This is a genomic window from Mesorhizobium sp. WSM3860 (genome assembly GCF_002294995.1).
Lineage (GTDB): Bacteria > Pseudomonadota > Alphaproteobacteria > Rhizobiales > Rhizobiaceae > Mesorhizobium.
Genome location: NZ_NSGF01000011.1, coordinates 1 through 199,411 on the forward strand (window position 1 = coordinate 1; position 199,411 = coordinate 199,411).

At 63.5% G+C, this 199,411-nt stretch carries 182 protein-coding genes and 3 pseudogenes; 83 read left to right on the forward strand and 102 right to left on the reverse strand.

Annotation, left to right across the window (positions count from 1 at the left end):
• The 4 genes from CK220_RS18145 to CK220_RS18160 all read left to right on the forward strand — a co-directional run.
• Positions 1-3,120 (forward strand): CheR family methyltransferase (locus tag CK220_RS18145; RefSeq protein ID WP_095812849.1); only part of this gene is annotated, 3,120 nt, incomplete at its 5' end.
• A complete protein-coding gene (locus CK220_RS18150) occupies positions 3,117-3,521 on the forward strand; it encodes a response regulator (RefSeq protein ID WP_095812850.1) in 405 nt (134 codons plus the stop codon). The genes CK220_RS18145 and CK220_RS18150, both read left to right, overlap by 4 nt.
• A gap of 290 nt (positions 3,522-3,811) precedes the next feature.
• Positions 3,812-5,098 carry an Nramp family divalent metal transporter gene (locus tag CK220_RS18155; RefSeq protein WP_095812851.1) on the forward strand — a complete coding sequence of 429 codons (1,287 nt, stop codon included), beginning with the start codon at positions 3,812-3,814 and terminating at the stop codon, positions 5,096-5,098.
• A 127-nt stretch (positions 5,099-5,225) separates the two neighbouring features.
• Complete coding sequence (locus tag CK220_RS18160; protein WP_348629667.1) at positions 5,226-5,810, forward strand: sigma-70 family RNA polymerase sigma factor; 585 nt, start codon at positions 5,226-5,228, stop codon at positions 5,808-5,810.
• 9 nt (positions 5,811-5,819) lie between these two features.
• Here CK220_RS18160 and CK220_RS31965 read toward each other — a convergent pair whose 3' ends face one another.
• The 20 genes and pseudogenes from CK220_RS31965 to CK220_RS18260 all read right to left on the reverse strand — a co-directional run bounded on the left by CK220_RS31965 (position 5,820) and on the right by CK220_RS18260 (position 24,399).
• On the reverse strand, positions 5,820-5,996 hold the full coding sequence (locus CK220_RS31965; RefSeq protein WP_095812853.1) for a hypothetical protein: 177 nt from the start codon (positions 5,994-5,996) through the stop codon (positions 5,820-5,822).
• Positions 5,997-6,179: 183 nt separating this feature from the next.
• Positions 6,180-6,398, reverse strand: a complete 219-nt coding sequence (locus CK220_RS18170; RefSeq protein ID WP_095812854.1) for a hypothetical protein — start codon at positions 6,396-6,398, stop codon at positions 6,180-6,182.
• Between the two features lie 64 nt (positions 6,399-6,462).
• Positions 6,463-7,317, reverse strand: a complete 855-nt coding sequence (locus CK220_RS18175; RefSeq protein WP_245429259.1) for a class I SAM-dependent methyltransferase — start codon at positions 7,315-7,317, stop codon at positions 6,463-6,465.
• Positions 7,318-7,367: 50 nt separating this feature from the next.
• Entirely contained in the window at positions 7,368-8,360 is a 993-nt protein-coding gene (locus CK220_RS18180) for a GNAT family N-acetyltransferase (protein WP_095812856.1), read from the reverse strand.
• Positions 8,357-9,421 carry a glycosyltransferase gene (locus CK220_RS18185; RefSeq protein ID WP_095812857.1) on the reverse strand — a complete coding sequence of 355 codons (1,065 nt, stop codon included), beginning with the start codon at positions 9,419-9,421 and terminating at the stop codon, positions 8,357-8,359. The genes CK220_RS18180 and CK220_RS18185 overlap by 4 nt, the downstream gene beginning before the upstream one ends.
• Positions 9,422-9,425: 4 nt before the next feature.
• A complete protein-coding gene (locus CK220_RS18190; RefSeq protein WP_095813002.1) occupies positions 9,426-10,358 on the reverse strand; it encodes a beta-xylosidase in 933 nt (310 codons plus the stop codon).
• Positions 10,351-11,112: a TIGR04290 family methyltransferase gene (locus tag CK220_RS18195; RefSeq protein WP_095812858.1), complete on the reverse strand. Its 762-nt coding sequence runs from the start codon at positions 11,110-11,112 to the stop codon at positions 10,351-10,353. The genes CK220_RS18190 and CK220_RS18195 overlap by 8 nt, the downstream gene beginning before the upstream one ends.
• A gap of 2 nt (positions 11,113-11,114) precedes the next feature.
• Positions 11,115-11,918 (reverse strand): nucleotidyltransferase family protein, encoded by an 804-nt coding sequence (locus CK220_RS18200; protein ID WP_095812859.1) that lies wholly within the window; start codon positions 11,916-11,918, stop codon positions 11,115-11,117.
• Entirely contained in the window at positions 11,918-13,018 is a 1,101-nt protein-coding gene (locus CK220_RS18205) for a glycosyltransferase (protein WP_095812860.1), read from the reverse strand. The genes CK220_RS18200 and CK220_RS18205 overlap by 1 nt, the downstream gene beginning before the upstream one ends.
• A 13-nt stretch (positions 13,019-13,031) precedes the next feature.
• Positions 13,032-13,628 (reverse strand): histidine phosphatase family protein, encoded by a 597-nt coding sequence (locus CK220_RS18210; RefSeq protein ID WP_095812861.1) that lies wholly within the window; start codon positions 13,626-13,628, stop codon positions 13,032-13,034.
• Positions 13,625-14,728 (reverse strand): inositol-3-phosphate synthase, encoded by a 1,104-nt coding sequence (locus CK220_RS18215; RefSeq protein WP_095812862.1) that lies wholly within the window; start codon positions 14,726-14,728, stop codon positions 13,625-13,627. The genes CK220_RS18210 and CK220_RS18215 overlap by 4 nt, the downstream gene beginning before the upstream one ends.
• A 200-nt stretch (positions 14,729-14,928) precedes the next feature.
• On the reverse strand, positions 14,929-15,087 hold the full coding sequence (locus CK220_RS18220; protein WP_095812863.1) for a DUF3309 domain-containing protein: 159 nt from the start codon (positions 15,085-15,087) through the stop codon (positions 14,929-14,931).
• Between the two features lie 451 nt (positions 15,088-15,538).
• Positions 15,539-16,495: pseudogene (locus tag CK220_RS18225) on the reverse strand (UDP-glucuronic acid decarboxylase family protein); the annotation flags it as partial.
• 23 nt (positions 16,496-16,518) lie between these two features.
• A complete protein-coding gene (locus CK220_RS18230) occupies positions 16,519-17,628 on the reverse strand; it encodes a glycosyltransferase (protein ID WP_095812864.1) in 1,110 nt (369 codons plus the stop codon).
• The gene (locus tag CK220_RS18235) at positions 17,625-18,719 is read right to left on the reverse strand and encodes a glycosyltransferase (protein ID WP_095812865.1); all 1,095 of its coding nucleotides are present in this window, start codon (positions 18,717-18,719) and stop codon (positions 17,625-17,627) included. The genes CK220_RS18230 and CK220_RS18235 overlap by 4 nt, the downstream gene beginning before the upstream one ends.
• On the reverse strand, positions 18,716-19,846 hold the full coding sequence (locus CK220_RS18240) for a glycosyltransferase (protein WP_095812866.1): 1,131 nt from the start codon (positions 19,844-19,846) through the stop codon (positions 18,716-18,718). The genes CK220_RS18235 and CK220_RS18240 overlap by 4 nt, the downstream gene beginning before the upstream one ends.
• Before the next feature lie 2 nt (positions 19,847-19,848).
• Positions 19,849-20,949, reverse strand: a complete 1,101-nt coding sequence (locus CK220_RS18245) for a glycosyltransferase family 4 protein (protein WP_095812867.1) — start codon at positions 20,947-20,949, stop codon at positions 19,849-19,851.
• Entirely contained in the window at positions 20,934-22,226 is a 1,293-nt protein-coding gene (locus CK220_RS18250) for a TIGR04295 family B12-binding domain-containing radical SAM protein (RefSeq protein ID WP_095812868.1), read from the reverse strand. Before CK220_RS18250 ends, CK220_RS18245 begins: the two co-directional genes overlap by 16 nt.
• Complete coding sequence (locus CK220_RS18255; protein WP_095812869.1) at positions 22,223-23,296, reverse strand: NAD-dependent epimerase/dehydratase family protein; 1,074 nt, start codon at positions 23,294-23,296, stop codon at positions 22,223-22,225. Before CK220_RS18255 ends, CK220_RS18250 begins: the two co-directional genes overlap by 4 nt.
• Positions 23,293-24,399 carry an SDR family NAD(P)-dependent oxidoreductase gene (locus CK220_RS18260; protein WP_095812870.1) on the reverse strand — a complete coding sequence of 369 codons (1,107 nt, stop codon included), beginning with the start codon at positions 24,397-24,399 and terminating at the stop codon, positions 23,293-23,295. Before CK220_RS18260 ends, CK220_RS18255 begins: the two co-directional genes overlap by 4 nt.
• A gap of 196 nt (positions 24,400-24,595) precedes the next feature.
• Here CK220_RS18260 and CK220_RS18265 point away from each other — a divergent pair, with 196 nt between their 5' ends.
• Positions 24,596-24,868 (forward strand): hypothetical protein, encoded by a 273-nt coding sequence (locus CK220_RS18265; protein WP_095812871.1) that lies wholly within the window; start codon positions 24,596-24,598, stop codon positions 24,866-24,868.
• Positions 24,869-25,249: 381 nt separating this feature from the next.
• Here CK220_RS18265 and CK220_RS18270 read toward each other — a convergent pair whose 3' ends face one another.
• The gene (locus CK220_RS18270; RefSeq protein ID WP_095813004.1) at positions 25,250-26,428 is read right to left on the reverse strand and encodes a zinc-dependent alcohol dehydrogenase; all 1,179 of its coding nucleotides are present in this window, start codon (positions 26,426-26,428) and stop codon (positions 25,250-25,252) included.
• An 81-nt stretch (positions 26,429-26,509) separates the two neighbouring features.
• Positions 26,510-26,680: pseudogene (locus CK220_RS18275) on the reverse strand (oxidoreductase); the annotation flags it as partial.
• Positions 26,681-26,741: 61 nt separating this feature from the next.
• Here CK220_RS18275 and CK220_RS18280 point away from each other — a divergent pair.
• Both CK220_RS18280 and CK220_RS18290 read left to right on the forward strand, forming a co-directional pair.
• The gene (locus tag CK220_RS18280; protein WP_095812872.1) at positions 26,742-26,981 is read left to right on the forward strand and encodes a hypothetical protein; all 240 of its coding nucleotides are present in this window, start codon (positions 26,742-26,744) and stop codon (positions 26,979-26,981) included.
• A 567-nt stretch (positions 26,982-27,548) separates the two neighbouring features.
• On the forward strand, positions 27,549-28,415 hold the full coding sequence (locus CK220_RS18290; RefSeq protein ID WP_095812874.1) for a Ku protein: 867 nt from the start codon (positions 27,549-27,551) through the stop codon (positions 28,413-28,415).
• Positions 28,416-28,826: 411 nt separating this feature from the next.
• On the opposite strand, the gene CK220_RS18295 is transcribed toward CK220_RS18290, so the two are convergent.
• Positions 28,827-29,147: a hypothetical protein gene (locus tag CK220_RS18295; RefSeq protein WP_095812875.1), complete on the reverse strand. Its 321-nt coding sequence runs from the start codon at positions 29,145-29,147 to the stop codon at positions 28,827-28,829.
• Between the two features lie 201 nt (positions 29,148-29,348).
• Between CK220_RS18295 and CK220_RS18300 the strand changes: the two genes are divergently transcribed.
• The 3 genes from CK220_RS18300 to CK220_RS18305 all read left to right on the forward strand — a co-directional run bounded on the left by CK220_RS18300 (position 29,349) and on the right by CK220_RS18305 (position 30,814).
• A complete protein-coding gene (locus CK220_RS18300; protein WP_095812876.1) occupies positions 29,349-29,834 on the forward strand; it encodes a hypothetical protein in 486 nt (161 codons plus the stop codon).
• A 36-nt stretch (positions 29,835-29,870) separates the two neighbouring features.
• Positions 29,871-30,119 carry a hypothetical protein gene (locus tag CK220_RS31475; RefSeq protein WP_141245161.1) on the forward strand — a complete coding sequence of 83 codons (249 nt, stop codon included), beginning with the start codon at positions 29,871-29,873 and terminating at the stop codon, positions 30,117-30,119.
• Between the two features lie 269 nt (positions 30,120-30,388).
• Positions 30,389-30,814 (forward strand): hypothetical protein, encoded by a 426-nt coding sequence (locus CK220_RS18305; RefSeq protein ID WP_095812877.1) that lies wholly within the window; start codon positions 30,389-30,391, stop codon positions 30,812-30,814.
• Positions 30,815-31,237: 423 nt separating this feature from the next.
• On the opposite strand, the gene CK220_RS18310 is transcribed toward CK220_RS18305, so the two are convergent.
• On the reverse strand, positions 31,238-31,441 hold the full coding sequence (locus CK220_RS18310) for a DUF2934 domain-containing protein (RefSeq protein ID WP_095812878.1): 204 nt from the start codon (positions 31,439-31,441) through the stop codon (positions 31,238-31,240).
• Between the two features lie 165 nt (positions 31,442-31,606).
• On the opposite strand from CK220_RS18310, the gene CK220_RS18315 reads away from it, so the two are divergent.
• Positions 31,607-31,921 (forward strand): hypothetical protein, encoded by a 315-nt coding sequence (locus CK220_RS18315; protein WP_095812879.1) that lies wholly within the window; start codon positions 31,607-31,609, stop codon positions 31,919-31,921.
• Between the two features lie 18 nt (positions 31,922-31,939).
• Here CK220_RS18315 and CK220_RS18320 read toward each other — a convergent pair whose 3' ends face one another.
• The 3 genes from CK220_RS18320 to CK220_RS18330 all read right to left on the reverse strand — a co-directional run bounded on the left by CK220_RS18320 (position 31,940) and on the right by CK220_RS18330 (position 36,025).
• Positions 31,940-32,143, reverse strand: coding sequence for a hypothetical protein (locus tag CK220_RS18320; protein ID WP_095813005.1), 204 nt, complete (start codon positions 32,141-32,143; stop codon positions 31,940-31,942).
• 84 nt (positions 32,144-32,227) lie between these two features.
• Positions 32,228-34,219: a protein-L-isoaspartate(D-aspartate) O-methyltransferase gene (locus CK220_RS18325; RefSeq protein WP_095813006.1), complete on the reverse strand. Its 1,992-nt coding sequence runs from the start codon at positions 34,217-34,219 to the stop codon at positions 32,228-32,230.
• A 45-nt stretch (positions 34,220-34,264) separates the two neighbouring features.
• Positions 34,265-36,025, reverse strand: coding sequence for a thiamine pyrophosphate-dependent enzyme (locus CK220_RS18330; protein ID WP_095812880.1), 1,761 nt, complete (start codon positions 36,023-36,025; stop codon positions 34,265-34,267).
• A 181-nt stretch (positions 36,026-36,206) separates the two neighbouring features.
• Here CK220_RS18330 and CK220_RS18335 point away from each other — a divergent pair, with 181 nt between their 5' ends.
• Positions 36,207-36,470: a hypothetical protein gene (locus CK220_RS18335; RefSeq protein ID WP_095812881.1), complete on the forward strand. Its 264-nt coding sequence runs from the start codon at positions 36,207-36,209 to the stop codon at positions 36,468-36,470.
• 55 nt (positions 36,471-36,525) lie between these two features.
• On the opposite strand, the gene CK220_RS18340 is transcribed toward CK220_RS18335, so the two are convergent.
• Both CK220_RS18340 and CK220_RS18345 read right to left on the reverse strand, forming a co-directional pair.
• Entirely contained in the window at positions 36,526-36,729 is a 204-nt protein-coding gene (locus CK220_RS18340) for a hypothetical protein (protein WP_245429271.1), read from the reverse strand.
• A gap of 17 nt (positions 36,730-36,746) precedes the next feature.
• Entirely contained in the window at positions 36,747-37,304 is a 558-nt protein-coding gene (locus CK220_RS18345) for a hypothetical protein (protein WP_095812883.1), read from the reverse strand.
• Between the two features lie 308 nt (positions 37,305-37,612).
• Here CK220_RS18345 and CK220_RS32520 point away from each other — a divergent pair.
• From CK220_RS32520 to CK220_RS18375, 6 genes and pseudogenes are all read left to right on the forward strand, one after another.
• A pseudogene (locus tag CK220_RS32520) lies at positions 37,613-37,824 on the forward strand (sorbosone dehydrogenase family protein); the annotation flags it as partial.
• A gap of 121 nt (positions 37,825-37,945) precedes the next feature.
• Entirely contained in the window at positions 37,946-38,107 is a 162-nt protein-coding gene (locus CK220_RS31970; protein WP_082953723.1) for a hypothetical protein, read from the forward strand.
• A 187-nt stretch (positions 38,108-38,294) separates the two neighbouring features.
• Positions 38,295-39,101, forward strand: coding sequence for a nucleotidyltransferase (locus CK220_RS18360; protein WP_095812884.1), 807 nt, complete (start codon positions 38,295-38,297; stop codon positions 39,099-39,101).
• Positions 39,094-39,840 carry a metallophosphoesterase gene (locus CK220_RS18365; protein ID WP_095812885.1) on the forward strand — a complete coding sequence of 249 codons (747 nt, stop codon included), beginning with the start codon at positions 39,094-39,096 and terminating at the stop codon, positions 39,838-39,840. Before CK220_RS18360 ends, CK220_RS18365 begins: the two co-directional genes overlap by 8 nt.
• A gap of 84 nt (positions 39,841-39,924) precedes the next feature.
• A complete protein-coding gene (locus CK220_RS31975; RefSeq protein ID WP_095812886.1) occupies positions 39,925-40,101 on the forward strand; it encodes a hypothetical protein in 177 nt (58 codons plus the stop codon).
• Between the two features lie 5 nt (positions 40,102-40,106).
• Positions 40,107-40,931 carry a Ku protein gene (locus CK220_RS18375; RefSeq protein WP_095813007.1) on the forward strand — a complete coding sequence of 275 codons (825 nt, stop codon included), beginning with the start codon at positions 40,107-40,109 and terminating at the stop codon, positions 40,929-40,931.
• Between the two features lie 16 nt (positions 40,932-40,947).
• Here CK220_RS18375 and CK220_RS18380 read toward each other — a convergent pair whose 3' ends face one another.
• Positions 40,948-41,229: a hypothetical protein gene (locus tag CK220_RS18380; protein ID WP_095812887.1), complete on the reverse strand. Its 282-nt coding sequence runs from the start codon at positions 41,227-41,229 to the stop codon at positions 40,948-40,950.
• A gap of 131 nt (positions 41,230-41,360) precedes the next feature.
• Positions 41,361-42,392 (reverse strand): ATP-dependent DNA ligase, encoded by a 1,032-nt coding sequence (locus tag CK220_RS18385; protein ID WP_095812888.1) that lies wholly within the window; start codon positions 42,390-42,392, stop codon positions 41,361-41,363.
• A gap of 158 nt (positions 42,393-42,550) precedes the next feature.
• On the opposite strand from CK220_RS18385, the gene CK220_RS18390 reads away from it, so the two are divergent.
• Together CK220_RS18390 and CK220_RS18395 are read left to right on the forward strand one after the other, a co-directional pair.
• Entirely contained in the window at positions 42,551-43,159 is a 609-nt protein-coding gene (locus tag CK220_RS18390; RefSeq protein ID WP_095812889.1) for an isochorismatase family cysteine hydrolase, read from the forward strand.
• Between the two features lie 865 nt (positions 43,160-44,024).
• The gene (locus CK220_RS18395; RefSeq protein ID WP_095812890.1) at positions 44,025-44,783 is read left to right on the forward strand and encodes a response regulator transcription factor; all 759 of its coding nucleotides are present in this window, start codon (positions 44,025-44,027) and stop codon (positions 44,781-44,783) included.
• 152 nt (positions 44,784-44,935) lie between these two features.
• On the opposite strand, the gene CK220_RS18400 is transcribed toward CK220_RS18395, so the two are convergent.
• Entirely contained in the window at positions 44,936-46,018 is a 1,083-nt protein-coding gene (locus CK220_RS18400) for a hypothetical protein (protein WP_141245162.1), read from the reverse strand.
• A gap of 551 nt (positions 46,019-46,569) precedes the next feature.
• On the opposite strand from CK220_RS18400, the gene CK220_RS18405 reads away from it, so the two are divergent.
• Entirely contained in the window at positions 46,570-47,157 is a 588-nt protein-coding gene (locus CK220_RS18405) for a sugar transferase (protein WP_245429261.1), read from the forward strand.
• Positions 47,158-47,205: 48 nt separating this feature from the next.
• Here CK220_RS18405 and CK220_RS18410 read toward each other — a convergent pair whose 3' ends face one another.
• On the reverse strand, positions 47,206-47,454 hold the full coding sequence (locus CK220_RS18410; RefSeq protein ID WP_095812892.1) for a hypothetical protein: 249 nt from the start codon (positions 47,452-47,454) through the stop codon (positions 47,206-47,208).
• Between the two features lie 411 nt (positions 47,455-47,865).
• Between CK220_RS18410 and CK220_RS18415 the strand changes: the two genes are divergently transcribed.
• The 6 genes from CK220_RS18415 to CK220_RS18440 all read left to right on the forward strand — a co-directional run bounded on the left by CK220_RS18415 (position 47,866) and on the right by CK220_RS18440 (position 53,684).
• Positions 47,866-49,146: an O-antigen ligase family protein gene (locus CK220_RS18415; protein ID WP_095812893.1), complete on the forward strand. Its 1,281-nt coding sequence runs from the start codon at positions 47,866-47,868 to the stop codon at positions 49,144-49,146.
• A 69-nt stretch (positions 49,147-49,215) separates the two neighbouring features.
• Entirely contained in the window at positions 49,216-50,055 is an 840-nt protein-coding gene (locus CK220_RS18420; RefSeq protein WP_095812894.1) for a hypothetical protein, read from the forward strand.
• A 2-nt stretch (positions 50,056-50,057) separates the two neighbouring features.
• Entirely contained in the window at positions 50,058-51,062 is a 1,005-nt protein-coding gene (locus CK220_RS18425; protein WP_095812895.1) for a hypothetical protein, read from the forward strand.
• Positions 51,063-51,219: 157 nt separating this feature from the next.
• Positions 51,220-52,368 carry a PqqD family protein gene (locus CK220_RS18430; protein ID WP_095812896.1) on the forward strand — a complete coding sequence of 383 codons (1,149 nt, stop codon included), beginning with the start codon at positions 51,220-51,222 and terminating at the stop codon, positions 52,366-52,368.
• On the forward strand, positions 52,359-53,360 hold the full coding sequence (locus tag CK220_RS18435) for a nucleotidyltransferase family protein (protein ID WP_245429262.1): 1,002 nt from the start codon (positions 52,359-52,361) through the stop codon (positions 53,358-53,360). Before CK220_RS18430 ends, CK220_RS18435 begins: the two co-directional genes overlap by 10 nt.
• Positions 53,361-53,441: 81 nt before the next feature.
• On the forward strand, positions 53,442-53,684 hold the full coding sequence (locus CK220_RS18440) for a hypothetical protein (protein WP_095812897.1): 243 nt from the start codon (positions 53,442-53,444) through the stop codon (positions 53,682-53,684).
• A gap of 243 nt (positions 53,685-53,927) precedes the next feature.
• On the opposite strand, the gene CK220_RS32525 is transcribed toward CK220_RS18440, so the two are convergent.
• From CK220_RS32525 to CK220_RS18495, 10 genes are all read right to left on the reverse strand, one after another.
• Entirely contained in the window at positions 53,928-58,958 is a 5,031-nt protein-coding gene (locus CK220_RS32525; RefSeq protein ID WP_245429263.1) for a hypothetical protein, read from the reverse strand.
• 149 nt (positions 58,959-59,107) lie between these two features.
• Positions 59,108-60,613 carry a lipopolysaccharide biosynthesis protein gene (locus tag CK220_RS18455; protein ID WP_245429264.1) on the reverse strand — a complete coding sequence of 502 codons (1,506 nt, stop codon included), beginning with the start codon at positions 60,611-60,613 and terminating at the stop codon, positions 59,108-59,110.
• A 73-nt stretch (positions 60,614-60,686) separates the two neighbouring features.
• The gene (locus tag CK220_RS18460; protein WP_095812899.1) at positions 60,687-61,640 is read right to left on the reverse strand and encodes a sulfotransferase; all 954 of its coding nucleotides are present in this window, start codon (positions 61,638-61,640) and stop codon (positions 60,687-60,689) included.
• A gap of 60 nt (positions 61,641-61,700) precedes the next feature.
• Positions 61,701-63,020 (reverse strand): HlyD family type I secretion periplasmic adaptor subunit, encoded by a 1,320-nt coding sequence (locus tag CK220_RS18465; protein WP_095812900.1) that lies wholly within the window; start codon positions 63,018-63,020, stop codon positions 61,701-61,703.
• 28 nt (positions 63,021-63,048) lie between these two features.
• A complete protein-coding gene (locus CK220_RS18470) occupies positions 63,049-65,232 on the reverse strand; it encodes a type I secretion system permease/ATPase (RefSeq protein WP_245429265.1) in 2,184 nt (727 codons plus the stop codon).
• Between the two features lie 27 nt (positions 65,233-65,259).
• Positions 65,260-66,624: a polysaccharide biosynthesis/export family protein gene (locus tag CK220_RS18475; protein WP_245429266.1), complete on the reverse strand. Its 1,365-nt coding sequence runs from the start codon at positions 66,622-66,624 to the stop codon at positions 65,260-65,262.
• A 136-nt stretch (positions 66,625-66,760) separates the two neighbouring features.
• A complete protein-coding gene (locus CK220_RS18480; RefSeq protein WP_095812901.1) occupies positions 66,761-67,981 on the reverse strand; it encodes a glycosyltransferase in 1,221 nt (406 codons plus the stop codon).
• 184 nt (positions 67,982-68,165) lie between these two features.
• The gene (locus CK220_RS18485) at positions 68,166-69,914 is read right to left on the reverse strand and encodes a hypothetical protein (RefSeq protein ID WP_176479125.1); all 1,749 of its coding nucleotides are present in this window, start codon (positions 69,912-69,914) and stop codon (positions 68,166-68,168) included.
• Positions 69,915-70,184: 270 nt separating this feature from the next.
• The gene (locus CK220_RS18490) at positions 70,185-70,745 is read right to left on the reverse strand and encodes a transcription termination/antitermination NusG family protein (RefSeq protein WP_095812902.1); all 561 of its coding nucleotides are present in this window, start codon (positions 70,743-70,745) and stop codon (positions 70,185-70,187) included.
• 20 nt (positions 70,746-70,765) lie between these two features.
• Positions 70,766-72,856, reverse strand: a complete 2,091-nt coding sequence (locus CK220_RS18495; protein ID WP_095812903.1) for a polysaccharide biosynthesis tyrosine autokinase — start codon at positions 72,854-72,856, stop codon at positions 70,766-70,768.
• Between the two features lie 410 nt (positions 72,857-73,266).
• On the opposite strand from CK220_RS18495, the gene CK220_RS18500 reads away from it, so the two are divergent.
• A complete protein-coding gene (locus CK220_RS18500) occupies positions 73,267-73,824 on the forward strand; it encodes a hypothetical protein (RefSeq protein ID WP_141245163.1) in 558 nt (185 codons plus the stop codon).
• A gap of 581 nt (positions 73,825-74,405) precedes the next feature.
• Positions 74,406-75,020: a Crp/Fnr family transcriptional regulator gene (locus tag CK220_RS18505; RefSeq protein WP_176479126.1), complete on the forward strand. Its 615-nt coding sequence runs from the start codon at positions 74,406-74,408 to the stop codon at positions 75,018-75,020.
• Between the two features lie 88 nt (positions 75,021-75,108).
• On the opposite strand, the gene CK220_RS18510 is transcribed toward CK220_RS18505, so the two are convergent.
• The 3 genes from CK220_RS18510 to CK220_RS18520 all read right to left on the reverse strand — a co-directional run bounded on the left by CK220_RS18510 (position 75,109) and on the right by CK220_RS18520 (position 78,714).
• A complete protein-coding gene (locus CK220_RS18510) occupies positions 75,109-76,644 on the reverse strand; it encodes a 3-hydroxyacyl-CoA dehydrogenase (RefSeq protein ID WP_280952739.1) in 1,536 nt (511 codons plus the stop codon).
• A 1-nt stretch (position 76,645) separates the two neighbouring features.
• Positions 76,646-77,434, reverse strand: a complete 789-nt coding sequence (locus CK220_RS18515) for an enoyl-CoA hydratase-related protein (RefSeq protein ID WP_095812906.1) — start codon at positions 77,432-77,434, stop codon at positions 76,646-76,648.
• 161 nt (positions 77,435-77,595) lie between these two features.
• Positions 77,596-78,714, reverse strand: a complete 1,119-nt coding sequence (locus CK220_RS18520) for an NAD(P)/FAD-dependent oxidoreductase (RefSeq protein ID WP_095812907.1) — start codon at positions 78,712-78,714, stop codon at positions 77,596-77,598.
• A gap of 269 nt (positions 78,715-78,983) precedes the next feature.
• Between CK220_RS18520 and CK220_RS18525 the strand changes: the two genes are divergently transcribed.
• The gene (locus CK220_RS18525) at positions 78,984-80,360 is read left to right on the forward strand and encodes an aspartate aminotransferase family protein (RefSeq protein WP_095812908.1); all 1,377 of its coding nucleotides are present in this window, start codon (positions 78,984-78,986) and stop codon (positions 80,358-80,360) included.
• Between the two features lie 78 nt (positions 80,361-80,438).
• Here CK220_RS18525 and CK220_RS18530 read toward each other — a convergent pair whose 3' ends face one another.
• The 18 genes from CK220_RS18530 to CK220_RS18615 form a co-directional block, all read right to left on the reverse strand.
• Positions 80,439-81,251 (reverse strand): NAD(P)-dependent oxidoreductase, encoded by an 813-nt coding sequence (locus CK220_RS18530; RefSeq protein WP_095812909.1) that lies wholly within the window; start codon positions 81,249-81,251, stop codon positions 80,439-80,441.
• 3 nt (positions 81,252-81,254) lie between these two features.
• The gene (locus CK220_RS18535; RefSeq protein ID WP_095812910.1) at positions 81,255-82,457 is read right to left on the reverse strand and encodes a pyridoxal phosphate-dependent aminotransferase; all 1,203 of its coding nucleotides are present in this window, start codon (positions 82,455-82,457) and stop codon (positions 81,255-81,257) included.
• Positions 82,457-84,073 (reverse strand): hydantoinase B/oxoprolinase family protein, encoded by a 1,617-nt coding sequence (locus tag CK220_RS18540; RefSeq protein ID WP_095812911.1) that lies wholly within the window; start codon positions 84,071-84,073, stop codon positions 82,457-82,459. The genes CK220_RS18535 and CK220_RS18540 overlap by 1 nt, the downstream gene beginning before the upstream one ends.
• Complete coding sequence (locus CK220_RS18545) at positions 84,070-86,166, reverse strand: hydantoinase/oxoprolinase family protein (RefSeq protein WP_095812912.1); 2,097 nt, start codon at positions 86,164-86,166, stop codon at positions 84,070-84,072. The genes CK220_RS18540 and CK220_RS18545 overlap by 4 nt, the downstream gene beginning before the upstream one ends.
• Positions 86,163-87,833, reverse strand: a complete 1,671-nt coding sequence (locus CK220_RS18550; protein ID WP_095812913.1) for a thiamine pyrophosphate-dependent enzyme — start codon at positions 87,831-87,833, stop codon at positions 86,163-86,165. The genes CK220_RS18545 and CK220_RS18550 overlap by 4 nt, the downstream gene beginning before the upstream one ends.
• A 123-nt stretch (positions 87,834-87,956) precedes the next feature.
• Positions 87,957-89,357: an FAD-binding oxidoreductase gene (locus CK220_RS18555; protein ID WP_095812914.1), complete on the reverse strand. Its 1,401-nt coding sequence runs from the start codon at positions 89,355-89,357 to the stop codon at positions 87,957-87,959.
• Between the two features lie 54 nt (positions 89,358-89,411).
• Positions 89,412-90,176 (reverse strand): amino acid ABC transporter ATP-binding protein, encoded by a 765-nt coding sequence (locus tag CK220_RS18560; protein WP_095812915.1) that lies wholly within the window; start codon positions 90,174-90,176, stop codon positions 89,412-89,414.
• A 10-nt stretch (positions 90,177-90,186) separates the two neighbouring features.
• A complete protein-coding gene (locus CK220_RS18565) occupies positions 90,187-91,266 on the reverse strand; it encodes an amino acid ABC transporter permease (RefSeq protein WP_095812916.1) in 1,080 nt (359 codons plus the stop codon).
• A 3-nt stretch (positions 91,267-91,269) separates the two neighbouring features.
• Positions 91,270-92,433 (reverse strand): ABC transporter permease subunit, encoded by a 1,164-nt coding sequence (locus CK220_RS18570; RefSeq protein WP_095812917.1) that lies wholly within the window; start codon positions 92,431-92,433, stop codon positions 91,270-91,272.
• A gap of 80 nt (positions 92,434-92,513) precedes the next feature.
• Positions 92,514-93,548, reverse strand: a complete 1,035-nt coding sequence (locus tag CK220_RS18575; RefSeq protein ID WP_095813013.1) for an amino acid ABC transporter substrate-binding protein — start codon at positions 93,546-93,548, stop codon at positions 92,514-92,516.
• 87 nt (positions 93,549-93,635) lie between these two features.
• Complete coding sequence (locus tag CK220_RS18580; RefSeq protein ID WP_095813014.1) at positions 93,636-94,583, reverse strand: LysR substrate-binding domain-containing protein; 948 nt, start codon at positions 94,581-94,583, stop codon at positions 93,636-93,638.
• 83 nt (positions 94,584-94,666) lie between these two features.
• Complete coding sequence (locus CK220_RS18585; RefSeq protein ID WP_095812918.1) at positions 94,667-95,416, reverse strand: SDR family oxidoreductase; 750 nt, start codon at positions 95,414-95,416, stop codon at positions 94,667-94,669.
• 11 nt (positions 95,417-95,427) lie between these two features.
• Positions 95,428-96,138: an SDR family oxidoreductase gene (locus CK220_RS18590; protein WP_095813015.1), complete on the reverse strand. Its 711-nt coding sequence runs from the start codon at positions 96,136-96,138 to the stop codon at positions 95,428-95,430.
• 279 nt (positions 96,139-96,417) lie between these two features.
• Positions 96,418-97,206 carry a FadR/GntR family transcriptional regulator gene (locus CK220_RS18595; RefSeq protein WP_176479128.1) on the reverse strand — a complete coding sequence of 263 codons (789 nt, stop codon included), beginning with the start codon at positions 97,204-97,206 and terminating at the stop codon, positions 96,418-96,420.
• Positions 97,207-97,282: 76 nt separating this feature from the next.
• On the reverse strand, positions 97,283-97,630 hold the full coding sequence (locus CK220_RS18600; protein WP_095812919.1) for a RidA family protein: 348 nt from the start codon (positions 97,628-97,630) through the stop codon (positions 97,283-97,285).
• 14 nt (positions 97,631-97,644) lie between these two features.
• The gene (locus CK220_RS18605; RefSeq protein ID WP_095812920.1) at positions 97,645-98,451 is read right to left on the reverse strand and encodes an SDR family oxidoreductase; all 807 of its coding nucleotides are present in this window, start codon (positions 98,449-98,451) and stop codon (positions 97,645-97,647) included.
• Positions 98,444-99,256, reverse strand: a complete 813-nt coding sequence (locus tag CK220_RS18610) for a shikimate dehydrogenase (protein WP_095812921.1) — start codon at positions 99,254-99,256, stop codon at positions 98,444-98,446. The genes CK220_RS18605 and CK220_RS18610 overlap by 8 nt, the downstream gene beginning before the upstream one ends.
• Positions 99,257-99,260: 4 nt before the next feature.
• The gene (locus CK220_RS18615) at positions 99,261-100,151 is read right to left on the reverse strand and encodes a 2-hydroxy-3-oxopropionate reductase (protein WP_095812922.1); all 891 of its coding nucleotides are present in this window, start codon (positions 100,149-100,151) and stop codon (positions 99,261-99,263) included.
• Positions 100,152-100,260: 109 nt separating this feature from the next.
• Between CK220_RS18615 and CK220_RS18620 the strand changes: the two genes are divergently transcribed.
• Complete coding sequence (locus tag CK220_RS18620) at positions 100,261-101,025, forward strand: aldolase/citrate lyase family protein (RefSeq protein ID WP_095812923.1); 765 nt, start codon at positions 100,261-100,263, stop codon at positions 101,023-101,025.
• 14 nt (positions 101,026-101,039) lie between these two features.
• Positions 101,040-102,257 carry an FAD-dependent oxidoreductase gene (locus tag CK220_RS18625; RefSeq protein ID WP_095812924.1) on the forward strand — a complete coding sequence of 406 codons (1,218 nt, stop codon included), beginning with the start codon at positions 101,040-101,042 and terminating at the stop codon, positions 102,255-102,257.
• A 16-nt stretch (positions 102,258-102,273) separates the two neighbouring features.
• Here the strand turns inward: CK220_RS18625 and CK220_RS18630 are convergent, their stop codons facing one another.
• From CK220_RS18630 to CK220_RS18665, 7 genes are all read right to left on the reverse strand, one after another.
• Positions 102,274-104,943, reverse strand: coding sequence for a nitrate reductase (locus CK220_RS18630; protein WP_095812925.1), 2,670 nt, complete (start codon positions 104,941-104,943; stop codon positions 102,274-102,276).
• 2 nt (positions 104,944-104,945) lie between these two features.
• Positions 104,946-105,275 (reverse strand): nitrite reductase small subunit NirD, encoded by a 330-nt coding sequence (nirD, locus tag CK220_RS18635; protein ID WP_095812926.1) that lies wholly within the window; start codon positions 105,273-105,275, stop codon positions 104,946-104,948.
• Between the two features lie 211 nt (positions 105,276-105,486).
• Positions 105,487-107,937 carry a nitrite reductase large subunit NirB gene (nirB, locus tag CK220_RS18645; RefSeq protein WP_095812927.1) on the reverse strand — a complete coding sequence of 817 codons (2,451 nt, stop codon included), beginning with the start codon at positions 107,935-107,937 and terminating at the stop codon, positions 105,487-105,489.
• A 17-nt stretch (positions 107,938-107,954) separates the two neighbouring features.
• The gene (locus CK220_RS18650) at positions 107,955-109,256 is read right to left on the reverse strand and encodes a nitrate/nitrite transporter (protein ID WP_095812928.1); all 1,302 of its coding nucleotides are present in this window, start codon (positions 109,254-109,256) and stop codon (positions 107,955-107,957) included.
• A 62-nt stretch (positions 109,257-109,318) separates the two neighbouring features.
• Complete coding sequence (locus CK220_RS18655; RefSeq protein WP_095813017.1) at positions 109,319-109,498, reverse strand: hypothetical protein; 180 nt, start codon at positions 109,496-109,498, stop codon at positions 109,319-109,321.
• A gap of 356 nt (positions 109,499-109,854) precedes the next feature.
• Complete coding sequence (locus CK220_RS18660) at positions 109,855-111,081, reverse strand: CmpA/NrtA family ABC transporter substrate-binding protein (RefSeq protein WP_176479131.1); 1,227 nt, start codon at positions 111,079-111,081, stop codon at positions 109,855-109,857.
• 2 nt (positions 111,082-111,083) lie between these two features.
• Complete coding sequence (locus tag CK220_RS18665; RefSeq protein ID WP_095812930.1) at positions 111,084-111,686, reverse strand: ANTAR domain-containing response regulator; 603 nt, start codon at positions 111,684-111,686, stop codon at positions 111,084-111,086.
• 273 nt (positions 111,687-111,959) lie between these two features.
• On the opposite strand from CK220_RS18665, the gene CK220_RS18670 reads away from it, so the two are divergent.
• From CK220_RS18670 to otsB, 11 genes are all read left to right on the forward strand, one after another.
• Positions 111,960-112,844, forward strand: coding sequence for an AraC family transcriptional regulator (locus CK220_RS18670; RefSeq protein WP_095812931.1), 885 nt, complete (start codon positions 111,960-111,962; stop codon positions 112,842-112,844).
• A 225-nt stretch (positions 112,845-113,069) separates the two neighbouring features.
• Positions 113,070-114,137, forward strand: coding sequence for a sugar ABC transporter substrate-binding protein (locus CK220_RS18675; RefSeq protein ID WP_066992156.1), 1,068 nt, complete (start codon positions 113,070-113,072; stop codon positions 114,135-114,137).
• Positions 114,138-114,364: 227 nt separating this feature from the next.
• Positions 114,365-115,177 carry an ATP-binding cassette domain-containing protein gene (locus CK220_RS18680; protein WP_066992159.1) on the forward strand — a complete coding sequence of 271 codons (813 nt, stop codon included), beginning with the start codon at positions 114,365-114,367 and terminating at the stop codon, positions 115,175-115,177.
• On the forward strand, positions 115,174-116,427 hold the full coding sequence (locus CK220_RS18685) for an ABC transporter permease (protein ID WP_095812932.1): 1,254 nt from the start codon (positions 115,174-115,176) through the stop codon (positions 116,425-116,427). The genes CK220_RS18680 and CK220_RS18685 overlap by 4 nt, the downstream gene beginning before the upstream one ends.
• A 22-nt stretch (positions 116,428-116,449) precedes the next feature.
• The gene (locus CK220_RS18690; protein ID WP_095812933.1) at positions 116,450-117,178 is read left to right on the forward strand and encodes an SDR family oxidoreductase; all 729 of its coding nucleotides are present in this window, start codon (positions 116,450-116,452) and stop codon (positions 117,176-117,178) included.
• A gap of 40 nt (positions 117,179-117,218) precedes the next feature.
• Positions 117,219-117,977 (forward strand): SDR family NAD(P)-dependent oxidoreductase, encoded by a 759-nt coding sequence (locus CK220_RS18695; protein ID WP_095812934.1) that lies wholly within the window; start codon positions 117,219-117,221, stop codon positions 117,975-117,977.
• A 39-nt stretch (positions 117,978-118,016) separates the two neighbouring features.
• The gene (locus CK220_RS18700; RefSeq protein ID WP_095812935.1) at positions 118,017-118,787 is read left to right on the forward strand and encodes an L-iditol 2-dehydrogenase; all 771 of its coding nucleotides are present in this window, start codon (positions 118,017-118,019) and stop codon (positions 118,785-118,787) included.
• A gap of 92 nt (positions 118,788-118,879) precedes the next feature.
• Entirely contained in the window at positions 118,880-119,938 is a 1,059-nt protein-coding gene (locus tag CK220_RS18705; protein ID WP_095812936.1) for a glycosyltransferase family 4 protein, read from the forward strand.
• 40 nt (positions 119,939-119,978) lie between these two features.
• Positions 119,979-122,141 carry an amylo-alpha-1,6-glucosidase gene (locus CK220_RS18710; RefSeq protein ID WP_095812937.1) on the forward strand — a complete coding sequence of 721 codons (2,163 nt, stop codon included), beginning with the start codon at positions 119,979-119,981 and terminating at the stop codon, positions 122,139-122,141.
• A 175-nt stretch (positions 122,142-122,316) separates the two neighbouring features.
• The gene (locus tag CK220_RS18715) at positions 122,317-124,110 is read left to right on the forward strand and encodes a trehalose-6-phosphate synthase (protein WP_095812938.1); all 1,794 of its coding nucleotides are present in this window, start codon (positions 122,317-122,319) and stop codon (positions 124,108-124,110) included.
• A complete protein-coding gene (gene otsB, locus CK220_RS18720; protein ID WP_095812939.1) occupies positions 124,107-124,889 on the forward strand; it encodes a trehalose-phosphatase in 783 nt (260 codons plus the stop codon). Before CK220_RS18715 ends, otsB begins: the two co-directional genes overlap by 4 nt.
• Positions 124,890-124,981: 92 nt before the next feature.
• Here otsB and CK220_RS18725 read toward each other — a convergent pair whose 3' ends face one another.
• Positions 124,982-125,287, reverse strand: a complete 306-nt coding sequence (locus CK220_RS18725) for a hypothetical protein (protein ID WP_095812940.1) — start codon at positions 125,285-125,287, stop codon at positions 124,982-124,984.
• A gap of 206 nt (positions 125,288-125,493) precedes the next feature.
• Positions 125,494-126,525 carry a hydroxyacid dehydrogenase gene (locus CK220_RS18730; protein ID WP_095812941.1) on the reverse strand — a complete coding sequence of 344 codons (1,032 nt, stop codon included), beginning with the start codon at positions 126,523-126,525 and terminating at the stop codon, positions 125,494-125,496.
• A gap of 138 nt (positions 126,526-126,663) precedes the next feature.
• On the opposite strand from CK220_RS18730, the gene CK220_RS18735 reads away from it, so the two are divergent.
• The 5 genes from CK220_RS18735 (at position 126,664) to CK220_RS18755 (ending at position 131,560) form a co-directional block, all read left to right on the forward strand.
• Complete coding sequence (locus tag CK220_RS18735; RefSeq protein ID WP_095812942.1) at positions 126,664-127,737, forward strand: LacI family DNA-binding transcriptional regulator; 1,074 nt, start codon at positions 126,664-126,666, stop codon at positions 127,735-127,737.
• A gap of 120 nt (positions 127,738-127,857) precedes the next feature.
• The gene (locus CK220_RS18740) at positions 127,858-128,799 is read left to right on the forward strand and encodes a substrate-binding domain-containing protein (RefSeq protein WP_210201433.1); all 942 of its coding nucleotides are present in this window, start codon (positions 127,858-127,860) and stop codon (positions 128,797-128,799) included.
• 138 nt (positions 128,800-128,937) lie between these two features.
• The gene (locus CK220_RS18745) at positions 128,938-129,930 is read left to right on the forward strand and encodes an ABC transporter permease (protein ID WP_095812944.1); all 993 of its coding nucleotides are present in this window, start codon (positions 128,938-128,940) and stop codon (positions 129,928-129,930) included.
• Positions 129,927-130,703, forward strand: coding sequence for an ATP-binding cassette domain-containing protein (locus tag CK220_RS18750; RefSeq protein ID WP_066992195.1), 777 nt, complete (start codon positions 129,927-129,929; stop codon positions 130,701-130,703). The genes CK220_RS18745 and CK220_RS18750 overlap by 4 nt, the downstream gene beginning before the upstream one ends.
• 2 nt (positions 130,704-130,705) lie before the next feature.
• On the forward strand, positions 130,706-131,560 hold the full coding sequence (locus CK220_RS18755; protein WP_095812945.1) for a sugar phosphate isomerase/epimerase family protein: 855 nt from the start codon (positions 130,706-130,708) through the stop codon (positions 131,558-131,560).
• Positions 131,561-131,567: 7 nt separating this feature from the next.
• On the opposite strand, the gene CK220_RS18760 is transcribed toward CK220_RS18755, so the two are convergent.
• Positions 131,568-133,226, reverse strand: a complete 1,659-nt coding sequence (locus CK220_RS18760) for a sulfatase-like hydrolase/transferase (protein ID WP_095812946.1) — start codon at positions 133,224-133,226, stop codon at positions 131,568-131,570.
• Positions 133,227-133,372: 146 nt separating this feature from the next.
• Between CK220_RS18760 and CK220_RS18765 the strand changes: the two genes are divergently transcribed.
• The 9 genes from CK220_RS18765 to pobA all read left to right on the forward strand — a co-directional run bounded on the left by CK220_RS18765 (position 133,373) and on the right by pobA (position 141,106).
• Positions 133,373-134,362 (forward strand): TIM barrel protein, encoded by a 990-nt coding sequence (locus CK220_RS18765; RefSeq protein WP_095812947.1) that lies wholly within the window; start codon positions 133,373-133,375, stop codon positions 134,360-134,362.
• Complete coding sequence (locus CK220_RS18770; protein ID WP_095812948.1) at positions 134,359-135,228, forward strand: MurR/RpiR family transcriptional regulator; 870 nt, start codon at positions 134,359-134,361, stop codon at positions 135,226-135,228. The genes CK220_RS18765 and CK220_RS18770 overlap by 4 nt, the downstream gene beginning before the upstream one ends.
• Before the next feature lie 13 nt (positions 135,229-135,241).
• Complete coding sequence (locus tag CK220_RS18775) at positions 135,242-136,153, forward strand: PfkB family carbohydrate kinase (RefSeq protein WP_095812949.1); 912 nt, start codon at positions 135,242-135,244, stop codon at positions 136,151-136,153.
• A 90-nt stretch (positions 136,154-136,243) separates the two neighbouring features.
• Positions 136,244-137,056, forward strand: coding sequence for a 3-oxoadipate enol-lactonase (gene pcaD, locus CK220_RS18780; RefSeq protein ID WP_095813018.1), 813 nt, complete (start codon positions 136,244-136,246; stop codon positions 137,054-137,056).
• Positions 137,049-137,450, forward strand: coding sequence for a 4-carboxymuconolactone decarboxylase (gene pcaC / locus CK220_RS18785; RefSeq protein ID WP_095812950.1), 402 nt, complete (start codon positions 137,049-137,051; stop codon positions 137,448-137,450). Before pcaD ends, pcaC begins: the two co-directional genes overlap by 8 nt.
• Entirely contained in the window at positions 137,443-138,195 is a 753-nt protein-coding gene (pcaH, locus tag CK220_RS18790; protein ID WP_095812951.1) for a protocatechuate 3,4-dioxygenase subunit beta, read from the forward strand. Before pcaC ends, pcaH begins: the two co-directional genes overlap by 8 nt.
• Positions 138,195-138,809 carry a protocatechuate 3,4-dioxygenase subunit alpha gene (gene pcaG / locus CK220_RS18795; RefSeq protein ID WP_095812952.1) on the forward strand — a complete coding sequence of 205 codons (615 nt, stop codon included), beginning with the start codon at positions 138,195-138,197 and terminating at the stop codon, positions 138,807-138,809. Before pcaH ends, pcaG begins: the two co-directional genes overlap by 1 nt.
• Positions 138,810-138,821: 12 nt before the next feature.
• Positions 138,822-139,874, forward strand: coding sequence for a 3-carboxy-cis,cis-muconate cycloisomerase (locus CK220_RS18800; RefSeq protein ID WP_095812953.1), 1,053 nt, complete (start codon positions 138,822-138,824; stop codon positions 139,872-139,874).
• A 59-nt stretch (positions 139,875-139,933) separates the two neighbouring features.
• Complete coding sequence (pobA, locus tag CK220_RS18805) at positions 139,934-141,106, forward strand: 4-hydroxybenzoate 3-monooxygenase (protein ID WP_095812954.1); 1,173 nt, start codon at positions 139,934-139,936, stop codon at positions 141,104-141,106.
• Between the two features lie 13 nt (positions 141,107-141,119).
• Here the strand turns inward: pobA and pcaF are convergent, their stop codons facing one another.
• Genes pcaF through CK220_RS18820 form a run of 3 tightly spaced genes read right to left on the reverse strand, consistent with a single transcriptional unit; the run spans position 141,120 to position 143,979 of the window.
• On the reverse strand, positions 141,120-142,325 hold the full coding sequence (gene pcaF / locus CK220_RS18810; RefSeq protein WP_095812955.1) for a 3-oxoadipyl-CoA thiolase: 1,206 nt from the start codon (positions 142,323-142,325) through the stop codon (positions 141,120-141,122).
• Entirely contained in the window at positions 142,322-143,125 is an 804-nt protein-coding gene (locus CK220_RS18815) for a CoA-transferase subunit beta (RefSeq protein WP_095812956.1), read from the reverse strand. The genes pcaF and CK220_RS18815 overlap by 4 nt, the downstream gene beginning before the upstream one ends.
• Complete coding sequence (locus tag CK220_RS18820; protein WP_095812957.1) at positions 143,122-143,979, reverse strand: CoA transferase subunit A; 858 nt, start codon at positions 143,977-143,979, stop codon at positions 143,122-143,124. The genes CK220_RS18815 and CK220_RS18820 overlap by 4 nt, the downstream gene beginning before the upstream one ends.
• 206 nt (positions 143,980-144,185) lie before the next feature.
• Here CK220_RS18820 and CK220_RS18825 point away from each other — a divergent pair, with 206 nt between their 5' ends.
• From CK220_RS18825 to CK220_RS18875, 11 genes are all read left to right on the forward strand, one after another.
• Complete coding sequence (locus CK220_RS18825) at positions 144,186-144,911, forward strand: GntR family transcriptional regulator (protein ID WP_095812958.1); 726 nt, start codon at positions 144,186-144,188, stop codon at positions 144,909-144,911.
• Positions 144,912-144,913: 2 nt separating this feature from the next.
• Complete coding sequence (locus CK220_RS18830; protein ID WP_095812959.1) at positions 144,914-145,945, forward strand: ADP-ribosylglycohydrolase family protein; 1,032 nt, start codon at positions 144,914-144,916, stop codon at positions 145,943-145,945.
• The gene (locus CK220_RS18835) at positions 145,942-146,916 is read left to right on the forward strand and encodes a PfkB family carbohydrate kinase (RefSeq protein WP_095812960.1); all 975 of its coding nucleotides are present in this window, start codon (positions 145,942-145,944) and stop codon (positions 146,914-146,916) included. The genes CK220_RS18830 and CK220_RS18835 overlap by 4 nt, the downstream gene beginning before the upstream one ends.
• Before the next feature lie 39 nt (positions 146,917-146,955).
• Entirely contained in the window at positions 146,956-148,020 is a 1,065-nt protein-coding gene (locus CK220_RS18840) for an ABC transporter substrate-binding protein (RefSeq protein ID WP_095812961.1), read from the forward strand.
• A 27-nt stretch (positions 148,021-148,047) separates the two neighbouring features.
• Positions 148,048-148,917, forward strand: a complete 870-nt coding sequence (locus CK220_RS18845; protein ID WP_095812962.1) for an ABC transporter permease — start codon at positions 148,048-148,050, stop codon at positions 148,915-148,917.
• A complete protein-coding gene (locus CK220_RS18850; protein ID WP_095812963.1) occupies positions 148,917-149,705 on the forward strand; it encodes an ABC transporter permease in 789 nt (262 codons plus the stop codon). Before CK220_RS18845 ends, CK220_RS18850 begins: the two co-directional genes overlap by 1 nt.
• Positions 149,705-150,769 carry an ABC transporter ATP-binding protein gene (locus CK220_RS18855; protein ID WP_095812964.1) on the forward strand — a complete coding sequence of 355 codons (1,065 nt, stop codon included), beginning with the start codon at positions 149,705-149,707 and terminating at the stop codon, positions 150,767-150,769. Before CK220_RS18850 ends, CK220_RS18855 begins: the two co-directional genes overlap by 1 nt.
• 94 nt (positions 150,770-150,863) lie before the next feature.
• Positions 150,864-151,976, forward strand: coding sequence for a Gfo/Idh/MocA family oxidoreductase (locus CK220_RS18860; protein WP_095812965.1), 1,113 nt, complete (start codon positions 150,864-150,866; stop codon positions 151,974-151,976).
• A 26-nt stretch (positions 151,977-152,002) separates the two neighbouring features.
• Entirely contained in the window at positions 152,003-152,917 is a 915-nt protein-coding gene (locus tag CK220_RS18865; RefSeq protein WP_095812966.1) for a sugar phosphate isomerase/epimerase, read from the forward strand.
• 5 nt (positions 152,918-152,922) lie between these two features.
• Positions 152,923-154,017 (forward strand): fatty acid desaturase family protein, encoded by a 1,095-nt coding sequence (locus tag CK220_RS18870; protein WP_095813019.1) that lies wholly within the window; start codon positions 152,923-152,925, stop codon positions 154,015-154,017.
• A gap of 45 nt (positions 154,018-154,062) precedes the next feature.
• Positions 154,063-154,377, forward strand: coding sequence for a MocE family 2Fe-2S type ferredoxin (locus CK220_RS18875; RefSeq protein WP_095812967.1), 315 nt, complete (start codon positions 154,063-154,065; stop codon positions 154,375-154,377).
• Between the two features lie 139 nt (positions 154,378-154,516).
• On the opposite strand, the gene CK220_RS18880 is transcribed toward CK220_RS18875, so the two are convergent.
• The 3 genes from CK220_RS18880 to CK220_RS18890 all read right to left on the reverse strand — a co-directional run bounded on the left by CK220_RS18880 (position 154,517) and on the right by CK220_RS18890 (position 158,207).
• Positions 154,517-155,383 (reverse strand): glycosyltransferase, encoded by an 867-nt coding sequence (locus CK220_RS18880; RefSeq protein WP_141245165.1) that lies wholly within the window; start codon positions 155,381-155,383, stop codon positions 154,517-154,519.
• A gap of 323 nt (positions 155,384-155,706) precedes the next feature.
• Positions 155,707-157,209 carry a histidine ammonia-lyase gene (hutH, locus tag CK220_RS18885; protein ID WP_095812969.1) on the reverse strand — a complete coding sequence of 501 codons (1,503 nt, stop codon included), beginning with the start codon at positions 157,207-157,209 and terminating at the stop codon, positions 155,707-155,709.
• Positions 157,206-158,207 (reverse strand): ornithine cyclodeaminase family protein, encoded by a 1,002-nt coding sequence (locus CK220_RS18890; RefSeq protein ID WP_095812970.1) that lies wholly within the window; start codon positions 158,205-158,207, stop codon positions 157,206-157,208. The genes hutH and CK220_RS18890 overlap by 4 nt, the downstream gene beginning before the upstream one ends.
• 112 nt (positions 158,208-158,319) lie before the next feature.
• Between CK220_RS18890 and CK220_RS18895 the strand changes: the two genes are divergently transcribed.
• A complete protein-coding gene (locus CK220_RS18895; protein ID WP_095813020.1) occupies positions 158,320-159,765 on the forward strand; it encodes a DHA2 family efflux MFS transporter permease subunit in 1,446 nt (481 codons plus the stop codon).
• Positions 159,766-159,889: 124 nt separating this feature from the next.
• Here the strand turns inward: CK220_RS18895 and CK220_RS18900 are convergent, their stop codons facing one another.
• From CK220_RS18900 to CK220_RS18955, 11 genes are all read right to left on the reverse strand, one after another.
• Entirely contained in the window at positions 159,890-160,777 is an 888-nt protein-coding gene (locus tag CK220_RS18900) for an amidohydrolase (RefSeq protein ID WP_176479132.1), read from the reverse strand.
• Positions 160,777-161,913 (reverse strand): VWA domain-containing protein, encoded by a 1,137-nt coding sequence (locus CK220_RS18905; protein ID WP_095812972.1) that lies wholly within the window; start codon positions 161,911-161,913, stop codon positions 160,777-160,779. Before CK220_RS18905 ends, CK220_RS18900 begins: the two co-directional genes overlap by 1 nt.
• A gap of 232 nt (positions 161,914-162,145) precedes the next feature.
• Positions 162,146-163,027 carry a MoxR family ATPase gene (locus CK220_RS18915; RefSeq protein ID WP_095812973.1) on the reverse strand — a complete coding sequence of 294 codons (882 nt, stop codon included), beginning with the start codon at positions 163,025-163,027 and terminating at the stop codon, positions 162,146-162,148.
• Positions 163,028-163,035: 8 nt separating this feature from the next.
• Positions 163,036-164,040 (reverse strand): molybdopterin cofactor-binding domain-containing protein, encoded by a 1,005-nt coding sequence (locus CK220_RS32805; protein WP_095812974.1) that lies wholly within the window; start codon positions 164,038-164,040, stop codon positions 163,036-163,038.
• Position 164,041: 1 nt separating this feature from the next.
• A complete protein-coding gene (locus CK220_RS32810; RefSeq protein ID WP_095812975.1) occupies positions 164,042-165,409 on the reverse strand; it encodes a xanthine dehydrogenase family protein molybdopterin-binding subunit in 1,368 nt (455 codons plus the stop codon).
• Positions 165,410-165,417: 8 nt separating this feature from the next.
• Positions 165,418-165,900: a (2Fe-2S)-binding protein gene (locus CK220_RS18930; RefSeq protein WP_095812976.1), complete on the reverse strand. Its 483-nt coding sequence runs from the start codon at positions 165,898-165,900 to the stop codon at positions 165,418-165,420.
• A gap of 54 nt (positions 165,901-165,954) precedes the next feature.
• Positions 165,955-166,749, reverse strand: a complete 795-nt coding sequence (locus CK220_RS18935; RefSeq protein WP_095812977.1) for an FAD binding domain-containing protein — start codon at positions 166,747-166,749, stop codon at positions 165,955-165,957.
• An 18-nt stretch (positions 166,750-166,767) separates the two neighbouring features.
• Positions 166,768-167,211 (reverse strand): SRPBCC family protein, encoded by a 444-nt coding sequence (locus CK220_RS18940; RefSeq protein ID WP_095812978.1) that lies wholly within the window; start codon positions 167,209-167,211, stop codon positions 166,768-166,770.
• A gap of 234 nt (positions 167,212-167,445) precedes the next feature.
• On the reverse strand, positions 167,446-168,273 hold the full coding sequence (locus CK220_RS18945) for a helix-turn-helix domain-containing protein (RefSeq protein ID WP_095812979.1): 828 nt from the start codon (positions 168,271-168,273) through the stop codon (positions 167,446-167,448).
• A 187-nt stretch (positions 168,274-168,460) separates the two neighbouring features.
• Positions 168,461-169,459: an ABC transporter permease gene (locus CK220_RS18950; RefSeq protein WP_095812980.1), complete on the reverse strand. Its 999-nt coding sequence runs from the start codon at positions 169,457-169,459 to the stop codon at positions 168,461-168,463.
• A 55-nt stretch (positions 169,460-169,514) separates the two neighbouring features.
• Positions 169,515-170,258 (reverse strand): ATP-binding cassette domain-containing protein, encoded by a 744-nt coding sequence (locus CK220_RS18955; RefSeq protein ID WP_066992363.1) that lies wholly within the window; start codon positions 170,256-170,258, stop codon positions 169,515-169,517.
• Positions 170,259-170,705: 447 nt separating this feature from the next.
• Here CK220_RS18955 and CK220_RS18960 point away from each other — a divergent pair, with 447 nt between their 5' ends.
• Both CK220_RS18960 and CK220_RS18965 read left to right on the forward strand, forming a co-directional pair.
• Positions 170,706-171,695, forward strand: coding sequence for a sugar-binding protein (locus CK220_RS18960; RefSeq protein WP_095812981.1), 990 nt, complete (start codon positions 170,706-170,708; stop codon positions 171,693-171,695).
• Positions 171,696-171,868: 173 nt separating this feature from the next.
• On the forward strand, positions 171,869-172,636 hold the full coding sequence (locus CK220_RS18965) for a FadR/GntR family transcriptional regulator (RefSeq protein ID WP_095812982.1): 768 nt from the start codon (positions 171,869-171,871) through the stop codon (positions 172,634-172,636).
• A 19-nt stretch (positions 172,637-172,655) separates the two neighbouring features.
• Here the strand turns inward: CK220_RS18965 and CK220_RS18970 are convergent, their stop codons facing one another.
• A complete protein-coding gene (locus tag CK220_RS18970; RefSeq protein WP_348629668.1) occupies positions 172,656-173,825 on the reverse strand; it encodes an NAD(P)-dependent oxidoreductase in 1,170 nt (389 codons plus the stop codon).
• Here CK220_RS18970 and CK220_RS18975 point away from each other — a divergent pair.
• Together CK220_RS18975 and CK220_RS18980 are read left to right on the forward strand one after the other, a co-directional pair.
• Entirely contained in the window at positions 173,751-174,647 is an 897-nt protein-coding gene (locus CK220_RS18975; protein ID WP_095812983.1) for an NAD(P)-dependent oxidoreductase, read from the forward strand. The genes CK220_RS18970 and CK220_RS18975 overlap by 75 nt on opposite strands.
• 101 nt (positions 174,648-174,748) lie before the next feature.
• Complete coding sequence (locus CK220_RS18980; RefSeq protein WP_095812984.1) at positions 174,749-175,525, forward strand: FadR/GntR family transcriptional regulator; 777 nt, start codon at positions 174,749-174,751, stop codon at positions 175,523-175,525.
• A gap of 45 nt (positions 175,526-175,570) precedes the next feature.
• Here the strand turns inward: CK220_RS18980 and CK220_RS18985 are convergent, their stop codons facing one another.
• Complete coding sequence (locus tag CK220_RS18985) at positions 175,571-175,858, reverse strand: DUF3175 domain-containing protein (RefSeq protein ID WP_095812985.1); 288 nt, start codon at positions 175,856-175,858, stop codon at positions 175,571-175,573.
• A gap of 250 nt (positions 175,859-176,108) precedes the next feature.
• Between CK220_RS18985 and CK220_RS18990 the strand changes: the two genes are divergently transcribed.
• The 10 genes from CK220_RS18990 (at position 176,109) to CK220_RS19035 (ending at position 188,921) form a co-directional block, all read left to right on the forward strand.
• Positions 176,109-177,281: an MFS transporter gene (locus tag CK220_RS18990; protein ID WP_095812986.1), complete on the forward strand. Its 1,173-nt coding sequence runs from the start codon at positions 176,109-176,111 to the stop codon at positions 177,279-177,281.
• A gap of 612 nt (positions 177,282-177,893) precedes the next feature.
• Positions 177,894-178,976: a substrate-binding domain-containing protein gene (locus CK220_RS18995; protein ID WP_095812987.1), complete on the forward strand. Its 1,083-nt coding sequence runs from the start codon at positions 177,894-177,896 to the stop codon at positions 178,974-178,976.
• An 82-nt stretch (positions 178,977-179,058) separates the two neighbouring features.
• Positions 179,059-181,308: an ABC transporter permease gene (locus CK220_RS19000; RefSeq protein ID WP_095812988.1), complete on the forward strand. Its 2,250-nt coding sequence runs from the start codon at positions 179,059-179,061 to the stop codon at positions 181,306-181,308.
• Positions 181,301-182,083, forward strand: coding sequence for an ATP-binding cassette domain-containing protein (locus tag CK220_RS19005; RefSeq protein ID WP_095812989.1), 783 nt, complete (start codon positions 181,301-181,303; stop codon positions 182,081-182,083). The genes CK220_RS19000 and CK220_RS19005 overlap by 8 nt, the downstream gene beginning before the upstream one ends.
• 242 nt (positions 182,084-182,325) lie before the next feature.
• Positions 182,326-183,354 (forward strand): LacI family DNA-binding transcriptional regulator, encoded by a 1,029-nt coding sequence (locus tag CK220_RS19010; RefSeq protein ID WP_095812990.1) that lies wholly within the window; start codon positions 182,326-182,328, stop codon positions 183,352-183,354.
• A gap of 294 nt (positions 183,355-183,648) precedes the next feature.
• Complete coding sequence (locus CK220_RS19015; RefSeq protein WP_095812991.1) at positions 183,649-184,773, forward strand: sugar ABC transporter substrate-binding protein; 1,125 nt, start codon at positions 183,649-183,651, stop codon at positions 184,771-184,773.
• 76 nt (positions 184,774-184,849) lie between these two features.
• Positions 184,850-186,397, forward strand: coding sequence for a sugar ABC transporter ATP-binding protein (locus CK220_RS19020; RefSeq protein WP_095812992.1), 1,548 nt, complete (start codon positions 184,850-184,852; stop codon positions 186,395-186,397).
• Positions 186,394-187,374 (forward strand): ABC transporter permease, encoded by a 981-nt coding sequence (locus tag CK220_RS19025; RefSeq protein WP_066990536.1) that lies wholly within the window; start codon positions 186,394-186,396, stop codon positions 187,372-187,374. Before CK220_RS19020 ends, CK220_RS19025 begins: the two co-directional genes overlap by 4 nt.
• Entirely contained in the window at positions 187,371-188,357 is a 987-nt protein-coding gene (locus CK220_RS19030; RefSeq protein ID WP_095812993.1) for an ABC transporter permease, read from the forward strand. The genes CK220_RS19025 and CK220_RS19030 overlap by 4 nt, the downstream gene beginning before the upstream one ends.
• Before the next feature lie 81 nt (positions 188,358-188,438).
• Positions 188,439-188,921, forward strand: a complete 483-nt coding sequence (locus CK220_RS19035; RefSeq protein ID WP_095813022.1) for a gluconokinase — start codon at positions 188,439-188,441, stop codon at positions 188,919-188,921.
• Between the two features lie 82 nt (positions 188,922-189,003).
• Here the strand turns inward: CK220_RS19035 and CK220_RS19040 are convergent, their stop codons facing one another.
• The 9 genes from CK220_RS19040 to pbpC all read right to left on the reverse strand — a co-directional run bounded on the left by CK220_RS19040 (position 189,004) and on the right by pbpC (position 199,307).
• Positions 189,004-190,152, reverse strand: coding sequence for a hypothetical protein (locus CK220_RS19040; RefSeq protein WP_095812994.1), 1,149 nt, complete (start codon positions 190,150-190,152; stop codon positions 189,004-189,006).
• A gap of 96 nt (positions 190,153-190,248) precedes the next feature.
• Positions 190,249-190,698: an Rrf2 family transcriptional regulator gene (locus tag CK220_RS19045; RefSeq protein ID WP_013530871.1), complete on the reverse strand. Its 450-nt coding sequence runs from the start codon at positions 190,696-190,698 to the stop codon at positions 190,249-190,251.
• Positions 190,699-190,943: 245 nt separating this feature from the next.
• Positions 190,944-191,933 (reverse strand): sulfate ABC transporter substrate-binding protein, encoded by a 990-nt coding sequence (locus tag CK220_RS19050; protein ID WP_095812995.1) that lies wholly within the window; start codon positions 191,931-191,933, stop codon positions 190,944-190,946.
• Positions 191,934-192,131: 198 nt separating this feature from the next.
• On the reverse strand, positions 192,132-193,172 hold the full coding sequence (locus tag CK220_RS19055; protein WP_095812996.1) for a sulfate/molybdate ABC transporter ATP-binding protein: 1,041 nt from the start codon (positions 193,170-193,172) through the stop codon (positions 192,132-192,134).
• Between the two features lie 52 nt (positions 193,173-193,224).
• A complete protein-coding gene (cysW, locus tag CK220_RS19060; RefSeq protein WP_095812997.1) occupies positions 193,225-194,109 on the reverse strand; it encodes a sulfate ABC transporter permease subunit CysW in 885 nt (294 codons plus the stop codon).
• Positions 194,102-194,953 (reverse strand): sulfate ABC transporter permease subunit CysT, encoded by an 852-nt coding sequence (gene cysT, locus CK220_RS19065; RefSeq protein WP_095812998.1) that lies wholly within the window; start codon positions 194,951-194,953, stop codon positions 194,102-194,104. Before cysT ends, cysW begins: the two co-directional genes overlap by 8 nt.
• Positions 194,954-195,062: 109 nt before the next feature.
• Entirely contained in the window at positions 195,063-196,091 is a 1,029-nt protein-coding gene (locus CK220_RS19070) for a sulfate ABC transporter substrate-binding protein (RefSeq protein ID WP_095812999.1), read from the reverse strand.
• Positions 196,092-196,402: 311 nt separating this feature from the next.
• On the reverse strand, positions 196,403-197,101 hold the full coding sequence (locus tag CK220_RS19075; RefSeq protein WP_245429269.1) for a M15 family metallopeptidase: 699 nt from the start codon (positions 197,099-197,101) through the stop codon (positions 196,403-196,405).
• Positions 197,102-197,216: 115 nt separating this feature from the next.
• Positions 197,217-199,307: a penicillin-binding protein 1C gene (gene pbpC / locus CK220_RS19080; RefSeq protein WP_245429270.1), complete on the reverse strand. Its 2,091-nt coding sequence runs from the start codon at positions 199,305-199,307 to the stop codon at positions 197,217-197,219.
• Positions 199,308-199,411 lie beyond the last annotated feature (104 nt).

Genomic DNA, 199,411 nt, shown 5'->3' on the forward strand with positions numbered 1-199,411 from the left:
AGCGACGGCACGATCGGGCTCAGGGCAATAAAGGAACATGGCGGCCTAACGCTGGCGCAGCAGAGCGCCGAATATGACGGCATGATGCGCAGCGCTGTGCAAAGCGGGCTGGTGGACATGGTGCTGCCGGCCGAGGAGATGGCTGCGAAGCTGGTGAGGTATTTCAGCCACGCCAAACACACGGAAAGCGAGCGCGACCGCCGCAAGCGCGAAGTGGGCGAACAGCTTTCGCGGATCACGGGGCTGTTGCGCACGCGCACGGGCCATGATTTCAGCGGCTACAAGGACAACACCATCCTGCGGCGCATCCAACGTCGCATGCAGGTGCTGCAGATCGGCGATCCCACGGCTTTCTACGAGCGGCTGCGCGACGAGCCGCAGCAGGTCGACCTCCTGTTCCAGGACCTGCTCATCGGCGTGACCAGCTTTTTCCGCGACCCGCATGCTTTCGAGGCGCTCGAACGCTTCGTCATCCCCAAGCTTTTCGAGGGCCGCAAGCCGGACGAGACGATCCGGGTCTGGGTGCCTGGCTCCGCCACCGGCGAGGAAGCCTATTCGATCGCGATGCTTTTGAAGGAGAACGCGCCACGAGGTGCCGCTTCCCCCAACCTGCAGATCTTTGCCACCGACATCGACGAGCGTGCGCTGGAAGTGGCGCGCGCCGGCCGCTATCCGGCGACGGTCGCAAGCGACATCACGCCGAAGCGCCTGAAGGAATTCTTCTCGCGCGAGGACGGCACTTATCGTGTTTCCGCCGAGTTGCGGGAAGCCTGCCTGTTCTCGGCGCACAATCTGTTGCGCGACCCGCCGTTTTCCAAGCTCGACCTCATCGCCTGCCGCAATCTTTTGATCTATATGGGGCCGGAGCTGCAGGAAAAGATCGTCCCGATCTTCCACTATGCGCTGCGCAACAACGGCTATCTCTTCCTCGGCTCGTCCGAGAACGTGACGCGCCATGCGCGCAAGGCGAGCCGCATCTTCCAGAAGCGCAGCGGGGTCGGGGCCCAGCGCCTGCCCGAATTTCCGCTAGCCACCGCGGCCAGGCAGGCTGTTGCCAGCGCACGCCCGCGCGCAACGGCAGGAACCCTGCAGGAGCTTGCGGAGCGCTTGCTGGTCGACCGCTATGCGCCGGCCTATGTGGTCGTCAACGCCGCTGGCGAGCTGATGCACAGCTCGGGCGGGACAGGCAAATATCTGGAACTTGCCGCCGGCGCGCCTGACCACAACGTCTTCTCCATGGCCCGTCGTGGGCTGCGCATGGATTTGCGCGCTGCGCTCCACAAGGCCGTCAGCACCGGACAGGTGACGGTGCAGAACAAGATCAGCATCGGCACCAATGGCGGGCGCCAGACGATCAGCCTCGCCGTACAGCCGCTGCCGGCCGACGGCAATTCGGATCCGCTCTACATGCTGGTCTTCCGCGATATCGGCGGCATCAAGGCGGAGGCAGAGGACGAGCCCGTCCACACGACCGACGACGTCGAAAGCGCCAATGTCAGCCAGCTCGAAAAGGAGCTGCGGGAAACCAGGGAACGGCTGCAGATCACGACGGAGGAGCTCGAATCCTCCAACGAGGAGTTGAAATCCTCGAACGAGGAACTGTCCTCGATCAACGAGGAGCTGCAATCGTCCAACGAGGAGTTGGAGACCTCCAAGGAGGAGCTGCAATCGATCAACGAGGAACTGCAGACCGTCAATGCCGAGCTCAACATCCGCGTCGACGAGCTCAGCCGCGCCAACAACGACATGTCCAACCTGCTCGAAAGCACGCAGATAGCGACCGTGTTCCTCGACCGCGATCTTTGCATCAAGAGCTTCACGCCGACGGCGCGCGACCTGTTCAGGCTCGTCGAAAGCGATGTCGGCCGGCCGCTCGCGCATGTGCGGCCGCGCTTTGCCGCGGACCGACTCCCGGCAGATATTGAGCAGGTGCTGCAGCGGCTGGGTACGATAGAAAGGCAGGTGGAAGGCACCGAAAGCGGCAAGCACTACATCATGCGCGTGATGCCCTACCGCACCGTCGACAATGTCATCGCCGGCGTCGTCGTCACCTTCGTCGACGTTACCCAGATCGCGCAGGCGGAGGAAAAGATCGGCGCGCTGTCGCACGACCTGCGCAACCGCCTCGAAAGTCTGGAGACTGTTGTGGACCTTGTGCCTGTCGGCATCTTCATCGCCGAAGACGGCGACGGCGATGCCATCCGCGCCAATCGCCGCGCGGCCGAGCTCGCCGGCCAGCGCGCCGCGGACGGCAAGCTCACCACGGTGCCGGCGGTCCTGCCGCTGATGGTGAACGGGTCCGTGGTGGAAACGCACGAGCAGCCGCTCCAGAAGGCGATGCGAACGGGCAAGCCCGTCCCCGGCTACGAAGCGCGGATCGCGCAGGCGGACGGTTCAAGCATCGACGTGATGATGTCGGCCAATCCGCTGTTCGACGAAACCGGCATGGTGCGCGGTGCGATCGCGGCCCTGGTCGACGTCTCGAACCACAAGGAAGCCGAGCGCGCCCAGGAGAGGCTGCTGCACGAGCTGCAGCATCGCGTGAAGAACATCCTCGCCACGATCACAGCGCTGGCCGCGCGCATGATCCGCTCGTCAAGCTCGATGGGCGAATTCGCGATCTCGTTCCATGAGCGACTGCACGCGATGGCGCGCACGCATGAGGTCCTGTCGTCCCACAATTGGGGCGACGCCGACCTCGAGCAGCTGCTCAGGGCGACGTTTTCTCCCTACAACAGCACGGGACGCCAGAACCTCGTCATTCAAGGCCGGCCGTTCCACCTCGATGCGGCAACGGCGGCGGCGCTCGGCATGGTGTTCTTCGAGCTTGCCAGCAACGCCGCCAAATATGGGGCGCTTTCCGTCGACACCGGCCGCGTCGAAATCTCCTGGGACGTGGTGAAGCCGGGCATGCTGTCGATCAGCTGGGAGGAAGTCGGCGGTCCGGCCGTGGAAGAACCATCCCGCAGGAATTTTGGAACCACCTTCATTCAGCAGAGTTTAGAGTACGAGTTGAGGGGAAGTGTCGAAATGAACTTCAGGCCCACCGGCCTGGAGTGCCTGCTTCAGATCCCTCTCGCCCGAACAGAAGCCTTCGAGCCGTTGCCCGGCCACGCATGAACAAGAGCGCTCCACTATCGGGCCTGCGGATCCTCGTCGTCGAGGACGCTTTCCTGGTTGCGCTTGATCTCTCCGACGAATTGACCGATGCAGGCTGCCAGGTCGTAGGGCCCGCGCCTTCGGTCCAACAGGCGCTCGAGCAGATCGATGGAGTCGAGCTCGATGGCGCGGTGCTCGACGTCAACCTGCAAGGCGAACGCAGCTTTCCGCTGGCCGAGCACCTCGCCACCCGCCACGTGCCGTTTCTCTTCCTCACCGGTTATGACAGCGCGACGGTCTTTCCGGATCGGTTTCGGGATTCGCCGAGACTGTCGAAGCCCGTCGACACCAAAGTGTTGATCGAGGCGGTCGCGCGATTGGCGAACGCAGGCACCGACGCCTCGCGGCGCTCTCGCCTGTAGCAATCAGGCTCCAGCAATCAAACGTTTGCAACTACTGCCACAAGGCAGGCGAACCTTCGCGTGTGCCGTCAGAAACTGCACTTGGCGGCCGGTCACTGGCCATGCAGTCAGATAGGCGGTCCAGGAGCGCGAAAATCCGCTCGTGGACCGCGACGCATGACCTCGGCAGCCGGTTAGGCGGGGCTTGCCGCGGAACAAATGCCAAATGGGGCAGTTCGGCCCAGCACGTAAAGGCGGCACCCACTTACGCGTGTTCGGCCGATCCTTTCCGCCGGGACCGAGCGCAAGTGATGACCGAACAACCCGACCAAGGGGCAGACAGGGGAACGCGCAAAGGTGTCGGGCGAGCGGCTGGCCTGGCCTTGATCGCCGGTGCGGCCGACGACGACTGCTCGGCAATCGGAACCTACGCCAGCGCGGGAGCAAGGTTCGGGCCGGATCTGCTTTGGACTGCACCCGTGACGCTGCCGATGATGTACACGGTTGTGTACCTCTCATCGAAGCTCGGCCAGGTATCCGGGCGGGGCCTGTTCCAGGTCATCGCGGACTTCTACCCGCGATGGCTGCTGTGGTCGGTTCTGGTGGGAGTCCTGATCGGCAACACGATCGAGGCGGCCGCGGATCTCGGCGCCATGGCGGCTGCGATCAACCTGTTCGTGCCGCTGCCGATTCCGATGATCGTGGTTTTGGTTGCAGCATTCATGTTCGCTCTGCAGGTCTTCGGTTCTTACGACCTCCTCAGAAACATATTCCGAGTGCTGGCGCTGGCGCTGCTCGCCTATGTCGTCTCAGCTGTGCTCGCCCGGCCCGAACTGATGCCGGTGCTGAAAGGCACCTTTCTGCCAAAGATACATTTCAGTCGTGAGTATTTGTCGATCCTCGTCGCGATCATAGGCACCACACTGTCAGCCTACCTCTATACCTGGCAATCCAATCAGGAGGTTGAAGAGGAGAAAGCGCTGGGCAGAACCACGCTTGAGAAACGGAAAGGGGCGACCACGGGCGAGCTGCGCCGGTCGCGCCAGGACATCCTGATCGGCATGACGTTTTCCAACCTGATCATGTACTTCATCATTCTTTCGACCGGTTCGACGCTTCACAAGGCCGGCCAAACCCAGATCGACACGGCGGCCCAGGCAGCCGAAGCGCTGCGGCCACTTGCCGGCGATGCGGCAGGCATAATCTTCGCCGCCGGTGTGATCGGCGTCGGTTTTCTGGCCGTTCCCGTCATGACGACCGGTGCTGCTTTCGATCTCGCCCAGGCGATGGGCTGGAAGCACGGCATGGATGCGAAGCCGCGGGATGCGCCGGGCTTCTACCTGGCAACGGGGGCCTTCACGCTGATCGGAGTCGCCCTGAATTTTCTTGGCTTCAATCCAATGCAGGCATTGGTCTGGGCTGGGATCGTGCAGGGCTTTTCCACTCCTCCGCTGCTGCTGTTGATCCTTTTGATGACGAACGATCGCAGGATTATGGGCGACCGGGTCAATAGCCGGAGCACGAACATCCTCGGGGGCATCACAACCTTGGTGATCTTTGCGGCCGCGGGGGGATTGGTGGCGAGTTGGTTCCTCTAACTCGAACGGCGACGCCGTTGGTTGGCCAAGGGCGTTCAAGCAAGTTCGTTTACAACAGGAACGATCATCATTGTCACGCATTCTCCCTAATCAATGCCCATCAACTCTCTCTGCTGGGGTTCGAACCGTGTTACCCAAAGGCCATGCCGTGCCTGACTGCGGACCGGGCGAGGTCGCTGTCGTCGACCTCATCCCTGCGTTGCGTGCTTTTGCGCGCACTTTTTGCCGCTTGCCCGATGATGCCGACGATTTGGTGCAGGAGACCCTGACCAAGGGGCTTGCGAACCTGGACAAGTTCGAGCCGGGGACGCGACTGAAGTCCTGGCTGTTCACCATCATGCGCAATACGCATTACACGCGGGTCAAGGCGGCTGCTAGAGAAGCACCCGGGTTGCTGGACTGCGCCTCCAGCCGGCCGATTTCGGAAGCTTCGCAGGACTGGTCCGTTCGGACCAAGGAAGTCTACCAGGCTATCCAGAAGCTTCCGATGCATCAGCGCGAGGTACTGACGCTGATCGGTGTGCTGGGTGTCAGCTACGAAGAAACCGCGGAGATATGCGATTGCGCGGTCGGAACCGTTAAAAGCCGTCTCAACCGTGCGCGTGCAAGCGTCCTGGAACTCCTTGATGAAAGCTCATCGCAAGCGCTGGTCGAAAGACACGATCATCTCGCGGAAGATCACTGGGACAGAGCTGCTGACAGGCATCGGTAAGGCTTGCCGTCAGCTCTCCTTCTTGCACCGGCGCTTCTCGATCAGCGCGTTCTGCAACTCGATCGCGAGCTTGGTCAGCCGATCAGGAACTCTTTCCTGCTCAATGGCTCTCAACAACGACGCGATCTCTTGGTCTATGCCCAGGCTTGCCTGGCTGACGGGATCGCGCTGGCTCGGACGAGACATGGCATTCTCTTAGCAAATGTGGCCCCTTCGAGATTCACTTGAGACCATACACGGCCAGAGTTTGCAAGGCGCTTCCAGCCGCCGATCAGCTTCAGCTCCGCAGCAGATCATGGCGAAGCGAAAACCCTTTGCCTGAACTAATCCGTTGCGAGCCTGCCAAGTCTTGCGATAGTTGCCGCAAGATCAGTCTTCCGGGATCCGGTTTTCCGCGTGGTCTTGATACTGATCGGACTTGATCCGATTGCTGTCGAGGCCGCGTTCTTTTGTATGCTGCTTCTTATCCCGGTTCGACAGGACGTCATTTTCGCCAACCATGTCTTTCGGAACCATCGTCTTCGCTCCGGTCCCGGCACCTTTGCCCTGACTGCCGCGTCCCATGTGTTTCTTACCGCCGGACGCCATCTTCTTCTCCTGGGTCTTCCAGCTTCTGCGCAAGTAGTTTGAGGTCCGAACTTCGGTCCGTCGGTTATGTTCCGCCGGTACGACGAATAAGAAAGGCGGTGCCATCCCATCGACGGAAAGGCATCTCGCCGTCGATGAGGACGTCCATGGCGCATATCCGGGCGAGATGGCGGATGTCGGCGGAATCGGCGGCGGGCGACATCCGGTATGAATAATTGAGGATTGCCACCGTCCCTCCTGGCCGCAAGACGCGCGCCATTTCGATGAAGTGCCGCTCGGCGACGCCGGCAAGTACCAGGTAAGGGAAACTGTCTACCGCCAGCACGCCATCAAAACCGGCGTGGACGAACTCGCCAAGGTCGAGGCCGGAGGTCCGGCGGAACTCAACATTGCCAAGATCGGCGCAGCGTCGGCGCGCGACGGCAATCATCCTGGGGGAGATATCGATGCCGACAATATGCTTCGCCTTGGCGTGGAGCGCGCATTCGATGCGGCCGATGCCGGAGCCGATGTCGAGTATTGTCTTGTCCGCGCCGGTAAAATCCTGTCGCTCCAGCCAAGCGACGATTTCGGCCGTTGTAGCCGAAAGCTTTTCCTCATCGCCAAGCGATGAAAGTTGGACGCTGGCCGCCGGAGAGATGGCGACCGCCTTGTCAAAGCCGTCGGCCAGCCGGCGGAGCGTCATCTCATCCGTTTCGCCGCCCGGACGGTCATGGCAAACCGAAGCTGCCGTTGACCTGAGACTATCGAAGGCATCTGCCTTGCCCGAAAGAAGCACGGCTATGTCCTCGAGCCAGCCTCTTTGCTGGACAGCGCTTGCACGCATGTCCAGGGCGACGCCCGCCAATTCTGCCGCGCGCATGTCCGTCTCGACGGCCAATCTGGCGACCGCGACCTCGGCGGACAGGTCGGTCGCCATGCAATTCTCGAGGATACGCCTCGCGGTCAACCTCTCTCGACCTGCTGTGGTCATGGCGACGCGTTCCGGGTCCAGACCCTTTGCACCGTCCATCGGTCCTCTGCTCCCCAGCTGTATTTGTAGCTCTCCCGGCCGCGTAGAAAATCGAACTCTCGCGCGCCGTCCTGAACGGCTTCGGCGATAGCCTTGCCGATCAGAATGGCGCCGGGGCTCTCCTGCGCATAAGACGGGTCGAAGCCGCCGAGATAGGCATAGGCGCGGTCGCGGTGATGAAAACCGTAATAGGCGCCGACGACGGCGCCGTCGATTTCCATCAGCCAGCACCGCGCCAAATGCTTCGCGGCGAGACGGGGCAAGGCATTGCGATGAAACTCGATCGCGCTTTGCGTCAGCACGCCGCCGCCATGTCCGGCCCAGCGGGCGTTGTGCAGGCGGATCAGCTGACCGAGAAATGTCTCCGGAGCGGCCTCCGCCCGCTTGACCGTCACGCGGCCTCTCCGTTGCGCGGCTCGCAGAGCGCGACGCAGCTGGCGTCTTCGCCGCGCGGGAACAGAGCGTGCAAGCGTCTCGTCGCCAGCCAAGGAAAGCACGGGGCAGGCGGCATGGGCGGTCGATCGGCTTTCCTCGATATCGGGCAGCACAAGCTCCAGGGATGTGGCTTCAGCCGAAAGGTCCGGCAGGATCCATTGCAACCATTCGAGCGAAAGCACTGTTTCGGCAATCAAGGTCCCGACGGCTTCTTCGAACTTGGGTGCGCAAAGAATATCGAGATAGTCGCTCAGCGAAATTCCGATCGGAAGCAGGCGCAAACCGGAAGCGTGCCGTTCGAGGTAGAGGGGTGCCAGGCCGACAAGATCATTTCCGCTCCACACCGCGATCGCCGAGAGACTGCCCGGCGCGAATGTCCGCCACCATGGCAGGAGCCAGGCGGGTGATTGGAAGGGCGTAGCAGAGCCGCATTGCGCCCAGAGCGGCCACCATTGCTGCTCGAGACCGTCAAGCGCATCTTGGTCGCCGATGACATCGGCACGCAGGCCGCTCACCCCGCGGCTCCCAACCGTGCGCGGGAATCGCCGAGCTTTGCCAACGCCCGATAGGCCTCCATATAGGCCGAAACCATGCGATCGAGCGAAAACCGGTCTCGCGCCTCGGCTCGGCATGTTTCGCTGTCGAGGCCGGCCGAGGCGTCGATGGCTATCGCCATCTCGTCGATGTCATTGACCAGAAAGCCGGTCTTGCCGTGCTCAACGACATTGGGCAGGGCGCCGTTCGGGAAGGCCACAACGGGCGTGCCGCAGGCGAGGGCTTCCATGGCAACCAGCGAGCTCGTCTCCGCGGCAAGGCTCGGAATGACCAGACAGCGGGCGGCGTTGAGAAGCCGCCGCTTGGCGGAAAACCCGAGCGGTCCCAGGAAACGCCGCCGCCTGTCGAGGCGAGGCGCCACCTCGTCGGCGAAATACTGAACATGCGTCCGGTAGGGATATATTTGCCCTCCTATCGCAAGCGGCACTCCGGCGCGCTTCGCGGCGTCGATCGCCAGGTGGATACCTTTTTCCGGGCATATTCGGCTTAACACGAGCGCGAAATTGCGACGCGACCGGGGATCGGTAAGCGCATTGACGTCAACCCCGTTTGGAATGGGCGCGATCAGTCTCGATCCGGGCGGCGAGGTTTCTTGCTGCGCCTCCGAGACCGCGTGGAGCCACAGGTCTTCACGGGCCGGACTCAGCACTTCGGCCGGATACCAGGCAAGCGGCAGGTGCAGTGTCACGAGCGTGGGGCCGTCATCGGGAAGATAGGCATCGAAATCGATGCCATGCAGATGGACGACATCGATCGGCCAGCGCGCACGCGCGGCTGCGATCGCCGCGCGGTGCGCGCGCTGGGCGCGGCTCTTTGCGGTCTCGTCGAGCGCACCTGTTTCGGCAGGCGTCTCGACCAGGGTCCCGGCCGCGCTGGAGCCCCGGCAGGCGACGACGATGGATTGATGGCCTTGCCTGACCAGTGCGTGATCCAGCATCGACAGCACCTGCTCGGCGCCGCCGACCGCATCGAGGCCGACAGGCGCAAGCGGATAGGCGACGTTGAGCACGGTAAGCGTCATAACCTCATGCGGCCGAGACCCGCCGGATCGGCATCGCGGCGTCGCGCACGCCAGGTGCGTAGCGGCGCATCATGCTTGCGCAGAATTCGGCGAACTCTTCGGGCGCCTGTGGCGGGCTGGTGTGATGAGGCTGCAGGCCTCGGTGCTCGGGCGTGAAGCAGAAAGTGATGGTGAGGTTGAAGTCTGCCAGGGCTTCCATCTGGCGGTCGAACCAATCGAGGGCATTCGGTCTGAAACTGTCGGCCCAGGAAAGGCCCGTGCGCAGACTGGTGACGCCCAGCCGCTTCATCCAGGCGACGGCGTCGTCCAGCCGGTGGTCCTTGAAATGGAACCACTGGACGAGGCCCATTTCCGGAGTGTGTCGCAGGAACTCCTCGAGCGCGGGCTTGGGCGAGCCATCCTCGCGCAGCAGACCCATGTAGAAGTGACGGTAGTAGGAGGAGCCTTCCACCTCGCGATGACGTGTGGTCGCTCCCCAAGCGTGAGGCAAATCATAAAGGCTATACCACTGGACGCGGGGCACGTTGCCAAGCAGAAGTTCCGCCGTCCGCCGCAGGCCCCACACCTGAACCTCCTCGGCGCCGAAGCTCGACACGCCAACTTCGCTGATCCAGATCGGCAGATCGGTGACTTCGGCGATCTCGCCGAGCTTTTGCGGCCATTCGTGGATCTGCCAAAGGTTCCAGTCGAGCGGGAAGCCGTGCACGGCGACGGCATCGACATGGTCGAGCACACCATATCCCTTCATCAGCGACATGAAGCCGGCATCGATCGGCGAAATGCCGCCAAGAACTCTGGTGATCGCCGGGTTTTCAAGCCCGATCGCGTCGGCCGCCAGGATCGTCATGCGGGCGAAGCGGCTCCAGTCCGGATCGAGCTCTGGGTCCCAATGCGACTTGTTGTTGGGCTCGTTCCAGATCATGGCGGCTTCAATCATCATTTCGTCCTTTCGAAGGGTAGACCGCACCTTCACCCGCCGGCTCACCGGACGCGCGGCAGAAATAGACCTCGTCTTCCGGGTGAAGCAGTATCTCGAAGCCGGCGCTGCGCAGCATGGCTTCGATGCAGCCCCGGGTCGGAATCCACCAGTTGGTCGGATCGTCCGCGTAGCGGTGCTCGATGAAGTGCAGTTTCGGGAACTCGGGCTGATCGAATAGGTCGTGCGTCCAGAAATCGTAATTCTGTTCGAGCGCGAGGACCTCGCTGCTCCCGCGTTGCATCGACTGGAAGATCATGAGATCGCCCGCAACGTGCTCGCGGATGAGGTCCAGCGCCAGCAACGGGTGGCGCAGGTGGTAGAGCACGCCCATGAAGAGCACGATGTCGAAGGTCTCGCCGAGTGCGCCGACGTCGTAGACCGACAATTCGCGGAATTCGATGTCGCACTCAGCGATTTCTGCGGCGAAACGTGCCTGCGTCAGGTAGTCTACGTCGAAATCGATGCCAAGCACGCGATCGGCGCCTCGCTTCTTCATTTCAATGGAATAGAACCCGGCGTTGCAGCCGATATCGAGCACCGACTTGCCCGAGAGATCGGCCGGGATCGCATCTGCGAACGTCTGCCATTTGACCAGGGGATAGTTGCCGAGGAAATGGTCGGGAGCGGTCTGCACGCCCGCCAGTTCCATGTTGTGGAACCACGGCCCAAGCGCGTCGATGCGGCGGCGAATTTCCGCGTCTGAATGCAGCATGGTCAGCCTCCTTTGCCTGGCAAGGATGGCACCTGCGAGCGGCTCGGCGGCACGAATATCGGTGTGACTTCGTCTTCCGAAGTGTCGTTGCTTTCAAGCAGCCGGAGCGCCGTGCGGTAGCCGTTGAACGTGCCGACATCGACATAGGCCGAGCCCGCCTTGACGCCCCAGGCTTCACCACCGGCGGCAAGGTAAGCATTGACCAGTGTTCCGAAATACTCGTCGCAGCCGTCCCGCTCGCGCCAAAGCGCGGCGAGCCGCTGAAAGATGCGGCCCGGCATCTTGAACGCGCCCCAGACCCAGTCCGTGGCTGCGTCCTGCTGCTTGACCTGTATCTGCTCGACGCGGCCATCCTGATCGACGACCACGGCGTCGAAAAGCTCTGGCCGGTCGACAGGAAACAGCAGGAAGGACAGCCGGTCGCCCGGCAGATGGCAGAAGCCGTCCTCGGGAAACCAGATGGTGTCCGGCAGACCGATCAGGACGGTTTCTTCCGGCGCGACGAGGGGGGCGGCGCGGAAGATCGCATCGCAAAGACCGACCGGAGAAGGCTGGGCCACGAAGATGGCGGCCGCGCTGTCATAGCCGGCGGCATAGTATTCGAGGATATCGGACTTACCCGATCCGATGATGAAGCAGATCCTGTCGACGCCGTTGCGCACCATTCGGCGCACCAGATATTCGCTGACTGCGCACGGACGCTCGGTTTGCCCATCCATCCGGCTGCCAACCGGGAGAAGTTCCTTGGAAAAACCCAGTGGTTGAATGCGGCTGCCGCGCCCCGCCGCAGGCACGATACCCAACATCAGACGGTTTCCTTTATCGGTTCGCTTGCTGGCGCCGTGGCGGCTTCGACCAGGATCCGGTCCAGTTCCGCGGCGCGGCGTGCGGATGTGTGTTCGTCGAGGACGCGTTCGCGGGCTCGGCGGCGCAGCGCCTCGAGCTCGCCGTCCGACAAATCGAGCGCGGCGACCACATCGTCGGTGGAATGTGCAAGCAGGATTTCGCTGCCGGGCTCGAAAAAGTCGTCCAGACCCGGCCAGTCGTCGGAAACGACGACGGCGCCGCAGGCAGCCGCTTCGAACAGCCGGCCCGAGGGGCACCAGCCCTTGCGGGCCATAGCCTCGCGGGTGACATTCAGGGTGAGGCGTGACGAGCAGAAGAAAGCCGGATGGTCGGCAGGCGGCAGATGCCTGACGAAGAAGATGTTGTCGCTCCACGGAAACTCCTGCGGATATTGCGCGCCGCCGATGACGAAGCGGCGATCCGGCAGGCGGACAGCGGGCGCGACGAGCAGCTTCTCGACGCCGGCCTGGCGATCCGCGGCATAAGTGCCGAGGTAGGACAGATCGCCGGCAAACTCGGCCCTGGGCTTTGCCGGCCGATGACGCTCCGGATCGACGTGGCCGTAGAGCGGCACGACCCGGCGCGCCCCGAGCATGGACTTGAGCGCACCAAGTGCCTCGCCGCCGGTATAGCTCAGCACCAGGTCGAAATCGTGAAGGCCTTCCGGACCGAAATAGGGCGGCTGGTCGCCCTGCTCGATGCGCGCGAGCGTCACCGCGGTGTCAAGATCGTAGAAAACCTTGAGCCCACGGCAACTCTCCTGCGCGAGCCGTGAGGCTTCAACTGCATCCGGGCAGTAGGAGGTGACGATGACCGCGTCAGCCTGCCGGACCGCGATTGCCGCCGCCTGGGCAATATCATCCCATCCCGGATAGAGCACCACGTGGCCGCCATCGAGATGGGTGAGATCCCTTGCGCCGGCATAGTAGGGCGTGTCCCGCTCAAAGAAGCTGATCGACCAGCCGAGCGGCGCCAGCGCGCGTATCAGCCCGCGCCAAAGCGTGGCATGTCCGTTTCCCCAGGAAGAGGTGACGGTGAGGCCGAAGATCACCATGCGCATCGGGCAGCTCCAGTCAGGCGATTTCGTTCAGGCGAATGAGCTTAGAGCCCCAGTCGCCATGGACGACGGTGGTGATCGAGGCAGGTTCGATGTCGAAGCGAAAACAGTCGCCGAGCTGAAGGCCAAGGACCTTGCACACCGCAGCCTTGATGACGTCCGCGTGACTGATCAGCGCAACGCATCGGTTTGGGGCCTGTTCGCGCAGCACGTCCATGAGGCCGACGATCCGCTGCTGGGTGTCCTGCATGGTCTCGCCGCTCGGCGTTCGGGCGCTCTGTCGCTGGTCGTTCCACATCCGCCAGGCGGCGTCATCGGCCAGCTCTTCGAATGTCTTGCCGGACCATGCGCCGAAATCGATCTCGTCCAATTCCTGGCAGATTCCGATCTGCTCGATATTGCAGGCGACGGCGATCGGTTTCGCGGTTTCCAGGGTGCGCTTGCGCGGACTGCTGAAAATGGCCGCGAGCGGTTCCCTCGCCAGACGGCGGGCCAGCTGCAGCGTCTGTGCCTGGCCGGTTTGGCCGAGATTGATATCCTCCAGGCGGCCTGCCAAATAGCGGTCGACATTGTCGTACGCAGCATGCCGCACGAGGAAAATGGTCGTGGTCATTCCGCGGCGTCGAGCATCGGCTCGCCCCTACCGGCTATGAAAGCGAGCGTGCGCGAGCGGGCTTCAGCATCGGTGAACTGCTCCGGCGGAGACTTCATGAAATAACTGCAAGGCCCGGTGAGCGCCCCGGCGATACCGCGATCAAGCGCGAGCTTGGCGCAGCGCACTGCGTCGATGACCACGCCGGCGGAGTTGGGCGAATCCCAGACTTCCAGCTTGAGCTCGGCATTCAGCGGCACGCCGCCGAAGGTCGTGCCTTCGACCCGGATATAGGCCCATTTGCGGTCGGTGAGCCAAGGCACATGATCGCTGGGTCCGACATGGATGTTGCCGGGATCGAGCGGAACATCGATCTGGCTGGTGACCGATTGCGTCTTGGAGATCTTCTTCGATTCCAGCCGCTCGCGCTCCAGCATGTTGAGGAAGTCCGTGTTGCCGCCGAAGTTGAGCTGGTAGGTGCGGTCGATGCGCACCCCGCGCTCCCGAAACAGATTGGCGAGCAGCCGGTGAACGATGGTAGCGCCGACCTGGCTCTTGATGTCGTCGCCGATCAGGGGCAGGCCACGCTCTTCGAAGCGCCGGCGCCATTCCGGCCGCGAAGCAATGAAGACCGGTATGCAGTTGATGAAAGCGCATCCGGCCGCCAACGCGCATTCAGCATAGAAGCGGGTTGCCGCTTCCGAGCCGACCGGCAGGTAGGACACCAGCACCTCGGCCCCGCTTTCCCGAAGGCCTGCGGTCACGTCGGCGACCGGTTCATTCGCTTCCTCGATTTCATCGCGCAGATATTTGCCGATGCCGTCGAGCGTAGGTCCGCGTTGCACGCGCACGCCGATCGGTGCGACATCGGCAAAACGGAAGGTGTTGTTCGGGGCGCTGTAGATTGCTTCGGCCACATCGCGCCCGACCTTGCTCTTGGCGACGTCGAAGGCGCAGACGACCTCGATGTCTTCGACGTGGTAGCCGCCAAGATCGGCATGCATCAGCCCGGGTATCGGCTCGTTGCTTTTTGCCTGACGGTAATAGGTGAGGCCTTGCACTAGGGAGGATGCGCAATTGCCGACACCGACGATGCCGATGCGAACCTTTTTCGATGTCACGAAACCGCCGCCTCTGTTGTTGGGGGTAAGTTCCTCGCGCCGAACTGTGACCGGTCAGGAATGTTCCTTGAGAGGTGGAAAAATCGCCGATGCGGTCGACGTTCAATACTCCTGTTGCCGCGTTGTCTCCGAGCGGCCAGCGCAGGACGCGATGTTCGGAGTGCGGGTAATAGAACGTCGTCCGCTCCTGCCCGAGCGCCTCAAATCCGGCCCATGAGCGCCATGATCACCAGGATGACAAGTATGACGCCGAGCAGGCCCGAAGGCCCATAGCCCCAGCCCGACGAATACGGCCAGGCGGGGATCGCGCCGATCAGCAACAAGATCAGGATAATAATGAGGATTGTGCCGAGACTCATATCGGGTCCCCTTCATTGACGAGGTGGATGTTCAGACCTCAGACTAAGGGGCTCATATGCGTGTTTGTTCGTCATTCGTCTGAGGCCTAGGGGTTAGTCCAGCCTGCGCAGCATGTCAGCTTCCCGCTCGAGGATGGTTGCGACTTCTTCGCGTTGAAGATGCGTCATCATCAGGCTGACGCAACATTCGAGATAGGTGATGGAGGCTCGTCGCAGGAAGGCGGCGGTTTCCGCGGCCGCCATCTGCTCGATGTCCTGGGCTGATCGCTTCGACTGCACGACTGCGTTCTCCGTGCCGGTTATCGGGCCCAACCAGAATCTCGGTCGGATGTTCCGCCTCGGCGAAAAGATCGCGGGACGCATCGGGATCCTGCGGGCCGCCGGTTTCAAATCCGTCTGCTCCCGACCCGTTGGTCGGGGCAGCGGGGGGCACTGTCGCGCTGCCGTCGAGCTCGGCGAAGTGAACGACTGTTTGCAGCAAGCCCTGCCGGAGAGGCACCTTGGGCGACCAGCCGAGAAGCTCCTTCGCGCGAGCTATGTCGGGGCGTCGCCGGCGGGGATCGTCTTCCGGCAAAGGCAGGAATTTCACCGGCGACCTAGTGCCGGTCAGTTCCCTCACCAGGCCGGCCAATTCGAGGACGGTGAATTCCCCGGGGTTGCCAAGATTGATCGGCTGGCGCGGATTGGACTCGATGTCCATGAGCCGCAGCAGGCCTTCGACCAGGTCGGTGACGTAGCAGAAGGATCGCGTCTGCCGGCCATCGCCGAATATCGTCATCGGCCGCTTTTCGAGCGCCTGCATGACCAGATTCGAGACGATGCGACCGTCGGCGGGGTCCATCCTTGGGCCATAAGTGTTGAAGATACGGGCGACACGCACGTCGGCCCTATCGGCACGGAGGTAGTCGAAGCAGAGCGTCTCCGCAGTGCGCTTGCCTTCGTCGTAGCAGGCGCGCGGGCCGGTGCAGTTCACATGGCCGAGATAATCCTCGCGCTGCGGATGCTGCTCGGGATCACCATACACTTCGCTGGTCGATGCCTGCAGGAACCGTGCGCCGTCGCGAACGGCAAGCTCGAGCAGATTGAGCGACCCGACCACGCAGGTGCGCGTGGTGTGAACGGGATCGGCCTGGTAGCGGGGCGGCGACGCCGCGCATGCCAGGTTGAAAACACGGTCGACGGGCTCACCCAGTTCCAGCGGGCTGCAGATATCCTGCTCGATCAGCCGGAAGCGCGATTGGCCGATAAGCGGCGTAATGTTCTCCATTCGGCCGGTGAGAAAGTTGTCGATGCAGATCACGCGATAGCCGATGCCAAACAGGGCCTCGCATAGGTGCGAACCGAGGAAACCGGCACCGCCGGCGACAAGCGCCGTCCGTGTCTGTTGGGCCTTTCTTGAACGCCGCATCTGTGTGTTCTCCTGTCTGCCTGTCATGCTGCACTTTCGACATCGAGATCGAGCACCGGACGTGTCTGTCTTGCCCGCGCCAGCGTCGACGTGAACTCTCGTGCCCGAGCAACTCCGGTGTGTCTTTCCAGGACCAGCGAATGGGCCTGCCTGGCCATACCGAGCCTGGCGCGATCCGGATGTCCCAGAAGAATTCCCGTCACATCATCTGCGCTGCCGGCCGTCTGTATCGCCGTAGCCGGAAAGAAACTGTCGAGGCCAGGCCAGCGATCGCTGATGATCGGCGTCCCGCACGCCGCAGCTTCGAAAAGCCGGACGCTGGGCGACCATCCGGCTTCGACCATCGAAGTGCGTGTCACGTTCAGCGTGTAGCGCTGCCGGCCATAGAACCCGGCATGCTCGGCCGGCGGCAGGTGCTCGATCCGCTCGACATTGTCGGGCCAGTCGATATCGTGCGGGTATTGCGAGCCCGCGACCACGAAGCGTCGATCCGGCAGTCGACGCGCAGGCTCGAGCAGAAGCGTTTCCAGGCTCTGCTGCCGATCCGGACTGTAGGTGCCGAGATAGCCTAGATCCCATTTGATCACGTTTCGGTTTCGATGGTGCCGCTCGGGGTCGACGGAGCAATAGAGCGGTTCGGCCCGACGCGCGCCGAATTCGAGCTCCAGGCGTTGGAGGGTCGGTCCGCCCGTGAAGGAGAAATAGAGGTTGAAGTAGGGGATCTGCCGGCGGGCGAGATAGTCGCAGTCATCTTTGGCAACCCTGGCCAGCGTCACCGGCGTGTCGATGTCATAAAAGCAGAATAGCCCGGTGCACAGGGACGCGAGGTCGTCGATGACCGCCCTGCCTTCAGGCACGAACGAGCCGATGACCACGACATCCGCCTGCTGAAGGTCTCGTTCATGGTTGCGACGGAGCTCGTGGACGGTGTCGTAATAGCGCAAGTCGCAAAAATCGGGGTCGCGCAGGTCGCGGTGGTGCGCATACCAGGGCACGTCGCGTTCGAGGAAGGTGACGCGATGGCCGAGCTCGTCAAGGCCTCGCAGCAGCCCCCGAAAAGTCGTCGCATGGCCATTGCCCCAGGAAGAGGACAAAGAAAGACCCAGGAACACGATGTCGAGTGCCTTCGTCATTCTGCGGCCTCCACGGTCTGGCGCTCGAAATTCGCCTTGAAGATTGCGTCAACCCGTTCAGCCCTCAGTGTGTATGTGTGCTCGGCCAGAACACGCCGAAGCGCTGCCGCCCCGATCGCCTTTGCGCGCCCTGGTGTGAGCATGCACATGATCTCGACAACATCGGCGCCGTCCCGTGCGACCAGGATTTCCTCGCCGGGCGTAAGGAAAAGCTCGACACCGGCCCAGGCGTCGGTGATGAGGCATGCACCGGCGCCGGCTGCCTCGAAGACCCGCGTTGCCGGCGAAAAGCCGTTGCTGGCCATGCTGTCGCGGCTGATGTTCAGCACCGCCTTCGGCGTGACATTGAAGGCGTTGTGGTCTCGAGTGCCGACATGGCCGAGCCAGGAGACATTGGCCGGCATCGGCTTGTCGCCCCAGCCCGAGCCGCCGAGCAGGAACTTCTTGTCCTCCAGCGCACCCGCGGGCTCGAGGAAGAAGCCCTCCACGCGCGCCTCGCGATCCGGCAGGCGATTGCCGAGAAAGGCGAGATCGCAGGCGAAGCGGGGATCTCGGGCGACGGGGAAATGCGTCTCAGGATCGAGCGCGTTGTAGATCGGCACACATTCGGCGGCGCCAAGCGCCCTATAGTCCCATACGACGGGATCTCCGCCGCCATAGGTCAGCACGAGGGCGATCCTTTTGAGCTCCTCGTGGAGAGGATGGCCGGCATCGTTCCGCAATTGGCTGAGCGTCGCCGGGGCGTCGACGTCCCAGAATACCGTCAGCGCGTCATTGCGGGCGTGGTCGAGCACGGCGCGCAACAGCGCTTCGTCTTCAAAGCCGACACCGCTTGCCTTGACGACGATGTCGGCCTGCGCGGCGCAGGAAGCGACCTGCATCAGCGCATCCGGCGTCGCCTCGTAAACGACGACGTTGCACCAGTCAGGAGCCTCGATGTCGCGGTGCTTCTGGCGGTCAAAGGCGTCCGGCTCGTAGAAGACGATGTCGTAACCGCGCCGGGAAAGTGCCTTCAACAGGCCGCGATAATAGGTGGCGGCGCCGTTCCAATAGGACGACAGCAGGCTGGATCCGTAAAAGGCGATCTTCATGCGGCGGCCTCCCTTGCTGGCAACCCGTCGACCGCATGGCGATTGCCGCATGCGGCGAGTATGTCGAACAATTCGTCGGCGCGGCGCCGGCATGTGTGCCGCGCCAGAATGGTTTCCAGCCCGGCTGCCGCCAGAGCCTTCGCAAGCCCGGCGTCGTGCAACACGTCGCGCAGGTGCTGGCGCATCTCTGCCCCGTCGCGGGCAAAGAGAAAGTCCTTGCCGGGGCGGAACAGCTCTTCGACGTCCGACCATGGCGCCGAGACGAGGGGAATGCCGCAGGCCAATGCCTCGAACATGCGGATCGTAGGAATGCCTGGCAGATGTTCCCGGTAGGGCCGGCGCGGGATGTGCACCGTGACACGATGCTGCGAGAACGCTTTCGGGACGTCGGCATTGGCGATCCAACCCTCGTGGCGCAAGCCGGCGTCGGCGAGCGCGACCCGTGCCTGCGCTGGGTAGCGCACCCCATGAACGGTTCCCGACAAGCCAAGCTCGCGTGCCGGCTCGACGAGGAACTCCTGGATTTCGGCGCTGCGTTCGTCGTCGCCCCAGTTGCCGACCCAGACCAGATCCGATACGGCGTCGACATCGGGAGAGGGTTTGAACAACCGTTCGTCCGCTGCTTCATGCCAGGTGAAAGCCCGTCTGCCCCAGCCGGCGCGAAGGTAGCTCTCGCGCAACGCTTCGCCGAAGACCAGGACGCCGTCGTAGTGCTCAAGGTTCAGTGCCGAGATCGATTGCGTCGCCGACACAGCGCGGTGATGCGTGTCGTGGAACAGCAGCGTGAAATTGCCACCGTTGAGCTTGGCCCGCCCGATCCGTGCAACAAGGTCTGGATCGGTCCATTCATGGACGATCACCACATCCGCATTCGCAATCCAGGCCTCGTGATCAAAGGACGCATCGTAGGTCACCGGCATCAGCTCGGGAAAATCCTTCCGGAAGCGCTCGACGGCGAAGGAGCCCTGCTCGGCCAGCAGGTTCGAACGGCTCCAACCGTCCGCGGGCTCGAGCGCGAGGGCGTGGTGTCCGTTGGCAATAAGCTCGCGCATGATGCCGCGCTGGAAATGCGCATTGCCATGGTTCCAATCGGAAACGACGGAATGCGTGTAGAAGACGAAATGCATGATCAGCGCCCCGCGACGGCCATCGCCGCCTGATCGTAGATTTTGCGCATCGCCTCCGCCTGCGCCCGCAGCGAAAATCTGTGTGCACGCCGAGCGGCGCGCCGGCCGAGCTGGCGCCGCAAGTTTTCGTCGCGGGAGAGGTGGGCGATGCATCCGGCAAGCGCATGCGGATCGCGAGTATCGAAGAACATAGCCGCGCCGTCCCAGAGCTCGCGATAGGTCGCAATGTCGGCGAGGACCAACGGCGCGCCAGAGAGCGCGGCTTCCAGAGCGGCAAGTCCGAAGGGCTCGTAGATCGATGGTGAAACGAAAATGCCGGCCTGCACCATCCGCTGACGCACGTGGGCATGGCCGATCGAGCCGAGCGCGACGCAATGATCGAGACGCGTCGTCTGCCCGTCCGGCCCGTCGAGCGGACCGGCGGCATGGACCGGCCATTCGGTGATCGCAGCCGCGGCATCCAGCACCGCCGCATTCTTTCCTTCATCCCACCAGCGGGCGGCGGCCAAGACGAAAAGCTCGCGCCGCGAGGCGACCGGGCCGGGAAGAGCACTGTTGTGGACGACACTCAGCCGCGCGACCGGCCCATAGCAGGCCTCAAGCATGTCGGCGTGGCTTCGGCTGGGTGCCACCACAATATCGGCGCGATCGAAACCGGCCCTGTTGCGGTCTTTCTGCCAAGCCCAGCCGCCGGTCGGGACCTGACCGCGCACGGCATGCAGCCACGTCACGACGCAGGAATGCGAGACCGCGAGGATGGGGCAGGGCAGATCGACCTCGGCCGCCTGGGCCGGAGCGTTAAGATGAACCAGATCCGCGGCGTAGGCCGTTGCAAGCTCCCGAAGCTCGCCGGGCAGGCCGTCGAGATCGCTCTCGTTGCGCGTCATCCAGTCCGGAGGGGTCTCGAGCCATGCGAGCGTCGCGAAGGATTGCGCCTCTTCTGCTTGCTCCCGAGAAGGCCGAGGCCCTAGCCCGGCCAGGACGACGCTGTCCCCTCGGGCGGTGAGCTCGCGCGCCAGGTCGAGCGAATAGCGCCAGACGCCGCCGACGGAGTCGGTGGTCATCAGGATGCGCCGCGGGCGATGGATCAATGATTGCAGCATGAGGACTCCAACTCGGCCAGCGCGCGCGGGCGCTGGTCCTGGATGTCGCTGAACGTCCGAAACGAAGCCAGATAGTGGTCATGCGCGCGCTCCCAGGCGAGATCGTCGGGCTCGCCCCACAGCTCGCGGTAGCTTGGCGAGCTCGGATAGGGATAGAGCGGCACCGGCTCGTTGGCCCAGACGCCGTTGTCGATGAGGTGCTTGCGCCAATACTCCACCAGCGCCGGATCGTCCTCGACCACGCCGATCAGGTTGGCCTGGACGAAAGGAACATGGCGGCGGGCATCGACCAGCAGCGCGGCCAGTTCCTCCGTGCCCAGCCGACAGCGCTTGGCCAGCATCGCGCGGCCTTCGACGGTCAGGCTTTCCAGGCCAGCTTCGATCGAGACGCAGCCGGCCTCGCCCAACAATTCCAGCAGCTCCGGTTTCCAGAGGTCGATGCGTGTCTGAACGCCGAATTGGATATCGCGGTCGACAAGGGCCTCGAGCAGCGCCTTCTGGGGCAGGAAAATCTCGTCGATGAAGTAGATGTAGCCGACGCCCTGGCCCATCAGACCGTCGATCTCGGCGACGACCGCGTCGTGGTTCCTGCGGCGGTAGGCGTCGCGAAAATCGATCTTGGCACAGAAGCTGCAATTATAGGGGCAGCCCCGCGAAGCCTCCACCTCTGCACCGGCGCCCTTCTGGTCCGCGTCGAACCGATGATGGTGGTGCGAATGGGCGGCAATCCAGTCGGACGGCCAATGAAGTGCCGGGTGGTCGACGAAGCGGCTGACGCTCACGCCACCGTTGCAGGCCAGCACGCCGCTCTCGAGCCGTGCCGTGTGAGGGACGGCGCTCCAGTCGCTGCGCCCCGCAAGCTCCGCCACCACCTCCTCGCATTCGCCGCGCACGACGATGTCGACGCCAAGCTTGCGCAAGGTGGGGGCGGGCGTCGCCGAGCCATGCGGTCCGACGGCGGCGGTGCGCCCGCCGCGCCCGTCGAGATGCTTCAGGAATTCTGCCGGCACGCGCAGCTCCGGCGGTGCGCAGCGCCAGAACAGATAGGTCGGTGCGGTGGTCACGACGGTCATGTCCGGCCCGAACGCCGCCACGCGCTCGGCAAGTTCCGCGTTGTCGAGATCCTGCAACTGCCCGTCCAGCATCAGCACGGTGTGGCCGTCGGCCTCCAGCAGGGCTTTGCAGTAGCCAAGCTCCAGGGGCAGATGCGGCTGGCGGCAGCCGAAATAGATGCTGTGCTCATATGTCCAACGCGGATTGACCAGTGCGACTTTCATGCGACGTACCTCGCCACTTCAGCGTGGGGCTGGAGACGGTGCCGCAACAGCCAGCCGGCAAGGTCGCTGATGCCTTCGCGCCATGGGACATGCGCCCGCCAGCCAAGCGCGGCCTCTATCTTGCGGGTATCGGCGACGAAGAAGGGCTGGTCGCCGGTGCGTTCGACATCCTGCCGGAGCACGATGTCGCGGCCCGTCATGGCGGCGATCTCCGACAGGAGCGAGCGCAGGCTGACGGCATTCCGCGGCCCGCCGCCAAGATTGAACGCCTGTCCCTTGAGGTCTTCGATCCTGGCCAGCACGCCGCGATAGGCGGCAACCGCGTCGGACACATGCAGGATGTCGCGCACCTGCTTGCCGTCACCATAGATGGTGATGGGCCGGCCGCTGAGCGCGCTGAGGAGGAAATGCGCGACCCAGCCCTGGTCCTCGGTGCCGAACTGGCGCGGTCCATAAATGCAGCTCATGCGCAGCACCGCCGTTGGCAGGCCATAGGACTTGGCATAATCAAGGACATACTGGTCCGCAGCGCCCTTGGAACAGCCATAGGGCGTGCAGAAATGGAGCCCGATCGTCTCGTCCACGCCATTGGCGCGGACGGCTTCGTCGCAAGGCTCGTAACGGTCGTCCGTTTCCCGCATCGCGAGCTGGGGCAAGCTGCCGTAGACCTTGTTGGTGCTGGCGAAGATTACCGGGGCGCTCACCTGCCGGGCCGCCTCAAGCACGTTGAAGGTGCCTTTGAGATTGATGTCGAGGTCCTCCGCGGGTTCGATCAGGCTCGTGGTCACGGCGGTCTGGGCAGCCAGATGGAAGATCGCTCTTGCTGGCGTCAGTGCCGAGGCCAGCCTGGCTTGGTCGCGCACGTCCACGGTTTCAACTCTGAGATGGCTGCCGTGCTTTTGCGCCAGCCATTCGAGATTCTGCTCGACGCCGGCTCGGCTGAGATTGTCGATGACCAGTACCGGTTCGCCATCCGACAATAGGCTGTCGGCGAGGTTTGAGCCTATGAAGCCGCTGCCGCCGATGACGGCCACCGGCGCTTTGCCAAGGCCGCGATGCCGCTCACTCATGACACCAGCCCCCGCTCTTCAAGCTCGCGCTTCATGTCGGCGCCGCGGTCGATGACGACGGTGTTGCGAACCCAGGCCGCGAATTCACCGAGGGAGTTTTCAAGCCGATGGCTCGGCTCGAAGCCAAGCAGCTCGCGCGCCTTGGCAATGTCGGCAAAGCAGTTTCGGATATCGCCGGAGCGCGCCTTGCCGAGGATTTCGGGCGGCCGCTTCGGAACGCCCATCGCTTCTGCAAGCAATCGAGCCACCTCGCTGATAGTGTAGGATCGTCCGCTGCCGATATTGATCGCGTGGCCGGCAGCCTGGCGTTGCTCCAGCGCCAGCCGGAAAGCCCGGGCGACGTCGCGCACATGGACGAAGTCGCGCTTTTGCTCGCCGTCCTCGAAGATCATCGGCCGCTTGCCGTTGGCGAGCCGCGAGGCGAAGTTGGCAAGCACGCCGGTGTAGGGATTTGCGAGCGCCTGACCGGCGCCGAAGACGTTGAACAGGCGCAACGCCACCGCATCCAAATCATATGCCTGACCGAAGATCAGCACCGCGCGCTCCTGTGCATATTTGGTCAGCGCGTAGATCGAGGCGAGGTCAGGACGTTTCTCCTCGTCAGTCGGAATCGGCGACAGCGTTTCGCCGGCAGCCGACAGCGGGTCCCATTGGCCGTTCCTGATGTCGCTTGGCTTGCGACGGGCATCGTCGATACGCCGCCCGTCCGCTGTCTTGTAGAGGCCTTCGCCGTAGATGCTCATCGACGATGCGACGACAATCCGTTCGACTGGTTTCTTGATCAACGCCTCGAGCAGGGTCGCGGTGCCGAGATCGTTGGTGCCGACATAGCGGGCGATCTCGTACATGGATTGGCCGACGCCGACCTCGGCAGCGAGATGGATGACGGTGTCGACATCCGCTACTGCATGGTTGACCGCGTCTCGATCACGCACATCTCCCCGGATCAGCTCGGCGCCAGCTGGAATGCTGACGGTTTCATTGCCGTGCACTTGGTCCAGGAGTGCGTCCAGAACACGGACTTCGTAGCCATGCTCGATGAGTTCCTGGGCGACATGCCGGCCAATGAAACCGCAGCCTCCCGTAACCAGGACACGTTTCACGAGAACTCCTTGCCGATTTAGCGTTGGGGCCGAATTAGCGTTGGGCTCCCGAACTGCGGGACAAAAGGTTTGTTCCCTGCTTCATCAAAGTTCCCTCTGTGGCGCACCTGTCGGCGGGTCGCCCGCATGCCTGGGAACATTGCCCTTTGCGCGCCGTTAGGGCCGCTCACCGACGTGCGGCAAGAAAGGCAAAGCCATGTCTGAAGCGAAGACGACCACCAATCACGACGAAATCCGCAAATGGGTTGAGGAAAGGGACGGCCATCCCGCCCTGGTTCGCACCAAAGGCAAGGGCGGCATCCTGCGCATCGACTTCGGCGAGCCGGAGGAAGCGCTCGAACCGATCGAGTGGGATGAGTTCTTCCGGATCTTCGACGAGAATGATCTCGCCTTCCTGCATCAGGATAAGGCCGGGAGCGGAGGAAAGAGCCGCTTCAACAAATTCGTCGAGCGGAGCGGGAATGGTTGACGCAGGCGGCGGCAGGTAACCAGCAGCGAACGCACGCAGAAGCGGCCCGACCGGTGGCGTCGCCCCGGGTGCGCTCAATCCAATGGCTTGTCGGTCGGGCGAGGGGGGGGGGGCCAGCCTCGCGCTTGCGCCCGGCATTGCGATTGGCAACCTTACTGTCGAGCGGTGATCTCGACTGTTCCTCGGCGGCGCCGGCGGTTTTGGGAGTTGCCGGTTTCGCGCCGGAGTCGCTATCCATCGCATCGCGGTTAGGATGCGGGAGGCCTCCAGCGTTCGGTGACCTGGTGGCCGGCTGGGATGTGTTTTTCAGTTGAGCCATTTCGTACCTCCTTACCTGATCGCAACGACGCGGCGCCCGGGCTAGTTCCAGGCAAGACGCGGTCACCCGTGAGGACGCATCACGACCTTGATGCAGCCGTCCTGCTTGTCGCGGAACTTCCGGTAGAGATCGGGTCCGGCCTCGAGCCCGGCGCGGTGGGTGATCACGAAAGTCGGGTCGATGTCGCCGCTTTGGACCTTGTGCAGGAGTGGCTCGAGATAGCGCTGCGTGTGGGTTTGTCCCATGCGGAACGTCAACCCCTTGTTCATCGCCGCGCCGAACGGGATGTGGTCGATAAGGCCGATATAGACGCCGGGCACCGAGATGGTGCCTCCCTTGCGGCAGCAATAGATCGCCTCGCGCAGAACATGTGGCCGGTCGGCGCCCAGATAGACACTCGCCTTGACCTTATCGAGCATGGAATCCGCGGTGGCGGTGGCATCGGCTTCGGTGCCGACACAGTCGATGCAACTGTCCGGGCCGCGACCGTTGGTCATGGCCATCAGGGCATCGTAAATATTCAAGTTGCTGAAATCGAGGGTCTCGGCCTTGCCGTAGTCGTGCGCCATGTCAAGCCGCTCCGGGACCTTGTCGATGGCGATCACGCGACCGGCGCCAAGCATCCAGGCGCTCTGGATGGCGAACTGGCCGACCGGCCCGCAGCCCCAGATCGCGACGGTGTCGCCTTCCTGGATGCCGGCGTTCTCCGCCGCCATATAGCCGGTCGGGAAGATGTCGGAGAGGAACAGGACCTGTTCGTCGTCCATGCCGTCCGGCACCTTGATGGGGCCGACATCGGCAAAGGGCACGCGCAAATACTCGGCTTGCCCGCCCCAATAGCCACCGACCAGATGCGAATAGCCGAACAAGCCGGCGGGCGACTGGCCCATGACCTTGGCGGCCTGGTCGGCATTGGGGTTCGACCGGTCGCAGAGTGAAAACAGGCCGTTCTGGCAAAACCAGCATTCGCCGCATGAGATATTGAAGGGAACGACGACGCGATCGCCCTTCTTGAACTTGCCGTGTTCGCGGCCGACCTCCACCACTTCGCCCATGGTCTCATGGCCCAGCACGTCGCCCGATTTCATCGTCGGCATATAGCCGTCCATCAGATGCAGGTCCGAACCGCAAATGGCGCAGCAGGTAACCTTGATGATGATGTCGCGGTCGTCCTCGATCGCGGGATCGGCGACCGCATCGCACCGGATATCGCCCTTGCCGTGCCATGTCAGCGCTTTCATCGTGCCGTTCCTGTCGGTTGGAGGATAGAGATGCATCGAACTTGCGCCCGGCTGGAATGTTCCCCGGGCGTCGCCTCGCATTCACCTATTGTCCGCGGAGCCTGGTTCAGCGGCCTTGCGGTGCTGCTCGGCCAGCGTGCCGGCCGGCGTGACATGGGCCGCGGCAGCCTGCATCTTGTTCTTCAAACCGCTGACCACCTGCTCTTTTCCGGCCATCATGGCGTCATAGCCGTCCTTGGCCACATCGGCCGGCGTGGCGGGACGGAACCAATTCGAAACACGGCTGTTCCGCCGTCAATGTGGAGCGACAGCCATGGGCATCCTTTCCGATCTCGATAAGAAACTTACCGACAACCTTTATGAGCATGGCAGTCAGCTGACCGATCCCAGCGCTGATCTGCCCCGCCGGGTCAACGAAACGGTCGATCTCCTCATGCCGTTCATCCAGCCGGACGCGCGTGAGGCGGTGAGGCTGCAAATCCTCGGCATCATTCACGAGCACATAGTTGATGATGCCGAGATTGGACGGGGAGATCCAGCGGCCGAGGAATGAGAGAAACCCGTCGGTCGCGGCATCGATTTCCGGGCGCTGCCTAGGCTCGAGCGCCGAACGGAGCCAGGCGCTAGCTGATATCTATGATTTTTCGCTTCTTCGGCGTCCGGCCAGGCCTGGACGCGGGAGGAGGCGACTTTGCCGCCGGTGCCGCGGCCAAGCGCTGTTCGCGTAGTCGCGCCGTCTTTGCCTGGCGCGCCAGTCGTTCCGTCTCAAGCAGTTCGCGCGCCGCGATCGACGTGCGCTCACGCCTGTCCTTGTCGATCTTCCGCGTCGCCACGGTCGTTCCAGATCATTTCGCCGTTGGAGCCGTATCCAACTTGCCCGAAGGCCCATTGTTCCGAATGATCCTGCGACGGACGGATGTAGCGAACGAAATATCTGCCAACTCGAACATGTCGGGCCAAGCCCTTGTCTGAAGCTCCCGTTGCTTGTCCCGCGGAACTTCAGCGCGCCGCTTCTCGGTTCGGCCAGCTGACGCCGGCGCGATGCGCCGGCCCTGCGACGTCGGAACCGAAGCGGTGCGTTCGCCGTTCCGGCTGCATTCCTGTCGCCAAGGAGATCGCCATGGCGCCGCGTCCCGCCTGGAGCGGTTATCTCAAACTGTCGCTGGTCACCTGTGCCGTCGAATTGACGAACGTCGTGACCCATGCCGAGAAGGTTTCGTTCCACGTGCTCAATCGCAAGACCGGCAACAGGGTCCGGCGCGTCTATGTCGATGCCGAGAGCGGCAAGCCGCTGGATCAAGAAGACGAGGTCAGGGGCTACGAAGTCGGCAAGGACGAATTCATCTTCATCGAAGAGGAAGACATCGAGGCGGTGCAGATCGAGTCCTCGCACACGCTCAATCTCGACGGCTTCGTCGACAAATCGTCGATCGAGCAGATCTATCTCGACGCACCCTACTATGTGACGCCCGCCGACAAGGTCTCGGAAGAGGCTTTTGCGGTGATCCGCGACGCGCTGGCCGAAAAGAAGATGGCCGGCCTCGCCCGCATCGTGCTCTATCAGAGGGAACGCCCGGTAGTGGTCGAGCCGCGCGGCAAGGGCATGATGCTGACCACGTTGCGTTACGGCGACACCGTGCGCGAGCCCGCCGGCGTCTTCGCCGAGATCAAGGCGGGAAAGCCTGACAGCGAGATGATCGGGCTGGCCGAGCACATCATCGATAAGCAGAAGGGCAAGTTCGATCCCACCGAGTTCCGGGATCGATATCAGGAGGCACTGCTGGAACTGGTTCGCGCCAAAAAGGCCGGCAGGAAGACGCCGAAGGCCAAGGCGGAACCCAAGCCATCCAATGTGGTCAATTTGTTCGATGCGCTGAAAAAGAGCCTCGGCGCCGAGACCGGGGAGAAACCCAAATCCCCGAAGTCCAGGGGAGCGCCGAAACGAAAAAAGACGCAGAATTCTGCACGGGGGCGCAAGTCGGCATAGCGGTTGTCTCTGCGGTGGGCGACATCACGTGCGGCGTTGCAGACCGAGGCAAAATAAAACTGGAGGCTTGGAGCCTTCGCCGGCATGGCCGAGGAGGAATTTGGGTGACGAACAGCGCGGGCTAAAACAACGTCCGCCGTGGCAGAAGAGCACGAGCTCGAGCATTTCGCGCGCCGGGGGGCACCGGGCACGATCCAAAAACCTATCCTTTGTGTTCCTCGGTTTCACGCAACAGCCGCACGATCGCATCCACTGGAGACGGATCGGCCGCCGGCTGGATTTTCCGTCGCCAAAGGTGGCGAAGAAGCTTTTTCAACATGGGCATGGAAGATACTCCCTAGCTACCAGACCTTGCATCGGGCGTTCTCGGTTGGAGCGCCATTTCCCTTTGGCGAACAGCCGGCATCCGCATCAACCGAGCTGGGCGGCAAGCAGGAAAGCGGCGCCCGCCAGAACCACGAGCGCCCCAATCACCAGCACCGGCCCGTTCCTGCTCGGCTGAAGGCCGGGCGCGTTCTCGGGGCGCTGCATGGCGCTGGCGAAGCTCGCCTGATTGGTGAATTTCGGTTCATCTGGTGCGACGCGATGGGTGGAACTCGCCGAGCCCCCCGCCTCAGCATCCGTTTCCTGCGGGGCAGCGGAGGGATCGAAGCCGGGCGTCTTGTCGCGGGTAATGCCCATCTGCATTTCGCCTCGATCCTCGGCAGGTGTTCGCTTGCTCGGTGAGGTCATCGGACAGCTCCTTTCGCTACCAAACATCTGTCCGGCCTCGGTGTTCCAAGGGCATCTTTTGAAGGCGAACTAGACACGCTTCTATGCAGGAACTCGTTTCCGGGCAGGGTGCCACTATCGCCGGCGACGAACTCTGAGCGCAGCCGGAACCTTTCCGGTTGGGCAGCTTTTACCCTCGTTATCTAAGATGACGAGGCACCGATGCAGGTTCTCGAAACCCAAATACTTTCCAAGTCGGAAGGCGTGGTGACAGTCGAATTTCTCGGTGAGGGCGGCGAAAAGATTTCAGTCACAATGGCTGCATCCGACCCACGGCCGAAGTGCGGCGACACCGCTCTTATCGATCGCGCCAAAGAGATGATGGTGCAGTGCGCGGTTTTCGAGACTGCGGAAGACCGGTCCGGGCAGGAGAGCGACCGCGACCTCAGCGAGCCTGCCAAGCCGGACAGCCCCTTCACATTCGAATATCGCGACAATGACGGCCTGCGGCAGCTCAAGGGCGTGGAATTACCGAACCTGGAGGCCGTGCATGACGAGGCGCTGCGTTCGGCGATTGATCTGCTTGACGACACGGCCGCGGAAGGTGGGCAGCAGGGCTGGGCCGTCCGGGTTCGCGACGGCGACGGAAAGATCGTACTGTCAATCGACTTCGACGACGCGAAACGGAAAAAGGCGGAAGCGGAATGAGGACCGCGGGCTGCGCGGCCAAAGAAAGGACACACCATGCTCCCGTTCCTGTCACTGGATATGCTGGCGGCTCGGAGGGCGGACGGACTTCACCCTGAGCTTGCCAGCCTGCTCAGATCACGCATCGCTTTGGCCATGCCGGGGGTGGTCGCGCTTGGTCAAGCCAAGGACGGCCAGGTCCAAGCCGGCCCCAATCCGGTCGGCAATGCCGACGAAGCGGCGCAAAAGGCAGTACTTCGCTTTCCTGCCCGGCAAAGCCGAAACGGCCAACAGCTGAAGAGATAGATAAACGCCAAGCGGTTGCTCGCGCGGCGCCTTCCAAACGCCGTGCAGTCCTGTACTTGCGGAACCACTCGATTTTCCGCATCCAAATGCACGAATTCCAACTTCCTCCGGAACTTTGGCGACGACTGTCAGTTCGATGATTTGCAGGCGCCGCTGTTTGGCGTCTGCCGGAGATCGGTGGGAAACACTGATCGGCCCGCGCCTCCCGACGCAGGCCTGCCGACCCCGTCAGGACAAGCCGGTCAGACAAGGATGGACGGGAGCCTATCATGAAACACCAAACGCTCGACCAATTGCACGCAGTCGCTGATATCAATCCGCTGGTGCCGCTCACGACAAGGACTGAAAAAATTGCGAGGTGGGCAGAACTGCTCGAGCGGAATCCGTTGCGCTGTCTCGCCGCCCTCACCGGCACCGAGTATCTCTATCCGGGCATGCGGGAAGAGGCGCGGGCGGCTGGATCCCCGCTGACGGTTGCGTTCGAAGACCCGCTGCTCAGAGCCTCGGGCCTGCAGTCCGATACCTATGGGGAAGCCAAACGCTTCTTTGAACTGTCCGATTGGCAGTTGCATGAAGTCGTCTGTAGCTGCCATGCCGGCGCAACCATGCAGGCCAGTTGGGCTGCTGGACGCGTCCGGAGGATCATCACCGGCAATCGCATTTTTGGCTGGCTAAGAAGCCGCTTCATACACTGACTGCATCTCGACCTGTTCGCTATCGCGGCTGTTGCGACAGCCGCGGGCGGTGCTCGGACGTGATCCACAACTTGATTCGCGGAGGGTGGGTCCATGAAGGACCCACGAGCGCAAATAGTTCGGCGCCGGAGCGCTGCTCGGAGCAAACTCCGGCCGGCTTGTCCCTCCAATGGGCCGGCGAAACAAGGCTGGCGAGACCGCAATGCGGCGAAGATGGCGATGCGGTGAGAAGGGCAGGTCTCCGAGCAACAGGCCCTGCCTCAGCCGTTCTGGTCGATCGCGTGGGGCGCTGGCTGCTGGCTCCCGCCGCTCGGGCGCTCGGGCTCTCGGCCGATCCAGGCCCACACGGTTATCAGTAAAATCACCACGATTGCGATCGCTGCAACGATCCGGGGCATCAGAAATCCTTCCGCTGCGTGGCTGCTAGCCGCCCGGCTTATTCGTGTTTGGATCCGAGGCCGCGCCGACTATCGGATCGGGCGCAACCGGACCGCGCTCGGCCTCCGAACCTTCGGATTCGATCTCCTGGACCGCCTGATCCCAATGTTCCTGTTGCCGCCCTTCCGGCCGACCCGCCCGCTCCCAGATTTCGTGGGCGCGGCGTCTGATGCGTTCTTCCCTGTCCATGACTGCTGCCTCCTCGTGCGGACCGCCGTCTGTTGGCCTAATTGGGCGACGGCGTGTTTGTTCCATCGGACTTGAGAAGCCGATTGCCTGCATCCCTTATTAGCCGGGTCGGGGAACGCTCCTCTGACGATCTTGTTATCCTTCAGATCAACTCCGGAGAAAGACATGGGCAAGGAAGAGAACCGCCGCGAGACGGGCGCCAGGAAGTACCCGGCCAATACCGATCCAGATCCGTCAGACCGGTTTTCGCAGGCGGCGGCCAGCAACGAAAAGCCTCACGATCGATTTGGGCTCACTCGCAGACAGGGCGAGGTGGAAGACAAGACACGTCAGTCGGAAGGGCAAAACCCTCGGGGACGGGCGACGCCTAGTCCTGCGACGGAAAAGACTTCCGGAGCCGGCCCATCGGTCGCCGAGCATTCCAAGGATGCAAAAGCGCCCAAAGGCGGCCGCCAGCCTGGTGCTTACGTGAAAAAATAGCGAAGCTCGCTCGCCGCATCATTTGTTCGTCCGGGTTTTTTGCCGCGGATTGATCCCTCCGGTCTCGGTGGTGTCATTCTCGACATCACCTTCGACCGTGTTCTCGCCTCGCTCCAGTTCATCGCCTTCCTTGAAGGTGCCCTTGGACGTTCCGACGCCAGGGTCGCTGCCGATATCGGCGTCGCTAGGCTTTTTCGATTTTGGATGTCGGTTTCCGATCATGGCCATTCCTCGCTGCCTACATGCCTGACGAACCGGGAGATGCGCCGAAGGTTCCGCATCAACGCCATGTCGAATGCATCCGTCCTACACGCCGAAGGGGTAGGTCTCAGGAACACCGGACGCGGCATGCTCCGGCCCGAGCGGCGTCACGGCGGTGGTTTCATCGAACCAGACGAGGGCGTCGAATTGCCGCGCAAGCGAGGCGTCGGCATAATGGCTGTGCAGTTCCGTTTCCGGCCGATAGATCACTCCGATGAACCGTTCCAGCCGACGTTCGGTCAGCCGATCATGAAGGACTGGATCGGCTCCAAGGTCGAGCAGGAAACGAGCGGCGCCGGCGTCGTGGCAAAGCCGCTCATAGCTGTCCTCGCGGGAAGGCCGCACGGACATGACTTCCATTTCGCCGTCCCAATCCTTGGCGGCAGCGACCGTGCCGGCATGCGTGCCGAAGCCGATGAGGGCCACGTCGTCGCCGAACCGCTGGCGGCAGAGCTGACCGATGTTCACTTCGTCCCTGACGATTCCCATCTCCGTGAAGCGGGCATCGCCGATATGGGAGTTGTGCGCCCAGACCACGGCCTTGGCATCGGGGGAACGCGCTTCGAGAACATGTTGCAGTGTCTCGAACATGTGCGTGTCGCGCAGGTTCCAGGATTGCGCGCCGCCATAGTACATCACGCGGTAGTAGTGCTCGGCGGACGCGATGAGCCGGGCGTTCTGCGCGGCCTCTAACAATTCGTCGCCATCCTGGCCGGCGTGATCGAGTTGACGCGACAGCATGTCCCGGCATTGCCGCAGGACCGCCTCCTCGCATTCCCGGTAGCCTCGGGTGAGCGCCGCCCGGCCATAGGTGGAGGGTTCGTGCTGCCACGGCGTCAGGCAGCCGTAGCGTTCGCGGGCAATGCTTGCCGCCTCCGGATCGACGCGGTCGAGATATTCCAGGACCGCCGCGATCGAGCCTCTCATATTGTAGATATCGAGGCCGTAGAAGCCTGCCTGGCTTGCCGGTGTTTCGATCTGCTCGTTGTGCGCACGCAGCCATTCCACGAATGCCGCGAATTCGGCGTTGCGCCACATCCAGGTGGGAAACCGCTGGAAAGGCATATCGGCGCGCGGCGAAGGTGGGCGACGGCGCACATAGCGGTCGATCGCCGCGGCGTCGGGCCAGTCGGCTTCAGCGGCGATGATGGTGAAGCCATGTTTCTCGATCAGTCTTCTGGTGATCCAAGCCCGCGCCCGATAGAATTCGGATGTGCCGTGGCTTGCTTCGCCGAGCAGCACGATGCGCCGATCCGCAAAGCGATCGAAGGCCTCCACAAAGGCGGGAGCATCGAATTCCGGAAGCGGTTCGGCCGCCGCGGCAATCATCTGGGGAAGACTGCGCGCCGGCGACAGCGGGGTGACACGGTTGGTTCGGATGCGGTTGTTCTCCTGCCAGCCTTCTTCGCCGATCAAAGGGACAAATCGCACTGCACCGAAATCTTCCTCGCTGTAGGTGGACGCGCCGGTGCGGGTGACTTTGAGGAGGCGCTGCTCGTCAGGGTCATCTCCGACCGGAATGACGAGTTTGCCGCCGACATCCAATTGCTGCTGCAGGGCGAGTGGCGCGCCGGGCCCGCTCGCAGCGACGACGATGGCATCGAACGGTGCCGCTTCGGGCCAGCCCTTGGTGCCGTCGCCGGTGCGCACCTCGATGTTGCGATAGCCAAGCGTCTCGAAGCGCCGTCTCGCGGTTTCCGCCAGGCCGCCGTGCCGTTCGATCGTGTAGACATGATCGACGATGCGGCTCATCACGGCGGCGGCGTAGCCAGATCCCGTGCCGACCTCGAGGACCTGATCGCCGGGGCCGATCTCAGCCATTTCCAGCATGAGCGCGACGATATAGGGCTGCGATATCGTTTGGCCCTCGGCAATCGGCAGCGGTCCGTCCTCATAGGCAAATTCTTCGAAGCCAGGGTCCACGAAAGTCTCGCGTGGGACCTCCCGCATCGCTTCTAGGATCTCACGATCATGAATGCCGCGGCGGCGGAGATGAACATCGACCATTCGGCGACGTTCACGGGACAGGTCGAGCATGTGCATCCTCAACGGAAGTTGCAATCGCAAGCGGCTGCGGCAACGTCATCCCTCGGCCTCCATCATCGTCTTGGCCGGCTCGCGCGCGACGTTCTCCTCGATCCGCTCGCGCCCCGGGGTCTCCGGCAGCGCCTTGCGGAAATTCTTGGCATAATCGGGCGGCATCTTCGGCGGCATCATCGGCTCGTAGGCATCGACCAGTGCCTGGATGACGACCGGCCCATCGGCGGCGAAGGCTTCGTCAAGGACGCGCTCGACCTCGTCGGCCCGCTCGATGCTGAAGCCTTTGCCGCCCATTGCCTCGGCCGCCTTGGCAAAATCGATCGGCTGCAATTCGCAACCGAATTGCGGATTGCCGAGAAACATCATCTGCTCCCAGGCAATTTGGTTCAGCATGTTGTTCTTGATGACCAGGAGCTTCAGCGGAATGCCATAGCGCACGGCCGTCGAGAACTCGCCGAGCTGCATGGCAAACCCGCCGTCACCGACAATCGCCGCGATCGGCCGGCCCGGAAACGCAATGCCGGCGGCAATTGCGTAGCTCAGCCCGCAGGCCATGGAAGCCAGCGCGCCCGACACGCCGAAGGCCTGGCCGTCGCGAAGGTCGACATGGCGCGCGGCGAGTTCGGTGTTCTGCCCTGAATCCGTGGCCAATATCGTATTGTCGGCCAGCCGTTCGCCGAATGCGCGGGCAATCAGTTGCGGCTTGAGCGGATAGCCTTCGCCGGCCTCCGACTGGCGCATCATCTCTCGCCATTCCTGCATCGAGGCCTGCGCCGCCGCGAGGAATGTACCGTCGGACTTGCGGTTGAGCCGCCGGTTGAGCGCCCGGAGCGTTTCCGCCGCCTCGCCGACCAAGCCTGCCTCGACGGGGAAGCGCAAACCGATGCGCTGCGCGTCGCAATCTATCTGGACGCCGCGCGCCTGCCCCGGCTTCGGATAATATTCGATGTAGGGAAAGGTCGAGCCGACGATGAGGACGGCGTCGCAGGTTTCCATGGCTTCCTGCGACGGCAAGGTTCCCAAGATTCCGATGCCGCCGGTGGTGTAGGGGTGCCCGTCCGGGAGCACGGCCTTGCCGAGCAGCGCCTTGACGATCGGAGCCTGCAGCAGCTCCGCGGTTTGCCCGAGCTCGGCCGCGGCACCGATCGCGCCGCGCCCCGCCAGGATCGTCACGCGCCTGGCGTCGTTCAGGATGGCTGCCGCCTTATCCAATTGATCGTCCTCGGCAACGCAATGAGGAAGGAACATGTGCTGCGGCGTATGCGCCGAACGGTTGCGCTTGGAACGCCCGGCCGCATCGGAAGGCTGCTCCTGGACGTCGCTGGCGATCGAAAGATGGGCGACGCCCTTGCGGGCGAGCGCGGTGCGGCAGGCAAGGCTTGCCACGTTCTCCATGTGCGCCGCATCCGAGACCTGAACGTTATAGACCGCGACATCGTTGAAGACACGGGTCAGGTCCACGTCCTGTTGGGTGAAGGTCTCGATGAGATCGTGAAACTGCATCCCGGTAATCGCGAGCACCGGAGCCTGATCGAGCTTGGCGTCGTAGAGTCCGGTCAGAAGGTGGGTGCCGCCCGGTCCGGATGTGGCAAGGCACACGCCAAGCTTTCCGGTCCACTTGGCATAAGCGCAAGCCATGAATGCGGCGGATTCTTCATGACGCACCTGGACAAAGGAGACTTTGTCCCGGTTTTTGCGCAGAGCCTCCATAATGCCGTTGATGCCGTCGCCAGGCAGCCCGAACACGACCTCGACATCCCAGGCAACCAGAGTGTCGACAAGAATTTCCGCTGCATTTGGCATGGCAAGGCTCCGCTGAATGCCTTCCGAACCAGCAGGGCGGCAGTTGGTTCCCTTGGCCACGCGACCAAGGACCGCCTCGCCAGGAGCGAATTCGCGGGAACGAGCGAGCCGGACGCGGATTGAATCCTCATTCGCTGACGAGCAAAGCGGCAGGATTGGCGATTAGCCGGAAGGGTTCATCATGAGCGAGCCACTGAAAACCACAAATCACGAGGTGATCCGGGCGTGGATTGAAGCCCGCGAAGGCAGACCTGCAGTCGCGCGGACTTCGGGCAAGGGAGCGGTGCTGCGCGTCGACTTCGGCGAGCAGGAAGAGGATCTGCAGCCCGTCGAATGGGAGGAGTTCTTCGCCATATTGGATGGCAACGACCTTGCCTTCGTGCACCAGGACATAACGGCGGAAGGTTTGCCCAGTCGTTTCAACAAATTCGTCGAGCGTGGATGAGCGAAGCACCAGGCGATCAGGCGAAAGCAACTCGCTTGCTGGTTTCACCTGCCGTCTATTGATTGCCCGGCATTTTGTTGCTGCCTTGCGGATCCTTTTTTATGCCGGCGGCCGGAGACGTGTCCTGGGGTGCGTTTCCGCCCTGGTTCTGCTCAGGTGCCCGCTTCATCGGTGCCGTCGGCCAACCACTCTGGATGTAGGCGAAGGCCCAGTAACATGCCAACAGCACGACTACCGTCAGGATCAGCGGCAACAGCACTCGTCTCACGCTGACTCCTATTTGCTCTGCTGACGGTAATCGCCCGCCCGCGGATCGAAACCGGTCCAACCGCCAGCTTCGTAGTCGTTCCGCCGTTCGCCGATGTCCACCGACCTGGAGTCGTGAAGGATCGCTTGTGCCTGCGGAGCGAGGTCTTCTTCGACGCGAGCGGTAACCAGAGTGCCGCCCCGGCGAACGCCTTCGGCATAGACATGGGCGTCGTCCTCCGACACGCCGTCGCCGGTCAGACTGCCGATGATACCGCCGGCCGCTCCACCCACGACTGCGCCGGCGGCGGCGCCCGCGGCGGTCGCTGCAAGCCAGCCAGCCGCCACGACCGGACCCACGCCAGGTATTGCTATGGCGCCGAGACCCGTCGCCAGGCCGCCCGCGCCACCCACGACCGCCCCAATCCCGGCGCCGCTGGCTGCATCCTCGGCCGCGGAAGAATGGCGGCCGTCGGCATTGTTGGCGATGATGCTGAGATCGGTTGCCGGCACGCCCATGGACTCCAACTCGCCCACGGCATCAGCGGCATCGTCATAGTCGTCGAACAGCGCGGTGATGGTTTGCATTTTGATGACTCCTATCGATTACTGTTGGCGGCAAAGACGTTGCCCTGACAGTCGAGCGCGACGGAGACGCTCTTTCCGTCTTTCTTCTCCTCGCCGCGCAGCCTTGCCAACAAAGGTTTGCGCGTTATCGGCTGCGACCTTCGGAAAAACGAGCGAGGTCGCAGCAACGGCTAATGGCGCGAGAACTGTCCGCGGCGCGAGAAGTGTGCGCATGTTCATGGCCTCAAGCTCCTTGCTCGATGGACCGGAGCCGAACAAGCGACTCAGCGCTTTGTTCCAGTCGGAGTCGTTCGATTCTCAGATGGCGCCCGATTGAACGCTACAAGTTGGTCTTCGTGCCGTTCAGCGGCGGCCATCCGAACGGAATGGCGCAAGACGTCGTCACCGGATTCCTCAACGACAAGGGCGAGGCAAGAGGCCGTCCTGCGGCGCGGCCGTCGACAGATCCGGCTCGCTGCTGATTGCCGCCGATGTTGGCAACACGGTGTGGCGGGTGACGGCCGCGGCTCAGAGCGCGTAGGCGGCCGACCACGGGGCGCCTTACCCTCCCTGGGACAGGAACATTTGCAGCCCTTGTCGGTTAGCTCAAGACCAGCGATATGGTTGCTGGAGACACCACCTTCGACAGGAAGGGAAACGCCATGTTCGGCTCCGATTTATGGCTGTTCGTTGTTGCCGGCGGTCCGCTGATCCTTCTCATTGCGATCATCTACGTCCTTTTCACCCGCCGTCACAGAGGCCCAGTCGAACGGCGCGAGAGCGACCGGGCGACCGAGCGCTTGTACCGCGAGCAAAAGGACTAGCGCACCAGCCAAGCTGTCGCGCCCAAGTCATTGTTTTCACGCGATTTCGGAAATGCTCCGCGCGCGACGCGGCTTGCCTGATCTCCGCGCCGAACGGCGTTGCCGAGCCCATCTCGCAAAACTCTGACAGCGGAACAAGCGGGCCCCGCGGCTGTTATCGAAAGGTCCGAAATCGGAGCAGCAGTTGATGACCAACGACGAGTTGCCGGGTCTGCCAGCATCGCTCCCCGTGATCGACGCGAAAGCCGAGCCAACGCTGAAAAGCGCCGCGGCGGAAGCGTTTTATACCCATGCGATCCGCGAGCTCGCCGCTACCGACATTCCTTTCCTCGTCGCCGGGACCTACGCGGTGAGTGCCTATACCGGCGTTGTTCGGCAAACCAAGGATCTGGATATCTTCTGCAAGGCCGGAGACTGCGCGCGCATACTCGAGCATTTCAAGGACATCGGCTATGCGGTCGAGATCCGGGACGACCGCTGGCTCGGAAAGGTCTTCGAGGGCAAGCATTTCTTCGATGTTATCTTCGCCTCGGCCAACGGCACGATGCAGGTCAAGGATCAGTGGCTGGAGCATGCCCGCCAAGTCGAGCTGCTGGGCAGCCGGGTTCGGATCATCGGCCCAACGGAACTCATCTGGTCGAAATGCTTCATCCAGGACAGAGGACGCCACGACGGCGCGGACATCGCCCACACCATCCTCAAGGCGCACGATCAGATCGATTGGCAAAGGCTGCTCGCCTATCTCGATGTCCATTGGGAAGTGCTGCTGATGCAGGTTCTCAACTTCCGGTGGATCTATCCCAGCGAGCGGGACCGCATTCCGGACTGGCTGCTCGACGAGCTTCTGGGCCGGCTTGCGCGGCAAAGGCAGTTGCCGTCACCCAAAATGAAGATCTGCCGCGGCCGCCTGCTGTCGCAGGTCGACTATGAGATCGACGTCAAGGAATGGGGGTTCGCCGGCGTCGGCGGCGTTGGAGAGATGCGCGATGCCTGACCCAACCGAATCAGCGAAAACGAACGGCAACGGTGTCATCAAGGTGGCCGCCATCGGCGACCTGCATGTCCAGGAGGATGCCCAGACCTCCTACCGCGACCTGTTCGGCGAGATATCGCGCGAGGCCGACGTGCTGGTCCTTACAGGCGACCTCACCAATCTCGGAAAACCGCGTGAGGCGGAACTTCTGGCCGAGGATCTGCGCGCATGCTCGATTCCGGTGGTCGCGGTTCTCGGCAACCATGACTACGAATCCGGTTGCGTCGAGCAGATCGCTGCAACGCTCCGCCAGGCGGGGGTCCATCTCCTCGATGGCCAGGCGGTAGAACTGAAGGATGTCGGCTTCGTCGGCGTGAAGGGTTTTGTCGGTGGCTTCGGTCGAAGGATGCTTGGCTCCTTCGGCGAGCCGGCGATCAAGGCGATGGTGGCGGAGAGCGTCAACGAGGCCATGAGGCTCGAGAATGCCATGCGGCAGGTGCGCGCCAAGCGCACGCTCGTGGTGCTCCACTATGCGCCGGTTCCCGAGACGGTGGCGGGAGAGCCCCCGGAAATCTTTCCGTTCCTCGGCTCTTCGCGGCTGGCCGAAACCATCGACCGCTTCAAGGTAAGCGCCGTGGTGCATGGCCATGCCCATCGCGGCTCGTATGAAGGCCGGACCCCTGGTGGGGCCAGCGTCTACAACGTCGCCATGCATATTGCGAAGCCAACCGGCCGTCCTTATGCGCTACTCGAAATCTGAGGCGCAGCGTTGCCTGCCGGTGTGCCGCTTCGGAACCATGCCGGCAGCGATGAGTTGTGCCGGAGACCAACGGAACTAACTTCGATGCCTGATCCCAGACAGCCGGATCCCGATCGCGACACGCCGATGCCGGCGCCCAGCTGGAAGCCGGAGCCGGTCAGGGAGCAGGAGGACGACGAGCTGCCGGACGAGGCGCCGCGCCCAAATGCTGATGAAACCGACGATCCGCCGGCGCAGGCCGAGCGCGTCCCGACGGAGTGAGCTCGATGGCTGCGCCTCGCGCGATCTGGAAAGGCTTCATGAAGGTCGGATCGGTTTCGTGCGGCGTCAAGATCGTCGGCGCCACCAGCGAAGCCTCGAAGATCCATTTCAGGATTTTGAACCGGAAGGACGGCCTGCCGGTGAAAAGCGCCTATGTGGATGAGGAGACCGGTGAACCGGTGGACGCCGAGGACCAGATCAAAGGGTTTGAGACCGACAAGGAGGATTTCATCCAGATCGAGCCCGACGAGATCAAGGCGCTGAAACTGACCTCCGAGCACACGCTGGAAATCGGCGGGTTCGTGCCGATCGCCGACATCGACTCGCGCTATCTCGAAAAGCCCTACTACCTCATCCCGGCGGAGGATGCTTCTGCCGAGGCGTTCAACGTCCTTCGGGAGGCCATGAAGAACAAACGGGTGGCGGCGCGATCCTGTGTCGTCCTCTACCAGCGCGGCCGCGAGATTCTCATCCAGCCCTTCGGCAAGGGAATGCTTCTCACCGAGTTGCGGGACCGCAACGAGATGGTTTCGGAGGCTACGGTGTTCGAAGGGCTGAAGAAGCAGGACTACGAGGCGGACCTGCTCGAGATCGCCGGCCTGCTCATCGACAAGAAGGCGACGAAGTTCGATCCTTCGAAATTCGAGGATACATACGAGAACGCGCTGATCGCCATGATCGAGGCCAAGCGCAAAGGCAAGAAGCTGCCCAAGGCGGCGCCGAAGCCGCGTGAGAACGTCATCAGTCTGGCCGACGTTCTGCGAAAGAGCCTTGCCAAGGAGGGCATCGCCGCGAAAGGCGCGAAGCAAAGCAAACGCAAGTCAGCTTGACGCCAAGAAGGGCCGCTCAGACCTCGTCGAACCGGCTTCCTTCCTTGGAGGGATCGCGTGAGAGGACACGCTCTTCCTCATCGTCCGGGAGTGCCTCGTCACTTTCCTGATAGGGATTGTCGTCGTCTTCTTCGGGGAGAGTTCCTTCCGCTTCTTCATCGTCCTGCGGGTCGCCGTTGACGGCGACGCTGTCAGGCAGGATCCGACCGCCCTCAAGCGCATCCCAGTCCTGCTGCTCGATTGCCGGAGCCTCGGTCTCGTCCTGATTTGCGGTGCGTTGCTTGTTACGCGGGTCCATCTCGTTCTCCAATGCTGCAAGCCGTTGCGGCTCGCGGTTCGCTCAGTGGGAAAACCGCTCAGGCCAACGGTGGTTCCGGCTGTTGCAGCAAGTGACGGCCGTTTCCGCGTCGCCTGTCATTGGTGCGCGATCTAGGCGATCTGTTCGAACGTGCAGTGGCGCGGCGCCTTGTCGGGCCGCCAGCGCACCAGCTTCGTTCCGTGCCGGAAGCGGTCGCCGGTGACATGGTCGAAGCGGACCTCCACGACCAGTTCCGGCCGCACCGGCTCCCATTCTCCGCTGCGCTCGGTGCTCCAGCGGCTCGGGCCACCGGGCGCCTTGCCGGTGAAGCCGAGCCCGCCGCGCAACGCTTCAAGCCTCCTGGTCAGCGCCGGCCGCTCGTCATTGGCGATGGTCGAGGTGAAGCCGACATGGTCGAGCTGGCCACGGCCGTTGTAGAGGCCCAGCAGCAGCGAGCCGATCTGGCGCTCGCCGTTCAGGTAGCGGAAGCCACCGACCACGCAGTCGGCTGTGCGCAGCCGCTTGACCTTGATCATCGTTCGCTCGCCCGGCCGATAAGGTTCGGCCAGCGCCTTGGCGACGACGCCATCGGTGGCACCCTGGCCGGCGCCCCGCAACCATCGCCTGGCGGTCGCGACGCTCGTTGTCGCCGGCGAGAGCTTCAGCGCGGCGTTCTCCGCCTTGGCAGCGAAGTCCTCAATTGCCCGGCGCCGATCGGGCAAGGGCAAATCGAGCAACATCTCGCCTCCCGGGGCGGCCAATGCATCGAACAGGATCAACCGCGCCGGCGTTTCCGCGCTCAGCTTGCGGATACGGCTCTCGGCTGGATGAAGGCGCATCTGCAGCGCGTCGAAGGAGGCGCGCCCGGCGATCTCGATCACGATCTCGCCGTCCAAGACGAATTGCGTTGCGGCGAGGTCGCGCAGCATCGTCGTCAGTTCGGGGAAGTAGCGGCCGAGCGGCTTGCCGGATTTGGCGCGAAGCTCGACGGCTTCGTTGCCTTTGAAGGCCAGGCAGCGAAATCCGTCCCATTTGGGTTCGTACTGCCATGGGCCTTCGGGCAACGCATCCGCGGTCCGCGCTTCCATTGGCGGCGTATCCAAAGACAGCGGAAACTCGGGGCTCGATATCGCCGTTTGGGCCGAAATCCTGGACGTCTCCATCTCGGTAGAACGTTCGACCACACCTGTGGTTTCCGGTCGGCGGGAACGAGTCGCCCGACGAGGCGTTGCCTCACCAAATTCAGAAACCAAATGTCGAGCTTTGACCGCCTCGGGCACTTTTTGACCAGAGCGAACATGAAGTTCCGACAGGAAATCCGATGTCGGCTTCCGGCTTGAGTTATGGTCCTCTGGGCGAGCGCTGCGCGCATCTTTGCGTCGACATGCAGAGATTGTTCGCGGAACCTTCGGAATGGGCCACGCCGTGGATCACCCGCGTCCTGCCAAGGATCGTGAGCCTCGTCGAACGGAAAGCCGAGCAGACCGTCTTCACCCGCTTCGTGCCGGCTGAGAAGCCTGGCCTGGGTGCCGGCACCTGGAGGCGATATTATGAGCGCTGGGCGTCGATGACGATCGAGAATGTCGGGCCAGAGATGGTCGGGTTGCTGCCGCCGCTGTCATCATTCTGTCCGCCGGCGCAGGTCATCGACAAGCATGTTTATTCGCCCTGGCCGGAGGGCAGACTGCAGACGGCACTTGCCGCGCGCAGCGTCGACACGCTGGTGGTCACGGGAGGCGAAACCGATGTGTGCGTGCTTGCAACCGTCCTGGGGGCGATCGACATCGGATATCGCGTCGTGCTGGTCACCGATGCGCTTTGCAGTTCATCGGACGCGACGCACGATGCCCTGATGACCGTCTACCATCAGCGCTTCGCGCAACAGGTCGAGACCGTCGAGATGGAGACGGTCCTTTCGGCCTGGACTTAAACGTTGTGCGACCATCCGCACCGGCTACGGCCGAGAGCGACCGATATTGACGGAACCGCAAATGTGTTTCTCCGAAATTGTGCGGCAAGGAGCGTGTACGATGCCGAAATCAGCGAAACGGGAAAAGGCTCGCAAGCCAAATCCGTCTGACCCCAATCCAAAGCAAAAGCCGCCGAGGGACACGCGGGAAAACCCGACACGGAACCCGGATGGTCCTGGCGATTTGCCGGATACGGCCACGCGAGAAGAAGTCGAGACAGTGAGGCCCAATCTGAAGCGCTAGGACCGTCGGGCGAGCGTCCTTTCCGTGGCGCGACGCTGGAAATAGGCCGCGCGAAGATTGTTGTCGCTGCCACCTTGCCGGCCTGACAAGACTGCCGTTGCCGGCCAAAAAAGAACCCCGACTGCAGTGGTTGGGTGGGGGGCACGGCAGCCGAGGTCAATCTTTTCTCAGAACTCTGGCGCCATTTGCTCCAAACCGCAAATCTCCCATAAGGATCGAGACCCGCTTGCGCGCAGCTTTGGGGGGCAGAATTCCCGTTGCTCAACTTAAGGTTGTCATCCTTTCGGCCATATTAGCCACCTAAGATATAATTACCAAATTGTTAACCAGGATTAATGCGCCTTTTCCACAGCATCGTAGTATGCATTTGAGGCTGGATTACCTCAATGGAGCGGGGATCCCATACGTCCGTGGGTTGGGCCGGCGTATGCACTACTCCTTGAATCTATTCCTCACTTACAAGCTAGTCGCCCGACACACGGTAAACGAGCGTATCAGTTCATGCCGCTGACAAGCCCTGCAAGGGAGTCAGACAAAAAGGGGAGCGAGCAAAGTCGGCGGCGGAGAGGAGTAAGTAAGGCGATGGGACATCTTCAAATTTCCGAGTCTTGGAAGGACGCGACGGGGTCGTTGCAGAACGGGCATCTGACGGACGTGAACGGGCTCGGCACGTCCGATCTCGAAGAAGGACACCCGACCGAAGGTCTGGTCGTAATTGTGGACAAGCGAGCACTCGAGCGCGAATGTCTTGCTCGAGGCCTTATCGAACATAATCCGGCTTTGCGCGTCAGCGCCGTAGGATCTCTCGATGAGATTCAGCACGTGGCCGGCGGAGTGGAGGCTTCCGCGATCCTCGTTATTCTCGGCGCCAGAAAGGTGACCGACCAGAGCGTTCGGGCGGAACTTGTGCACCTCATCTCCGAGGTTGGCGCCGTACCCGTAATCGTCGTGGTGGATTCCGACGAGCCGGGGGAGATCCTTGCGGCTCTCGAATGCGGCGCCCGCGGCTACATTCCCACGAGCGTGAAGGTGAAGGTCGCTGCCGAGGCCATCGGTCTCGCCCGCGCCGGAGGAATCTTCGTGCCCGCCAGCTGCGTGCTGGCGCTTCGCGAGATCATCCATTCGACAGCAAACGGCGCCCGTCCGCTCGCCGGAATGTTCACCTCACGCGAGGCCGCGGTCGTGGAAGCGCTCAGGAAAGGCAAGGCTAACAAGATCATTGCCTATGAGCTCAACCTCTGCGAGAGCACGGTCAAGGTCCATATCCGCAACATCATGAAGAAATTGAAAGCTACGAACCGCACGGAGGTAGCCTACAAGCTTAGACAGATGATGCTTTGAAGACTGCCCAGGCCTAGCGCCTGGCAATAGAACGACCGTGCGCGCCGATGCCTCGACGCGGGGGCGGACCTGTTTCAGGTCCGCCCCCCCTTCGAGATTCAGAAACTGGACGGTGCCTGCGGGCCTTGAAACGGATGCGCTCAGCTCGATGCTCAGGCATGTTCCCGGTCGAGCATCTCGAATCCTGCCTTGACGAGAAATCCAACACTGTTGCGGCCCAACTCCGCACCGCGATATGCGGCTTCGGCAGCCTTCAGGCCACCCGTCAGTCTGCGGATCACCGGAGCCGCACCGAGTATCTCGAGCGGCAGGCCCAGCTCGCCGCGGTTGGGGCGCTTCGGCGGCCATACCCTGAGGCCGAAATAGCTGGCGGCCGAGCGGTCGATCCCGCCGCTGAACTGCACCAGCAGCGCCTGGCGCGTTCTCCTGGCGATACGGCCCAGGCTGTTGATATCCATTGGGGGTTTGGCGGAGGGCCGCATCGCGACGATGATCACCTCCCATGCATCATCGGTCAGCAAAATCGGATGCGAAAAAACACCAACTCTTGCCCCATGTTCGCCGAGCATACGCTCGAGGAATGGCGCGCAGGGCGTGTCGCAGACGACGGCGAATCTCGGGGCACGCTGATCGACGCCGGCATCGTCGAGCAAGACCCGGCATAGCCGCGCGAATTCCGGCATCAGGTCTATGGCCGGGTGGCTGAGATTTGGAGCAGCAACCTTGATGCCGGCCTCGTCACAGGCATCGAAGTCCAACACGCCTTGCCGAAGCTCCCATGGCTCGGCCATGAGCGAAACGACCGCATGAGACGGCAAGAGTTCGATCAGCGATCTCGAAATCGGTCCGACTTGGGGACAATTGGTGATGATGTCGACGTCCTGCCATTTGCGGCTTTCGATGCGGTTTGTCACTTCGACGCGTTCGGCGACCTTGGCGTATTGGGCAAATGACAACGTCGCGTCTGCGGCTGCCGCCAGGCTCGGATGTCTGGAGGATACGCGAGTGAGTGCAACGACACGATCGGCATTGGCGAGCGCGGCGGCCGTGGCGGCCACCGCCTGGTATCCCGTCGCCGCGCCAACCACCACAGTGAGGCCGGAAAGATCAAGATCGAGCAAAGCTAACTGCTTGCGGACCACGGCAAGTGTTTCCGCACGGTCGATCTCCAGAACAGGACGAGCGCCCGGTCTTGCGGGGAAGTCACCGGACGAAGGCTTCGGAATGGGCGTCACGTTGCGTGCTCCACTGTCAGGCAGCCAGGCATTCTTTCGACGCGGAAGATCTGTCTCGTCGAATCTCGTCGCATGCGACGCGCATGCTATTCAGGCATTGCCAGACGGCTGCCGGCTCGCCCATCCGGCAGAAGTGGCTCCAGACATTCTCTCGGCATCCTCGCCATCGGAGCTAGGGCCTGAATTCAGTCGGCGGTCTGGATCGCCCCTAGCCGAACCAGTTCCATTTCGTCGACCACGAATACCGTCGAACTTGCCCAAGCTGCTACTGCAGAAAAAGGGTGCCAGTGTTACGCCGTTTGATCAGAAGGCTTATCGACACCGCGCTGGCAGTACGCGTTCAGGCTAAGAGGCTAACCGGCGCCCGATAGGGCGCTACCTCCTTTGCGGTTCTTGCCGGGAATGACCCGCCGCGTGAAGTTGAGCGCTGGAACCAGCCGTTTTCCTTGGCGAAGCTCATGACAATCAGCGCATTCGACACGAACCCCCGCAGACCCGGAATAGGCGTCGGCCAAAACTATCGTCCGCTTGGGGGGCGGCGCAAGAGGATCATGGACGTGACCGTCGCATCGATCGCGCTTGTCCTTGCCGCTCCGATCATGCTTGTGGTTGCCCTCTTGATATTGGCGACCGACGGCGGACCGGCGATATTCTCTCACACCCGGATCGGCTTCAACGGCAGGCGTTTCGCCTGCTACAAATTCAGGACCATGGTCGCCAACTCTCAGCAGGTTCTGGCCGACTATCTTGCGAGCAATCCCGAAGCCGCCAAGGAGTGGGAGCAGAATTTGAAATTCAAGAACGATCCGCGCGTCACCTTCCTGGGGCACATTCTCAGAAAGTCGAGCCTGGACGAGTTGCCTCAGCTCATCAACGTGCTGCGCGGCGACATGAGTTGCGTCGGCCCTCGGCCGGTCGTCCCCGACGAACTGCAACGTTACGGCGCCTGTGCGGTCGATTATCTTCGCACCCGGCCCGGACTGACCGGCGCGTGGCAAGTGACCGGCAGAGACGCGATTGACTATCCCAGCCGTGTCTCCCTCGACAGCCGCTACGTGCGAAACTGGTCCATATGGGCCGATGTCGTCATTCTCGTTCGGACGGTCTTCGCCGTCATGAGATTCGATCACGCGTCCTGACTAGCCGGAAAAAGGTCCGGCGCCGGCGACCAAAATGTCCGCGGTCCGTCAATGCTCATCGGTCACGGCGCGACGCCACACGACGCCGAGGAAGACGCCGAGCAGGTAGGCGCCCTGCAGCGTGACAACGAAAAGCAGGATCGAAAGCAGGCGGTCCCAGGCAAACAGGCTGCCGATGCCGCCTGCAATGGCACTGAACACGACAATCACCGCGGTCATGACGATGAGCGCCGGCGCGCGAACACGAAATCCGAGCAAAATGCCAATCACGCCGACGGCGACAAGACCCCAAAGCACGGCGATCTCCTACGGTGTGAAAGACTCGGTGTGCCGCGCCCAAGTCTCCCACATATGCGAATCCGCACCAACACTGAATCCCGGCCGCGGCTGGACCGGCTCTCGACCAGGCAGACTGGATTCGCTGCACCACCAGCCCTTGCACAAAAGGCGTAGGACACCTTGTCCCAATGACGCGTTTTCGCTCATTTCCTTGTCATCCCGCTGCGCCTACGCTGCTGATGAAATAGGTACGCGGAGTATTCACCCGCGGTGCGGCAGCGTGCCTTGATTTGCTGTCCTGGAGTGAACGTTTTGTCTCTGTTTCTTGGCTTTGCCGTTCAGGACACAGGGGCACCGGACGCAGCCTGGCGAGGCAAGAGCGCGTCGGCCCGCGGTTGTTGCATAGCGTTTTCAGTGTGACGTCCATCGATGCTGCAGGCTTCCTTCCTTTTGCTTATCGTGTCGATATGGTTCCCCGGCGCCACGCGGATTGCCGGAACCGATGGTTCCATTTCCTTTTTGCTCGCTTTGTTCTGCGGCCTGGTAAGCATCGTTCCCTACGCCGAAGCGACAAGACGTCTTCATCGTACCGACACGGCCCTGGCGGCTGCCGTGCTGACGACATCTGCCCTCATCATGGTTCTATCGCTGCTGTCGGCGCTACACGCGGACAATCCGGTCAGGACCATGCGCGCTGTCTTCGCTCAGGTGTTTGGTTTCGCCACTATTCCGACCATTGCATTGATCGCCGCGAGGCCTAGGGGTTTTGAGGCAATCGACAGGATTGGGATGACCATGGCCATTATGGTTGCCGTCACATCCTGCCTTGTCGGAATCGGGCTCGGCGATGCTCGATTCGCCGATCGGGCGGAAGGCTATTTCAAGCACGCAAACCAGCTTGGAATTGCCTTGTCGGCCGGTCTGCCCCTTGTCGCCGCGAAGCTGGTCGCTTCTCGAAGGCACCGAATCCTCCTTTCGGTTTGCCTCCTCGCGGGGTTGCTGGGTTTGGTCAAATCGGGATCCAAGACGAATTTCGTTCTTGGCGTCGTCGGTCTGGGCACGTTCTTCGGGCTATACTGCATCTATTTGGTGATAAGGAAGCAGCGTCCGGTAACGGTGATCGCGGCGACCGTTACGGCTCCGATATTGTTCCAGGCTAGCTTCATGATATTGCAGTTCCTCAACCCGCGGGCCTACAAGCTGCTGCTGCTTCAGCTTTCCGGCGGTGAGGCACATTCGATCGTTTCGCGGCAACGGCTATGGTCGATATCAATCGATCTCGGCCTGTCTCATCCGTTCATGGGGGTGGGCGCAGGGCAATGGGTGGGCGACATCGCTCCGCATAGCCATAACCTGTTCATCGATTATTTTAGAACGCTGGGGGTGCCCGGCCTCGCCTTGGTGGCGATCATGGTTGTGCTGGTGGTGGGTTATCTGATCAGCGCCGTTCTTCGCACGTTAGTCGACAGGGGGAGGAGCGAACAAGCGACCGAAGTGAATGTCATGGTGCTCGGAACATCGGTCGCCGTATGGAACTACTTGGTCGCCAACCAGATGAGCGATTCCTTCGGGCCGTCAACCGCCGCTTTCTTCTGGCTGCCGCTCGCTCTGCTCATAGCCTACCGCGGCATGCAGCGATCGCTGCAGGCCGGTCTCGCCAAAACCCCGAGGTTGTATGTCGCGACCGGGTCTCCGCTGCTTGAGCATTGAATAGGTCCCCTCGGATACCGCCTTGATTTGCTTGGCGTTCCAAGAGTTCATCTTATCACCTGAAATCAAATGACTTCGCACACTGTTGGTGACCTGGCGGCAAGCCTCCCGCCAAGCGTCGAAGCACGCGCGCTGCGGACAGACATTCGATTTGTCGAGTTCTTTGGTCTGCCCGGGGTCGGAAAGACAACCACCTCCGGCCTGCTGGCAAACAGCCTGCGACGGTGTGGCCCGCTAGTAGGCGACGTGCGAGTGGCGTGGGAAGGAAGAACGTTCATCGAGAGGCAGATACACAGAATAGGCCTCGTCGCCCCTCGGCTTCTAGATCGTGAGTTTCGCTCGTTGCTTGCTCGAATTGCCCGCTTCGTCATCGAAAGCAGGCAAGTATCGCGACTTGATGCCGTCAGACTTGTCTGGAATCTTATCGGCCTGGTCGCATTTATCCAGCATGAGAGGTCAAGAAAAAATTCAATAATTATAATGGATCAGGGATTGCTGCAGGGATTCTGGTCCATATTGCTGAAGAGCAGATGCCGAAAAACATCCGAGAATTGGCTGGATATGCTTTCTGCCGTCGGACTGCATGACACGGTTTTTGTCCACCTGCGCAGCGAGACCGGCATCGCCAGAGACCGGCTCCTGACCAGGGGCGATCGCTCCTCGCGGCTGCAACGGACGTCCCCGGACGGCGATCCTGACCTCTGGTTGGCGGCGGATCGGGCTTGCCGCGAAATGGTGGCCGCTCTTGAGCGGGGAATGGGAACGGAAGATCGCATGGGCGTGCTGGCGGCTATCGACATCGAAAGGCTTGCTTCGCCCGAAGACGTGGCCTCGAGAGCTCTCGAGGCGGTCCGTTCGGCTTGTGTCGATCGGCATCGGCAATGCGCTTCGTCAGGTCAACGAGCATGAGGATGGACCGCCGTTCGTTCATGGGCCTTGCTGGGCTGTCTCCCGTGTTCGCGCTGTTGCCGGGCTCGTGTCGGGCGGAGGGCGGGCAGATGCCGGGAGGCAGGCAGCTCGTTCTGGCGGGTGAGCATGGCTACGAACAACAGATGTTTCGGGATCTCGAAGCCGGAGCGACAATCGACGCCCGGAATGCTTCCTTCACAGTCGCCAACAGCAGAAATCCTGAGCCCAGCGCGATGATGGGCTGCGACGAAGGAAACCTGCCGGTCAATCGCTACCCGGTGGTTATCCGCAACTGTCCGGGCGTTCATTTCATCGGAGGGCGCTTCGACGGCCAGGTGCCGCTGACCTCCGATTGGCGCGACACCTACTGCAACAGCGCTGCTCTGCTTGTCAGGGACGGAACCGCCAATGCGACAATAGAAGGTGTCCGCGCGCGGCGCTGCTGGGATGGTGTGCGTTTCGCCGCGCGGGCCGACGGCTTTCACCTGAAAGGCTGCTGGCTCAGCGAAATCAGGGATGATGCGGTGGAGAATGACTACCTGCTCAGCGGCATTGTCGAAGATTGCCTGTTCGACGGATGTTTTTCGGGGATCAGCGTGGATCCTGCCTCAAACGAGCGGGATGGGACACGAGAGACCGTGCGGATCGATCGAACCCTCATCCGCATGCACCCGTTTCTCTCCAAGGGCGAAATCACACATCAGGCGCCGATCAAGGCCGTCGATCAGTCACCCAGGCTGAGGATAACGGGATCGGTTTTCGCGTTGGCCTCGGTGAGCATGCGTGGATTCCCTCGCCTGGAAAGAACCTGGCGGCTGGCTATCGAAAGCCGTGACAACGTGTTGCTGTGGCTGCCCGACGAACCGATTCCTTCGGAATTGCCGCTGCCGCCATCCGGTTTCAAGGTGCTGACGGGGGCTGACGCGCGCGAATACTGGAACAAGGCTCATCTGCAATGGATCGCGGCGCATCAGCACGTGGCCCGGTTCTCCGACGAAGCGCTGTGACAAGTCGCACTCGGGGGCAAACATTCTGCTGGTTAGCTGCGTTGAGCGAACTGAACTCCTGCCGAAAGGCATTCGCGCTTCGCCCGTTGATGTACCTGTTTCGCAACAACAGGTTGGACAACCGTCGCATTCTGGCAGACGGGGAGGGGGCAACTCAATGAGTCGCGAGGCGGGTAACGGAACGGCGGCGCCACGCTCCGCCGCTCATCTCCCAGCGACGTTTGTGACCCAGGGACGGCTGGCACGCGTCCGGGGGCAGAATATCCTGTTCAGTCCTTCCCAGCGGGCCATCTTCGCCGTCAACGATACTGCTGCCGAGATCTGGCGCTCCCTGGAAGAGGGCACATCGCCGCGCGCCATCTCGGCCGAGATGGTGCGCGCCGGCGTCGATGGGATCGAGGCAAACAGGCACGTCGAGGCCGCGCTGAGGGATTGGCAGCGGCTGAGCTTGATACGGCCCGACGCGCCGCCGTCTGCGTCAGCTCAACAGGCTGTGAGCCAGGTGGTCGCCATCGCGGGCCTTTCCGTACGCATCGAGTACCCGGTAGCCTGCGCCTTTCCCGCGATCGCCGTGTTCCGGCATCTCGAGGTTCGACGAGAGACTGCCGACGTTCTGCTCCAACTGGTCGAGCATGAAGGACGGGTCCACCTGTTCCGGGATGATGACTGGATTTCCTCTTGCGCGCCCGACGAGATCCCCGTCATGCTGAAAGGGCAATTGCTGATCGAGCTCCTCGATCGCAGCGCCTATGAACTTGCTCTGCACGCGGCTGCGCTTCTCAGAAACGAGCGCATCGTGCTTCTTTGCGGCAACCCGGGCGCAGGCAAGACAACGTTGACCCTGGCGCTGGTCCATGCAGGGTTCGGTTTCGTATCTGACGATGTGACGCTGCTGGACCCCCGGGGACATGGCATTGGTCTGCCGTTTGCACCCGCCGTCAAGGCGGGAGCATGGCCGCTTTTGGCCGAACGCTACCCCGATCTCGACGCTGTTCCGGTCTGTCGCCGGCCGGACCGCAGGCGTGTTCGGTTTGCGGTGCCGAGCGAGGTCGTGCCGTCCTCTCCCATACCAATCGGCTATGTAATCCAGCTTCGTCGAGGTCGCGACGCGAAAGCTTGCCTCGAGCCGATCGACCCGGCCGGCTCATTGCGCGTGCTGCTCAACGGCGCGTTCGCGCCCGGCCGAGAGTTGAGTGGCAGTGCCTTCGACATTCTGACCCAAGTAATCGGATCGGCGGGCACCTATTGCCTGAGTTATTCGAAGCTCGACGATGCAGTAGAGCTGATCACGAAGGCATGCCGGTGAGACACAGAGGCAACGCGCTCGAGGCTTTGATCGCCGGACTTCGCGGCTGTCCGGCCGACCGGGCTGATTGGCACGCCGTAATCGCCCTGGCCAATCGCACATTGCTCACGCCGGACTTGTTCTCCTCCCTCACGCGCGGCGGCCAGATCCACCGGCTGCCGCAGGACGTTTACGAGTATCTCCGGTTCGTTCACGACTGCAATCGGGAGCGGAACCTGCGCTTGCGTGCCCAACTGCTCGAAGCCGTTGCGGCGCTCAATGGCCGCGGCATCGTTCCGCTCCTGCTCAAGGGCGCTGTTCCCTTGTTCCTTGCGCCGGCCGGCCGGGTTCCCAGCCGGATGACAAGCGACCTCGATCTGGCCGTCGAGCCGGCCGAAGAGGCAGCCGCCCAAATCTGCCTTGAAGAGCTCGGCTATCTCGAGGTGGCAGGTGAGCGAGGCATGGCGCGTCAGCAGGATGCCGGAATGCTGGAACTCCGGGCGCGCCGGGCGAACGACTTTGAACCCCCTATGCTCGTCCAGCACGACGATTTGCGGGTGAATATTCCTACTGTCCAGTCCCGGGCCCTGCACTGGATCGTGCACGACCTGTTTAAGGAGGGCGACTATTGGCGCGGAAGGATTGATCTCAGGCATCTTCACGACCTGGCACAATTGGCAGAGAGCGAGAACGTGGATTGGAGCGCGCTGCAGGCATCCATGTCGAACCGAAGCGCCCGCAACGCGCTGGACACCCAGCTGCTGGCCTTGCACCACTTCTTCGGAACCAGGATCCCGGCAAGATGCGCGCGGCGCCCGATCGTCCGTTTCCAGCACTGGAGGCGCGTCTTCACGGCAACCCACCCGATCATCGGCGCTCCGTTGCGCCTGGCCGGCAATTTGATTTGGGGAACGCGGCGGTTTCTAAGTGCCGATGGCTTGGCGCGAGGAGGCTCGTCCGATCTCCCGCGACGCGTCGCTCGTACGCTTTTGCTTCCAAGCGCAAAGATCTAAGCCTTTTGGTGAACTAGTAATCCTGGCATCGGCAAACATAAAGTAGCTGTCGAACTTTGAAACCCGCACGGGAGACTCGTCATGCCAACCGAAAGCACAAAACGCTCGGAAAGGACGCAGGAAGTCCTGGTTTCAGAGGCTCAGGCGCGCCGGGACTTTCTCAAGAAGGCGGGGCGTTTTGCGGCGGTGACTCCACCGGCCATAACGGTTCTGCTCGGCACCAGCCTGAACTCCAGAGCGATCGCCAAATCGGGAGGAACACGCCCGGGCAACGGCTGGGGCGACAACAATCACATTCACGTTGGTCCTCCCGGCCAGTCATAAGCTTGACCGTCAGGGTCGCTGAAGGCAGCGTTTGAGAACCTGAAGCGCGTCGCGCGGAAATAGATCCGGGCGGCGCGCTTCAGGTCTTTGTTGTCATTTTGATACCCCGACCGCTGGCGGCACGACGCCGAGAGCAGTCGGGGTATTTGTTTGTCGGCGGCGATCAGCTTGGCGCCTGCGCTGAAAAAGATCTTCGTTGGCCCGGCGGAAATCGCTCCCTGTCAGACCAGGCAAGCAGCCAGTTCAGGCGAGCAGCCAATTGTTCAAATGGAATTCATAGATCTTGCCGTCGTTCTCGGTTGGATTCGAGTCGTTGTCCACGCCGCGATCGACGACATAGAGGCTCATTTGGTGGCTCGGATCGTCGCTGCTCGGCGCCAGCGCCAGTCCCGCCGGCTTTTTCGGGTTGGCGGCGGAGATGTCGAGCGTGCCCAGCAGATCCCCGGTTGGCGTCACCATTGCCACCGAGTTGCGTGCCACGATGACATAAAGCAGGTCGTGGACCGGATCATACGCGATGCCCCCGTCAGAAGGGGTCCCGAGCGCTTCTACAGAAAAACTCGTCACGACATCATCGCCGCCCGTGCTTGGGACGCCGTCGAATTTGCCGTTCTGGCCCGGAGCGATGGTGTAAATCCTATGGGTTGTGCCATCCTCGAGATAGAGCACTCCGCGGTTTGTGTCGTAGGCAATACTCTCCGAATCCGTACTGCCGAACGCGGCGGTCCTGAATGAGGTCACGATATCGTCGGACGTGTTGTAAAGCCCATCCGTGCCCGGGTTCAACTCGTAGACGCTCTTCGTGCCGGTATCGTCCGAGAAAAAGAGATGGTGGTTAGCCGGATTATAGGTGACCCCGGCCGGCTCATCGGAGAAATTGATGGTGGTGAGCGTGCCCGCCAGGGTGCCGTTCAGATTCATCTGGAAGAGATTTTTGCCGGTAAAAATGGACATCTCCTCCACCTCACTATCGGCAACCAGCAGCGTGCCGAGATGAGAAATATAGACGATATCCGTTGGATCGGGACTCGGCGGCGACCACTGCGACGTCAGAATGGTATGCGCCAAGGTCACCGATGTCGGCAACTGGCTGCCGCCGGTGACGTCAACATTGAAGGTGTGGGTGTTGGTGCTGCCGTCCGACGAAGTCGCTGTCACGTGGAGACTGATCGTCGGTTCGGATTGGGCGTTGAGCGTGCCGGTGCTCGATCGCGTGATGACGCCGGTGCTGGCATTGATGGCAAAACGCGTGTCGTCGATCGTGTAGGTGACCGTCGAGCCGGCATCGGGATCCGAGGCCGAAGCGGTGATACCGACGGCAGTACCGGCGGCGGCATTCTGGAGGATCTGGTTGGCCGCGGTGTTGGCGTCGGGCGGCGTATTGAACGCGACGGGTTCCGGGCTGTTGAGGACGGCAAGGGTGAAGCCCTGGTTGGCGGTGCTGCCGTCGGAGGAGGTTGCCGTCACCGTCAGGTTGACGGACGACTGAGTCTCGAAATCGAGCGTGCCGGTGGCCGAGCGCGTGATGACACCCGTGCTGGAATTAATGGCAAAGCGCGGATCGTTGATGCTGTAGGTGACGGTCGATCCGGCATCGGGATCCGTCGCCGAGGCGGTGATCCCGGTTGGGGCACCGGCCGCGGCGAGCTCGGCGATCTGGTTGGCGCCGGGATTGGAGTCGGGCGGAGTGTTGAAGGCCACCGGCTGTTGGCCGGCGGTGACGCCGACGGTGAAGGCGTGCGTGGCGATGCTGCCGTCGGACGAGGTGGCGGTGACGGTGAGATTGACAGAGGGCTCGGACTGCGCGTTGAGCGTGCCGGTGCCCGAGCGCGTGATGACGCCGGTGCTGCCATTGATGGCAAAGCGCGTGTCATCGATCGTGTAGGTGACCGTCGAACCGGCATCGGGATCCTTAGCCGAGGCGGTGATGCCGACAGCAGTGCCGGCGGCGGCGTTCTGGCTGATCTGGTTGGCTGCGGTGTTGGCATCTGGCGGCGTGTTGAACGCGACGGGTTCCGGGCTGTTGAGGACGGCGAGGGTGAAGCCCTGGTTGGCGGTGCTGCCGTCGGAGGAAGTTGCCGTCACCGTCAGGTTGATCGACGTCTGGGTCTCGAAATCGAGCGTGCCGGTGCCCGAGCGCGTGATGACGCCGGAATTGGAGATAGCGAAGCGCGAATCGTTGAGGCTGTAGGTGACGGTCGAGCCCGCGTCGGGATCCGTCGCCGAAGCGGTGATCCCGGTTGGGGCTCCGGCCGCGGCGAGCTCGGCGATCTGATTGGCAGTGGGATCGGCATCGGGCGGTGTGTTGAAGGCCACCGGACTTCCAGATCCAGGCAAGACATATTCGACGTGCAGCAGCGGCGCGCTGGCGGAATTGTATTCGTAGGAATCGGCTGTGCGGGTGCCGGTGCCGGTGACCAGGAACGCCATGTCGTTGAGCGCAGCCCAGCCGGAGCGGTTGACGATCTCCTGAACGATCGCCGTCAGGTCGGGCGTGCGCTCGGCCAAGCCGTGTGCGCCCACCGTGGTCCACGGGTCCGGCGTCCAAGCCGTCGACGCGTCGGTCGTTGCCCGTGACGATACATTGAAGCTGGTGCTGGTGAAGGCGCTTGCGTCGTCGGTGTCCTGGCCCTTGATCAGCAGCGAGGTCGCGCCGGTCTTCACCTCGTTGGCCTGGAACTGGATATAGGCGCTGGTGATGATCGCGCCTTGCGGGATATCGATGCCGGTGAAGCGTAGGCCGACGGTCTGGCGGGTGCTGCTGTCAAAACCCAACTCCAGATCGCTGACGTTGGTCGAAATCGAGCCGGAGCCTTTCTCCTCGACATCATCGCCGGCGGTCGCCACCCTTGCCTCGAAGATCGTAGGCGTGGTGCCACCTGTGACGCCGACGGTGAAGGCGTGAGTGCCGATGCTGCCGTCCGACGACGTGGCCGTGACGGTGAGGTTGACCGACGGCTCGGATTGGGCGTTGAGCGTGCCGGTGCTCGATCGCGTGATGACGCCGGTGCTGGCATTGATGGCAAAGCGCGGGTCGTCGATCGTGTAGGTGACCGTCGAACCGGCATCGGGATCCGTGGCCGAGGCGGTGACGCCGACGGCAGTGCCGGCGGCGGCGTTCTGGGCAATCTGGTTGACAGCGGTGTTGGCATCGGGCGGCGTATTGAACGCGACGGGTTCCGGGCTGTTGAGGACGGCAAGGGTGAAGCCCTGGTTGGCGGTGCTGCCGTCGGAGGAGGTTGCCGTCACCGTCAGGTTGATCGACGACTGAGTCTCGAAGTCGAGCGTGCCGGTGGCCGAGCGCGTGATGACACCGGTGCTGGAATCGATGGCAAAGCGAGCATCGTTGATGCTGTAGGTGACGGTCGAGCCGGCATCGGGATCCGTCGCCGAAGCGGTGATCCCGGTTGGGGCACCGGCCGCGGCGAGTTCGGCGATCTGGTTGGCGCCGGGATTGGAGTCGGGCGGAGTGTTGAAGGCCACCGGCTGTTGGCTGGCCGTGACGTCGACGGTGAAGGGGTGCGTGGCGATGCTGCCGTCGGACGAGGTGGCGGTGACGGTGAGATTGACAGACGGCTCGGATTGGGCGTTGAGCGTGCCGGTGCTCGATCGCGTGGTGACACCTGTGCTGGCATTGATGGCAAAACGCGGGTCGTCGACGGTGTAGGTGACCGTCGAGCCGGCATCCGGGTCCTTGGCCGAGGCGGTGATACCGACGGCAGTGCCGGCGGCGGCATTCTGGAGGATCTGGTTGGCCGCGGTGTTGGCATCGGGCGGCGTATTGAACGCAACCGGCTCCGGGCTGTCGAGGACGGCGAGGGTGAAGCCCTGGTTGGCGGTGCTGCCGTCGGAAGAGGTTGCCGTCACCGTCAGGTTGATCGATGTCTGGGTCTCGAAGTCGAGCGTGCCGGTGGCCGAGCGGGTAATGATCCCAGTGCTGGCATCGATGGCGAAACGCGAATCGTTGAGGCTGTAGGTGACGGTCGAGCCGGCATCGGGATCCGTCGCCGAAGCGGTGATCCCTGTCGGTGCCCCCGCCGCGGCGAGTTCGGCGATCTGGTTGGCGTCGGGGTTGGAGTCGGGCGGAGTGTTGAAGGCCACTGGCTGCTGGCTGGCCGTGACGCCGACGGTGAAGGCGTGAGTGCCGATGCTGCCGTCGGACGACGTGGCTGTGACCGTGAGCGTGACCGTCGGCTCGGACTGCGCGTTGAGCGTGCCGTTGGCCGAACGCGTGATGACACCGGTGCTGGCATCGATGGCGAAACGCGAATCGTTGAGGCTGTAGGTGACCGTCGAACCGGCATCGGGATCCGTGGCGGAGGCCGTGACGCCGACCGCAGTGCCGGCGGCGGCATTCTGGAGGATCTGGTTGGTCGCGGTGTTGGCATCGGGCGGCGTATTGAACGCGACGGGTTCCGGGCTGTTGAGGACGGCGAGGGTGAAGCCCTGGTTGGCGGTGCTGCCGTCGGAGGAAGTTGCCGTCACCGTCAGGTTGATCGATGTCTGGGTCTCGAAGTCGAGCGTGCCGGTGGCCGAGCGCGTGATGACCCCAGTGCTGGCATCGATCGCGAAACGCGAATCGTTGAGGCTGTAGGTGACGGTCGAGCCGGCATCGGGATCCGTGGCCGAAGCGGTGATCCCGGTTGGGGCTCCGGCCGCGGCTAGCTCGTCAATCTGGTTGGCGGCGGAATCGCTATCGGCGGGTGTGTTGAATGCCACCGGATTGCCGGACCCTGGCAAGATATATTCGATATGCAGCTGCGGCGCGCTGGCGGAATTGTACTCGTAGGAATCGGCGGTGCGGGTGCCGGTGCCGGTGATCACGAACGCCATGTCGTTGAGCGCAGCCCAGCCCGAGCGGCTGACGATCTCCTGTACGATAGCCGTAATGTCAGGCGTGCGCTCGGCCAAGCCGTGTTCGCTCACCGTGGTCCACGGGTCCGGCGTCCAGGCCGTCGACGCGTCGGTCTTTGCCCGCGACGATACATTGAAGCTGGTGGTGGTGAAGGCGCTTGCGTCGTCGGTGTCCTGGCCCTTGATCAGCAGCGACGTCGCGCCGGTCTTCACCTCGTTGGCCTGGAACTGGATATAGGCGCTCGTGATGATCGCGCCTTGCGGGATATCGACACCGGTGAAGCGTAGGCCGACGGTCTGGCGGGTGCTGCTGTCAAAACCCAACTCCAGATCGTTGATGTTGGTCGAAATCGAGCCGGAGCCTTTTTCCTCGACGTCGTCGGCGGCGCTCGCCACCCTGGTTTCGAATAGTTCAGCCATGATAGGCCTCCTCTCGTAAATTCCCTCGGCAACAACGGAATCTGCCGATGCCCGATCGGGCGTCAGGCTGACTCCATGATCGAGCAAGGCGATGGCGTCGTTGCGCGAAGAATTTGATCCTTGGAACTGACCTCCAGTTCCGCCGCTGATCAGTCTGTTGCCTGCTTCAGTCTTGGCCATGCGGGCACGACTGCCGCGAGCAGGCGCAGCAGTGACAGGCCTTCCCGCCCAAGGAACAGCGAGGGCAGGAGCCAGCACAACAGCAGGCCCGCTACCGACGCCAGCAACGCCGTATCGATGAGCAGCGGAAGAGGAGATAGTTGGAGGGCGCGAAGCCAGTCCACGAATGCCCAGACACCGCTTCCGACAACGCCCGCGAGCGCCAGGCCAGGCAGGTGCGCGAGGAAGAAATTCGCCCACGTCATCCCGGTCACGCGGAGGCTCAGCTGCGCCATGAGGAAGAAATTGGCCCCGAATGCCAGGCCGACACCGAACGCCACCCCTTCCACGCCCCAGAATTGCCCTATGAAAGCTCCAACGCAGACACCGACGGTGAAAACAGCCTGGCGCCAGGCCCGGGCGTAAACCGTTCCGGTTGCCCGCGAAACGGAGTCGCTAAGCTTGTAGCTCGTGCGGAACAGCATGCTGAACGCCAGGATCTGGAGGGGGGCGACTACACCCTCCCAGCCCCGTCCGAGAATGACCCGAACCAATTCGGGCGCGACGATCGCCACCACCACGCTGGCCGGCAGGACAAGCAGGCTGCAACCGGCGACCGCGCTGCGATAAGCGCGCGCAAGCCTGACGGGCTCTTCCTGGACCAGCGCCATGGTGGGGAACAGCACGCGATCGAGAACCTGGCCGACGATAACCGCCGGAGTGGTCATGAGCTGGGAGGACAAGCCGTAGACGCCGAGCGCATCGGCGCCGAGGTAGCGGCCCACGACAAGCCTGTCCACCTGAGTGGCGAGGTAGTTGCAGACCCGCGCAATGGTGAAGCCGCTGCCGAAATAGAGCAGTTCGAAAATCGCGCTCCGCTCGAGCAAGGGCCGCATCGGGTGCCGCTGGCCGACGAGCAGCACGATCGTGCGGAACAACTGCTGGACCAGGATCGCTGCGACAAGTGCCCAGATGCCGAACCCTAGCCAGGCCAGCACCGGACCGACGACCACATAGCCGATCGCGAAAGCGACCGCGTCGACGAGCGCGAGCCAACGGAACCGCAAGGCACGCTGGGCCGAGGCCAGCGCCACCATGGAGGCTCCCTGGAAAAGAAAGATGAAGCAGACCGCACGCACGATCGGAGTGAGTTCGGCCAAGCGAAGAAGACCGGCAATAGCGGGTGCCAACGCCCATACCAGGGCGGATACGGTAAGGCCGAGGAGGAGCGACAGGGTGTATCCGACCCGAAGATGCCGCTCCTCCAGTACAGGTCGCTGCACGATCGCAGGCGTGATGCCAAGGCCCTGGAAGATGGCCGAAAACTTGATGACGATCAGTGCCGCGGAGTAGAGGCCGAACTCGTTGGGCGAGAGCAGCCGGGCCAGGAGGACAAGGGCGACAAGCTCGGCAACCGCCAAGGCGCCCATGGACAGGCCCGTCCAGAACATGCCCACGACACTGCGTTTTGCGAGCCCGCGTCGGATGTCGCTCACGCCAATCTCCACTTGCCAGCTTGCTTACTCGACCGACCTAAGGCGGCCGGCCATGCATCTTCCCCGGAACCGCTCAGCGGGGGGACGGAATATCCGGATGGCCATGCTGAAACGCCAACGGAGCCCGCGTTGGCCGCGAGCCATGCCCAACGAGAAGGGACGGGGGGATCTCGTAGCGGTAGAAGTCCATCTCCTCCCGGACCTCGGGGATGATCGCCGCCAGTTCGTTCGGATTCAGGCGCAGCCACTTCTGCTGGCGGCCGGGATCGATCATCTCCTTCGCCGCGCGAAGGAGATCGTCGGTGGAGTGCAGCCCGCAATGTTCATAGATACGGCGCAAGACCAACTCGGGATCCTGTATCAGATCCTCATAGCGAAACGACAGCACGCGGCCCTCGCCCAACCTGGCGAGATCTTCTCGGGCCATTCGATTGCCGCGCGCCCACTGGCGCGCGATCACCGTCAATTTTTCATGCTCCTGCAAATCCCGATCTATTCCCTTGTAGCGCGGTCCGTAGATCGACGTGTATTTTCTGTGTAATATCCTCTTGGCGACTATCTGCTTTACAACGTCTCCTACGTAGTAATGAACTTGCGTGACCGGCGTGTCTTTCAATAGTCGCAGGAGTCCTTTGAAACTCTTTGCGCGCTGCCACTTAAGTTCCATAGAGCTTATATAAGAGAAGGGGTTCCGTGTGATATATAGAAATATAGCCTCCGGGAAGATCTGGTGGATAAATGGCACGCGCAAGACATTAGCGGGTGTATTTTCCATGATTTGCCGGTTGCCGTGCCGCAGCTGATAGTCGAGGAACCGGCTGCGAATGTAGCGGACGACCTTTTCTGTGGCGTCGGCTTTGACAAATTCGTCATGGCGCCGCGCCGGATCGGCATAGAGCCACAATGTTTTTGGCTCATACCAGGTAACGACATCCGGGTGCAGCCCGATCAATTTCTGCGTGATGGTGGTGCCCGACCGGTAGTTGCCAATCAGAAAAATCGGAGGTTTCAACTCTGTTGTGGTCATGACAAGCCCCTATCGCTAAAGGTCAACCAGGAAGCACGGATGCGCGCGGCAACTGCGCTGCTACTGGTCTCTGAACGCACGCATCATCTGGTCCGTCAAAGGCTTCATTAGGTATGAGAGCACCTTGCGGTCGCCAGTCCGTATGAAGGCTTCCACCGGCATGCCGGGCGCCAGCGAGAGCGCTCCAAGCTTCTTCAGCTCCTGGGGGTCGGGTCTGATGCGCACGGTGTAGTAGATTTCGTTGGTATGCTGATCGCGCGTCACGTCGGCCGCGATCATGGAGACCATACCTTCCGTTTCGGGCGTGGTGTGGACGTTGAAAGCCGTGAAGCGAAGAAGCGCGTGCTGACCGATCAAGAGCTGGTCGATGTCCTGGGGTGCGGCCCTTACCTCGACCGAGAGAGCATCGGTGTCGGGCACGATCAGCATGATCGGATCGCCCGCGCCGATCACGCCGCCGACGGTATGGACCGAGGATTGATGGACCGTGCCGCTGGCGGGGGCGCGAATATCGATGCGCGACAACTGGTCCTCGGCCGCGACCTTGCGCTCCTCGAACTCGGCGATCTTGGCCTCGACATCGCGCAGATCGCTTCCGGTCTCGCTGGAAAACTCCTTGTCCAACTGCAGGATCTGCAGCTCGATTTCGGCGATCGCTCCCTTTGCCTGCGCAATGCTCGACACAAGTTGCGCCCGTTCACCCTCGATGCGCGTCGCCTCACGTTCATATTCGGTCAGCTTCGATTTGAGGGTAAGTTTCATTTCGACAAGACTGCGGATGTCGACGAGCTCGTCGTTGATCAGCTTGATCTCCTTCGTCTTTGCCGATTCCTGCGCCGAATAGCCTTCGATCTGCTCCCCGAGTTGCTCGATGCGTTCGCGCAGGCGCGCCTTGTTGCCGGACACCTCGGTTCGACGAAGCTCGAACAGCCGTTGTTCGCTGGCCACCGTGGCAGCTATCTCAGGGTCGTTCATTCTCGCGACAAGCATCGGCGGAAGCGTCATGCGCACGCTGCCGTCACGCTCCGCCTCGAGCCGGGACTTTCGCGCATAGAGCTCATCCAGGTTCTTCGTCACGTATGCCAGGCTGGCACGCGGAACGGTGTCGCTGAGCTGGACCAGAACGTCTCCGGCCCTGACGCGGTCGCCGTCGCGCACGAAGATCTTGCCGACCACGCCGCCGGTCGGGTGTTGAACTTTCTTTTCGCTGCTGTCGACGACCACCGTGCCGTGCGAAATCACCGCTCCCGAAATATCCACCGTCCCGGCCCAAACTCCCATTCCGCCGACGAGCAATGCGACAATGGTCATGCCGCCCAGCAGATTGCGACGGATCGACCGCCGGTTGGAAAGCGACACTTTCGAAAGGGCAGCTGTCATTTCCCCGCTTCCCTGTCCGGGCCAGTCATCAACTTGGTGTCGGGGTGAGCTTGAAAACCGGCTGCAGCCCTGCGGTCACGGCCTGTGGCGCGGGCAAGAGTGTCGACAGAACGCTTTCCCTGGCGCCGAACATCTGCATCTGGCCTTCTTTCATCACGAGCAGGAAATCCACTGTGCTGAGAATGTTCGGCCGATGCGCCACGATCACCACGATGCCGCCGCGGGCCTTGGTTGCGAGGATGGCCCCCGCAAGCGCCATTTCACCTGCGGTATCGAGATTGGAGTTGGGTTCGTCGAGGACCACCAGGAACGGATCGCCATACAGAGCGCGCGCCAGGGCAATGCGCTGACGCTGGCCGGCCGAAAGCGCGGTTCCGCCCTCTCCGATCTGCGTCTCGTAGCCATTGGGAAGACCGATGATGAGCTCATGGACGCCCGCGGCGCGGGCGGCGGCGACAATGGCCTGCGGGTCCGGCCCGGGATCGAAGCGCGCGATATTGTCGGCAACCGTTCCCGCGAACAACTCGACGTCCTGCGGAAGGTAGCCTATGTAGCGGCCCAGCCGCTCCGACGACCACTGATCGAGAGCGGCGCCGTCCAGCTTGATACGGCCCGCCAGCGGTCGCCATGCGCCGACCAGCCCGCGAACCAGACTCGATTTGCCGGAACCGCTTGGTCCTATGATGGCGAGCACCGAGCCGGCGTCCAGGCTGAATTCCACACCTTGCACGATGATGCGCTGCGCGCCCGGCGCACCGATCGCGACGCGCTCCACGGTCAACTTCGACCCGGGCACCGGAAGCGCCATCGGTTGAGCGTCTTGCGGCAACCGGGCGAGCAATTTGCTCAGCCTGCTCCAGCTCTGGCGCGCCCCGACGAAGTTGCGCCAATGGGCGATGGCAAGATCGACGGGCGCCAGCGCACGGCCTACAAGGATGGAACCGGCGATAATGATCCCGGAGGTCGCCTCGCCTTGGATCACAAGCCAGGCGCCTACACCCAGCATTGCCGACTGAAGCATCAGTCGCAAGGCGCGAGCGAAACTGCCGAAACCGCCAACGATGTCGCTGACTCGCTGCTGCTGCGCAAGATGTTCGCGGCTCGCTTCGCGCCAGTGGTCGTGCAGGCGCCTGCCCATGCCCATCGCCTGAAGCACCTCCGCGTTGCGGCGGCTGGCCTCGGCCAAGCCGTTGCGCCTCGCGCCACTTAGAACCGCGGCGCCCATCGGTCTGCGCGTAAGGATCTCCGTCGCGACCGTCAGCGTCACCAGCACCAGCGCACCGCAAGCGGCGGCAGTCCCGAGGGTCGGATGAAGGCTCCAAATGATCGCCAGATAGAAGGGCAGCCAGGGAAGATCGAACAGGGTGCCAGGCCCGGCACTCGACAGAAAAGTGCGGATGTTGTCGAGATCACGTTGCGGCTGCAATCCATCTCCCTGCTGGCCGATGTACAGGGGCAACCTCGAAACGGCGGTGAATACGCGTCCCCCGACCGCTTCGTCCAGCTCAGCGCCGATCCGGGTCATGATGCGACCGCGCACGAGGTCGATGACCGCCTGCCCGGCAAACAGAACGCCGGCCAGTATTGCCATGGCTACTAGAGTGGGGACGCTGCGGCTCGGCAGTACCCTGTCGTAGACCTGCAACATGAACATTGCGCCGGTCAGCATGAGGACGTTGCTCACGCCGCTGAAAACCGCAACGCCCGCGAACGCTGCCTTGCAGGAGCGCAACGCACTGGCCAGTTCCGAGCCGGGCGCCGGCTCCTTGATCGAGGGCGGGGCGCCGGCGTTCGCGAACGGGCCGGGCAAGTCGCGTCTTCGTCTCAGCCTTGCGCTGCGGATGGCTGCCGTGAGCAGACCCAACGCCGCGACCACCACGAAAATCTGGAGAGCACCCGGACCGGCCAGCAAGGCCGGCGGATCGGAAAAATAGCGCCAGCCAGCCATCAGGTCCGTCCAGGGGCGCGTCTGCGAAACCCTGGCGAGATCAACAAAGCGCGGCAGAAACTCCGCACCCGCAAGCGCGGCGGCGAGGAGGAGCAGGATTGCAGCCGGAATACGGACGATGAGGCGCCGGCCCGGGGCCTTGCTCGACCTCTTGCGGCGTGCAGTTGTGCGGGGGCGCTTTAGCGGCCGCTGCTTCGTCTTGGCATGGGAATTCGCCCGCCGGGAACGCGCCCCAAAGGCCGTCAAGACTGTGCCAAAGATCACGTCAAAATTCCGAAGATATCTGCTGCTTTATTGGCCGACCATGCTGCGCTGGACGGCCGGATTTTGCACATTGGGAGAGGTTCCGGAGTCCGGAGCGTAGAACCCCTTGTTGGCCACGACGGAAACCTCAATGACGTCGCCGGCTCTCACTTCCGTGTTTTGATCGGCGACGATGTCGTGGGCGATCTTCTGGTCGCGCCTGAAGATGGAAATCTTCACCGAGCCTTGCAGGTCGTCGAAAGTTCTCTGTTCGCCGTAAGTGAAGATAAAGAGAAGCTTGTCGGCAACGTATCTTATTTGACTTTGGATTTTTCCGAGCTCGACCTGCGCGTCCTGGGTCTGGGCAATCAATTCCATTTCATGACTTTGGTGCTTCTTTCGCAGCTCGCTTTCCGCGTTCAGCATGGCCTGCTGCGCTTGTGCGTGCTGCAATTCCGTCTGCGCCAGTTCAGCCCGATAGCTGGTATGTGCTCGCTCCGCCGTCAGGACATTCGAGTTCGTTATCAAACCCTTTTCCCGCAGAGACCGGGCAGACTGCAGTTCTTCCAGTTGGATGTTGGCGGTCTTTTCACGTTCTTCCCTGGCCGCGGCAAGCATGGCCGTTTCCTTCTTCGCCCGATCCAGCGAGGCCTCCAGGTAGGAAACGTCATCCCGATACGCGGCAAGCCGCGCGTCCAGCTGCTGTTGTTCGGACGCGATGATGCCGTCAATCAATTGCCCGCCAAACTCGACCGGGGAATCGGGCGGAGCAACGAAGGACTTATCCAGTCGATTTTCCGCCTGGAGCCGGGCAAGACGGACCTTCAGGCGATATTCTTCAAGCGCCAGATTTGCGCGCGCGCTGCGCAGATCAGCTATTTCCAGGGCCGGCTCCGTGTTGCTCACAGCAGTGGCGCGAAACCCGCCTGCTATGGCGAGTGCATGGCGAACCGTTATTCCAGGTTGAAACGGATACGATCCAGGGTGGGCCACCGTTCCGGAGATAAAAAATGGCCGGTATTGTCCGATCTCCACTTTCACGAACGGCTGGAGGATGAGCTTCTGCTGCTGAAATGCCTGCTGGATGGCCTGCGAGAGGGCAACGGTGGTTAGGCCGCGCGCTTTGATATCGCCCAACATTGGCAGTGATATCGAGCCCCGATCATCGACCACGACCTCCAGCGGATAGGATTGTTCGCCGATCACGGAGACACGCAGGATGTCACCGGTGTCGAAGGTGTATCCATCTGCGCGGGATGCACCTGCGGTGAGCAGTACAATGGCAACGGCAAGCCCGCCGATCATTGCGAGCATGCTGCCGGCCGCCGGTCCGAAGTTGGAAATTAGCCGTCGGCACCAGTCCTTCATGCGCAGAGGCTTGGAAGGAAATTGCTGGTCAACACGCATACGCATCGTCGGTACTCCGGTTGTCTAGCCTGCTGCCATCGGGACCCGCCGACATTCGTCGGCCGGAGCGTGACAGGAGGGTCTTCGTATGGTTCGAGAAGTAAGCCTGAATTCCGAACTCCATCGGAGCAGCAAAGGCTGATCAAGATCCGTGCAGCCCGAAGGTTTGCCCGGCGAGGCGGTCGCGAATTCGTGCCTCGTTTGGCCTTGCGGCTGAAGGGGCGGGCTCCAGCACGGATTGATAAATCTGCTCGACGCTTTCGCACATGGCGTCCAGCCCCCAGGACGACAGGTCGGTGCGTTTCGCGCCGTCGGCCAGTTGAGTGCGGTGCTGCTGGTTCTCGAGAAGACCGGCAACAGCCGCCGCCGCTGCGCCCACATCCTCGGCCGGCGTCACAATTCCGTTCACGCCATGGCGGACAACCTCTTCCACGCCGGGCAAGTGCGAGACCACGCTGGCTCGACCGCCGGCCAGATACTGCATCATGACGCGAGGCAATCCTTCTCGCATGGAGGTCAGCACGCACACGTCCGCCAGGCTGATCAGTCGTTCGGGCTCGCTATGGTAGCCGATCATGCGAATGTTGTTTGCGAACCGGGATCGTTCAATCGCCGATTCAACATCCGAACGCGCCGGTCCGTCACCGGCGAGGAGCAGTCGTACGTTTGGAATTCGGTCAACGACTTGCCCGAATGCTTCGATGAACTCGACGTGGCGTTTTCTCGGTTCCAGCGCGGCCAACATCAGGACCACCGGCGGCTTTGGCTCCCCGGCATCCGTCCCCAGGAGCAGATGCGGATCTTGCGGCCACCGCGCGTTCGCGAAGCGTGCCAGATCGAAGCCGGAATGGACGACATGGTGCTGATCGGGGTTGCCCAGATGATTGGCGATGCAGATGTCGCGCATAGCCTGGCTGACATCGATGAAAGCGCGCGTGAACTTCGCGGCCAGGCGTTCGGCGGCCAGGAACACCAGCCTCTGCCCGCGGCCCACATGCACGAAAGGCAAGATGTGCACGCCATGTATGATGCCGGGGATCTTGGCTTCCTTGGCGGCGAGGCGGCCGACAATGCCGGCTTTGCTTTGATGCGTGTGCACGATGTCGGGCCGCCAATCACGCATAAGGCGGGTGAGCTGCCTGAAGGCGGAAATGTCGCGGGAGGGGGAGATCGGATTGATGAGTTTTTCCAGCGTCACCACGCGAAGGGCTCCGGCAAGGGATGCCCGTAACCTTGGGTCGTATTCCGCGCCGTGAACCAACAGCACTTCATGGCCGTGCCGCGCCTGAGCGAGACAGCATGCCAACGTGTTCTCCTCGGAGCCGGCTCGAAGAAGTCTGGTGAGCACATGAACGATCTTCATTTGCTTTTACCTCAGGGACATAAAATCCGGGGGCGGCGCATTCGGGAGATCGAGCGCATCGAGCGGGAGTGTCCCCGGGCGCCTTCCAAGGCTTTCGGGGCACGGGCCGGGCTCGCCTGTGGTTCGGCGCGATCGCTGCACGTTCGGGGATCATGCAGGGCGGATGGACCGCCCGGTTTGCCTCTCAGAGAGACAGCCAGATATGCTTGAACAACTCGCGGCCGACGGCCTCTATGCCGGCGCTTGCGTCAACGGTCCGGATATCCTTGTCCTTCGCCCGCAGTTCCGCCATCAGCGACAGCCGCGCATCGAACGCTTCTTTCCTGATGTCCCCGGGCTTTCGCTGTTCGGAGACGGCAAAGTCTGAAACGAGGTGCAAAACGAGGTGTGGGCGGCGTTCCGCCATCTTCTCGTAGAGTCGCTGCTCAAGCCGGGCGAGAGTTGACAAGCCGGGGACGGAGAACAGGCGAGCGGGGATGGTCGGCCCGTCCAGATATCCCCTGCCGAGCGCTTGCGGCCACCTGTCACAAATGACGATCATGCCGCGCGTCGCCCATCGATGTGCGCGTTTCACCACAGCGTATCGCTCAAACGCGATCAAAACCGCCCAAAATGCTAACGCGGCAGCGACAAGTCCTCCCTTCGACCAAGCCCGGCCCGAGGAATCGCTACCATCGTTATGGGCCAGGGACTTCAGGCGCCGTCTATGGGGCGAGACGACGGTCTGCAGTGCCTTGCGAAGCCACCATCCATTGCCATCGCCTGTTCCGACATAGACTTGGGCACACCCGAATTTCCACCCGAATATCTGCCTTAGCCGGGTAGCCTGAGTGCTCTTGCCCATGCCATCGGGACCTATCAAGGCCACCACGAATCCACCGGCTGCGGGCCGTCTCTTTGGTGGAAAGCGCCCCGGCATCAAGCGCTGGAGGGATCTCAGGGCGAGATAGCAGGTCTTGCGCCCCAGATGGACCGCGGCATCGGCGATTGCGAAGCGTCCCGTGTAACCACACATTTCGCGGATCGAACGCCGCAGCCTGGCCAGATCTCCGCGATGGACGGCCAAGCCGTCGGCGCTTTGCAGGAACCTGCAGTGCACCGTTCCTGCGCCGTCAAACGTGTAGTCGACGATCTGCAAGCCGTGCTCGTCGGAGGCCGATGGCAGGCGCGCGAAGTGCTGCTTCCAACCATCGTCGAGGGTGATCCATTGCCTCCACGGCGGCGCCGAGGCGCGGAAGGCGAAACGGGCAATCGCTATCCGAAGCTCGTCTTCGGGAGAGACCACCGGAACCGACACGCCGTCGACGCAAATCGACTCCCATCGCGTGATCGCCGCATAATCGAAAGCCGGATAGCGCTTGCGAAACTCCCGGCCGACGCGGGCACCGATATGCATGTCGAGATGGAGATACCGGCCCCGCGTGAAGTCAGGCAGGAACCAGTCTTCTCTGCCGGCGCAGACATTGTCGTAGCAGGAGAGGCTCACGCCGCGCCGGCCGTGCAATTGACAGACGATGGAGCAGAAGAGCGGGTAGTCCTGCTTGTCCAAAAGGACATCCAGATCATCCCGGCCGGCAAATCCGTCATGCACGGACGCGAGATCCTGAATAATTCCGTACCTCAGGCCGGCGTCATTGAATGCTCGAAACAGTTCGCCGGCAATCGGCAGTGCCGGCGCCGTCTCGATCGGCCTGAAAGGAGCGCCTCCGTCAGTTTGATACGGCGCCCCATCTGATTGGCTGCCCAAAGCGCTCGCGCCAAGAGTCCTGGTCGACGCTGAAGCATTGGCTCCCGGCGCCAACGTGTCCGCCACGATCTCCGCCTTGGCCTCGGGCGCCCAGCGGCGATGATGTTGCGGCTGCAGACGATCCCGAAGGTCTCCGGCCCCGGCCGGAGGGAAAGCTGCCGATTTGGACTTGCGTGGTGTTTGCAAGAGATTTCCCGTGATTGGTCGCGGGCGAGCGTCATTGGCTCGTCGTCGCCGGAAACGTCGTGGAACTGGCGTGCGGTAAGTCCAAGCCACTCGGTGGGCTGGTGTTTCTGGGATGTCGAACGACCATCGTCTCAGTGCCGGCCCGCAGGTTCTGACGTCACCTTCGCAGGCTACCGCACGGAGGGTGAATTGGGTGCCAACTCATCACTCCCTGCGAGTATTTCGGCATCTTTGTAACAAAAGCGGCGAGTAAAAACTCACCAAGTAGTTTCAAGGCACTATCGACAACTTGTCCCTATCAATAGTGATAGGAGTAGACCGGTTCATGATGTCGAGAAGAATTCTGACAGCTCCGGCGCTCCCGACATGATCAAGAATCCCGAGCTGGTCCGAAAACGGCCCGTCTATGATCCTGATTTTCTGGCCCGGCCTCAACAGGATGTCCGGGTGCAAAATGCCGTCCTCATCGGTTGCCGATATCAAGGACTCAACTACCCCATAAGGTGCCGGTATCGGCATGCCCTTGCTCATGACGAGCTTTCGGACGCCCACGGTCGAGTTGATCGGGTACCAGCTCTGCTGATGGACAGCCAGGGAGACGAACAGATAGCAGTCGAAATACGCGCTGGAGATGGTCCTGACCCTGCGGGCGTGCCGGACGGTTCGCCTGCGCTTGGGCAGATAGGTCCGGAAGTTCTGCGACAGCAGGTGCCGTTCGGCCAGGCTCTCGGAATGCTGGTGCGTCTGGACCACGCACCAGCGCGCTTCGCCGCCGTGACTTTTCTCCGCCGGCTCAGGAAAACCGTTGTTGCAGAAGTTAGCGTGCAGCATGGCGCAATACTGTCTCTTCTCTAATTCAGGTAGTAACTGTCCGAGACACTGCTTTCGAGCGACGTGTAACGGCCGTATCTGGGCAGTTTTGGTTCGTCCACCATCGTCAGGGCAATGCCGGCAAGCTTGGACCGATCGCCAAGATGTCGAATTCCTTCGGCAACGGCCTCGCGCGAGGTTTCCCGCCACCGCACGACGAAGACGACCTTGTCGACATGCCTGGCCAGGATCGAGGCATCGGCCGCGGGTCCGACGGGCGGTGCGTCAATGATCACTGTGTCGAATTTTCCCCGAACTTCCTCAAGGAGCGAGCGCATTCGCGCCGACGCAAGAAGGGCAGGCGGGTTGCGGGTTCTTGCTCCTGCGGGCAACATGGAAATGCCCGAGCGTTCGTCCAGATGTATTGCGTTTGCGGCCTTCACCGGCAACGTCAGGAGATCGACCAATCCGACCTTGTCAGCCATGCCGAAGAAGTCCGTGGCGGCCGAAAGGCGTAGGTCCGCGTCGATGACCAGAACCCGTTCGCCGTCGGCGGCAGCCGAGCAAGCCAGGCTCAATGCCAGAGTTGTCTTGCCTTCACCGGGCATCGCCGATGTCACGAGCACCAGGCGCGGCGAACGGTCCAGTTCCGGTGTTGCCTGGATACCCAGGCGAAGCCGCCGCACCGCTTCGCTGTACCTGGATAGCGGTTTGCGCTCGAGATAGGCGACAGGCTGCGCACGGACGTCTTTCGACCAGCCCGACATCCTTGGCATCGACGCAAGAACCGGAACGGCCAATTCCTCCTCGATCTGCTTCTTTGCCATGAAGCCGGAAGCAAAAAGTTCACGCAGAACGGCGCCAGCGCCCCCGAAAAAGATGCCGAAGACCAAACCCAAAGCCGCAAAAAGGGGCCTGTTTGGGAAGCTTGGCACGCCAGGAACGCTGGCGTCGGTGATTACACGCACGCCGCTGTTGAGAAGGGTGGATTTCTCCTCGGTGAGCTTGGCGCGTGACAGGAACGTCTCAAAGAGTTCCTTGTTCGCGGCCGCGATCCTCTCCAGATCGCGCAACTGGACGCCAACCTGACCTTCGATCTCGGATCGATTGGATACCGAGTCCAGGGCGCGAGCCAGAGAAGCCTCCCGAGCTTCGGCAGCGTCGACCTCGTTCTTCAGATTGCCGATCAGGCGCTGGACTTCGGCTGCGATCTGTCCTTCGATGTCGCGGCGCTCGGCCTGAGCGGACAAGACCTCGGGATGCCGCTCGCCATACTTCAATTTAAGGTCGGCTTCCCGCCGGGTCACTCCGGAGAGCTGAGCCCTGAGCGCGTTAATCACCACGGACTGCAGCACATCCGGGATCGACTGGATGTCGCCTCCGGCAGCCTGTACCTTACTAACTTGCTGGTATTGCGAACGTTTCTCGGATAACTCGGCGCGTGCATTGATTAGGGCGACGTTCAACTCGGACAGCTGCTGGTCAGTCAAGCTGCCCGCCTGCGTCGCCACTAAATTGTGATCGATCCGAAACTTCTGGACAGCTTGTTCCGAACGGCTGAGCTCTGCTCGCAGATACGCGGCCCGATCGCTGAGCCATGAGGAGGCCTTTTGCACCCCTTCGTAACGGGACCTTATTCGATCTGCCACATAGGCCTGGGCAATCGCGTTCGCGAGCGATGCCGCTTTTTGCGGATCGTAGGCGCCTACATCAAGCTCAATGACGTTGCCAAGCCCGACGCGCGACACTCCCAGCGCGCTCTGGAGCCATATCAATGCCCCGGGTCCTATCTTGGGGTCTTCCGTCAGCTTTTGGCTGTCGACGACCTGCTGAAGAAGTGACGCAGACCTCAAGACAGCGATCTGACTTTCAATGAATGTTGGATTGTCAGAAAAATCAGAATTGGAGTAATCCTGTGGAGTCATGTAGTCGATCGGAGCGTCAAGTAATATCTGAGAAACTCCCGTGTATGTTGGCGGGAGAATATATGCGGCAGCCATAAACAGAGAAAAAGTGATGACGGCAATTCCGCACACCACTTTCCATCGGCGAAGGAAAAAATCGAAGACTTCCCTGACGTCGAGCGGCAGGAATTCCCGGATCATCATCGGATTGTCAGTTGGACTTGCCATTTCCGAATCCTCACGATCGACAGCACAACTCCCAGCCCTTCAGCGTCGGCTGAATGGCGTTCATTCAAAAATGGGTCGGGCAGCTAGCTGTTATGCGCTCTCAAACGCATGAAACGTAAGGGTTGGTGTCCCGCCGACATGTCCAAATCGCTCTTCTGCGCCCACTCACCGATCGCGTCACCGGTAAGGCAGAAACATATCAGCTTCGCGGACATCGCCGCCATTACCATTATTGAGTAGTAACTCGGCTAAAGGTCGATCTGGTCTACCCCGTATGCCTCTCCGAGCTTTAGGAAGTCGCCGAGACACCTTCCTCTCGCGCTTCAGGGAGGTCTACTACAACGCTACGATCGTCAAGGATGCTCCTGACGATGAGAGAAGCGGGCGGCCTCGGCAGTTCTGAGGTTGACATGGACACTTACAGCGAAGTCGTTCCGCGGTTTGCAGGTTGGATGGTCGACGGTCCCGGGGTCATTCTTCTGCTGGCGGCAACCCTGCCGCTGATGCTTCTTCTTAAGGGCCGGCCGCTGGGCTACGGGACCCTTGCCGTCATTGTCGGCACTGTCACGTTGACATTGTTGGGTATCGAGAATTGGGCGGGAGCGGTCGCCGCCCTTCTCGCCTATTGCGTCCTGGTTTCGTTGGCCTTGCTTTCCACCTGGAGGCGTCTGAAGCAAATCGAGGACCGCCTCGCATTGGTCGCCTCGGCAATAGACGGCCTGGAAGTCGCCGAGGAGCGGCGACAGACCTACAGCGTCAGGCGCTCGCGCCGGAAGCCGGAAGCCGGAGCAATGGTGCAAACCGTCGCGGTCGGCGCGACGGACAGTCCAGGAGGCGAGACGCGATATATCCCAGGACCGCCGTGGCAAGAGCTGCAAGCGCCCGGTCCGCGACCGGAATCCGCGGCTCCGGCGTCAACGCAATCGGCAGGACACAGTTTTGCCTCATCGTCGGGTCGGAGTCCCTGACGACAAATTTCAAAGACAAGGATCTTCGGTTAGTCGGCGGCAGGTCCTCGGGCAACTTATCCGGGCCGTGTCTCAGCAGCGCGGTTCGACTTTTCACTGCAGCCCCAGCGTCGCGCATAATGTCGTTGCTCCGACGAGATACTGCCGGCCTCCCCGCCGGGATCTTTGCGATGGCGCAGCCGACACTGTCCGGCGCCGTATGCGCATGATCGGTACATCGGGGTTGCATTTCGACGGCATGCGGGCACGCCGCGACATGCTGCCCGACGTCGGTGCGGCACGATCTATTGTTCCGAAGTCATCGTGGTTCCAAGCCAAATCTCTGCCGCCTGCACCGATTCCTTCCACCAAGGATGTAGGGCTGTACCAAAAGGTGGTATACTGCGCTGCTATTCGGATGAGGTGACAGATGGAACTTTTTGTCTAGTCGATAGTTTGCATCTACAGGTTGACCCGGGGGGGTGAATCACGGGCTGGGCTATTCAGGGGCGATGAACCTATCAAAGCAAGTTGGATTAGTGAGAGGAACCACGCTTGCTGACGCAAGCTGGGCAAAGGGGATTTCTATACTGCCAGGAGCCGTGCGCCGCACCTATGCGGCCAACACGACCATTGCAGGCGAATATCACACCAAGCCCTCTATCCTGATCATGATCGCCGGCTGGGCGGCATTGGCCAAGACATTGCCAAATGGCTCACGTCTCATCGTCGATTTTGCGCTTCCTCGCGAAATTGCGGTGATCGAGTTCGCCGGAAAGGCGGGCGATACGGTGACGGCCCTGTCGGACGTCACAGCAATTGAGCTCGCGGGCCCCGTCCGTACATGTTCCTCGCGTTATCCGCAGTCCATCTGCGAAGCGATCCTGCGGGCTGAGGCGGATCGATATTCAAGGGTTGCGGAACACCTGGCAAGCGTCAGTAGAAGGGGAGCCGTTGAGCGCACGGCCCATTTTCTTCTCGAACTGGCCTGCCGCTCACATCGATCGGCAACGAGCTATCCGGACCGCTTTGAATGCCCGCTGACCCAGGGCGAACTGGCTGACGCATTGGGACTTTCGGCTGTGCATGTGAGTCGCGTGTTGAAAACGTTGCGACAGACCGCCCTGGCCTCATTCCGGTACGGCGTCGTCGAGTTGCATGATCTTCCGGGACTTATCAAAACAGCCGGATTTGATCGGTCCTACATTTCGAGCTGATGCAAGGCGCTCAGGCCTGGCACGGGCAGTTCAGCGCGGAAGTGCCGAACTGCTCAACCATTGGGGCAAATCTCTCCTTCCGGTCAGCCTATTCTTCCAGCGCAAGCCCCAATTCGGCGCGCCGTCGCAGCCAAAGACTTGCGCGGTAGCGAGGATCCCGGGTGCGGTCATGGATCGTATCCAGGATGCGCAGAATGCGGGCAGGGCCGAGCATGTTGCCCCACTCAAGCGGTCCGTGAGGATAGCCGAGTCCCAGCCGCACGGCGGCGTCTACATCCGCCGCCGATGCAATCTTTTGCTCGACGATCTCGCTGCCGATATTGACGATCATCGCGACGACGCGCTGGCAGACCGCGCCGCAACTGTCGCTGACCAAGGACGCCTTTCGGCCGGCGCCTTTGGCAAGCGCGAGGGCGGCGCTCCTGGCCTTGTCGGATGTCGCCGCCGACGCGACGAGCGTGACGTGGCGGTCCAGGCCGAAATAGGGATCGAACCCGACGCATAGGGAAGGCGAGAGGCCGAGACGGGTCGCGGCGCCGGCGACATCGTGCCCCTCCAACCCTACGAGGATGAGGCCCTCCCGCCCTGGCGTCTGATCCTGGGGACCGCAGACAGCGGCGCCGGCCGACGCGACCAGTTCCTGCATTTCGCCGGTGTCATTGTCGGCCAGAACGGTGACGCTGTCCGGAATCCTGGAGACCTCCGCCGGTTGTGTCGATGCGGGCGGAACGACTTGCCGGTTGCCATCGTAGGCATAGAACCCCCGTCCGGTCTTGCGCCCGAGCAGGCCCGCCGCCACACGCTGCGCCGCGATGACGGAAGGGCGGTAGCGCGGATCCTGATAGAATTGGTTGTAGACACCTTCCATCACCGGGTGTGAGACATCGAGCCCGGTGAGGTCCATCAATTCGAAGGGGCCCATCCTGAAGCCGGCGGCGTCGCGCAGGATCGCATCGATCTCGGCGATCGAGGCCACGCCCTCCCGCAGCATCGCCAGGGCCTCGGTGCCGAAGGCGCGGCCGGCGTGATTGACGATAAAGCCGGGCGTGTCGCTGGCGACAACGGGCCGATGGCCGAAGCGGGCCGCAAGCTCGACCAGCGTGCGCTCGACCTCAGGCGCAGTGTGAGCTCCTGAGATGACCTCGACCAGTTTCATCACGGGCACGGGATTGAAGAAATGGTAGCCTGCAATCCGCTCAGGCCGCTTTGCCGCGGAAGCGATCGCCGTGACCGACAGCGAAGAGGTATTGGTCGCGATGATGGCGTCCGGCCTGACGATTGTCTCCAGCGCCTCGATGAGCTGACGTTTGGGTTCGAGACGCTCGACAATGGCTTCCACCACCAGATCGGCGCCTGCCAGTCGCTCAAATGTTTCAGCTGGTTCGATACGGGCCAGCAGCTTCTCGACCACCTCCGTGCCGACTTTGCCGGCGGCTGCCCTGGCGCGCTGACGCGACGCGATTTGCTCGACGGCCGCCGCCGCCTTTCCGGGGGCATCATCGACCATCGTCACATCGATGCCTGCCGCCGCCAGGACCTCCGCTATGCCGGAACCCATCACCCCGGCGCCTACGACACCGGCTTTCTCGATCCGACTGGTGGACTCCCCGCCCGCGCCTGCCAAGTCAGCGCCCCTTGAACGAGGGTCTGCGCTTCTCCAGGAAGGCGGCAATGCCCTCCTGTTTGTCCGCCGTATCGAAAAGCAGCTGGAAGGCTTTGCGTTCCAGCCTGAGCGCGGTTTCCAGCGGAGCGTCCTCGCCGTTGACGACCGCCTCCTTGATTTGCTCGACGGCCAGCGGGGGAAGACGGCCGATCCTCTCAGCGATTTGCAGCGCTTGCGGCAGGGCCTGGCCCTCATCCGTCAGGGTGCTGACCAAGCCGGCACGCTCGGCATCCTCGGCCGAAAACATGTCGCCGGTGAGAAGGAGCATCAGCGTCTTGTATTTGCCGATTGCCCTTAGCAGTCGCTGGGTGCCGCCGGCGCCCGGCATCAAGCCGAGCTTGACTTCCGGCTGACCAAAAGTGGCGGTGCGCGCGGCGACGATGATGTCGGCGTGCATGGCAAGCTCGCACCCGCCGCCCAGCGCGAAGCCCTCGACGGCGGCAATGACCGGCTTCGGGCACCTGGCGATCGCGTCCCAGTAGCGGTGGGTGCGCTGCAGAAGCACGTCGGCCGAGCCCAGTTTTTCAAACGCTTTTATGTCGGCTCCTGCAGCGAAGTTGCCGCCGCGCCCAGCAATGACGATCGAACGGATGGCCGTGTCCTCGGAAAAGCCTGCCACGGCGGCGGCCAGCTTCTCCCGCACTTCGAGATTGAGCGCATTGCGCGCCTCGGGACGATTGATTTCGACCAGCCCCACATTCTGGACAGGGCGGCTCTCGACGACAACGAGGGATTCGCGCGTGGAACTCATTTCGTGCTGAGGAATCTGACAGAGAAATTTAGTTTCATACCCGAACTATGGTCAGCAGCTACGAAGCCCGCAAGGGTATTGTTCAACGCGGCCGGTGCGATCGGGGGAGGTCCGCAGGCCGGTGCCGGCTTGCCGGCGTCATGTTCGATGCGTTCTATCGATTAGCGCTGCTCCAGCAAGATGCGCGTCACATGCTCGGCGATTGCCAGGCTCGATGTCAGCCCGGGACTTTCGATGCCAAATAAATTGACCAGTCCCGCAATGCCGTGGACCACGGCATCCTGGATGACGAAGTCGCTGTTGGCCTCACCCGGGCCGGAAAGTTTCGGCCGGATGCCGCTATAGGCCGGCTGCAGGCTGTCGTCGGCCAGTTCCGGCCAGTATTTGCGGATTTCACTGTAAAAGCGGGTGCCGCGTGCCGGGTCGACGCGGTAGTCGAGCGCATCGGTCCACTCGACGTCAGGCCCAAAGCGCGCCGTGCCGCCAAGGTCGAGCGTCAGATGGACGCCGAGCCCGCCGGGCTCCGGCACGGGATAGATGAGGTGCGAGAAGGGCGCTCGCGTCGCCACTGAGAAATAGTTGCCTTTGGCGTAGCGAAGCTCGGGCAGGAACTGTCGGTCGAATCCTGCAATCGAGCCGGCAAGCGCGACAGCGCCGAGGCCCGCCGCATTGACGAGCCGCGATGTCGCGATCTCGAAGTCTTCGCCGCTCCCCGTGTTGGTCGTCTGGAGAACGATGCGGTCGGCTTCGATCCGGCCCGACACGACGCGGGTGTTGAGCGACAGCATCGCACCACCTCTCTCGGCGTCGCCGAGCAGCGCGAGCATCAGCGCGTGGCTGTCGATGATGCCAGTGGAGGGCGAAAGCAGGGCAGCGGTGCAATGCAGCGCCGGCTCCAGCGCGTGAGCCTCGGCGGCGGAGAGGAAGCGCAAGTCACGGACACCGCAGACCGCGGCATTGGCTCGAATGTTAGCAAGCACCGGCTCCTGCGCATCATCGGTCGCGACGATCAGCTTGCCGCAGCGCCGGTGCGGGATCGAGCGCTCGGCGCAGTAGCGATAGAGCATCTCGCGTCCGGCAACGGCGAACCGGGCCTTCAGCGATCCTTGCGGGTAATAGATGCCGGCATGGATGACTTCCGAATTGCGCGAGCTTGTTTCGGTGCCGATGGCATCCGCCGCTTCGATGATCAGCGCACCCAAACCTTGCGCCGCGAGGCTGCGCGCGATCGCGAGGCCGATGACGCCAGCCCCGGCGATCACGCAGTCAACCTGTTCCATGCCCAGTCCATTCGGTTGCGCGAGCGGCGCCTCACAGCCCTTTCTCAAGGATCATTTGCCTGTTGTCCATTGCTGTAAGGCCGATGATGTGCCGCGCCGCGGCTTCCGAGATCGACCATGCGCCGGGATTCCTATGGCGCTATCGATCCTGACAGGGCGGCTCTTGCGGCGTGAGCCCGCAATGATGCATCACCACGAGGTCAGATTTCGGACTTCTCGACAAGCGAGATGGTCCTACCTTTGCTTGCACTCGCAGACAGGAAGCCATCATGGACGCCAGCCCGAATTCCCCTGAAGCCCGCGATATCCGCTACCACATGCATGCCTACACCAACGCCCGCAAGCATCAGGAAACGGGTCCGCTCGTCATCGAAAAGGGCGACGGCGTCTATGTCGAGGACATTGCCGGCAACCGCTATATCGAGGCGATGGCGGGCCTGTGGAGCGTCGCCGTCGGCTTCTCGGAAAAGCGACTGGTCGAGGCGGCCACGCGGCAGATGTCGAAGCTGCCCTTCTATCACGATTTCGGTTCGAAGGCGCATTCGCCGCTGATCGATCTGGCGGAGAAGCTGGTGCAGATGGCGCCGGTGGCGATGAGCAAGGCCTATTTCACCAATTCGGGCTCGGAGGCCAACGACACGGCGATCAAGATGATCTGGTACCGGTCGAACGCGCTCGGCCAGCCGGCGCGCAAGAAGATCATCAGCCGCAAGCGCGGCTATCATGGCGTCACCATCGCATCCGCAAGCCTGACCGGGCTGCCGAACAATCATCTGTCTTTCGACCTGCCGATCGCCAATGTCGTGCACACCTCGACGCCGCACCATTGGCGCGACGCCGAGCCTGGCGAAAGCGAGGAGCAGTTTTCCAGCCGTCTGGCCGATGACCTGGAAAAGCTGATCCTCGCAGAGGGGCCGGAAACCATCGCCGCCTTGATCGGCGAGCCGATCATGGGCGCCGGCGGTGTCGTCGTTCCGCCCGCCGGCTATTGGGAAAAAATCCAGGCGGTGCTGTCGAAATACGACATCCTTTTAGTGGCCGACGAGGTGATCTGCGGCTTCGGCCGGACCGGGGAGATGTTCGGCTCGCAGACCTTTGGCATCAAGCCGGACATCATGGTGTTGTCCAAGCAGATTTCGTCGTCATACCTGCCGATCTCGGCGCTGCTGATCAACGATCGTGTGTTCGAGCCGATCGCCGACGAGAGCGATCGCATCGGCACTTTCGGCCACGGTTTCACCGGCGGCGGCCATCCTGTGGCCGCTGCCGTCGCGCTCGAAAACATCAAGCTGATCGAGGAGCGCGACCTTGTCGGCAATGCGCGCAAGGTCGGCGCGCATTTGCAGGCCAGGCTGCGCAAGCTCGGTTCCCATCCGCTGGTGGGCGAGGTGCGTGGCGTCGGCCTGATCGCCGCCGTCGAGCTGGTCGCCGACAAGGCGAGCAAGGCGCCATGGGGCAAGCCTGCCGCTCTCGGTGCGCTGGTCAATGGCTACATGCAGCAGAACGGCGTGATCTCGCGCAACATGGGCGATGCGATCGCTTTCTGTCCGCCGCTGATCATTACCGAGGCTCAGGTCGACGCTGTGGTCGACGCGTTCGAACGGTCGCTCGAGGCCGCGCTGCCGCAGGTTCGGCCACAGGACTGAACCATCGATTGCCATGGGAGCGCCTTGTCGGCTGAGTCAGGTCGGCATTTCCGAGCTGACCTGCTTGCAAGGCATCGGTTATTCGGGCTTGTCGTCCGGATGACCGAGCTCGCAGAACCAGCCGCCGAGATATTTCACCGACGGCCTCTTCGGGTCGGGAATTGGCGTCTTTGCCTCGACCGCAGCGCGGAACGGCTCGGCGCTGTCCTGCGGCATGAATCCCAGATGGTCGGCGCCGCTGTTGTCGACCATTTTCAGCTTGTTGTTGGATAGGCCGAACGAGATGGTGTGGCCGACGCGCGGCGCCGTCAGCGATGCCTCGACCAGGCGCACGCAGTCGGCAAAGGAAAGATACGACCACAGCATGCGCCGGTCGGCCGGCTCGGGGAAGGACGAGAAGATGCGCAAGCACACGCTCTCGATGCCGAACTTGTCCCAGTAGAGCCGGCTGAGGCTTTCGACGAAGTTTTTCGATACGCCATAGAGGCTGTCCGGGCGCACCGGCGCGTCGACCCCGATATGCGCCTCGATCTCGTGATAGCCGATGGCATGCACCGAGGAGGCATAGACGACGCGCTTCACGCCGTGTTTCCGGGCGCCTTCATAGATGTGGTAGGAGCCGCGTATGCTGGAATCGAGGATGGTCTGCCACTCGCATTCGAGCGGCGCGCCGCCGAAATGCACGATCGCATCGCAGTCCTTGGTGGCCGCGATCGTTGCCTCCATGTCGGCAAGATCGAAGACCGCTTCTTCTTCATGCGGCGCAAGATCGCCGAACGGCTCACGTCCCGCCAGGCGAATCTTGCTTGCCAGCGGCACCAGTCCCTTGCGCAATTGCGAGCCGAGCCGGCCGGCGGCGCCGGTGATCAATATACGTTCGTAGTGCGGCATCGTTTACTCCACTTGCGCGACAGCGGCATTGATCCGCGAGATCGCATCGGCCAGCACCTCTTCGCCCGTCGCCGTCGAGATGCGGAAATAGGGTGACAGTCCATAGGCGACACCCGGCACCGACGCCACGCGTCCTTCGTTGAGAAGATAGTTGGCCACGGCCGCGTCATCCTCCAGGACGACGCCCTTGGGCGTCTTGCGGCCGATCAGGCTGGCGCAGCCGATATAGGCGTAGAACGCGCCTTCCGGCGGCGACAGCGTCAGTCCGTTGATCTTCCTGATGCCGTCCACAACCAGGTTGCGGCGCGCCTCGAAGGCCTGCCGGAAGCGGGCGACCTCGTCTTGCGGGCCGTTGAGGGCGGCGACCGTCGCGGCTTGCGCGATGGAGCACACCGACGTGCAGGACTGGCTCTGGATCGTCGACATCGCCTTGATGAGTGGCGCGGGGCCGGCTGCGTAGCCGACGCGCCAGCCGGTCATCGCGTAAGATTTCGAGACGCCGTTGACGATCAGCGTGCGGTCCTTGAGCTCCGGGCATGCCTTGCCGAAGGAGACGAATTCGCGTCCGTCGAAGAGGATGTGCTCGTAGATCTCGTCGGAGAGGACAAGCACCTGCGGGTATTTTGCCAGCACCGCGCCCAGCGCCTTGAGATCGGACTCGGAATAGACCGCGCCAGAAGGGTTTCCGGGCATGTTGAGGAAAAGCCACTTTGTCCTTGCCGTGATTGCCTTTTCCAGCAGTGCCGGCGTCAACCGGAAGCCGGTTGTCTCCGGGCATTCCACGACGACGGGCTTGCCGCCGAGCAGCTTCACCATTTCCGGATAGGAGACGAAGTAGGGCGCCGGCAGGATCGCCTCGTCGCCTGGCTCCAGCGTCGCCATCAACGCGTTGAAGATGATCTGCTTGGCGCCGTTGGCGACCACGATGTCGTCGGCCGTGTAGTCCAGCCCGTTCTCGCGGCAGAACTTGCCAGCCACGGCTTCGCGCACTTCTGCGGTGCCCGCGGCGGCGGTGTAGAGCGTCTGTCCGGCCTTGGCCGCAAAATGCGCGGCGTCGATGATGTGAAGAGGGGTCGGGAAATCGGGTTCGCCCAACCCGAGGTCGATCACGTCCACACCCTTGGCGCGCAGCGCCTTGGCAGCCTGCGAAGCCGCCATGGAAGCCGAAGGCTTCACCGCCGAGAGGCGCGAGGCAACGTAACTCATTAGTCGTTCTCCGAAATGTATCCCTTGGATCGGTCGTTCGCCCGCGCGGCGGCGCGGCGCTTGGCCGGATCGCCATAGCCGCCGCCGCCCGGCAGTTCCAGGATCAGCCGACGCCCGGCGGGCACGTGCTGCCAGCCCTTGGGGCGCATCTTTGTGCCGTCGTCGAGCTTGACCACGCCGGCGACAGCCGGCTTGCCGCCATTGCGTCCGCGCGGGGGATGGTTGACGCGGTCGAACATGGCGGAGAAGTCGAACTCGTGGCCGTCGGTCGCGGCGATCTCGATGATCTGTCCGAGGCCGCCGCGGAATTCGCCATCGCCGCCGGAATTGGGCCGCAGCTCCTTGCGCCAGATCACGATCGGACCGGTATGCTCCGTCGCCTCAATCGGCATCGTATGGACACCGGACGGGAAGGCCGTCGCCGACAACCCGTCGAGCTCAGGCCGCGCCCCCATGCCGCCGGAGTTGAACATCAGCACTTCGGCGCGGCGGCCGGACGCGCCGGCGACGGGCCGCGCCGAAATGTGGATGTTCCACAGCGCGCCGGCGCCTTCGGCGAGGATTTTTCCGGGCAACGCCTTGGAGAACGCGCCAAGCACCAGGTCTGGCACCATGTGCCCGAAGATGTGCCTCAGTGCCACCGGCGCCGGCCGCACCGCATTCAGGATGTTGACCGGCGACGACACGGTGAAGAAGGCGAGCGATGCGGCATTGTTCGGAATGTCGGGCGCCACCATGCATTTAAGCGCATAGCAGGCATAGGCCTTGCTGTAGATGATCGGGCAGTTGATGCCCCAGCGGCTCATCGGGTCGGTGCCGGTGAAGTCGACCTCGACAAGGTCCTCGCGGACCGACACCGTGGCCGCAAGCTTGACCGGCTCGTCGTAGCCGTCGGTCACCAGCTCGTTCGACCAGCTTCCCTTGGGCAGCGCCTCGATGCGTTCCAGCATGGCGTCGCTGGTGCGTGAGAAGATGAAATCGCCTAACCCATCCAGCGAGGTCAGGCCGATCTCCTTCATCATGTCGACGAGGCGCCGGTGCCCGACCTCGTTGCAAGCGGCGAGCGAATAGAAATCGCCGACCACCTGGTTGGGCTCGCGGACATTGGCGCGCAGGATGCGGACGAGGTCGAGATTGACCTTCCCCCTCTCGGCGAACTTCATGATCGGGATCTGGATGCCTTCCTCGTAGACCGACTTGCCGTCGGCGCCGAAGCCGCGTCCGCCGACATCGACGACATGCGCCGTGCAGGCGAAGAAGGCGACGAGCTCGCCGTTCAGGAAGGACGGCGACACCATGGTGATGTCGTGCAGGTGGCCGGTGCCCTGCCAAGGATCGTTGGTGACGTAGGTGTCGCCCTCGAACATCTGATCGCGCGGGATTTCGTGCATGAAATGCAGCACCGCCTCGGCCATGGTGTTGACGTGGCCCGGCGTGCCGGTGACTGCCTGCGCCAGCATCTGGCCGCGCGGGTCGAACACGCCGGCCGAGAGGTCGCCGGATTCACGCACCGAGGTCGAGAAGGCGGTGCGCAACAAAGTGAGCGCCTGCTCCTCGACCACCGAGATCAACCGGTTCCACATGACCTGCATGCGGATTTCGCCAATATCGCTCATGCCTGGCTGCCTTTGCGGATCAGGAGGATTGCGCCGTCGCTCTGGATGACGGCGTCGAAGCTGGTGGTGACGACGGTGGATGTTTCGCGCTCGACGATGACCGCGGGGCCCGCGATCCGATCGCCGGGGCAGAGCGTGTCGCGCTCGACGATGCCGTAGCTGCGCGGCGCGCCGCTGACCGGATCGAACACCTCGCGAGTCGTTCTTGGTCCGCTCGTCTTCTTGCCAGTTGTGAGCTCGTGCCTGGCGACGGCTGGTCGAACATCCGTCGCCTTGACCGACCAGGTGACGATCTCGATTTCCAGCCCGTCGAGCCCCTCGATGGCGCGGCCGAAGAAGCGCTGGTAGTTGGTCTCGAACAGTTCCTTGAGCTTGGCAACGGCGTCGTCGCCGAACGGCTCGTCCGTAAGCGGCACGGGGATTTCCCAACCCTGGCCGGCATAGCGCATGAAGGCGGTGATCTCGCAGACGATCCTGCCGCTGGCGCCGCTGCGCACAAAACCCTCGGCGGAGGCCTTGAGTTCGGCGAGCAGGGCATTGACTTCGGCCGGCTCGAACCGCGACAGGCGCGTCAGCTTCGAGGCCAGCGCCTCGTAGCCGAACGGCGCCTTGAGGAAGCCGATCGCCGAGCCGACGCCGGCGCCGCGCGGAACGATGCACCGGTCGATGCCGAGCTTTTCGCACAGCCTTGCCGCGTGAAGCGGGGCGGCGCCGCCGAAGGCGATCATCAGATTGTCGGAAATGTTCTTGCCGTTCTCGACCGCGTGGACGCGGGCGGCATTCGCCATATTCTCGTCCACCACCTCACAGATGCCGAAGGCCGTCGACATTGCATTCAGCGACAGGCGATCGCCGACATCGCGCATGATCGCCTGCTCGGACGCAGACGTGTCGAGCTTGATCGCTCCGCCGGCGAAATTGTCGGGATCGAGCTTGCCGAGCACCAGGTCGGCGTCGGTGATCGCCGGGCGCTTGCCGCCGCGGCCGTAGCAGGCCGGCCCCGGCTCCGAGCCGGCACTCTCCGGCCCGGTCTGGATACGGCCCATAGCGTCGACCCAGGCGATGGAGCCGCCGCCGGCGCCGATCTCGATCATCTCGATTACGGGGATCGAGATCGGCATGCCCGAGCCCTTCGAGAAGCGGTAGGTGCGCGCCACTTCGAAGGTTCTCGCCGTGCGCGGCGCATAGTCCTCGATCAGGCAGATTTTGGCGGTGGTGCCGCCCATGTCGTAGGAGACGACCTTTTCCAGGCCGAAGCGCCTGGCAATGTCGGCCGCGAAGATGGCACCACCCGCCGGGCCGGACTCGACCAGCCGAACCGGAAATTCCGAGGCGGTTTCCACCGAGATCAGCCCGCCGCCGGAATGGATCATGAAGACGGGGCAGTCGGAGCCCATCTCCTTAAGGCGGGTCTGCAGGCGGGCGAGATAGTCGGCCATCTGCGGCCGCACATAGGCGTTGGCACAGACCGTGTTGAAGCGTTCGAACTCGCGCATCTGCGGCGAGACTTCGGCGCTGATCGAGATCGGAATGCCGAGTTTTCTGGCGAGGATCTCGCGCGCCCGGCGCTCGTGGTCGGGGTTGGCATAGGCGTGGATGAAGCCGATCGCCACCGAGCCGAAGCCGCCGGCCGCAATGCGGTCGGCGATCTCTTCCAGGCCGGCTTCGTCGAGCGGCTGCAGCTCTTGGCCTTCCGCGCCGATGCGGCCCTGGACGGTGAAGCGATCCTCGCGCGGGATCAGCGGCGTCGGAAGCTGCAGGTTCAGATCATACTGCTCGAAGCGGTTTTCCGTTCGCATCTCGATCACGTCGCGGAACCCTTCCGTCGTCACCAGCGCGGTCTTGGCGCCGCGGCGCTCGATGAGCGCATTGGTGGCAAGTGTCGTGCCGTGGATGATGACGCCGATTTCGGACGGCGCAATTCCGGCATCGCGAATGACGATGGCGATGCCGTCGAGGATCGCCTGCTCGGGAGCCGCATAGTTGGTCAGCACCTTGGTCGAAAACATCGTTCCCCGGACATCGAGGGCGATGTCGGTGAAGGTGCCGCCAATGTCCGCGCCGAGACGGATGTCGTCAGTTCTGGAAGTCATACCTTGGCCTTCTGGGAAGCGAGCGCAGCTTCGCGCATCTGGGAGAGGGTCTGCCGGGGCGTTAGGGCTTCGGGCGAGATGGCGATGTCGAGGACGGCGCCCGTTTCGGACTTGAGCGCCCGCTCGAAGGCCGCCGCGAAGTCCGCGGTGGATTCGACCCGCTCGGCGTGAAAGCCATAGGCTTTCGCCAGCGTCACGAAGTCTGGATTGTCGAGCGAAGTTCCGGAGACGCGAGCCGGATAGTTGCGCTCCTGATGCGCGCGGATGGTGCCGTAGATGCCATTGTTGATGATCAGCACGATCGGCTGCGCGCCGGCCTGCATGGCGGTTCCGAGTTCCTGGCAATTCATCTGGAAGTCGCCGTCACCGGCAAAGCAGACGACGGTGCGCCCCGGATATGCCACCTTCGCCGTGATCGCGGCCGGCAGGCCATAGCCCATAGCGCCGGATTGCGGGGCAAGCAGGCGCGCTTCCGGCCCAAACTTGAAGAACTTGTTCGGCCACACGGTAAAGTTGCCGGCGCCGTTGGTGAGGACGACGTCGGCCGGGAGATTCTCGCGCAGCCAGGTGCTGACCGCGACCATGTCGACCGGGCCGGGCTGCGCGGGCGCAACGAACGTGCCTTCATAGGCCTTGCGCGCCGCAGCGCGCCACTCGGCCCAGGCGCCTTTGACCGGCGTGAGCGCCCTGGCGAAGGCGTTCGGTCCGGCATGGATACCGATCGCCGGCACATAGATTTTGCCGAGCTCGCGGTCGGAAGCGTGGACATGGATCAGCTTCTGGCGCGGCACGGGAACTTCCAGCAGAGTGTAGCCGTCCGTCGTCATCTCGCCGAAACGGACGTTGACGGCGAGGATCACGTCCGCGTCGCGGATCAGGTTTTTCACATGCGACACCATGCCCACGCCGGCCTCGCCGACGAAGACCGGCGAATGGTTGTCGAACTGGTCCTGGTAACGGAAGGCTGCCACGACGGGCATGTCAGAGGCCTCGGCGAAAGCCTGAAGCGCCGCGCGTCCATCCGCCGTCCAGTTGGCGCCGCCCATCAGCAGCACCGGCTTCTCGGCAGCGGCAAGCAATTCGAGCGCGGACGCGATCGCATCCGGGGCCGGCGCGGCTTCGAAAATTGACGCCGGCCCGCTGAGCGGTGCGGCTTCGGTCATGGCCGTCAGCATGTCTTCCGGCAGCGCGACCACGACCGGGCCGGGCCGTCCGGTCAAGGCGGTGGTCCAGGCCCGCGCCACGATCTCGGGAAGGCGCTCGACGTCGTCGATCTCAACCGCCCATTTGGCGACGGTTCCGAATACCGCCCGATAGTCGATCTCCTGGAAGGCTTCGCGGCCCTTCATGTCGGTGCCGACCTGGCCGACGAAGAGGATCATCGGCGAACTGTCCTGCATGGCGGTATGCACGCCGATGCTGGCATTCGTCACGCCCGGCCCGCGAGTTACGAAGCAAATGCCCGGCGTGCCCGTCAGCTTGCCGTAGGCGGAAGCCATGAAAGCCGCGCCGCCCTCATTGCGGCAAAGCACGTAATCCAGCTTTCCACGCGTGTCGTGCAGCGCGTCGAGAACGGCGAGATAGCTTTCCCCTGGAACGCCGAAGCTCTTGGTCGCGCCCAAGGCGATCAGGCACTCGACAAGAAGGTGACCGCCATTGCGGACCATGCTTCGGCATCCTCTTACGCTGGTGGCAAGCGGACGGAGCCTGCCCTTCGAACCTATACCTGCACTCTGCCCGCCCGACGCGAAATCAAGAAATGCGGTCCAATCGAAAGTTTTTCTTTATTGTCACGCACGCACCAGAACGCCGGGATTCATCGTGCCCTGCGGGTCGAACGCGCCCTTCAGGCGCGCCATGAGCTGCCGCTCCACGGAACTGCGAGTCCGGTCGGCCATGGCGATCTTGGCGCGCCCAAGCCCGTGCTCGGCCGCGAAGCTGCCGCCCATCTCGGTAGCGAGCGCAGCCAGCGCCTCGGCGAATTGTCCCGCCTTGCCGTCGAAATCGGCGCGGCCTTCCGGCGGCGACAGATTGTAGTGGATGTTGCCGTCGCCGAGATGCCCGAACGGGTTGATCCGCACGCCGGGCAGGATGTCGTCGCAAATCCCGGCACCGGTCTCGATGAAGCGGGCGATGGCGCCCGGCGGCACCGAGATGTCGTGCTTCAACTGTTCGCCTTCCAGCCGCTGCCCCTCTGGCTGTTCCTCGCGCAGGCGCCAGAATTGCGTCCGCTGCGCGCCCGAATTGGCCAGCGCGCCATCCACGACCAGACCTTGCTCCATGCCCCATTCCAACGCTGAAGTCAGGAGGTCGTCGAGGGGAACGCGCGTTGAGCTCGATGCCATTTCGACGAGCAGATAGACGTCGCCTCGCGCCTCCAACTGATAAGCAAGGTCGGGCAGGTGCTTGAGCGCGAGCGTCAGGCCGACATCGGAAAAGAATTCAAGCCCGGCCAGGAACTCTCCGGCCTCGCCGCGCAGGAAGGTGCCGAACGAGACGGCGGCGGCAAAGTCGGACATGACCAGGAGCGCACTCGTCTGCTGCCGGGGCGTGGGATAGAGCCTGAGCACAGCACGCGTCACAATGCCCAGCGTGCCTTCCGCGCCGCAGAAAAGCTTGCGCAACTGATAGCCGGCATTGTCCTTCTGCACCTCGCGAAGGCCGTCCCATACTGCGCCGTCCGGCGTCACAACCTCGAGGCCAAGCACCAGATCCTGCATCATCCCGTAGCGAAAGGCCTGGCTGCCACCGGCATTGGTGCCGATCAGGCCGCCGATCCTGGCGCTGCCTTCGGCGCCGAGATGCATCGGAAACATCAGCCTATGCGGCTCCAACGCTTCGTGCAGGGAGGCGAGCACGACGCCGGCTTCGACCGCGATCGAACCGCTCTCCTGATCCGGTTCACCGATCGCCGTCATGCGCGAGAGCGAGACGATCACCGCGTTCGGCTGTTCCGCGACGGCGCCGCCGCACAGGCCCGTGTTCCCGCCTTGCGGCACAACGGCCAGCCCAGCTTCCCGGCACGCCCTGATGACCGCGGCAACTTCAGCGGTGTTCGCGGGTCTGGCAACGCCAAGGGGCGGGACGCCATAGCGGTTGAGCCAGTCGCGTTTGTAGGGCTCGGCATCGCTCTCCGAAAGCCAGCCTTTCGGTCCGAGAATCTCGCGCAAGGCAACTGCGGGTTCGGCCATAGAAATACCTGATGACGTGCTGCTTTCGGAACGTTGCATCTTCCCGAATGCCGTTCAATGGCCCAGAACCTGCGAGAGGAACTGTCGCGTGCGCTCGTTCCGGGACGCGGCGAAGAACTCCTCCGGCGGCGCCTCTTCGACGATCTCGCCGCCGTCCATGAAGATCACCCGATCGGCAGCCCGGCGCGCGAAGCCCATTTCATGCGTGACGCAGATCATCGTCATGCCTTCGGAGGCAAGCGTCACCATGACGTCCAGCACTTCCGCGATCATCTCCGGGTCGAGCGCCGAGGTCGGCTCGTCGAACAGCATGAGCTGCGGCTGCATGCAAAGCGCACGCGCAATCGCTACACGCTGCTGCTGCCCGCCGGAGAGCTGTCCGGGAAACTTCATCGCCTGTTCGGGAATGCGGACCTTCTCCAGATAGCGCCGGGCGGTCGCCTCGGCCTCGGCGCGCGGTCGCTTGCGCACGATCATCGGCGCTATCGTGCAGTTCTCCAGCACGGTCATATGCGGGAACAGGTTGAAGTGCTGGAACACCACGCCGACTTCGCGCCTGATCCCGTCGATGTTGCCGACATCGTCGTTGAGCTCGGTGCCGAGCACGGTGATGCGGCCGCCATTGTGCTGCTCGAGCCGATTGATGCAGCGGATCATGGTCGACTTGCCGGAGCCGGAGGGGCCGCAGACGACGATCCTCTCACCCCGTTCCACGGACAGGTTGACCTTTCGCAGCGCGTGGGATGTCCCGTAGTACTTGTCGAGGTTTTCGATGCGCACGGCAGGTCCGCCGGACTTGACCGAATTGTCCGAAATCACGCTTGCCTCCCTACCGCTCGCCGACCGACATGCGGCGCTCGAGAAAGGCGCCGTAGCGGGACAGGCTGAAGACGAAGACGAAATAGATGAAGGCGATGAAGGCGTAGACCTCGACATAGGCGAAGCGCCACTCGCCGGTTCCATAAGCGGCATTGCCGGAAGCCAGGATCTCGAAGAAGCCGACGATGACCACCAGCGAGGTCTCCTTGAACGAGATGACGAACTGGTTGATCGTGGCCGGCAGCGCGTTGCGCATGGCCTGCGGCAGGAGGATGCGGCTGATGCGCTGCCAATAGCTCATGCCGAGCGCCATGGCGGCCTCTTCCTGGCCATTCGGAACGCCCTGCATGCCGCCTCTGACGATCTCGGCCTGGTAGGCGGAGAAGAACAAGGCCGAGCCCAGGATCACCCGGTAGAGCTTGTCGCCCGCCAGCCATTGCGGCAGGGCAAAAGGCAGGACAATGGCAAATGTGAACAGGATCGAGATCAGCGGCAGCGAACGGACCCCATCGATGATCAGACCGGTGGTTCTGGAGATCCAGGGCAGTTCGGAGCGGCGCAGCAGAGCCAGGCAGATCGCCAGCGGGAAGCCGATCAGGCAGGTGGTGACGAAGATGAAAAGGGTGAGTGCCAGCCCGCCCCAGGCCTCCTCGCCGACATAGGCAAGGCCAAGCACGCCGCCCTTCATCAGCACATAGTAGAGCGCCGTTCCGGCGCCCCAGACGATCGCGATGCGGCGGCCGGTCCAAAAGGCCGGAATGCAGCTCAGCACCGTCATGACCACGACGGCCACACAGGCCAAGGCCGAGCGCCATTGCTCCTCGAACGGATAGAGGCCGAAGAGGATGATGCGCCACCTGGCGGCAATGACCGACCAGCAGGCTCCGGCCGTCGCCTGGCAGGCTTCGGGCCCGCCGGCGGTGGTAAAGACGGCTGAAAAGACCGCCCAGTTCAGCAGCTTCCAGACGAGAAAAACCATGATCGCGAACGAGATGAGCGACAGCAGCGCCTGAAGCGGCGTGGCGAAGAAACGGCGCCTCAGGTCTTCGAGCTTGCCAGGGGCAGGGGGAGCGAGAACGACCATCTCCATCACTCACCCCCTCAGCTGATTGCCCTTGAGGGCAATGGTTTTGTTGATGCGGTTGAACACGGCGGCCAGGCTGAGATTGATCGCCAGGAAGCCTGCCATCAGGATACCGATCGCCTCCAGCGTCTGACCGGAGTGATTGATCGTCAGCGCCACGATCATGAAGAAGTCGGTGAAGCCCACCGCAATGCCCATGGTCGTCGCCTTCATCAGCCAGACATACTGGTTCGCGAGGATCGGCAGCATGGCGCGCAGCGCCAGCGGCAGCTTGACCAGCGTGAACACGCGCCAGGGGCTCAGCCCCAGCGAAAGTGCGGCCTCCATCTGGCCCTTGCCGACGGCCTTGAAGCCGCCGCGCACGATCTCGGCGATATAGGAGCCGCCATAGATGGCGATGGCGATGGCTAAAGCGGAAAACTCGGGAGGAATGCGCAGGCCGCCCTTGAGGTTGAGGCCTTGCAGGGCAGGGAAGTCGAGCAGCGGCAGGTCCGGCAGGCGACCCAGCGCAAGGAGAATGGCCGCGCTGGCCAGTGCCGTCGCGGCCGTGGTCAGTTGAATGCCGCGCCGCTCGCCGGGCGGTTGGCTGAGGCGCGAGGTCCGGCCCAGCCAAACCGGCAGCGCGATCGCCGCGATTACAGCAAGGATAGCTGCCGCAAACGCGACGCCGCCGACATTGGGGACCGGCACATAGAGGCCGCGGCTGGTCAGCAGCATGCCAAAGGCCTCATGCGCGGCGCGCGGCGTCGGCAGATGCGTGATGACGGCGTACCAGAAGAAGACCTGGAGGATCAGCGGGATGTTGCGGAAGATGTCGACATAGGTGCGGCCAAGCAGCCGCGCCAACTCGTTCGAGGAAGTCCGCGCCAGGCCGACGATGGTGCCGACGATCGTTGCCAGGAACAGCCCGGTGCATCCCAAGAATAGCGTGTTGATGACGCCGATAAGGAAAAACCACCAGTACGGGTCGTTGGCCGTGGCGGGCAGCAGCGAGAAGTTGACATCCCAGCCCGTCGACTTGAACAGGAAGTCGAAGCCGGAGGTGATGCCTTGCTGCGCCAGGTTCTGCCGGGCGATCATCACGCAGGCAAGGATCATCGCAGCAAGCGAGCCGACATAAAGAACCTGTAAGAGCGTGTTGCGGGCCCTCTGATTTCTTAGCAGGCTGACCATCGTGGTCTTCCCCGAATTGTCGCCGGCTCCGCCTGGTGGTGCCAGGCGGAACTCGGAGCGAGCTGCGTTGAGAGGTGGAGTCAGTCGATCACCAGCGGGAACAGGACGCCGCCATTGTTCCACAGGTTGGTGAGTTCGCGATCCATCTTGTAGGGCGAATCCTTGCCGAGATCGCGCTCGAAGATCTCGCCGTAGTTGCCGACCTTCTTGATCACATTATAGGCCCAGTCGTCGGCGAGACCGAGACCTTTGCCCATGCCGGGCGTGACACCGAGGAACTTGGCCACTTGCGGCGAAGTCGGCTTGGCCTTGATCTCGTCGACATTCTTCGAGGTGATGCCTTCCTGCTCGGCGAAGATCAGGGTGCTGAGGGTCCAGTTGGCGATGTCGACCCAGTTGTCGTCGCCCTGGCGCATGATCATGACTTCAGGCTCGACGGCGAGCACGTCGGGCAGGATGACATGGTCCTCGACCTTGCTCTTGGCGATGCGGGCGATGGCGAGCGTCGGTCCCCACTGCGCATAGAGATCGCAGCGGCCGGAGAAATAAGCCTGCTCGAGCTCTTCCGTCTTTTCGATCAGCACGGGTTCGAGCTTGATGCCAAGCTTCTGGGCGTAAGCAGCGACCTGCTGCTCCTGCGAGGTGCCGGCGGGGATGCAGATCGTGCCGCCGTTGGCATCCTTGAGCGACTTCAGGTTGAGCTCTTTGTGCGCCATCACCTTGGTCGTGCCGAGATAGTAGGAGTTGGAAAATTGCAGCCCAAGCTCGGTGTCGCGGCTGAGCGTGCCGCCGGATGCCTTGATGATGATGTCGACGTCGCCCGACTGCAGCGACGGCCAGCGCTGCGCCCAGCTGATCGGGACGATCTTCAGCTTTGCCGGGTCGCCGAACACCGCGGTCGCCACCGCCTTGCAGAGGTCGATGTCCATGCCCTTCCAGTTGCCCTTGTCGTCCACCTCGGCGAAGCCGAGATAAGAGCCGTCATGGCCCGTGCAATTGAGCACGCCGCGCGCCTTCACCGTTTCCAGCGTCTTGCCGCCCGCCGCCTCGGCCGGCGCCGCAAAATGAACCAGGCCAAGGGCCATGGCTGCGGCCCCCCATTTCATCATTTTCATGTTTGTTGTCTCCACTGTTGAGGTTCACTTGTTCTTGTTGTTGGAGGCCCGAAACACGCGCTTCGGCCCTCGGTCCCGAAGCCGCTCCTAGTCGGAGAGCGGTATCGGTTTCGGCAGAGAAAGCTTGAGGTCGCTTCCCCAATCCTGCTGGACGAGCCAGCGATGCAGGGCGGCCACCGCCTTCACGCGCAGATGCCCGCGCGGCATGACGAGGTAGAAGCCGGGGACTTCTTCCGGCTTCATGTCCGAGAGGGCGTCACGGCCAAGTGGCGCGACCAGCGCGCCCGACCTGAAGTCCTCCTCGGCATCGATGACGGAAACCAGGCCGACGCCGATACCCTGGAGCGTCGCACGGCGCATGGTGGCGGCATCATCGAAGCCTATGCTGCGGTCGCCCTCAGTCAGTTCCACTCCGAGGTGGCGCAATATGTCCGGCCACAGGCGCTTCGACTTGACGGTGTCGAGCAGCGTGAACCGCGTCAAATCCTGCGCCGACTTGATCTTCTCGCCGATCGCCGGCGTGCAGCAGATGATCTTGGGGTCCGGCACCAGCAGCGTTGTCTCGTAGTCCGGCCAGTTGCCGTAGCCCCACTGCACCGTCATATCGATGTCGTCACGCCCGAAATCGGGCAGGTCGACCATCGTCGTCAGGCGCAGATCAGCGCCCGGCAGGATCTCGCGGAAGAGTGAAAGCCTGGGCAGCAGATAGTGCGTTGCGAAGTAGGGACTGGCATTGAGATTGATGCGGTCCCGGTAGTTCGATTTGGTGACGCGGCGAACGCCTTCGGAAAATTCGTCGAAGCCGGCTTTGACATAGTGCGAGAGCAGGATCGCCGACTCAGTCAGTTCGATCGAGCGCCCCTTGCGCTCGAACAGCGTCACCTGAAGCGTGTCTTCCAAGAGCTTGATCTGCTGACCGACGGCTTGCGGCGTCACCAGGAGCTCGTCGGCGGCCTGCCGGAAGCTCTTGTGCTGTGCGACGGCGTGGAAGACGCGAAGCGCATTGAGCGAGGGAAGGCGAAGCTTGCCGGTCATCGTGAAGTCCGCCTCCTTTCGTTCGAGACTCCGTTCATCATGCACTGCTGGATTTCAGACGCCGCCAGCGTCTGAAAATCGATTCAGGCGTAGATGTAACCGCCTGAGACAATTACGTTTTCACCGGTCATATAGGTGTTCTTCGGGCCGCCGGTCATGAGCACCCATTCGGCGATCTCCGTCGGCTCGGCGCCGCGGCCGAGCGGGCTTGCCTTGGCCAGTTCCTCGAGGAAGCCGAGCGCCTTGGCCTTCTCGGTGGCCATGCCGGCGGGCGCGACGGAATTCACCAAAATCCCGTCCTTGGCGACGTGATGGGCAAAGGAGCGCGTGAGGCTGACGACGGCCGCCTTGGTCGCCGCATAATGGGCGTTCTGCGGATGCGCCTTGAAGGCGTCGACGGAAGTGAGGTTTACGATCCTCCCGCGCACATGGGCTTTCGGCTCTTGCGACTGCATGTGGTGAACGGCAGCCACCATCATGTGGTAGGTGCCCTTGATGTTGACGCCGTTGGAGGCGTCCCACTCGGCGTCGGTGATCTCGAGGAGCGGACGCCGAGGATAGATCGCGGCGCAATTGATCAGTGTGTCGACGCGCCCGAGCTTCGCGACAACGGCGTCGAAGGCGGCGTGACACTGCGGTCCGACCTGGATGTCGCAAGCTGCCGCAGCCGTCGGCAGGCCCTTGGCCTTCGCCGCTTCGAGAGCGCTCTCAGCGGCTCCCTGGTTGATGTCGATGATGCCGATCTTTGCCGCCCCGGCCTCCACAGCCATGCGGGCGAGGAGGGCGCCAAGGCCGGCGCCGCCACCGACGATCAGAACGGAAAGGTCCTTCATTCCAGTTTTCCTCACTTGGTGCCGCTGGGCGAGGTCGGCCAAGTCGGCATGATGTCGAAACGGGTAACGTCGGCCCATGCGGGGAGCGCCAGCACAGCGACGACCATCCTGGCCACGTCATCCGGCTGCACCACTTTTCCGGCGTACATCGCCGCCCGGGCTTCGGTGTCGAGGATGTCTTTGTAGAGCTGCGTCTCGACCCGGCCGGCGACGATCTCGGTGACGCGTATGCCGGACGGCGAGAGGTCGGCGCGCAAGGCAGCGGCAAAGCCGGAGATCGCCGCCTTGGTGGCCGAATAGACGGCAATATTGGAATAGGCCGCGTGGCCTGCGGTGGATCCGGTGAACAAGATGTGGCCGGACTGGCGCTCGCGCATCTGCGGCACGACGAGGCGGGTGAGCAGGATCGCCGCGCTGAGGTTCACCTCCAACGTGGTGTCGATGTCTGCGATCGTCATGTCGGCGAAATTGCCGAGCGGCGGCATGATGCCGGCGTTGTTGATCAGCACATCGATGGTGAGATCGGCCAGGACCGATTCCAAAGCCTCGCGGTCGGCAACGTCAACGGCGATCGGCAGGATGCCCGGACGCTCGGCCTGCAGTTCCTTGAGCGCGGCCTGGCTGCGGCCGACCGCATAGACGTCGTAACCGGCGTCGCTCAACGCGATGGCGATGGCTCGCCCAATGCCGCTCGTCGCACCTGTGATGAAGGCTGTCGTCACCTGGGCTTCCCCGATTGCCTGATCATCAGTCTGCGGCCTCGACCGGTGCCGCGAAACCAAGAAAAGCAGCAAAAAGGAAAGATAAACTTTCGAAAGCCTTTCCGGCAGGCGAAACGTTCCACCCTGCCTGTACGGCCTCCAGCGCTGCGAACCAAGGGAAAACAATACTTTCGACGCGCGGGAGAGGGTTCCCGGTCGTCGGTGGATCAAAAACACGGCTTTCGCAACGCGTCGCAAGCCGCGTTCGGCCCCCACGCGAAGGATTGAAATCGTCGCGGCCTATCCGGCCGTCGGCACAGGTCTTTTCATCTTGGTGAAGAGCGAGGCTGCGGCGGCCTTTTGCTCCGCGTCGGTCGCCTCGACTCCGGAAGCCCGCGCCAGGGCGCGAACGCGCCCGAGGCTGTTGTGCAGATGCTTGCGCATGGCCTGGCGGGCCTTGCCGCCGTCCTGTCTTTCGATGGCGTTGACGATGGCTTTGTGCTCGCTGTGGATGCGCGCGTAGTAGCTGTCCTTGAGGGTCGGCTCGACCACGTAGCCGAGTTGGAAGCGCGGCACGATCATCGGCCCGAGATAGGCCAGGAAGCCGTGGATGAATTCGTTGCGCGCGGCCTTGGCGATCGCGAGGTGGAAGTCGTAGTCGTAGTGGATCTGGACGGCCGCCGGGTCGGCCTGCCGCGCGTCGATCTCATCCATCATGGCACGGATGTCGCTCGCTTCGTTGTCGGTGCGGCGTTCGGCGCAGAGCCCGGCGGATTCGACTTCGACGCTCAACCTGAGTTCGAGCAAGGCGATGGTTTCCGGCAAGGTCCTAAGCGCCTCGTCCGGGATCGAGAAATTGCGCGGCACGGGCGTTTCGCTGACGAACATGCCGCGTCCCTGGTGCGGCACCACCATGCCTTCGGAGCGCAGCCGCGCCACGGCTTCGCGCACGACGGTGCGGCTGACATCGTATTCCGCGCAAAGCTCCGCCTCGGTCGGCAGTTGCGCGCCGGGCTGCAACTCACCGGAGCGGATCTTTTCGGCCAGGCTCTCCGCCACGACGGTGGAAAGCGGCTTGCGCTTCGTCATTCAGGTCTTCCGTCCAAGTCCAGATTAGGGCCGTTCAGGTTCAGATTCGGGATGATGCCCGAACCGGCAAGACCATTCAAACCGCCGCGGTGACGATCAGTTCGACCAGCATGCCGGGCTTGGCCATCCGGCCCTCGCCGGAAGAGCGTGCCGGCGCATGCTCTTTCGGCATCCAGGCGTCCCAGACCGCGTTGACCTCGTCGAAATCCCGCACGTCGTCCAGCCACATCTGGACATGGAGGATGCGGGTCTTGTCAGTGCCGGCCCTGGCGAGCAGCGCATCGATCTTGGCGAGCACCTCGCGCATCTGGTCGGTGGCCGGCTGGCCCGGCTTGGCAACCTGGCCGGTCAGGTAGAGCGTTCCGTTGTGGATGACGCCGTGATGGATGCGGGTGTCGAAGTCGAAACGCTGGATATCGCCCACTGGATTCTTCCTCGTCAGATCGCCGGCGTCTGCCGGATGGGGTTGCCCTGCAGGTATTGCGCGTACGGCGCCTGGACGAGCCAGCCGGCGTCGACCGGCAGCGTGACACCGGTGATCGAGGCGGCTCGATCGGAGCAGAGGAACAGCGCCGCCTCGGCGACGTCGCGCGGCTCGACGAAGCGGCGCAGCGCGGTGGTGGCCTGGATCGCGTCCGGGTTGCGCTCGCCCCTGGCAATCCTGGCCTTCAGCCCGTCGGAGAGGGTATAGCCCGGCGCTATGGCGTTTACACGGACTCCATGCGGGCCGAGTTCGGCGGCCAGGATCTGGGTGAGCGCCAGGACCGCATGCTTTCCGGGCGTGTAGGCCGGAAGCGACAGCGGCGCGAAGGAGGCGAGCGAACCGACATTGAGGATCGCGCCGCGTCCGGCGGCCGACATCAGCCGCCCGAACAGCTGGCAGCCAAGCAGCGTACCGCGATAGTTGATCCGCCACATCTGCTCGTCTTCGGTGAGGTCCTGGTCGAGCACATGCTTGCCGCTCTGCAGGATGCCGGCGCAGTTGACCACGACATGAGGCGTGCCGAACGCATTGCTGACGTCATCCGCCAGCGCTTCGACGGAAGCGGGATCGCCGACATCGGTCTGGACAAACACGGCGCGCGGGGCGCCGGCGCTCTCGCAGGCCTCGGCAGCTTCCTTGCCGCGGCTCGCGTCCCGGCCGGCGACGACCACCTGATAGCCGTCCTCGGCGAAGCGCTGCGCAATAGCGCGGCCGATCCCGGACGTGCCGCCGATGACAACGGCAGTCGAAGCCTCAGCCATTGCGGCGATCCTTTCGCTCGATGTCGAAGAATGCGGCCATGGCCTCGACCTGGAAATCCATCATCGGGCGTCCGGGCTGGATGCGGCAGCCGATCTCTTTCGCCGCCTTGAGCAGGGCCGTTTCGGCCGGCTCCATGATGATGTCGACCACCGTCATCTCCGGCGTCAGCTTGCTCACATCCATCGGCAGCGGATCGCCGGCCTTCAGTCCGGAGGGCGTCGCGTTGACCGCCATGTCCATTCCGGACGGATCGGGCTCGCCGACCTCGATGCGGCAATCGGGGAAGGACTTGTTGACCAGCGAAGCAAGCTTTTGCGCGCGTTCCCTGTCGATGTCGGCCAGACGGATTTCCGCGGCTCCTTCCTCGGCCAGGCAATAGGTCAGCGAGGCGCCCGCGCCGCCGGCACCGACCTGGAGGATGCGCCGGCCGGCGATCCGGTGTCCGCCTGCCTTCAAGCCGTCTATGAAGCCGACACCGTCGAAATTGTCGGCATACCAGGTGCCGTCCGCCTGCCGGCGCACGGAATTCGCGCTCTGCACGCGCGCGGCGCGGTCGTGCGCGGCGGCGCATCTGTGGTAGACCGGGACCTTGTAGGGCACCGAGATGATGACGCCGCGGATGTTCTCCGCCGCCGTGATGCCGGCCCAGAAAGTATCGAAGTCTTCCGGACGGCAGCTCAGCGGCACCATCAGGCTGTCGAGCCCCTTCTGCTCGAAGATCTCGTTGAAAATGCCAGGGCTTTTCGCGTGGCCCACGGGATGGGCCAGCATGACGAAGACATCGGCCTTGCCGGTTCCGCGCATCGGTTCACTCCTTTCCGTTTGACAGTTCATGATCGCTCAGGACCTCGAGGGCCCGGACGAGCGACGAGTGGTCTGCTTCCGCGCCGTCCGGGCGGGCCGCACAGGCATTCATCAGTTGCTGCGCCAGCGCCGTGCTCGGCAGGGCGGCTCCAAGCGCGCGGGCGCTTTCGAGCGCCAGATTGAGATCCTTCTGGTGCAGGCGGATGCGGAAGCCCGGCGCGAAGGTGCGGGCGATCATGCGCTCGCCATGCACTTCGAGCACGCGGGACGAGGCGAAGCCGCCCATCAGCGCGCTTCGGACCTTGGCCGGATCGCAGCCCGCTTTGCTGGCAAAGACAAGCGCTTCGGCGACGGCTTCGATGTTGAGCGCGACGATGATCTGGTTGGCTATCTTGCAGGTCTGGCCGGCGCCGTTCTTCTCGCCGATCAGGGTGATATTCTTGCCGAGCTTCTCAAAGATGGGCAGCGCACGCTCGAATTCGGCAGCCGGCCCGCCGACCATGATGGTGAGACTCGCCGCCTTGGCGCCGACCTCGCCGCCGGATACGGGTGCGTCGAGGAAGCCGGTTCCCGCTTCCCTGAATTTCGCCGCGAATTCCGCGGTGGCGATCGGGCTGATCGAGCTCATGTCGATGACCAGCTTGCCGGCTGAAATCCCTTCGAGTACGCCACTCGGCCCGAGCAGGACGCGCTCCACGTCGGGCGTATCGGGCAGCATGATGATGATGATTTCGGCAAGCCGCGCGACTTCGGCAGGAGAAGCCAGCACTGACGCTTTCAAATCGGCAGGCAGGGGAGAGCGATTGAGCACCGTGACGATCTCGTGCCCGGCATCGGCAAGATGCCGCGCCATGGGCGCGCCCATGACGCCAAGTCCGATGAAGCCAATTTTCATGCGCAACTCCCGTGCTCACCAGAGCGTCTTGCGGCTCAATGAAGGCGTATGATATAGGACATCATACAAATTTCAATGCATCTTCTTTCCGCAGGAGACCGATCGCAAAATGCAAGAGCGCGTCAATTCGCTGAAGGCGGCCGTTCAGGCCGGCCGGCCCCATATCGGCATCTGGTGCTCGCTGGCTTCAGCGCTGACCACGGAAGTGGTGGCTGGTTCCGGAGCGGGCTGGCTGCTGATCGACGGCGAGCACAGCCCCAACGATCTGCGCAGCATCATGGCGCAGCTTCAGGTCGCGGCGGCATTTCCGTGCGAGGCGGTGGTGCGCCTGCCGTCCGACGATCCCAACCTGATGAAGCAGGCCCTGGATGTCGGCGCCCGCAGCCTGATGATCCCGAATGTGCGGACGGCGGAGCAGGCGCGCGCAATTGTCGCGGCGATGACCTATGCTCCGGGCGGCTTCCGCGGCTTCTCGGTCGGCCACCGAGCCAACGCCTTCGGCCGCATCGCCGGCTATCATGCGAAAGCGCGCGAGCAGCAGCTGCTGGCCTTGCAGATCGAGGACGAGTCCGGCGTCGCCAATGCGGCTGAGATCGCAGCGGTGGATGGCGTGGACGTTCTGTTTGTCGGGCCCGGCGATCTTTCCACGAATATGGGCGCGATGGGCAATCCCGGCGCTGCGCATGTGCAGGAAGCGATCGCGTCCGTGCGCAAGGCCGCGGCTGCGGCAGGGAAGGCGAGCGGGATTTTGGCTCCCGTGAAGGCCGACGCCGACCGCTATCTCGCCGAAGGCTTCACCATGGTTGCCGTCGGCTCCGACCTCGGCCTGCTGGCGCGAGGCTCGGACGCCCTGATTGCGTCGTTCAACCGCTAGACTCGGAGACGGCCGTGGCGATCCCCCCTTACAAAGCACCCTCGCGCAACGCCTACGACATCGTCATCGTCGGCGGTGCGGTCATCGGCTCGTCGACGGCCTATTGGCTGAGCCGGGCGCTCGGCAGCGGCGCCTCGATCCTCGTGGTCGAGCGCGACTCCAGCTACGAATTCTCCTCGACCGCGCTCTCCACCAGCGCCATCCGCCAGCAATATTCCAATCCGATCAATGTGAAGATCAGCCAGTTCGGCATCGGGATCATCCGCAGTTTCCAGGAGCGGATGGCGCCTTTTTACATGAACGAGCCGGCACCCGATCTCGGCTTCAAGGAACACGGATACCTCTATTGCTGCTCGCCGGAAGGAGTGGAGGCGGCCAAGGAGCGGGTCGAGCTGCAGCGCAGCCTCGGCGCCCACACCGTCTTCCTCGAGCCGGGTCCGCTGAAGGAACGCTTCCCCTGGCTGAATGTCGACGATCTCGGCGGCGGTTCCTGGGGCGCGCGCGAAGAGGGCTGGTTCGATTCCATGGGCATGTTGAACGGCTTCCGCCGGGCCGCCCGCGCCAGCGGGGTCGAATATATCGACAATGCCGTGACCGGACTGGATGTCGTCGATGGGCGGGTTGTCTCCGCTCGGCTTGCGACCGGCGAGACAGTCGCTTGCGGAACCTTGGTCAATGCCGCCGGCCCGCGAGCGCAGCAGGTCGCTGCCATGGCCGGCCTTTCCATCCCGGTCGCCCCCTACAAGCGCTACAGCTTCGTCTTCGCCAGCGCCAACCCGATCCCTGGGCGGATGCCCAACGTCATCGACCTTTCCGGCACCTTCGTGCGCCCGGAAGGCCAGCTCTTCCTCACCGGCAACACGCCGCAGGGCGACGGACCGGCCGACTATGACGACTTCGAGATGCATTTCGAGGAGTTCGACGACTATATCTGGCCGGCGCTGTGGCACCGCATCCCGGCCTTCGACGCGCTGAAGGTCCAGACGAGCTGGACCGGCCACTACGAATACAACATGCTCGACCACAACGGCATCGTCGGCTTTCACCCGGAGGTTAAGAACTTTATGTTTGCCAACGGCTTCTCTGGGCACGGCCTGCAGCAGTCGCCCGCGGTCGGCCGGGCAGTGTCGGAGCTCATCGTTCACGGCGCCTTCCAGACGCTCGACCTGTCGCCGTTCTGCTACGAGCGCATCCCTCGCAACGACCCGTTCCTCGAAGAAGCGGTGATCTGAACGGTTCCGGCGAATTTCACTCGGCGGCCTGAACGTGCCTTGCGTCGATGATCGCCCTTATCTCCGAGCGGCACGAGCCGCAGTTGGTGCCGGCGCGCAGCGTCGAGCCGATCGCCTCCAGACTGTCGCATCCCGCCGCGACCGCCGAAGCGACCTGGTTGACGCCGATGTGGAAGCATGAGCACACGACCCGCCCGATGGCGGGCATCGGCGCTGGTGAACGCCCGGATAGAAGCGCATGCCGATCGGCTGTCGACAGCGCCTGGCGGCTGGCCAGCAGCGAGACCAGCCAGTCCCGCGTGGGCAACTGGTCTGGAGCGGCGACCAGCAGGGCCTCAGCCATGGCGCCGCCTTCGTCGATCGCAGCGGCACGATAGGCCAGCCCCCGGCGATCGGTGTATTCGAGCAGATGATCCTGCCGTTGGACGCCAAGCAGCTTGCGCGCCAGAAGAATGCCCTGGTCGGGCGGCTCGGTCCCGGTCAGCTCGTAGACCCAGCCGCCTTCGACCGCCAGCCTGCTCCAATGGACGAAACCGGTCGGCCTGAGATTCCGCCGTGTGATGAGCACACCGGCCCATCCAGTGTTTTCGCGCACAATTCTGACTGGGACATGCTTCAGCTCCGGCTGGCCGGAATGCGGATCGCTGACCGGCGAGGACAGCAGGCCCGCGGCGGCCCTGGCCGCGAACTGGCCGCTCCAATGCATGGGCATGAAGGCATGGCCGCGCCGCTGCGCCTCGGCCACGCGTACCTTCGCGCGCACAAAGCCGAAGCGGGTCGACAGATGGGCGAGATCGCCATCCTTGAGCTGGTGCGCGGCCGCATCCGCCGGATTGAGGTCCACCGCCGGTTCCGGCGCGTTGGCCATCAGGCGCGGCACGGTGCCGGTGCGCGTCATGGTGTGCCACTGGTCGCGCAGCCGGCCCGTGTTCAAGGCAAGCGGATAGTCCGCATCGACTGTGAACGCCGTCGCCTCCTGCCGCACCGGCACGAAGCGCGCACGGCCGTCCGGTGTCGGGAAACGACCGTCGGCAAACAATCTCGTCTGGCACTCACGCCTCTCTGGTGCCGGCCAGTGGCGCGGCGCGAAGCCAGCATAGCCCGCATCGCTGATATCCGTCAGGCCGCCCAGATCGAACTGGCGCTCGCCATTGTTCTCGAAGGCCGACAGCGCGGCATGCTCGCGGAAGATTTCGGCCGGCGTCCGGTAGGCAAAAGCATCGCCAAATCCCATGCGCGCGGCGACCTCGCAGATGATGCGCCAGTCGGCTGTCACTTCGCCCGGCGACGGCACGAACGGCCGCTGACGCGAGAGGCGCCGTTCCGAATTGGTGACCGTGCCGTCCTTCTCGCCCCAGGCGGCGGCCGGCAGCAGCACGTCGGCATAGCGCGTGGTGTCGGTGCGGGTCACATCCGAGACCGCGACGAAATCGCATTTGGACAGGGCAGCGCGCACGCGCGACGCATCCGGCATGCTCACCGCCGGATTGGTACCCATGACCCACAGCGCCTTGATGCGGCCGTCTGCAACCGCCTGGAACATGTCCACGGCCTTCAGGCCGGCCCGCCGCGCGATGCCGGGCGCCTTCCAGAAGCGGGAGACGCGGTCGATGCCGGCGGGATCCGCAAAGTCCACATGTGCGGCAAGCTGGTTGGCCAGGCCTCCAACCTCGCGGCCGCCCATCGCGTTCGGCTGCCCGGTGACCGAGAACGGCCCCATGCCAGGCTTGCCGATGCGGCCGGTGGCGAGGTGGCAGTTGATAATGGCGTTGACCTTGTCGGTTCCATGCGCCGACTGATTGACCCCTTGGCTGTAGACGGTGACCGTCCGCTCGGTGTCGGCGAAAAGCTCATAGAAAGCCTGGACATGGGCGGCCGCCAGCCCGCATCCCTTGGCGACGCGCGCGATCGAGGGCGCGTCGGCGCCGGCGAGCGAAGCCGCTGCATCGAAGCCCGATGTATGGTCGCGGACGAAATCGGCATCGATCTTTCCGGCCAGCGCGAGATGCGCGAGCAGCCCATTGAACAACAGCACGTCCGTGCCTGGATCGAGCGCCAGATGTAGGTCGCACTCGTCGGCCGTGGCGGTGCGGCGCGGATCGATGACGACGATCCTCGTGCCGCGTTCGCTGCGTGCCGCAAGCATGCGCTGGTAGAGCACCGGATGGCACCATGCGGTATTGGAGCCGGTGAGCACGATGAGGTCGGCGTGCTCGAAATCCTCATAGACACCGGGAACGATGTCCTCGCCGAAAGCGCGGCGGTGGCCGGCGACGGACGACGCCATGCACAGCCGCGAATTGGTATCGATATTGGCCGAACCGATGAAGCCCTTCATCAGCTTGTTGGCGACGTAGTAGTCTTCGGTAAGCAACTGACCGGAGACATAGAAGGCGACCGAGTCCGGCCCATGCTCGGCAATCGCCTGCGAGAATTTCGCGGCGACGAGGTCGAGCGCTTCGTCCCAACTCGCCTGCTTGCCTTGGATTTCCGGCTGAAGCAAGCGACCATCGAGGCCAAGCGTTTCGCCAAGCGCGGCACCCTTAGAGCAAAGGCGGCCAAAATTGGCCGGGTGGTCGGGATCGCCCCGGACGGTTGCCTTGCCATCCGCGGCGATCTCGGCCAGCACGCCGCATCCCACCCCGCAATAGGGGCAGGTGGTCCTCACCTCGCGTGCTTCTTCCATGCTCAGGCCGCTTTCGAGGCCAGAGCATCAAGCGCGATGAAGAGCCGCTCGCCTTCGATCCTGACCGGGATCGTCCTAACCGAGCCTTCGTCGGCGCCGAGCGCCCTGCCGGTCTCCAGCGAGATCACCCAGTTGTGCAGCGGACAGGTCACCGCCGCGCCATGAACGATGCCCTGGCTGAGCGGCCCGCCCTTGTGCGGGCAGTGGTCCTCGATGGCAAAGACCTGGTCATCCGCGGTGCGGAAGACGGCGATCTTGCCCTGCGGGGTGGCCACGCAACGCGCACCGCGGCGAGGGATGTCGCAAAGAGAGCCGATCGATGTCCAGGTCATTGAGTCGCCTTTGCTTGATATGAATGCGCCCAGGCACCCCCCTCTGTCCCGCCGGACATCTCCCCCTCAAGGGGGGAGATTGGCAGCTTCGGGCTCGCCGCCCCTTCTGCAACGCTGGTGATTTTAAAAGGCCGCAATGAAAGCTGATCTCCCCCCTTGCGGGGGAGATGGCCGGCAGGCCAGAGGGGGGTGCCTCGCGCTGACATCTCCATCACTCGGCCGCCTCGGCGAACCCGACCGAGGCCAGCGGGCGGAACTCGTGCTTGTCCTTGCCGGAGACGCGTTCGGACCACGGGTCGACCTGCGCGAATTTCTGCGAAAAGACGAAGCGCTCGAAATAAGCGCGGCGCTTCTCTACGTCATCCAGGACCTGCTTTTTGATCTCCGCGGTACCGACGCGCTTGGCCCATTTGTAGATGCGCTCGAGATAGCGAGCCTGCTCGCGATACATCTGGACCAGTGCCACGATCACCTCCAGCGCTTCGTCCTCGGTCTTCACTAGGCCGAGCACTTCGGTGCCCTTGATGTCGAGGCCTGCAGCCCCCGCGAAATGGATCTCGTAGCCAGAGTCGACGCAGACCACGCCGACATCCTTGCAGGTCGCTTCCGCGCAATTGCGCGGGCATCCCGAGACCGCCATCTTCACCTTGGCCGGTGTCCAGGAACCCCACATGAACTTTTCGATGCGGATGCCCAGCCCCGTCGAATCCTGCGTGCCGAAACGGCACCAGTCGGAGCCGACGCAGGTTTTCACCGTGCGCAAGCCCTTGGCATAGGCATGACCTGAGACGAAGCCGGCCTTGCCGAGATCGGCCCACACCGCCGGCAGGTCCTCCTTGCGGATGCCCAGCATGTCGATGCGCTGGCCGCCGGTAACCTTCACGGTCGGGATGCGGAACTTGTCGACCACGTCGGCGATGGCGCGCAATTCACCGGCGCTGGTCACCCCGCCCCACATGCGCGGCACGACCGAATAGGTGCCGTCCTTCTGGATGTTGGCATGCACGCGCTCGTTGATGAAGCGCGACTGATAGTCGTCGGCATATTGGTCCGGCCAGTCGCAGACCAGATAATAGTTGAGCGCGGGCCGGCACTTGGCGCAGCCGCAGGAGGTCTTCCATTCGAGCTCCTGCATGATGGCGGGTATCGTCTTCAACCCTTTCGCTTTGATCAGGCGTCGCACGTCGTCGTGGCCGAGGCTCGTGCAGCCGCACATGGGCTGCAGCGCCGCCGGATTGTAGGCCTCGCCCAGCGTGAGCTTCAGGAGCTGTTCGACGAGACCCGTGCACGAGCCGCACGAGGCCGAGGCCTTGGTGTGGGCGCGCACGTCGTCGAGCCCGGTCAGGCCTTTGCCGGTGATCGCGCCGGTGATCTTGCCCTTGCCGACGCCGTTGCAGCCGCAGATTTCCGCATCATCCGCCAGTGCCGCAACGGCCGCCAAAGGGTCCGAGGAAGCGCCTCCCTGGAACGCCTGGCCGAAGATCAGCGTGTCGCGCATCTCCGAGATGTCGGTCGCCTTCTTTTTGAGGTCGTTGAACCAGGCGCCATCGGCCGTCTCGCCGAACAGCACCGTGCCGATGATGCGGTTGTCCTGCAGCACGACGCGTTTGTAGATGCCGGCGGATGCATCGCGCAGGATGATCTCCTCGCGGTCGTCGCCGTCGGCAAAGTCGCCGAGCGAATAAAGGTCGATGCCGGTGACCTTGAGCTTGGTCGGCGTGTCGGAATGGACGAAGCGCCTGTCCTCGCCGTCCGTCAGCCCGGCTGCCGCGACGCGAGCCATCTCGTAAAGTGGCGCGACCAACCCGTAGACATGGCCGCCGACCTCGGCGCATTCGCCGAGCGCCATGATTGCCGGATCGGATGTCTGCATGCGGTCGTCGACAACGATGCCGCGATTGACCTCCAGCCCTGCGTCCTTGGCCAGCGCGATATTCGGGCGGATGCCGACCGCCATCACGACGAGCGTTGCCGGGATGGTCGTGCCGTCCATGAGTTCGACGCCCTCGACCTTGCCATTGCCGACAATGGCCTTGGTATTGGCCCTGGTCATGACCTTGATGCCGCGCGCCTCGACCGCCTTCTGCAGCAGGTAGCCGGCAGCCGGATCGAGCTGGCGCTCCATCAGTGTCGGCATGACGTGGAGCACGGTCACTTCCATGCCGCGCTCTTTCAGCCCGGCCGCCGCTTCGAGGCCGAGCAGGCCGCCGCCGATGACGATCGCCTTGGCGCGCGACTGCGCGGCAAGCAGCATGGCGTTGACGTCGTCGAGATCGCGGTAGCTGAGCACGCCGGGCAAGCCCTTGCCCGGCACCGGGATGATGAACGGCACCGAGCCGGTGGCGATGACGAGCCTGTCGTAGCTCTCGGTCACGCCGTGGTCAGAGGTAACGGTCCTCGCGTCCCTGTCGATGGCGACGATCCTGTGACCCTTGTAGAGGGTAATGCCGTGCTTGATGTACCAGCCGTCGCCATGGATGACGATTTCCTCGAACTCCTTCTCGCCCGAGAGCACCGGCGACAGCATGATGCGGTCGTAGTTCACGCGCGGCTCGGCGTTGAAGATGGTGACGGCGTAGCGGTCGGGCGCTCCTTCCAGCAGGTGCTCGAGCATCCTGCCCGGCGCCATGCCGTTGCCGATGATGACGAGTTTCTCGCTCATGTCCGGTCAGCTCCGATCTATTCGGCGGCGTAGGTGAGGGACGCGGGCTTGACGGCAGCCGCGCGCTCCATCCGGCGGATGGTGACGTGCATCCAGAGAAGGCACGAGACCACGATGACGAATAGCAGCATGAAGCAGCTCGACCAGACCCCGGTGAGGTCGTTCAGCGCGCCGAAGGCGATCGGCAGGATGAAGCCGCCGAGGCCGCCGATCATGCCCACCACCCCGCCGACCGCGCCGACGCTTTGCGGGTAATAGACGGGGATGTGCTTGTAGACGGCGGCCTTGCCGAGGCTCATGAAGAAGCCGAGTACGCAGGCGACGGCGATGAAGGCGAGCGGGCCGATCTCGACATGGAAGGGGATCGGCCCGCTGATGCCGCGCACGACGTAATCTGCCGAGGGGAGAGACAGAACGAGGGTCGCGACGGCACATACGGTGAAGGTCCAATAGAGCACGGTACGGGCGCCGATGCGGTCGGAAAGCACGCCGCCATAAGCGCGGAAGATGCTTGCGGGAATCGAATAGGCGGCGCCGATCATGCCGGCGGCGGCGATGCCGAAGCCATAGACGCCGATCAGATAGCGCGGCAGCCAGAGCGAAAGCGCCACGAACGCACCGAAGGAGAAAAAGTAGTAGAAGGCGAAGCGCCAGACCTGCAGGTTCTTCAGCGGAGCGAATTCCTGCCAGAAGCTTCTTGCTGGTACTGCCTTACCGGCGCGGCGCTCCCGGATAACCGGGTCGTCGCTGGTCAGGAACCAGAACACGCCGGCCATGACAACCAGCGCCGCGGCCCAGATCAGCGCGACCGACTGCCAGCCCCAGGCAATCAGCACGAGCGGCGCCAGGAACTTGGTGACCGCGGCGCCGACATTGCCAACGCCGAAGATGCCGAGAGCCGTGCCTTGTTTGCGCGCGGGGAAGAAGCGCGAGACATAGGCGATGCCGACCGCGAAGGAGCCGCCGGCAAGCCCGACGCCGAGTGCTGCAATCAGCATCTGCTCATAGGTGTGCGCAAAGGCGAGCAGGAATGTCGCGACTGCCGCCGCGAGCATGGTCATGGTGTAGACCAGCCGGCCGCCGTAGCGGTCGGTCCAGACGCCGAGCACCATGCGCACGAGCGAGCCGGTGAGGATAGGCGTGCCGACCAGCAGTCCGAACTCGGTCTCGTTCAGCCCGAGCTCCTGCTTTATGCGCACGCCGATGATGGAGAAGATCGTCCACACCGCGAAGCAGACGGTGAAGGCGATGGTGGAGATGACGAGCGCCTGCCGGGAGCTACTGTCCTGGCTGGGCGCGGCTTGGAGGTTTGCGGTCATTGTCGGCTCCGTTTGCGGCGTGGGAGGCACCGCCTGTTGTGTTGATCAGAGGCGCGGCATCGTCAGCGTGGCGAGGCTGGGACCTGCGCAGTCACTTGCGGATCCTTGGCCTCTCTGTCGTGATTGGTGGGAAACAGCAGGAGCGCGGCGATGAATAGCGCCGCCGTCAGGATGCTGCTCGCCAGGAAATCGCGGCGGGTGAAATCTCTCAGGGAACCGCCAGTTCCTATCCGTTTCGTCATCTTCGTCTCCGTTCGGCGCCGCCTGAAATCACCGCCGTCGATTGCGTTTCGGTCCAAAATAAAAAAGCTGCCGTCCAGGCCTCTCGCGTCCGTACATCCGGGATCGCGCGTCACCTGAGCGGCAGCTTTGCCTGTCGCGCCCGCCATTGGACGCCTGTTCTATTGCCCGCGTGGGGCTCGATTATCTTAAAGCACGAAGCGTGCCAGTTTTGCGTGAAAGACGGATTTCAAGGAAAATCAAAGCGGTAGCCGCATCAGGCGCCGGCCGGCCGGACGGAGACACGGTCAAACGTTGATCAACGGAGCGGGCAGGGCGCACAAATTTTGTGCAATGCACAAGAATGGCGCGCAAATGATCAGTCGCGCTTCTGGTCCGCGATGTAGGCATCGATCCGATCGGGATCGAAGATCTGGCCGTCGAAGAATCCATCCGGGCCGAGCACAAGGCTCGCCCCGGCCGAGCCGACCGGCGTTGCGGTCTGCAGCGCGCCTTCCACCTTGGCATTGGCGCCGGGCAGGGCCACGCCGAGCGGCTTCAGCGCCGAGCGATAGAGGTCGGGTCGATAGCAATCGCGAGCGATCGCCAGGTTTTGCGGCGTATGCGGCAATTGTCCCCAGCGCACCATCTGCGTGTAGAACCAGAGCGCATGGCTCTTCCAGGGAAAGTTTGCCGCCTTGTCGAAGGGCAGGAAGAAATCCTCAACGCTGCGCTCCGCGCCGCCGCCGAGCTGAAGTCGCCCGGTGAGCGCCGGAATCTGGATCGCCTCCGGCTGCCCGAGGAAGGCAGACTTGGCCATCAGCGCGGCCAGCGCCCCGCGGTTCGCTGGATCCTGGCACCAGCGGGCGGAGTGATGCAGCGCTCTCAGCAGCGCCGCTAGCGCGTCAGGGTTTTCCTCGGCCCAGCTTCTGCGCACGCCGATCACCTTTTCCGGGCTGTTGCGCCACAACAGCGCCTTGACGGTGACGATGCGGCCGGTGCTGGCGGCGACCGCGGCACTGTTCCAGGGCTCTCCGACGCAATAGCCGTCGATGCGGCCGGCGGAGAGCGCATCGGCCATGAAGGGCGGCGGCACGATGACGATCTCGACATCGCGGTCGGGATCGATGCTGCAGGCGGCGAGCCAGTAGCGCAGCTCGTAATTATGCCCGGAATGCGGATGGACGACGGCGAAGCGCAAAGGCTCGCGGCCGGCGGCCGCCCGCTCGCGGATCAGCGCGCCGAGCGCCGTCCCAGCGCGCGCCGGATCGAGGTCGGGCCTGGCCTCGTGCGCTTCCATGCCTTGCCACACAGCATTGGAGACCGTCACGCAGTTGCCGCCGAGCCCGAGCGAGAAGGGGACTATGGTCTCCGAGGCAAGCGGCGTGAGGCCGAGGCTGCAGGCGAGCGGCATCGGGCCTAGCATGTGTGCCACGTCGAAATGGCCGATGGCGATGCGGTCACGGATATTGGCCCACGAGGTCTCGCGATGCAGCTTGAGCTCGATGCCTTCGCGGGCGGCAAAGCCCATCTCGCCGGCCGCTACCAGGACGGCGCTATCGAAGAGCGGCATGAAGCCGGCGGTGATCTGGTGCGCGGCAGTCATGCTCATTCGCCCTCCAGCGGTCCCAGCAATCCCGCGGCCGTCACCAGGCTTTGGGCGATGTCGGCGATCTTGCGGTTCTGGTCCATGGCGGTCTTGCGCAGAAGCGCGTAGGCGGCCTCCTCGCTCAAGCCGCGCGACTTCATCAATATCCCTTTGGCGCGATCGACGACCTTGCGGTTCTCGAGCTCGCTGCGCGCCTCCTCCAGTTCGCGCGCCATGCGCGAGAAGGCGTTGAAGCGGCTGATCGCCATGTCGAGAATCGGCTTGATGCGCTCCTTCTTCAGCCCGTCGACCACATAGGCGGATACGCCGGCTTCGACCGCCGCCTCTATCGAGGCCCGGTCGGAACGGTCGACGAACATGGCGATCGGCCGTTTCACCGCGCGCGAAAGCTGGAACATGTTCTCCAGCATGTCACGGTTGGGGTTTTCGAGATCGATGACGATGACATCCGGCTCGATCTCGGCGATGCGCTTGGCAATGCCGGCCACGTCATGGACCACGGTGACATGGCTATGGCCGGCGTCCCGCAATCCGGCCTCGATGATCGAGGCGCGGATGCGGTTCTCGTCGATAACAAGGATGGTCAACGAACCGGCGGACATGCGCCTATTGTGCAGCCCGGCCGGAATTGTGCAATGCGGTAGCGTGGTTCGCGGCGACTTTCCCACGCCCAAACGCCGCGGGCCGGTCACCGATATTCGAAGCCTCTAATTTTCGAAGGCACGTTTTTCGCTGGGCCAAAAAGGTCAAAAACGTATCAGTCGGCGCGGCGTGGCGAGGTGGCGGACATCCTTGGCCGCCGTTATCCTGACCCTAGATGAGCCGGAACAAACGGCCGCGGTTCGAAGGCTGGCGACGGCCTGCGGGAGGAATCGATGGGACCCGATCTGGAAGTCATACAGATAAGGCCTGGCGAGTCGTTCGCGGTGAGGTGGCATGGCTATCCCTACCATACGGTGCGCTGGCATTTTCATCCGGAATACGAACTGCACCAGATCGTCGCGACCAACGGCCGCTATTTCGTCGGCGACTTCATCGGCGAGTTCGAGGTCGGCAACCTCGTTCTCACCGGTCCGAACCTGCCGCACAACTGGATCAGCGAGGTTCCGGAAGGTCAGTCAGTTCCGCTGCGCTGCAGGCTGGTCCAGTTCAGCGAGGAATTCATCGGCGGCGCGATCACCACTTTTCCCGAGCTTGGCGCGGTCTCCCCATTGCTGGAGCTCGCGCGGCGCGGCGTCCTGTTCAGCGCCAGCGTGAGCAGGGCGGTCATGCCGTTGCTGGCGGAGATCACGCATGCTTACGGCGTGCAGCGGATCAGCCTGTTCATGTCGATCATGGAAGCGCTGAGCCGCGAAACTGCGCCGCGCGTGCTCGCCAGCGAGAACTATCTGCCTGACCCGTCCGGATACATGTCTGCCGGCATGAACCAGGCTCTCGCCTATATCCGCGAGAACCTGACCCAGCAATTCAACGAAGGCGATCTCGCCGCGATCGCCGGGCAAACGCCGAGCGCCTTCTCGCGCTCGTTTCGCAAGCATACCGGCATGTCGCTGCTGCAATACATCAAGCGGCTGCGCATCAACCTCGCATGCCAGATCCTGATGAGCGACGAAGAGGCGCAGATCGCGGATATCTGCTTCGAGGTCGGCTTCAACAATCTGTCGAACTTCAATCGCCAGTTCCTGGCCGAGAAGGGCATGCCGCCTTCGCAGTTCAGGAGATTGGTTGCGGATAATTTCGCGGCCGCGCGCGCCGCATAGAAAGGAGTTCGGGAGGAGAAAACAAGCCTTAAACAAGAACCAGGACGAAGCGATGGGTCGCGGAAGCGAACCAGCGATGGACGAGTATTTCCTCGTGTCATGCCAGCGGGAGGAAGCCGTGAGGCTGCTGCACGAGTTCACTGGACTTCCGATCGGGTGGGCGAGCAGCATTCGCGCCCGATGTCGAGTCCGTTAGATCAAACAATGGGAATTGGAGAAGACCTTATGTCCAGATACGTGTCCAGATTGACGGCGGCCGCGATGGCCGTCTCGAGCCTCGCTCTTGGCGCGACTTTTGCCAATGCGCAGGATATCGCCGGCTCCACGGTCGCGTTCCTGATGCCCGACCAGGGCTCGACGCGTTACGAAGAGCATGACCATCCGGGCTTCGTCGCTGAAATGAAGAAGCTCTGCGACAGCTGCAAGGTGCTCTATCTCAACGCCGACGCCGACGTCACCAAGCAGCAGCAGCAGTTCAACTCCGTCATCACCCAGGGCGCCAAGGTTGTCGTGCTCGACCCGGTGGATTCCGCGGCGGCGGCCTCGCTGGTGCACAATGCGCAGGCTCAGGGCGTCAAGGTGATCGCCTATGACCGTCCGATCCCCACGGCCAAGGCCGATTTCTATGTGTCGTTCGACAACAAGGCCATCGGCAAGGCGATCGCCGCATCGCTGGTCGAGCATCTCAAGGCCAAGGGCGTGTCGAGCGACGGCGATGTCGGCGTGCTGCAGATCAACGGCTCGCCGACCGACGCCGCGGCGGGCCTGATCAAGGACGGCATCCATGAGGGCCTCAAGACCGGCAGCTACAAGACGCTCGCGGAGTTCGACACGCCGAACTGGGCGCCGTCGAATGCCCAGCAATGGGCGGCGGGGCAGATCTCGCGCTTCGGCAACAAGATCGTCGGCGTGGTCGCCGCCAATGACGGCACGGGCGGCGGCGCCATTGCTGCCTTCAAGGCAGCCGGCGTCGATCCGGTGCCGCCGGTGACGGGCAACGACGCGACGATCGCCGCCTTGCAGCTCATCATTGCCGGCGACCAGTACAACACTATCTCCAAGCCGAGCGAAATCGTCGCCGCGGCCGCTGCAAACGTTGCTGTGCAGCTTCTCAAGGGCGAGACTCCGAAAGCCGAGACAACGCTCTACGATACGCCCTCGCAGCTCTTCGTGCCGGCCGTGGTGACGCAGGAGAATCTGAAGGCCGAGATCATCGACAAGAAGATCCAGACCGCAGCCCAGCTCTGCACCGACCGCTACGCCGAAGGCTGCAAGAAGCTCGGCATTCAATAAGGAGCGATGCGGCCGAAGCCGCATCGTCTCCCAAAGCGATGCGACCCAGGGCGCATCGTCTTCGAGGAGCGGCGGCGGAGCCATATCGTCTCCAACAGCGAGGCGGCGCAGCCGCGTCGCCTGCGATATGCTCGGCAGGCCCCGTCAGGGCTGAGAGCCGGGTGTGTCCGGCCGCTCCCTCCTGGCGGCCGGACATATCGACCAATACGCGGGAAAAGAGACAGGCAATGGCAATACCCGACGCACCGCCCACGACGAGCCGTCCGCCGGTGCTCAGCCTGCGCGGCATCTCGAAGAATTTCGGCGCGGTGTCGGCCCTCACCGACGTCGATCTCGACATCAATGCCGGAGAAATCGTCGCCCTGGTTGGCGACAACGGCGCCGGCAAGTCGACGCTGGTGAAAATCCTAGCCGGCGCGCATATGCCGAGCTCCGGCTCGATCACCTTCGACGGCCAGCCGGTGACGCTTGCCAATCCCGCCGCGGCGCTGAAGCTCGGCATCGCCACCGTCTTCCAGGATCTCGCGCTCTGCGAAAACCTCGACGTCGTGGCCAACATCTTCCTCGGCCGCGAGCTTCATCCGCTTCGCCTCGACGAGGTCTCGATGGAGGTCCGCGCCTGGACCCTGCTCAACGAGCTCTCGGCGCGGATTCCCAGCGTGCGCGAGCCGGTGGCGTCGCTGTCGGGCGGGCAGCGGCAGACGGTGGCGATCGCCCGCTCGCTGCTGATGGAGCCGCGCGTGATCCTCCTCGACGAACCCACCGCCGCACTCGGCGTCGCGCAGACCGCCGAAGTGCTGAACCTCATTGAGCGCGTGCGGGATCGCGGGCTGGGCGTCGTCATGATCAGCCACAACATGGAGGACGTGCGCGCCGTGGCCGACCGCATCGTGGTGCTGAGGCTCGGCCGCAACAACGGCATCTTCCTGCCCGGCGCCTCCAATCAGGAGCTGGTCACCGCGATCACCGGCGCCGACGACAATGCGGTCTCGCGGCGCGGCAGGCGCACCGCCGAGAAGGCGCAAGGAGAACAGCCATGACCACGGCTTCCGACCGCAATCCGGGCGCGCTGCTCGATCGCAGCGACGAACGGCTGAAGGATCGCAGCGGCGCCAAGGGCGCCATCCGGGGCTTCCTCGACCGCGTCCGCTCCGGCGATCTCGGCTCGCTGCCAGTGGTCGTCGGGCTGGTTTTGATCTGCACCATCTTCCAGACGCTCAACCCGGTATTCCTGTCGCCGAACAATCTGGTCAATCTTTTGTTCGACTGCTCGACGGTCGGCATCATCTCGCTCGGCATCGTCTGCGTCCTGATGGTGGGCGAGATCGACCTGTCCGTCGGGTCCGTCAGCGGCCTGGCCTCCGCGCTGCTCGGCGTGCTGTGGGTGCAGTGGGGCTGGCCGGTCGCGCTTGCCATGCTGGCGGCGATGGGGGTCGGCTTCGTGACCGGCTGCGTCTACGCGCTGCTGCTCAACAGGCTCGGCATGCCAAGCTTCGTTTCGACGCTTGCGGGCCTGCTCGCCTTCCTGGGATTGCAGCTCTACATCCTCGGCCCGACGGGCTCGATCAACCTGCCTTACGATTCGCCGCTGGTGAATTTCGGCCAGCTCCTCGTGATGCCGCACTGGGTGTCGCACGCTTTGGCCGTCGTGCCCGGCGTGCTTGCCCTGGCTCTCGGTTATCGCAAGGCGCAACGCCGCCAGGCCGCCGGGCTGTCGTCGCGTTCGCTCGGCGGGCTGCTGCTCCAGGCCGTCGCGATCACGGTCGCGCTCGAACTGGTGGCATACTACCTCAACCTGTCGCGCGGCGTGCCCTGGATGTTCGCGTTGTTCGTCGGCCTGGTCGTAGCGATGAACTATGCGCTGAAGCGGACCCAATGGGGCCGCTCAATGACCGCTGTCGGCGGCAACCGCGAAGCGGCGCGTCGCGCCGGCATCAATGTGCGGCTGATCTACGCCAGTGCCTTCGCGCTCTGCGCCACGCTGGCGGCGACGGGCGGCCTGCTCTCAGCAGCACGCCTGGCAACCGCCAGCCAGCAGGCCGGCACCGGCGACGTCAATCTCAACGCCATCGCGGCGGCCGTCATTGGCGGCACCAGCCTGTTCGGCGGCCGCGGCAGCGCCTATTCGGCGCTGCTCGGCATCATCGTCATCCAATCCATTGCAAGCGGCCTGACGCTGCTCGATCTGTCATCCTCGCTCCGGTACATGATCACCGGCTGCGTGCTGGCGATCGCGGTCATCGTCGATTCTCTCGCCCGCCGCTCGCGTGTCTCACACGGCCGCGCCTGACGGCCTATCGAAGAGGATCGCAATGTCTGAAAGTCTTTCCGGCAAGGTTGCCGCAATCACTGGCGCTGCCTCGGGCATCGGGCTGGAATGCGCCCGCGCCATGCTCGCCGCCGGCGCGAAGGTCGTCCTGGTCGACCGGGCCGAGGACCGGCTTCAGGAGCTTGTCGCGGAGCTCGGCGACAAGGCTTGTGCGGTGGTCACCGACCTGCTCGATCCGGCGAGCGTCAACCGAATGATGCCCGAGATCCTCGAAAAAGCAGGCCAGCTCGACATCTTCCATGCCAATGCCGGCGCCTATGTCGGCGGCGAGGTGGCGTCGGGCGATCCCGACCAGTGGGACCGGATGCTCAACCTTAACGTCAATGCCGTGTTCCGCACGGTGCACGCCGTGCTGCCGCATATGATCGAAAGGAGGAGCGGCGACATCATCGTCACCAGTTCGGTGGCCGGCTTCGTTCCCGTGGTCTGGGAGCCGATCTACACCGCTTCGAAATTCGCCGTGCAGGCATTCGTCCATACGGTCCGGCGCCAGGTGCTGAAGCACGGCATCCGCGTCGGTGCGGTCGCTCCCGGTCCGGTGGTGACGGCGCTGCTCAGCGACTGGCCAAAGGCCAAGATGGAAGAAGCGCTCGCCGCCGGCAGCCTGATGGAGGCGAAGGAAGTGGCGGATGCCGTCCTCTTCATGCTGACGCGACCGCGCAACATCACCATTCGCGACCTCGTCATCCTGCCGCAGAGCGTGGACATCTGAGCGGCTTGCCGACCCGCCTTCGCAGAACGGAACCGCCGCCATGATCCTCGACCGCTTCCGACTGGACGACAAGGTTGCGCTGGTGACCGGCGGCACGCGCGGCATCGGCCTCGCCATCGCCAAGGCGCTCGGCGAAGCCGGCGCGCGCGTCGTCGTTGCGGGCCGGACGATGAAGGATGACGCGCGGCAGGAACTCGCGGGCTTCGCCTTCGACTTTCTCGCCGTCGAAATGCTGGACGAGAAAGTGCCGGACAGGCTGGTCGCCGATACGCTCGCCCAGGCCGGCCGGCTTGACATCCTGGTCAACAGCGCCGGCATCGCCGTCCATGGCGACAGCGGCGACTATCCGGAGGACACCTGGCGGCAGACGATGGCGATCAATGTCGATGCCGTCTTCCGCTGCTGCAGGGCGGCGCTGGCGCCGATGCGGCGCCAGGGCGGCGGTGCGATCCTCAATGTCGGCTCGATTTCCGGCATCGTCTCCAACATTCCCCAGAACCAGGTTGCCTATAACAGTTCCAAGGCGGCGGTGCATATGATGACCAAGAGCCTCGCCAGCGAGGTGGCGGGAGAGAATATCCGCGTCAATGCCGTCGCGCCCGGCTATATCGAAACGGACCTTTCGCGCGGCGGAATCGAGAATCCGGAATGGTTCCCGATCTGGCGCGGCATGACGCCGATGGGCCGCGTCGGCCAGCCGGAAGAAGTTGCGGCTGCCGCACTTTTCCTGTGCTCTCCCGCCTCGAGCTACGTGACCGGCGAGGTGCTGGTCATCGACGGCGGCTATACCACACGCTGAGATGGCGCTGAGCTAGGGCGCTGAGACAGGAGAATTGCCATGAAACTCAAGGACAAGGTCGCCGTCGTCACCGGCGGCGCGCAAGGCATCGGCGCAGCCATCGTGCGCGGTTTCGCCGCCGAAGGCGCCCATGTCGTAATCGCCGATATGGCAGTAGACAAGGCGGAAGCGCTGGCGCGCGAGCTCGGCGGCAAGGCTACCGCTCTCCAACTCGACGTGCGCGACCTCGCCTCGATCGAGGCCATGGTCGATGCGGTGACGAGGACGCATGGCGGGATCGACATCCTGGTCAACAACGCCGCCGTCTTCGACATGGGGCCGCTTCTCGAGATTTCGGAGAAGAGCTTCGACCTGCAATTCTCGGTCAATGTGAAGGGGCTGTTGTTCACGCTGCAGGCGGTGGCCAAGCGCATGGTCGCCCAAGGCCGCAAGGGGAAGATCATCAATATGGCCTCGCAGGCGGGTCGGCGCGGCGAGGCGCTGGTCGCCGTCTATTGCGCCACCAAGGCCGCCGTGATCAGCATCACGCAATCGGCCGGCCTTGCGCTGATCAAGCACGGCATCAACGTCAACGGCATCGCGCCGGGTGTGGTCGACACGCCGATGTGGGACCAGGTCGACGCGCTGTTCGCGCGCTACGAGAACCTGCCGATCGGCGAGAAGAAGCGTCAGGTCGGGCAGGCGGTGCCGGCCGGGCGCATGGGCGATCCCGACGATTACCGGGGTGCGGCCGTCTTCCTGGCATCGAGCGAGGCCGACTATGTCGTGGCGCAGACGCTCAATGTGGACGGTGGCAACTGGATGAGTTGATGGCCGAAGCTCGGGGCCGCGCCTGCGACAATCGGGCAGGAACGATCTGGCGGCTGACGCATTTTGGTTCCCATCAACCGTTTGAGGGAACCATGCGCATCGCCCATGTCGCGCCGCTCTATGAATCCGTGCCCCCGAAACTATATGGCGGCACCGAGCGGATCGTGTCCTATCTCACCCAAGCGCTGGTGGAACTCGGGCACGATGTGACCCTGTTCGCCAGCGGCGACAGTGAGACCTCGGCGCGGCTGGTGCCCGGCCGCGACCAGGCGATCCGTCTCGATCCGCGGCCGAAAAAGTCCGAGATTGCGGCGCATATGGCGATGCTTTGCCAGGTGCGCGAGCGGGCGGACGAGTTCGACGTCATCCACTTCCATCTCAGCCATTTCGTGCATTTTCCATTCTTTGAACACATGGCGGGGCGAACGGTGACGACGCCGCATGGCAGGCTCGACTATGTCGACCTGGCGCCGGCCTACAAGCGCTTCCCACGTTTTCCGATGATCTCCATCTCGCACAGCCAGAAGCGCGGATTGCCCGATGCCAACTGGCTGGCGACGATCCATCACGGGATTCCGCTCGATGCGTATCAGCCCACCTACCATCCTTCCGCCGAGGAACCGTATTTGGCTTTCCTGGGCCGGCTGTCGCGCGACAAACGCCCGGATCGGGCGATCGAAATTGCGCGGCATTCCGGATTGAAGCTTAAGCTGGCGGCCAAGATCGGCGATGACGATCGCCCCTATTTTCACGACGAGATCGAGGCGCTTATCGACGGCGACCGGGTCGACTACGTCGGCGAGATCGCGGAACACGAGAAGGCCGAGTTTCTCGGCAATGCCGCGGGCCTGCTGTTTCCCATCGACTGGCCGGAGCCGTTCGGCCTCGCGCCGATCGAGGCAATGGCTTGCGGCACGCCGGTAATCGCCTGGAACTGCGGCGCCCTGCCGGAGCTCATTGACCAGGGCGTGACCGGCTTTGTCGTGGACTCGGTCGATGATGCGGTCACTGCGATGCCGACCCTGCTCGAACTTGACCGACGCCAGGTGCGGGCGGTCTTCGAAAAGCGGTTTTCAGCCACCAGGATGGCGCGCGACTATCTTGCCGCCTATATGCGCCTGATCGGCATCCAGGAGGCGAGAGCCTCCTGATCGGCAGTCTCTTTGGGCGGGGCAAGCGATGAGGTGACGAATGACGCAGCTCGACGAGCGCAAGCTCGATCCCGCCGTAGCCCTTGCCTCGCTCGACGAAACGGCGCCGCGGGAGCCGCACCGGCTGTTCGCGCTCAAACAGGGCGACTGTTTCGCGGTCACGGACGCCTATGGTGACATCAGGGGCGCCGGCGACGGTTTCTTTCGCGACGATACCCGCGTTCTTTCCGAGTTCCGCCTGACGATCGGCGGCAGGCCGATGTCGCTGCTCGGCGCTTCGCTCAGCCAGGACAATGTTCTCTTCACCAGCAACCTGACCAACTTGCCGATCCAGAGCGCCGCCGGCCGCGACATTCCGCAAGGCGCGATCCATATCGAGCGCGTCAGGCTGATCTGGCAGGACAGGCTGTTCGATCGCATCACGCTTTCCAACTACAGCCGCGAGCATTCGACCATCGCCATCGCCTTGCATTTCGCCGCCGACTTCCGCGACATGTTCGAGGTGCGCGGCTCGACACGGCCGAAACGTGGAACGGTCCATCTCGCGAAGACGGACAAGGCATCCGTTATGCTCGGCTATGACGGTCTCGACGGCTTGCCGCGCCTGTCGGCGATCTCCTTTTCGCAAGCTCCCGACCAACTGAGCGACAATCGTGCCGACTTCCTGATCGCGGTGACCAAGCGCAGCAGCAAGGTGCTTTATGTCGAGGTAGGACCGGAAGTTGCCGACGCGCCCAATCGTGACCGCTTCCGGGCCGCTGCCGCACGCGCGCGTTTTGCCATGCGCGCAAAGCGGCGGCATGGCGCCACGGTCCACAGCTCCGGCCGCGTCTTCAACGATTGGGTCGAACGGGCCCGCGCGGATGTCGCGTTGCTTACCACCGAGCTTGCGACCGGGCCCTATCCTTATGCCGGCATCCCGTGGTTCTCCACGGCCTTCGGCCGCGACGGCGTGATCTCCGGCCTGCAGATGCTGTGGCTCAATCCGGGTCTTGCACGCGGCGTGCTGGCGTTCCTTGCCGAACATCAGGCGACGGAGACGTCGCCCTTCATCGATTCCCAGCCCGGCAAGATCATGCATGAGACGCGCAAGGGCGAAATGGCGGCGCTGCGCGAACTCCCCTTCGGCCGCTATTATGGCGGCGTCGACACGACCCCGCTCTACATTCATCTCGCCTGCGCCTATGCCGACCGCACCGGCGACATGGGCTTCATCGAAACGCTGTGGCCATCGCTCAAGGCGGCTGCCGCATGGACGGAAGAGGCAAGCCGGGCGACGGGTTTCGTCACCTACCAGCGCGCGGCGGAGTCCGGCCTCGCCAACCAGGGCTGGAAAGACAGCGTCGACTCGGTCTTCCATGCCGATGGCCGTATGCCCAAAGGACCGATCGCGCTGGTCGAGGTGCAAGGCTATGTCTTTGCCGCTTATCGCGGCCTTGCCGCGCTCGCACGCCGCCGCGGCGAGTTTGCCGATGCCGAACATTGGGAGAACCGCGCCGAGGAAATGCGGATCGCCGTCGAGCGTGACTTCTGGATCGACGAACTAAACTTCTACGCCATCGCGATCGACGGCGAAGGCCAGCCCTGCAAGGTGCGAACGTCGAATGCGGGGCACCTGCTTTATGCCGGGCTGCCGCAGCCGGTGCGCGCCAAGATCGTCGCCGATCAATTGCTCTCGGCTTCCTTCCATTCCGGCTGGGGACTGAGGACGCTTGCGGACGATGCGATCTTCTTCAACCCAATGTCCTACCACAATGGCTCGATCTGGCCGCACGACACGGCGCTTTGCGGTGTCGGCCTGTCGCGCTATGGAGAGCGCGAAAGTGTCGTGCGGCTGATGAGCGGCACTTTCGAATCGGCCGTGCACTTCAACATGCGGCTGCCGGAATTGTTCTGCGGCTTCACCCGGGCGCCAGGCGAGGCGCCGATCGCCTATCCTGTCGCCTGCCTGCCGCAGGCCTGGTCGGCAGGCTCCACCTTCATGCTGATGCAGGCCTGCCTCGGTCTGGAAATCGACGGCTGGAAAGGCGAGTTGCGCGTCACCCGCCCAAGGATGCCTATCGGTATCGACACGCTCACGCTCCGGCATCTGTCCGTCGGCGATAAGACTATTGACCTCACCTTCCAGCGTGTCGGGGACCGTGTCGTTGCCTTCCTCGCCGATCGGCATGAGGGCTTGGTGCCGCTGATTGTGCGGACTTAGACTGGTCGTTTGCGCAATTCTGGGCGGAAAACCGTGTTCCGCAAATGCATGCGGCAGTCGAAAAATGTCGGAACCGACAAGCGGTCCATGCGTTTGCAAACCGGACCGGCATCCCTCTCCGCAGCCGGCAAGAACCAGAACAAAATGGCGGACAGCCGGAGGCAACCTGGCATCAATGGCACAGTATGGCGTCGACCTCTTGTGGGTCCTTATCCTAGCTAGTCTGGGACTCTCCGCTTTCGCGATCTTCGTCTCAATAACCAGGCACCGTCACCAGCATGCAACGGCTGTGAACACGCCCGGTGCGGGCGAGGACGTCGCATCGGAGGCCGCGCGAAAGGTGTTGCGCGAATTCGAGAAGAACGGGCAGTCAGTCGACGCCGCCCTGGTTACTTGGTCACCGGAGACGCTACGCAAGATCCTTGCCGAGGATCTGCCGGACGCACAGGTAATCGTCGTGTCCAACCGCGAGCCCTACATCCACAATGAGGACGAGAACGGCGATGTCGAGCTCGTCGTACCGGCGAGCGGGCTGGTCTCGGCGCTGGAGCCGATCACGCGCGCCTGCGCCGGAACCTGGATCGCCTATGGCGGCGGAAGCGCGGATCGCCAGGTCGTCGACCGCCACGACCGGGTACAGGTGCCGCCCGAAAATCCATCCTATGCGCTGCGGCGGGTCTGGCTGACCGACGAGGAATATCAGGGCTATTATCTCGGCTTCGCCAATGAAGGGCTGTGGCCGCTCTGCCACATTGCCTTTACCCGACCGATCTTCCGCGAGTCGGACTGGGCGGCCTACGAGGCCGTCAACCGCAAATTCGCCGAAACGGTGGTTGCCGAGGCCCGCAACGAGAGGCCGATCGTGCTGGTCCAGGATTATCATTTCGCGCTCCTGCCGCGCATGATCCGCGAGCGGCTGCCCGAGGCGATCGTCATCACCTTCTGGCACATCCCATGGCCGAACTCGGAAGTGTTCAGCATCTGTCCGTGGCGCGAGCGCATCCTGGATGGGCTGCTGGGCAGCTCGATCATCGGCTTCCACACCCAGTTCCATGCCAACAACTTCACCGAGAGCGTTGACCGCTTCATGGAGAGCCGGATCGAACGGGCGGATGCCGCGGTGTCCTATGGCGGCCAGACGACTTTGGTCCACGCTTATCCGATTTCTATCGAATGGCCTCTACAGCTCCTGAAGAGCCTGCCGCCGGTCGTGGAATGCCGCGCGCAAATCCGCGAGCGGTTTGGGATTCCAGCCGACGCCAAGCTGTGCGTCGGAGTCGAACGTCTTGACTACACCAAGGGCATTCTCGACCGCTTCCATGCGCTGGAGGAACTGTTCATCCGCTACCCTGAAATGATCGGCAAGGCGGTGTTCCTGCAGGTCGCCGCACCGAGCCGGGGCACATTGCCGGCCTACAAGCACCTGCATGAGGAATGCCAGCGGCTCGCCGAGGGACTGAACGAGCGCTATGGCAACGGCAGCTATCGTCCGGTCGTGCTGGTGGCCGAGCATCACTCGCAGAAGGACGTCTACAAGATCTACCGCGCGGCCGACATCTGCCTGGTCACCAGTCTGCATGACGGCATGAACCTGGTGGCCAAGGAGTTCGTCGCCGCGCGCGACGACGAAGAGGGCGTGCTCCTGCTCAGCACGTTTGCCGGCGCCTCGCGCGAACTGCTCGAGGCGCTGATCGTCAATCCCTACGACGCGGCAATGATGAGCGAAGCCATGCGGCAGGCGCTGGTCATGGGGCCCGACGAGCAGCGCGAGCGCATGCGGCGCATGCGCGAGATCGTACGCGACAACAATGTCTATCGCTGGGCCGGCAGCATGCTGCTCGACGCGGCGCGGCTGAGGAAGCGCGGCGAGCTCGACCGGGTCACGGCCTTGTCCGAACGGTCGGCAAACCCCAACGGCGACAATGTCGTCTCAATCTTCGAACGCAAACAGGCAGTCGGATTCCGATGAACATTCAGGCAGATTTGACACCACGGCTCCCCGAAGGCCGGTGGGCGCTCTTCCTCGATATCGACGGTACCTTGCTCGAGCACGCAGCCCATCCGGATAGCGTGTCGGTCAGCGAGGAGTTGCGTTCGCTGCTGGAAAAGGTCGAGCGCCGGCTGGATGGAGCGCTTGCCTTCATCACCGGCCGGTCGATCGTGGCCGTCGACCGGCTGTTCGAGCCTTTGAAGCTGCGGATCGCCGGCCTGTACGGCCTGGAGCACAGGCTCGTGCCGGACGGGCAAATCGAGGCCGCCGACGAGCCAGCGGATATGGCCGCACTTGCCGACGAGATCGAGCTGGAGCTGGCAAGCAAGGCCGTCTATGTCGAGCGCAAGGGGCCGGTGCTCGCCATCCACACGCGGGCAGCGCCGCAATTGCTGGCCCGCGCGACGGAACTGGTCGAGACAGCACTTGCCCGGCTGCCGAAAGGCTACCGCGTGATTGCCGGCAATGCCGGTGTCGAACTGATGCCCCTCGAAGCCGCCAAGGGCGCGGCGATCCGGCGCTTCATGCAGCTTGAACCTTTCACCGGACGGCGTCCGGTATTCCTCGGCGACGACACGTCCGACGAAAACGGTTTTGAGACCGTCAATGCCGCGGGCGGGATCTCGATCCGCGTGAGACCGCAGGGCGAGACGGCGGCGCGTTTCGCCATCGCCGATGTCGCCAGCGCGATCGCCTGGCTCGCGGCGAATTTCAATGACGGCTTCGAACCGGCGGACCGCAGCGATCTGGTTGCCTGATAATCTCGGGAAAAGCCCGTCGCGGTCCTTCGTGTGGACTCGCGAAAAACGGCCCCGCAACGGGGCCGTTTGTCGGTTGCTGCACCGATTGGTTACTTGCTGCCGCCGTTCTCCTTGACGCTGCTGCAGAACTCCGGATGGCTGTTGGCTGCATTGGCGTTCTTGGCCTCGTCTTCACAGGCCGTCATCATCGCCGTCTGGTCATCCGGCGACAGCGCCTTCCACGCCTTCACGAAGTCGTCCTTGCCGACCATCGTCTTCATGCTGGAGTCGGTGTAGAAGGGCTGCATCTTGGCCGGGTCATCCAGCGCCGACGTACCGGTTTCGCCAGCGGCGAGAGCCGAGCCGGCGACCATCGAAAGCGTCATTGCGCCGAGGCAGATCATCTTGATGTTCATGACATAGACCTCCTGTTTCTCCGGATCGTTCGAGAAACGATCGTGTCATCAACGGAAGGTCCGGATCAAAGTTCCTCTATTCCCGTGAAATGCAGAAGAAAATTCTGAATAAAATGGGACCGAGAGCGACCAAATTCTCCCGTGGTCCGCCGTTAAGTTTGGCTGCATCAGGCGGCAATCACGTTCCAGGCGACAACAGGGCGCGCTCAGTTCCTGTCGACCGGCTTGGAGCGCATCCGTGAAACGGTCTCGCGCTCGGCGCGCTTGGAGCGCATCGGCGGCAGGCCGCGGTCGACGAGGTCCATGTCCTCCAGCACCATGTCGCCCATGCGCTTGAAGGCGACGTCGAGCGCGCCGGCGCGGTGGGCCGAGCGGAGGAAGCCGGAAAGCGTGCGTGCCGGATGGTCCTTCGCCAGCGGCTCTTCGGGAAACACGTCGCTGGCCGCAAGGATATGGCCGCTCTCGACCGCTTGCATCAGCGCCGGGAAATCGACGACGCCGGCGCGGCTGAGCAGGATGAAGGCGGCGCCCTTGCGCATCTTGGCGAAAGCGTCGGCACCGAGAAAACCCTGGTTCTCGCTGGTCACAGAGGCAACGACGAAAACGAAATCGCTTTCCGACAGCACCTTGTCGAGCGATGCCGGCTCGACGCCATGCTCCACCAGAACGGAAGGCGGCAGCCAGGGATCGAAGACCCTGGTGCGGGTGCGGAAGCCGGTCAGCAGGCGATTGAGAGCGCGACCGAGATCGCCGAAGCCGATGATGCCGACATTCGAACCTGAGAGCAGTCGCGCCGTCCGATTGCCGTCGCCGCCCCATAGTTCCTTGCCTTGCCGGAAGGCGAGATCGGCATCGACGATGCCGCGCGCCAGGTTTAGCGCCATGGCAAGACCGAGCTCCGCCACCGGCTCCGCAAACACGAGGCCGGTGGTGACGACGTGGATGCCACGAGCAAACAGCGTCTCATAGGGCATGTTGTTGATGAGATTGGTCTCGACGTTGAAGATGCAGCGCAGCGCTTTCAACTTGTCCAGAGTCTCCGGGGTGATCGGCGGCTGGCCGACGATGTAGCGGGCTTCGGCCAGCACATCTGTCGGCAACTCCGAGACGCCTTCCGGCGTTGTCTCGACGATGCGATATCTTTTGCGAAAAAGCGCCAGTTGCGACGGCGTGAAGATCAGGTCGAGCGTGCGCGGTTCGGGTGCGCTGATCACCAGCGGCGAGGCTTTGTTGGACATGACATTCCTCCCGGCGCGATTGGATCGCACCAATTGTATCTGCGTTTTTACTCCGGATGAAACGATTTACAACAGCGAAAAATCGATTTATCGATTATGTTAGCGAGGCGGCGGCCGCTCGCCTTCGGGAGAAGATTTATGGCGCAACAGGAAGCCCAGCAGCGGCGCGCGTCGATCCACGATGTGGCAAGCCAGGCGGGCGTGTCCGCGGCCACCGTTTCCAAGGTTCTTGCCGGCGTCACCACGGTAAAACCGGAAAACGCGCAGCGCGTCCTCGATGCTGTCGAGCTTCTGGGCTACCGCGTCGATCCGCTCGCCTCGGACATGCGCAGGGCCAAGCGTCGCATCATCGGCGCGATCATGCCGGAGTTCGAAAGCGAGTTCTTCGGCCAGATGGTCAGCGAACTCGAAGGTCTTGCCGAGCAGCGCGGCTATACGCTGGTCGCCGCCTCCAGCCGTGAATCGGAAGCGCGCGAGAAGGAGATTCTTGCCCGCATGCATGACTGGCGCGTTGCAGGCGTCGTGCTGGCGCCGGTGCGCAACGAGCACGGGCCGGCGGCCGGTTTCATGAAGGCGAACGGCATGACAGGTGTGCTGATCGACCGCGTGCTTGCCGACGATGCCTTCGACACGGTTTCGGCCGACAGCGCGGCGGCAAGCGCCGAAGTGGCGCGCGCGCTGGTCAGCCAGGGCCATCGCCACGTGCTTGTCGTCGGTCTCGGCCAGCAGGCGGCGACGGTGCGCGCCCGCCTCGACGGGTTTCGCAAGACGGCACTTGAGCTCGCGCCCGACATCCGTATCGACGTCGTACTCTGCGAAAGCGATGTCGGGCCCTTGCGGACGCTGCTTCGCGATTATTTCAGCAAGCGGGAAGACGGCGGCGACAGGCCGACGGCGGTTTATTCGCTCTTCCTCAAGGGCACGCTGGTGGCGCTGTCAGAATTTCGGCGGCGCGGCTGGCATTGCCCGAACGACATCTCGCTGGTCGGCTTCGACGACGCCGAATGGATGCAGGTGACGTGGCCGGCGATCGCCGCTGTGGTGCAGCCGGTACGCGAGATCGCAGCCAACGCAATCGAGGTTTTGTTTCGCAGGATCGAAGGCGAGCGCGGCCCGCCGAGGGCGCGGCTCGAACCTTGCAAGGTGTTCATGCGGGAATCCGTTGGCTCGCCAGGCAGCGTCCCGCATTCCGGGGGAGGAGACCGACAATAACCCCATTGTCGACAACGGAAGAAGAGCGCCGGCCCTGGCCGAGGCATCCGGCGCAAACAAACGGAGGATCGAATGACATCGCTTTGTACAAAGATAAATCGATTTACTCTCGCGCTGGGCGTGGCTCTGGCATTTTCAGCCGTCGGCGTCGCCAAGGCCGAGGACGGCGAATATGGCGTGCTGATGAAGACCTTGGCCAATCCGTTCTGGGGCGCGATGGCGCAGGGCGTCGCCGACGGCGCCAAGGAAGCCGGCGTGAAATACTTCCAGCAGGCGGCCGAAAGCGACCAGGCGGCCGAGCCGCAGCTCAACCTCTGCAACACGATGCTCGAGCGCAAGCCGGTGGCAATGATCACCGCGGCCATCAACTCGACCAACCTCTTGCCCTGCCTGAAGTCGGCGCAAGATGCCGGCATCAAGATCGTCGATCTCGACAACAATCTCGATCAGGCGGTTCTCGACAAGGAAGGCGTCAAGGTAACCTTCCATATCGGCTCCGACAATGTCGCCGCGGGTGCGCAAGGGGCCGAATATCTCGTCTCCAAGCTTGGCAAGGACGCCAAGGGCCCGGTGCTGGTGATCGAGGGTCTCTCCGGCAACATCACCGGCGAGAAGCGCGCCAAGGGATTCGTCGACAAGCTGAAGGAACTGGCGCCGGGGCTTGAGGTCGTCGCCTCCCTGCCGGGCGACTGGGATCGCGGCAAGGCGGCCTCGATCGCCACCGACACGCTGACGGCGCATCCCGATCTGGTTGCTATCTTCTGCGCCAATGACGGCATGGCCTTGGGCGCCGTGGAATCGGTCTTCGCCGCCGGCAAGGGCGAGCAGGTGACGATCATCGGGGTCGACGGCAATGTCGATGCGGTGAAGTCGATCAAGGAAGGCCGTCTCAACGCTTCCGTCGCGCAGCTTCCCTATCTCGTCGGCAAGCAGGCGGTCGAGAACGTCAAGAAGGCGCTGGCCGGCGAGAAGGTCGAGGAAAGCATCGCGGTGCCCACCCTGGTGCTGACCAAGGACGTGCTCGACGCCGGCAAGGAGCCGATGCTGCAATATGTGAAGTAGGAAGGAAGGGAAGGGAACAGGGGAGTAGGTCAGTAGGGGAGTAGGAGGAGGAAGGTTTGCAGTCCCCAGACCCGGCTCTCTCCCGCTCACTTCTCTATTCCGCTATTCCCCTACTCCCCTACCCAGAAGGGTGAAAACATGGCTTCCGAAACGGCGCAGCCCGGGTTTTGGGCTCGGGTCCAGCGCGCATCCGTCGAGCGGCTCCACATCAGGCTGGAGTCGCTGCTGGTGCTTGTGCTGCTGAGCGCGGCGATGGCGCTTTTGTCGCCTTTCTTCCTGTCGCTCAGCAATTTCCTCAACATCCTGCTCGCGACATCGACGATCGGCGTGCTGGCGATCGCCGCGACCTTCGTCATCGGTTCCGGCGGGCTCGATCTGTCGCTGGGATCGGTCATGGGCCTTGCCGGCGTGGCGGGAGCCTTCGTCGCCGTCAATCTCGGCTGGCCGTCGGTGTTCGCGGTGATCGCCTGCATTCTGGCCGGAAGTATCGCCGGCTACATCAACGGCCAACTGGTCACCCGCGCCTTCGTGCCGGCCTTCATCGTGACGCTCGGCATGCTGGGCCTGGCGCGCGGACTGGCGCTCGTCATCTCGCAGGGCAGGGCGATCTACGGCCTGCCGCCGGAGATCGTCTATATCGGGCAAGGGAGGCCGCTCGGCATTCCGATGCCGGTCATCATCTTCGTCCTCACGGCGATCGTCGCGCATACGGTGCTTGCCTATACGCGCTTCGGCCGCCACACGCTGGCGCTCGGCGACAGCGAGGGTGCGGCGCGCGCTGCCGGCATCCGCGTCGAGCAGCATCGCCGCATCATCTACACGCTCTCCGGCGCGCTTGCCGGGCTTGCCGGTCTCTTGTTCACCGCCCGCGTCAATGCCGGCGACCCCACCGCCGGCATCAACTACGAGCTCACCGCGATCACCGCGGCGATCATCGGCGGCACCAACCTGTTCGGCGGCCGCGCCTCGATCCTCGGTACCATGATCGGCGCGCTGATCATGGGCGTGCTGCAGAACGGGCTGACGCTGCTTGCCGTGCAATCCTACTACCAGCAGATGGCGATCGGCGCGGTGCTGATCCTCGCGGTCTTCATCGACCAGTATCAGGTGCGGAAGAAGTCGCGCGTATGACCCTGCTTTCGCTCCATAAGATCCGCAAAAGCTTCGGGGCGGTCGACGTGCTGCATGGCGTCGACCTGTCGGTCGCGGCCGGCGAGGTGGTCGGGCTGGTCGGCGACAACGGCGCCGGCAAGTCGACGCTGATGAAGACCATCACCGGTATCTACCGCGCCGACACAGGCTCGATCGAATTCGACGGCAAGGACATCCTCGCCCTCGATCCCGGCCAGCGGCGCCGCCTCGGCATCGAGATGATCTACCAGGATCTGTCCTTGGCCAAGCAGCAGGACGTGGCCTCCAACATCTTTCTCGGCCGCGAGCCGACGAAAAGACTGCTCGGCCTCTTTCCCGGCTTTGTCGACAAGACCGAGATGGATCGGCAGGCGGCGCGGATGATCGAGCGCCTCGGGGCGCACCTGCCGTCCATCAGTCGTTCCGTCGGCTCCTTCTCCGGCGGCCAGCAGCAGACGGTGGCCATTGCGCGGGCGCTCACCTTCAACCCGAAGCTCGTCATCATGGACGAGCCGACGGCGGCGCTCGCTGTGCGCGAGGTGCAGAGCGTGCTCGATCTCATCCGGCGGCTGAAGTCTGAAGGCATCGCCGTCATCCTGATCTCGCACCGGCTGAACGACGTGCTGTCGGTCACCGACCGCATCGTCGTGCTGCGCCACGGCAGGGCGGATGCCGATCTCGTTACCGCCAAAACGAACATGAACGAAGTCGTCAGCCGCATCGTCGGCGGCGGCGACACGGCCGCAGCGGCGGCGCACGAGCAACGAGGCTGATTATGAATGTTTTCGGACTGCATACTTTCGCCATCGCCCCGGTCTGGGATCTGGCCCGCATCGAGCCGCAGATCGACCGGCTGAAGGAGCTCGGCATCGGCCTGATGGAGATTCCTCTGCTTAGGCCGGAGGAGATCGACACCAAGCGCACGCGCGGTTTTGCGAACCATTATGGCGTGCAGCTCATTCCGTCGCTCGGCTTGCCGCGCGCGCTCGACGTGGTGGAGCGGCCGGAAGAGGCGCTCGACTTCCTGCAGCCGGCCTTCAACGTCTGCAACGAGGTGGGCGCCGAGGCGCTCGGCGGCGTCACCTATGGCACGATCGGCAAGACCACGGGCCGGGCGCCGACGCAGCGGGAGATCGACGGCATGTGCCGCTTCCTCGAACGGGCGGCAAAGTCGGCGAAGGCACGCAGCCTGAGGCTCGGCATCGAACCCTGCAACCGCTACGAGACGCATCTGATCAACCGCGGCATCGACGCGGCGCGCATCATCGAGCGCATCGGCGCCGACAACATCTTCATCCATCTCGACACCTACCACATGCACATCGAGGAAGAGAGCTTCGCGGCCGGCTTCGAGGCGGCGGCGCCCTTCCTCGGCTATGTGCATGTGTCGGAGGCCAATCGCGGCGTGCCGGGGCGCGGCATGCTGAACTGGGCAGCCTGCATGAAGGCGATCGCCGACATCGGCTATGAGGGCCCGATCACGCTCGAAAGCATGAACCATGTCGACGTCGACATCGCCGGCGGGCTCGCGGTATGGCGCCCGGTGGCGGAAGACCCGCGCGACGTCATCGAGGTGGGGCTGCCCTTCCTGCGCGACGAAGCGAAGAAGGCGGGGCTGACACTCGGGTAACGAAAAGCTACTTGCCCCCGCGCGTCAGCCAGCGGCGACGCGCCTCCTGCTGTTCGGCGAGCTCGGCCTCGTCCCAGTAGCCGATGAGCACGCCGGAGCTGCTGATCGGGTCGAAATGCCCGACCTTATCATCGATCTCCGTCAGCCACTCGTCGGGGACGGTGATGCGGTTGTTGGGCAGCGCCAGCCAGCGCATCAGCATTTTGCGCAGCCGCTCGATGTCGCCGGCGGCCGACGGCTCACGGCCGAGGTCGCGCAATTCGCCCGGGTCGTTCTGGAGATCGAAGAACATCGGCTCGACACCTTCGCCATGGACGAGTTTGAAGCGGCCGTCGGTGATCATGTAGAGCTTGCAGCCCGACACCGGCATGGCGAGCTTCAGCCGCGCCGCATCGCCGCTGTAGTCATATTCGCTGACGGCATAGTTGCGCAGGCTCTTCCGCTCACCGGAAGTGAGCGACAGCAGCGAGCGGCCTTCGAGGACATGCGGCTTGGGCCGGCCGCCGAAAAAGTCGAGGAAGGTGGGCGCGAGATCGATCATCTCGACCAGCGCGTCCGACGTGGTTCCTCTTGTGACGTCGGCTTCCGGGCGCGGATCGTAGACGATCATCGGCACCTTCACCGCGACGTCGTGGAACAGGTATTTCTCGCCGAGCCAATGGTCGCCGAGATAGTCGCCATGGTCCGAGGTGAAGACGATAAGCGTGTTGTCGAACAGGCCGCGCTTCTCCATAAAGTCGAACAAATGACCGAGCTGGTCGTCGATCTGCTTGATCAGGCCCATGTAGCAGGGAACGACCGTCTCGCGGACCTGATCGCGCGAGAAGTTCTTCGAATACCGCTCCTGCTGGAAGGCCTCGAAGATCGGGTTTGGCGAGACGCGCTCGGCTTCGCTGCGAACGGGCGGCTGGATCTCCGCCTTGCCGTACATGGCGTGGTAAGGCGACGGCACGATATAGGGCCAGTGCGGCTTGATATAGGAGAGATGCGCGCACCAGGCTTCGCCGTTGGCCTCGGCGTCCTCGATGAAGCGCATGGCGCGGCGCGTCATGTAAGGCGTCTCGGAATGCTCCTCGGGAATGCGCGCCGCCTTGTCGGCATGGACGAGGAGCCAGCCGCTGAAATTCTCGCCATTCTCGCCTCCGCCGGAATTCGCCCAATACTCCCAAGGATTTTCGGCGTCGAAGCCGTGCTGGCGCAGATAGGTGTCGTAGGCCGGATCGGGGTCGTAGCTGGTCGAGGGATGCAGGCCGTCATCGCGTTCGAACGGCTCGAAGCCGCATTCGGCGACGCGCACGCCGATAAGAGAGTCCCTGGCAATGCCGAGGCGCTCCATGCCTTCCTCGTCGGCCTTCATATGCGTCTTGCCGATGAGCGCGCAACGCACGCCGACCTCGCGCAGATGGTCGCCGAGCGTCGGCTCGCCGACCCTGAGCGGCACGCCGTTATGCGTCGAGCCGTGCGAGCGGACGTAGCGGCCGGTATAGGCGCTCATGCGCGAGGGGCCGCAGACCGTCGATTGCACATAGGCATTGGTGAAACGCACGCCGCGGCTGGCGAGCCGGTCGATGTTCGGCGTCTTCAGGCTCTTGTGCCCGGCGCAGCTCAGATAGTCGAACCGCAGCTGGTCGCACATGATGAAAAGGACGTTGCGTTTCGAGGTCATTGCTGCCCGTCGGAATGGTTCTCGAACGCGGTAATGCCAGAACAATCAGCGCATGCCAACCAGGGCAAGCAGCCGGTACAGCTCACCAGGGAACTTTACAAAATCATTTTGCTGTGTGAAGTCTCAGGCAACCAAAGGAATCCCAAATGACGCCCCATCGTTTTGCCACCCGTCTCAATTCCTTCGCCTCGCGGCCTGAGGCCGAGTGGGCCGGACTTACCGGGAAGCCCTCGGTGCTGCAGATGGCGGCGCGGGCGGCCAAGGTCGAGGGGCTCACTGATCTCGACCTCAACTTTCCCGACCATATCGGTGAAAAGCCCAGGGAAATCGCACGGAGGCTTGGCGATCTTGGGCTTTCCATCAATGGCTTTGCCATGCGCTACTATTCCAATCCCGCCTTCAAGCTTGGCGCCTTCACCAATCCCGATCCGGTAGTGCGGCGTGAAGCCATCGACCTTACCAAGGCTGGCATCGATGCGGCGCGAGAAGCCGGCGCCGGTCTCATGACACTGTGGCTGGGGCAGGATGGTTTCGACTATGCTTTCCAGGCTGACTACGCGACACTTTGGCAACACGAAATCGACGGTATTCGTGAAGTTTCGGCGCATGACCCCGATTGCGCCATCAGTCTGGAATATAAGCCAAACGAGCCGCGCTCTTATTCGCTGATGCCGGATGCCGCGACCACGTTGCTGGCGATCCGCGAGGCCGGCCTGGCCAATCTCGGCGTTACCCTCGACTTCGCGCATGTGCTTTATGCCGACGAGCAACCGGCCTTTGCCGCCGCTCTGGTCGCCCGTCACAGCAGGTTGCTCGGCGTTCATCTCAACGATGGCTACGCCAAGCGCGACGACGGCCTGATGGTCGGCGCCGTGCACACGCTGCAGACCATCGAGCTGCTGCGCCAGATCCGCAGGGACGGCTACGCCGGTGCCATCTATTTCGACACCTTTCCGGACATGACCGGTCTCGACCCGGTGCGCGAATGCAACGTCAACATCGCCACCGTCAAGCGCATGTTGCGGGTCGTCGAGCGGCTGGAGCGCGACAATCAGCTGGCGGCTGCCCTCGACGGGCAGGACGCTGTTGCCGCGCAGGCTGTCGTCCAGGAAATCCTGCTCGGAGCTGCAGGATGACGTCCGTGGACCTCCGGGCTGTTGGGCCGCGCATCCGCATGATGATGCCGCATCTCACACCGCTGGAGGCAAAGGTGGTGGAAACCGTGTTTGGCCGCCGCGGTTTCGACGAGACGATCCCTTTGAAGGAGATCGCTGAAGAGGCCGGCGTCTCCGAGGCGATGGTGGTGAAGATCGCCAAGAAGCTGGGCTTCTCCGGGTATCGCGACTTCCGGACGGCAGTCTGCGAATACAGCCGCTTGCCGACCGCCGAGATGCACCGGGAACTGTCCGCCGACGACAGTTCGGCCGAGATCGTGCAAAAGGTCTTCCGCACTTCCATACAGGCGGTGGAGGAAACGCTGGCGATCCTTGACATCGGCGATTTCGACCGGGCCGCCGACCTCATCTATCGATCCAGAAATCGCGACTTCTACGGCGTCGGCGGCTCGGCTCAGATCGCCCGGGACGTTTCGCACAAGTTCCTGCGTATCGGCATCCGCGCGGCGGTTTACGACGATTCCCACATGATGCTTATGTCGGCCGCGCTCCTCGGCGCCGAAGACATTGCCGTCGGCTTTTCCCATTCCGGCAACAGCAGCGCGGTGATCGATGCCGTTCAACTTGCCAGGAAGAACGGCGCCCGCACGCTTGCCATAACCAACTACGCCAACTCGCCGCTGGCAGCCGAGGCGGATGTCGTGCTCTGCTCGACCGCGCGCGGGTCGCCTCTGATGGGCGAGAATGCGGCCGCCCGTATCGCCCAGCTCAACATCCTGGATGCGCTGTTCGTCGCGGTGGCGCTGCGCGACTACCAGGCGGCGGAGCACAATCTGGGCCGCACCATGTCGGCGGTGACGTCGAAACGCCGAGACAGGAACAGATGAAAGATCGTCGCGGATGAGCGTTGCTTCAGCGGGGCTGGTGGCCGTGTTCGGCAGCCTGCATTACGACATCCTGGTCGACGCACCGGATCGCCCGCGCAAGGGCGAGACGGTGACCGGTTTCGGCTGGCAGCCGAAATGCGGCGGGAAGGGCGGCAATCAGGCGGTCTCGGCGGCGCGCGCGGGGGCGAGGTCGGCGATGATCGGTGCCGTCGGCGATGACGATTTCGGCCGCGCGCTGCTCGCCAATCTCAGCCGCAGCAATGTCGATCACCGCTTCGTGCGAGTAGAACCGGGGATCGGATCAGGCATGAGCGTGGCCATTTTCGACGACGATGGCGACTACGGCGCGGTAATCGTTTCCGGCAGCAATCTGACACTCGGCGAAAAGGATGCCGCGGGGGCCGCCGGTCTGCTCGCGCAGGCTGAGGTGCTGTTGCTGCAGAACGAAGTGCCGGAAATCGCCAACATCGCTGCCGCGCGCGCGGCGAAGGTTGCCGGCTGCTGCGTCGTGCTCAACGCAGCGCCGGCCCGGCCGCTGCCCGCCGAACTCACCGGGCTCGTCGACATCGTGATCACCAACGCCATAGAGGCGGAATTCCTGGCCGGCATGCCGGTCGTCGACACGCTTGAAGGCGCGGCTGAGGCAGCGCGGCAACTGGCAATCGTTTATCCGGCGGCAATCGTCACCGCCGGCGGCGATGGCGTCGCCTATCACGATCGCGACGGCCGCGCCTTTGCGCTCGCTGCCATTCCGGTGAAGGTGGTCAGCACCCATGGCGCCGGTGACGAATTCGTCGGTGCCTTTGCGGCTGCGCTTGCTCGCGGCGAGCTCACCGAGACTGCCATCGCTGCCGCGAATGCCGCCGCCGCCCTGCTGGTCTCGACGCCGGAGGCGGATCGCCAAACGCCGGCCTTTAGACGGTGAAAAGATCCAAGGCGGCGTGCACCGTCCAGAGTAGCCTTCGGTTTACCGATCCAGACAACTGGTGCAATGTTGGTTTGGAGGATCGAGATCGTGCCATTCGTCAGTATCGGCGGCGTTACGCTGCACCATCGCCTTATCGAGGCGCCCGGCACGCCGCGCCCGATCATCTTCATCAATTCGCTCGGCACCGATTTGCGGATTTGGGACGATATCGTCGCACGGCTTGCCGGTGAGATGCCGATGCTCGTCTATGACAAGCGCGGCCACGGGCTTTCCGATATCGGCAGCGGCGTGCGCTCGATCGACGACCATGTCGATGATCTGAGCGCGCTCATCGACTGCTTCGGTTTCCAGAAGGTTGTGCTCTTTGGCCTGTCGGTCGGGGGCATGGTCGCGCAGGGGCTCTACGCACGGCGACCCGAACTCGTCGAAGCGCTGATCCTCTGCGACACCGCGCACAGAATAGGCACCGCCGAGAGCTGGAACAGCCGCATCGCGACGGTCGAGCGTGACGGCATCGAGGCGATTGCCGATGGCATCATGAAGGTGTGGTTCACGCCGGATTTTCATGCCAACCGCGCAGCCGAGCTTGCCGGCTGCCGCAACATGCTGACCAGACAGGCTTTGCCCGGCTATATCGGCACGTGCATCGCGGTTCGCGACGCGGATTTCACCGAAACCGCGCGCCGCATCATTGTACCGACGCTCTGCATCGTCGGCGACCAGGACGGCTCGACGCCGCCCGATCTCGTGCGCTCGCTTGCCGACCTAATCCCCGGCGCGCGTTTCGAGGTGATCCGCGGCGCCGGGCACATTCCCTGCATCGAGCAGCCCGGCGCGCTCGTCGCCCTGATCCGCGCCTTCGTCGCGTCGTTGCCTGAGGGAAAGCGTCTCCATGGATGATGACGCAAACAATATCAACCGATACCGGACCGGGCTCGAAGTGCGCCGTTCCGTGCTCGGCGATCCGCATGTCGACCGCGCCGAAGCTGCGGCGACCGATTTCGACCGGCCGTTCCAGCAGCTGATCACCGAGGCCGCCTGGGGAACAGTGTGGTCGCGTCCCGGCCTGACGAAACGCGAGCGCTCGATCGTGACGCTGGCGCTGCTTGCAGCACTCGGCCATGACGAGGAGGTCGCCATGCACGTGCGCGCCACCGCCAATACGGGGGCCTCGCGCGAGGACATCTGCGAGGCCTTCCTGCATGTCGCGATTTACGCCGGCGTGCCGGCCGCAAACCGCGCCTTCAGGATCGCCAAGGAGGTGTTCGCGCAGATGGACGAGGTCCATGCCTGAGCCCGGCTCCAACAGGACGCCGGAGACCGGCGCCTTCTTCCAGCGCGATCGCCAGTGGCATCCACCGGCCTTCACGCCGGGTTACAAGAGCTCGGTGCTGCGCTCGCCACAAAAGGCGTTGGTCGCCTTCGCCAACACGCTGTCGGAACTCTCGGGCCCGGTGTTCGGCCATGCCATGCTCGGAGAACTCGACAACGACTTGATCCACAATTTCGCCAGGTCCGGCGAGAGCGCCATCGGCGAGCGCATCATCGTCCAGGGGCGTGTCCTCGACGAGCGCGGCAGGGGCGTGCCCGGCGTGCTGCTCGAATTCTGGCAGGCCAATGCCGGCGGGCGTTACCGCCACAAGAAGGATGGGTATCTCGCTCCCCTCGATCCCAACTTTGGCGGCTGCGGCCGCGCTATTACCGGCGAGGACGGCGGCTATGCCTTTCGCACCGTCAGGCCCGGACCCTATCCGTGGCCCAACGGCCCGAATGACTGGCGGCCGGCCCACATCCACTTCTCGGTATTCGGCCACGGCTTCGCGCAGCGGCTGATCACGCAGATGTATTTCGAAGGCGATCCGCTGATATGGCGCTGCCCGATCGTCGGCGGCATTTCGGATAGGCGAGCTGTGGAAGCGTTGATCGCCCCGCTCGACATGCAGTCGACGATCCCGATGGACGCGCTTGCCTACAAGTTCGACATCGTGCTGCGCGGGCGGCGCTCGACGCTGTTCGAAAACAGACCGGAGGGCAACTGATGGCGCAGTCGCTCGACCGTTTGAAAGAGAGCCCTTCGCAGACGGCCGGGCCCTATGTGCATATTGGGCTGACGCCGAACTTCTGCGGCATCGGCGGCGTCTACGACAATGACCTTGGGTCGACGATGGTCAACGAGCTGACCAAAGGCGAGCGCATCGAATTACGGATTCGCGTGCTCGACGGCACCGGCACGCCGCTGAGGGACGCGTTGATCGAGACCTGGCAGGCGGATGCCGCCGGGATCTACAATTCGCCCGCTGAATTGCGCGGCACGGCCGATCCGAACTTTTTGGGCTGGGGCCGGCAGCCGACCGACATGGAAACCGGCGTCTGCCTGTTCCGGACGATCAAGCCCGGCCGGGTGCCGTTCCGCGATGGGCGGCTGATGGCGCCGCACATCACGCTTTGGATCGTGGCGCGCGGCATCAATATCGGCCTGCACACCAGGCTCTATTTTTCGGACGAAGAAAAAGCGAATGCCGAGGATCCGATCCTCGCGCGCATCGAGCATCGCGTTCGGGTGCCGACGCTGATCGCCGAGCGCCATGGCGACACCTACGTCTTCGATGTCCATCTCCAGGGCGAGAAGGAGACGGTTTTCTTCGACAGCTGACCGGGCCAAGTCATGACCGTTTCGCCTTTCGATCACCCGCTGCTTTCCGGCCTGCTCGGCGACGAGGAGGCGGCGAGGCATTTTTCAGTGGAAGCAGATGTCGACTCGATGCTCAGTTTCGAGCGGGCGCTCACCGAAGCGCAGGCGGAATGCGGCGTGATTCCGCGCGAAGCCGGGACGGCGATCGTCAAGTCGCTTGCCGCCTTCCGGCCGGACACGGCAAAGCTACGCGCCTGCGTCGCCGAGGACGGCGTCGTGGTGCCGGAACTGGTGCGCCAGATCAGGGCTGCGGTCGATGAACCGAACGGCGAATTCGTTCATTTCGGCGCCACCAGCCAGGACGTCATCGACACCTCGCTGGTGCTGCGCCTGCGCCAAGCCATCGACCACATCAGCCTGCTGCTCAGCGAAAACATCGTGCGTCTTGCCAACCTCGAACAGGAGTTCGGGGGCACGACACTGGTGGCAATGACGCGCATGCAGCCGGCGATCCCGATCAAAGTCTCGGATCGGATCGCGTCGTGGCGCGCACCGCTCGAACGTCACCAGCAGCGTCTGAAGGATCAATCCGGCCGGCTGCTGGTGGTGCAGTTCGGCGGCGCGGCCGGCACGCTCGACAAGCTCGGCAACAAGGGCGCGGCCGTGCGCGCGGCACTAGCCACCAGGCTCGGCCTTGGCGACGCGCCGCAATGGCATAGCCAGCGGGATGCGCTCGCCGAATTCGCCGGCTGGCTGTCGCTCGTCACCGGCAGCCTCGGCAAGTTCGGCCAGGATGTCGCGCTGATGGCGCAGGCGGGAACCGACATCAAACTGTCGGGCGGCGGCGGCTCATCGGCCATGCCGCACAAGCAGAACCCGGTAAAGGCGGAGGCGCTGGTGGCGCTTGCGCGCTTCAATGCCATCCAGATTTCCGGCATGCACCAGGCACTGGTGCATGAGCAGGACCGCTCAGGTGCTGCCTGGACGCTGGAGTGGCTCATCCTGCCGCAGATGGCGGTGGCGACTGCGGCCGCGCTCAGGCTCGCGGCCGAGCTTGCCGGCCAGATCGAAAGCCTTGGACACTAGCGCATGTCGCCCAAAAGTGCGCAGCGGTTTTGGGAGACCGACATGTGTGAAGGGATCTAATGCGCACGCAAGTCGCCATCATCGGGTCGGGACCGTCCGGCCTGCTGCTCGGCCAGTTGCTGGCCACCATCAGGGTCGAGACGATTATCCTAGAGCGATCGAGCCGCGAGCACGTGCTTGGCCGCGTGCGCGCCGGCGTGCTGGAGCAGGGCACCGTCGACTTGCTCGGCGAGGCAGGCGCCGCGGACAGGCTGCAGGTCGAGGGCCTGCCGCATTCGGGCCTCTCGCTCGCCTTCGACGGGCGGCTGCACCGCATTCATCTCACCGGCCTGACAGGCGGCAAACATGTCACCGTCTATGGTCAGACCGAGGTGACGCATGATTTGATGGACAAGCGTGCGGGTGCCGGACTCACCACCGTCTACGAGGCGGCAAATGTCGCGCTGAATGATTTCGACGGCGCAGCACCGTTCGTCATCTACGACAAGGACGGCGTCACGCATCGCATCGACTGCGACTTCATTGTCGGCTGCGACGGCTATCACGGCGTCAGCCGCCGCTCGGTGCCCGAAGCAGCGCTGAAGAGGTTCGAGCGGCAATATCCGTTCGGCTGGCTGGGCGTGCTGGCGGAGGTGCCGCCGGCCGATCACGAGCTGATCTACGCAAATCACGAGCGAGGTTTTGCACTCTGCTCGATGCGCTCGCCGCAGCGCAGCCGCTATTATGTGCAGGTTCCCGCCGATGAGCGCATCGAGACATGGCCCGACGACCGCTTCTGGGACGAGTTGCGCCGGCGTCTGCCGCCGCAGACGGCGGCTGCCGTCACCACCGGGCCGTCTTTCGAGAAGTCGATCGCGCCGCTGCGCTCCTTTGTTGCCGAGCCGATGCGCTTCAGCCGGCTGTTCCTGGTCGGCGACGCCGCCCATATCGTGCCGCCGACCGGTGCCAAGGGCCTCAACCTCGCTGCCAGCGACGTGCGCTATCTCTTTGCCGGGCTTCGGGAATTCTATCGGGAGAAATCGGAGGCCGGGCTCGACGCCTATTCAGCCAAGGCGCTGGCGCGAGTCTGGAAAGCAGTGCGCTTCTCCTGGTGGATGACGACGATCCTGCACCGCTTCCCCGAGACGGGTGAGTTCGGCCAGCGCATCCAGGAAGCCGAGCTCGATTATCTCGTACACTCCAAAGCCGCGTCGACCGCGCTGGCGGAGAACTACGTCGGCCTGCCTTACTGATCGGGCCGAGCCGTCAGACCCGTTCCAGCGCAATCGCAATGCCCTGGCCGACGCCGATACACATGGTGGCGAGCGCCAGCCGGCCGCGGCGTTCGCGCAGCTCCAGCGCCGCCGTGCCGGTGATGCGCGCGCCGGACATGCCGAGCGGATGACCAAGCGCGATCGCGCCGCCATTGGGATTCACATGCTCCGCCTTCTCGGAAACTCCGAGTTGGCGGAGCACGGCAATGCCCTGGGAGGCGAAGGCTTCGTTCAATTCGATGGCCTCGAACTGGTCAGCCTTCAGGCCGAGGCGGGCGCAAAGCTTCTTGGTGGCCGGCGCCGGGCCGATGCCCATGATGCGCGGCGCCACACCGGCGACGGCGCCGCCGAGGATACGGGCGATCGGAGTCAGCCCATGCTTCTTCGCGGCTGCCTCGGATGCGATGATGAGGGCGGCCGCGCCGTCATTGACGCCGGAGGCATTGCCGGCGGTCACCGTGCCGCCTTGGCGGAACGGCGTCGGCAGCTTGGCCAGCGCCTCGAGGGTCGTGCCGGCGCGTGGATGCTCGTCCTTCGAGACGACGATGGCATCGCCCTTTTTCTGCGGGATCGTCACCGGCGTGATCTCCTTCGCCAATCGGCCATTGGCCTGCGCGGTTACGGCCTTATCCTGGCTGCGCACCGCAAAGGCGTCCTGGTCGGCTCTGCTGACGGAAAACTCCTCGGCGACGTTCTCGCCGGTCTCCGGCATGGAGTCGACGCCGTACTGCTTCTTCATCAGCGGATTGATGAAGCGCCAGCCGATGGTGGTGTCGTGGATCTCGGCATTGCGCGAAAAGGCGGTGTCGGCCTTCGGCATGACGAAGGGCGCGCGGCTCATCGATTCCACCCCGCCGGCAATCATCAACTCGGCCTCGCCGGCCTTGACGGCTCGGGCGGCGATGGTGACGGCATCCATGCCCGAGCCGCACAGCCGATTGACCGTCGAGCCCGGAATGTCCTGGGGAAGGCCGGCCAGCAGCAGCGCCATGCGGGCGACGTTGCGGTTGTCCTCGCCGGCCTGGTTGGCGCAGCCATAGACGACGTCGTCGACCGCGGCCCAGTCGACGCCCAAGTTGCGCCCGACCAACGCCTTCAGCGGAATGGCGGCGAGATCATCGGCTCGCACCGAGGACAGCGCGCCGCCAAAACGGCCGATCGGCGTCCGGATGTAGTCGCAGATGAAGGCATCAGTCATTGTGCAGCTTTCCCTTTGGCGGCGCTCGCATGCGCGGTTTTGGTGCGCGCCTGCAAATCGCGCAATGTCTTCAGCTCGAGTTCCGTCGGCGCCGGCGTCTCGTCAAGCGCCTCGGCAAATATTGCTTCCCAGCCACAGGTCGCCTGCACCTTTTCGCGCGTGACGCCGGGATGCAGGGACACCACGGTGAATTCCTTGGTGACAGGGTCCGGCTTCCAGACGGCGAGGTCGGTGATCAGCAAAGTCGGACCGGCGGTGTCGATACCGAGCCGCTTGCGGTGGTCGCCACCCTCGCCATGGCCGAAGGAGGTGAAGAAGTCGATCTTTTCGACCATGCCGCGCTTCGACTGCGCCATGGTGATGTAGACCTCTCGCGAGGAGGTGGCGATCTCCGGCGCGCCGCCGCCGCCGGGCAGCCGCGTCTTGGGATGGGCATAGTCGCCGATGATTGTCGTGTTGATGTTGCCGAATTTGTCGAGCTGGGCGGCGCCGAGAAAGCCGATGGTGATGCGCCCGCCCTGCAGCCAGTAGCGGAACATCTCCGGCACTGCGACGGTGGTGACCGCCGTCTCGCACAATTCGCCGTCGCCAATCGACAGCGGCAAAACGTCAGGCGCGGTGCCGATCGTGCCGCTCTCGTAGATCAACGTGATATCCGGCGCATGCGTCAGCCGCGCGACATTGCAGGCGGCCGACGGCGCGCCGATGCCGACAAAGCAGACATCGTCGTTCTTCAGCGCACGGCTGGCGGCAATCGTCATCATCTCGCTGGGGGTGAAGCCCAAATCGTTCTCGCTCATGCCGCTTTCCTCAGATGCTCGACGCGAGCTGCGAAGTCGTCCGCGCTGCTCTCGATGACGTTCTTCTGCATCCATGCCTGAAAGCGGTCGCGGTCGGCGGCGATCTCGTCCCATTCGAGATAGGCGGAGTTGTCGCGGTCGTAATAGCCATGCGTGTAGGAGGGATGCGAGCCGCCCGGAACGACCGAGATCGCCGCGATCGTCCAGTTCGGCAGCACGGTGAGGTTGGGATGCAGGTCGTTGAAATTGTCGACTACTTCCTCGACCGTCACCACGGCACGTTTGGCGGCGAGCACGGCCTCCTTCTGGATGCCGATGATGCCTTCGACCAGCACATTGCCTTTGCGGTCGGCCTTCTGCGCGTGGATGAAGGTGACGTCGGGCCGAATCGCCGGAACGGCGGCCAGCACCTCGCCGGTGAACGGACAGCTGACGGATTTGATGTTCGGATTGACCGTGGCAAGGCCGGCGCCGCGATAGCCGCGGAACACCGCGCAGGGCAGGCCGGCGGCACCCGCCTCATAGGCGTTGGCCATGCCGGCGTGGCTGTGCTCCTCGACCTCGATCGGCCGCGGAAAGCCGTTCTCGATGGCGTCGCGAACGCGCCTGAGCAGGCCGACGCCGGGATTGCCCAGATAGGAGAAGACGATCTTCTTGGCCATGCCCATGCCGATCATCTGGTCGTAGATCAGGTCGGGCGTCATGCGGATCAGCGTCAGTTCGCGAATGCTCTGGCGGATCGCCTCATGCGCGGCGGCAGTCGGGATCAGATGAGTAAAGCCCTCGAAAGCCACCGTGTCGCCGTCATGCAGGTTTTCCGCGACCGCCTTTTTCAGCGGCAGGAACTTGACCATCGTCGATTGCTCCGGAGATCAGAAGGTTCATATCGCGAGCATATGAGAGCGCCCCTCTCGCGTCACTATGAGGATGCCTGCAGGCAATGAGGTTCAGCGCAAGCACGCCAAACCATCCGCCGGGACGTACCGGACCTCGCCGTTGACGCTTCATCTCAGATACGCTAATGAACAGGATTATACAGGTTCATTGAACAGGTATCGATATGGCCCGTCGCGCGACGCAACTCACTCCCGGTACGGGCAAGCCCGAGCAGATCGCGACGGTTCTGGAGCAGGAGATCCGCTCCGGCGTGCTCGGCTTCGGGGACCGCCTGCAGAGCGAGAACGAGCTCGTCCAGCGCTTCTCGGTCAGCCGCAACACAGTCCGCAAGGGGCTGGAAGAGCTTTCAAGCCGCGGGCTGATCACCACCAAGGTCGGCATCGGTTCCTTCGTGACTTTCGACGGCATGCCGGTCGATGACGCGATCGGCTGGTCGCGCGCGCTCGCCAATGCCGGCGCCAATGCCGAAACCCGGACGCTCAGGCTCGAGATCATCGAGGACGCCGAGCTCGCGGCAAAACTCGCTGTCGAGAGCTCGTCTTTCATCGCCGTCGATCGCGTCCGTACCAATGCCGATGACGGCCATGCGATCTCGATCGAACGCAGCCGCCTGCCGCTGTCGCCCGAGCTGGAAGACGTGCCGCTGCGCGGGCTTCGCGAAGGCTCGTTGCACCAGACGCTGCGCGGGGCAGGGCTGGTGTCCGACCATGGCGAAGAGTGGGTGGACATCGAGATGCTCAGCGCCGCTGATGCGGCCATCCTCGATTGCGCGCCGGGCACGCCGTTCCTCAGGACGCGACGGCTGACTCGCGCCGCCGACGGCCGCGCCATCGAATTCGTCACCAGCCTGCTCAACCCGGCGCATTTCGCGCTGCATCTGGAGTTCTGAGCATGGCGGCCGACGCGATCGACCGGGCGATGGGCGCACTCATCGGCGGCGCGCTTGGCGATGCGCTGGGCATGCCGACACAGCTTCTGTCGCCCGCCCGCATCGCCGAGCTCTACGGCCATGTCGAGGGTTTCGTCGCGCCCGCCGGCGACCATCCGGTATCGAAAGGGCTGCCGGCCGGCACGATCACCGACGATACCGAACAGGCGCTGCTGCTCGGCCGCATCCTGGTCAGCTCCGGCAATCGCTTCGATCATGCGCGGTGGGTCAACGCGCTGCTCGACTGGGAGCGCGACGTCAAGGCGCGTGGCAGTTACGACCTGCTCGGACCCTCGACCAAGCGGGCCATCGACGCCATCAATGACGGCGTGCCGGCGGAAGAAGCGGGACGGAGCGGCGACACCAATGGCGCCGCGATGCGGATTGCGCCGGTCGGCATCATGATCCGCCCGGAACCGCTCGATGCGCTGGTTGAGAAAGTCGCGGAAACCTGCCGGGCTACGCACAATACGTCGATTGCGATTGCCTCCGCTGCCGCAGTTGCTGCCGCGGTCAGTCTCGGCATTTCGGGTGGCGACTGGCGCGCCGCTTCCGGCCATGCCGTCGCGGCGGCAAAGCTTGGTGCCGCGCTCGGTCACTGGGTCACCGGCGGCGACATCGCCCAGCGCATCCTCTGGGCCCAGGAACTCGTCCACGGCAAAGGCGACAAAGAGGCGATCCGGTTGATCGTCGATCTGATCGGCACCGGCGTCGCCAGCCAGGAGTCAGTTCCTGCAGCATTCGCCGTGCTGGAGGTTGCCAACGGGGATGCGTGGCGAGCGGCAGTGATCAGCGCCAATCTCGGTGGCGACACCGACACCATAGGCGCCATCGCCGCCGGAATGGCGGGCGCCTGTTCGGGCCTGTCTGGCTTGCCGCAGGATCATGTCGCGGGACTGAAGGGCATCGATCTCGCGGAGGTCGAGACGCTGGCCAATGATCTTGTGGCGGCGCGGATGGCAAAGGCCGGTGGCGGCAAGGAGGACGCCGCATGAGCGGGCGGCTCGTCCATGTCGGCAGCGCGGTGGTCGATTTCGTCTACCGCATCGACGCCCTGCCTGCGCCGGGCACCGAAAAGACCGCGACGAGCTATTCGCGAGTCGCCGGCGGCGGCTTCAACATGATGGTCGCGGCGCGCCGCACCGGCATGAAGGTGGTGTTCGGCGGACAGCTCGGCACCGGGGCAGACGGCGACTTCCTGCGCGCGGCTTTGGCCGCTGAAGGCATCGAGACGCTGACGCCGCCGTCGCCCTTGAAGGACAGCGGCAATTGTGTGGCCATGATCAGCAGCGATGCGGAGCGCACCTTCGTCTCCTGGCCGGGCGCAGAGAGCGTGCTCACACCGGACATGATGGCGCCCGTCCAAGTCGTGCCAGGGGATTGGGTTTTCACCTCCGGCTATACGTTGAGCTACCCTGGTAGCCGCGAAGCGCTCGCCGACTGGATCGAGGCGCTGCCGGCGGAAATTCCCGTCGTCTTCGATCCGACGCCAGTGATCGCGGAGATTCCGCGCCCGATCCTGGACAGGGCGCTTGCGCGCACCGCCTGGCTGAGCTGCAACGAAGATGAGGCCGCCGAAATAGCCGGCCGTGGCGATGCGCAGACCGTCGCGATCCGGCTTCTGGCCGAACACTGCCCAAAAGCCGCGGGCGTGGTGATCCGCGCCGGCGCGCATGGCTGCCTGGTGCGGCTGGCAGAAGGCGGCACGCGCGCGATCCCCGGCTTCGCGGTCAGCGCCGTCGACACCAATGGAGCAGGCGACACGCATATCGGCGCATTCGTCAGCGCATTGTCGCGCGGCCTGCCGCCTTGCGAAGCGGCCCGCTATGCGAACGCGGCGGCGGCCGTTTCCGTCACGCGTCATGGCGGCTCGTCCGCGCCGACCGACAGCGAGATCCAGGAATTCCTCAGCCATCGCGATCAAGGAGCGATCGCGCATGACTGGGAGGACGCGACTGCAACTTAACAAGCCCATCAACCGGGCAAACAATGAGAGGAAAGAAACATGCGCATGCCCAGACTGACCGCTTTTCTGACGGCGACCGCCGTCTTGGTTTCCGCATTCACGCTGGCTGCCCAGGCCGCCGAAGAAGTGCATGTGCTCAACTGGAAGGGCTACGGCGCCGACGAGCCATGGGCGGTCGCCAACTTCGAGAAGGCGACCGGCTTCAAGGTCGTCAACGACTTCTTCAACTCCGAACAGGAGATGCTGACCAAGCTCAGGACCAACCCGGGCCTCTACGACGTCGTCATGATCAACGCCGCCTTCAACGACCAGGCGATGGCCGGCAAGCTGATCCAGCCGATCGATACGTCGAAGCTCTCCAACTATGCCGATATCGCCAAGGACAAGGCCGGCTCGCCCATGCTGAACCACGACGGCAAGGTCTATGGCGTGCCGTGGGTGTGGGGCCTGACCGCGCTAGCCATCAACGAGAAGTCGTTCGACAAGCCGCCGACGAGCATCGCCGAAATGTGGGACCCGGCACATAAGGGCCGCGTCATCATCCGCGACGACGCCGTCGAGGCGGTGCAGTTCGGCGCGATCGCATCGGGGCAGAACATCAACGATATCAAGGATATGGAAGCGGTCAAGGCGAAGCTCACCTCGCTGATGCCGCAGATCAAGACCTTCTGGAGCTCGGAGAACGACTGGAACCAGATGGTCGCCTCCAACCAGATCGATATCGGCACCTATTGGAGCGGCTCCGCCGACCGCGCCAAGACGCATTTCAAGCTGCCGGTCTCGCTGGTCATCCCGCAGGAAGGCGCCGTCGCCTGGCTTGACGCCTTCTCCATCCCGGCTGGTTCCAAGAACGTCGCCGGCGCCGAAGCCTTCATCAACTACATGATCGACCCGAAATTCTATGTCGAATGGGTCACCAAGGTCGGCGCGCCGGTTTCGGCCAACACCAAGGCGGTCGAGGCGCTGCCCGAGGACGCCTTCAACCGCAAGGTCATGGGCAGCCCCGAGGTCGCCAAGCGCATCCAGTTCCAGGCGCCGGTCACGGACGAGCAGCGCGAGAAATACCTGGCGCTGTGGCAGGAGCTGAAGGTCAACGTGAAATAGTTGGCGTCTTACCGGAGGAGAGGCATCATGGCCGAGCAGCTCGCGACCGGTTCGCGCCGCGCACTGCGACCAGCCCTGCCGCTTCTCCTCCCCGCCTATCTGTGGCTGACGGTGGCGATCTTCCTGCCGCTGTCGGCCATGGTGTTCTTCTCCTTCATGACCGACCTTCCGCTAGCCGGGAAGGAATGGGCCTTCACGCTCGGCAACTACGCGGCCTTCTTCTCGCAAAGCCTTTATTCAAAACTGCTGTTCGCCTCGCTGCGGCTCGGCCTCGAGGTCACGCTTTGGTGTGTCGTCATCGGGTATCCGGCGGCTTACGTGCTGGCGAAGGTTCTTAAAGGCCGCAGCCGCGAGGCGATCTTCCTGCTGGTCATCCTGCCTTTCTGGTCGAACGGGCTGGTGCGCATCTTCTCCTGGGCCATGGTGCTGCGTGAGGGCGGCATTCTCGACACTACGCTCAATGCCGTGTTGCCGTCCAAGATCAACATCGATCTCATGTATTCCTACCCGGCCGTCATCATCGGCCTGGTGCACTCCTACGTGCCCTATATGGTGCTGACCTGTTACCTGACGCTGCAGGCGATCGACGATTCGCTGATCGAGGCCGGACGTTCGCTCGGTGCCTCTCGCCTGCAGGTGCTCAAGCGGGTGATCATCCCGCTGTCGATGCCCGGCCTGATCGCGGGCGCGGCGCTGATCTTCGTTCCGGTCGTCGGCTCCTTCATGGAGCCGCGCATCCTCGGCGGCCGCACCGGCACCTTCTACGGCACTGTCATCGAGGACCAGTTCGTCGCCGTCTTCAACTGGCCGCTGGGCGCGGCGCTCTCCTTCATCCTGCTTGCCGTCGTGCTGGTCATCCTGGGGCTCGCGGCACCGGTCTTGCGGAGGGCCGGCTGATGGCGACGACGCGCATTCTGGAGTGGGTCGGGCGCTTCTATATCTTCCTGTTGCTCGGCTTCCTCTATCTGCCGATCATCATCATGGGGCTGATGTCGTTCAACGCCTCGCCTTTTTACCAGCTGCCGTTCGAGTGGACGACGGACTGGTATGCTTCGCTCTGGCAAAACGACCAGCTGATTGCGGCGACCTGGAACAGCATCGAGATCGCGATCATCACGACGATCCTTTCAACGGTGCTTGGTTCGATGGCGTCGCTGGCGCTCTATCGCTACGACTTCCGCGGCAAGAAACTCCTGCAGGCGCTGCTCTTTCCGCCGATCGCCATTCCCTGGCTGATCACCGGCACCGCGATGCTGATCTTCTTCTTCGGCATCGGCATCGGCCGCGGGCTCATTGCGATCCTGCTCGGCCATGTCGCGTTGGCGCTGCCCTACGTCATCGTCGTCGTGTCCGCCCGCCTGCAGACCTTCGCGCCGGAGCTGGAAGAAGCGGCGCGTTCGCTCGGCGCCAATCAGTGGCAGGTAACCGTGCGCGTAACTTTGCCCTGGATTATGCCTGGGGTGATCGCCGGCGGACTGTTCGCCTTCGCCGTCTCCTTCGACCAGTTCGTGGTCTCGTATTTCTTGTCGACCCCCGGCCAGACGACGTTGCCGGTCGAGATCTATGCCGCGATCCGCAAAGGCTTCACGCCCGAGATCAACGCGGTGTCGACAATCATCATCGTGGTGTCGATGGCATTGATGCTGCTCACGGCACGCTTCTTCAAGTTCGGCGGAGAGAAATAATGGCCGGTGTTCAGGTAGCGAACGTCTCCCGCAGCTTTGGTGCGCACAAGGCGCTGGACGATGTCTCGATCGATTTTCCGGACGGCGGCTTCTACGCGCTGCTCGGGCCTTCGGGCAGCGGCAAGACCACGCTGCTCAGGCAGATCGCCGGCTTCGACTTTCCCGATACCGGCCGCATCGCCATCGGCGGCGAAAGCGTCGAGCGCGTGCCGGTCGAGAAGCGACGTATCGGCATGGTGTTCCAGAACTATGCGCTGTTTCCGAACATGAGTGTTGCCGACAATGTCGCGTTCGGCCTTTCGGTGCGCGGCGAGCCGAAGGGCACGATCGCAACGGAAGTGCAGCGGGCGCTCGATCTTGTGCAACTCGGCAAGCTCGGCGGCCGCCGGCCGCACCAGCTTTCCGGCGGCCAGCGCCAGCGCGTGGCGCTTGCGCGCGCCATCGTCACCAAACCGCGCGTGCTCTTGCTCGACGAGCCGCTCGGCGCGCTCGACAAGGCGCTGCGCGTCGACATGCAGATCGAACTGAAGCGCATCCAGCGCGAGATCGGCATCACCACCATCTTCGTCACGCACGACCAGGAAGAGGCGCTGACGATGAGCGACCGCATCGGCATCCTGCGCGACGGCCGACTGGTGCAGGAGGGGCCGCCGGAAGAGATCTACGACAAGCCGCAAAGCGAGTTCGCCGCGACCTTCCTGGGCGACGCCAACATCTTTCGCGGCGATGCGACCGGCAACGGCATCCGGCTACCGGATGGCACGACGATTGCCGCCGGTTCCGGGCCTTCGCTGGCGGCCGGCGCCAAGGCGAGTTGCGCCGTGCGCCCGGAGCGCATCCAGATCTCGACCGGCGCTGGAACGTCCGAAGCGGGATATGCCAACACGCTCAGGGGTCAGGTTTCAAAACGCATCTTCGCCGGCAACAACAGCACCTATTTCGTCGACCGCGATGGACAGACGCTGAAGGTCATTGTCCAGAACACCGGCGCCGAGCGGCTGGCCGAAGGCCAGGAAGTCATACTGCGATGGTCGCCGGAGAGCACGGTGCTGATCGCCGCGTAAGCCGGGTTCCCGGTCCCTGATGGGAAATGATGGCGCGGCCCTTGGCTGACCGCCTGATCCTGGCGTTATATCCAATCCTCGACGGGAGGAATGGATGGCGAGCATGGATTTCGAGCCGGACGTGAAAGTCCGGGTCAAGGACTACCGGATCGGCTGCATCGGCGCCGGCATGATCATGGCCGAGTGCCATCTCGCCGCCTACGCGCAAGCCGGCTTTCCGGTGGTGGCGATCGCCTCGCGAACCAGGGCGAGTGCCGAAAAGGTCGCCGGCCGCTGGGGCATTGCGACCGTCTGCGATACGCCGGAGCGGCTGATCGAAGATAGCCGCGTCGAGATCGTCGACCTTGCCTTCCCGCCGGACCAGCAGCCCGCGCTGATCCGCCGTGCACTGAAGCAGCCGCATATCAAGGCGATCCTGGCGCAGAAGCCGCTGGCGCTCTCGGTCGAGGAAGCGGTGAAGCTGCGCGACGAGGCGGCGGCCTCCGGCAAGATCCTGTCGGTGAACCAGAACATGCGTTACGACCAGTCGATGCGCGTCTTGAAGCAGATCATCGACAGCGGCGCGCTGGGCGAGATCGTCTTCGCCGAGATCGACATGCATGCCATTCCGCACTGGCAGACCTTCCTCGCCGAATATGACCGGCTGACGCTCGCCAATATGAGTGTGCACCACCTCGACGTGCTGCGCTTCCTGTTCGGCGACCCTGACGAAATCACGACGCTGACGCGCAAGGATCCGCGCACCAAGTTCGAACATTCCGACGGCATCACCGTCTCGACGCTGCGCTTTCCCTCCGGCGTGCTTGCGGTGTCGCTGGAGGACGTCTGGTCCGGCCCGCGCCAGGAGGGCTATTCCGACGACGAGCACATCGACTGGCGCGTCGATGGCACCAAGGGCGTCGCCAAGGGCACGATCGGTTGGCCGAAGGGCGTCGCCTCGACGCTGACCTACGCCTCGACAGAGACGACCGGCGGCAGATGGGTCAGCCCGAGCTGGGAGACGATGTGGTTTCCGCATGCCTTCATCGGCGTCATGGAGCAGCTGCAATATGCGCTGAAGACCGGCACGCCGCCGGCGCTTTCGGTTGCCGACAACGTCAACACCATGGCGCTGGTGGAGGCCGGTTACCGGTCGATGGCGGAGGGCCGCACCGTTAGGCTGTCCGAAATTCCTGTCGACCAGGCGGCTAAGAAACAGGGCAATTGAATCGCTTATCGGGAGGACTTCACCTGATGATGCAGGCAGGTATCTTCACAGGCTACTTCCCGTATGAGCTCGAGGAGGTCGCCAGGCGCATCCGGGCGCTCGATTTCAACACCGTGCAGCTCGACCTGCATTTCAAGGATATCGACCTCTCGGCCGGACAGATCACCAGGGACAAGGCGAGGCGGGTGCGCAATACGTTCCGCGACCACAACCTGCCGGTCTGCTGCGTTTCCGGCTATACGAACATCATCCACCCGGACAGGGCCGAGCGCGAGCGGCGGCTTGCCTATCTGAAAGAGATCATCCGGAACGCGCGCGATTTCGGCTCGCCTTACGTGATCTCGGAAACCGGCACCTACAACACCGAATCCGACTGGGTGCATCATCCGAAGAACAAGACCGAGGAGGGTTTTGAGGAGTGCCGCAAGGTGATCTCGGATCTTGCCCAGACTGCCTATGACCACGGCGCGGTGTTCCTGCTCGAAACCTATGTCAACAACGTTGTCGGCTCGGTCGAGGAGACGGTCAGGATGTTCGCTCAGGTCGACCATCCCGGCCTCGGCCTGTTGATGGACCCGACAAACTATTTCGAGGCGCACAACATCGACCGCATGGATCAGGTGCTGAACCAGGTGTTCGACACGCTGACGGACAAGATCAAAATCGCGCATGCCAAGGACGTGAAGCGTTCGGGCGGCGACAAGACGGAGAAGCATGCCGATATCGGCGACGCGGATGCGCATGAGGGGCTGACCTTCCGCGGCGTCGGCGAGATCGAACTGCCGGCGCCGGGTCTCGGCGCGCTGAATTACGATCTCTATCTCAAGCGTCTCAGCGAAAAGCACCCGAACATCCCGGTGATCATCGAGCATCTCGACGAGGAGGACGTGCCGCGCGCCAAGAAATTCCTCGACGGGAAATTCCGCGCCAACGGGCTTTAGTGACGATGACGACCACCGGGACGAAGCGCGACTACAGCCTTGTCGGCGAAAGCACGCGGCTTGCGGTCGAGACCGGGCTTGCCTCGGCCGAGTGGTATCACACCGATGTGCCGCGCAAGGTGATGAAGGAATTGATGCAGCGCTCCGACGGGCCGGCGATCCGCGATACCATCATCTGGATCGCGGCGATCCTGGCATCGGCCGCCGGCATTATCTGGTTCTGGGGCACGTGGTGGGTCGTGCCATTCATGTTAGTCTATGGCGTGCTCTATGGCTCGTCGAGCGACTCGCGCTGGCACGAATGCGGGCACGGCACCGCATTTCGCACGCGCTGGATGAATGATGTCGTCTATCACATCGCCTCGTTCATGCTGATGCGCAATCCGGTGCAGTGGCGCTGGAGCCATGCCCGTCACCACACCGACACCATCATCGTCGGCCGCGATGCCGAGATCGCCGTGATGCGGCCCCCGGACCTCATCAAGGCCGCGCTCGCCTTCACGGGCATTCTCGACTTCCGCTATTCGTTGCCGACACTGGTGCGCCAGGCCTTCGGCAAGCTGTCGGACGACGAGAAGAGCTACATTCCGGAGATGGAGCAGCATAAAGCGGTGATCGCGGCGCGCTGGCATATGGTCGTCTATGCCGCGACGATCGCTGTCGCGATCGCGCTTCGGTCATGGATACCGCTGGTGCTGATCGGCCTGCCGCGTCTCTATGGCACCTGGCACATGGTGATGACCGGCCTGCTGCAGCATATCGGGCTGGCCGACAACGTCACCGACCATCGGCTCAACACGCGAACCGTCTACATGAACCCGATCAGCCGGTTCATCTACTGGAACATGAACTACCATGTGGAGCACCACATGTTCCCGATGGTGCCCTACCATGCGCTGCCCAGACTGCATGAACTGGTCAAGCACGATTTGCCGGAGCCGAACCCGTCGATGTGGCACGCCTATCGAGAGGTCTGGCCGGTGCTGCTCAGGCAGCTGAAATATGAGGACTACTACCTCAAACGCGAATTGCCGCCGACGGCCAAGCCTTATCGCGGCGAATTTCACAAGCTCGACATCACGGCAGCGGCTGCCGAATAAGATCGGTGCGCGGCAGTTGCACGCACCCAATCAGGAGAAGAGAAGATGGCGGGGTGGGTCGAAGCTTGCGCGGTGGGCGACGTGGATGAGGAGGACGTCATCCGCTTCGACCATGGCGGGCGCACCTTCGCGATTTACCGTTCGCCGGACAACGAATTCTTCGCCACCGACGGTTTCTGCACGCATGAAAAGGCGCATTTGGCTGACGGGTTGGTGATGGACGACATCATCGAATGCCCGAAGCACAATGGCCGCTTCAACTACAAGACCGGCCAGGCGAAAGGCGCGCCCGTCTGCGTCAACCTCAAAACCTATCCGGTCAAGGTCGAGGCCGGCAAAGTCTTGATCCAAATCGGCTGATCGGCCGCCCGCCAAGCAACGAAGGAACAGAATCCGATGCGCCAACGAAGGCGATCTCGCCTGGTTCGCCGCCAAGTGCGGCAGCTATTGGGGCGGCCTTGCGGCACGAGCCGGTAAGCTGTCGTCGAGAGATCGGCGCCTATTTCCGTGTCTTGACCACGCCCATCAGGACTTCCGGATAGGTAGCGGCCATCATCCGCTGGTCGGCCTGCGCGGCAAAGATGACGGTGCACCGTTCGGCGTTGAATCGGAAACGGCGTCTGTATTTTTCCTTGTTGAGAATGATCCCGGAGAGGCCGTCGAATTTGCGGAGCAATCGCTTGCGCAGCCCTCTCATCCAGAGCGGACGGCTGAACCGATCGAGCCAGGGCGTATCTTTCGCCAGGTCGCGATAGATCGCCATCGCGGCCAGTTCCACTCCTTCAGGCCTTGGCCACCACGGCTTTCCAAAGGTGAAATGACGCGCGAAGGCTCTATTGAAGGGTATCTGGCTGGAATGGTTGGTCTGGAGGTTCCAGAGCGGATGCATCGTTTGCCAGCGTCCGGCAAAAGCTATGTTGAGCGCTCCCTGATCGAGCTTCGGTACGCGCCGAAGCGCCAGTTCGCGCGCCCGCTCCAACAGCCCTTCGGCGCGGATCATTGGCATGTTCAGCACCAGTATGCCGGCGTTGAAATGCGATGAGCCGGGCTCCATCTCAAGAGACTCGCGGCAGCTCGGATCGAAATAGGTCTGCTCGTCATGGGCCGCCAGGAGTGGGACATTCAGTTCAACGTCGGCCAAGTCGGTGATCGACCGGTTGAAGATAACGTCGGTGTCCACATAGACGAGCCTGTCGTAAGACACGAATACCGCCAGCTTGTCGGCAAGCAGGCGGATGTAGGTTGCGACGCTGAGGTGTCCGGGATCGAAGTCGAATCCCTTCATGAGATCGGACACGTCGACGATCTTGACGGCGGCGCCGAGCAATCGGTCCGCGACCGCCAAATCCTCGGTACCGGCGCCCATATGAAGGATGAAACCGCCGATCGGCGCAGATACGTCGAGTATGCGCCGCGCGCCCAGAACAGCGTATGGGAAATTTTTTGCGTCTGCCGCCAAGACGAAACAGGAACGATGCAAATTAGCCACCCCTCATGTGCCTGGCCTTTCATATCCGAACTCATTGTGCAACCCAAGAGGGTGCCGAAGAACCGCGGGGCGGTGGCATAGGCGGCCGAGCCCGGCCTCCGCTCCGGGGCGCGCGGCCAGTTTTGGCGTAAGGTTGGCTTGGCTGGGTGGTGATCTCGATCTCGTTGGTGGTCCGCAACGAGGAGGTGCCCCGATCTCGTCTAATCGAGCAGTGGGTGCAACGCAGGACGCCAATACCCGTCGGCGAGCACCGCGTGGAGCGCTTCGGCGTTGGATCCCAGCGGCCGGTCTCCCTTAAGCGTCGGCACATGGGCGCGGACGGCCGCGTAGATCGCGCTGGTGGCCGGTGCAAGAGTCAGCCCTTCGCGAAGATCGACGGCCTGTGCGGCGGCCATAAACTCCAGCGCGATCAGCCGCCGCCACAGCACGATCATCTCGACGCATTTGGCGACGGCGAGGGGCGTCTGCGTCGCATGATCCTCGACGCCCTCGGACACGGGCAGGAAGTCGAGCATCACCGGATTGGCCTTGTGGCGGATGGCGGCCAGGATCGCCGTCACCGTCTTCTGCAGTGGCACGAAGCCGGCGGAAGCGCCGCCGACCGGCGAAAGGTATTTCGGCAGGCCATTGCGGCCCGAGCCGGTGAGCTGGATGAAGCGCGCGGCGCACGCCGCTGCGCATTGCGCAATCGCCAGACCTAGCGTCTCGAAGGCCAGCGACAGCGAGGCGGTGTGGAAATTGCCGGTCGACAAAACCTGCGCGTCATCAACGAGCACCAGCGGGTTGTCGGCGGACGCGTTAAGCTCGATCTCGACGGCGAGCCGCGCATGGTCGATCGCCTGGATGAGCGCGCCATGGATGGAGGGCATGCAGCGGATCGACAGGGGATCCTGAAGGGTGGTCGGCGCGGGCGCCTCGTCGCGGGCCAGCAGGTCGCGCAATGCCTTTGCCGCTACCTGCTGGCAGGCGGCCGGCCGCGCCAGATGCAGGCGTGGGTCAAGGATGGTGCGGTTGGCGCCGAACGCTTCCATGGTGAGCGCGCCGGCCTGCTGCTGCTGTTCGAGCGCCGACAGCGCGTCGATGAGCGCCAGCGCGCCGGTGCCGGTGGAAACCGCGGAAGCGTTGATCAGCGACAGACCATCCTTCGGTGCCAGGCCTACGGGCGCAAGGCGCGCCATCGTCAGCGCCTTTGCCGAAGGCATGCGCCTGCCTTGATAGTCGGCATCGCCTTCGCCGATCAGCGTGTGGGCTATCGCGGTCATCAGCACCAGGTCGCCGGCGCCGATCGAGCCCAGCGATGGCATCACCGGATGGATGCCGCCGTTGAGCAGATCGACGAGCGCGGTGAGGACATGCGGCGACAGGCCCGAGCCGCCGGCGCAAAGCATGGCGATGCGGGCAAACATTGCGGCGCGCACGAGCTGGGCAGGCAACGGTTTCCCCAACGCAGCGCCGCGTCCGTCGAGAAGCTGGCGCTGGAAGGCACCGGCATCGCCTTCGACAGCCGTGCCGAGATTGGCGCCCAGCCCGGTGTTCAGCCCATAGATCTGCTGGCCGCCGGCAGCGGCGCCATCGAGGACCTGGCGGGCCTTGCCCAGTTTCTCGATGACCGTCGGCGTGACCTCGATCTTGCCTGCATTGCGCGCGACGGCGGCCACATCCTCGATGCTGACACCGGCGCCGGTAAGAACGAGCGGGGTCATGCGAAGCGCAGCCTCTGGCCGATACCGTTTTGGCCAGCCTTGGCCAGCATCGCCTTGCCGAGCGCGATATCGGAGAGCGACAGGCCGCGATGCCAGAACAGGATCGTCTCGCCGTCGCTTTGCCGGCCCGGCTTGCGGCCGGCCGTGATCTGGCCGAGCTCGGCATGCAGCGTCGCCTGGCTCAGCCGTCCCGTCTCGACATGGGCGCGCAGCGAGCCGAACTTGCCGGTCTTGCACTGACCCCAGTCGTCGACGACGATCTTTTGCATGATGTCGGTAAGCGAAAGCTCCACCGCGCTCATCGTGCCGTAGGGCACGACCAGCGCGCCACGCTTGATCCAGGCGGTCTTGAGCAATGGTTGCGGTTCCGGCAGCCGCGAGGCCTCGACAACGATGTCGGCGCCTTCGACGCAGCTTTTCCAGTCAGCCACGGCCATGACCGGCTTGCCGAGATCGGCGGCAAGCTTCGCGGCGAAACCGTCGCGGCTTTCGGGGCGGCGCGAATGGACGCGGATCTCGTCGAAGTCGAAGAGGTGATCGAGCAGGCGCACGTTCCAGTAGGCGGTGCCGCGCGCGCCGATATGACCCAGCACTCTGGATGATTTTTTCGCCAGATGCTTGGCGCCGATGGCGGTGATGGCGCCGGTGCGCATATCGGTGATCACGGTGGCGTCGAGAATGGCGCGCGGCGCGCCGGTGCGCGGGTCGAAGAGATTGAGGATGCCGAATTCGGACGGGAGGCCTTGCAGGTAGTTATCGACATAGTCGCCGACGATCTTCACGCCGGCCGCATCAAGCGGCGCCACATAGCCGCGCAGCACGTTGAAATGGCCGTGGAAGGACGGATCCGGCTCGAGATGGACGCGAGGCTCGATCACCGTCTGCCCGTTGCCCTGGGCGACGAGCCCGGCTTCGACGGCGCCGATGATCTCGGCATCGCTCATACCAAGGGCTTCAATGTCGAGAGCATTGAGGTAGTCGATATAGATGGGCTTCATCCCAGGTTTTCCCTCCCAAGCCCCACTCTCCATAACAGGCGGCGAGGCTACACGAAAGTTTGTTGGATAAAGTCTGGACTGGTTCAGCCTTATGCTGTTCAACCAGCGCGTCATGACCAGCATTCCCGACAACGAGGCATTGCCCCAGGCCCTGCCGATGGCGGCGCGCCAGGCGCGGCGCGTGGCGCTCATTGTCGCCGTCGCCTTCTTCATGCAGTTCCTCGACTCGACGATAATCTCGACGTCGCTGCCGCAGATGGGGCAGTCCTTCGGCGTGCCGGCGGTGGCGATGAGCATCGGCATCACCGCCTATATGCTGACCATGGCGGTGTTCGTGCCGCTGTCGGGCTGGCTCGCCGACCGTTTTGGCGCGCGCAACATCTTTCTTGTCGCCATCGCGCTGTTCACGCTGGCCTCGATCGCCTGCGGGTTCTCCGAGAGCCTTGCCGCCTTCGTCGCTGCGCGCGTGGTGCAGGGGCTAGGCAGCGCGCTGATGACGCCCGTCGGCCGCATCCTCGTGCTGCGCAATGCCGCCAAGTCGGAGCTGCTTGCGGCGACGGCGCTAATCACCTGGCCGGCGCTGTTCGCGCCGGTGATCGGCCCGGTGCTCGGCGGCTTCATCACCACCTATCTGTCCTGGCACTGGAATTTCTTCATCAACGTTCCGCTGGGACTGGCGGGGCTGCTGCTGGTCGCCCGCTTCGTCACGGACGATCGCGAATCCGAGACCAAGCCGCTGGACTGGCCGGGCTTTTTCCTGACCTCTCTGGGTCTCGCGCTGCTGCTTTACGGACTGGAGCGCCTCGCGCATCCCGAGGACGGCCTTGTGCCGACGGTCGGCCTGATCGCCGCCGGCATGCTGGTCGGATGGCTGGCGGTGCGCCACCTGGCGCGCACGCCGCATCCATTGCTCGACCTCTCCGCCTTCAAGGTGCTGACCTTCGCCATCTCGACGCTGGTGGCAGGCACGGTCTTCCGTGTCGCCATCAACGCCACGCCATTCCTGTTGCCGCTGCTCTTCCAGGTCGGCTTCGGGATGCGGCCGGTCGATGCGGGCCTGCTGATCCTCGCCTATTTCCTTGGCAATCTCGGCATGAAGGCGGTCACGACACCCACTTTGCGCCGCTTCGGCTTCCGCCGCGTCCTGGTCATCAACGGGCTGATCGCCTCGCTGGCGATCATCGCCTGCGGGGCGATCTCGCCCGGGACGCCGCAGGCCATTGTGGTGGCCCTGATGCTGGTCGCCGGCCTGTCGCGCTCGATGCAGTTCACGGCGCTGAACACGCTTGCCTTCGCGGATATCGGCGCGCCGCAGCGCAGCTCGGCCGCCACGCTCTCCAGCATGCTGCAGCAGGTAGCGATGCTATTTGGCGTGGCCGTGGCCGCGGCGATCCTCAACCTGTCGCAGATCGTGCGGAGCGGTGAGGCGCCCGATCTGATGGACTTCAGGATCGCCTTCGTGGTGATCGGCCTGATCGGGCTGGTGGCAGCGATGCGTTTCCTGACCCTGCCGGCCAGTGCGGGTGCAGAGGTCTCAGGTCATACGGCGCGGGATTGAAACGGGCTTTTAGAGCGGTCAGCTTTTCGTGGAATTGCTGATCCGCTCTAAGCGTTTGTTTTTACGCAATTCCGGGCGGATAACCGCCACGCAATTTTCCTGGAATTGCTCCGGAGCTTGCATGTCACGCTGGCCGGTAGACCTTGTCGGCCGTGTTCCAGAAGATATCCGCCTCGGCCTTCGGGCCGTGCCTGGCCACCGCGGCGCGGTGCGCCTTGATCAGCTCGGCATGGCTGGTCCAGAGCTTCTCGATCGGGAAGTTCGAGCCGAACATCAGGTGATCGCTGCCCAGAATCTCGATTGCATTGTCGACGATGTAGGCGATGAGTTCCGGGTCGTTGCGATGCGCGAATGTGCCGAGCCCCGACAGCTTGGCGTAAAAGTTTGGCGCTGCCGAGAGCGTGCGGAGGCCGGCCTTCCACGCCTCTGTCGTTTCCGGCTCCATTCCGGTCAGCATACCGGCATGAGTGAGGATGAAGTTCGTTTCCGGGTTTTCGCCGACCAGCATCTGCCCGTCTTTCATCTGCGCCGGGAAGAGTTGCAGGTCGAAGGACAGGCTATAGTCCTTCAGCCGCGCCACGTTTTTCCGCACCTTGGGGTCGATCACCTGGTCGGCGGAAGCGGCGAAGCGGAAGGCAGGCGTCTCGTGCCAATGGAGTTGCATGCGCACGCCGCGCAGCAGCGGATACTTTTTCAAGAGGTCGATTTGCGGCCGGACATCGTCGACCGTCATGTCGGCATAGCCGACGATGGCTTGCGGCCAGCCGGTCTCGTCCGCAGTCTTTTGCAGGAAGGCGACCTCCTTCTCGAAATCCTCCTTGGCCCAGTTGGTCTGGACATAGACGGCCTTCTCGACACCGGAGCCGTTCTGGTCGTCGAGGAATTCCTCGATCGGATAGTCGCGGCGGATCGGCTCATAGGGGCCGAAGATGCGCGGCACCATCGGGCCGACCAGCCAGGGCTGGTCCTTTCGGCGCCAGATGTGGAAATGCGCGTCGATCGCATTCTGCATCACGATACCCTTTTCCAGATGGCTTCGGCCGCCGGAGCGGGGCGGGAGAGCGACAGGATGAAGTCGGTCAGACTTCTGACCGACGAGCCGTCGACCAGATCGTCGAGCAGCGGCAGGATGGCGCGCAACGCCGCCGTCGCCGGGCGAAAACGCGGATCGCCGGCGAGCGGCGTCGCCAGCGACAGCCGGAAGGCGCGGGCGCTGAGCCGCCGCATCGCGATTTCGAGGTCGGAATGGTCGCCACGTTCCAGCGCGTCCGACAGGATCACCACCGCCGCCCCGCGCGCGAAGGCGGAAAAGCGCGGCACCGAAAGAAAGGCGAGCAGCGTCGGCCCGATGCGGGTGCCGCCGTCCCAGTCCTCGACCAGGGCTCCCGCGCGGGCCAGCGCCTGCTCGCGGTCGCGGATGCGCAACGCGGAAGTGATGCGGGTGAGGCGCGTGCCGAAGGTGAAGACTTCGGCACGGTCCGCGCCTTGTACCGTTGCGTGGGCAAGCTTCAGGTAATCGGCCGTATGCAGCTTCATCGAGCCGGAGACATCGATGAGCAGGAGCAGTTTGCGGAGCACGAGCCGGCGGCGGCGCAGCAGCGGCGAAGGGATGTCGCCATCGGCGCTGACGATTTCGCTGAGAGAGCGTCGGAGGTCGAGCGTGCCGCGCGAGCGGGTGCGCGCGGTGCGGAAGGAACGGCGAGCGGGGAGGGCCGAAGCCAGCCGCCGGCGGAATGAGGCAAGGCTGTCGGGATCGCGCTGGAAATCGCGGCTGCTCAGTTGCTCGAGCGCCGATGACAGCTCGCCGCCTTTCTCCTTGCGAACGGCCTGGCTTGCTTCTTCGCGCGTGCCGCGATCGTCCTTGACGCGCTTTTCGTCGTCCTTTTCGCCACCGATCGAAGGCTTGGCATCACCGTAGAAATAGGCGCGGAAACGCGCCTCGAATTCGCTGCGGCGGTCGGGCGGGGGTGCCAGAGTCGCCAGTGCCGCCTCGCGAATGTCGTTCATCGAGCGCGGCCCAAGCAATGTCACCGCCTGCATCAAGGTGGTGATCTGCTCAGGCGCGATGGCGAAGGCGTGTCGGCGCAACAGCCGGGCGAAGCCCAGGAACGGTGCGGCGGCGCGGGGCAGGCTTTCCGGACGCCTCATTCCTTCGCGCCCCCCTCTGTCCTGCCGGACATCTCCCCCACGAGGGGGGAGATTGGCAGCTTGGGCGCTCCGCTCAGCCTTGCAACGTTGAAGATTGGCGAAAGTGGTCGCGACATCTGATCTCCCCCCTTGCGGGGGAGATGTCCGGCAGGACAGAGGGGGGTGCTGTCCCGCCAGCGCTGCGGGATAGGCGAGCGACGTCTGTCAGCCGCTGGCTCGGCTAGACAATGCATCACCCCACCGCCTCCTCGACAATCCCCTCCAACTCCGGCGCAATCGCCGACAGGTCCTCCTCGTCCTTGATCAGCACGCCGATGGCGCGGCGGAAGGCTTGCGGCCATGGGCTGCCGCCTTTTTCGAGGATGGTCGCGGCGTTCGCCCATTCGACCGCTTCGGCAATCCCCGGCGGCTTGGCCAGCGGGCGAGCGCGGATCTCCTGCACGGCCTTGGCCACCGCGCGCGCCGTCGCCTCCGCTACATCGCCGGCGCGCAGCATGATGATCTCGGCCTCGCGCGCGGCGTCGGGATAGCCGATCCAGTGATAGACGCAGCGCCGCCGCAGCGCTTCGGCAAGCTCGCGGGTGCGGTTCGAGGTCAGGATGACGATCGGCTGCGTTGCCGCGCGGATCGTGCCGCGTTCCGGAATGCTGATCTGGAAGTCGGAGAGGAATTCCAAGAGCAGCGCCTCGAACTCGTGATCCGAACGGTCGATCTCGTCGACCAGCAGCACGCGCTGCTCCGGCGCGCGCAACGCCTGCAGCAGCGGCCGCGCAATCAGGAAGCGGTCGTCATAAATGTCGATCTCGTGCTCGCCGGCATGGCGGATGGCGAGCAACTGGCGCTGGTAGTTCCATTCGTAGAGCGCATGCGCGGCATCGATGCCTTCATAGCATTGCAGCCGCACTAGTTCGCGGCCGAGCAGGTCGGCAATCGCCTTCGCAGCCTCGGTCTTGCCGACGCCCGGCGCGCCTTCGAGCAGCAGCGGCTTGCCCAGGCGGATCGCCAGGAAGATCGCGGTGGCAAGGCTGTCGTCGGCCAGGTAGCGCGAAGCGGCAAGGCGTGCGGCCACCGCTTCCGGCGAAGCCGCGATCTCTACTGCGTCGGCGCGGGTCATCGTTCCGCTCAGCCCGCGGCCTTTGCCTTCAGCGCGCGCAGGATGCGTTCGGGCGTGATCGGCAAGGTATCGACGCGGACCCCGACCGCGTCGAAGACGGCGTTGGCGACTGCGGGAATCTGCGGGTTGGCGCACATCTCGCCCGGTCCCTTGGCGCCGAACGGCCCGTCGGCAGAAGGACGCTCCAGCACGATGATCTCGGTCTCGGCAAGATCGCCGGGGCCGGGCATCAGATATTGGTTGAAGTCGGTGCCGCCATGGTCGCGGCTTGGGTAATAAGGTTCGGTCGTTTCGTAGAGCGCATGGCTGATGCCCATCCAGGAGCCGCCGACCAGCTGCTGCTCGACCATCTTCGGGTTGAGCGCGCGGCCGATCTCGAAGACGTTCTTCACGGTAAGCACCGTCACTTCGCCGGTCTCGTCGTCGACCTCGACCTCGACCAGGGTGCAAGCATGGGCGTAGCAGGTCGAAGGCTTCATCGCGCCGGTCTCCTTGTCCGGATAGGAGCGCGGGATCAAGAACATGCCGCGGCCGGAGATCGAACGGCCGCGCTTGAAATGCGCCGACAGCGCGACGTCGAAAATCGAGATCGACTTCTGCGGCGCGCCTTTCACCACGATGTTGCCGTGGCCGTCGGTTTCCAGGTCGGACGCATCCACTTCCAGCTCCTCGGCAGCCACCTCCAGCATCACCTGGCGGGCTTCCTTGGCCGCCTGGATGACGGCGTTGCCGGCGCGGTGCGTGCCGCGCGAGGCAAACGTCCCCATGCAGTGCGGGCCGGTGTCGGTGTCAGCGGTGTCGATGATGACGCGATCGGTCGGCACGCCGATCGTCTCGGCGCAAATCTGCGCCATGATCTGCTTCATGCCTTGGCCGAGATCGACGCTCGAAAGCGTCACCATGAAATTGCCGGTCGGCGTCGAATGGACCAGCGCTTGGGTCGGGTCGCCGCCGAGATTCATGCCGGTCGGATAGTTGATCGCGGCGACGCCGCGTCCACGCCGTATCGCCACCTCAAGCTCCCTTCCTGTAGGAAGACATCGTCATATATTTCTCCGCCACCGGCCAGTTGGCGGCGCGCGCGGCTTCCTGCATGCATTCGATCAGCGCGGCGCCCTCGGTCGGCTGGCGATGCGCTTTCATGTCGCCGTCGCGATAGGCGTTGATGAAGCGGAATTCGAGCGGGTCCATGCCGATCAGCCGCGCCAGCTTGTCCATCTGCACCTCCAGCGCGAAGTCGCCGATGGTCACGCCGAAGCCGCGCATGGCGGAGGAGGGGGTTCGGTTGGTGTAGACGCAGTAGGTGTCGATCCAGACATTCGGGATCGTGTAGGGTCCGGGATAATGCGCGGCGCCCTTCTGGGCGCCATAGGGCGAATGGCGCGAATAGGCGCCGGCATCGGTATAGCCGGTGACCTTGCGGGCGACGATGCGGCCGTCCTTCATGACGCCGTCCTTGATGACGACCTTCTCGGCCGCGCGTGGCGAGGAGATCTGCATCTCCTCCTCGCGGCTGTAGATGAAGGAGACCGGACGCCCGGTGAGCTTGGCGGCGAGGATGGCGATCGGCTCGACGATGACGTCGACCTTGCCGCCGAAGCCGCCGCCGACCGTGCCGCCGACGAAATGCAGCTTGCTGCCAGGCATCTGCAGGATGATCGAAGTGTTGTCGAGGGTGAAGAACATCGCCTGCGTGTTGGTGTAGCAGGTGAAGCGGTCGTTGCCCTCGGGCGCCACGACACAGCCGGTGGTCTCGGTCGGCGCGTGCTCGATCGGCGAGGACTGGTAGCTCTGCTCGAGGATGTGGTCGGCCTCGCCAAATCCTGTCTCGACATCGCCGAAGCGCACCTTGCGGCACTCGCCGCTGTCGTAGAGGTAGTAGTTCCGGCCATGATATTCGTTGACGATCGGCGCGCCGGGCTTCAGCGCTTCGTCCATGTCGAAGACGGCCGGCAGAACCTCGTAGTCGACCTTGACCCTGGCGGCCGCCTCCTGCGCGGCGCGCTCGGTCTCGGCCAGCACCGCCACCACGGCCTCGCCCTTCCAGCGCACCTTGCCGTCGGCGAGCACCGTCTCGTCCTCGGGACCGATCTGGATCAGGATCAGGATGGTGTAGACGTTGTGCGGCACGTCTTTCGCGGTCAAGACCCTCACCACGCCCGGATGCTTTTCCGCCTCGGATGTGTCGATCGAACGGATGCGGGCATGATGATGCGGACTGCGCACCATCTTCAGGTGCAGCAAGCCCGGAAAATTGCGGTCGGCGAAATAGGCGGTCTGGCCGGTGACATGTCCTGGCGAATCGAGGCGCGGCCGCGGCTGGCCGATTTCGTTGAGGCCGTCCTTGCGGACATCGGCGAAATAATCCTTGCGCAGTTCCATGGCGATCCTCAGGCGGCGTTCTGCGAATTGGCGCGCGCCGCAAGCAGCACAGCCTGGATGATCGGCTCGTAGCCGGTGCAGCGGCAGATGTTTCCGGAGAGCGCCTCGACCACGTCCTCGCGGCTCGGGTTTGGCGTGCGGTCCAGCAGCACTTTTGCCGCCATGATCATGCCCGGCGTGCAGAAGCCGCATTGCGTGGCGAAGGCATCAAGAAAGGCGCGCTGCAGCGGATGCAGCACGCCGCCTTGGGCAAGACCTGCTGTCGTCCTGATGTCGGCGCCGTTGCAGGTTTCGGCGAGCGTCAGACAGCAGAGCTTCAACTCGCCGTCGATGATCACCGAGCAGGCGCCGCAGGTGCCCTGATGACAGCCGCCCTTCGGCGAGGTGTCGCCGATCTTGTCCCTGAGCGCATGGAGCAGCGTCGTGCCGCTCTCGATGAATTCGGCCTTTTCCGAGCCGTTGAGCGTGAACTGGACTGGTACCTTCGCCATTTTTCCTCCTTGCGCCTGCCCCGACGCCGGGACAGACGCCTCCCCAACGGATGGTCAACTCAGCAATAGTCGACCGAGATGGACCGGCAGGACCTGCCCGCGATACCAGGCGCTGGCGATCGGGTCGGTGATCGGCGCAATGCCGTCGCTCGCGGCACTCAGCGCCGGCGCGATTTCCTCAGCCGTGAGCTTGTGGCCGAGCAGCGCCTTTTCCGCCGCCTTGGCCCGCATCGGCCGGTCGGCCATGCAGCCCAGCGCGATGCGTGCCGAGGTCACCGTGCCATCGGCCGTCCGCTGCAGGAGCGCAGCGATGCTCAGCACCGATATGCCCTTCGGCTTGACCCGCGAGACTTTGAGGAAGCGGAAGCTCTCCGCCCTGGGCAAGGAGAACTCGACGGCGGTGACGATGGCGCGGCCGGCATCGCGGCCAGCAAGGAAGGCCTCCATCGGCGTCTCACCGTCCTCGGTGGCGACGGAGGCATCCAACGCCAGGAGTGCCACGGCGAAATCGCCGTATGGGGCGGGGGCGAAGAGGTTGCCGCCAACGGTCGCCATGTTGCGGATCGCGGGGCCGCCGACGGCGCGCGCGGCCGGCGCGAGCGGGGCAAGCTCCGGTTGGCGGGCGATCGCCGCCATGGTGACGGAAGCGCCAAGCCGGGCCTTACCGTTGGAAACGCTGATCGCCGACAGAGAAGGCTCGGTGACACGGATTAGGTTCGATACGGAAACGTCGCCCTCATTGGCGGCGCGAATGACGAGAGTGCCGCCGCCGAGATAGAGCGTGCCGGACACTTGTAATGCCGCGTTTGCGTCTTTCACCGTCGAGAAAGTCTGCAGCGCAAGGCTCATGACGCGCTCCTCCCATCCTCAGCCCTGGCCGGCGAAATGGCTCTTCAAGGCATTGAAGCCGCCCTGGAAGACATTGGCGCCCATGCCCTCGGCCAGCTTGTCTGCTTCCGCCGGCGCGGCGTCGAAGCTGGCGGTCCATTCGGCGTAGGTGCGATTGCCGTCGGTCACGCGGCGCAACTGCAGCGTCGCCTTGTGGTTGGTGATCGGCTGCGGCGTCTCGAGGATCGCGTAGCTGACCAAAAAGTTTTCGTCCGAGAAGTCGAGCAGCTTTTCGCGTAGCCGCGCGCCGCTGACTAGTTGGAAATTGCGTACGCAGCCGATCGTGGCGGCGTCCTTGCCGTCCTCGATATGGCTCTCAACCATGCGCGGGTGCCAGTTCGGCAGGGCGTTGAAGTCGCGGATGCGCGCCCAGACCTGTTCGACCGGCGCATCGATGACGCTCGAAATGGTGACTCTCGCCATATGCTCGTTCCCTTGCAAAGATGGCAAGAAGGCTAGGGCGGCCGGCTCGCCGGCGCTTATCAACGCGTCTTGCGCGCGTATCAAGCAGTCTGAAAATCGATCCGAAGCAGCTGGAGCATGATGCCGAAAAGTGTGAAGCGGTTTTCGCACGACATCATGCTCTATCTCTTTGATTTAGAGCCGGATTCAGATTTCAGGCCGATTCGACCTGAAATTATCCGGCTCTAGCGCCGCTCAAGCCATCGCCCGCGCGGCCTCGCGGTAGAGCGTCGGCGGTACGCCGACATGATCGCGGAAGAAGCGCGAGAAATTGCCCTGGGTGGTGAAGCCGAGATTGCAGGCGACCGAAATCAGCGGCTCTTGCGACCACTGCAGTTGGCGCACTGCCTCCTCCATGCGCAGCGTGTTCCAGTAGACGTTGGGCGTCAGATTGGTCTGTTCCTTGAACAGCGCGAAGAAATGCGGCCGGGACAGTCCGACGCTGCGCGCCACATCGTCGAAGGAAATGCGCTCGCAGACATTGGCCTTCATCAATTGGATTGCCTTGCGGACGCGGAAATCCAGCATCGTGTTGATGCGAGCGCGCGCCGCCTGCGGCGCCGAGGCATCGGCGGCGTCGAGCATGCTGTCGATGAAACGCTCGATCTCGTAGTTGGCCACCTCGTCGATGCTCTCATTGTCGGTCAGGTGATCGAGCAGGTTCGCCGCCGCCTGATGCAGCCACGGTTCCAGCGTTATCGCCGCCTGCGCGAACAACGGCGCGGACGGCGGCAGGTCGCGGCGCCGGCGCGCCCAGTCGGGGTCGATGTAAAACGCCAGGAACAGGCCGGGCTTGCCGTCGCGGGAAAGCGCGTGGCTGTGCGGTTGAAAGGAGTTGATGCCGGCGGCGGTCTCCGGTCCCAGCCGCACCGTCTCGCGACCGATGGTCATTTCACCGGCCGTGCCTTCCAGCCAGATGATGAGATGCGCCTCGCCATGGGCATGGGTGACGAAGTCGTTGGCGACATTCAGGACAGAGACATGCCCGAACCGGCCCCAATAGAGCCTGATCGCGTCCGTCATGGGTCTATTTCCTCCCGCGGGCGACTGGCCTCCCTTCGCCTGCCCGGGGATTGTGCGACCGGGGTTTGGCCCCGTCAAGGCATGGAGGATCGACGGCCGCTTCGCATCGCCCGCCCGGACGGATTTTCAGACTGAGCGATAGGGTCTCCCCTTCTCCTACAACAAGGAGACAAGTGGACGCTGCGCTTCAGTCGCTGCGCCGGAAGTTGCGGATGCGGTCGAACAGCACGGCCAGAAGGATGGCGCCGCCGATGAAGGTGCCTTGCCAGAAGGCGTTGATGCCAAGCAGGCCGAGGCTGTTGCGGATCACCTCGATCAAGGCGGCGCCGACGATGGCGCCGAAGGCGGTGCCGACGCCGCCGGCGAGGTTGGCGCCACCGATGACGGTGGCGGCAATCACCTGCAGCTCCATGCCGGTGCCGAGATTGGTGGTGACGGCGCCGAGCCAGCCGGTCTGGATGATGCCGGCGAGACCGGCCGAGAGCGCTGAGATCATGTAGACCGCGACCTTGATCTGGCGCACCGGAACACCGGTCAGCGTGGCCGCATGCTCATTGCCGCCGATAGCGAAGATGTGCCGCCCGAACTTGGTCCAGCGCAGGATGAAGCCGGTGATCAACGCCAACAGGATCATGTAGAGCACCGGATTGGCGATGCCGAAGACCCAGGCGCCGCCGCCCAGCGCCAGAAGCTTGTCGTGGTCCGGGCCGAACTGGAAGACGACGGTGTTGTTGGAGGCGACCATGGCGAGGCTGCGCGCCACCGACAGCATGCCGAGCGTCACCACGAAGGGCGGGAAACCGAGATAGGCGATGAGCACCCCGTTGAAGGCGCCGATGGCGAGCGCGGTGGCGATCGAGGCCAGGATGCCGATCTCGATCGAATAGCCGGCATGCATGGTGACGGCCAGCACCATCGAGCACAGGCACAGCACCGAGCCGACCGACAGGTCGATGCCGCCGGTGATGATGACGAAGGTCATGCCGAGCGCGACGATGGCGACGAAGGTGATGTTGCGGGTGATGTTGAAGAGGTTCTTCTGCGTGGCGAAGGCGTCGGTGGCGACGGACAGAAACAGGCAGGCGAGGATGACCGCGATCACCACCCAGAAGGTCTGGCTGGCAAAAAGCCGCGACAGGAAAGTGTGCTGCTTCTGCGCGATCGTCTGGTCAAGGGTGACTGCCATTATCGACCTTTCCTGCCGGCGGTGAAGGCGCCAAACGTCAAGAATTCCAGTGCTTTCATGCCACTTGTTCGATCGCCCCGGTGATCAGCCCGGTGACTTCTTCCGGCGAACTCGAGGCAATCTTCTTGTCGGCGACTTTCCTGCCGCGCCGCATGACGATGACGCGGTCGGCGACGTCGAAGACGTCGGGCATGCGGTGGCTGATCAGCACGACGGCGATGCCCTGGTCGCGCAGGTGGCGGATCAGGTTCAGCACCTCGGCGACCTGCCTGACCGAGATCGCTGCCGTCGGCTCGTCCATCAGTACGATCTTGGCTTGCGACAGCATGGTGCGGGCGATCGCCACGGCCTGGCGCTGGCCGCCCGACATCTGCTTGACGAGGTCGCGCGGCCGCGTCTCGGATTTCAGTTCGGCAAAGAGCTGGCCGGCACGCTTGTACATTGCGGCATAGTCGAGAATGCGGAAGGGGCCGATGCCGCGGCGGAGTTCCCGGCCGAGATAGACATTGGCGGCGGCCGTCAGATTGTTGCAAAGCGCCAGGTCCTGATGGACGATCTCGATGCCGTGCTGGCGGGCCTCGGCCGGCTTGTGCAGGATCAGCTCCTTGCCGTCCATATGCATCGTGCCGTGGCTGGGGCGGAAATTGCCGGCGATCATCTTGACCAGCGTCGACTTGCCGGCGCCGTTGTCGCCCATCAGGCCGACGACCTCGCCGGCCTCGAGCGTGAATGAGACGTCGTTCACCGCCTGGATGGCGCCGAAATGCTTCGAGATGTTGGCGAGTTCGAGAACCGACACCAGCCTTAAGCCTCCCCGTTTTCGCCCCTCGACTGCCTTGCCATAATTGCCGGCGCCGCAGGGGTCTCGCGCCTCCAGCTCCTCCCGAGCAGGTGCGATAGACTCATTTAGGCAAATGCGGCCATGGGCGTCAATCAATTGTCGGGCGATTAATTTCGAGTCCCGTCGAAAAATCGGTTTTGTAGGACAAATAGGAATTGACGTTGGCGGCGAGCCGTTATTAGCTACTATTGGAGGAAGAACTTTTCCGTCGCGAAATCGCTGCTCGGCGGAGCGACGGGCAAGATTCAGGATCCGGCCGGCGCTCATTCGAGCTGGAACGGATCGGCAAATGCTTATCGGCCCGGCTTGAGACACGAACCTTCGAGCTATTCGCGTGTTGCTTGCATCCGGGCCGATCGGTGTGGCGGGCACGTCGTGTCCGTCTGTTTTCAAGGGAGGACTGATATGAGGAAATCACTTTTGCTCGCCGCCGTCGCCGCCATGGCGCTGGGCGCCGGGCCGGCTTTGGCCAAGAAACAGCTCGTCATTGTCGTAAAGGGCCTCGACAACCCGTTCTTCGAAGCCATCCATCAGGGCTGCGAGAAGTGGAACAAGGAGAACGCCAGCTCCGAATATGAATGCTTCTACACCGGCCCGGCATCGACCTCGGACGAGGCCGGCGAAGCCCAGATCGTGCAGGACATGCTGAGCAAGCCGGACACGGCCGCGATGGCGATCTCGCCGTCCAACGCGCCGCTGATCGCGCAGACGATCAAGAGCGCCAATCCGTCGATCCCGATCATGACGGTCGATGCTGACCTGGCCAAGGAAGACGCGGCGCTTCGCAAGACCTATCTCGGCACCGACAACTATCTGATGGGCAAGCGGATCGGCGAATACATCAAGAAGGCTAAGCCGAATGGCGGCACGATCTGCACGATCGAGGGCAATCCGGCCGCCGACAACATCCTGCGCCGCGCGCAGGGCATGCGCGATGCGCTGTCGGGCAAGGAAGGCCTGTCGGCGCTCGCCGGCGAAGGCGGCTGGACGGAAGTGGCGGGCTGCCCGGTGTTCACCAATGACGACGGCGCCAAGGGCGTGCAGGCGATGACCGACATCCTGGCCGCCAATCCGAAGCTCGACGCTTTCGGCATCATGGGCGGCTGGCCGCTGTTCGGCGCTCCGCAGCCCTATCGCGACCTGTTCAAGCCGATGGCCGACAAGATCGCCAAGAACGAGTTCGTCATCGGCGCCGCCGACACGATCGGCGACGAGGTGGCGATCGCCAGGGAAGGCCTTGTGACCGCACTGGTCGGCCAGCGGCCGTTCGAAATGGGCTACAAGGCGCCGTCGGTGATGCTCGACCTCATCCAGGGCAAGAAGGTCGACGATCCGGTCTTCACCGGCCTCGACGAATGCACCAAGGATACGGTCGACACCTGCATCCAGAAGTAGGCTTCGATCCCCGGGGCGCCCTTCGAAGGGCGCCCCTTCCACCTTTCGCCAGGACTAAATGGACGCGGCCTTGCCGGGGCGGCGGGGCCAAAAGTTCTTTGCGCCCAGAATTTCTTATCCGGCAGAGTTTTGCGGGCGTCTTGGAGCCCGCGACAGGAGGCACCGGGACGCGGATGCCAAGGGAAAAGTCTGGGAAGCGCTTAGCCGAGCCTACACAGCCGGCCACGGTACGACGACCCGAGGCGACGCGGATCGCCGGCCTCAGCGTGCACGCATCGCTCGCCGGCGAGATCGGCCTCAGGATCGTGCGCGGCGACTATCCGCCCGGAACTGTCCTGCCCAACGAAGCCAAATGGTCGGAAACCTTCAATGTCAGCCGCTCGGCGGTGCGCGAGGCCATCAAAATGCTGATGGCCAAGAGCCTGCTCGCGTCCCGCCCCAAGATCGGCAGTTGGGTCGAGCCGAGGGAGCGCTGGAACCTGCTCGACCGGGACGTGCTCGCCTGGTACGCGACCTCGCCCGACCGCGAGGTGTTTCTCAGAACGGTGCAGGAGTTCCGCCATATCATCGAGCCTGAGGCGGCCGCCTTCGCGGCGCTGCGGCGCTCCGACGAGCAGATGGTCGAAATCAGCCAGGCGTGCCGCGAAATGGGAGAGGCGGCGCATATCCAGGAGCGCACGCGCGCCGATACGCGGTTCCATCTCGCCATCCTGCGCGCCTCGGGCAATGAGCTGCTGGTGCCGCTCGGCGTGCTGATCGAATCGGCGCTCGATCATCTCTTCGTCTTCGTCACGCGCGAGCACAGCGACCAGCGGCGGGCCCAGTCCCTGCACGAGGCGATCGAGCGGAACATCCGCCTGCAGCGCCCGGCCGCGGCGAGAAGCGCAGTGCACAGGCTTCTCGCCAATACCGACGAGGTGATCGAGCTCTCGAGACGTTGAGAGGGCTTGGCCGCGGCTTTCAGATCGTCTGCTTTTTTCCGTCCTTCGACGGCATCAGGTCGACGCCGTTGACCTTGCCGATATGGGTGGCCAGCATCGGCACATACTGCTCGGCCGGCCCCGCCGCGAAGGCGGTCGCGAACGAGTTCTTGGTGGCGTTGCCAAGCGGATTGGCGAGGCCGGCAACGCCCGCCATCGATTCCAGATAGGTCAAATCCTTGAAGGCATTGGCGATGGAGAATTTGTGGGCGTCGCGGTCGCCTTCCAGCGTCCAGCGCATGAAAGTCTGGTAGAAGCCGCAATCCATGCGGCCGTTGCGGATGACGCTATCGAAGCGGGGCGGCGAGATGCCGACCTTCTGCGCCAGCGCCAAGGCTTCCGAATAGATCGCCGCGTAGCCCAGCGAGATGAAGTTGTTGAGCAGCTTCATGCGGTGGCCGTCGCCGGTGTCGCCGATATGGACGATGCGGCCGGCCCAGGTTTCGATCACCGGCTTCAACCTTGCGAACACCGCGTCGGGCGCGCCGACCATGGCATCGAGCGTGCCTTCCCAGGCCTCCTTCGGCGTGCGGCTGAGCGGCGCGTCGACATAGTCGACGCCAAGCGCCTTGAGTTCGGCGGCCAACGCGACGGTGGAGACGGGGTCGGATGTCGAGCAATCGACGACCACCGAGCCTTGCTTCAGACCTTCCTTCAGCCCACCGGGACCGCGGATGATCGCCTCGACCTCGCGCGAGCCGGTGACACAGATAAAGACGATGTCGGAGGCCGCTGCCACTTCTTTGGACGTGGCCACTTCCTTTGCGCCGCGGCTAGCCAAGTCATCGGCCGGCTTGCGGTTCTTGCGGCCGAGGAAGGTGAGCGGATAGCCCTTGTCGACGATGTTCTTGGCAATGCCATGCCCCATCAGGCCGAGGCCGATGAAACCGATGTTTTCGCGGGCAGCGGTGGTGGTCATGTCGTTTCGTTCCTGTCTTTCCTGATGGTCGGCGCCGCCGCCTCCGGCCGGCGAGCATGGCTGGAGAAGGTTTTCGCGGATCGCGGTTGGCAGGCCGTTGCTGAATGCCTTATTGTCTGACAATACACATAATCCTTGAGCAATGTGGAGTGCAAAATGACGAAGCGGATCATGTTCACCGGCGGCAGCGGCAAGGCCGGCCGCCATGTCGTGCAGTATCTGGTCGAGCATGGCTGCCAGGTGCTCAACATCGACACCAAGCCGCTCGACAACCCGAAGGTGCGCACGCTGATCACCGACATCACCTACAGCGGCCAGGTGTTCAACGCGCTGTCGAGCTATGCGGGGCTGCATGAATTCGATCCGTCGCTGCGCGCGCAGCCGGTCGATGCCGTGGTGCATTTTGCCGCCATCCCGCGCATCATGATCACGCCGGACAACGAGGTGTTCCGCATCAACGCGATGGGCACCTACAACGTCATCGAAGCGGCGGTGAAACTCGGCATCCGCAAGGTGATCATCGCCTCCAGCGAGACGACCTACGGCCTGGTCTTCGCCAACGAGCCGCGCAATCCGACGCATTTCCCGCTCGACGAGGACTATGACGTCGATCCGATGGACAGCTACGCCCTGTCCAAGATCGTCAACGAAAAGACGGCGCGCGCCTTCGCGCTGCGCAGCGGTTTCGATATCTATGCGCTGCGCATCGGCAACGTCATCGAGCCGCATGAATATGCGCTGTTCCCGAAATGGTTTGCCGATCCCGGCTTCCGCAAGCGCATTGCCTGGAGCTATATCGACGCCCGCGATCTCGGCCAGATCACCTTGCGCGCCATTGAGAAGGATGGGCTGGGTTATCAGGTGTTCAACGCCGCCAACGACGACACCTCGTCCGACCTGCCGACGGCCGAGCTTCTGAACCGTTTCTATCCTGGCGTGCCGGTGAAAGCCGAACTCGGTGAATTCGAGACGCTGCTGTCTAACCGCAAGGCGCGGGACGTGCTCGGCTTCCGCCCCGAACATAGCTGGCGCAAATACGTCAAAACAGCGTGAGGGCCGACAAACATAGGTTGAGCTGTGCACATCGCGGCGTCTAGCGACTAAGCCGGCCTTGCCGTGCTTGACAGCTTCTGAAAACCGGACTTTCTGGACATATGCGGGACGCAAAGCCGAACAACGAAAAAAGGCCGACGAAAGCGGCATCCGCCGAGCGTATGGCTGGAGTTCGCCGGCCAGACGCGCCGCGCATTCCTGGTGCCAGCGTGCATACGTCGCTGGCCAGCGAAATCGGCCTTCGGATCGTGCGCGGCGACTATCCGCCGGGCACCATCCTGCCCAATGAAGCCAAATGGTCGGAGACCTTCGACGTCAGCCGCTCGGCGGTGCGCGAGGCGATCAAGATGCTGATGGCCAAGAGCCTTCTGGCATCACGTCCGAAGATCGGCAGCTGGGTTGAGCCGAAGGAGCGCTGGAACCTGCTCGACCGCGACGTGCTCTCCTGGTACGCGACGTCGCCGGATCGCGAGGTGTTCCTGAAGACGGTGCAGGAATTCCGCCACATCATCGAGCCCGAGGCGACGGCCTTTGCCGCAATGCGGCGGACCGATGAGCAGATGGCCGAGATCACCCAGGCCTGCCGCGAGATGGGCGAGGCGACCAATTTGCAGGAGCGGACGCGCGCCGACACGCGCTTCCACCTCGCCATCCTCCGGGCGTCCGGCAACGACCTCCTGGTGCCGCTGGGCGTCCTGATCGAATCCGCCTTCAATCATCTCTTCGCCTATACGACACGCGAGCTGGACGACCTGCAGCACGCCCAGAAACTGCACGAAGCGATCGAGAGGAACATCCGGCTGCAACGGCCGGATGCGGCGCGCAACGCCGTGCGCAAGCTGCTCGCGAATACCGACGACGTCATCCGCTCGCGCTAAGGCCTGCCGATACCCAGGTGAGGCCCGGTCTGAGCTCGACAGTCCTTAGTCTTCCTTTTCGCGCCCGAAAGCGACGCGCAATTCGTCCTTAGCCCTTTCCAGAACCTGCTTTCGCGATTCCGGCAGGTTCCTGCCGGCGCGGTTGATATAGAAATTCAGCATCGACATCGCGGATCGGAACGGCTCCGCCTTGCGGCGATGGCTGTGCTCAGCCGAGCGCTTCAGCGACGTGGCGACCTTCTTGGCATCGTCGGATTCGAAAATATGCTCCTCGAGATCCAGCGCATCGCTGTGCTCGGTCACTTCGGCCGACCATTTTTTCTTGGCGGTCATGGCGAACCTCCTTCCTTGGGGCACAACTATCCTTGGGCACAACGCTTCCTTGGGGCACAACTCTGGGCGGCATGGCCGGTTCCCGATTGCTGGAACCACGGATTTGTCCCTTGTGGCGCTGCTCGGCACGGGGATGCGCCGATACTTGGGGTGAAACCGCCGGTCACCAACAAGCGCGGACAGGAAAGGTGTGACGACAACAGTCTCCAGCCGGGCAGATGGCCCCAGCATCGACAGCGCCTATGCATGGATGCGGCTCGGCGTCTCGATGCTTTTGTCGACGATCGGCGGCGCCGGCATGTGGGCGGTGGTCGTCGTTCTGCCCGCCGTGCAGGCCGAATTCGGCGTCGACAGGGCCGCGGCTTCGATGCCTTATACGGCGACCATGGTCGGCTTCGCCGCCGGCAATATGCTGGTCGGACGCGCCATCGACCGCATGGGTTACTGGATCCCGGCGCTCGTCTCTGCGATTGCGCTCGGCGCGGGCTTCCTGCTCGCCTCGCTAACCAACTCGATCCTTGCGTTCACCCTTGTCCAGGGGCTTCTGATCGGTCTCGGCACATCGGCGATCTTCGGCCCGTTGATCGCCGACATCTCGCACTGGTTCAACCGACGCCGCGGCGTCGCGGTGACCGCGGCCGCATCCGGCAGCTATCTTGCCGGAGCAGTCTGGCCGACGGTGATGCCCTATGTCATGCAAGGCGAAGGCTGGCGTTTCACCTATGCCGCGATCGGCATCTTCTGCCTCGCCACCATGGTGCCGCTGGTGCTGATGCTGCGCCGCGGCGCGCCGCGCGAAGCCACCCATGGCTCGCCGGGCAGCCGGCCGACGCAGCCAATCTCGCTGTCGCCGGCGGCGTTGCAGATGTTGCTGGTGATTGCCGGCTTCGGCTGCTGCATGGCGATGTCGATGCCGCAGGTGCACATCGTCGCCTATTGCATGGATCTCGGCTACGGCGTCGCGCGCGGCGCCGACATGCTGTCGATCATGCTGGCGGCGGGCGTTGTCAGCCGCATTGGTTCAGGTTTTCTCGCCGATCGCATCGGCGCGGTGAAAACCTTGATCATCGGCTCGGCGCTGCAATGCCTGTCGCTGCTGTTCTACATTCCCTTCGACGGGCTGGCTTCGCTCTATGTGGTTTCGCTGGTGTTCGGCCTGTCGCAAGGCGGCATCGTTCCCTGCTATGCGATCATCGTGCGCGACTACATGCCGGCCAAGGAAGCCGGCCAGCGCGTCGGCATCGTCCTGATGGCGACGATCTTCGGCATGGCCGTCGGCGGCTGGATGTCGGGCTGGATCTACGACCTCACCGGCTCCTATGCCGCCGCCTTCCTCAACGGCATCGCCTGGAACCTTGTCAATCTCGCGGCGATCTTGCTGCTTATGTGGAGAGCCAACCGCAGTGCTGCGGCAATGGCCTGACGCAGCGCGAACAGCAAGGCTCCGCTTGAAGGGACCGGGGCTGTGGGACGCCAGTCGTCGATCGGGAGCGGCAATTGCCGGTTGATGTGGCGGCATTGGCGGAGACGAGCATATCGCTGCGGCGCTTTGCGGATGGGGAAGGCTGAGCTTGTCGTCGACCAAGCCGCGCTCGCGCCGTAGTGGCGGGCGCGAGCCGCGTCGATGAGAATGCAAAGGCTGAATACTCAAGCGCATCTAGTTTGGGCGGGCGTGACGCGGCGCGCCTCAATAGGCTTCAAGCAAATCAGAAGAAGGCGACGAAAAGCCGTCGCGACTTTTCATCATATTATCAATCGCTCAGAGTTGGAGGGGCAGCAAATGATTGTCAACGGGCTCCTCAACCTGGCCGTTGCAAGGAGGTCTACCAGCACAAGGGGAGGGCTGTGCGGGGCGACGGCCGAACTCGTCCGCGCTTTTTTCGCGTGACGTCGCGCCCGAACACTGGACGCAGCAGACTATTTACTTGGACCGGCTTTGGGCGGAATATTGCGAAGTGGGAGGAAGCACTCGGAAGATCCCCTGAATAAATGCGCTCGAACGGCTTCCGCCCGTTGAATGCAAGGGAGGATAATCATGAGACGTACTTTCCCGCTCGCGGCATGCGCCGCGGCGTTGTTGCTCGGCGTGCCCTCCGCCTTCGCTCAGTCCGGCGGCGTCCAGAAAGCAGTCGGCGGTTACAGCTTCGAGGAAGCCGCCAAGGAGGCCCCCACCACCAAGGACTTCCATTCGGCCGATGGCCATCTCACCTTCGCCATCGTGACACATACGGCCGGCAACGGTTTCTTCGATCCGGTCTATGTCGGCGCGACCGCCGCCGGCAATCTGATCGGCGCCAAGATACTGCTGCTCGGCTCGGAATCTCCGACCGACGACCCTGCACGCGAGATCGAAATCCTGAACCAGATCGTGCAGGACCCCACGATCGACGGGCTGATCATGACAACGCCCCAGGTCGGTGCCTATAACGACATCGTCAAGGCCGCCGAAGCCAAGGGCATACCGGTAGCAACGACCAATTCCTTCGACGGCACGATCCTCGACCGCAGCGGCATCAGCCACACCGGCCAGGACGCCTCCGCCGCGGCGATCGCCGGCGAGGCACTCGTCAAGTGCCTGGCGGACAAGGGTATCGAGAAGGGCTCGATAGTTCTGCCGTCATCGACCGCGATGGGCAACATCGAGGTGAACAATCGGGTCACCTCGGCCTTCAACGCGATCGTCAAAGGCCTGAAGGACGCCGGCAAGCTCGAGGCCTTCAAGGTCGACGCAGGTCCCGAGAACACCGGCATCGACACCAATCCGAACGATCCGGTGAATGGCATCGTGACGCTGTTCGAATCGCGCGGTGACGTTGTCGGCGCCTTCGCCGGCAACAACGTGTTCACGCCTGCGCTGGCCAAGGCTGTCGCCCAGACCGGAAAGGCCGGCAAGATCTGCGCCTATGGCTTCGACCTCGGCCCGGCGCAGCAGGACGCGTTGAAGAGCGGCGACCTGACCGGCGCGCTCGGGCAGCAGCCCTTCTTGCAGGGCTTCTATCCGGTCATGCAACTCTATCTGCAGATCGATCGTGGCATCGCGGCCGCCAATCTCGACACGCGCGCCCAACTCGTGACGCAGGAGACTGTTGGAAAGGTCGGCAAGCGTTTCGAAAACTGAATGTCAAAGCGATCCTGAACCCGGCGCGGGAGGGCTGGTATCCTCCCGCGCATTTTGGCCTTCGGAACCCTTTCATCAAAAAATGCCCGCTGAAGCTCTCGCTCGTCGCCTTCCACCCCAGCTCGTCGGCGGCTGGGAAATGGGATTGCTTGCCCTGCTGGCGCTGATCTATCTCGGCGGCGCTGCCGTCAATCCGACGTTCTTCGGCTCGCCGGAGGCGTTCCATGCACTGCTTCGCGATACCTCGCGGGTCGCCATCATCGCCGTCGGAATGACCTTCGTCATCATCAACAAGGACCTCGACCTTTCGGTCGGCTCCATCTACGGCCTTGTGGCCGTCGTTTTTGCCAGGCTGTTCGCGCCAAGCTTTGCCGATCTCGACATCGTCACGTCGGTGATCGTCTGCGTCCTTCTTGGCATGGCGATCGGCCTCGTCAACGGCGTGCTCGTTACCATCCTAAAAGTGCCGGCGTTCATCGCCACCTTGACCACGCTTTTGATCGGCCGCGGCTTCGTCCTCGCCCTGACGCACGGTCAGGCGATCTACTATCCAGGCAAAGCGAAGGAGGCCCCGCTCTTCTTTCATCTCGGCGAGACGAACGTCTTCGGCTTCAACAATCAGATCGCGATCTTCGCGGTCGTTGCGGTGATCGGCGCCTACGTGCTTGCCAACACCCGCTGGGGTTACGAGACCTTTGCGACGGGCGGCAACGAGCAGGCGGCGGTCTATGCCGGCATACCGACGAACTGGGTGCGCATCCGTGCCTATCTCCTCTCGTCGCTCTGCGCCACCGTTGCCGGCCTCCTGTCGGCCGCTCAGGACAAGGGTGTGACCCCGCTTTACGGCGTCAGCGGTGAACTGACCGTCATCGCCGCGGTGATCATCGGCGGCGCTTCCATTCTCGGCGGTCGCGGCCGCGTCGCCGGGTCCTGCCTCGGCGCCACGCTGGTCGTTCTGCTCGATAAGGTGCTGCGCGAGGGTTTGCCGATCACGCGCACCATCAAGATCGGCGAGGAGGAGGTGACGGTCAACGCCGTCTATTCCCTGCCGGTCGGCGCGGTGCCGGTCTTCCTCGGGCTGCTGCTCGTCATCGCCGTGCTGATTGAACCTTACCTGATCCGCCGTCAGGTCGCGGCGCGGCTATGGGCGTGGCTGCGCGGCCAGCCGCCGCCGCCGGCCTTCGAGATCGGCGGCGTCGCGCTCGAGGGCGTGGTGACCAAGGGCGCCATGGCGACCGACATCGCGCTGTCGGCGACCGGGTTCGGCAAGTTCCTCGCCCGGCGCGATGCCCTTGCCGTCATCCTGACCGTGGTGCTGTGGCTCACGGGTCTTTTCCTCAGGCCGGATTACTGGTGGAACCTGTCCAACACTTTCGCGATCCTGCTCAACTATACCGAACTGGCGCTGATCACGGTCGGGCTTACCTACGTCATCGCGGCCGGCGATATCGACCTCTCCGTCGGAGCCGTCCTGGCGCTCGCCGGCAGCGCGGCGGCCTATTTCCTGAAGGTCCTGGGCGCCGACCCCGTCACCGCTGTCGCGATGGGCCTGCTTGCGGGAATGCTCGCCGGCCTCGTCAACGCCGTCGTCGCCGTCGGCTTGAAGCTCCCGGCCTTCATCGCAACGCTTGGCATGTTTTACATCGCCCGCGGCCTTGCGGCGTGGTTCGTCGCCGGCCAGCAGCTTACCGGCTGGCCGGAGGGCTACAATTTGCTCGGCCGCAAGGTGAACGACATCCTCCTTCACTTCCACATCGTGCTTCCGGATGGCATCCTCAAAACACTGGCCGAGGTGGTCAGCGTGCAGACGGTCTGGATGATCTTCGTCGCCCTGATTGCCGGCATCGTGCTCGCCTATACGCCGTTCGGGCAAAAGGTTTATGCGACCGGCGGCAACATCCGCGCCGCCGCCTATGCCGGCATCAACACCAACCGGGCGCGCTTCATCTCGCTCATGCTGTCGGCGTTCTGCGCGACGATGGCCGGCATCATCAACGTCGCCTATTTCCGAAGCTTCAACCCCGTTGCAGGCCAGTTCCGCGAACTCGACGCCATCGCGTCCGTGATCATCGGCGGCGGGTCGATCTTCGGCGGCTACGGCACCATGCTGGGTTCTCTGGCAGGTGCAGCCGTGATCACTCTCGTTCGGTCGCTCCTGCAGCTCAATGTCCAGGGCTTCAGCATGCCGCAGCATTGGATCAACGTCTTCATTGGCGTCATCCTCATTGCCGCGGTGCTGATCGACATCTGGGTGCGCCAGGCCAACCTCTTCGGTCGCCTGCGAGCCCGCCTCGCCCGACGCGCACGAACCCGGGAAACCATTCATGCCTGATGCTGCGTTGCCTCAACCGATCGTGGAAATGCGAGGCATCGAAAAAGCCTTCGGCGCCGTTCAGGCGCTTCGGAAAGTCGATCTGGTGCTCTATCCCGGAGAGATCCTTGGGCTGGTCGGCGACAACTCGGCCGGCAAGTCGACGCTCATGAAGATCCTGACCGGCGCTTATCAGCGCGACGCCGGCGAAATCCTCGTCGCCGGCCAACCGGTGCACTTCAAGAGTCCACATGAGAGCCGCGACGCCGGCATCGAGATGATCTACCAGGATTTCGCTCTTTGCGGAAACATGGATGTCGGCCAGAACATCTTTCTCGGCCGCTGGCCTCGCAAAGGCCCTTTTGTCAATCGTCGCAAGATGTACGCGCAAGCCGATAGCGTGCTGAAACGGCTCAAGGTCGATGTGAACTCCGTTTTCCAGAAGGTCGAAAGCCTGTCGGGCGGCCGCCAGCAATCGGTGGCGATTGCCCGCGCGATCTCGTTCGAGCCACGCGTCGTGATCCTCGACGAACCGACCGCCAATCTCTCGGTGATGGCGACCGAGCGACTCCTCGAGACCATGCTGGAACTGAAAAGGCAGGGCGTTGCCCAGATCATCATCTCGCATCGGCTGGTCGACATTTTCGCCGTAGGCGACCGTGTCATGGTGCTGAAGCGCGGCGAGAATGTCGGCGACCGCCACGTCAGGAACACCGACGAGCACGAGGTCCTGGAGATCATAGTCTCCGGCACGCGGGAGCAGGCGCTTACAGCCGATCAGGCGAGGGCGGTCTGATCGATCAGGGGCCGCTTTTTGGGTGAGGCTGTTAAGCTACCCCCCTCATGTTGGCGGCGGATGTGACCAGCCACATCGGTTCGGTTTCCTCGCCGTGGTTGCGATGGACGGCCGTCCCCGTCCGCTTGACAACAGCCGGAGCCTGCGCGACCCAGACGGGGGCGAAACAGGCCGGGCGGCGCGATGACACGGATGTCGATCGTCTTTTCGAGGGGGCACATCGAACGTACGAGGACGGGGCTGTGACCAAACCGCGCTCGCGGCGCGGCGGCGGCCGCCCCACGATCGCCGACGTGGCGCGCAAGGCCGGCGTCGGCGCAATCACCGTTTCCCGCGCCTTGCGCGAGCCCGGGCGGGTTTCGGAAGATCTGCGCCGGCAGATACAGGTCGCCGTTGACGAGCTAGGCTATATCCCGGATCCCAATGCGCGCGCATTGGCCTCGGCGCGCGCGGAGGTCTTCGGCGTGCTGGTGCCGTCGCTCACCAACAATGTCTTTGCCGAAGTGGTGCGCGGCATCTATGACAGCCTTTCGGACAGCCCTTTCCGCATCCAGATGGGCAATACCCACTATTCGGGCCTGGAAGAGGAGCGGTTGCTGCAGCTTTTCGCCTCGCAGCGCCCGGCGGCGCTTATCGTGGCCGGCATCGACCAGACGCCGCAGTCGCGAAAGCTGCTGGAGACGGCCGGCTGCCCGGTGGTGCAAGTGATGGAAACCGGACACGATCCGGTCGATATGCTTGTCGGCTTCTCGCATTTCGACGGTGGCCGCGCTGCCGCCGAGCACCTGATCGAGGCAGGTTATCGGCGCATCGGTTTCATCGGCGCGCGCATGGATCCGCGCTCGCAGCGGCGCCTTGCCGGCTATCGCGCGGCCATGGAGGCGGCCGGCCTATTCGATCCCCGCCTGGTCACCACCACGCCGCTATTGTCGAGCGTGACGCTCGGCCGCGAGCTTTTGCGCGATGCGCTGGCCAAGATGCCGTCGCTCGACGGCGTCTTCTGCAACAATGACGATATCGCGCTTGGCGTCCTGTTCGAATGCCGCCGCGCCGCGATCGCGGTGCCGAAGGCCATCGGCATCGTCGGCTTCAACGACCTCGACATGATGCAGGCGGCGTTCCCGTCGGTCACCAGCGTTCGCACGCATCGTTATGAGATCGGACGGCAGGCAGTGGCGATGGCGCTGGCGGCGATCGCGGGCCGGAGACCCCAGCAGAGGGTTGTCGATCTCGGTTTCGAGCTCATTCGCCGCGAGAGCACCGCACGTTGAAACACGCAGAGACGACTGTGCAAATGCCGGTTTACTACCTTGCATGGTAGCGCTACCATTTTCTGCGTCGAGCAGTAAGGCGGCGGACGTGAGGCGCTGTTTATTATACATAAGAAAACAGCCTTACTTGTTTATTATGTATAATATGATAGTTTGCTGAATTGCCCGCAGGCGAGGGAAGAGGAGGCAGCGGGCGGCAAAGGTCGGCCGGCAGGCGATTGGATGCGGTAGGAGGTGCCGGCCCAAACGCCAGGACTTAATCAACAAGCAGAACTGCAACTGGGAGGAATACTGATGATCAAGTCACTTGTTGGCGGTGTCGTTGCCGCCACTGCATTTGTCATGCTGAGTTCGTCGGCCATCGCCGATCCGGAAATCGTCAAAGGGCCGTCGGCCGAGCCCGACTGCTTCGCGCCCTGGGCGGCCGATACACAATTCTTCAAATATCCGAAGAAGGAAGGACCCTATCGCATCGCGCTCGCGAACGGCTATATTGCCAATACCTGGCGCATCCAGATGATCCAGACGGCCAAAGCCTATGCCGCGCAACCGGACGTCGCGAAGAAGCTGAAGGAATTCAAGGTGGTATCGACCGGCGAAGATGTGCCGGCGCAGATCTCCGCGATCAATAACTTCATCGATTCCGGCTTCGACGCAATCGTCGTCAACGCCCAGAACCCGACCGCGTTCGGGCCTGTGATCAAGCGCGCCAAGGAAGCCGGTGTCATTCTGGTTGCCTTCGACAACATCCTCGACACCAAGGACGCCATCAACGTCAACGTCGACCAGAAGGGGCTCGGCGAATTGTGGGGCAAGTGGCTGGTCTCGCACGTGCCGAACGGCGGCAAGGTGCTCGAGGTGCGCGGCGTCGCAGGTACCTCCGTCGATACCGACCGGCACAATGGCATCCACGAGGTTCTCAATGCGTCGGGCAAGAAGTGGGATGTCACCGAGGTCGTCGGCAAGTGGGACGACGGCGTGGCGCAGAAGGCCACGGCCGACGCGATCGCCACCAGCGGACCCTTCGACGGCATCACAGGGCAAGGCGGCGACACCGGCATCGTGCAGGCGATGATCGACGCCAAGCATCCGTTCGTGCCGTTCGGCGGCGAGACGGAAAACGGCTTCCGCAAATTCTGCGCGGCGCATGCGGCGGACGGGCTGAAATGTTCGTCGGCCGGTACCGGCCCGGCGCAGGTTGCCGTCGCCATCAAGACGGCGATTGCCGCGCTCGAAGGCAATGTCGTGCCGCAGTCGGTCAAGCTGCCTTTGGCCATCGTCGAGGATCCGAACTTCAAGGCAGGGCAGGACTTCTTCCCCGACCAGTCCGACAATTTCTTCGTCGGCAATTCCTTCCCGACCTGCGGCATCAATTTCACCGCGCAGGAAATCATGGGCCAGACCAAGGAAAACAAGTAGCCTTATCCGGCCGGCGCCGCGGAAGCCGCGGCGCCGGTCGCTCGATGCCAATCACGAACCGGCCTGGGGAGGGCTGATGAACGGCGCGGCTCCGCTCTTCCGCATGGAAGGCATATCCAAGCGCTATGGCGGCGTGCGCGCCCTGGAAAAGGCCGATCTCACCGTCGCGGCCGGCAGCATCCACGCCATTCTCGGTGAGAACGGCGCCGGCAAATCGACTTTGATCAAGGTCATGGCCGGTGTCGTCGCGCCGGATGAAGGTAGCATGACCCTGGACGGCCGCGAGGTGACATTTGCATCGCCGGCCGCGGCAAACCAGGCCGGCATCGTCTGCATCTTCCAGGAGCTGTCGCTCATTCCGGAGTTGAGCGTCGCCGACAACATCGTCATTTCCGATCCGCCGAAGCGCTTCGGCATGATCGACCGCAAGGCGCAACGGCGCCTCGCGGAACAGGCGCTTGCCCGCGCGGGTGCCGCCGATATTCACCCCCTGGCGCTGATCAAGGACCTGCCGCTCTCGCGCCGACAGATGGTCGAGATCGCCAAGGCGTTGGCCAGGAAGCCGCGCATCCTGATCCTCGACGAAGCGACGTCGGCGCTGACGGCCGCCGATGTCGCGAAGGTCTTCGAGGTGCTGAAGCGGCTGCGCCAGGAAGGGCTGGCGCTGCTCTATATCTCCCACCGAATGAACGAGATCTCCGAGCTTGCCGACCAGTGCACGGTGTTTCGCAATGGCCGCAATGTCGCCAGCTATCGGGCCGGATCGAAGAGCGACAACGAAGTCGTCGAGCTGATGATCGGCCGGGAATACAGCCACATTTTTCCGCCGAAGCCGACCAGGCCCCAGACGCTTTCGGCTCCTGTGCTGGACGCGCGCAACCTGTCCTGGAGCGATAGGCTGGACAATATCTCGCTGTCGGTCGCGGCGGGCGAGGTCGTAGGACTGGGCGGTCTCGACGGCCAGGGCCAGCGTGAGCTGCTGCTGGCGTTCTTCGGCGTTCTGCGAGGGCTTTCCGGGCAGATCCTGGTCGACGGCAAGCCGGTTTCGATTGCCAGCCCTGCAGCCGCCAGCGATGACCGTATCGGCATGGCGCTGATCCCGGAAGACCGCAAGACGGAAGGGCTGATGCTGCCGATGACCGTGCGCGAGAACCTTTCCTTCGCAGCACTCGACAGGCTGTCCAAGGCCGGCGTCATCGACCGTGCCGCCGAGCAGCGGCTGATCGATGACATGGTTGAATTGCTGGCCATCAAGACGGCGGGGCTCGATATCCCTGTCGGCGCGCTGTCCGGCGGCAACCAGCAGAAGGTGGTGATCGCCAAATGGCTGATGCGGCAGCCGCGCATCATTCTGCTCAACGATCCGACGCGCGGCATCGATGTCGGCACCAAGCAGGAGCTCTATCAGCTGATGCGGAAGCTCGCCGACGCCGGCGCCGCGATCCTGTTTTATTCGACCGACTATGACGAGCTGATCGGCTGCTGCGACCGCGTGCTCGTTCTCTATGACGGCGCCATCAAGCGCGAGCTTGTTGGCGCCGATATCACCGAGCATGCGCTGATCGCCAGCGCGCTGAATATCCACGGCGGCAGCGAGCGGGCAGAGCAAGGAGAGGGCGCGTGAAGGATTGGCGCTATTGGCTGGCCGAGCAGCGCGGAACGCTGCTGGCGTTCGCCATCTTCATCGTCATGTTCGCGATCTACAGCGGCAATCATCCAGCCGGCTTCACGGCCAATGTCGTGCAGACCGCGGCGAACAAGGGCGTCCTGCTTGCCTTCGTGGCCATGGCGCAAACTCTGGTGGTAATCACCGCCGGCATCGATCTCTCGGTCGGCATGATCTTCACGCTGACCAATTGCATGGCTTCCTGGCTCGTCATCGGCACGGGCCTCGAGACGGCGTTCGGATTGGTGGCTGTGCTTGGAACCGGGCTCGTCTGCGGGGCAATCAACGGCGCCATCGTGATCTACGGACGCCTGCAGCCGATCGTCGCCACGATAGCCACCGGCGCTGTCTATTTCGGTCTGGCGCTGCTTTTGCGCCCGGTTCCCGGCGGCTCGGTCAACGAGGACGTCGCCGATTTCCTGACAGGGCGCTTCTTCGGCGTCGTGCCGGCAAGCCTTATGGCGCTGTTCGTCGTTGTGCTCGTCGTGTGGGTGCCGTTCCGCCGCTCCGAGCTCGGCCGTGCCGCTTATGCTGCCGGCTCGTCGGAGACGGCAGCCTATATGTCGGGTGTGCCGATCCGCAGGGGCAAGTTCCTTGCCTACACGCTGGCCGGCCTGCTTGCCGCGATCGGCGGCCTGTTCCTTACCTTCTTTACCTATACGGGCGAGGCTGCCTATGCGAGCGGCAATGCCTACACATTGTTCTCGATCGCGGCCGTTGTGCTCGGCGGCGTCTCGCTGTTCGGGGGCAAAGGCAGCGCCATTGGCGCGATCTTCGGGGCGCTCGCCTTCCGCACCATCGGCGACCTGCTGTTCGTCTTCGATTTCGACCCGCTGTGGCAGCCGCTGTTCCAGGGCATTATCCTGTTGATCGCGGTCAGCCTGGGCGCCTTCGCGCTGTTTCGAGTGCGCAACCGGCTGGAGTGGTTCCTGTGAGCGAAACGACGCTTGGCGGCATCGCCAGCCGCATGCCGAAATTCATCCGCCGCGCCGATCCGGCGGTGGCGACCGCCTTTGCCTGCATCGTTATCCTGCTTCTGCTCGGCAGCCTCTATTCGCGCAGTTTTCTGTCGCCGGAATATCTCCTGCAGCAGTTGAAGGTCGCGTCGTTCCTCGGCGTGATTGCCACCGGCATGATGCTGGTAATCCTGCTCGGCCAAATCGACCTCTCCGTGCCGTGGTCGGTGGCGACCGGCGCGATGATGGCCTGTGCCGCTGCGGCCTACGGTCCGGTCGGCGTCGCGCTCGCCATCCCGTTCGGCATTCTGTGCGGGGTCGCGATCGGCATCGTCAACGGCGTCGGCGTGGCGTATCTGCGCATTCCCTCGATGATCATCACTCTAGCCACCAACGCGGTCGCGCAAGGATTGATGGTGGTCTACACGGGCGGGTTCTCGCCGCAGGATTCGGCGACGGCTGCGATGCGCTACCTTGCGACCGGTTTTACCATTCCGGGGGTGCCGAACGCCGTGATCATCTGGGCGCTGATAGGGGCGGCAATGGTCTTCGTGCTGACGCGCACCTCCTTCGGCCGCGCTGTCTACGGCATCGGCAACCGCGAGCGCGCGGCCTATCTTTCCGGCATCGACACGCGCCGGGTGGTGCTGATTGCCTTTGCCGTCTCCGGCGGGCTCTCGGCCTTCGGGGGCGTCCTGCTCGCGGGCTACGCATCGAAGGCCGCGCAGTCGATGGGCGACGCCTATCTGTTGCCGTCGATCGCCGCCGTGGTGCTGGGCGGCACTTCGATCCTCGGCGGCCGCGGCTCCTATCTCGGCACCGTTGCCGGCGTGATCCTGATAACGCTGCTGCAATCGATCCTGTCGGTCATGCAGATGCCGGAGGCGGGGCGGCAGATCATTTACGGCGTCGTGATCGTGGCCATGCTTTTGCTTTATGGCCGTGCGCCGGCAAGCCGCTGATTGTGGATGAAGGACTCGCCAAGGTCGCAGCAGTCGGAGGTTTCATTGACCGACATCCGGTCAGCACCGGCCATTGTCGTGATGGGGGTCGCCGGCTGCGGCAAGACGGTCGTCGGCGAAGCGCTGGCCGAGGCGCTGGGCGCGGTCTTCATCGAGGGCGACCGATTGCATCCACCAAAAAACGTGGCGCGCATGGCGCGCGGCGAGCCGCTGACGGATGCGTTGCGCGAGGGTTGGCTCGATGCCATCGGCGAGCGCATCGCAGCCTCCGTCGGCGCGGGACACAAGGCGGTGGCGGCCTGTTCGGCGCTGAAGCGCAGCTACCGGAACCGGCTGCTCAGCTTTTGCCCCGGCATCGTCTTCCTCTATCTCAAGATCGATCGCGAAACCGCCTGGCGACGGGTGTCGGGGCGCAAAGGCCATTTCATGCCGGCAAGCCTGGTCGACAGCCAGTTCGCGACCCTGGAAGAGCCGGACCCGGACGAACCGGCGGTGACGGCCGATGGCGCGCGGAGCGTCGCCGCGATCCTTAAACAAGCACTGAGCTCAAGCCCCTCGAGCTGAACAGATTCAGGCGACGCATTTTCAGTCTTCGTTCTGATGCATGTCGTTGACCGAAAACCGCTGCGCATTTAAGCGACATGCATTATGCGTCGCCGCCGATCGCGGCTTGATCCTGCTGTCCGGTGAGCCGGTTGGCGCTGGACCAGGCCATCATCTGCTCGGGAAACAGTTTGACCGCTTCCAGCAAATGGTCGCGCTTGAGCAGGATGTAGCCCGCTTGCAGAATGAGGTTCTTGGCTACCACGTCCTTTGCCGGCCGGGATGCAGGCTGGGCAGCGTTGGGCTTCAGTTCGGGACTGACGATCGCCCGGTATTCGCGAAAGGGCACAGTCTCCAGGGTCGACATGCCAAACAGCGCAGCGCCGGCGCGCGCCGCAAAATTCGCCGGCGCCGATGCGAGGTGGGTCCAGCCACGCTCGCCCATGGCGCTCTCGGTGAAGGTGGACCCCGCGTAGATGGTGTTGGTCATCAGCACGACGCCGTTCTCCTTCAGCGTCTTCTGGATGCGCGCCGTAACTTGGTAGGCGTCGGCGCGCTCGAAGACGATGCGGCTCTTCAGAAACCCGTTTTCGACCTCGACCAGTGGCCTGTTGATCACATGCAGGCCGAATTTGCTTTCCGAAAAGCCGTGGAAGTTGACGCTCACCTGGTGCGCTTCGATGCCGGCTTCGAAGAGGGCGCGCTTGCCCATGATGGTCTGGGCGATGAACTGATCGCACCAGACGATGGCGCCGCGGCCGCGCTGCAAGGCCTCGCGCAAGCCGTCGATGCCTTCCAGCCGGATTGCCGGCGACCAGCGCCTGCCAGGCACCAGATGAGCGGCAAGCATCAGGCGGCGGCGATGCGCGGCGGCGAGATGGCCCCTGAAAAGGCTTCGCGTGTCGGCGTCATCGCCAAGCACCGCTTTGATCGCCACGTCATAGCGCGCGAAATCCTTGCGAAAGTGACGCTTGCGTCGAAGCGTCGAAACCCAATCGCAGATCGGCGCCCACCAGGCGACCGGCAGCACCGCCGCCACGCCGAGATAGAACAAGCAAAGCAGGCTTTCGCGCAGATCCTTGTTGGAGACGCTGCGCAACTTGCCGGGGCGGAGGAGCTTGCGGCTGAAGAAGCGGACGGTCTCGCCGCGCTCCGGCACTGCCACGTCGGCAATGATCTCGGTGTGATAGATGCTGGGGGATGACGGTTGCCGGTTGGCCCTGCGGGACTTGCCAAGCCAAGGCAGCTTCATGCGTCAGATACCCCCAAACCTTTGATCCATCCGCCAGTCGATTTACAGCGTCTGTCGCGGACAGACAACCAACGGCGAGACGGCGCGGCTGAGTGGTCAGATCTGGGAAGTGAGTTCGACCGGGAAATCGTCGTTGTCGGCGTCGCGCATGGCGGCGAGGCTGCGGTTGTCGAGCACCTCGGCGATCGCCTGGCGCACTTCCAGCATCATGTGGCGGACCTGGCACGTCGCCTCGTCGCAGTCCTCGCAGCGCTGATATTGCGTGCGGCTGGCGCAAGGGATCGGCGCCAGCGGCCCGTCGAGCACGCGCACGACATGGCCGATCTTGATCTCGGAAGCAGGCCTAGCGAGGCGATAGCCGCCTTCCTTGCCCTTGCGGCTCTGGACGAAGCCGGCATTGCGCAATTCGCCCAGGATGGCGTCCAGGAACTTCTTCGGGATGTTGTTTGCGACCGCTATGTCGTTGACGAATGCAAGCTGGCCAGCCGGCAGGCCGGAAAGATGCACGAGGGCCTTGAGGCCGTATTTGCCTTTTTTGGTCAGCATGCCCGATTCAGTTTATCAAACCCCAATCGCCTGCATCTGGCGGTTGTTTGTGTGCAAATCATGACAGTTTGTCCGCGCAACCGGTTTGGCACAACAATTCGTCGCCACAGGTTTAGGCACAAACGCGTTGATTCTTCGTAACGTTTTTCACATTGGCCGCGTTGATTTCGCCGGCAAAGTGATGCCGGCTCCAGATATGAAGAAAGCCGGCAATGCCGGCTTTCCACTTCTTCCGATTGTAAGCGCTAGCGGCTGCCATAGGCCTGGTCGAGCAAGCCGCCTGCCGCGAAATGCTCTTTCTGCACCCTGTCCCAGCCACCGAAGACCTCGTCCACCGTCAACAGGCGCACGTCGGGAAACTCGGCCTTGTATTTGGCGGCGACTGCTGCGTCGCGGGCCCGCAGGCCGTTGCGGGCGGCAATATCCTGGCCCTCCGGCGAATAGAGGAAGTCGAGATAGGTCTTGGCGAGATCGCGGCTGCCGTGCTCGTCGGCGATCTTATCGACGATCGCCACCGGGAATTCGGCCAGCAGGCTGACTGAAGGCGTGACCTGCTCGAACTTGTCGTCGCCATATTCCTTGCGGATGCCGCGTGTTTCCGATTCGAAGGTGATCAGCACGTCGCCGATCTCGCGCTGCACGAAGGTGGTGGTGGCGGCGCGGCCGCCGGTGTCGAAGATCGGCACGTTGGCGAACAGCTTGGCCATGAACTCCTTCACCTTGGCGTCGTCGCCTTTGAAGGCCTCCTTGGCGTAAGCGGTGGCAGCAAGATAGGTGTAGCGCGCATTGCCTGATGTCTTCGGGTTGGGGAAGATCACCTGCACGTCATGGCGCACCAGATCGTTCCAGTCCTTGATGTGCTTGGGATTACCGGCACGAACAAGGAAGGACGGCAGCGAATAGAAGGGCGATGCATTGTCTGGGAAATCCTTCTGCCAGTCCGCCGAGATCAGACCCCTCTTAACCAGGAAATCGACGTCGGTGACCTGGTTGAAGGTGACGACGTCGGCCGCCAAGCCTTCCGCGATGGCACGAGCCTGCGCCGAGGTTCCGGCGTGGGACTGATCGACGGTCACGCCGGGATGCTCGGCGATGAAAGCCTTGTTGATGTCGGCAAACAATTCGCGGCCAACGTCGTAGGAGGCATTCAGCAGCTTGTCGGCCGACCAGGCTTGGGAGGACGCGAGGACGACGAAGCCGGCAAGCGTGGCAATACCCAGCAATAAGCGCTTCATGAAAACGGTCCTCCTCTAGAACAATCAGAACTATGGTGTGACCATAGAAAGGAAAGCCTGGCAACGCGAGGCGCGCGGTCCGGGGGACCCACGAGCAGCGGGAAAATCTCCCGCTCGAACAGCCGCTTGGTAGGATTTTCTTCCAACCTGATTCTTCGGGCGCCACTGCTGGGGCGGAAGTGGCAGGCGGCAAATAGGTCAGGAGGCCGGGAAGAGCTTCCAGCGCGTTGGCCTGAAGGCCACCCGGCTCTTCTGTGCCGCCGGATGGTCGACCGGCAGCTCGATCTCGACGCGCTGGCGCTCGCCGCCGATCTCGAGCTCGACCCGCCTTGTGCCGGCGACGCGGCGGCTGGCGGCGACCGTCCCGGCAATGCACCCGCTGCAGCCGTCGAGCAGCTCGACATCGTGCGGACGAAAGTAGAGCAGGGCCTCTCCGGACGGCGCATGCGGCGCCTGCAGGCCGACCGGTCGGTCGGCGAGCCAAATCTCGCCATTGTCGACCTTGACCGGCAGCGAGCTCGATTCGCCGATGAAGCTGTAGACGAAAGGCGAGTTCGGCGTGTCGTAGATCTCGTCGGCCGAGCCGACCTGCTCGATGCGACCCTGGCTCATGACGACGACGCGATCGGCGAGTTCGAGCGCCTCCTCCTGGTCGTGGGTAACGAAGACCGTGGTGTGGCCGGTGGCGTCATGAATTTCGCGCAGCCAGCGGCGCAGCTCGCGGCGCACCTGCGCGTCGAGGGCGCCGAACGGCTCGTCGAGCAAAAGCACCTTGGGCTCGATGGCCATGGCGCGGGCGAGCGCGACGCGCTGGCGCTGGCCGCCGGAAAGCTGCGCCGGATAGCGCTTTTCCAGCCCCGACAGCTGGACGAGGTCGAGGAGTTCCGAGGCGCGGCGGCGGATCTCCTGCGCCGAGGGACGTGCGGCGCCATGCCGGACCTTGAGGCCGAAGCCGATATTGTCGGCAACCGTCATGTGGCGGAACAGAGCGTAATGCTGGAACACGAAGCCGACATTGCGCTCCTGGATCGACTTCTGCGAGGCATCCTCTTCGCCGAAGAAGATGGCTCCCTTGGTCGGCCGCTCCAGGCCGGCGATCAGGCGGAGCAGCGTCGTCTTGCCGGAACCGGATGGCCCGAGCAGCGCGATAAGCTCGCCCGACCTGATGTCGAGCGAAACGTCGTGGAGCGCCGGAAACCGCTCGAACTCCTTGCGCACGTTGACAACGCGAACTTCCATACAGATCCCTCAATCAGTTGATGCATGCTACGCGGTTTCGGGCGGCATGCATCTAATGTCCGCGCGTCGCGGCAATCTCGGCGCCGTAGCGCATCTCTAGAAGTGTTTTCAAGACCAGCGTCACCAACGCCAGGCCGGCAAGCAGCGAAGCGACCGCGAAGGCGCCGACGGCGTTATACTCATTGTAGAGAATTTCCACATGCAGCGGCATGGTGTTGGTGAGGCCGCGAATATGACCCGAGACCACCGACACGGCGCCGAACTCGCCCATGGCGCGCGCGTTGCAGAGAAGCACGCCGTAGAGCAGGCCCCATTTGACGTTGGGCAGCGTCACATACCAGAAGGCCTGCCAGCCATTGGCGCCGAGCGACAGGGCCGCCTCCTCGTCGCCATTGCCCTGTTCCTGCATCAGCGGGATCAGTTCGCGGGCGACGAAGGGGAAGGTGACGAAGATGGTGGCGAGCACAATGCCCGGCACGGCGAACAGAATGACGATGCCATGCGCCTTCAGCCACGCGCCGAGCAGGCCTTGCGCCCCGAAGAGGAGCACATAAACCAGGCCGGAGATGACGGGCGACACCGAGAACGGCAGGTCGATGAGGGTGGTCAGAAACGCCTTGCCCTTGAACTCGAACTTGGCGATCGCCCAGGCAGCCGAGATGCCGAAAATGACGTTGAGCGGCACGGAGATCGCCGCCACCAGCAGCGTCAGGCGGATCGCCGAGCGCGTGTCGGGGCTGGTAAGCGCCTCCGTGTAGGCGCCGATGCCCTTGGTAAGCGCCTCGTGGAAAACGACGATCAGCGGCAGAAGCAGGAAGACGGCGAGGAAGGCGAGGGCTATCCCCATCGCCACCCAGCGCACCGGCCGGCTTTCGGTCACCGCGGCCGACTGGCTTTCGTGATGCGGTCCGTAGGATTTGATCTCGGGATCAGCCATAGCGCTTGCGGCTCCATGTCTGGACGAGGTTGACGACCAAAAGCATCACGAAGGACAGCGCCAGCATGATCGCGGCGATCGCGGTCGCCGCCTCGTAATTGTATTCCTCGAGCCTGATGACGATGAGGAGCGGCGCGATCTCGGACTTGAAAGGCAGGTTGCCGGCGATGAAGATGACCGAGCCGTATTCGCCGACACCGCGCGCGAACGCGAGCGAAAATCCGGTGACGATGGCCGGGGCCAGCCCCGGGAAAAGCACGCGGGTGATAATCTGGAAGCGATTGGCGCCAAGCGTTGCGGCAGCTTCCTCGACCTCCCTGTCGAGCTCCTCCATGATCGGCTGGACGGTACGCACCACGAAGGGCAGGCCGATGAACACCAAGGCGATGACTATGCCGAGCGGGGTGTAGGCGACCTTGATGCCGAGCGGCATAAGAAGCTGGCCGATCCAGCCATTCGGCGCATAGAGCGTGGTGAGCGCGATACCGGCGACTGCGGTGGGCAAGGCGAAGGGCAGGTCAACCATCGCATCGGCGATGCGGCGGCCGGGGAAGCGGTAGCGGACCAGCACCCAGGCCACGATGGTGCCGAAGACGACGTTGATCGCGGCGGCCAGGAAGGCGGTGCCGAAGCTGATCTTCAGCGCGTTGAGAGTGCGCCGGTCGACGGCGATCGCCCAGAAGTCGGTCCAGCCGAGGGCGGCCGAACGCCAGACCAGCCCCGAAAGCGGGATGAGGATGATGAGCGTGAGGTAGGCAAGCGAGAAGCCGAGCGTCAATCCGAAGCCCGGAATGACACTCGGCTGTCTGAACCGCCACCCCGCCTTGGCGGGTGCTGTGGTCATGCTGTTCTGGATCGTCCCTTCTTACTCAGACCAGATTGCCCTTCGCCTTGGCTCGGGCACTCGTACAATAGACCCAATCAGGTTTCATCCGGCCTATGGCCACCATGCTTCATTGGGCGGGCTTGTAAATCTGGTCGAATATACCACCGTCGCCGAAATGATAAGGCTGCGCCTTCTTCCAACCGCCGAATTGCGGATCGTCGATGGTGACAAGCTTGATCGCCGGTAGCTTGGCGAGATCCTCGGCAGGCACCAGGTCGGGCTTGGCCGGGCGATAGTGGTTCTTGGCGATGATGGTCTGGGCTTCCTTCGAATAGAGCCAGCTCAGATAAGCCTCGGCAACCTTGCGGGTACCCTTGGCGTCGACATTGGCGTCGACGACGGCGACCGGCGGCTCGGCCAGGATCGAGGTCGGCGGGTAGACGATGTCGAAATTGTCGGCGCCGAATTCGTCGAGCGCGAGATAGGCCTCGTTCTCCCAGGCGATCAGCACGTCGCCCAGCCCCTTCTGTGCGAAGGTCACCGTCGAGCCGCGGGCGCCGGTATCGAGCACCGGGACATTGGAATACAGCTTGCCGACAAACTCCTTGGTCTTGGCTTCGTCATTGCCGTCATTGGCATTTGCATAGGCCCAGGCGGCAAGGTAGTTCCAGCGCGCGCCGCCGGAGGTCTTCGGGTTCGGCGTGATCACCTGGACGCCGTCCTTCACCAGATCGTTCCAGTCATGGATATCCTTGGGATTGCCCTTGCGCACCAAGAAGATGATGGTCGAGGTGTAGGGGGCCGAGTTGTTCTCGAACTTCGTGCGCCAGTCCGGATTGATCTTCTTCGTCTTCGCGGCGATGGCGTTGATGTCGCCTTCGAGCGCGAGCGTCACGATGTCGGCGTCGAGACCGTCGATGACGGCTCGCGCCTGGGCGCCGGATCCGCCATGTGACTGCTGGATGGTGACGGTTTCGCCGGTCTCTGCCTTCCAGTGCGCGGCGAAGGCCTCGTCATAGGCTTTATAGAGTTCACGTGTCGGGTCGTAGGACACATTCAGAATGGTAGTATCGGCAAACGCGAAACCGAGCGTGCCGAACTGGACAGATGTGGCGACCAGGGCGCCGAGCAGTTTCCTGAAATGAGGGTTGGTCATTTCCGCCTCCGTTGAACGGCACGAACTCTAGCGAATTTGTAGAAATTAGATGCATTGAATGTTGCCTTTTTCACCTCCTTGCAGCAATTTTTCGCCGAGGAGCGGCCAGTCGAGGAAATATCTTCCTCACCCGGCAGCGTGGCTCCTCGTCAGCGGGCCTAATTAGAACCGGCCGCGGTCAGGGCAAGTCTCGTGGCCTAGAGCCGGATGATTTCAGGTCGAATTGGCCTGAAATCTGAATTCGGCTCTAAATCAAAGAGATAGAGCATGATGTCGTCCGAAAACCGCTTCACACTTTTCGGCATCATGCTCTAGTCGGCGGTCACCGGAAAATCGAAGCGCTGCTTTGGGAACGGCTCGTCGGCGAGCGTGAAATGCCACCATTCGCGTGCATAGTTGCGGAAGCCGGCGGCGCGCATGGCCGAAAGCAGCATCGTGCGGTTTGCTGCCGCTTGGGCGGGCAGGGGCCGGTGGGCCGTCTCGCTCGCCGGATCGAAACAGTCGAATCCGGTGCCGAAGTCGAGCGTGCCGGCGTCGGTCGCGCCGCAGGCCGGATGAGCCGCGCTTTCCTCGTCAAGCTCAGCGATGGCGAGGTCAACGGTCGAGCCGCGCGAGTGGCTGGACAGCTCGCCGACATAGCCCTTGGCGATGAGGTCGCCGCGCTCGACCTTCGGATACCACTGCAGGTCGGGCGGGCCGCCTTCCCTTGTCCACCTGCCAATGTCGGCGACGGCCCGCGCCGGACGATAACAGTCGAAGGCGATCAGGGTGAGACCTTTGGTCGTCATTGCTTTCTGAACGCCGGACAGCGCTTTCGCCGCCCGCGCGGTCAGGATGCAGACCGGTGCTTCGTAGCCGTCGACCCTCCGGTGCAGGAAGTTTTCGGGGCCGGCATAGCGGATGTCCTGGCGAATGGTCGGATCGACATCGGCGAGCCGGACGAAGCCCGCGGGCAGGGGATCGGCGTGGGCGGGGAAGGCAGACAGGAGAGCCAGTGCTGGGAGGATCACAGTTGCTCCCGGTGAAGGACGGAGGGAGGCCAGAGAGGGATGCTTCGCGGCAAGCCTCGAGAGAAGTGCCTTTCGACCCTTGAAAGGGGCAACGCGCCGAATCGCTTGCCGCATTCTATTCAACGAAAACCTTCACGCTGGCCGCACGCCCGGCGGCGTCGATAACGGTGAGCGTGGAATAGCCGGCGCCGTCGGGCTGCCAGGTCGCGGTGCGGCGGCGGTCGATGCCGGCGAGCGGCTTGCCGTTGGCCAGCCAGCGGAACGGCGCGCGGCCGCCCTGCAGCTTCAGCACCAGCGGCGAAGCGTCCGCCGAATTGGTGCCGAGGTCGACGCGCGCGCCGTCGGGCGGGAAGACGATGGTGGGCGCCGGCTCCGTCGGCGTTGCCTGCACCAGCCCGTCGGAGCCGGCGCCGAAGCGGGCGAGCGTCACGGGCAGTTCCTCGCGTTTGGGATTGAAGACGCCCGGCGGCCGGCCGGGCAGCGGGACGCTCGCCAGACCGGAGCGAACAAAGCCTTCGAACAGGATGGGTGCGGCCGAGACATAGCCGGACAGGCCGGGTGCCGGGCCGGCGTCGGCACGGCCGACCCAGACGCCAAGCACATAGCGGCCGTCGAAGCCGACCGACCAGGCATCGCGATAGCCATAGGAGGTGCCGGTCTTGTAGGCGATGCCGCGCTGGGCCGCACCTTCGGGCGGTTTCACGCCGGACAGGATGTCGTCGATCTGCCAGGCGGCCTGATCGTCGAGGATGGTGGCGGTGATGCGCTCGGCATTGGCCGGTTCGGTGCCGTCATGCAGCGTGTGCATCTTGCCGCCATTAGCGAGGCCGGTATACAGCTGCACCAGGTCGCGCAAAGTCACGCCGGCGCCGCCGAGGCCGATCGCCAGCCCGGGCGCCTCGTTAAGTGGCAGGACCAGGTTGACGCCGGCCTGGCGGAAGCGCGCCGTGAGCCGCGCCGGACCAACCGCGTCCAGCACCCGGATCGCCGGCACGTTGAGCGACAGCTGCAACGCCTGCCTGATGCTGACGTCGCCCTGGTAGCCCATGTCGAAATTCTTCGGCCGGTAGCCGCCGAAGTCGGCGGGGCTGTCCTCGATGATCGTCTCCTGCGCCACCAGGCCTTGCTCGAAGGCAAGCCCATAGATGAACGGCTTCAGCGTCGAGCCGGGCGAGCGCACTACTTTCGTCATGTCGATCCAGCCGGATCGGCTGGCGTCGAAGAAATCGGCTGAGCCGACTTCGCCAAGAATGTCGCCGGTGCGGGCATCGGCCATAACCATGGCGACGGACAGCTTTGGGCCGAGCTTCCTTGCGGCCTCTTTCGCCACCTGCTCCAGCCCTTGCTGAACACTGCGGCGGATGGTGAGTTGCAGCGGCTTGCCGGGTTCAGCCTTGGGCAGCATGGCGTAGGAAGCATGCGCGGCCAATGCCGGCAGCTTGCGGCGCAGGCCGGAGACGTCGTCGAGCGCGGCGCGCGCTGCCTCTCGTTCGCTGAGCAGACCGGCCGAGACCATTCGGGTGAGCACGCGGTCGCGCGCGACATGCGCGATGCCGAGGTTGCGATCGGGCCGGCGCTTTTCCGGCAACTGCGGCAGCGCGACCAGAAGGGCTGCTTCCGACACGGTCAGCCGCTTCGGCTCCTTGCCGAAATAGGCGAGCGAGGCGGCGCGCACGCCTTCGAGGTTGCCGCCATAGGGTGCCAGCGTCAGGTAGCGCTCGAGGATCTCTCGCTTGGACAACCGTCGCTCGATCTGGATGGCGCGCAGGATCTGCCTGGCCTTGGAGGCGAGGCTGCGGCTGTCGCGCGGCTCGATCAGACGGGCAAGCTGCATCGAGAGCGTCGAGCCGCCGGAAACGATGTGCCCGCTGGTAGCGAACTGCCCGGCGGCGCGGCAGAGCGCCAGCAGGTCGATGCCACGGTGGTCCCAGAAGCGCTTGTCTTCATAGGCGACCAGCATGTCGACGAACTGCTTGTCGACCTCATCGAGTCGAGTCTCCAGCCGCCAGTAGCCGTCCGGTGTGGCGAAGGCGCGCAGCAGCTGGCCGTCGCGGTCCCGCACTTCGGTGGAGACCGTCAGCGTCGCCGGCAGCGGCGGTGGGAAAGCGCGGTCGAGCTCCCGGAGAGCGGCGACGGAAAGGGCAAGAACGGCGGCACAGGAAGCTGCCGTTATGGCAGCGCGGCGCAAGGATTTTTTTGAGAGCATGGCGCCCCCCCTCATTGCCCTGCCGGGTGTCCAGCCGATAGATGGGTAACACTTTGAACCGGATACATGGGTTACAGTTTTCCCCCTGAGTTGCTGTCCGCCGC

Excerpts from the sequence above, each read along its gene's own strand:
- CK220_RS18150 (WP_095812850.1), top strand. The coding sequence starts at position 3,117 with ATGAACAAGAGCGCTCCACTATCGGGCCTGCGGATCCTCGTCGTCGAG.
- CK220_RS18155 (WP_095812851.1), top strand. The coding sequence starts at position 3,812 with ATGACCGAACAACCCGACCAAGGGGCAGACAGGGGAACGCGCAAAGGT.
- CK220_RS31965 (WP_095812853.1), bottom strand. The coding sequence starts at position 5,996 with ATGTCTCGTCCGAGCCAGCGCGATCCCGTCAGCCAGGCAAGCCTGGGC.
- CK220_RS18170 (WP_095812854.1), bottom strand. The coding sequence starts at position 6,398 with ATGGCGTCCGGCGGTAAGAAACACATGGGACGCGGCAGTCAGGGCAAA.
- CK220_RS18175 (WP_245429259.1), bottom strand. The coding sequence starts at position 7,317 with ATGGCGACCGACCTGTCCGCCGAGGTCGCGGTCGCCAGATTGGCCGTC.
- CK220_RS18185 (WP_095812857.1), bottom strand. The coding sequence starts at position 9,421 with ATGACGCTTACCGTGCTCAACGTCGCCTATCCGCTTGCGCCTGTCGGC.
- CK220_RS18190 (WP_095813002.1), bottom strand. The coding sequence starts at position 10,358 with ATGATTGAAGCCGCCATGATCTGGAACGAGCCCAACAACAAGTCGCAT.
- CK220_RS18195 (WP_095812858.1), bottom strand. The coding sequence starts at position 11,112 with ATGCTGCATTCAGACGCGGAAATTCGCCGCCGCATCGACGCGCTTGGG.
- CK220_RS18200 (WP_095812859.1), bottom strand. The coding sequence starts at position 11,918 with ATGTTGGGTATCGTGCCTGCGGCGGGGCGCGGCAGCCGCATTCAACCA.
- CK220_RS18205 (WP_095812860.1), bottom strand. The coding sequence starts at position 13,018 with ATGCGCATGGTGATCTTCGGCCTCACCGTCACCTCTTCCTGGGGAAAC.
- CK220_RS18210 (WP_095812861.1), bottom strand. The coding sequence starts at position 13,628 with ATGACCACGACCATTTTCCTCGTGCGGCATGCTGCGTACGACAATGTC.
- CK220_RS18220 (WP_095812863.1), bottom strand. The coding sequence starts at position 15,087 with ATGAGTCTCGGCACAATCCTCATTATTATCCTGATCTTGTTGCTGATC.
- CK220_RS18230 (WP_095812864.1), bottom strand. The coding sequence starts at position 17,628 with ATGACGAAGGCACTCGACATCGTGTTCCTGGGTCTTTCTTTGTCCTCT.
- CK220_RS18235 (WP_095812865.1), bottom strand. The coding sequence starts at position 18,719 with ATGAAGATCGCCTTTTACGGATCCAGCCTGCTGTCGTCCTATTGGAAC.
- CK220_RS18240 (WP_095812866.1), bottom strand. The coding sequence starts at position 19,846 with ATGCATTTCGTCTTCTACACGCATTCCGTCGTTTCCGATTGGAACCAT.
- CK220_RS18245 (WP_095812867.1), bottom strand. The coding sequence starts at position 20,949 with ATGCTGCAATCATTGATCCATCGCCCGCGGCGCATCCTGATGACCACC.
- CK220_RS18250 (WP_095812868.1), bottom strand. The coding sequence starts at position 22,226 with ATGAAAGTCGCACTGGTCAATCCGCGTTGGACATATGAGCACAGCATC.
- CK220_RS18255 (WP_095812869.1), bottom strand. The coding sequence starts at position 23,296 with ATGAGTGAGCGGCATCGCGGCCTTGGCAAAGCGCCGGTGGCCGTCATC.
- CK220_RS18265 (WP_095812871.1), top strand. The coding sequence starts at position 24,596 with ATGTCTGAAGCGAAGACGACCACCAATCACGACGAAATCCGCAAATGG.
- CK220_RS18270 (WP_095813004.1), bottom strand. The coding sequence starts at position 26,428 with ATGAAAGCGCTGACATGGCACGGCAAGGGCGATATCCGGTGCGATGCG.
- CK220_RS18280 (WP_095812872.1), top strand. The coding sequence starts at position 26,742 with ATGGGCATCCTTTCCGATCTCGATAAGAAACTTACCGACAACCTTTAT.
- CK220_RS18290 (WP_095812874.1), top strand. The coding sequence starts at position 27,549 with ATGGCGCCGCGTCCCGCCTGGAGCGGTTATCTCAAACTGTCGCTGGTC.
- CK220_RS18295 (WP_095812875.1), bottom strand. The coding sequence starts at position 29,147 with ATGACCTCACCGAGCAAGCGAACACCTGCCGAGGATCGAGGCGAAATG.
- CK220_RS18300 (WP_095812876.1), top strand. The coding sequence starts at position 29,349 with ATGCAGGTTCTCGAAACCCAAATACTTTCCAAGTCGGAAGGCGTGGTG.
- CK220_RS31475 (WP_141245161.1), top strand. The coding sequence starts at position 29,871 with ATGCTCCCGTTCCTGTCACTGGATATGCTGGCGGCTCGGAGGGCGGAC.
- CK220_RS18305 (WP_095812877.1), top strand. The coding sequence starts at position 30,389 with ATGAAACACCAAACGCTCGACCAATTGCACGCAGTCGCTGATATCAAT.
- CK220_RS18310 (WP_095812878.1), bottom strand. The coding sequence starts at position 31,441 with ATGGACAGGGAAGAACGCATCAGACGCCGCGCCCACGAAATCTGGGAG.
- CK220_RS18315 (WP_095812879.1), top strand. The coding sequence starts at position 31,607 with ATGGGCAAGGAAGAGAACCGCCGCGAGACGGGCGCCAGGAAGTACCCG.
- CK220_RS18320 (WP_095813005.1), bottom strand. The coding sequence starts at position 32,143 with ATGATCGGAAACCGACATCCAAAATCGAAAAAGCCTAGCGACGCCGAT.
- CK220_RS18325 (WP_095813006.1), bottom strand. The coding sequence starts at position 34,219 with ATGCTCGACCTGTCCCGTGAACGTCGCCGAATGGTCGATGTTCATCTC.
- CK220_RS18330 (WP_095812880.1), bottom strand. The coding sequence starts at position 36,025 with ATGCCAAATGCAGCGGAAATTCTTGTCGACACTCTGGTTGCCTGGGAT.
- CK220_RS18335 (WP_095812881.1), top strand. The coding sequence starts at position 36,207 with ATGAGCGAGCCACTGAAAACCACAAATCACGAGGTGATCCGGGCGTGG.
- CK220_RS18345 (WP_095812883.1), bottom strand. The coding sequence starts at position 37,304 with ATGCAAACCATCACCGCGCTGTTCGACGACTATGACGATGCCGCTGAT.
- CK220_RS31970 (WP_082953723.1), top strand. The coding sequence starts at position 37,946 with ATGTTCGGCTCCGATTTATGGCTGTTCGTTGTTGCCGGCGGTCCGCTG.
- CK220_RS18360 (WP_095812884.1), top strand. The coding sequence starts at position 38,295 with ATGACCAACGACGAGTTGCCGGGTCTGCCAGCATCGCTCCCCGTGATC.
- CK220_RS18365 (WP_095812885.1), top strand. The coding sequence starts at position 39,094 with ATGCCTGACCCAACCGAATCAGCGAAAACGAACGGCAACGGTGTCATC.
- CK220_RS31975 (WP_095812886.1), top strand. The coding sequence starts at position 39,925 with ATGCCTGATCCCAGACAGCCGGATCCCGATCGCGACACGCCGATGCCG.
- CK220_RS18375 (WP_095813007.1), top strand. The coding sequence starts at position 40,107 with ATGGCTGCGCCTCGCGCGATCTGGAAAGGCTTCATGAAGGTCGGATCG.
- CK220_RS18380 (WP_095812887.1), bottom strand. The coding sequence starts at position 41,229 with ATGGACCCGCGTAACAAGCAACGCACCGCAAATCAGGACGAGACCGAG.
- CK220_RS18385 (WP_095812888.1), bottom strand. The coding sequence starts at position 42,392 with ATGGAGACGTCCAGGATTTCGGCCCAAACGGCGATATCGAGCCCCGAG.
- CK220_RS18390 (WP_095812889.1), top strand. The coding sequence starts at position 42,551 with ATGTCGGCTTCCGGCTTGAGTTATGGTCCTCTGGGCGAGCGCTGCGCG.
- CK220_RS18395 (WP_095812890.1), top strand. The coding sequence starts at position 44,025 with ATGGGACATCTTCAAATTTCCGAGTCTTGGAAGGACGCGACGGGGTCG.
- CK220_RS18405 (WP_245429261.1), top strand. The coding sequence starts at position 46,570 with ATGGACGTGACCGTCGCATCGATCGCGCTTGTCCTTGCCGCTCCGATC.
- CK220_RS18415 (WP_095812893.1), top strand. The coding sequence starts at position 47,866 with ATGCTGCAGGCTTCCTTCCTTTTGCTTATCGTGTCGATATGGTTCCCC.
- CK220_RS18420 (WP_095812894.1), top strand. The coding sequence starts at position 49,216 with ATGACTTCGCACACTGTTGGTGACCTGGCGGCAAGCCTCCCGCCAAGC.
- CK220_RS18425 (WP_095812895.1), top strand. The coding sequence starts at position 50,058 with ATGGACCGCCGTTCGTTCATGGGCCTTGCTGGGCTGTCTCCCGTGTTC.
- CK220_RS18430 (WP_095812896.1), top strand. The coding sequence starts at position 51,220 with ATGAGTCGCGAGGCGGGTAACGGAACGGCGGCGCCACGCTCCGCCGCT.
- CK220_RS18435 (WP_245429262.1), top strand. The coding sequence starts at position 52,359 with ATGCCGGTGAGACACAGAGGCAACGCGCTCGAGGCTTTGATCGCCGGA.
- CK220_RS18440 (WP_095812897.1), top strand. The coding sequence starts at position 53,442 with ATGCCAACCGAAAGCACAAAACGCTCGGAAAGGACGCAGGAAGTCCTG.
- CK220_RS32525 (WP_245429263.1), bottom strand. The coding sequence starts at position 58,958 with ATGGCTGAACTATTCGAAACCAGGGTGGCGAGCGCCGCCGACGACGTC.
- CK220_RS18460 (WP_095812899.1), bottom strand. The coding sequence starts at position 61,640 with ATGACCACAACAGAGTTGAAACCTCCGATTTTTCTGATTGGCAACTAC.
- CK220_RS18465 (WP_095812900.1), bottom strand. The coding sequence starts at position 63,020 with ATGACAGCTGCCCTTTCGAAAGTGTCGCTTTCCAACCGGCGGTCGATC.
- CK220_RS18475 (WP_245429266.1), bottom strand. The coding sequence starts at position 66,624 with ATGCGTATGCGTGTTGACCAGCAATTTCCTTCCAAGCCTCTGCGCATG.
- CK220_RS18480 (WP_095812901.1), bottom strand. The coding sequence starts at position 67,981 with ATGAAGATCGTTCATGTGCTCACCAGACTTCTTCGAGCCGGCTCCGAG.
- CK220_RS18490 (WP_095812902.1), bottom strand. The coding sequence starts at position 70,745 with ATGCTGCACGCTAACTTCTGCAACAACGGTTTTCCTGAGCCGGCGGAG.
- CK220_RS18495 (WP_095812903.1), bottom strand. The coding sequence starts at position 72,856 with ATGGCAAGTCCAACTGACAATCCGATGATGATCCGGGAATTCCTGCCG.
- CK220_RS18500 (WP_141245163.1), top strand. The coding sequence starts at position 73,267 with ATGGACACTTACAGCGAAGTCGTTCCGCGGTTTGCAGGTTGGATGGTC.
- CK220_RS18515 (WP_095812906.1), bottom strand. The coding sequence starts at position 77,434 with ATGAGTTCCACGCGCGAATCCCTCGTTGTCGTCGAGAGCCGCCCTGTC.
- CK220_RS18520 (WP_095812907.1), bottom strand. The coding sequence starts at position 78,714 with ATGGAACAGGTTGACTGCGTGATCGCCGGGGCTGGCGTCATCGGCCTC.
- CK220_RS18525 (WP_095812908.1), top strand. The coding sequence starts at position 78,984 with ATGGACGCCAGCCCGAATTCCCCTGAAGCCCGCGATATCCGCTACCAC.
- CK220_RS18530 (WP_095812909.1), bottom strand. The coding sequence starts at position 81,251 with ATGCCGCACTACGAACGTATATTGATCACCGGCGCCGCCGGCCGGCTC.
- CK220_RS18535 (WP_095812910.1), bottom strand. The coding sequence starts at position 82,457 with ATGAGTTACGTTGCCTCGCGCCTCTCGGCGGTGAAGCCTTCGGCTTCC.
- CK220_RS18540 (WP_095812911.1), bottom strand. The coding sequence starts at position 84,073 with ATGAGCGATATTGGCGAAATCCGCATGCAGGTCATGTGGAACCGGTTG.
- CK220_RS18545 (WP_095812912.1), bottom strand. The coding sequence starts at position 86,166 with ATGACTTCCAGAACTGACGACATCCGTCTCGGCGCGGACATTGGCGGC.
- CK220_RS18550 (WP_095812913.1), bottom strand. The coding sequence starts at position 87,833 with ATGGTCCGCAATGGCGGTCACCTTCTTGTCGAGTGCCTGATCGCCTTG.
- CK220_RS18555 (WP_095812914.1), bottom strand. The coding sequence starts at position 89,357 with ATGGCCGAACCCGCAGTTGCCTTGCGCGAGATTCTCGGACCGAAAGGC.
- CK220_RS18565 (WP_095812916.1), bottom strand. The coding sequence starts at position 91,266 with ATGGAGATGGTCGTTCTCGCTCCCCCTGCCCCTGGCAAGCTCGAAGAC.
- CK220_RS18570 (WP_095812917.1), bottom strand. The coding sequence starts at position 92,433 with ATGGTCAGCCTGCTAAGAAATCAGAGGGCCCGCAACACGCTCTTACAG.
- CK220_RS18575 (WP_095813013.1), bottom strand. The coding sequence starts at position 93,548 with ATGAAAATGATGAAATGGGGGGCCGCAGCCATGGCCCTTGGCCTGGTT.
- CK220_RS18580 (WP_095813014.1), bottom strand. The coding sequence starts at position 94,583 with ATGACCGGCAAGCTTCGCCTTCCCTCGCTCAATGCGCTTCGCGTCTTC.
- CK220_RS18585 (WP_095812918.1), bottom strand. The coding sequence starts at position 95,416 with ATGAAGGACCTTTCCGTTCTGATCGTCGGTGGCGGCGCCGGCCTTGGC.
- CK220_RS18595 (WP_176479128.1), bottom strand. The coding sequence starts at position 97,206 with ATGACGAAGCGCAAGCCGCTTTCCACCGTCGTGGCGGAGAGCCTGGCC.
- CK220_RS18605 (WP_095812920.1), bottom strand. The coding sequence starts at position 98,451 with ATGGCTGAGGCTTCGACTGCCGTTGTCATCGGCGGCACGTCCGGGATC.
- CK220_RS18610 (WP_095812921.1), bottom strand. The coding sequence starts at position 99,256 with ATGCGCGGAACCGGCAAGGCCGATGTCTTCGTCATGCTGGCCCATCCC.
- CK220_RS18615 (WP_095812922.1), bottom strand. The coding sequence starts at position 100,151 with ATGAAAATTGGCTTCATCGGACTTGGCGTCATGGGCGCGCCCATGGCG.
- CK220_RS18620 (WP_095812923.1), top strand. The coding sequence starts at position 100,261 with ATGCAAGAGCGCGTCAATTCGCTGAAGGCGGCCGTTCAGGCCGGCCGG.
- CK220_RS18630 (WP_095812925.1), bottom strand. The coding sequence starts at position 104,943 with ATGGAAGAAGCACGCGAGGTGAGGACCACCTGCCCCTATTGCGGGGTG.
- nirD (WP_095812926.1), bottom strand. The coding sequence starts at position 105,275 with ATGACCTGGACATCGATCGGCTCTCTTTGCGACATCCCTCGCCGCGGT.
- nirB (WP_095812927.1), bottom strand. The coding sequence starts at position 107,937 with ATGAGCGAGAAACTCGTCATCATCGGCAACGGCATGGCGCCGGGCAGG.
- CK220_RS18650 (WP_095812928.1), bottom strand. The coding sequence starts at position 109,256 with ATGACCGCAAACCTCCAAGCCGCGCCCAGCCAGGACAGTAGCTCCCGG.
- CK220_RS18655 (WP_095813017.1), bottom strand. The coding sequence starts at position 109,498 with ATGACGAAACGGATAGGAACTGGCGGTTCCCTGAGAGATTTCACCCGC.
- CK220_RS18660 (WP_176479131.1), bottom strand. The coding sequence starts at position 111,081 with ATGACTGCCGCGCACCAGATCACCGCCGGCTTCATGCCGCTCTTCGAT.
- CK220_RS18665 (WP_095812930.1), bottom strand. The coding sequence starts at position 111,686 with ATGTCCGCCGGTTCGTTGACCATCCTTGTTATCGACGAGAACCGCATC.
- CK220_RS18670 (WP_095812931.1), top strand. The coding sequence starts at position 111,960 with ATGGGACCCGATCTGGAAGTCATACAGATAAGGCCTGGCGAGTCGTTC.
- CK220_RS18675 (WP_066992156.1), top strand. The coding sequence starts at position 113,070 with ATGTCCAGATACGTGTCCAGATTGACGGCGGCCGCGATGGCCGTCTCG.
- CK220_RS18680 (WP_066992159.1), top strand. The coding sequence starts at position 114,365 with ATGGCAATACCCGACGCACCGCCCACGACGAGCCGTCCGCCGGTGCTC.
- CK220_RS18685 (WP_095812932.1), top strand. The coding sequence starts at position 115,174 with ATGACCACGGCTTCCGACCGCAATCCGGGCGCGCTGCTCGATCGCAGC.
- CK220_RS18690 (WP_095812933.1), top strand. The coding sequence starts at position 116,450 with ATGTCTGAAAGTCTTTCCGGCAAGGTTGCCGCAATCACTGGCGCTGCC.
- CK220_RS18695 (WP_095812934.1), top strand. The coding sequence starts at position 117,219 with ATGATCCTCGACCGCTTCCGACTGGACGACAAGGTTGCGCTGGTGACC.
- CK220_RS18700 (WP_095812935.1), top strand. The coding sequence starts at position 118,017 with ATGAAACTCAAGGACAAGGTCGCCGTCGTCACCGGCGGCGCGCAAGGC.
- CK220_RS18705 (WP_095812936.1), top strand. The coding sequence starts at position 118,880 with ATGCGCATCGCCCATGTCGCGCCGCTCTATGAATCCGTGCCCCCGAAA.
- CK220_RS18710 (WP_095812937.1), top strand. The coding sequence starts at position 119,979 with ATGACGCAGCTCGACGAGCGCAAGCTCGATCCCGCCGTAGCCCTTGCC.
- CK220_RS18715 (WP_095812938.1), top strand. The coding sequence starts at position 122,317 with ATGGCACAGTATGGCGTCGACCTCTTGTGGGTCCTTATCCTAGCTAGT.
- otsB (WP_095812939.1), top strand. The coding sequence starts at position 124,107 with ATGAACATTCAGGCAGATTTGACACCACGGCTCCCCGAAGGCCGGTGG.
- CK220_RS18725 (WP_095812940.1), bottom strand. The coding sequence starts at position 125,287 with ATGAACATCAAGATGATCTGCCTCGGCGCAATGACGCTTTCGATGGTC.
- CK220_RS18730 (WP_095812941.1), bottom strand. The coding sequence starts at position 126,525 with ATGTCCAACAAAGCCTCGCCGCTGGTGATCAGCGCACCCGAACCGCGC.
- CK220_RS18735 (WP_095812942.1), top strand. The coding sequence starts at position 126,664 with ATGGCGCAACAGGAAGCCCAGCAGCGGCGCGCGTCGATCCACGATGTG.
- CK220_RS18745 (WP_095812944.1), top strand. The coding sequence starts at position 128,938 with ATGGCTTCCGAAACGGCGCAGCCCGGGTTTTGGGCTCGGGTCCAGCGC.
- CK220_RS18750 (WP_066992195.1), top strand. The coding sequence starts at position 129,927 with ATGACCCTGCTTTCGCTCCATAAGATCCGCAAAAGCTTCGGGGCGGTC.
- CK220_RS18755 (WP_095812945.1), top strand. The coding sequence starts at position 130,706 with ATGAATGTTTTCGGACTGCATACTTTCGCCATCGCCCCGGTCTGGGAT.
- CK220_RS18760 (WP_095812946.1), bottom strand. The coding sequence starts at position 133,226 with ATGACCTCGAAACGCAACGTCCTTTTCATCATGTGCGACCAGCTGCGG.
- CK220_RS18765 (WP_095812947.1), top strand. The coding sequence starts at position 133,373 with ATGACGCCCCATCGTTTTGCCACCCGTCTCAATTCCTTCGCCTCGCGG.
- CK220_RS18770 (WP_095812948.1), top strand. The coding sequence starts at position 134,359 with ATGACGTCCGTGGACCTCCGGGCTGTTGGGCCGCGCATCCGCATGATG.
- CK220_RS18775 (WP_095812949.1), top strand. The coding sequence starts at position 135,242 with ATGAGCGTTGCTTCAGCGGGGCTGGTGGCCGTGTTCGGCAGCCTGCAT.
- pcaC (WP_095812950.1), top strand. The coding sequence starts at position 137,049 with ATGGATGATGACGCAAACAATATCAACCGATACCGGACCGGGCTCGAA.
- pcaH (WP_095812951.1), top strand. The coding sequence starts at position 137,443 with ATGCCTGAGCCCGGCTCCAACAGGACGCCGGAGACCGGCGCCTTCTTC.
- pcaG (WP_095812952.1), top strand. The coding sequence starts at position 138,195 with ATGGCGCAGTCGCTCGACCGTTTGAAAGAGAGCCCTTCGCAGACGGCC.
- CK220_RS18800 (WP_095812953.1), top strand. The coding sequence starts at position 138,822 with ATGACCGTTTCGCCTTTCGATCACCCGCTGCTTTCCGGCCTGCTCGGC.
- pobA (WP_095812954.1), top strand. The coding sequence starts at position 139,934 with ATGCGCACGCAAGTCGCCATCATCGGGTCGGGACCGTCCGGCCTGCTG.
- pcaF (WP_095812955.1), bottom strand. The coding sequence starts at position 142,325 with ATGACTGATGCCTTCATCTGCGACTACATCCGGACGCCGATCGGCCGT.
- CK220_RS18815 (WP_095812956.1), bottom strand. The coding sequence starts at position 143,125 with ATGAGCGAGAACGATTTGGGCTTCACCCCCAGCGAGATGATGACGATT.
- CK220_RS18820 (WP_095812957.1), bottom strand. The coding sequence starts at position 143,979 with ATGGTCAAGTTCCTGCCGCTGAAAAAGGCGGTCGCGGAAAACCTGCAT.
- CK220_RS18825 (WP_095812958.1), top strand. The coding sequence starts at position 144,186 with ATGGCCCGTCGCGCGACGCAACTCACTCCCGGTACGGGCAAGCCCGAG.
- CK220_RS18830 (WP_095812959.1), top strand. The coding sequence starts at position 144,914 with ATGGCGGCCGACGCGATCGACCGGGCGATGGGCGCACTCATCGGCGGC.
- CK220_RS18835 (WP_095812960.1), top strand. The coding sequence starts at position 145,942 with ATGAGCGGGCGGCTCGTCCATGTCGGCAGCGCGGTGGTCGATTTCGTC.
- CK220_RS18840 (WP_095812961.1), top strand. The coding sequence starts at position 146,956 with ATGCGCATGCCCAGACTGACCGCTTTTCTGACGGCGACCGCCGTCTTG.
- CK220_RS18845 (WP_095812962.1), top strand. The coding sequence starts at position 148,048 with ATGGCCGAGCAGCTCGCGACCGGTTCGCGCCGCGCACTGCGACCAGCC.
- CK220_RS18850 (WP_095812963.1), top strand. The coding sequence starts at position 148,917 with ATGGCGACGACGCGCATTCTGGAGTGGGTCGGGCGCTTCTATATCTTC.
- CK220_RS18855 (WP_095812964.1), top strand. The coding sequence starts at position 149,705 with ATGGCCGGTGTTCAGGTAGCGAACGTCTCCCGCAGCTTTGGTGCGCAC.
- CK220_RS18860 (WP_095812965.1), top strand. The coding sequence starts at position 150,864 with ATGGCGAGCATGGATTTCGAGCCGGACGTGAAAGTCCGGGTCAAGGAC.
- CK220_RS18865 (WP_095812966.1), top strand. The coding sequence starts at position 152,003 with ATGATGCAGGCAGGTATCTTCACAGGCTACTTCCCGTATGAGCTCGAG.
- CK220_RS18870 (WP_095813019.1), top strand. The coding sequence starts at position 152,923 with ATGACGACCACCGGGACGAAGCGCGACTACAGCCTTGTCGGCGAAAGC.
- CK220_RS18875 (WP_095812967.1), top strand. The coding sequence starts at position 154,063 with ATGGCGGGGTGGGTCGAAGCTTGCGCGGTGGGCGACGTGGATGAGGAG.
- CK220_RS18880 (WP_141245165.1), bottom strand. The coding sequence starts at position 155,383 with ATGGGCGCCGGTACCGAGGATTTGGCGGTCGCGGACCGATTGCTCGGC.
- hutH (WP_095812969.1), bottom strand. The coding sequence starts at position 157,209 with ATGACCCCGCTCGTTCTTACCGGCGCCGGTGTCAGCATCGAGGATGTG.
- CK220_RS18890 (WP_095812970.1), bottom strand. The coding sequence starts at position 158,207 with ATGAAGCCCATCTATATCGACTACCTCAATGCTCTCGACATTGAAGCC.
- CK220_RS18895 (WP_095813020.1), top strand. The coding sequence starts at position 158,320 with ATGACCAGCATTCCCGACAACGAGGCATTGCCCCAGGCCCTGCCGATG.
- CK220_RS18900 (WP_176479132.1), bottom strand. The coding sequence starts at position 160,777 with ATGCAGAATGCGATCGACGCGCATTTCCACATCTGGCGCCGAAAGGAC.
- CK220_RS18905 (WP_095812972.1), bottom strand. The coding sequence starts at position 161,913 with ATGAGGCGTCCGGAAAGCCTGCCCCGCGCCGCCGCACCGTTCCTGGGC.
- CK220_RS18915 (WP_095812973.1), bottom strand. The coding sequence starts at position 163,027 with ATGACCCGCGCCGACGCAGTAGAGATCGCGGCTTCGCCGGAAGCGGTG.
- CK220_RS32810 (WP_095812975.1), bottom strand. The coding sequence starts at position 165,409 with ATGGAACTGCGCAAGGATTATTTCGCCGATGTCCGCAAGGACGGCCTC.
- CK220_RS18930 (WP_095812976.1), bottom strand. The coding sequence starts at position 165,900 with ATGGCGAAGGTACCAGTCCAGTTCACGCTCAACGGCTCGGAAAAGGCC.
- CK220_RS18935 (WP_095812977.1), bottom strand. The coding sequence starts at position 166,749 with ATGAGCCTTGCGCTGCAGACTTTCTCGACGGTGAAAGACGCAAACGCG.
- CK220_RS18940 (WP_095812978.1), bottom strand. The coding sequence starts at position 167,211 with ATGGCGAGAGTCACCATTTCGAGCGTCATCGATGCGCCGGTCGAACAG.
- CK220_RS18945 (WP_095812979.1), bottom strand. The coding sequence starts at position 168,273 with ATGACGGACGCGATCAGGCTCTATTGGGGCCGGTTCGGGCATGTCTCT.
- CK220_RS18950 (WP_095812980.1), bottom strand. The coding sequence starts at position 169,459 with ATGGCAGTCACCCTTGACCAGACGATCGCGCAGAAGCAGCACACTTTC.
- CK220_RS18960 (WP_095812981.1), top strand. The coding sequence starts at position 170,706 with ATGAGGAAATCACTTTTGCTCGCCGCCGTCGCCGCCATGGCGCTGGGC.
- CK220_RS18965 (WP_095812982.1), top strand. The coding sequence starts at position 171,869 with ATGCCAAGGGAAAAGTCTGGGAAGCGCTTAGCCGAGCCTACACAGCCG.
- CK220_RS18975 (WP_095812983.1), top strand. The coding sequence starts at position 173,751 with ATGACGAAGCGGATCATGTTCACCGGCGGCAGCGGCAAGGCCGGCCGC.
- CK220_RS18970 (WP_348629668.1), bottom strand. The coding sequence starts at position 173,825 with ATGCTCGACCAGATACTGCACGACATGGCGGCCGGCCTTGCCGCTGCC.
- CK220_RS18980 (WP_095812984.1), top strand. The coding sequence starts at position 174,749 with ATGCGGGACGCAAAGCCGAACAACGAAAAAAGGCCGACGAAAGCGGCA.
- CK220_RS18985 (WP_095812985.1), bottom strand. The coding sequence starts at position 175,858 with ATGACCGCCAAGAAAAAATGGTCGGCCGAAGTGACCGAGCACAGCGAT.
- CK220_RS18990 (WP_095812986.1), top strand. The coding sequence starts at position 176,109 with ATGCGGCTCGGCGTCTCGATGCTTTTGTCGACGATCGGCGGCGCCGGC.
- CK220_RS18995 (WP_095812987.1), top strand. The coding sequence starts at position 177,894 with ATGAGACGTACTTTCCCGCTCGCGGCATGCGCCGCGGCGTTGTTGCTC.
- CK220_RS19000 (WP_095812988.1), top strand. The coding sequence starts at position 179,059 with ATGCCCGCTGAAGCTCTCGCTCGTCGCCTTCCACCCCAGCTCGTCGGC.
- CK220_RS19005 (WP_095812989.1), top strand. The coding sequence starts at position 181,301 with ATGCCTGATGCTGCGTTGCCTCAACCGATCGTGGAAATGCGAGGCATC.
- CK220_RS19015 (WP_095812991.1), top strand. The coding sequence starts at position 183,649 with ATGATCAAGTCACTTGTTGGCGGTGTCGTTGCCGCCACTGCATTTGTC.
- CK220_RS19020 (WP_095812992.1), top strand. The coding sequence starts at position 184,850 with ATGAACGGCGCGGCTCCGCTCTTCCGCATGGAAGGCATATCCAAGCGC.
- CK220_RS19035 (WP_095813022.1), top strand. The coding sequence starts at position 188,439 with ATGGGGGTCGCCGGCTGCGGCAAGACGGTCGTCGGCGAAGCGCTGGCC.
- CK220_RS19040 (WP_095812994.1), bottom strand. The coding sequence starts at position 190,152 with ATGAAGCTGCCTTGGCTTGGCAAGTCCCGCAGGGCCAACCGGCAACCG.
- CK220_RS19045 (WP_013530871.1), bottom strand. The coding sequence starts at position 190,698 with ATGCTGACCAAAAAAGGCAAATACGGCCTCAAGGCCCTCGTGCATCTT.
- CK220_RS19050 (WP_095812995.1), bottom strand. The coding sequence starts at position 191,933 with ATGAAGCGCTTATTGCTGGGTATTGCCACGCTTGCCGGCTTCGTCGTC.
- CK220_RS19055 (WP_095812996.1), bottom strand. The coding sequence starts at position 193,172 with ATGGAAGTTCGCGTTGTCAACGTGCGCAAGGAGTTCGAGCGGTTTCCG.
- cysW (WP_095812997.1), bottom strand. The coding sequence starts at position 194,109 with ATGGCTGATCCCGAGATCAAATCCTACGGACCGCATCACGAAAGCCAG.
- cysT (WP_095812998.1), bottom strand. The coding sequence starts at position 194,953 with ATGACCACAGCACCCGCCAAGGCGGGGTGGCGGTTCAGACAGCCGAGT.
- CK220_RS19070 (WP_095812999.1), bottom strand. The coding sequence starts at position 196,091 with ATGACCAACCCTCATTTCAGGAAACTGCTCGGCGCCCTGGTCGCCACA.
- pbpC (WP_245429270.1), bottom strand. The coding sequence starts at position 199,307 with ATGCTCTCAAAAAAATCCTTGCGCCGCGCTGCCATAACGGCAGCTTCC.